The following is a 228,146-nucleotide window of genomic DNA, read 5'->3' as shown; positions in this document are numbered from 1 at the left end:
AAAGTTTTTCATCACGGCCTCCCCTAGGGCGCGGGCCCTTCGTCGCCATCGCCAAGTGCACGGGGACGTAGCGATTGCAGAGGCGGAACTGGACGCTGCAGTCGCTGAGATCATCGCGCGTGACTCGCGGGATTCTTCGCGGGATACTGCGCCTCTGGTGCAGGCCGCAGATGCGCTTCTGATTGAGACGGATGAGCTTTCTGCAGAGCAAGTGCTTGAAAAGGCGCATGAAGAAATCAGGCGGCGCATAACTCGGATCTGAGTTGCGGTATCTGCCCGTCTGACACCTGTTTTTTTATTGACAGAGCGCCTGTGGAAGGTGTTGTTGCGGGTTAGCACCTTGCCCGAAGGGGGAAAGTGTCGTCCGTCATGCGTTTTGCGTGCGGGCCATAATTTAACGGACCCGGTCTGACCTTTTGAGGCAGCGGGGAGTCGTCATGCCAGATTTCGATCCGCGTGGCGCAGACGTGGATGATCGGTTTCAGGCCGAAAATCCGGGAATATTGTATTTACATGGCTTCAGCCACACAGGCCCCTGCCGCTCACGGCATGGAAGATTTTGCAGCCCTCCTCGAAGAGACCCTGGGCCGCGACACCGGTTTTGACGGCTCCGTCGTCACTGGCCGCGTGATCCGTCTGACCGACGAATTCGCTATCGTTGATGTTGGTCTCAAGAGCGAAGGTCGCGTTTCCCTTAAGGAATTCGGCCCGCCAGGCGCTGCTCCGGACGTAAAGCCGGGCGACGTTGTCGAGCTGTATGTCGAGCGTTACGAAGACCGTGACGGTTCCATCGTTCTTTCCCGCGAGAAGGCTCGTCGTGAAGAAGCATGGACCGCTCTGGAGCGTGCATTCGGCAACAACCAGCGCGTCAACGGCACGATCTATGGTCGCGTCAAGGGTGGCTTCACGGTTGATCTGGGCGGCGCAATGGCGTTCCTTCCGGGCAGCCAGGTTGACATCCGTCCGGTTCGTGACGTCGGCCCGCTGATGGGGCAGCCGCAGCCGTTCCAGATCCTGAAGATGGATCGCGCACGTGGCAACATCGTTGTGTCCCGTCGTGCCGTTCTTGAAGAGACCCGTGCAGAGCAGCGTTCCGAGCTGATCCAGGGCCTGAAGGAAGGCATGATCCTTGACGGCGTCGTCAAGAACATCACCGACTACGGTGCGTTCGTTGACCTCGGCGGCGTTGACGGCCTCCTGCATGTCACCGACATCGCATGGAAGCGCATCAACCACCCGTCCGAAGCTCTGCAGATCGGTCAGCCGGTTCGCGTGCAGGTCATCCGCTTCAACCCGGACACGCAGCGTATCTCCCTCGGCATGAAGCAGCTTGAAGCTGATCCGTGGGAAAACGTCGCCATCAAGTACCCAGCTGGTGCCCGCTTCACGGGTCGCGTCACGAACATCACCGACTACGGTGCATTCGTCGAGCTGGAGCCGGGCGTCGAAGGTCTGGTGCACGTTTCCGAGATGTCCTGGACGAAGAAGAACGTCCATCCGGGCAAGATCGTCGCTACTTCCCAGGAAGTCGACGTCATGGTTCTGGACGTGGACAGCTCCAAGCGTCGTATTTCGCTTGGTCTCAAGCAGGTTCAGCGCAACCCTTGGGAGCAGTTCGAAGAAGAGCACAAGGTTGGCTCTGTCATCGAAGGCGAAATCCGCAACATCACCGAGTTCGGTCTGTTCATTGGCCTCTCCGCAGACATCGACGGCATGGTTCACATGTCCGACCTGTCTTGGGACGAAGCTGGCGAAGCAGCCATGGCGAACTACGAGAAGGGTCAGGTCGTTAAGGCCAAGGTCCTCGACGTGGATCCTGAGAAGGAGCGTATCTCCCTGGGCATCAAGCAGCTTCAGGAAGATCCGGCAGCCGACACCCTGTCCCGCATCCAGAAGGGTGCTGTTGTGACCTGCGTCGTGACGGCAGTTCAGGCAAACGGTATCGAAGTGAAGGTCGACGATCTGCTGACCGGCTTCATCCGTCGTGCAGAGCTGGCTCGTGACAAGGCTGAGCAGCGTCCGGAGCGTTTCGCAGTTGGCGAAAAGGTCGATGCGAAGATTGTTTCCGTTGACCGTGCTTCCCGCAAGCTCGCGCTGACGATCCGCGGCCGTGAGGTCGAGGAAGACAAGGCTGCGATCAGCGAATACGGTTCTTCTGACTCGGGCGCTTCCCTGGGTGACATTCTGGGTGCGGCAATCCGTCGTCGTACTACAGACGTCTGAAGAGACTGAAAATCAGATAACTCTATGTTGTCATGATTTTAGAAAAGGGCCGCGCAAGCGGCCCTTTTTTGTATTTGAGATGTAATGATCTTCTTTCTTGTCAGGGGCTTTTGTTGCTGTAAACCTTCAGGTAAGAATTGAGTATCGTGATGGCAGCGGTCTTGTGGTCTCTTGCCCGGAAGACTGATTGCGTCGGTTTGAGATGGGAGTGGGCGCTTTGCGCTCAGGAGATTGATGGCGGTTATTTACAACACAAATTATACCCACAATCCCAATTCCTACCTTACGCTGGCGGTCGAACGGGCGGCCCGATCTCTATTTGGTAATGACCAGGTTGTTGTCGCTGACAATATGTCCCTGGGCAGTATTGCTGCTTCTGGTGAACATGATGTTCTGATCTGCCTGGACGCACAGCGGATTAATCTTCCACTGATCCGTCGCGTTCGACCTGCATTCAAGACCTTGATTCTCTGGACGTTTGAAGACCCGTTCATGCGGGACTTCAATGTTGAAAATGCCGGTCTTTTTGATTTCGTCTTTACGAACGATCCGTCCTGCGCCGAATACTACCACGGCAAGGGGCACTACCTGCCTCTGGCAGCGAGCCGCTCCATTCATGAGCGTAAGGTTCTTCCGGCTGCTGAGCTGGAATATGATATCTTTTTTGCTGGCACGATGTGGCCGAACCGCGTTCAAACCCTGCGACGCGTGATTGCTGCCTTTCCGGATGCCAAGCTGAAGCTTGTTTGCCCTGGTAACGAATATCTGCCGCCGCTCCCCGCAGATCTTGCGGCTCTTGCGATCCAGCGCCCGATCAGCCACGAAGCGTTTATTGACTTCGCGAATGTCAGCGCTGTCACTTTGACGATGTTCCGTGATTACGCCAGTCATGGCGACGTCAGCCAGGCCACAGCTCCGGGGCCACGCTTTTTCGAACTTGCTCTGGGCGGTACGGCACAGGTTGTCGAAGCGCCGGAAAGCATGGGCAGCGAGCATTTCGATACGGTCGAAGGAATCAGCCTTGCGCGTGATCCTGATGGCGTCGTGGATGCCGTTGCCCGTATCCTGAACAACAAGAACACACGCCGCAAAGCGGCGCAGGCGTCCCAGAAGTCAGTACTGGCGCATCATCTGTACGAGCATCGTCTCGAGAAAATGCGTGATATTACGGGGGCTGATTTTGGCCGCCGCAAAGCCGCCGACATTGTGCCGGTCGAGCGTCGCCGTCGTCTACGGGTGCTGATGTGCACGCATTCCACAATTCATGAGCAGGCGTGGGGCGGTGTTGAAGTTTACCAGCAGGCACTTTGCTCCCTGCTTGGGCGCGACGTTGAGTTTTTCTATTGGCTGCGTCGTGGCACGTTCTGCCGTCTGACGACTGCGAGTGGGCAGGAACTCGAACGCTTTGACGTACCGGAAGTGGGCTGGCAGGACGCGATGTGCGATGCGCCTGAAGAAATGGCGTTTTCGAGCGTAATCAGTCAGTACAATATGGACATCGTCCATTTCCAGCATCTTGGACATCACGCACTTTCATTGCCCATCATAGCCAAGGCCAATGGTGTGGGCGTGGTTTTCTCCGCGCATGACTTCTGGCTGGTCTCGGCTCGTTACAACCTGCTGAACCACGAACTGCGTTATGTGGAAGATGAGGTTCGGTCAGTCCTGTCGGCAGATATCACGCTGAAGGCTTCTGAGAATGTTGATCATGGTGGTGAACAGACGCGTCGGGCCTTTGTCGCCAAGATGCTTCACTCTGTTGATGCCATCATGTTCGGGACACAGCACTCTCGTGATCTGACGCATGAGATCTATCCGATCCTCAACGAGAAAATCAGTCTGATCACGGGTATCCCGAGCCCTGAGAACACTGTGCCCGTCAAGCCGAAGAGCTATGCTCCGTTGGGTGACGCGCCGCTGAACGTTGCGATTGTCGGTAACTTCCTGAGAACCAAGGGTGCAGATACGATCCTGAGCCTGATCGAGATCGCTCATCCGGATCATTTTGTCTTCCACATCTTCGGTTATGTGCACCCAGAGTATGAAGCTGTTCTGAACGCAAGCAGCCGCTCGAATGTGAAGCTCTATGGCCGTTATGACATGGGGGACATCGAGGCCCTGAAAAAGGCTGATGTCGCGCTCAACCTGTCGATCTGGCCGGAGACTTACTGCATTTCCTTGTCTGAGGCCTGGCAGAACGGCCTGATCCCCATTGTGACCGATGTCGGCGCTCTGGGGGATCGTGTTGAAGACGGGGTCAATGGTTTCAAGGTCCCCATCAATCGTCCAAGCATGGTTCTGGAACGTCTCGAACTTCTGCGTTCTTCCGAGCCTGTGCGTAAAAAGATTATGGCAAACATTGGCCCGCATCTTTGGACGCATGCCCGTGACTATGCGGACGGCCTGCTGAAGCTTTATCAGGATGTCGTACCACGTCGTCCGATGGGCGTTGCGGATCTTCGTCTGGATGCAGGGCAGGTGCATCTTCTGCCGCACGCATCATGGCGTCATCAGGCTCCGCCACGTCATATTTTTGATCCGCCGACCACGCGTGATCTTTCTGTCGAGCTCCCCATTCCGGTCTCGGACTGGTTCTCCATTCAGGGCGCCGAATGCTACATTGACGACGTTTGTCATCACGTCTTTGCCACGAGCGAAGACGAAGATTTCAAGGGTGCCAATGAGTTCCATATCCGTGGCTGGTTCCTGCTTCCAGGCGTCAGCACTGCGGGGCGTATGCTGACTGTGCTGATTGAAGAAGACGCGGACAGTCCGTTGATTTTCCTTGAATGCGAACGTGAAATTCGTGGCGACATTGTTGAAATGTTCAACGGATCTCCGCGTCGTTCAGGGTTCTCTGGTAAGACAGCCCTGCGTGGAAAATGGTGTGAAGGTCGTTTCCGTGTCGGTCTGATCAATGTCATCAACGGTCAGGCAGCTTTCCAGCTGACGTCTATTCAGATCGAAGTTGAGGGCGGCAAGATTGACGCGATCCATCGCTCAGCTCCTTCGAACGACGTGATCCTTTCTGACTTCAATCGTGTTTCCCATAGCGATGGACTGCTTCGCGGTATCAAGCTGTCTGGTTTCCAGAAGAATGAACTGCATCCGTATGGCAGTGGCATGCTGGAAAACTTCATTGACGAATTTACAGGGGTCATTGGAGAGCCTGTTCAGGAGATTGAGCCTTTTGGAAGTATCTCCGTTCGCGGCTGGGCTTTCCTGAAGAGCCTGTCTCGCGCAGGGCAAATTTATGTTGGCCTGATTTAGACGGAGCGTGACGAAGTGACGTTGTTCGCGACAGACCGTATTGCGCGTCAGGACGTGGCAGGCGTGCATCGTGATGCTCCGCTCTGCGCAGGTTTCTCGGGTACACTAAGCCCGATGCAGGGTTATGCTCGCCCGATGGATGGCGTCTATCGTGTCGCGCTGATCAATGTGACCGGGGATGTTTTCGGAACACATATTACGGATCTGGTTGCGACGTTTGATGGTGGACGGATTGTATCGACAGGCCGAGAAGGTCTGACACCGGAGCAGGCTGAGCGTTCCGAGCGGCTTCTGAATGAGAAAGCCATAGCCTGAACCTGGGGGTCAGTTTTTCATGTCCGATCCGGTTCCTGAGTCTTCTCCCGCTGCGCGTGAGCCTCGCTGGCGCCAGTTTGATGCGCAGTGGTATCTGCTGCGCTATCCGGAGGTTGGGGACTGGATGCGCGATGAAGGCCATTAGGATTTTCATGCGTTTTATCTTGAGACGGGCCAGCGCTACGGCCATTCTCCTAACCGGTATTTCGACGAGATCTGGTATCGGGAAACCTATGCGGATGTCCGCCGGGACCTGATCCAGGAAAAATACCGGTCAGGCTTTGAGCACTATTGTGCCGAGGGCTATCATGGTCATTCGGCACACTGGCTGTTTGACGAAGTCGATTATCTTCGCCGTTATCCGGAACTGACCCGACGCTCCTTGCAGGAGCAGGGGTTCTCCAACGGCTATGATCATTATCTTGAAGTTGGCGAAGCGCGCTACTACAGCGGGCATCGTTTTTTCGACGATGAACTCTGTCGCCGGCTTGCCTTACGTTATCCCGATTATTTTGACAGCCGGATTGGCCTTTTTGCATCGTGGCTCAGCCTCCCGTCCGATATCGCGGATGCTGGGCGTGTCTCCTGGTATTTTGATCCGGTCTGGTATCTGGAGCGCTATCCGGACGTTCGGCGTGATATTGCTGAAGGGCGCTATAGCAGTGCGCTTCATCATTATCTCACAAATGAAACGCCGCGGCTCTTTGATCCGCAGGAAATGTTCTCCGAGCGCTTCTACGCAGACACTCATCCAGATGTGGTCGCCTGTCTGGACATGGGCTCTTTCCGCAATGGCTATGAGCATTTTTTGCTGTTCGGGGCTCATGAGGGGCGTGCGCCTGAAGCCGATGTGGATCTCGCCGCTCATCTGAGCCGTCCGCAGGTCCGTAACGACGTGCGGAACCATCTTTATGACAGCCCTTTTGCTCATCTGGTTGCGGCCAGAATGGGTGAGGGGCAGCGTGCTTCGCTGGTCGAGACCCCTGAGATTGAAGAAAGCCAGTCAAGGCAGGTGTTCGAGCGGGAAGCAGAAGCGCTTCTGCCAGCATTGGCTCGCCATCCGCTGGATTTCACGGTCGTGGGCGTGCCGGAACTCAGTGTCATTGTCGTGGTCTATGACCGGATCGCGCTGACAATGCAGGCTCTGGCCTCATTGCGCGCAAATTATTCCGGGGCCATCCAGCTTATCGTCGTGGACTCTGGGTCACACGATCAGACACGTCGTCTCGACGAAATGGTTCACGGCGCTAAAATCCTGCGCTTCAGATATAACATTGGATATCTGGAAGGCTGCAATATTGGTCTTGCAGAAGTCGATGCGCCGTTTGTTCTTTATCTGAACAACGATCTACGGCTCTATCCAAACAGTGTTGCACACGCTTTGCAGCGTCTGCGTTCAAGTGATGATATTGGTGCGGTGGGTGCCAAGCTCATTCGTTCGAATATGCGTTTGCAGGAAGCAGGCTCCATCATCTGGCGTGATGGCGCGACTTATGGATATCGCCGGGAAGATAGTCCGAACCTTCCTGAAGCGAACTTCGTCCGGGACGTGGATTACTGTTCGGCAGCATTTCTGATGGTGCGGTCGTCCATTCTGATTCAATTGGGTGGCTACGACCTGCGGTACCGTCCTGCTTATTTTGAAGATACGGATCTGTGTGTCCGCATTCTCAAAATGGGCGCGCGGATTGTTTATGATCCTAATGTCGTGGTGGAGCACCTTGAGTACGGCAGTTCCGGCTCTGTGGGATCTCAGACGCTGATCCACGCCAATCTGCGCATTTTTTCGCGTGCACATCAGGATTTTCTACGGCATCAGCAGCCGGCTCATATTCGAAATGCTGTGCAGGCGCGGGAGCGTCGTTCAGATCGCAAGCATATCCTGTTCATTGAAGATCGCCTTCCTCTGAGGCGTCTGGGTTCAGGGTATGTGCGTTCCAATGACGTGGTACGGGCTATGGCGGGGCTGGGATATCAGGTCACCGTGTTTCCCCTTCTCCCAAGGGACCAGAGTGAACTGGACCTGTTTGGAGATTTCCCGGAGACGGTAGAGCTGATCGCGGATCAGCATCTTTCCACCTTCCCGGATTTTATTCAGGCGCGTGCCGGATATTACGATCTGGTATGGGTTGGCCGCACGCACAACATGGCGCGCCTCTTGCCTATCATGAACGAGGCCAGCCGCTATCTGCCGACAGCGGGTGCGGTGCTGGATACGGAAGTGATTTCCACGCCACGTACGCTGGAGCGCATCAAGGTGCTCGATCTGCCGAAGCCGGCATTGAGCTTTGATGAGATGCTACGCCGGGAACTGGAATGCGCTCATTACTGCCAGCAGATCGTCGCAGTCACTGAGCAGGACGCAGATCTGGTGCGTCGCGCCGGGTACGAAAATGTTTCCGTTCTGGGACATGAAATGCGGACCCGTCCGACGAAGGCCACATTCGACGCCCGGCGAGATATTCTTTTCCTCGGTGCGTTGCATGATGAAGGTGCGCCCAATCATGACAGTCTGGAGTGGTTTGTAGGAGAGGTTCTCCCTGCTCTGGATGATCTTCTGCCGTCAGACGTTCGGTTCACGATTGCGGGCTTCATTCATCCTTCGGTGGATGTGAGTGCGTTTGCGCGGCACCCTCGTGTGGATATTGTTGGTCCGGTGCATGATCTTGCTCCGCTGTTCAACAGGCATCGCGTCTTCGTTGCGCCTACGCGGTTTGCCGGTGGCTTACCGTTCAAAGTGCAGGAAGCTGCCGCATTTGGCGTGCCGATGGTTGTAACGACCTTGTTGGCGGGGCAGGTGGGCTGGACAGACGATGTTGAATTGCTGTCTGCGCCTGCGGATGATGCCAAAGAATTTGCGTCTGATGTCGCCCGTCTTTATCAGGACAGTACACTCTGGGCCCGACTGAGAAGTGAAGCGCTGAAGGCGGTGGAGCGGGATTGCGCACCAGCGCGGTTCCGACAGGATCTGTCCAAGATCCTTGAGGCGTGTATAGCTTGAAGACGCCACGCACCCGGGGCATGAAGTTTAAGGAAACAGGTGAGGCTATGTCGACAGAAGTGAAAGATCGTTCCTCTGAAACGGAGCGGAAAGTGTCTGGCCTGACCGGACGTGTTCTGGTGTGCAGTGGCGGCCGCTATGAAAGTCAGGCCAATGCCCAGATCCGTGAATCGATCATGGATGGATGGGGTGAGTGCTTTGGCGAAGAGAACGTTACGGCTGTTCACATTTCTGCGGCAGCAGCGTCCATCAAGATCCTGAAGCCAACGATTGTTTTCGCCATCGGGTCATATCTGCCGGAAAGCACCTATTTTGGTGAGGTCTGCCGTGAGGCCAAGAAGATTGGCGCTGTCACGGTTTTCTGGGCCACAGAAGATCCCTATGAGCAGGATGCGAACTATCGCATCGCCGATGACTTCGATGTCGTTTTCTCCTGTGATCGGTGGGGCCATAACTTCTATCAGCGTGATCTGGTGTTCCACCTGCCGCTGGCTGCAAGCCCAAGCCTGCATTACATGCCAATTGAAGAGAATGTCGAAAAGACGATCGATGTTCTGTTCTGCGGTGTGGCGTTCACGAGCCGTAAGGACATTGTCCGCAATCTGCTTCCGGTTCTGCGAAACCTGAACATCAAGATTGTTGGTCCTGGCTGGGGCGAACTGGGCATTGGCTTCTCGGATGCCCGTATTGAAAAGTCCCAGCTGGTTGAGCTGTATCGCCGTTCCAAGCTGGTGCTGAACCTTGGCCGTTCACTCCACTTCGAGAACAAGCGGTTTGTGATTGCTCCTTCCACGCCTGGCCCGCGGACGTTCGAGGCTGCTCTGGCAGGCGCGTTCCAGGTCTTTCATGAAGATACGCATGAGCTTCGTCGGTATTATAATGCAGACGAAATTCCGGTCTTCTCAAACCGGATCGATTTTGAGCGGCTTGTGGAGAAGTACATCGGAGATGATGAAGCCCGTCTGGCTATGAGCCGTAAGGCACAGGCCAGAACGATGGAGCAGCATCTTTACAAGCACCGTATCCAGCAGGCCCTATCGGTTCTTCAGGCTGAAGGCTTCCTTGGCTGAAAAGCGACTGGAATTTGTGATTTTATTAAAAGCCGGGCTGTTGTGCCCGGCTTTTTTGTAAGGATACTCGGAAATGCAAACCATCTGGCTTATGGCGTTGTTGCTGATCGCTGCATTTCTGGAGGTCGGTGGTGATGCCCTCGTGCGAACTGGCCTGCATACAGCCGGTCTGGGACGTGTGGGCTTTATCTCCGCGGGCGCGCTTGTGCTGCTGATTTACGGAATAACCGTCAATCTTCCCGACTGGGACTTCGGGCGATTGATGGGCGTGTATGTCGCACTGTTTTTTATCGCAGCTCAGGTCGTGGCGTATTTTGCTTTTGGTCAGACCCTGACCTTGCCTGTCTGCATTGGTGGACTGCTGATCGTCTCAGGTGGTGTTCTGATGACGGTCTGGCGTTGAAGGGATCAGGCCGGAAAATGAGTATCCCGGCCTGAAGTAGAGCGTTTACTTCGGCTGTGGGCCAAGGACGATCTGTGCAAGATCATCTGGGCGAACCCACTTGCTGAACGCGGCCTGCACCTGCGCAGGTGTCATGTCGTAAATCGCCTGAGCTGCTTCTGCTGGCGCATTCAAAGGCAGTCCCAGATCAATCAGATCCAGATAGCTGCCAGCCAGAGCGCCAAAGCTGGCGCGTGCCATTGGCTGGCGACGCAGCAGAGACGCCTTGGCCAGATCCAGACTTTCCTGAGAGACAGGCTGGCTGCGCATATCCTGCACATCCTTGATTGCCAGTGCGCGTGCCTTGTTCACTTTGTCCGGGTCCGCACCGAAGCTGATGCCGAAGGAGCCGCGGGTCCGGGAGTAACTGAAGGCACTTCCTGCCCCGTACACATAACCCGTGCGAACGCGCAGATCCTGCATCAGGCGGGAAGAGAACCCATCCCCAAGGATTTCGTTTCCGACAGCCAGAGCATGACGATCAGGGTCAGTGACCTTCATGCCAATGGTCTCCACGAGTTTCACGTCATCCTGTGACCGTCCTGGATCTGCGACAACAGCCTGAGAGGCCTTGCTGAGAGGGATGGACGGCAGATCAACGACAGGGGCAGGGCCTTCAGCCTTCCAGCCGCCAAAAGCCTTTTCAACCTGTTCATGAGCATCTTCAGGGCTGATGTCCCCGACAACTACAATCGTCGTCAGGTCCGGGCGATATGTGGCGGTGTAATAGGCTTTGACGTCAGCGAGCGTAATTTTGCTCAACGTAGCTGGAGTGGCCTCGCGAAGGGTCGGGTCAGTTGCAGGGACAAGTGCCCGGCGGGTGGCACGGCCAAAGCGGTAAGTTGGAGACTGAAGCTCACCCGCACGGGCCTGAATGGCTTCCATCTGCGTCACATGGAAGGCCTTTTCCGGGAAAGCAGGGTGCAGTTCGTGCTCTGCCAGCAGGGACAGGCCCTTACTGAAATTTTGGGTCAGTGTGCTGAGACTGAAACCAGGGCCAGCGCTTTCATCTGCCGAGATGTCATCAAGCGCGCTGGCAAGGGCCAGACGGTCATGGGAGGTGCTGCCATACAGGAACATGTCAGATGTCAGGCCCGCGACGCCTTCCTTGCCCGCAGGCTGCTGCAGGGATGCATTCTGCCGGATGGAGCCGATCAGCTCGACCGTATGGCTGACATGCTCGGGCTGGACCAGAAGGTGCAGACCATTCGAAAGTGTATAGGCCTTGGGAAGAGGGGCGGCGGCCGGAATGCTCAACCGTGCGAGGGCTTCTTCTGCCCAGGCTGGGAGGCTGACTTTGCCTGATGGTGGCGTGTTGAAAGACTCTGCGCCACCAAATCCTTTACCGCCAATGGCTTTGCCCTTTTCACTCGGCGTCAGGGTGGCGCTGATGGCGTGTTGCGGATCGAGGAGCGTTTTGGCCAGCTCATCCACCTGTGCCTTCGTGACGTTCCGGAAGGCCGCGATCATATCATCTGGGCTTTCAAGATGCTGGATGGCGACAGCCTGGGACCAGTTCTCTGCAAGTTCCGAAATGCTGTTCGCATTGAACTCCAGAGACGCAATCTCTTTGCGACGGGCGGCTTCGATCAGATCCGCGGGAATTCCGTCTTTGCGAAAGCCATCCATAAGAGACGCAAGCGTCCGGCGGAGCTCGCCCGGGTTTGCTCCCTTGGGGAACCCTGCGTAGGCGACAGCGAGGCCAGCCTGTGCATCCGGGTCATACATGAATCCTGCGTCCAGAGCCTTACCATCCGGAACCAGACCGAACAGGACACTGCGCTGGCTGGCAATGGCATCGGCCAGCAGGGTTACGGCAGCATAGTTCGGGTCACGCTGTCCCGGCATCCGCCAGGCCATGGTGACAAGGCCGATCGGTAGATCTGTATCCAACGACAGGGACTGTGCCTTGGCTGGCGTGGGTGTGACAGCAGCGCGGGCTGGAAGTGTAGCCGCTGCAATATTGCCAAAGGCTGCCTGAACTTTCTTCAGGGTGTCCTGCGGGTCCACATCGCCCGTAATGACGAGGATGGCGTTGTTGGGAGCATACCAGGAGTTGTAGAACTGCTTCAGCAGCGGGGCAGTCGTGGCATCGAAAGAGGGACGCGTCCCGAGTGCGTCATGCTCGTAAGGTGTGCCTGCGTAAAGTGCTGCACGCACCTGAGAGAGATAGCGGTAGATGGGGCTCGACAGGTCGCGTGAGACTTCCTGCTCAATGGCGCCTCTTTCATGGGCCCATTCCTTCTCTGTGATGTTCAGCCCGCGCATACGACCGGCTTCGATCCGCAGAAGGACATCAAGGTCCGCAGCAGGGGCCTTGAAATAGTATTGGGTGACGTCAGACGTCGTGTCAGCATTATCATTGTTGCCGAGTTGGGCGCTGATGGTGGAAAGCTGGTCCCGGGAGAGTGTTTCGGAGCCGTTGAACATCATGTGCTCAAGGGCGTGTGCCGTTCCCGGAAAACCTTTGGGTGCGTTGACGGAGCCCACTTCATAATTGAGCATCGTCTGTACGACGGGTGCCAGAGTATCCCGCACAATCACGACACGCAGGCCATTGGGTAAGGTGGCACGGGTGACGGAGGCCGGTGCTGCCGTGGCAGCCTGAGGCACCGCAGGGGCAGCATATGCGCCCGTCAGGAGAGGCGGGGCCAGCATGGAGGCTGCGAGCAGTGTCACACGGGTCAGGCGAGAGAAACCGGGCATAGGTTATTAACTTCCTACGGGTAAAATGTTCTGCCAGGCAGTAAATCGACTGTCAGGGATGCTGTCTACCGAGGGAGGATTGCTGAAGGATGAATAAAAAATCATGTGACGCGGTCAATCAGAGGCCGCTAAGAACAAAACTACTATGACCGCTTCCAATTTTATCGTCCGCTTTGATGACTGGCTGATTGACCGGCTCTTTCAGCCCGTCGCAAACAGACTGCCGTCAGTTCTTCCCGTTGTGCAGTTGGGCATGAGCTTTCAGCTCGGCTCATTAATGCTGAACGGCGCAGCGCTGCTTCTGCCGATTGTGCTGTTTGGCGCAACGATGGGCGGGGTGGTGGATACATCGCTGATCTGGTTCATGAACCTTGCATTCTTTCTGGGCATGAAAAAAACGATCCCGATGATCCGGCCAAACATGCTGAATCCCCTTCGCCCCATGATGCTGAGCATGCGGATGATCGCTATGGCATTCCTCATCTATCAGCTTTTCCGCAGCCTAGACGGGGTTGGAATTGGCTGGATTCTGTCTCAGCTCATGACGCTGTCTCAGCTGACGTTTGTGATCGGTCTGTATTTTGTGGCCTGCCAGCCTCAGCCACCCCGACAGCGGATGTCTGTGCGGACAGGCCCTATCATTGAAGGCGTCTGGGCCGGAAACGGTAGTATTCGCTGAAGGAGACGGGCAGTGAGAATCCTTCACTGTCTTCTAACGCGGGAATTCGCGGGCACTGAGCGTCACGTTGCGGAGCTCGCGAACCAGCAGGCTCTGACACATGACGTGACGGTGCTTCTGGAGCGCCATACCGCTGATCTTCGAACAGGCGGAGATATTGCACATCACTTTTCACCCTCAGTCCGTATCGTAAGGGCTTATCGCGCAGGATATCTGCCGACATTGACGGCGTTGGTATGGAACGAGACCTTCGATATCATCCATACTCACCTGGGTAAGGCGTCGATCCGGGCAGGGGTTTTGAAGACTCTGGGACTGATGGGTGAGACCCCCGTCATCGGTACGCTCCACAATGCTTATCGTGCCAGAACTTATGGAAAACATGACGGCCTGATCTGCATCGCCCGGTGGCAACAGGCCAGCCTGCCAGCAGGTTGTCGAAACCAGAGCGCAGTGATTGCAAACTGGACCATTCCTTCCGTCCTCTGCCATCCGGAGCGTACCAAGCTTCGGGAAGGCTTCCGGCAGGAACATCGCCTTCCATCGGAAGCTTTTGTGATCTGTGCCGTTGGAAGAATGGTGGAAGAGAAACGGTTTGATTGTCTCCTTCAGGCCTGGAGACAGGCTGTTCTGCCGACCGACACATATCTTGTTCTGATTGGGGACGGCCCAGAACGTGCGCGGCTTGAAAATGTCTGCGCAAAGTACAGGGATCGCATCATTTTTGCGGGTTACCGGTCAGATGTGCCGGACGTGTTCTGTGCGTTTGACGGATTTGTTCTGCCCTCCAGACGGGAGCCATTCGGGCTGGTTCTGCTGGAAGCGATGGCGGCAGGATTACCTGTCTGCGCGACAGCAGCAGGAGGTGTTCTGGATATTCTTGAAAATGTATCGGACTGTCTGGTTAAGCCGGACTGTATCGACGCACTTGCCGCCGGGCTTGTGCGCCTGAGGCGGCAGCCAGGCAGAACATGGGACCTGTCCTTCCATGTGCTGGAAGAGCAGGCCCTCAAGACAGAGCAATTCTATCGCCGTTTCTGCTGAGTATCGCGATCAGAGATCGTAGTGTTTGGAGACGTAGCTGGAGAGGCCATTCGGGTTGTGCATGATGTGCCAGCTTTCTGAAAAAGAAGGCACGAACTGGAACAGGAAGACCAGCAGCGACAGAAAAAACAGCAGCATTCCTTTGCCAACAAACTGGATACGCCGCCAGAAATAGAGTGGCGGGATCAGGATCCAGAATGCAGAGCCGGGACGGAAGCCTGCAGCAATCAGGGCGCGGCGATCTGTCAGCATGGACGTGAAGATAATCGCAAAGCTGAGAAGAACGGCGATGATGCTGGACTGGCGGTCAGGGATGTTGCCGAACCAGGCCAGAACGTTGACGATCATGCTGCTGACGAAGGGCCCAAGAATACTCAGCCATGCCCAGCGGTTCGAGACCCTGCTGGGGGGCAGGGCAGGCGGGACCCCTTCGGGCTGCGGCGGCCAGAACGCGCAACTGCCTGCCGGATGCCATTCCGCACCGAAGGCTTCGGTCCAGCACAGCGTTGAGTGCTCAATACTGCCGGTCGAGATGAGGGCACGCATACCATCTTCAGAAAGCGGGCCTTTGCGGCTTCCGTGTTCTTCGTAAAACCAGCTCACAGTCCGTCCTTGGTTTGGGCAGTTGTCATCATGCTGACAGAATGGCGGCTCAATCTGACTGAAAGAGATGTCTCAGGCAATACTGAAGGCTTCAATCTGCTGGGAAGGGTCAAGTGATGAGAAAATATTCGTTTGGTTTAATGGCTGTTCTTTGTCTGGGGATAAATCCGGCTTTTGCATCAAAGGCCACTAACTTTCAGATCAAACTCTCTTCTCCCACAACAGTTGACCGCCAGACAGTGCTTTATACCTGTCAGGGAAACGGTGATGCGGCCAAGGAGCTTCTCTCACGCTTGCCGCAAAAACGCGTTGCCGTTCAATATATCAATGCAGATGCCATCAGCTTGGCTGTCCTGCCAATTGAAGGGCACACGCAGGTGTTTTCAAACGTAATTGCTGCGGATGGCGCCAAATATGCTGCGGCACAGTATGTCTGGTGGAACAAGGGAAATGACTCGCTCTTTTCCAGTGAGATGGACGACAAAGCACTTGTAACGTGCCATGCCGTTTCAAAATAAAGATATCATGTCGGTATCGTTTCAATTTTCCAGCAAACATGCATGATGCGGGCTTATCACGACTGATAAGGAAAGCAGGTCATGTCCGTTGTCTGCATGCAGGAATTTCTTGAAAAGCTCCCCAAAGCTGAACTTCATGTTCATCTGGAAGGAACGCTGGAAGCGGACTTGAAAATCAAGCTGGCTGAGCGGAACAATCATCCTCTCAGGTCCAGCTCTGCGGAAGAAATCCGACAAGGTTATGTCTATCATGATCTGCCCTCTTTTCTGACGCTGTATTACGAAGGCGTCGAGCTCTTGCAGACCGAGCAGGATTTTCATGACCTCTGCTATAACTATCTGGAAAGAGTCGCGCAGCAGAATGTTCTTTATACTGAGATGTTCTTTGACCCGCAGCTTCACACCCGTCGCGGAATAGCATTCGGAACAGTCATCCGGGGCTTCAATGCAGCGCAGGAGGAAGCAGAGAAGGACTTCGGCATCCGCTCTCACCTCATCATGTGCTTCATACGTGAAATGAGTGCGGACTCTGCCGACGAGACCTTTACCCAGGCTCTCCCTTATCTTGAAAGACCGGGTAGAAGCCGCATCATTGGTGTGGGTCTGGATTCAGACGAGAAGGGTAATCCGCCAGCCAAATTTGCGAAAACATTCGCCCGCGCAAGAGCGCTGGCCCTTCACTTGACCATGCATTGCGATCTCGATCAGCAGAATACGCATGAGCATATCCGGCAGGCTCTTCAGGATCTGGGTAGCGAGCGCCTCGATCATGGATTGAATGTGCTGGAGAAGCCTGAACTGATTGCGATGGCTCGGGACAAGGGCGTGACATTCACGCTGTGTCCGTCTCCGAACGATGTCATCAGGCCGGGGCGGTCCCGTCAGGATATTCGGGACATGCTGGCAGCGGGACTGAAAATTACCATCAATTCCGACGACCCGGGTTACATGCAGAGCGTGTATATGACGGAGAGTTTCGCCAAGGCTCAAAGTGCAGCGGACCTGACACAAGACGAACTCATACAGATTAGCCGAAATGCCTTTCAGGCGGCCTGGATTTCGGACGACGAGCGGGCGCTTTATCTCGACGCACTGGAAACATTCGCGCGAAACCATAGGGTTGAGATGTCATCCTGAACGTGGAGCGCAGCGACGTCCCCGAGATTTATGCCCTTTGCTACAGGGCATAAATCTGGAAGTTTAAAAATAAAATCAGGAATTATTATTTATTAAAAAATTCAAATATGTTTTATTATTTCTGAAAAATTACCAATAAAGTATAAATTAAGAAACTCAGGTATTAATTAGATACAAAACAAGAATTGATTATCTTTCTTTTAAAGCGACTATCGTCGCATGGCACCAATCGCTCCTGTTCTGTCCCGTCTGTCTCAGCATGTGCAATCGGCAGCGCTATGGAGCGTCATTGGCCTCCTGCGCAGTGTGGGGCCGCAATACGCCTCGACAGCGGGTGGCTGGTTGATGCGGAATGTCGGAATGAGGCTCCGGGCAACCCGCATTGCGGATCGAAACCTTCAACTCGCTCTTCCTGATTTATCTTTGCCGGAACGACAGCAGATTATCCGGGATGTGTGGACGAACCTGGGGCGGAACGTGACAGAACTCCCCCATCTTGCATCCTTTAACCGTACGGAAATGGGACCGGGATGGGAGATCGAGGGTGAAGAGCATATCGATGCCCTGAAAGCGAACGGCTCACAGGCTTTGTTCTTCTCAGGGCATCTGGGGAACTGGGAGCTCATTCTGCCCATCGCAACTAGTCTGGGTATGCCAGTTGCGGGTTTTTATCGGGCCTCGTCCAATCCGGTCATCGATCTTGTGACGCAGACAATGCGACAGAAGGCTCTCGGCCCGACCGGGACCATGTTTCCTAAAGGACCCAAGGGGGCCCGGCAGGCCTTAACGCATCTTCAAAGCGGTGGCTCACTGGGTTTTCTGGTCGATCAGAAAATGAATGACGGGCTCGCCATTCCGTTTCTGGGACGGGATGCCATGACGGCGCCAGCGGTGGCGCAATTGGCCTTGCGCTTTAATCTGCCCATCATACCCGTCCATATCGTGCGACTGGGGAACGGGCGGTTCCGCATGGTGTGTGAAGCCCCGCTTCAGGCTAAGCGAACGGGCGATCGTCATGCGGATATTCGGTCAATCTGCGTCGCCATGAACGAGACGCTGGAACGGTGGATCCGCGAAAGGCCAGGAGCGTGGCTCTGGCTTCATCGCCGCTGGCCAAAAGAGCAGGTCGCTCTTCCCGCCGTCTGAAAAAAGCCCCGCGGCCGGATGGCAGCGGGGCTTTTGTGTTTCAGGGGAGAGGATGTCCGCTGACAGGAGCCTGCGGGCTGCCAATCAGATCAAGGATCTGCTTTTCAAGTTTCGGAACATTGATGCGCAGGACAACTTCGTTCTTGCGTTCGCCCAGACCTGGCTCGTAGCCCGGCGTCCAGGAGACAACGTCACCGTAGCCAGGGCCAAACTGGCTGTTTACATCCACAAACAGATCCTGCTTTTCCGTGATGATGCTCGGGTCCAGCCAGACGGATGCTGCAATTTCATCCCAGAGCGGGAAGCCGCTCAGATGCCACTTCATGACATGCCCGACGGGCGTGCCGGTAGCTTCCAGCTTCTTCAGAAATTCTGGCGTCAGTTCGGTATCCGTTGAAGGATCGGCCGGAACCATCACGATGTGCTTCCATGGTGCGCGAAGGGCCGCACTTGCGCTTTCCGGGTCCAGACGGAAGTTGAATTCACGACGGGGGCTGTTCAGGAATTCACGCGCGAATTGGTGTGCCACAACGCCGGGCCGTGTCTGGCGCGGGTTCAGGCCACCGCCCATGTAAACGAGTTCTTTTGCAAGGCCCGCAAATTCCGGATCAAGCGTCTGGGCCAGTGCGATGTTGGTCATCGGACCCGTTGCAATGATGCTGACCTGCCCTGGGTATTGATGGACCATCCGAATGAGGAAGTCAGCTGCGCGCTCGGTTTCCGGCTTTTTGACCGGATTGCCATATGGCAGGTCCGGAACAACATCGGGGCCATGATAATAGGGAAGTGGTTGCTCGGTCTTTTCGACCCATTTTTTCATCCACACCCCTTTCCAGATCAGTTTTCCGTAAAGGGCTTCCCAGCGGTCCGTTAGCTTTTCCGAGTTCAGGAACGGGTAGGTTGCGCCCGGAACAACGGGAATGTCTGCGCGGCCTGCCACTTCCACGCCCCGCAGCGCGTCATTCGTCGCTTCTTTCTGCCAAACGTCACCCGTGACAGTCGTGATGCCAAGCACGCGGACGTTGGGAGCCTTGATGATCATCCACTGGGCGATGCTGAAGCCGTCATCGTCAAAAATGACAAGGCGGGGGTCAGCTTTCGCCTGCGCGGAGGCTGCCAGCAGGCCGCCAGCGACCAGTCCAAGCGCCAGCGTGCGGCGCAGGGCCTTTCGCGTTTTGCTAAAACGTTCCGGCTTCGGGACGGTGGGGTGAAGGGGCATGGGCAGAGGGTTCCATAGCTGGTGGCAGGCAAGGACGTGACAATACCGCAAAGGAAATCATTGCACAGAGGCAACAGGGCGTTCCATGCGAACGCAATTCTAGAACGCGAGTGGCCCGTTGTCCTTGACTTCCTTGATGACAAAAAACGTCCGTGCCTGTCGGACCCCTGGAAAGGCAATGAGCTTTTCTGCGTGAAGCCGATTGAAATCCGCCATGTCTTCCACACGGATCTTCAGCAGATAATCGAAATCGCCTGCGACCAGATGACAGTCCAGCACCATGGGCATGGTTTTCACAGCCTCTTCCAGTTCTGCGAAGCTCTCGGGAGTGGATCGGTCCAGCACGACGCCGACCAGAGCGATCGTTCCCAGTCCGACTTTGACGGGATCAATCTCGGCGCGAACGCCGCGGATATAACCGTCCTGAAATAGTCTCTGGGTACGCCGATGACATGTCGCGGCGCTCACGTTTACACGCTCGGCCAGCTCGGCATTGGACATGCGCCCGTTGCCTTGCAGAAGGCGAAGAATGTTCCGGTCGATTGCGTCCAGATCTGGTGTGATGGAATCTTTCATTATTTCCTCAAATGATAAGAGAAACATCCATTAAAATTCTATTTTAAGACTAAAATACAGAAATTATTGCCTGAATTAGAAAGCACCTTCGAAGAATATTTCACTACTGCTTTCGGGTGTGAACACCTTGGGAGGCTGTCTGTGAACCTTGAGAAATTTGAGCGCTATCCGCTGACTTTTGGAAAAACGGCTATTGAGCATCTTCCACGTCTGAGCGAAGCCCTAGGTGGCAAAGTGCAGATCTATGCCAAGCGTGAAGACTGCAATTCCGGCATGGCGATGGGCGGCAATAAGCTCCGCAAGCTGGAATATATTGTTCCGGATATTCTGGCCTCTGGCGCAGATACACTGGTCTCCATCGGCGGTGTGCAATCCAATCATACGCGCATGGTCGCAGCGACAGCGGCCAAGCTAGGTATGAAATGCGTTGTCGTGCAGGAGAAATGGGTCCCGCATTATGACGCTGTTTATGATCGTGTCGGCAATATCCTCATGACACGCCTCATGGGAGCTGAGTCCCGCATTGTGGAAGATGGCTTTGACATTGGCATCCGCCAGAGCTGGGAAGATGCCATCCAGTCCGTGAAGGATGTTGGCGGAAAGCCCTATGCCATTCCGGCTGGTGCATCCGTTCATCAATATGGCGGCGTTGGTTACGCTGCTTTTGCGGAAGAAGTCGCGGAGCAGGAAAAGGAACTCGGCTTCACGTTCGATTACATTATCGTCTGTGTCGTGACGGGCTCGACGCAGGCGGGAATGATCGTCGGATTTGCGGCGCAGGATCGTGCAGATCGGGTCATCGGCATTGATGCTTCCGGAACGCCCGAACAGACGCGCGAGCAGGTGCGGGAGATCGTGGGCCGTACAGCCGAGCTGGTAGAGCTTGGTCGGACAGTGCGGGACGATGAGATCGTGATCATCGAGGACTACGCATATCCCGCCTATGGCGTCCCGTCCGAAGAAACGAACGAAGCCATCCGACTGGCGGCCCGTACGGAAGCCATGATGACGGATCCTGTCTATGAAGGGAAATCCATGCAGGGTCTGATTGACCTGACCCAGAAGGGATATTTCCCGGACGGGTCAAAGGTTCTGTACGTTCATCTGGGCGGCGCACCGGCCCTGAACGGCTACAGCTACTATTACCGCAACGGCTGATGCAGCCATAAAAAACGCCGCGTCCCAGTCCGGGGCGCGGCGTTTCTGTTTTTCGACGGTGAAGCCGGATTTTAGCTGTTGTGACCGTTCAGTTCGCGCAGCACATCTGCCGGACGCATTGGCAGATGGCGCAGACGCACACCAATGGCGTTGAACACGGCATTGCCGATGGCAGGAGCCACGACCGTCACCCCCGGTTCACCAAGGCCCGTAGGCTTTTCGGTGTTCTGGACGAACTCGATATCCATGTCCGGCACGTCCGGAAGACGGACCGGCGTGTAGGTGTTGAGGTTGCTGTCCTTGATCGTGCCATTGACGATCTCGGTGCCTTCAAACAGCGCCATGCTCAGGCCCCAAAGAGCTGCACCCTCGGTCTGTGCCAGTGCGCCACCCGGATCAACGATCGTGCCAGCATCCAGAACCAGCCAAAGCTTCTGACAGGTGATGACGCCGGTCTTGCGATCAACGTGGACCTGTGCCGCACCAGCCGTCCAGGTCGGCATACCGCGTTCCTGTCCGAAACTGGTCGCGATGCCAATGCCGGTATCCGCCGGAAGCTGCGTCTTGCCATAGTTGATCTTGTCGGCAAGGCGCTGAAGGGCTGCGGCTTGACGCTTGGCGCCGCCTACAGCATTGGGAGCGGAGCCTTCGTTCCGTCCTGTCGCTGTGAACATGGACAGGCGGAATGCCAGCGGGTCCTGCTTCGTCTGGTGAGCCAGTTCGTCGAGGAAGGATTCAAGCGCCCAGGGCGTCCAACCTGCGGACACGGAACGGAGCCAGCCCGGACGGAAAGTCTTGTTGGCCAGATCGTTCGTGATGGCACGGACGCGGGTTGGCCCGGTTTCGTACCAGTGATCAGCGCCCGCAATCGCAAACGGATCGTAGGACTTGCCGTCTTCACCCTTGGCCAGAAATGCCGGTGCCATGACGAGTGTGGGCCAGCCTGCTGTTGCAGCGTAATCCATCGCCACAATCTTCTTCTGGTCTGCATCAAGGGCGACGCGAACCGTCTGAAGAGAGGGGGAACGAATGGAGTCAAACGCCATATCGTCCGAACGTGTCAGGATCAGCTTGACTGGTGCGCCGCCAATGGCCTTGGACGCCAGAGCCGCCGGGATGGAATAGTCACCGTTCAGGCGACGACCAAACCCGCCGCCCAGCAGATAAGTGCGCATGACAACCTGCTCTTCAGGCACCTGAAGCGCCTTGGAGAGCTGCGGCAGAACGAGGGACTGCCACTGATTGCCGGTATGGATTTCCCACATGCCATCAATATGACGGGCCACCGCATTGACAGGCTCAAGCTGGTAATGCGCGACGGAGGCACAGGTGTAGCTGCGTTCGAAGGAGTGTGCCGGATGGGCAAATGCCTCGTCCACACCCTTATCGTTGAAAACGCGAGCGCCAGTGCTCTGATCTGCAATCAGCTTGCGGCCATGCTCGATGATGTCTGCTTCCGAGACATTGATCGTCGGACCAGGATTCCACTGAACCTTTAGAACGTCCGCAGCCTTGATGGCGGCTGGATAGGTCTTGGCCAGGGCCACAACCCATCCGGGGACGATGCCGGATGGATCATCCAGAACAACATAGCGAATGTATCCGGGGATCTTCTTGGCTTCGCTGTCATCGACGGACTGCACCTTCGCGGCGTAGCGCGTCGGTGGCATCTTGGGGCGGCCATAGACCATCCCTTCGAGCTTCACGTCGATGCCGTAGATCGCCTTGCCGGTCGTTTTGTCCGGGATATCCAGAGCAGGAACCGGCTTGCTGATCAGGCGGCGCTCACTGGCGGGCTTGAGCGGCAGCTTGGCCATTTCGTCAGCCGTGAAGCTGCGCGTCGGCTTGGCTTTCGAGACGATCTCACCGTAGGAGACGCTCTTGCTGCCAGCCGTGACCGTGCTGTTGCGGGCAACGCATTTGTCCGGCGTTGTGCCGAGCAGCTTTGCGCCTTCCTCCAGCATGATCGTGCGGGCAGCGGCGCCAGCCTGACGGAATGTGTCCCACGTATCCCAGACGGACCAGGAGCCGCCGGTCACGAACTTGCCGGCCCATTTCGGAGCGGTGTCCACTTCCGTGATCTTGATGTGATTCCAGTCGGCTTCCATTTCGTCCGCGATAATGCGGGCGAGGGCGGTCCCGACGTGCTGACCCATCTCGGCACGGACAACGTTCACGTTGATGGAACCGTCCGGCGCGATGGCGCACCACATGTTCGGCTCGAACGCGGCTTCCGGCGGCATAGCAGACGGGTAGGTCTGCGCAGCTTCGGCCTTGCGGGCAAAGCCAAACATCAGACCTGCGCCTGCTGCCGTCATCAGAAAACTGCGGCGAGACAGGCGGCCTGCGTCGGATCTCTTGGCGATCTGTTCGATCTTAGCCATTGGTGGCGCCTCCCTGCTGCGCGGCAGCTGCTTCCTTGATGGCCTTGCGGATGCGGACATACGTCATGCAACGGCAGAGACTGCCGCCCATGACGCCATCAATCTCTTCATCCGTCGGCTTCGGATAATCTTTCAGAAGGCTTGCGGCCTGCATGATCTGGCCGGACTGGCAGTAGCCGCACTGTGGCACCTGCTGGTCACGCCAGGCGACCTGCACGACGTGATTGCCTTCCGGATCGAGGCCTTCAATCGTGGTGATCGAGGCGCCTTCGATGGAAGACAGCGGGGTGATGCAGGACCGTGTGGCGCGCCCACCGACATGCACGGTGCAGGCACCACATTCGCCGATGCCACAGCCAAACTTGGTGCCGGTCAGGTTCAGTTCATCCCGCAAGACCCACAGCAGAGGGGTATCATCCGGTGCATCGACCGAAACGGGCTGTCCGTTGAGTTCAAATTTCGTGGTCATATTTCGTTTTCCCTGTCCTGCCCGGATCAGTGCGAGGCGTTAACGGGCGGTGCGGACAGCGTGGCGCGGGCAGCCGCGGCCTTCTTTTCCAGATCCGTCCAGGGGGGCAGAGTGGTGCGGGTGCGGCGGAGATACGCGGCGATGCGGGCCATGTCATGGTCCGAAAGGGCCGTGTAGAAGCTTGGCATGGCGATGTTATCCTGACCTTCGGCAGCGCCAATGCCATGCAGCATGACCTGGAACAGATTGTTCGGCTCATCCAGCCAAAGCGCGTTGTTCAGAGCCAGTTCCGGGCGGCCAGAGACCGGCATCGGGCCGGAATTGTAATGGCAGGCGCCACAGGCCCCCTGATACAGGCGCGCATCCGCATCCAGTGTCTGCGGGCCAGTCAAATCCTTGCCGGACATCTGCATGGCGCGAGCAATGGCAGCCTGATCGCCCTGAGAACGCTGGGCAGCCTTCGCGACGTCTGCATAATAATGAGCAATGGCATGCACATCGTCTTCCGGAATCTTGGACAGGAAGCGATGCGGCACCGGAGACATTGGGCCAGCAGCAGAACCATGCAGCGGAGCGACGCCGAAGCGCAGATACTGGAAGAACTCGTCTTCCGTCCAGACAACCGGCGTTGGGTTGTGGTCGTTCAGCGGTGGCGCAATCCAGCCATCAATGACAGCACCATCATAAGCATGGCTCAGCTTCTCTGCACCCAGAAGGTTACGCGGCGTATGGCAGGCACCACAATGGGCGTTACCTTCGGCCAGATAGGCCCCGCGGTTCCATTGTGCATCATGCTTCGGGTCGTTCTGGTAGCGGCCTGGCGTAAAGAACAGGAGCTTCCAGAAACCCTGACCAATCAGACGGATGTTGATCGGGAAGGGGACCGTGTTGTCACGCGGCTTCAGGTGCACGGCCGGACGCGTCATCAGATACGCATATAGGTCCGAGACGTCCTGATCGTTGACCTTCGTGAAGTGGTCGAACGGGAACGCCGGATAAAGCTGTGAACCATCACGGGCAATGCCCTTGTTCATGGCGCGCTTGAAGGCTTCCAACGACCAGTTGCCGAGACCCCATTCCGGGTCAGGCGTGATGTTGGAAGAGAAGATGTCACCGAATGGGGTGGCCATCTTGAAGTCACCGGCCAACTCCGGGCCGGGGCTGCCATCCACGCGGGTGTGACATTCGGCACAGTATCCACCGGCGGCAACGATTTCGCCACGCTTGATGGCGTCTGCGGAAAAAGAGGCCGCAGCGGGAGGGGAGATGGGGGCGATTGCGGGGTACCACGCATAGGCGAGGAAACCGAGGCCGCCCACTGCACCGAGGCCCACAATACTGGCGGCTATCCGTTTGAGCATTCTTGTACTGTCCCGGCACTGTTTGAAAAACTGCCGTCCACAACGTGACGGATGATTGTTCCCCTCAATATGGCACGGGCACCAGAAAGGGAAGATTGAGATAACTCAAAATTCGGTCTGATCGAGGTCAAAGTGCAGTTTTCATCGGGGGAGGGTTTCAATGTCACACAAATGGGGAGGGTGTTCACTCAAATTTACGAGATGATGCGTCAATATTCATATTTCAAAATAGGGATTTTATTAGTCCTATATCGGCGTGTCATTGTCTGTTCACTCTTGAAAAAACGATTCGAAGTGATTGAATATTTTGTCACTCGGTGCCAAAATGAATTCGTTCTTCCGGGGCTGTTCGCAATCCTGTCGCATGAAAAGAAGAGCCGCCCTGTTTCCGAGCGCATCTGAGCCGGAGTAGAGTGGGGCAGATCGTTGTGTGAAAGGGCGGCTCATTATCATTCGTCCGACTTACGTCCGGAGCCTCGCTGGAGGGGCTCTGGTGCTGTCCATTGTGTTGGCCCTGTGCTGCGGTCGTTACCCGCTGTCTCCGCATCGTGTGGTGATGGTGCTTGGGCGGTTGCTTCATCTCTGGGGAGGGCAGGATCCTGTTGCCGATGCTGTGGTTCAGCAGGTTCGGTTGCCGCGGGTTGTGGCCGGAATTCTGGTAGGAAGTGCGCTATCCTGCGGTGGTGCAACCTATCAGGCCGTCCTTCGGAATCCCCTTGTCTCGCCTGACCTTCTGGGTGTTCTGAGTGGCTCCGCGTTTGGGGCGGCACTCATGATTGTTCTGGGTGCGTCACCTGCATGGATTCAGATCGGTGCGTTTGCTGGTGGTGTCGTGGCCGTGGGGTCTGGAATTTCCATTTCCCGTCTGTTGCCACAGGGCGGCCTCCTGACATTGCTGATGGGTGGTCTTGTGGCCAATGCCGTTTTCACAGCGCTTCTGTCTCTTGTGAAATATACCGCTGATCCGATGGATCAGTTGCCTGCTGTTGTGAACTGGCTACTGGGGACACTGTCCCAGACGGGATGGAAAGAGCTTTCTTGGCTGACTGTTCCAGTGCTTGTTCTGGTTTCTGTACTGGTTTTACTTGCTCCTTTACTGGATGTACTTTCTCTCGGAGACGATGAAGCGCGGAGCCTTGGGGTTCCCATTCAGATTATGCGGCCTTTCGTCATTCTGCTTGCGACGCTGGCCTGTGCCATGACGATTTCCATGGCGGGTATTATTGGCTGGGTCGGGCTTCTGGTGCCGCACATTTCCAGAATGCTGGCGGGTGCAGAGCATCGGCGGATGATGCCGGTCTGTGCCTTGCTGGGAGCCGCCGGTGTTCTACTGGCGGATACCGTGTCGCGCAGCCTGACCTCAGGAGAAGTGCCACTCGGGATCATGACCGAGCTTTTCGGTGCCCTTGCCTTTATTCTCGTGCTCCGGCGTCTCCGCGGGGACGCGACATGAGTCGGGATTTTCTCTCCTGCCAAGGTATTAAGCTGAAACGGTCGTCTCGATCGGTGGTGCTGAATGATGTCAGCCTGACGTTCCGGCGTAGTGAACTGATTGGGCTTCTTGGCCTTAATGGTGCGGGCAAAAGCACCCTTTTGCGCATTCTGATGGGGTTGCTCAAACCGACGTCCGGTGAGGTGTATCTTGAAGGTACGCTGTTATCGTCTCTGCGGCCTTTAGACGTGGCGCGGCATCTGGCGTATGTGCCCCAGGCACACGCGATGACGTTTCCTTACACGGTCCGGCGGATGGTCGAACTGGGGCGTATTCCCCATCATGGCGTGGCAGGGCGCCTCGGAGCGGAAGACCGGCTCCGCGTTGATCAGGCTATGGATCGTCTGGGCCTCCTGGCCTTGGCAGAGCGTCCGGCGACGGAGCTGTCTGGCGGCGAAAAGCAGCGTGTTGTGCTGGCGCGAGCCCTTGCGCAGGAAGCTGTCGGGCTTCTTCTTGATGAGCCAATGAGCGGTCTGGACTATGGTCATCAGCTTCGTTTGATGAGTCTGCTTGCAGAACTGGCCGCTGAAGGACATCTCATTCTTCTGACGTCCCACCGGCCGGAAGAATTCTTTTCCGCCGGCCATCGCGCCCTTATTTTAGAGGAAGCGCAAATTGTGGCGGACGGCCCACCCGAGCTTATTGTGACGGCTGAGCGGATGTCCCGTCTTTATGGCGTTCCTCTGGCGCAGATTGATCATGCCGGAAAACGTTTTTTCCATCGTGAGGAGAGTGAATGATGAGACTGTCTCGACTGGCTGGAGGGCTTCTGGGTCTTTCGCTCATGGCCACCACAGCATTTGCTGCTCCTCCCACACGCCTGGTGGAGGGATGGTATGCCCATAACGCCACGCTCATTATGCTCGGCGCGCAGGACAAGATCATCGCGACGGTCGCCAAGCCATCAATCATGCCGTGGATGTTCCGTCTGGTGCCGTCGCTTTCCAAAGCTCAGCCTCTGGACCCAGGAAATCTGAACGGAGAAGAGCTTTTACGTCTTGCACCGGATCTGGTGTTTGTCACCACGTCGAGCCATTCCGTCGCGGCGCTCTCCAAGGTTGGTCTGCATGTTGTCCCTGAGGGCTTTGATCGTTTTATAGGGCTTCTGGAATGTGTGGATAGCACGGCCACCCTTCTTCAGACGCCCTTGGCGACGCAGCGTGCGCAGGCTTATCGTGTGGCTTTCCTTAAGGAAATTTCGCAGGCCGCAACCAACCCGCAAGGGCCCAAAGTCCTTCATGTTGAATCTCTGAAACCTCTGCGCGTGGATGGAGATCAGAGCATTATCGACCAGTGGATTCGTTCTGCTGGTGGACGCAATGCGGCTGTGGGCGTGCATGGAAACAAGCAGCCTGTTTCTGTCGAGCAGGTGCTCTCCTGGAACCCAGACATCATTATTGTGGGTGCCAATGCAGGGGATCCTGCCCAGCTTGCCAGCGATGGCGTCTGGTCTCAGCTCGCCGCTGTTAAAGCTGGCCGTGTTTACCGCAATCCGGCGGGAATTTTCCCGTGGGATCGGTATAGCCCTGAATTGCTTTTGCAGGTCGACTGGGCCCGTCAGATTGTTCAGACGGGTCATGTGGATGAGGCCGGAATGATTGCAAAGATGCAGCAGTTCTATCGTCAGTTTTACGGCATTACGCTCCGGACTGAAGATGCGCGTCGCATGCTTGCAGCTCTGCCGCCGGAGTGACACGATAAGGCAGAGTGATACGGTGAAAATCGTTTCAGAGACTGATCCGTAGCTGCAAGGAAGCCTTGAATGACCCGGACCACGCCTTTCCCTTATGGTTCTTTCTGGAAGAAAGTGTGTCTGGGGAGTGCTTTGCTGGCTGGCACGGTTTTTGGAGGCATGGCCCAAGCGGCACCTGCTCTGATGCCTGTGCCGCAATCCGTCTCGGCGTCCAATGGTGTGGCATCCCTTGCAGGAGGTGTCCGGATTGTCTGGGCCACCCCGCCGTCACCCCTTTTGCAGAGAGCCGCAGCCCGTTTTTCTCAACGGCTTGGTGCTGTGACAGGCGCACCTTCTGCGCATGGTAGCCCGTACGTTCTGCATATTAGTGCATCTTATGATCCGGCCTATCTCACGGTTGGGGCCAAAGAGCATTATGCTCTCACGACATCAGCGGATGGCGCCCATCTGGAAGCTGATGGACCGGCAGGCGTTGTGCATGGGCTGGCTACATTCCTGCAGCTTGTTCAGAAAACATCAGATGGGGTGGTGGTAGAACGGCTGCATATTGATGATGCTCCACGCTTTGCCTGGCGTGGCCTTCTGTTGGATGTGTCCCGGCATTTTGCTTCTGTAGAGACAGTCAAACGCCAGCTTGATGCCATGGAGCTTTTGAAGCTTAACGTGCTGCACTGGCATTTGAATGACGGGACCGGCTTCCGTGTGGAGAGCCGTGTTTTTCCGAAGCTGACGAGCGTTGGATCGCACGGGCAGTATTATACGCAGGCTGAGGTTCGAGACATTGTGGCGTATGCTGCGGATCGCGGTATCCGCGTTGTACCTGAATTTGACGTTCCCGGTCATGCGCTTGCGGTGTTGCAGGCCTATCCGGAACTGGCGGCACAGCCGCTGCCGGAGGTCAACGCCGTTGGTGAAAACCTGAACAACCCGGCGATGGACCCGACCAATCCCAGGACGCTGACATTCATTCGTGCGCTGTATGCGGAAATGGAAACACTCTTTCCGGATCATTATTTCCATTCGGGTGGTGACGAGGTTCTCGGCACTCAGTGGACCAGCAATCCAAAAATTGCGGCCTATATGAAGGTGCACGGATACAAGGATGCACCAGCCCTTCAGGCAGCCTTCACGGCGCAGGTGGAAAAAATCCTGTCCAGCCAGGGCCGCGTCATGATGGGGTGGGACGAAGTCAGCGAAGCGCCAATTCCCAAAAATGTTGTTGTGGAAGGGTGGCGCGGCTCCAAGTGGACGGGTTCTGCCACACAGGCTGGGCATCCGGTTGTCGTGTCTTCGGGCTATTATCTGGATATGTTGACGCCGTCCCGGACGCATTACGCTATTGATCCGTATGACACCAAGGCGAATGGCATCACGCCAGAAGAACTGGCGGAGACACATCCGAAGATCACCCCGCTGCTTCAGGCTTTCATTCAGGACCCGAATGCAGCGCCTTTGACCGATGACCAGAAGAAAATGGTTCTGGGTGCAGAAGGCGCGCTCTGGACGGAGGTTGTCTCCGAAAACATGTTGGATGCCCGTCTGTGGCCCCGTACCGCAGCTCTGGCCGAGCGGTTCTGGTCTTCTGAAAACGTGCGGGATGTGGATGATCTGGAGCGCCGCCTGCCTGTGGTCATGGCAGAACTCCAATCAACAGGTTTGCAAGCGGCGCAGCATGAAAATGCGTTGAAGGAGGCTTTGGCACCTGCGCATACCGGTCCTCTTTCCACGCTTCTGAGCGTTACGGTTCCGGTGCGCAATTACGCTTTGAATCGGCTGACCTCCAAAAGTGGCGATGCCATGCTGTCGGCTCCGGTCGCGATTGCCGATCCGGATGCTTTTGAGGCTATCCGCTTCAACGACATGGCTAAACGGTATGTCGCGGGTGAAAAGAGCTTGAGGGCTCCCTTGAAGGCCATGCTGGCAAGCTGGGCTGCCAATGATGAAGCTTTTGTCGCAATTGCAGCAGATGTGCCTGCTCTGGAGGAGGTTACGCCCGTATCTCACACGGTTGCGGCCCTCTCCAACGCGGGATTAAACGTTCTGAATGGAGCCTCAGGAACAGCCTGGCGGCTGGATGCGCAGCATCTGATCGCTGCACAGGAAGAGCTGTTTCACAACTCATCCAACCATCTGCTGTCCCTGAGGCGCGAACAGCCTCCCGGGGGGCTGCTCATTGCCATTCTCCCTGGCATTAAAGCGCTTATTTCCAGCCAGAATTAAAGCCTTTTTCCATACCTCGCTTTTCTGCGCGAGGTATGGCTCTTGGCGTCCAGGTCGTTTCGACTGTAAACTTAAGTTACAGGCCCGCGGACGGACCAAAAGGCCTGCCTGTTTTTCACATTTAGGCCTCTCATATGCATCAGAAGAAACTCTCCGCCAAGGCCGCTCTGCTGTTGTCCGCCAGTTTTGGCTTGGCAGCGCTGCCTCCGATTGCGTCTGCCAAGCCCGCAGCGCCTCAGATTACTTATGACCAGTATGGTCTGGATCTGGCCGGGCGGGATGTGAGCGTCAAGCCGGGAGACAGTTTCTTCGATTATGCCAATGGCAGCTTCCTGAAAGCGCTCGAAATTCCGTCGGATATGAGCAGCTACGGCCCGTTTAACGCGCTGGCTGAAGCATCCCGCCAGCGCATTCAGTCCATTCTGAAAGACCTGTCCGCGCATCCGGTCGCTCAGCCTCACACGACTGATGAGAAGCTGGGCACCTATTATGCATCTTTCATGGATGAGAAGGCTGTCGAAGCTCTGGGTTCCAAGCCGCTGGATGCTGAAATCGCAAGCATCCACACAATTACGGATCTGAAGGCATTTGCGCAGTTTAGTGGGGCGTCATCCGATACGTTCGGATCATCGCCGTTCGCGCTGGACGTGGATGTGGATGCGAAAGATCCGACGAAATATGCGCTCAGTGTCGATCACGCCGGGCTCGGGATGCCGGATCGGGACAATTACCTGAAGCCGGAATTTGCATCCAAGAAAGCGGCCTATCAGGCGTATATTACGAAGCTTCTGACGCTTGTTCACTGGGCTGATCCCGCCAAGTCAGCGGCAGACATTGTGGCTTTTGAAACCGAGATTGCCAAAGTTCATTGGGCGCGCACGGAACTCCGCGATCCGGACAAGACCTACAACCCGATGACGGTAGAAGCGCTGGTCAAGAGTGTTCCTTCTTTTGACTGGATGACATGGTTGCGGGCGTCAGGTGTGCCTGAGGCCGGGCTGGCGCAGCGGGTTGTTATTGTTGGTGAACCTTCCGCCATCAAGGCGGAAGCAGACCTGATTGCAAAGACGGATCTGAACACTCTGCGCGCCTGGCAGGCGTTCCATACGGCGAGCAATGCTGCATCGTTCCTGCCGGATGCTTTTGTGCAAACGCGTTTCGCTTATGTGAAGGCCATGTCAGGCCAGCCTGCTCTGGCAGCGCGTTGGAAGCGTGGTGTGGATTTCACGAGTTCCGCCATGGAAATGGCGCTCGGCAAAATCTACGTGGAGCGTTATTTCCCGGCTTCGGATCGTGAGGCCATGCAGACGCTGACGGGAAACCTGAAAGCAGCTTTCCACAACCGCCTCGAACACAACACATGGATGAGCGCGCAGACGCGTGAAGCCGCGCTGAAGAAGCTGGCCAGCTTTGAAATCCAGGTGGGTTATCCGAATGAGTGGCGGGATTATTCCGATCTGGTTGTGAAAAAGGGCGATGTGTACGGCAATGCCGAGCGCTCTTTCGCTTTCGAATGGCACTATCAGTTAAGCCATCTCGACAAGGTTGTTGACCGCAACGAGTGGCTGATGTCGCCCGCAACGGTGAACGCCTACAACAATCCGCGTTTTGTGGAAGTCGTGTTCCCGGCCGCAATCCTTCAGCCGCCGTTCTTCAATCCGAAGGCTGATCCGGCTGTGAATTACGGGGCGATCGGTGGTGTCATCGGGCATGAAATGACCCATTCCTTTGACGACAAAGGCCGCAAGTACGATGACAAGGGGCGTCTGCGGAACTGGTGGACAAAGGAAGACGAAGCGCGCTTTCAGAAGCTAGCAGATCGGTTTGGTGCGCAGTATGACGCGTTCGAAGTTCAGCCGGGCGTGCATGTGAACGGTAAGCTTACGATGGGCGAAAACATTGCCGATCTTGGTGGCCTGACGCTGGCGCTGGATGCTTACCATGCCTCCCTGAATGGGAAGCCTGCTCCCGTCATTGATGGTCTGACGGGCGATCAGCGCGTGTTCATGGGGTGGGCACAGGTCTGGCGTGAGAAGGTTCGTCCGGACACGGAGAAGCAGATGGTGGTCATTGATCCGCACTCGCCGCCGAAAGCTCGCGTAAACATCCCGATGCACAACGTGGACCTCTGGTACAAGGCCTGGAACGTGCAGCCGGGTGACAAGCTCTATCTGACCCCGGATCAGCGCGTCAAAATCTGGTAATTGCGTATGATGGGGTGGTGATCCACCCCATCTACTCGCTGGTTTACGGACGCATATAATGGGCTGCCGCAACCATGTTGAGGAGCGCAGCTTTCGTCTCCGGCCATTTGCGGGTTTTCAGTCCGCAATCCGGATTGACCCAGAGGGCATCCGGGCTGATGGTTTTGCTGGCAGCTCGAAGCAGGTCCACCATTTCCTCGACAGACGGCACGCGTGGGGAATGGATATCGTAAACGCCCGGCCCGATTTCCGCAGGGTAGCGATAGGCTGCGAACGCATCGAGTAGTTCCATGCGGGAGCGGGCGGTTTCAATCGAAATCACATCCGCATCCATTGCGCCAATGGCGGCAATGATATCGTTGAATTCCGAGTAGCACATATGGGTGTGGATCTGTGTGGCGTCCTGCACACCCGAGGCTGAAATGCGGAAGCTCTCCACGGCCCAGTCCAGATAGGATTGCCAGTCTGCGCGACGGAGCGGCAGGCCTTCACGCAAGGCGGCTTCATCAATCTGGATGATGCCGCACCCGGCTTTTTCCAGATCGCACACTTCATCCCGGATCGCGAAAGCGATCTGTCGGCATGTTTCCGCACGCGGTTGATCGTCTCGCACGAAAGACCAGTTCAGGATCGTGACAGGCCCCGTCAGCATACCTTTCATCGGGCGTTTGGTGATGGATTGGGCGTATTCCCACCATTCAACCGTCATGGCTTTTGGGCGTGACACATCCCCGAAAATGATGGGCGGCCGGACATAGCGGGACCCGTAGGACTGAACCCAGGCGTGCTTCGTGAACGCAAAGCCGGAAAGCTGCTCCCCGAAATACTGCACCATGTCATTGCGCTCAAACTCGCCATGCACCAGCACATCAAGATCAATCTCTTCCTGCCAGCAGATGGTCCGGGCGGTTTCTTCCCGCAGGAAGGCTTCGTAAGCCTCGGAAGAGAGCTCTCCTCGTGTATGATCCGCACGGGCTTTGCGGACTTCAGTTGTCTGGGGGAAAGAACCGATGGTTGTGGTTGGATATAGAGGCAGCCTGAGGCTGGCCTGTTGCAACGGACGGCGCGCGGGGAAGGGTGAATGGCGCTGGGCGAGAGCTGGATTGCGATCCGCAGAGCGTGTCTGAACGGCAGGATTGTTGATTTTCGTGGAAGAGTGACGCGCCTGAAGAGCCGCAGCATTTTCGGCTAAAATGGTTTGCACAACGCCCCGGCCTTCATTCAGGGCGCGCGCCAGTGTGTGCAACTCCTCGATTTTTTGAACGGCGAATGCGAGCCAGGATTTTACATCCGCGTCCAGATCTGTCTCCCGTTCCAGGTCAATGGGTGTGTGGAGGAGAGAGCAGGACGGAGCAAGGATCAGGTCACGCTGGCGCGCCAGCGGTTCAAGATGGTCCAGAAGCGCGTTCAGATCGGCCTTCCAGATATTCCGCCCATCCACTACGCCGAGAGACAGCAGCAGGTCTGGCCGTGCTTTCTCCAGAATAGATGCAAGTTGTTCGGGAGCGCGGACAAGGTCCACATGCAGCCCGTGAACTGGCAGGCTGAGGGCGATGCCCTGATTGTCTCCGAGCGCGCCGAAGTATGTGGCGAGCATCAGTTTGAGGTCTGGAACAGCGGCTGTCAGAGTGTTGTAGGTCGTCTTAAAAACTGCGGCAGCATTTCCCGGCAGATCCAGAACAAGGCAGGGCTCGTCAATCTGAACCCAATCTGCGCCTTCTGCTCGGAGGGCGTTTAGAACCCGTTCATAAACGGGCAGCAAGGCAGGGAGCAGATCAAGGCGATCAAACGCCGGGCCGTCACATTTTCCCAGAAGCAGGAAACTGACAGGGCCGAGCAGAACAGGGCGTGTCTCAATCCCAAGCGCCTTGGCTTCCCGATATTCGTCCACCGCTTTTGTGGAGGCGAGGCGGAACGTCTGGTCTGCTGCGAATTGCGGAACAAGGTAATGGTAGTTCGTGTCAAACCACTTGGTCATTTCGGCGGCAGGGGTGTCATGAGCATGACCGCAGCCACACTCTTCGGATGTCGTCTGGGAGCCGCGCGCCATGGCGAAGTAGGTTCCCAAGTCCACCTTGCCCTGCACGTTGCCGTAAATGGCGGGAACAGCACCGACCATTGCGGATGTATCCAGCACATGATCGTAAAGCGAAAAATCGTTGGAAGGGATGATCTCTGCGCCGAGGTCTTTCTGGCGCTGCCAGGCTGACGCCCGAAGGGACGCGGCTGTGGAAAGCAGATCATCGGCGGAAGAATTCCCCGCCCAGTACTGTTCAAGAGCGGTTTTCAGTTCACGGCGGGTGCCGATACGCGGAAAGCCCAAAGTTGCGACGCGGACGGTCATGAAAGCCTCGACAGGTTCGTGGCAGTGCGCTCGCAGGGCATGCAGGATCATTCACGCCCCGAACAGGAAATGTGCGGCGTGGAGACATGCGTGACCCGTCCGGAACGCCCCGCCGGAGGATGTTATGTGCCGTGGCAGGTCTCCTGGCTTACGGGTCTCCGCGCTGATTCCGCCTTCCCGGACTTTCGCCCAGTGGCCTCTGTGGAATCGGCACTCGCCGCTGACAGTTGCGGGGGCAGCGCCGGATTTGCACCGGCTTCCCTCTTAGCCACGCCGGATGCGTGAACATCCGACATGGAACCATGACAAGCCTTATGACTGCCGCATGTTCTGAAAAAGAGTCAATAGCTCTTGCTCATATAAAGAACTCCTTATATGTAAATTCGTATGGAACAGGCCCTCATTATTTTCCAGGCACTGGCAGACATGACGCGTCTACGGATTCTGGCCCTTCTGCGCGAGATGGAACTGTCCATCGGCGAGGTGGCGCAGGTGCTCGGGCAAAGTCAGCCTCGCGTGTCACGGCATGTGAAGATCCTGGCAGATGCGGCATTAATTGAGCGCCGCAAGGAAGGAAGTTGGGTCTTTCTGACTTTGGGTATTCCGGAACGTCTGGAGCCTGTCTTTATGGCGCTGGATCGATGGACTGCGCGGGAACCGGCGGAAATCCGTGCGGATCGTATTCGCTTGCAGGCCATTCGGGATGTTCGTGCGCTCGCGGCGGAAGACTGGTTTGAAACCCACGCGGCAGAATGGGACGCATTGCGTTCCTTGCATGTGTCCGAACAGGAGGTCGAAGCAGCGATCGTAAAGACGCTTTCAGCATCTCCGATCGGCCGGCTCGTGGATATAGGCACGGGAACAGGTCGCATGATGGAGCTGCTGGGGGCCGGCGCTCAAACAGTCATCGGGTTTGATCGCAGTCCTGCCATGCTGCGATTGGCGCGGACCAAGCTTGCGGAAGCTGGTCTGGAGCAGGCTGATCTGCGGCAGGGGGACTTTCAGGCCCTTCCGTTGCCGGAGCATTCAGCCGATGTCGCAGTCATGCATCAGGTTCTGCATTATGCACAGCATCCGGCTGCTGTAATTGCGGAAGCCGCGCGTATTCTGGATGCCAACGGTCGCTTACTGATTATCGATTTTGCCTCCCATAGCCGGGAAGAACTTCGCACACGGGATGCGCATGTTCGGCTTGGATTTACCGATGCGCAGATGGCGACGTGGTTTCGCGCTGCCGGTCTGGTTCCCGCCGAGCCAGTAGCTCTTGAAGGCGAGCTGACCGTGAAACTCTGGCTCGGCCAACGCCCCAACTAAGCTGAATTATTGAATAAGGAGCTGGCGTGATGCCCGCACAGACAGGGCCTCTGCCCGCAATTTCGTTCGAATTTTTCCCTGCAAAGTCGGAAAAGGCAGCCGCCACACTGCTGGAAAACGCAAAAACGCTAGCTGCTTTGGGTCCGCAGTTTATGTCCGTGACGTATGGGGCAGGTGGGTCAACACGGGACCGCACCCTGGCCACCCTGAAAGGCATGGTTCGGGAAACTGGCGCGCCAATGGCTGGGCATCTGACCTGCGTGGGAGCCTCCAAAGAAGACGTCAATGCCGTGGCGCAGGCGTACTGGGACGCGGGTGTGAAGCACATTGTGGCCCTGCGTGGTGATCCGCCACCGTCAGCCGGGGGCGTCTATGAGCCTCACCCGGAAGGCTACGCGGGGGCTGTGGATCTGGTGCGCGGATTGAAGGAGATTGCGCCGTTCGAAATCTCCGTTGCGGCGTATCCGGAAACGCATCCTGCCGCGCTCAGTCCTCAGTCGGATCTGGAGCATCTGCGGGCTAAGATTGATGCTGGCGCGGACCGGGCTTTGACGCAGTTCTTCTTCGAAGCAGACACATTTCTACGCTTCCGGGACCGTGCTGCGGCCATTGGAATCGAGCGGCCGATCGTGCCGGGTATTCTTCCGGTTGGAAGTGCTGCGCAGGCCTGGAAGTTTGCCGATATGTGTGGTGCAAACGTGCCGAAGTGGATGCGCGACCTGTTCGATGGATTGGATGAAACGCCCCAGACGCGGGCGTTTGTCGCGGCTACGATTGCAGACCGGCTGTGTCAGACACTGAAAGCTGAAGGGGTGGAGCAATTCCATTTCTATACGTTGAATCATGCAGATACAGCATCAGCCCTTTGCCGCCTTCTTGGGCGACGTCCGATCTGAAGCGGAGAGGGCTGGATTTCCTGCGTAAACGGGGTGACAAAAGAGAATGACAAGATTCCCGATCGTTCTTCTCGACTACGATGGTACTCTGGCGGAAACGCAGCCGGCCATTCTTCGCAGCCTGAAGGAAGCCTTTGAAGCCAGCGGCTACAAGGGCCCTTCATCAGACGCCCTGAAGCATCAGCTGTCAAAGGGTGGGACGCTTCAGACGCTGTTTCAGGCGATCGTTCCCGACAGTGACGGAGATGATGCGCAGGCTTTTGTTCGTCACTATCGGGCGTATTACCCTAAAGCCGATCAGGAAGAGACCGTTCTGTTTGACGGGGTGAAGTCAGTGCTCGACGACCTTAAGGCTGACGGGGCAACGCTGGTAATTCTCAGCAACAAGCATGCTCCGACTGTTCATGCCAGTATCAAGCGCTTCGGGCTTGGTGGGTGGATCAGCAATGTGATTGCGTCCGAACCAGACTACCCGCACAAGCCAGATCCCCGCGTCATGACGGACCGTGTGCGGCCGTTGTTCCCTGAAGTTCCCGCATCGGATTTTCTGATGGTTGGCGATACGGCGGCAGATCTTGGGTTTGCCCGCAATAGTGGCATTGCATCCTGCTGGGCGAGTTATGGGCACGGGTCTGCAACGCAGTGCATTGACCTGAAGCCGGATTTTCAGATCGACAGTATTGCCGGGCTTCTGAACGTCGCCCGCTAATACAGTATGGTTCAGCCCTTGGGGGCTGGACCAATGCTGCCGCGAGCGACGAGTTCTGTCTCCAGAATGACGTTCTTGTTCTGGCGGCCGTCCTGCTGGGTCAGGAGACGGACTGCCTCCATGCCTTTGCGTTCATGAGGCTGGCGAATTGTGCTGAGGTCCGACAGGGCAGCGGCAGGAATGTCATCAAACCCAAAAATCGACACGTCTTCAGGAATACTGAGACCCGCCGCACGAATTGTCTGCATAGCGCCAATTGCAACGCGGTCACTCATTGCCAGAATTGCTGTCGGCGCATTCTGTCGGTTCAGCAGAAAGCGCGCGCCTTCAGCCCCGGACTCTTCAGAGTTGATCGGAATTTCCCAGGCCGGCACGTTTTCAGGGGCAATCCCGGCTTCCTGAAGAGCTGTTAAGTACCCTTCCAGACGCATGGCAATCGTGCTGTGCGCAATATTGGCGCGACGCTTGGCCGTCAGGATGCCGAAATAGTCGTCATGGGCTGTTTTGAGGGACAGGATACCGAAGCGACGGTGTCCTAGCTCAAGCAGGGTCTTTGCAGCGTTGTAGGCTGCCCCTCGGTCATCAATGCCGACATATGGCACGTTGTCCAGACGAGGCTGATCCACCACAACGAGCGGAACGTTCCGCTGCTGTGCCATCAAAACGCACCGGCTATCGGGAGCCACGGAATAAAGGATGTACCCGTCGACCGCAGCATTACCGAGCGAAACAGGTGTGTTCATGTTGCGGAGGCTGCTGCCTGCTGAAATCAGGGCCAGATCCGTTTCCATCTCATCGCAGCTTTTTGCGACGCCGTTCAGCACGGCGAGAACGGCAGGATCAGAAAATGCGTATGGAAGATCTTCACTGAAGAGAAAGCCCAGTGCCCCGGAGTGCCCGGTTGCAAGCTGTTTCGCTGCTGGATCAGGGCCTGTATATCCAAGCTCCTGCGCCGCCGCGAAGATCTTTTCCCTCAGCGCAGCCGAGAGTTGGCCCGGCCGGATATAGGCATTCGAGACTGTCGTGTGGGACACCCCGACCTGTGCCGCTACATCCTTGAGCGTAACCTTGCGACGACCGTACTGACGGGTTGTTTTCATATGTTATCCAATAATGAAAACGCTGCCTTCGTGCAATCCTGACGGAAGAACGCGAAGGCACCTAATATGCAGGTGCCTCAGGTAAATGCTGGTCTGAACGTCGTCTGCCCATCTTCACGATTACGACAAGAGGGTAAACGTCTCAGTTTTTTGGCTTTGTTGTCGCAGTATTTTTCTGCGGAGCTGGTTCAAACATCGCCCGGCATTTTGGGCTGAGCTGATCCATCTTCTTTCTCATACAGGCGGTAATCTTGGCTTCGTTGGGAATGGCAAACGTGCACAGGCGGATGGCGTCACCTTGGCAGGCCTGTTTCTGCTCGTCGCGTGTCGCGGCTGACGCCGTGCCAGACAGGGCGGCAAAACCGGTCAGGCAGGCCAGAAGCATCAGATAGCGGGTCATGGACCTTCTCCTTTTCCATCTAAAAGCGTTTGAAAAGCAGCACAGTTTCCGTTGGCTCGCACGGTGAAACAGGGTGCGGTGCAAGCCGGGTTCTGGTCATCGGGAGAGCGGACGGACGATGCGCGCAAATCTTGCGCCTTCCAGGGAGGAGCGTTGGGCACCGGGTTTGCGTGAAGGGGCTGTAGCTGTTGGTGAGACTGCCAGTCCGTCAGGGCGGAGTGTCATGATGAGCATTCTGGCGCGAGCGGCATCGGGCGTATCAGCCATGCAGTAACTGATGGCGCGGGACTCTCGCTGAGACTCAATCAGTCCACTGCGGCGGAGGGTGCCGAGATGCTGGCTCAGTGTTGGTTGGCCAATGCCCGTCATGGTCTCAATTTCACTGACAGCATGTGAGCCATCGAGCAGGGCCGACAGGATCATGAGGCGTTGAGGCTGCGCGAGCAGGCGGAGCCATTCGGCAAGATTTCGGCTTTCTTCGAGGGCGAGAAGAGTCATGGGCGCGGCTTCTTCGGCTGAAGGAACCAGTTCGGACCTGCTTTCTGAACTGCTTCCTGGGTCTGAAGAGGGGGGGCAATAGCGGCCTGTCCAGGCTGCCAGCCTTCCGGTGTCAGCACGTTGGAGCGCTCTACTTCCTGCAAGGCGGAAAGCATACGCTGCAACTCGGCCACTGACCGGCCAACGCTGGCAGGATAGCTCAGGATGGCGCGAATAATCCCCGTCGGATCAATGAAAAACACAGACCGTACCGTGGCGCTGTCCTGTGCTTCCAGATCCATCATTCCGTAGGCGCGGGCGACCTCCATGGAGGGGTCTTCAACAATCGGGAAAGGAATGCGGACATTGAAGCGTTCTTCAATGGCCGTAATCCACGCCAGATGAGCGGGAAGACTGTCTGCGGAAAGCCCAAGGAGCACGCAGTTCCGTTCGCGGAAAAAGGTCTCCACTTTGGCAAAGGCAATGAACTCGCTCGTGCAAACGGGTGTGAAGTCCGCCGGGTGTGCGAACAGCATGACCCAGCGCCCTCTTAGCGAACTCAGTACGAATTCACCGTGGGTTGTGCGTGCCGTAAAATCGGGGGCCTCGTCGCCTATGCGAAGGGGGAAAAAGGCGGAGTCTTCAGTGATTGGGCCTGTCATGATGCTGTATCCAGCCTGTCCGGGTCTTGACTGTTGATAGTTTATTACTTTATTAAACACATAATTGTTTTCTTGGAAATGTGTAACTCCAGAGGTGAAAACGCCATGCCTGATGCTGCCATTGACGCTGCAACTGCCCAGATTGGACGTGTGCAGAGTGGTGAGGTTCCATCCCCTGTAGTTTGCACGTTCTTTGATGAAGCGACAAATACAGCCAGTCACGTTGTTCACTGCCCGATTACCAAACGCGCTGCGATCCTCGATAGCGTGTTGGACTATGATGCTGCTGCGGGTCGGACATCCAATGGTTCTGCACAGGCGATTGTAGATTATGTGCGCCGGGAAGGGTTGTCTGTTGACTGGCAGCTGGAAACCCATGCGCATGCCGACCATCTGTCTGCAGCGCCTTGGCTTCAGGAGCAGCTCGGCGGAAAACTGGGAATTGGCGCGAACATCGTGCGCGTCCAGAATGTATTTGGAAAAATCTTTAACGCGGGTACGCGTTTTGCACGGGACGGATCGCAGTTTGACCATCTTTTCCAGGATGGTGAGACATTTTCCATTGGCGATCTGCCAGTCACGGTCTTGCATGTGCCAGGCCATACGCCAGCAGATATGGCGTTCGTGATCGGAAACTGCGCCTTTGTGGGCGATACGATTTTCATGCCGGACTTCGGGACCGCACGTGCCGATTTTCCCGGCGGGGATGCCCGTCAGCTTTTCCAATCCATCCGTCGGCTTCTGTCCCTTCCGGAAGAAACGCGCCTCTTTCTTTGCCACGACTATAAAGCGCCGGACCGCGATGACTACGCATGGCTGACCACTGTGGCTCTGGAACGTGCCCATAATATTCACGTTCATGATGGTGTGAGCGAGGACGATTTCGTGGCGATGCGCACAACGCGTGACGCCACTCTGGCGATGCCGAAGCTTCTGATGCCGTCAGTGCAGGTCAATATGCGTGGCGGTCATATGCCAGAACCAGAGGCTGATGGCATCAGCTACATCAAGATACCCGTCAATCGCCTCTGAGCCGGTTGACCGATTCAGATATTTTTGTCGGAGAGCACGTCATGCCAACCACGTCTTTAACGGATCGCTACGCTGTTTCCCCTCAGGTCACGCCGCAGGATGTTGCGGATCTTAAGGCCGAAGGTTTTCGGAGCATCGTTTCGTTTCGCCCGGATGGTGAAGCGCCGGATCAGCCGGATGCGGCGGCCGTAGAAGCGGTTGCAAAGGCAGAAGGGCTGGCGTTTATCGCAATTCCTGTGAAGGCGGGAACGGTGCCAAGCGATGCTCAGGTGTTGCAGGCCAGAGAGGCACTGGCGTCTCTTCCGGCTCCGGTTGTTGGTTATTGTCGGTCAGGAACACGGGCCGCCCAGATCTGGGCTCTCGCAGAAGCTGGTACGCGTCCTGCTGCGGAAATTCTCGCAGATGCCGCGCGTGCCGGTATTGATCTGGGTGGGTTGAAGTCGCGCCTGGATGCTGTGCCTGCTCCGACCATGGCTGCACGTGAAGGCGCGCGGCATTTTCAGGTTCTGGTTATCGGTGGCGGTGCGGGCGGCCTTTCCGCCTCCGCCAGTCTGCTCAAGCGCAATCCTGCTCTGGCTTTGGGAATTGTTGAACCCTCAGAAGAGCATTTCTATCAGCCGGGCTGGACCCTCGTAGGGGGCGGTGTTTTCAAGGCATCTCAGACACATCGTCGGGAACAGGATCTGATTCCCAAGGGTGCTGTCTGGCTGAAAACGTCTGTTGAACTTTTCCGCCCCGAGGCACGTGAGGTTGTCCTGAAGGACGGCACGGTTCTGTCCTATGATGCGCTGATTGTAGCAACAGGCATCTCCCTGAACTGGGACGCTATTCCTGGCCTGAGCGAAACGCTGGGCAAGAACGGGGTGACGTCCAACTATCGCTTTGATCTGGCGCCTTACACGTGGCAACTGGTTGAGAAGCTTAAGGGCGGCAAGGCTATTTTTACACAGCCGCCTATGCCCATCAAATGCGCCGGGGCTCCACAGAAAGCCATGTATCTGGCCAGTGACGCCTGGCGTCGTCGGGGCGTTCTGAAAAATATTTCCGTCGAATTCAACACGGCCACGCCGGGTCTGTTTGGGGTGAAAGAGTTTGTTCCCCCTTTGATGGATTATGTGCGGGATTACGGTATCGCCCTCCATCTGGGATCAAAGCTGGTCGAGGTAAATGGTCCTGCCCGGACTGCCGTTTTTGAGCGGAAGACGGACGCAGGCGTGGAGCGTGTGGAGAGCACGTTTGACATGCTGCATGTCGTGCCCCCTCAGGTTTCCCCAAAGGTTGTCAGGGAAAGCGCCATTGCCGGGTCGGACGGTTTTGTTGAAGTGAATCCGGAGACGCTCCAGCATGTCCGGTATCCGCAGATCTTTGCTCTTGGTGACGTGATTGGAACGTCCTGCGCCAAGACGGCAGCCGCTGTGCGGGTCCAGGCCCCTGTGGTTGCAACGAATGTTCTGGCTTTCTTGCAGCGCAAAGATCCGGTGTCTGGATATGACGGATATGGCGCATGCCCCTTGACCGTTGAGAACGGCAAGATTGTTCTTGCTGAGTTCGCTTATGGCGGGAAGCTGGCGCCCACGTTGCCGAAGTGGCTGCTCAATGGCCAGAAGGCGACCCGCCTCGCTTGGTGGCTCAAAAAATACGTCATGCCGGCTCTTTACTGGAAAGGAATGCTCAAGGGGCATGAGCTCTTCGTTGCGCCCAAGTCCCTGAAGTCCGGTAAGAAATAAGTATCGGCCAGACTGATGCAAATCGCGCTTGAGCTGTTCTGTGGTGTCATTATTGGTTTTACGCTGGGACTGATTGGCGGTGGTGGATCAATTTTGGCTGTTCCGCTGATGGTCTATGTCGTGGGGGTAAAAAATCCTCATGTTGCGATCGGGACAAGCGCCATGGCTGTTGCCGTCAACGCACTGGCGGGACTTGTCAGTCATGCGCGACAGAAAACCGTCAAATGGCGGTGTGCCGCGGTTTTTGCGCCTTTTGGTGTTGTAGGCGCCTTGGTGGGCGCTGCGCTAGGTAAGGCTGTTGACGGGCAAAAACTGCTGCTTTGCTTTGCAGTCCTGATGATTGTTGTCGGTATTCTGATGCTTAGGGGACGTCGGAACCCCGGCATCGCGGGCGCCGCCTGTAATCGCGACAATATGCCCAAGGTCATGGCCAGCGGAACGGCCACAGGGCTCTTGTCGGGCTTCTTTGGCATTGGTGGTGGGTTTCTTATTGTGCCCTCGCTGGTTGCCTGCACGAGGATGCCCATTCTGAATGCAATAGGGACGTCTTTGGTCGCCGTCGCTGCTTTTGGGGCCAGTACTGCTCTTAGCTACATGCTGTCCGGGTACGTTGACTGGACGATGGGCGCGCTTTTTGTTCTTGGCGGTGTGGTGGGTAGTACGCTTGGGACCTCAGCAGCCCGACGCCTGGCGGGAGCCGGTGGTACTCTGACTACGTTCTTTGCATGTGTGATCTTTGTGGTGGCTACGTATATGATCTGGCGGAGTCTTACTGCCATCTAAACTTGCATATTGGATTTCTGGCGACGTCCATCATCTGTGATGTGGTGCTGAGGCATTCATAATTAAATTAATTATCCCGTTTTATGCAGGAATACTACGCTTCAGGAAGAGCTGAAAGAAACCTGTGAGGGGTTTTTGAACGCGTCTGTCAAAACGAGGTCACCGGAAAAGTAATTTGCCAGCATCTCATTGGTGTATCGGGCTTTTTTCATGTTCCATTCCTCAATCGTTATGACATACTGAGATGTAATGGTCAGACGATTGGGAGAATGAATGGTGACGGATGTTGGTCAGCGGTTGCGGCTCGTTCGTGTTGCAAAAAATCTTTCCCAGCGTGAGTTGGCCAAGCGTACCGGTGTCACCAATTCCACAATTTCCTTGATTGAGTCGGGGGATATGAACCCCTCAATCGGCACTTTGAAGCGTGTTTTGGACGGTATTCCCGTCACCCTTGGCGATTTCTTCAGTTTCGAAACAGAAGGGCAGGAAAAATACTTCTATCTGGCTGATGATTTAACTGAAATCGGGCAGAGTGGTATTTCTCTGCGGCAAATCGGCGGGAACCTGTTTGGTCGCGCACTCCAGGTCCTGCACGAGCGTTATGACCCTGGGGCTGACACCGGTGTCGCGTATGCGCATGACGGTGAAGAAGCTGGCGTTGTCATTCGCGGTCAGGTGGAAGTGACGGTGGAGAACCAGTCCCATATTCTTGGGCCGGGAGACGCCTATTACTTTGACAGTCGCAAGCCTCATCGCTTTCGCTGTATCAGCGACGAAGCCTGCGAAGTGATCAGTTCGTGTACACCTCCGACGTTTTAAAAACGCCGCAAGCGCTAATGGCTCTATGCCGTCAGAGCGCGCTTTTCCCTGAAGCCGTCGCGTAGATAATGTTGTAGCGGGCCGATTGTGTAGTGGCGCCTTACATCACGATGGGCAGCAAGATAGGCCTCACTGTTCCACAATGTCGTGGCTAGTCCCGGCCCCTCAATGAAAGCGAGCTCTGTTGAGCCAATCCCTATGAAAACGCGCACGCTGTCATCATACAGATGCGTGTATTCTTCGGCTGTTACCAGAAGAGCCTGAACAGCATGAGCACCTTCTGCATGAGGTTTGGTCAGGTATGCGCGCAGAGCCGCCTCATCATCAGCATCGACAAGCCCTGTCACTTTGTTTTTCAGGCGATCCCTCCAAGCCGCATAGGGAAGGTGATGGTCATGCAGATAAGTGAAAACAGTACTCTTGAACTCATCGCGGATCGCTGAGCGCGGCTCATGTTGCCCGTCATCACAGATGGAGATTGTTTTTGCAGGTACAAACCCCTTGTGGAAGTGCCGGACGGGCGCATACCAGCCAGGTCGGCCCGGAACGTTGAAAAGGGATGTATCAATTCTGAGCGCGCAATCCGTACCTTTCAAGGCATCGAAAGCATCATGAATTGCGGTTTTGTCTAAAGTGATTCCCTCATGGGTAAAGACGGCCAGAAGTTCGTCGCAATCAACAGGTAAGGCAAAATCATATTCGTAATTTTGGTCCCAGTCCTGAATGATGCGAGTGAGATGTCCGCCTTTGCGGTGGAAATCATGTGGTTGGTTCAAATCCCGGCGAACCGTGACGCCCTGTTTTTCGACGGCTTCGAGAATGGAAATTGTCTGCGGGTCGACTGAGCCGTTATCGAGAATGGTGAGGTTTTCGAAGCCGAAGAGCCAGGCGTAATGCGTGATCCATCGCGCCAGTGCAGTGCCCTCATCCCGCTGCATCATCACAACTCGCACGATAGCCATGTTTTACTCTTCCCAATGTTTCCAGGATTGTCGAGCAGACAGGTCATGCGTCTGATCGCAGGGTCCGGCTCGTGTTCATAGAAATATATAAAGAGATCGGCCCCACTTCGCTATCCCGTCCCAAATGGGCAGAAATGAGTGGCTCTGAACTTTACCGTTCACTGCTCACAATTTCATGAGGGGTGTTTTTTAGGAGAAACGCACCAATCTTAAGGCTTGTGGAAAGCCTCTCGGTTTCGTTAAGGCTAGATGCAAGACCTTATTCAATCAGGGAGGCAGGGCATGTCCCAGTCATCATCTTTAGCGGTAAAGGAAGCTTTTCCGCCGCATCTGGCAGATATGAGGGTCAGTCGCTCACCGGGCAGGCCTATCAATCTTCTGCTGAAGGATACGATTCTTTCAGCGATTGCCACGGTCCTGACGGAAGAGGGCTATCAGGGCCTCACGATCGGAAAAGTTGCCAAGCAGGCAGGTGTTTCTACCGCGACGGTCTATCGCCGGTGGCCTACCAAGCAGGCCATGTTCTTTGATGCCATCCGTCAGTGGAAGTTCAGCCTCACGCCTGAAATCGATACAGGCAGTTTTCTGGGAGACGTCGACCAGTTGATCGAAGCGCGTATTCGCTTCCTGGCAACTCCTCTGGGCCGCACATATGGTACGCTCCTGGGTGAAGCCGTGCATAACCCGGAATTCGGCACTGTGCTTCGCGAAGTCAGTATTGAGCCAGCCCGACAGCAGATGCATCGCTTTCTTGAGCGCGCAAAAAAGCGAGACGAAGAGGCTTTCTGCTATCCGGCGGATACGGTTCTGGATGTCATTCTCAGCACCATCCACTTCCGTGCCATGGATACGCTGTGGAACAAGAGCATCGACACGGAAGTCAATATCCGTGACCTCAAGGCTTTGACCCGCTGCCTGATTGGGACGCGCCAATAGGGGCGTGTTTCAGAAGCCACAGGAGACGCGGCCGCCGATGAAACGTGGTGTGCCGGGAATGTAGAAATACGTTGTTGTCGCCATTCCTCCGCTTTCGAAATACTGGCGGTTCAGGATGTTCGAAGCGTAAATCGTTGCTTCCCAGTGCCCGGATGAGGGGCGAAGGGTCGCATGGGCGCCGAGTAGGAAGTAGGGAGGCAGGCGATAAAAGCCGGTGCCTCCTACGGCAATGGCCTGGCTGCCGCGATAAGACCAATCCGGGCCAATATCCAGTCCCAGATGGTCAGTCAGTGCCTGCCGCCACTCTGCCTGTCCGTTCAGGGTGAGTTTTGGCTGGCCGTTATCAACACCAGCGAAGTTATTGTTAATGGCCTTCCAGACACCTGTCTTGGCATAATAGGCGTTTGTCGCAGCACGATTGACGTTCGGAAAATCCTGATAATTGCCACGCTGCCAGCCAATGTTCTGCGTGACAAAGACATGCCGAACCGGGTGCATTTCCACCGTACCCTCAAAGCCCCAGCTTTCGGACTTTGGGACATTGGTGATTTCGCTGAGTGGGCCGTAATTCGGGATCATCACGGTCCCGACAACCTGCTGTCCGTGGAAATCATTATAGAAGGCCGCGCCATTCAGGCGGAGCTTTCCCGGGATTGGATCACTTTTGAAGCCGACTTCGTGGGTTAGAACTGTTTCCGGGCCAAACGGATCGAGCTGCGCCTGAATCTGGGTATTGTTAGCGCTGAACCCGCCAGGTTTGAAACCTTTGCTCAGCTTGTAATACACCATCGTGCTCTGCAACATCTGCCAAGACACGCCGACTTGTCCTGCGAACTGAGCCGAGGCAGTGCTTTCAGGCTGAAAAACATGTGTCGAGCCGCCAAAAATTTCGGATTTCAGACCTGTCAGAGAGCGGTCGTCGATTTCATGCAGTAGGCCACCAAACAGCGTGACGTTGTGCGGCAGACGATAGCTGATGTGACCGAACTCGGACGTGCTTTCCTGGTTCATTCCGAAATTGGTGGACATCATATAGCCACGGGCCGAGTAGTCGGTGTAATCGAACAGGAAGCGCTGTTTCATGCGGCTGCGCTGATAAAATGCTCCGACAACCCATTGCAAACGGCTGTTCGGATCGTTTGAAGACAGGCGTAATTCCTGCGTAAAGGCGTTCGCACTGATCGTCCGGTACGTATCCGCCTGTGACGCAGATGTGCCGTCCTGATCCGTATATTCCCCTTGGCGTTCCGTCTCGAAAGCGCTGATGGACGTGATTTTGGCAAAGCCGAGATCACGGTCCATATGCAGGTCAAAACCCCAAAACTGGTTGTGCTCGCTTGGCTTGAGGCTGCGAGGTCGGCCGATTAGATCGGCGAACTGAGGCTTGAGAGACCATTCAGCTTGCTGTCGTCCCAGTGAGGGCAGGCCCTGTGAGCCGATCAGGCGATAGACCGGAACGCCGGTGACGACTTCGCTGTTATCCTGCACGAAATGACCGGATAGCATGATGGTCGTGCGACTGTCGGGGCGCCAGCGGAGCTTGCCGCGCAGGGCCCAGGAATCTGCGTCCCCCAGATGTGCCCCCGTGAGAGGATTGGTCTGCCAGCCACCACCCTGTCGCGTCTGACCGGCAAGACGGAAATCCAGTCCTTTCGCCAAGGGGCCGGACACATAGGCTTCGCTCCGGCTACGGGCGTAGGATGCTATGTCTTCGCTCGCGCCATAGTGCCAGGTGCTTGTTGGGTCCGCTGTCCGAAAACGGACCTCGCCGCCTGTGTCAGACTGTCCGTGCATGGTGCCGACTGGGCCAGGAGTGACAGTTGCATCTGCCAGATCGAACATCAGGCCACTGGCCATGGTTGAAAACGCAAAAGGCACGTCATCGAAATAGGTCAGAACGGTCGGAATGTTGTTTTGCGTGAAGTCGTTGAAGCCGACCCCGCGAAGGTAGAAGTTTGTGGAAGCCGTTCCGTTAATGGACTGGATCGTCAGGTTGGGGGCCACGCGTTCGACATCCCGTAACGTGACAACGCCACGTTCGATCAGTCGCTCGGCAGTCAGACGCGTGTCTGCGTCCGGCTGTTTTTGTGCGGCCTGGAAGGCAAAATCCGTTCGTTTGATGCTGACTTTGATCGTCTCATCAGCCTGCGCATTAACTGATTTCGGGTGTGTGTGCCGGGGGGTCTTGTCATGCTGTTGTGCGGCAGGCGCTGCCCACAGGGCTGATGGGAAGCCAGCAAGACTGGCTCCGAGAAGAAGAACCCTGCGGAACGACATGGGGACACTGGTCTCCGGGAGCGGAAGAACGGGAAATTGTGGCTTTTATACCGCACGTGAACTGCAGAGCCAACAATCAGGAGAGAAAAGGTCCAGTTCCGCTTGATTTGTTATGATATAACATAATAAGGAGTCGCACTTAGAACCTTCTTCGCCTTCTGAGGACAACATGCTGCCTTTTGTGTCTGCTCGATCTTTTATTCTGCTGCTTGGGTGCACGACTGCCCTGTGTGGTACGGCATATGCTCAGGACGCAACGACAGGCACGACAACCGATACGGAAACGTCCCGTTCCAGCTTCGGTCATTCTGACGACCAGCACGGCACAACCGTGACGGAAACGAGCCGTCAGGGTGAAGACAATATTGTCGTCAATGCCCATCTGGAACGTGCCCGCGACGCGCTTCAGTCTTCCACGGGTGCCACGACCTATCATTTCAGCCGTCAGGATATCGAGACCAATCCGGGCGGTGACAATGCCCCGCTCACGTCCGTTCTGCTTCAGGCTCCTGGTGTTGCGCAGGATAGTTATGGCCAGATCCATGTTCGTGGCGACCATAACGAAGTTCAGTTCCGTCTGGATGGCGTTGCTCTACCGGAAGGCATGAGTGTCTTCGGTCAGGCGCTAATGACCCGCTTCGCACATTCCATGTCCCTGACGACGGGCGCGCTCCCCAGCGAGTACGGATTTCTTCAGGCTGGTGTGATCGATATCAACACTAAGAACGGCTATTCCGATCCTGGTGGCAGCATCTCCATCTATGGTGGCGCGCGCGACTATTTTTTCCCGTCTCTGCAATATGGTGGTCACAAGGGGAAGTGGGACTGGTTCGCTACGGCTGACTATGTCCACAACCGTGTTGGCATTGAAAATACCACCCCCAGCTTCAATGCGATTCACGATCTGACCAATCAGTATCACTTCCTCGGTCACGCCCGTTACACGGTTGATGAAAATACCCGGATCAGCCTGACCGCCGGTGTTTCGAATGCCGAGTACCAGCTCCCGAACAATCCGGGTCAGCAGCGCCAGTTTGCCAATCCGTCCTATACGGGCAGCACTCTGTCCCAGAACCAGTATGGAAACGGCGATAGTAACAGCCTGAGCGAGCACCAGAAGGAAATCACGGATTTCGGCATGTTGTCCCTTCAGAAGGACATGGGCCGCCTGAGCTTCCAGACGTCTGCCGTGCTGAGATACAGCTCCCTGCGTTATTCGCCTGATCCGCTGGGCGATCTGGTTTATAACGGCATTGCACAGCGCGCAGCGCGCTCTGTTTTCTCAACCGGCAACCAGACGGATGCGACCTGGCAGGCCGCGAAGAACCATACCGTCCGTTTCGGCTACCAGGTCTATGTTGAGCGTAATACGTCCAAGTCTGATTCAACCGTTTATACGCAGACGGGTGAAGATGATGACGGCAATGCCGTTTACTCCGGCGATACGACCAATATTCATGATGGTTCTGGCCGGACTGGCTGGATGTATGGCCTGTACGCTCAGGATGAATGGCGCCCTATCAAGAACCTGACCATCAATTACGGTCTGCGCTTTGATGGTGTGGATGAATACACCCATTCAAAGCAGGTCAGCCCGCGCATCAATATCGTTTATAAGCCTTGGCATGGTGGAACCTTCCACGCGGGCTATTCCCGTTACTTCACGCCGCCGCCGTTCGAACTCGTGACCGGAACGGCCCTGTACAAATACACGGGAACGTCTGCACAGCCTGCCAACTACAAAAACAGCACGGTCAAGGCTGAGCGCGACCATTACTTCGATGCTGGTTTCTCCCAGACGATCCTGCCGGGCTGGCACGCATCGTTTGATGCCTACGTCAAGCTGGCGAAGAACATGATCGATGAAGGGCAGTTCGGCTCCCCAGTCATCCTGTCTGTGTTCAACTATCGTCGCGGACAGGTCCACGGGTACGAGTTCTCAACGGACTACACACGGGGTGCCTTCAGTGTTTACGGCAACTTCTCCTGGTCGCGCGCCATTGGCAAGGATGTGGTGTCTGGTGAATGGAACTTCGATCCGGAAGATCTGTCGTATATCAAGAAGCACTGGGTCCATCTTGATCATGACCAGCGTTGGACGGCTTCTGCGGGGACGAGCTACACGGCTTTCTACAGAACTGGTCATCCGCTGCGTCTGTCAGCAACGATGGTTTATGGAAGTGGTCTGAGAGCGGATGGGGCGACGCCGAATGGTGCTTCTGTCCCGCAATATGCGACGTTCAACCTGTCTCTGGTCCAGTCTTTCAAGGATCTGTTCCACGTTCCATTCCTGAAGCAGACGCAGGTTCGTCTGGATGTGACGAACCTGTTCGACAAGACGTATCTTCTGCGTGATGGCAGTGGAATTGGCGTTGGTGCGCCACAGTATGGTCTGCGTCGTACAATCCTGACCGGTATTGATCAGCGGTTCTGATTGTCTGAAATATCCCGAGTTAGGAGCGGGGGCAGCTGCGAAAGCAGTCTGCCTCCGTTTTTGTATGGAACGCGGCTGAAAAGGCCTATTCTGCAACATCCATTTCAGGGACGATGGATTCACTTCTGATCCAGGGGGGGCCGTCCATATTCAGAACGTGTGGGATTTGAGACAAGGGAACGGCTTTTGAAAAATGCCAGCCTTGCAAAAAGTCACATCCCATCAGACGCAGTTCTTCCGCTTGCTCAGCTGTTTCTACGCCTTCAGCGACAACAACACGGTTCATGCTGTGAACAATATCGATAACACCTTGGATAATGGCCGTATCGATACCGCGTTCCGTGACGCCTGAGGTAAAGACGCGGTCGATCTTGATATGATCGAATGTCACGGTTCGGAGATGGGTGAGAGATGCAAAGCCGGTTCCGAAGTCATCCAGTGAAATCTGGACGCCTGCGCGATTGAGTTTCTTGAGTTCGTCCAGAATATGCTGGTTGTGCTGGCCGAAGAGAATTTTTTCCGTAATCTCGATTGTCAGTTTTTCAGCCGGGACAGCATATTTCTTCATTTCACGGAAAAGCCGTTCCGTAAAATTATGATCCCGGAAATCATCTGACGTTACGTTGATGGAAATGCGGTCAAAAGGAATCTTGTGTTGCAGCAGATACCGGATGTCCGTGAGAGCCTGTCGCAGCACGAAATTCCCAATTGCAATACTGAGCTCCGCATCGTCAAAAGCATCATAAAAATATTGCGGGCTGAGAAGACCGCGCTCTGGATGATCCCACCGTAAGAGAGCCTCGAAGGAGGGAGGGCGTTCCTGATTTAAAGGGAGAACAAGCTGATAGAAAAGTTTGAACTGCTTCTTTTTCAACGCGGCCTGCATGGCTGTCCGTAGCCGCGATCGACGCTCCGTTTTTTCTTTCATGAAGGGAGCATATTTTTTGATTCTATTGCGGCCGTCTGCTTTGGCTTCATAAAGTGCAAGGTCTGCACAGCGCAGAATTTCGCGCTTCCGACTGTCATTTAGTTTTGAGACGGCATATCCCAGACTGGCGCTGCACAGATGCGTCAAACTCCCGCTACGAAACCGAAATCGCATGGCCTCAAGAATTTTCTGAAGCTTGATTTCAAATATCTGTGGATCGTTTGACACCATGATGATGGCAAATTCGTCGCCACCAATGCGTGCAATGAAACAGTCAGTCGACTGGAAGGTCTTCAGACGACCTGCAATTTTTTTCAGCAGGCGATCACCGGACTCATGGCCCGATGTATCATTAATGATCTTGAACGTATCGATATCGAGCAGGCACAGGCAGAAATGTCGGTTGTCTGGATGTTCCTGTGCGAAAAGGACCTTCAGATACTGTGAAAATGATGTGCGGTTGGAGATATTGGTCAGGAAGTCAGTGTTGACGGCTTCCTGCAGTTTCAGTCGGTTTGCTGTCAGGCGTTGTTCGGCACGTTTACGGGCGGTGATGTCAAAGCGGATGGCCACATAGTTGATGACTTTCCCTTTTTCATTGCATCGGGGAACAATAGTCGTATCGACCCAGTATAATTTTCCGTTCTTCTTTTTATTGCAGATTTCACCGTGCCAAACGCCACCCTGCGCGATGGTGCGGTACATTTTCTGGAAAAAACTGGAATCATGAACGCCTGAATGAAGCATTCGATGATCTTGCCCAATCAGTTCAGCCCTGGAATAGCCACTGATTTCGACGAATTTTTCATTAACGGAAAGAATTTTTCCTTTAGTATTTGTTACGGCAACAATAGCCGAGCAATCAAGAGCATGGAGAACAAAGGAATCGTGAGAACTTTCGGACCATGCCTGGAGTGATTCAAGATAAGTTCCGAAATTCTGTTCCTGAAAAGTGTTCACTAAGCCTGTCCCGCTTGACCATAAATCCGAGTGTCGCGAGAAAACACTAAAAAAATACTAACAACGTTCTTTTGTGTAGGTATATCTGAAAGATAATATCACAAAAAGACCTTTTTTCAGGTCATAAGCGTTAAGGCAAAACCGTTCTGTTCGCCAGAAATAGCTTTCTGGGAAATACAGAAGGGCTTTAGCGCACGGTATTTCATGGATTTGCTGAATTTATCCTCAGCAGAGGATGCACCGAAAAGGTGTCAGATCTGTCGTCCGGCTGGTGAGAAGCCGAACGACAGAATGTCGGATTGGGAATATCCGGAGTGTTTAAAGAGAGCCTTCCCAACCGCCCCCTAGAGCGCGGTAAAGATGTGTCATTGAAACGGAAACGCCTGCTCTGGCCTCGGAAAGGGCGCTGCGTGTTGCAAGAAGCGCGTTTTGTGCGGTGAGAACGTTCAGGAAGTCGCCCGCCCCCTGACTGTATTGTAGCTGGGCAATGTGAACGGCTGTTTCGTTCTCGGTAACGCTTTCTTCAAGCCGTTTCTGGCGGTCCTGAGCTGTACTGAGGTCCGTCATGGCATCGTCAATTTCCTCCCATGCGCGGAGGATTGTGCGCTGCAGAGCAATGGCGGCTTCTTTCTGCTGGGCCTTGCGAAGGTGCAACTGTCCTGTCAGACGGCCGCCCTCAAAAAGGGGCAATGTCATGGTTGGGCCAAAGCCGTACTGACGCGACGCCCATGATCCAAGTCCGCTGAACTGGAGTGCCTGAATATCCAGGCTGCCAGACAATGTGATGCGCGGGTAGAAGTCTGCAATCGCCACACCGATACTCGCCGTCGCAGCATGCAGGCGTTCTTTGGCCGCGCGAATATCCGGTCTCCGGTCCGCGAGCTGAGAGGGCAGGCCTGTTGGAATGTTGGTTGGGACGGGCGGAATAATGCCAGGTTTGTTCAGTGTACTGGCCAAGGCACCGGGTTCACGTGCCACAAGGAAACTGAGGGCATTGATCAGATGCACGCTCTGGCTTTTCAGAGGAGGCAGACGGGCTTCGAAGCTGTGCATCTGTCCACGGGAATAGGCGACATCCAGTTTTGTGGCAGTTCCCTGTGTAAAGCGCAGTGTTGTCAGGTCCACGCTGTGATGGGCAATCTCGATGCTCTGCTGGGTAATGGCAATCTGAGCCTGCACATTTCGGAGCGCAATATAGTCCTGTGCGGTCTCCGCCATGAGGGAGACAAGCACATTGCGCTGCATGTCTTCCGTTGCATGCATGGCCGCTGTGGCGGCTTCAACCTGCCGCCGGACATGACCCCAGAAATCAACTTCCCAAGAAGCACTCAAGCCGTATTGGGGAAGGTTGAACGAAGGATTGCCCTTCGCGCCATCAGCGGCGGCTGGGCCAAATCCCTGCGCACCACTGGCAATATCACCGGGACTGGCCTGCTCGGTTGTTCCCAGAAGTCCAAGGATACCGTTGGTGCTGGCGCGCTCCCGTGCGTAGGACGCTGCTCCATCCAGGCGGGGCATTTGCGCGGCACTGGCAATCCGTCGTTCTGCGGTGCTTTCAGCCAGATTCAGGGCTGCTGTCCGCAGATCAAGGTTGCTGCGAGCCACGTCAGCTTCAAGCTGTGTCAGCACCGGGTCGTTGTAGAGGCGCCACCATTGTGGATCGAGTGCAGCCTGCGTCGGATGATCCGCGGCCGGTGTAACGCTCTGGTGGTATTGCGCGGGCGCGTGATCTGGTGGGGCGTGATAGTCCGGACCAACCGTACACGCAGTCAGGGCCGTGACGGATAGCAGGGCCGTAACCCGAGAGAAGAAAGAAAGGCGCATGGGGTGTCTCACTGCCAGGCGTAACGGTTGTCGCGGGCGTGGGGCCCCTCAGGCTGTGAGGCTGTATCGACTTCCGCTTCAACAGACATGCCGACGCGGACCTTGGCCGCCAGAGGCTGACCTGCATCGAATGTAAGTTTGACCGGTACGCGCTGGACCACCTTCGTAAAGTTGCCCGTTGCATTATCGGGCTGGATTGCCGCAAAGGCCACGCCAGTCGCAGGAGCCAGACTGTCCACGTGGGCATGGAGGGGATGACCGGGGAAGGTATCGACCCAGATGGTTGCCCGCTGACCTGTTTGCATTTTGGTCAGCTGGGTTTCCTGGAAGTTGGCGAGGACATAAGCTTTCTGTACCGGCACGACAGCCAGCAGGCCTGTGCCGGGATGCACATACGCACCCACGCGGACGCCACGCTCACCGATAATGCCATCAACCGGGGCAGGAATGGTGCAGTAAGACAGATTAAGTTCGGCCTGATGTTCTGTGCTCTGTGTCTTGAGGAGAGCGCCTTGAGCACGCTGGATTTGTGCCTGAAGAACGGGAATTTGTTGTTTCGCGCTCTCCACGCCTGCTTTGTCGCGCGCGATGGCAGCCATGGCTTCACGAAGACGGGCATCCGCGCCCTGTTGCTGTTCCAGAGTACTGGCACCCCCGGCAGACAGATTGTGGTAGCGCGTTGCATTCTGCTGGGCGAAGACAAGGCTGGCCTCGTCGGCTTTGACGGTATCGGCTGCGGCGGCGATCAGGCTGTCCTGCCGTGCGAGGGCTGCCTGTAGATTACCAACTTCGCCTTCGGCTGCGGCTACATCACCCTTGGCTGCTGCAAGCGCTGCGCGATAGTCGTCGTCTTCGATGTGGGCGAGTTCTTCCCCCGCGTGAACGTATTCGTTGTCTTCCGCCAGAACGCGGTCGATACGGCCGGACACCTTCGGCGCGACGGCTGTGAAGTCGGCCGTGACGTACGCATCATTGGTCTTCTGGTGCACGCCATCACCCACAAAGAAGCGATCGGCGCTCCAGGCCAGTCCGGCCAGCACCACGACGGCACACCCGGCGAGAAGAAGAGGCTTTCCATAAATCATGTCTGAGAGATCCGGATCTTAATGGGCGGGGGCGGAGAGGGGAGCCGCCGGAACAGAGGTGGGAGCGGGTGTAGGTTTGGGCGCCGGGCCTTTACCGGGCGGATAAACGCGTTTGGGCAGGATAATGGCCAGAACGACGTAAGCTGCGCACAGCACTGCAATCACGAGGTATATGTCTGCCAGAGCAAGCACGACGGACTGTTCATGCACGTAGGTGTGGAAGATCTGCAGCGCATTGCGTGAGACATGCGCACTGTCAGGTGAGCTGTTCTGGATGGCGTTCTCAATCGGGTTTCCCAAGCCTGACAATGCCGTCGCATTGTTGCCGGAACGGTCGAGCAGCATGTTGGAATGGTATTGCTCACGCCGTCTGAGCAGGATTTCGAACAAGGCCGCAGCAACAGCGTTCGCCATGCCTTTGAGCATATTCACCATGCCGGAAATGAATGGTCCATCTGCCGGTCCGAGAGACATCGTGGCCAGCATCAGGACGGGAATGACCACCATGGGCTGCCCCACGATCTGGAGGCCCTGCAAAAGATAGAAATTGTCTCGCACCCAGTCCGGTGTGAGCCACGTTCCGAGGAATGCAGCCAGTCCGAGGCAGCTCATGCCAATGCCGAGCAGATAGCGGCAGTCCACTGAACGCATGTTGCAAAGAGCTGCCGTCAGCGGAAGCATGATGAGCTGTGGCAGGGCAACCATGAGCGCAATAGGTGCCGTCTGCGATGGGCGATATCCCCGGACTTCTGCCAGATAGGTGGATGGAACCTCCATCATGAGGCCACAGATCACCAGGACACCCACAAGCGTGAGCATCGACATGGCAATGTTACGGTTCTTCCAGTACTGGAGCCGGAAAAATGGTGTGTGATGGTGCCATTCGTGGAACAGGAAGCCCAGAAACAGGGCGCCTCCCCAGAATGTCAGGTGGGAAATAATGGGAGAGCGGAACCAGTCCAGCCGGTCTCCCTGATAGAGAACCGTCACGACACAGAGAATGGACGGCACACCAATGAAGAATCCGCGCCAGTTGAACTTCATGAAACGTTCGAGGTGCACGGGGTCTTTGGGAAGGCCATAAGCCATCATGGCAATGGCTATCGCGCTGAGAGGGATGACTTCCCAATACAGCCAGTGCCAGCCGAAATGCTCGAACCATAAGGCTTCCAGTGGGCCACCCAGATTAGGGCCAAAGGTCGCACTCATGGCGTAACCCCCAATACCAAACACCTTGATGGGCGGCGGCAGGTATTTGAGCATGACCGTCATCAGGACGGGCGGCAGACATCCCGCGCTCAGGCCTTGTGCCGCGCGCAGAAAACACAGGGAAATCATGTCCGGCATGAACGGCAGCGGAATGGACAGCAGGGCAAGAACTGCCGTCATGAAAATCGAAAACCGGTAGATCGAGAACGTCATGTAAAACCATGGCGTGAAGGCCATGGCGGCAATGTTGAAGGCTTCGTAGGTCGAGATGAACCAGGTGCCTTCATCATGGCCGATATGCATGGCGCCACGAATGTCCGACAGGCCGATTTCGGTGATGTGTTCGTTGAACCCCGCAACATGAACGGCCAGCAACATGCCAAGGCACCCGATCAGGGTGCGCATCCCGAAGGGGGGCATGTAAGACGGTTGCGCGGGTGGCGCTGCGGTTTGTGAAGGTAATGCCATCAGCTGCTCTCTTGGTGTCTGAGCGCATCTATCGAGGCATAGCAGGCGCAGAAAACCCTCACTTCAGGTAAGTGAGGATTCCACTTTTCGGAAGAGTGAGCGAGAAGTCTTTCATTTCTGTATGTTGGACCGCATCGTTCCTGTTTATGCTCATAGGAACGTTTGCCGTTACACGCAGGAAGGATGTCGCATGTCAGACAAGCAGCCGCTCGGACGCCGATATGATCTGGATCTCCTGCGTTACCTTCAGGTGCTGGTGGAAGAGCAGAGCGTCTCCCTTGCGGCGCGTCGTCTCAAGGTGAGTGAGCCCGCCATGAGCCGGCATCTCGCGCGTTTGAGAACCGTGTTTGGGGATCCGATCCTTGTCATGTCAGGGCGGCGCATGGTGGCGACGGCCTTTGCGAACCGTATTCGGGATCGTGTGCAGACGCTCGTTCGGGAAGCGGATGACCTTCTTAATGATGGCGCAACGCTGAACCTGAAAGCCATGTCCCCGAAGTTTACCATTCGGGCGAATGATATTGTGGTGGGAGCGTTCGGGCGCCCCATTCTTCAGGCGCTGCAAAAGGAATGCCCTGACTGCCGGATCGTGTTCTCACCGGAATCCGAAGGGACGGCCAGCGAAGCTCTGCGGGGGAACAAGATTGATCTTTATATTGGCGCGACGGATGAACTGAGTCCGGAAATCATGCGACAAACCCTGTTTGAAACGTCGTTTAGTGCGCTGGTCCGGAAAGGCCATCCTATCCTGAAGGATAAGATAACGCCCCAGTCTCTGGCCGCGTACGACCATGTGAGTGTGTCCAGAAAAGGCCGCTCGAACGGACCGATCGATGCGATCTTGAAGGAACGCTATGGGTTGTCACGCCGGATTGCGATGGTTGTGCCGACCTATCATTCTCTGATCGCGGCCATTGGCGAAACTGATCTCATTCTGCCTTTGCCCAGAACTGTGATTGAGCGTTTTCCGCTTGAACGCATGGGGTTGGACAGCTTCGAATTTCCGTTCGAACTGCCGCCCGTTCGGCCTTTTCAGGCCTGGCATCCACGCGTCGACATGGACCAGTTGCATCGTTGGCTGCGTGAAACCGTGCACCATGCCGTGCGGCAGGAACTGTGGCGAATTCGCACTGTGTGAGATGTGTTTGAAGAATATTTTATATTATTGTTGAGAATCATTTGCATTCGCACTCGTTCTGAGGAAGATAGCGCCAGTTTCGGCATGCAGATGTGATGTGCATGGTCTTGGAGGAATGTATTTCCCGAATAAGCCGTCCGCTTGAATGCGGTGATGGCGGCGGGATCGTTCCGGGTGATCAAGGCTGGCGACTGTTTCGTCTGTGTGCTGTCGGCCAATCAGTTCAGGTGGTTTCATGCCTTCGAAAAACGAACATCTCAGCCCGCGATCTCTGACAGATAGCCTGATTTCCACCGAGGCAGGTCAATCCTCCACCGTCAAATGGCAGAAACTGGCGCTTCTAGCTCTGGGGGCCGGGCTGGGCGTGACGGAAACCGGAGAAGCAGACGCCCAGGATGCCGGGGCTGCCAACGATGCGGCTTCCGTCAGTCTTCCTGCTGTCAAGGTTCACGGACAGACCGACACGGCTGCGCCGGAACAGACCAATACGAACAACACCACACTCGATATCGGGCGTATGCCGGATACCGTTCGGGAAACGCCTCAGATCATCAGCGTTGTTCCTAAGGCGTTGATCGAACAGCAGCGTCTGTTCACGCTGGATCAGGCCCTGGCCAATGTTCCGGGCATCACCATGTCTACCGGTGAGGGGAATGGCGGCCTGAATGGCGATCAGTTCCGTATTCGTGGCCAGCAGGCCCGCGGCGACATTTACGAAGATGGCTTGCGGGATTTCGGCACCTATGTACGTGACACGTTCAACACCGAAAGTGTTGAAGTGGTCAAAGGCCCGAGTGGCGAGTATTTCGGTGCGGGCAACGTGGGCGGTGTGATCAACCAGACGCTGAAAAAGGCGCATCTGGGAAATCATTACGCGCTGGATCAGTCCATCGGAAGCGGGATGCAGTATCGCGGGTCCGCAGACGTCAATTACCAGCTTGGCAAACATACTGCTCTTCGCGTGAACGGCATGTACAACAAGCAGGACGTGACAGACCGGAACAATGTTCGGTCAGACCGTTATGGCGTGGCGGCTGATCTTGGTTTTGGTTTGGGAACGAAAACGACTTATCACCTGAACTACCAGTGGCTCGGAAGCCGCGGAACGCCGGATTACGGTGTGCCGATGATCCAGATTGGCAATACGTACACGCCAATTACCGAACACGGATTGAACCGAAACACGACATATACGCGCAATTTTGACCGGGATAATTCCAATATCCACATGGTCACGTCGAAATTCGCAACTGAAATTGCAAAGTGGCTGACACTCAGCAACGACACGCGTTTCAGCCATTATCATCGTGATTACGCAGCGACCAATCCCAGTGCCTGCTCCGGCACCTGTGCTTCCAGTTTTCTTGCCGGCGGAAATCCGTCTTTGGCCTATGGTGCAGGCGGTGGTGCTGCTTACCAGCAGGATGGCTGGGGCATTCAGAACGTTATGATGACGCGTTCGAAATTTGACACGTGGTTCCTGAAGCATGATCTGCGGGCTGGTGTGGATATCAACTACACCAAGGACGACCGGATCATGGGCACGTACGTGAACCGGACGAACAACCAGACCATCCGCAACCCGTATTACTCTTCGCCGGGCACATATATCACCTGGCCATCCAGCGGGCATCGGACCGCAGATTTCCGTGATCTGGGCCTGTTCCTGGCTGATAAAATTCACCTCACCAAGAAACTGTCCATTTTCGGAACGTTCCGCTGGGATAGCTATAAGAGCACGTACTGGAGTGCTGCGGCTGCCTCTTCTGGTACACAGGCGCAGAGCTCCAACAAGTTCAGTCCGTCTGCCAGCATCATGTATGACATTACCAAAGACGCGACCGTCTATTTTACGTTTGCTCGCTCTTACAAGCCTGTCGGAACGGATGTGTCTTCCCAGATTACCAATCAGGCCAGCGTCGGCGATGTTGCGGTCAACGGTCGTGATCTGAAGCCGCAGCGCAGTGATCTGTTTGAAGTTGGAAGCAAGCTGGATTTCTTCAACAAGCGCCTTGGTGTGACGGGAGCACTGTTTCAGATCAACCAGAACAACTCTTACACGTATGATGACGATGGCAGCATCATCACGGGTTTCCAGGATGCTGGAACAGGCCGTCGGATCCGCGGTGTTGAGCTGAGTGCGACCGGCAAGATCACGCAGGCCTGGGATATCTATGCCACCTACGCATATATGGGCGGTAAAGTGACGAACAGCGCTACGATGTATGGCAATCAGGCGCCCCAGCTTCCGCACAATACGTTCTCGGTCTGGAGCACCTACAACCTTTCGCATCTGGTGCTGAGAGCAGGTCAGGGTACGCTGAAGGCTGGCGGCGGTGCACAGTATAGCTCCGGCTACTGGGCTAACGAGGCCAATACAGCGCGCATGCCTTACAACTTCTCGCTGAACGGCATCGTGTCCTACGACTACGGCCGTTATCATGTGCAGTTTAATGCCAACAATCTGACCAACCATCTGAATTATGGTTCAGCGTTCAGCTCAAGCCGCGCTGTTCCGATGTCAGGGCGGACGTTCATGGGAAGCTTTGGCCTCAATTTCTGAAGCGAGCTTCAGACAGAACTGTTTGCAGCCCTTCCGGTCATTGGCCGGGAGGGTTTTTATGGTGAGTATCGGTGAAATATCATGGCGTCGTGCGGACAGCCCGTTGGTCCAGATTTTGAAAACGAAATGCCAGTTGTGAGTTGCCCTCCGCAGGTACAGGCCCAATTACTTTTGGGCCAAATGCATGTGGACAGGGGATGGCTGGCCGAGGCTTTTCCATATTTTGAAGCGGCTGCACGGAGTGGTCATCCGGTAGCAGTGAATATGCTTGGTCGCGCGTATGAAAGAGGGTGGGGCGTCCCGCGTAACCCTGCTCAGGCCGCCGCATATTTTGAGACAGCCGCCGCCCGCGGAGAAACGTGGGCCATGTTCAATCTGGCGGATCTTCTGTTGCTGGGAGACGGAGTTCCAAAGAACCGCGCGCGCGCCTACCGGCTCTATGTATCGTCTGCCGAAAAAGGCAATGTGAAAGCTCTCAACATGTTGGGGCTCTTGCACGAAGACGGCATCAGCGGGGTGCCTGATCCGGAAGGCGCGAAAGTTTTCTTTCAGGCCGCATCGGAAGGAGGGGACTGCTGGGCAGACCTTAATCTCGCACGTCTTGCGCTGGCACAGCAGGATGTCCCTGTTGCGGTATCCTGTTTCCAGAGAGCTTTGCAATCCGGTTTCCCGGATGTTTCCCAGGCTATTATTGCTCTGATTGGGCGTAGTGAAAATTCTGCTTTGCACGCCGTGAAAGCACAGGCCATCCGGCAGCTTGCACAGAAAGAGCCGCCCCGCATTGTCTCCACCACATTCGATCAGCTTTCGTCCGGCGAAAGATTATGTGCGGAGTAGCGGCGTCTGCATTGGGCTTACAAATTCATACACTTCTGTCGCAGCGCGGGACGGGCAAGCGATGTCATATGATCGGGCTACCAAAACCTTGTTCATGGAGACGTGCGTCTTGAGGTCTGTTTTCCAATACTGTCGACGTCCGGTATGGAGCCTGCTGGCCGCGATATTTCCGATCATGCTGGCTTTGGGGATTGTGCAGTCTGCAAAGGCCGCCTCCATTGCAGGCCTGCCTTCGGTTGCTCCTGTCATATCGTGTGAAATGCTTGGAGAAACGGATCTGGCACCGTTTGTCGGTGCGTCTGTTGATCATCAGGTTGCGGTTGTTCTGGAAACGCCAAAAGGCAAGTTCTGCAAGGTTACCGGGCAGATTGCGCCGACCATTTCCTTTGAAGTTGACTTGCCCATGGAACACTGGACGCAGCGGTTTCTGCTGGGCGGTTGCGGTGGCCTGTGTGGCATGACCCGCGTCGGTGTCAGCAATGCTGGCGCCTGCGCTCCCGCCTTGAACGGTGAATTTGTCATGGCCGGTGATGATCTGGGTCACACTGGTCCCATGATGGGATTACAACAGGGCTTCTTCGGCAAAGACCCACAGAAGCGGATCGATTTTGCATATCGTGCCAATCATCTGACAACACTCGCCGCCAAAGCACTGACGAAAGCGTTTTACGGGCAGGCTCCGAAATATTCCTATTTTGTAGGTTGTTCGGACGGTGGACGCGAAGCGCTTATGGAGGCGCAGCGTTTCCCGGATGATTTTGACGGCATTTCCGCTGGAGCTCCGGCCGCACTCTTCACGGTGCAGAACTCATTTTACCATGCGTGGAATGTCCGCGGGAACCAGCGCGCTGATGGCACGAACATCCTGTTACAGGATCGCGTTTCTGTCCTGCATGACGCGGTTGTCAAGCACTGCCCGACATTGTCGGGAGTTGCGGACGGTATTCTGGAAGAGGCGAGAGCCTGTCATTTCGATCCTGCGTGGGTGCAGTGTCCGGCCGGTCAGGCCAATACGTCCCATTGCCTGACAGCAGAGGAAACACAGGCAGCCCTCCGGATCTATAGTGGTGCAACCGACGCTTCCGGACGGTCCTATATTCTGCACGGGCCATTCCCCGGTTCTGAAACGCAGTGGGCGCTGCCTTCGTCCCCAACGGGTGCGAGCATGAGTAATGGAATTGCCGCGTCTGCCATTGCCTATGTTATTTCACCAGAGGTGAACGAAAAGGCCACGGATCTGACGCAGTTCCAGTTCGATCATGCGACGTTCGACGTCATGAACGAACTGGCACCGCTCTATAATGCCGAGAATACGAACCTTCATCCGTTTCAGCGTCGGGGCGGCCATCTGATCCTTTGGCATGGACTGGCCGATCAGTCGATTTCCCCCGTCAATACGATTGCCTATTATCAGGGTGTGCAGAAGGAAATGGGACGTACCCTGACGGACCGTTTCCTGCGTTTCTATCTGCTGCCGGGTGTCGGGCATTGTGGAAATGGTGACGGCTTCCCACAGGTGGACTTCTTCTCTCCGCTGATGGCGTGGACGGAAACCGGGGCCGTACCAAACGCGATCCTGACGGAAAGAACCGCACAGTCCGATATGTCCATGGGAAAGGCGGGAAGCGCAGGGAAACCCGGGGGCGGTCAGATCCATGCAGCGGTGATGCCCAGTCAGCCGTATGCCCGGCCCAATGGTACACCCACTGCCAGTCGACCGGTTTATCCTTACCCGTTTATCGCCCGCTATACGGGGCATGGCGATGTGAATTCCGCTGCGAATTACCATCCTGTGAAGACATCTGTCGCCCTGCCAATGACGTTTGACAGTTACGCCAACTCCCTGATCGGGCCGGATAATCAGAAGGATTACACGGTGCGCGACGGCAAGCTGGCCGTACAGGAGCATACTCATGGATGATAAACTGAATGCTGTTCTGGATCTCTATTATGAGCGGATCCTGAAAGAACGGCAGGAGCATGCGGACGGGATTTCCCGCCCCGCGTCCGAGCGTTTCATGGCGGTAGGTCCGCAGACCGGGCAACTGATCAACATTCTGGCGCGCAACCTCAAGGCACCGACGATCCTCGAACTGGGAACGTCTTTTGGATATTCCACCCTGTGGTTGGCGGAAGCGGCACGCCGGACGGGCGGTCGTGTCATCACCATGGAACTGGAGCGGGAGAAGGTTGCCTTCGCCAGAGACATGGCTGCGCGTGCCGGTGTGGAAGAGCACATTGAGTATCGTATCGGGGATGCGGTTGAGATGATTTCAGAGTTGAAGGACGGCATTGATTTCGTCCTCCTAGATCTCTGGAAGGATCTCTATGTGCCGTGCCTTGAAGCCCTGATACCGCATCTGCGGTCAGGCGCCGTTCTGGTCGCGGATAATATGGTTATTCCGGGCGGTGAAGACGCTCGGCGCTACCAGGAATTCGTTCGCTCACAGCCGGGGATCTTGAGTGTTCCGCTCTCCGTCGGGACCGGGCTGGAAGTCAGCCGTTTTCTGCCCGGCTGAATTTTTCATTCTCTAACAGGGCGTGTGCGTCCTTTTCTGGAAAGCTCAATGTTCAGAACTTTCATGAACCGTTACGGAACCCCACTGACGACAGGATTTTTCCTGATCTCGGCCATTACCGGGGTGGCACTTTTCTTCCACTGGGGCCCCGGCGCTTTCCATCCGATGCATGAATGGCTGAGCATGGTCCTGCTCGTGCCGTTCGCGCTGCATCTGATCAAGAACTGGACGTCACTCGTCAATTATGCCCGGCGCGGAACACTCTATGTTCCGCTTCTGGTGGCACTGGCTTCAACAGCCTATTTCTTCCTGCCGCAATCGTCCTCAGGCCATGCTGGCAACAAGCAGGTTGCCTTCATGCTGGTACCGCTGGTGACGCAGGCGCCCCTGTCTCAGGTCGCTCCACTCGCGCATATGGATGGGGGAATGCTGGCCCATAAGCTCTCTGCGCATGGCCTGACGGTGACATCTGAAGATCAGTCGATTGCTCAGATTGCTGAGGCGAATGGCAAGAATACGAATGACGTTCTGGCCATGGCGTTTCAGAATGGTGGCCATGGACATCAGCATGGCCCATCAGAACACGATCATCACGACGAGCATTGATGCGAGACCGATTGCCCCGTTCAGAAAACGGGGCAATCCAGCTTAAAGCTCAGCCCATTGCCGCAGAAGGTTGTGGTAGGTAGAGGTCAGACCCAGAACCGCTGGGTGATCATCGGGAAGCGCCTTGCGGGTCTCGATGATGGAGCGGTCAAAATCGTACATAAGAGCGCGCTTTGTATCGTCGCGGATCATGGATTGCGACCAGAAGAACGATGCCCAACGGCTCCCGCGCGTAATGCGGTTAACGCTGTGCAGGCTGGTAGACGGATAGACCACCATGTCGCCCGCAGGGAGTTTGACGTTCTGATTGCCGTACGTGTCCTGGATGACGAGTTCTCCACCGTCGTAATCTTCTGGGGAAGACAGAAATAGTGTGGAGGAAACGTCCGTCCGGATCCGGAAACCAGCGCCTGGAATAGGGCGGATGGCATTATCAACATGTGCGTTGAAATGCATTCCGGTATCGTATCGGTTGAAAAGTGGTGGATAAACTCGCAGGGGCAGGGCCGCGCTATTAAAAGTTGGGTTGCGCCCTAAAGCTCTCAGAACAATTTCTCCAAGCTCACGGCACACGTCTGAGTCCTGCGGGATCTGAAGGTTTAACTTTGCCTTTGCAGACTGTTCTCCCGCTGTAACACGCCCATCTGTCCACTGCGCCGTCTCAAGTTGGTCACGGCAATAGCGTACCTCTTCAGGAGACAGGACATTCGGAATGTGGATCAGCATGGGTGTGGTCTTCCTAAGACGGGTCTTGGGGCTTTTTTCAAAGCGGTTGAGAATCCTGCTTGTAATTAAGAATGACTCTCATTATCGTTCTTTAAAGCTCTTTGCAGACTAGTGCAATCCATGTGGCGCGTGTTGCCCGGATTGCGCGCGGCGACTGTCGGTTTGTTGCAAGGACATCGTGTTTCAACCCCGAGACAGGAGGGCGCAGCGTGTCGCCCCGACAGGCACAGTAATGTCTCTTACCTTCTCCCCCTGGCAGATGTTTCTTGGCGCCGGGCCGGTTGTCCGCTGCGTCATGACGCTTCTGGCGGCGGCATCCGTCGTCACATGGACGATCTTCATTGCCAAAACTGTTGAGCTGATTCGTCTGCGTGCGCAGCTCAAAAAATCAGAAACGGCGCTGGAAGACGCAGACACACTGCATCTGGGAGAAGAATGGACGCGCGATGGTGCGGGTATCGCTCATGCCATGGTGCTGGCCGCAGAAGCGGAGCGCCGCCGCTCGGAAGATATTCCTGCCGATCGTGACGGCATCAAGGAGCGGATTGTCCTGCATCTTGAGCGTCTGGAAGCTGCTGAAGGCCGCCGCCTGATGAGAGGCACCGGCGTGCTCGCCACAATTGGTGCGACGTCTCCCTTCATTGGCCTGTTCGGAACGGTATGGGGCATCATGTCCTCCTTCACCGGCATCGCCGCCGCTCATGCGACCAGCCTGGCTGTTGTTGCTCCTGGTATCGCAGAGGCCCTGCTGGCCACGGCGCTTGGTCTGGTTGCGGCCATCCCTGCTGTTGTGATTTACAATCATCTGGCCCGCCAGACGGCGGCCTGTCGCGCCTGCGTTGCGGATCTGACGTCACTTGTGATGCGTCTGGTCTCTCGTGATCTGGCCCGCGCGGCGCTTGCAGCAAGCGGCAATGTCGTCCGCTTCATGGCTGCTGCGGAGTAATCGCAGGCATGGCTATTCATATTCGTCATGCCGATGAGGCGGTGCTGGAAGCGCACGAAATCAACGTGACGCCGTTTATCGACGTCATGCTCGTTCTGCTCGTGATCTTCATGGTCGCGGCACCTCTGACGACGGTCAACGTCCCTGTTGATCTGCCATCTTCTACTGAAACGCCTGCTCCCCGCCCGGATGAACCGGTTTTCCTGACCGTCAAGGCTGACCATACGCTGGCTCTGGGCGAAGATGCCGTCAGTTCGGATCAGCTTATTGATGCACTCGGCAAAGCCAGCAAAGGGAATAAGGAAGAGCGGATTTTCCTGCGGGCGAACAAGACCGTCGATTATGGAACGCTGATGGATGTGATGGGGCAGCTTCGGAAGGCTGGTTTCCTCAAGGTCGCGCTTGTCACGCTTCAGGGACAGGAGGCTGGGGAAGGGCCGTGAGTTCTTCACATGCGTCTCTCCCCACGACCTTCCGGGACTGGTATCAGTCGTATCAGCAGACCGAAGACCAGCGGAGTATCCGTGTCTGGGGTTTGTCTGGTGCTGCCATGACTGTTCTGACAGGCATCGCACTCTGGTGGGCCGTGACACATGCGCCGCCACAGGTTGCGGCCCCAAGTGCTGCCCCCCCGCCTGCCATTGCAATTGACATGTCCCCCATGCCGACACCTGCGCCGGCTCCTCCTCAGGATGTTGATCCGGGCCCACAGCAGATGGTCACGCCGCCGGAACCGCAGCCGGATACGCCTCAACAGGTGGATGCCCCGCCGTCTCCGGCACCGCATCCGCCTGTGCCAGTTCCAAAGGTGGAGAAGGTCAAGGCTCATAAGAAGACAGCGAAGAGCCCACCTCAGCCGGTGAAACCGGTCCCGATGCAGGCTCCTGTTGCTGACAAGATGACAGCGCCACCTGCTGCCGATAGTACGCCCTCCCAGAGCAGTAGCGCGGCGTCTGCCTCTCACGCGAGTCATTCCAGCAACGCGCCCGTGACCTGGCAGGGCGATATTCTGGCGCGTCTCGAACGCTTCAAGCGTTATCCGGCAGACGCTCTGGCGCAGCATCAGGAAGGAACTCCTGTGCTGTTTTTCGTCATGGATCGGCGTGGGCATGTTTTGTCTGCAAAAATCCGGAAAAGTGGTGGTTTTGCATTGCTGGACGAAGAAACACTGGCGGTTGTCCGGCGTGCAGAACCGTTCCCGCCGCCGCCGGAAGAGATTGCAGGGACGACAGTTTCTCTCACTGTTCCTATCGAATTTTCCGTCGAGGACCAGTAAAGGGAAAAGCTGAAGGAATGCTCCAGTCAGATCGTGGCTGGAGATGACATCGAGGCTGGACGTCTCCAGTTTCCGTAAGCGTTAACGTCAATCAACGCACAGAACCGAACAGCCCCTGCGCTGTGCCGGGCCTGTGCGTCTGTCGTCATGCAGTCCTCAGACCCGTTGCTCAGGGTTAATTCAAGGATGAGAAGATGACCGTTACTGACACCACAATTATTGCTCCCCCGGAAATCCGTCGCGTCATGCATGAGCTGAAACGCCGTGACCTGACCGTTGTGGACGTCGGGCGTGTGACGCCACACATGATCCGCATCACGCTTCAGGATGACAGCCTTCGGGATTTTCCAAGCGTATCTCCGGATGATCACATCAAGATATTTGTCCCGCAGAATGACGGCGAAATGGCCCGTCGGGATTACACGCCGCGCGTGTTTGACCGCGCTGCTGGGACGCTGGTTCTGGATTTTGTGGACCATGATGGCGGACCGGCGGCGGACTGGGCTCGGAGCGCCAAGCCCGGCGATCATCTGGCAATTGGTGGCCCCAAAGGATCGCGCGTCATTACGGGTGATATTCGTAACTGGCTTCTGATCGGGGATGAAACCGCACTTCCAGCTATTGGCAGGCGCGTCGAGGAACTGGATGCCGGAACGCCTGTCACCACACTGACTGCGGTGACAGATGCCTCAGAGGAACAGTCCTTCGAAACGAAGGCGTCCTACACACCTGTCTGGGTTCATCGTCCAAGCGAACAGGCGCATCAGGCCGAGCCGTTCCTGCGTGCCCTGAAGACCATTCAGATCGCGCCGCAGACATTTATCTGGGTGGCTGCGGAAGCATCCGTTGCACGCTCTATCCGAAGTGTTTTGGAAAACGAGCGTGGAATTTCGCCGCAGTGGATCAAGGCGTCCGGGTACTGGACGAAGGGCTGAAAATGGAAAAAGCCGCGTGTGTTGAACATGCGGCTTTTTGTGCGGGAGTGCGTTACTGGAAGGGCAGATAGCGGAAGTCGAAGAAGATCTGACTCATACTGGTATGCGGATCGCCGCCGATGCCTTTCCAGATATCCCGCCGTGCATAAGCGAGCTGAGTGCCGCCTTCAACAGTGCCAAAGCGACCTTTGAAGAACCGCCACCAGGCACCGATTGTCGCTTCTGAAATGCCGCGTGTATTGGCGGAGCAGGTGAGGGACGAAAGCTCCTGCAGGCAGCCAGCATTTGAGTACAGCGGGTTGCCGTAGCCGTAGGACGAGCCATCGCTATTGAAATAAGCATGTCCCACACGCTGTGTTCCAAAATATCCATACACATCAATATGCGGGTTGGGATGTGCAATCAGGCCTGCCTGCGCCTGAAGACCGAAGAGGGGCACCGGGTCTCCCTTGGCATTCAGTGTTGCATCCGGAAGCAGCACTGAACCGTAGCGGTTGATGCCCCATCCCGCGAGACCGGCCGCACGGAACTCCAGCTTGCCTGAAATGATTGGCAGGATCAGCGATCCCCCTGCGCCACCCGCAATGGCGGTGTTGTTGTGGCCTGTATGATTGATGGTCACGCGATCATGCGGGAAATGCAGAATCCCTTCGACTTCGTAATGGCCCCAACTGGGATCGTAAGCCAGTTTGCCAATCAGATCTGGCGCGATTTCGTTTGAGAAGTTTGCCGTGTCATTCGTCAGACCAACGCCGTTTTCGCCAATCGTGGCCGTGTTGCCGTTTGGAAGGGATACCGTGCCGTTGGTGTTCGTGAAGCCTGTGGTGTCATACAGGGTTGCCGGGTTTTCGATGGAGAAACCTGCCCAGAGGCGATGGTCCATGAAATCCTTCACGACGCGCACCTGCCATTGGCGAGCCCATGTCTGACCCGCCAGCATGGAGGCTTCAATGGTTTCTGGAAGGCTCTCCTGACGGGCCACGATACCAATACGGCCGGGCGTCAAAAGGCTCCAGGCCTGGCCGCCGAGGAAATGCCAGCCAGCTTTGTTATCATCATAGGCCAGATAGGCCTGACGCATCCGGAACGCATAGCTGTTGCTTTCATATGGATCCGTCGTAACTGCACCAGCACCGAAATCGGATTCAAAGAAGCCTGAAATGGTCGCTTCGGAATTAATGTTGCCGCGTGCCAGGAGGGAGAGGCGGCTATAGCGGGCGCTCCCTTCAAAATTGTTGGTGTGATACCGCGGTTCATTCGGATACGGCATGTCCTGCCAATAATTGAATGTGCCGGACGCGACATGGCGGTTCTCAAGAACGGCTGCCATGTCCACAAAGCCACCGAGCATGAGCGTGACAGGGCCAAGGTGAAACACGCCATGGTCGCCCACAGCGCCTGCAGCCTGCGCGCCGATTGTTTCACGCGGATGTGGGCCGACACCATTTTCAGCGAAGCGCACCATGACATCTTCTGTCCGCTTCCCGACCACGGCCAGTTCAGATCCGGCGCCAGATTCAGTCACCCCGTGGTCGCGACGATCTCGTGCAACACGGTCTCTTGAGTCTGATGAGGGGAGAGCGCTGGAAGCGTGTCCTTCAGGCGAGTTGGCGTTAGATGCGAATGTTGCTTCTGAAGCAAGTTCTGTTGGGTGCTGGGACGAATGGAGTTGTAGCGCGTGAGGTGCAACTCCATGAATGGCGGACCTCGAAGGCGTGCCGCGAGCGACGATTGTCGTGTTCGTCGTGGTCTTGTCTGCTGGCTGAACCGTGTGATGATGCTTGGCCATCTCTGAGCGCAGCATGACAAGATCGCGATTGATCTCTTCCTGTTCCTGCTGAACATGTGCCTGCGCTTCCTGAAGGCGGTGCATCTCCTTTTCCATGCGAGACATCACATCGTCATCTGCGTGCGCCTGTGAATGTACTGCGAGCAGACCGAACGCTGTGCTCATCATCAGGAGCCCACGGATAGAAAAAACAGTGCTGCAGGCCATGCGCAGAGGGAAACGGGACAACTACGTTCTCCATGTCAAAAGATGTCTGATCTATGACACGGAATCGTGATCTCAAGAGTTAAAAAAGGTTTCAGACTCATGGAAAATCCAGAGCCAGAGCAAAATTTGGGGGGATGTATAAGATTGGAATGTCTGAACATTCAGCTTCGTTCAAAACGCTGGGCACAAACAGAAAATTCCAGCTCTGAGACCGTACAGAGTACGATCAAAGCTGGATATCTGCGTCATTTCATTTTGAGAAATGTGCCTGTAAGCTTTTGAAAAGCTTGGTGTCCCGTACGGGATTCGAACCCGTGTTGCCGCCGTGAAAGGGCAGTGTCCTAGGCCTCTAGACGAACGGGACTGGAGGCGTGAGCGGGTGTATAAGGGGGTTCATTTGTGCCGTCAAGCACTTGAAACGTCAGAAATGAAAAAAGTTAGATTTTGTCGTTCCTGCCAGGTTTCCACCCTCAAATGCCCTGCCAGATGCAGCAGCGGCATCGTCCGATCTTCCAGCAACGGGACAAATGGTTTGTCTCCCGCACGGAAGACAAGTGCCTTCAGGCGTGTCCCGCCGTCTTCCCCCTGGAACATCACGCGCAGGGTGTTTCCGTCCTTGCCAATGCGATCAGTCTTGACGCATCGCACATTGCTGATTGCCAGAACGGGCTCTTCATTGCCGGGTCCAAAAGGAGCCAACCGTGCAAGCTGAGCAGCGACTTCAAGCGAGGCTCCTCTGAGTGTGGTGAGGCCATCGATCCGTAATGCGTCCTGAACCGGAAGAGCGCGGGCTTCGGAAAGCGTGTTGTCCAGTAGTTCATGGAATGTGGCAGCATTATCGGCTTCCAGCGAGAAGCCGGCAGCCATGGCATGGCCACCACCGGTCAGAAGAAGCCCGGACTGTCTGGCCGCGATGATTGCGGCACCGATATCCAGTCCAGGAACAGAGCGGGCAGATCCCTTGATAATTCCGTCCGCGAGAGCGCCCACCAAAGCCGGACGATTGAAACGTTCTTTCAGTCGCCCCGCAACAATGCCCACAACACCTGGGTGCCAGGTTTCACCATGCAGAAAGATCACCGCATGATTGGCTTCAATCTGCTGTTCAGCCTGCTCCATCGCCTGAGCAAGAATGCCGGCTTCGACGCTCTGACGTTGCCGGTTCACGTTATCCAGCTCATCCGCAAGAGCGCGAGCTTCCACGACGTCTTCGGAGAGCAGAAGTCGCAAACCAAGATTGGCCTTGGCAATACGGCCTCCCGCGTTAATGCGTGGACCCAGAGCGAAGCCACAAGCCATCGCACTGGCTTCTTCCTTCACGCCTGCCACAGAAGACAGTGTGGCTAGTCCCAGGCGCTCTCCCCGCGCCATGACGCGCAAACCCTGCATGACGAGTGCACGGTTCAGCCCGGTAAGAGGCATGACGTCACAGATCGTGGCAAGGGCCGCGAGATCCAAACGCTTAAGTAGGTCAGGGGCAACGCGTCCGTCCTTAAACCACCCGTCTCGCCGAAGAAGACGTACGGTGGCGACCATGGTCAGGAAAGCAACGGCGGTTGCGCAGATTGCACCAAGACCAGAGGTGCAGTCGAGGCGGTTCGGGTTAACGACAATGCCGTTTGGCAGGATCGAACCATCCGGTTTGTGATGATCAAGGACAATGACGTCCGTTTGGCCGTGAAAGCCGTTCAGAATGTCGATCGCAGCTGTGCCGCAATCGATGCAGACGAGCAGGGTTGCACCTTCGGAAACCAGTTTTTCGAGTGCTGGTGTGTTGGGGCCGTAGCCCTCGGTCATGCGGTCTGGGATGTGTGTGCTGACGGTACAGCCAAGTTCCCGGAGGGTGTCACAGACGAGCGCTGTGCCGCAGGCTCCATCCACATCGTAGTCGCCAAAGAGGCCGATATGTTCATGCTTGCGGACGGCTTGAGCAAGTCTGTCAGCAGCTTTGTCCATATCCTGCAGGCAGGAAGGGTCAGGCATGAGATCCCGCAGACGCGGGTCCAGAAAGGAGGCTGCTTCCGTGGCTGTGACACCACGGGCAGTCAGGATACGGGCCAGAAGTTCCGGAATGGCTGCTCTTTGAGCCATTCCAAGGGCAAGGCGGTTATCCGCCTCTGCCAGACGTGGATCGCGCCAGATCCACCGACGGTTGCCTGCGCTGCGGGATACGCCGAGTACCAGGCCCGTATCGTCTTCTAACATGCTACTCCATTCAGGATGGTCGATTTGTCTTCAGGCTGAAGTCGTGATGGCTCTCAATATAGCGAACTGTGCCAGATTTTGAACGCATAACGATCGAATGCGTCTTGGCGCGGGTTGGGCTGACCCGTTCCACACCCCTCAGCAGAGAGCCGGTGGTGACGCCTGTAGCGCTAAACAAAACGTGACCGGCGGCCATGTCGTGCAGACCAAGAAGGCGCGTTGGGTCTTTTCCGTCAGCCATCTCGCGGGCGCGTTCACGCTGTGCATCGTCTTCAAACAGGAGGCGGCCCTGCATCTGACCATTCATGCAACGGATTGCGGCTGCTGCCAGAACACCCTCGGGAGCACCGCCGGAACCTGCATAAAGATCTACGCCGCCGCCATCGATGCAGGTTGCGATCGCCGCAGCAACGTCACCATCACTGAGAAGCTGAACGCGGGCACCAGCCTGACGGGCACGGGCAATCAGTTCTTCGTGGCGTTCACGGTCCAGCGTACAGAGCACGAGGTCTGACACGTCACGGTTTTTGGCCTTCGCAAGATTGCGCAGGTTTTCTTCGATGGAAGAGTCCAGATTGACGACATCGTCCGGCAGGTCCGGGCCGACGACAATCTTTTCCATGTAGATGTCCGGGGCGTGCAGGAACTTGCCGCGCTCGGCGAGGGCGACCACCGTAATGGCATTCGGCAGGCTTTTGGCGCACAGGTTCGTGCCCTCAAGCGGATCGACCGCGATGTCCATGGCTGGGCCGCCGGAGCCGACCTTCTCACCGATGTAAAGCATCGGTGCTTCGTCCATCTCGCCTTCGCCAATGGTGACGACGCCATCAATGGCAACCGTATCAAAGGCGGCGCGCATGGCCTGAACAGCCGCACCATCGGCGTCGTTCTTCAGGCCGCGGCCTGTCCAGCGGTCAGAGGCAATGGCAGCCGCTTCCGTGACGCGGACAAGCTCCAGCGCCAGGTTGCGGTCAGTTACGCGGTAGGGAAGAACATTTGTAGGATCGATCACTGGAGAGAATCCTCGATCTTGAGCACCAGGGGAGCTCCCTTAACAACAGGGAGCGCGGAAAGTGCTGTGATAGCTGCAGAAATAGCCTTTTCTGGGGCCTGATGAGTCACCAGGGCCAGATATGCACGTCCCGCTGCAGCATCATGTTGCGAGACAAAGTGCACGGAAACATCATGGTCCCGGAGAACCGATGTCAGATCAGCCATGACACCCGAGCGATCTTCCACATCCAGACGAATATAGAAGGCGCTCTTCAGTTCCCCGAGGCTGGTGCAGGCAACGGGGGCTGGTGTGTTTCGAACGCCCCAGACCGGAAGGTCTGCACCACGGGCCAGATCGATCAGGTCTGCCACCACGGCGCTGGCTGTCGGGCCTTCGCCCGCTCCCCGGCCGGAAATGGTGATAGGACCACTGAACGGGCCTTGTGTGGTGACGGCATTGAATACCCCTTCCACGGCGGCGATGGCTGCCTTGGCGGGGACCAGACATGGGCGAACCCACGCCTCGATCCCGCTGTCTTTGCTGGCACGAGCCATGCCGAGCAGTTTGATACGGTATCCCAGTTCGTTGGCGAACGTCAGATCCGCTGCTGTCACATCTCGGATACCGTGGACAGGAAGAGTGTCGAATGCGATGGGCTGAAACGCGATGCCGGCAAGGATGGCCAGCTTGTGAGCCGTGTCCCATCCGTCCACATCCGTGGAAGGCTCAGCCTCTGCATAGCCTTTGGCCTGAGCTTCGGTCAGAACATCTCCGAAATCCCGGCCAGTCGTGCGCATTTCCGTGAGAATATAGTTGCAGGTGCCGTTCAGGATGCCACCCACGCTGTGGAGACGATCTGCAGCCAGACCTTCACGCACAAGTTTGATGGCGGGGATGCCGCCAGCAACAGCGGCTTCGAACAGGAGAGGCGCATTATTTTCGGCTGAAAGGCGTGTCAGTGCGGAACCATGCAGGGCGACCAGAGCCTTGTTGGCGGTCACAACAGGCAAACCACGCGTGAGTGCCGTTTCTACCATGTCACGCGCCGGGCCTTCAGAGCCGCCGATCAGTTCGACAACAACGTCGATCTCCGGGTCCTGAGCTACGGATACGGCGTCGTCATGCCAGCGGGTGGCAGACAGATCGACGCCGCGATCCTTGCTTTTGCTGCGCGCTGTAACCGCCACAACTTCGATCGGGCGGCCAGCGCGGGCGGTAATCGTTTCAGCGTTCTCCCGCAGGAGACGAATGACGCCGACACCGACAGTCCCAAGTCCGGCCAGTCCGATCCGCAGTGGTTTCACGATGATGCAGCTCCAAGAAGGTCAGCGGTCGATGCGCCGGCACCGTGCCGGCTCATGAAGCTCTTGATGGCCCGCGTCGCCTGACGCAGCCGCTGAGTATTTTCAACAAGTCCGATCCGGACGAACCCTTCGCCATATTCGCCAAATCCCAGGCCGGGTGCGACGGCCACACCAGCTTCTTTCAGCAGGAGCTTGGAAAATTCCACGCTTCCCATGTCGGCGAAAGCGGGGGGAATAGGGGCCCATGCGAACATGGATCCGGCGGGGGCAGGAACGTCCCAGCCCGCAGCGCTCAGGCCACGCAGCAGAACATCCCGGCGATCTTTGTACATGGCGCGGATGTCCGACACGTAATCCTGTGGGCCATTCAGAGCTGCAACCGAGGCCACCTGAATTGGCGTAAAAGCGCCGTAGTCCAGATACGATTTAATGCGTGTCAGGGCCTGAATCAGCTTCGGATTGCCAACGGCAAAGCCCATGCGCCAGCCCGCCATGGAGTACGTCTTGGACATGGAGGTGAACTCCACGGCCACGTCTTTCGCGCCCGGCACGGCCAGTAGGGATGGTGGTGGCTCATCTGCGTTGAAATAGATCTCGCTATAGGCGAGGTCCGACAGGATCCAGATGTTTTCCCGGCGCGCGAAGGCCACGATTTCCTTGTAGAAATCAAGATTGGCGACGAATGCCGTCGGGTTGGACGGGAAGTTGACAATCAGCGCTGTCGGCTTCGGAACGGAGTGACGCACGGCGCGGTCTAGTGCGCGCAGCATGTCCTCATCCGGTGTGGCTGGAATGGAGCGGACGGACGCGCCTGCGATGATGAACCCGAACTGATGGATAGGGTAGGACGGGTTCGGCACAAGGATCGTGTCACCGGGGCTGGTGATGGCGGCGGCCAGATTGGCCAGACCTTCCTTGGATCCCAGCGTCGCGATGACTTCCGTTTCCGGATCAACTGAGACGTTGAAGCGGCGTTCATAATAGTTCGCCATGGCGCGGCGCAGACCGGGAATGCCGCGGCTCACGGAATAGCCATGCGCGCGCGGATCACCCACGGTTTCGACCAGCTTCTGCACGACATGAGCCGGCGGAGCGCTGTCCGGATTGCCCATGCCAAGATCAATGATGTCCTCACCGGCCGCTCGCGCGGCAGCCTTGGCCTTGTTCACTTCAGCGAACACGTAGGGCGGCAGGCGGCGGATGCGGTGGAACTCTTCGGTCATGACCAGCTCAGGGTGAGAAGATTAAGGGAGGAGGCACGATAGACAGGTTTTTCCGTAAGAGGAACAGTCCTTTACGGAGTATGGCGCAGAGAAGGGCTCAGCCCCCAATTCGTACGCGGACACCGTCCCCAATGGCTTCTGCATGAATGCTGATGTCAGATGCCGGAACCCCTCTTTTGACAAGAGCATCAGCTACGGTCCGGGCACGCAGAAGGCCCAGAGAGATTTCTCTCGCCTGATCTGCGGCGGAGAGCCCCGCATCTGCACTCATGGCTGCCCCAAAGCCCAGAATCGTCACCTTCTGCTTGCCGCGATGGGATAGCAGGCGCTGGTAATCTCCAGACGGGTCGCCCACTACATGATCTGTGGAAGGCTGAAAGCGGATCAGCGTTCCTTCGGGCGTGGAACTGTCAATATCCGGGCGAAGCGGGCCGCTCAGATTGGCGTCCATTGGAATATCAAAGCCAGGGAACTGGGGTGGCGGTGGCGGTAATGCGCCAATCTGCGGATATTCCCCCGGAGGTGTTGGCGGGATCGATTTGGCGATGACGGGAGGAAGCTCTGCTTCTGGCTGCTTCTGCTGGTCAGACTTTACAGTTTTCGCCGATGCGGGCGCCTTGGCGGCCGTTACGGGTGCGCTTGTCGCTGTATCTGTTGCGGCAGCATCCTGCGCTGGCTGCCCGGCAGAGGTCATGGTCAGGCTGTTTTGTTCGTCTGAGTCCGTGCCCGTTGGATTAACGGCGGAAGGGGCTGTCCGGGGAGGTGGTGGTGGCGCTACCGGCAATGTGCCACGTGCTGCGGTTTCACGTTGGGCAAGATTGCGCTGAGCCTCAAGCTGCATCGTGAGGTTGATGCGAGCTTCCGGGGACGGCATCTCCGGTAGTTTCGTGGGGGTGCGGCCTACATGCGGGTAGGGCTCGTTCTGGCCCGGCGGAGGCGGACGCAGCTTGGCAATTTCTCCGCCTTCGAAGCTATGCCACCACCCGGCGGTCGTATCGACAGGGTCCTGATGCTGGCAGCCGGCAAAGAGGGGAGTGGCCAGCAGCAGCATGAACGGGATCTTTCCCGCATTTCTGCGCGTTACCGCTTTCCCGGGATGCGTCATGTTCCCTGAACCCACTGTGCCGTTCCTGCCTTCGCCAAATCTCTGAACAGGGCGGAGACTAGCCGTTCGTGATCGGGATGGCGAGACTTCGTCTTTCCCGGACTTGGCATGAAGGCAAACGAAGAGCAGGATAGGGGGATGAAGACGCACGATGGATCTGGAAACGACATGGACATCACCAGAATGACCCTTACCCGTCTGGACGACGAGCCCGATGCCCCAGAGGCTCCGGAAGACGACAACAAGACGCTGAACAGCCCGATCAGCGAACTCGAAAGCCGCCTGTTCGACCAGCGCAAGGTTCTGATCTTTGGTGGGATCAACGACAAGATCGCCCGTGACGTGACGGGGCGCCTGCTGGCGCTGGCCGGTTCGTCCGACAAGCCGATCGACGTCTATGTGAATTCCCCGGGTGGACATGTGGAGAGTGGCGACACCATCCATGACATGATCCGCTTCGTGGATTCGATTGCGCCCATCAATATGATTGGTACTGGCTGGGTCGCCTCCGCAGGTGCGCTGATCTATGCAGCGGGCCGCCCGGAGCGTCGCGTCTGCCTGCCGAATACGCGGTTCCTGCTTCATCAGCCGATGGGTGGTGTGCGCGGTCCGGCAACGGATATCGACATTGAAGCTCGTGAGATCATCAAGATGCGTGAGCGTCTGAACCGGATTTTCGCCAAGGAAACGGGACAGACCTACGAGAAGGTCGCCAAGGATACGGACCGCAACTACTGGATGTCCGCGAAAGAAGCGATCGACTACGGGCTTGTTCACCGTATCATCCACTCCGCGACCGACCTGAAGTAAAACTACAAGCTCCAAGGGGCACGGCGTGCCGCAGGGCACGCCGCGAAGACTATCATGAAAAGCCTGGCCGAAATCTATTCCCACCTTCCCGACGCACCGTCGGAGAAGACGCTTGAGCGCGTCGATTATGAAGCGCGCCATTGGAGCAGCCCAATCAAGGGACCTCTCAAGCCGGGAACGGAAGAGCACAAGAAGGCTGTCGCGCAGATGTTCCGCGACACGTTCAATCCGTACAAGCCCTCGGTCATTGACTGGCCGGAACTTGATCCGGAAACGCTGCATCGCATCACGTCCCTGCCAATCTGGGATATTGCTGTTCAGACCGAAGGTAAGGCACGCCTCCGTATGGCCGCCTATGCGGCGATGATTGATGACCCGGACATGAAGGACGCTCTGTCCCGCAATGCCTGGGAAGAAAATCGCCATAAGGAAGTTCTGACCAAGCTGGTTGAAGCCTACAAAATTCCGATGGCGCCTGAGCCTCCCTATGTGGAGCCGAAAGACACGGAATGGGCTTACCTGGTGACGGGCTTCTCTGAATGTGTAGACAGTTTCTTTGCCTTTGGCCTGTTTGCCTTGGCTGAGCGTGCGGGGCTCTTTCCGCCGGAACTGATCGAGACATTTGAGCCTGTGATGCAGGAAGAATGCCGTCACATTCTGCTGTTTGCGAACTGGCTGGCCTGGCACCGGGCGACAATGCCGTTCTGGAAGCGCCCATGGTTTGAAGCGCGTGTTATCGGCGTCTGGATATTCCTGGCGTATGAGCGCATGGGCTTGGCGCGCAGCATCGACGAGAGCGGTGAAGAGCACACGCAGGACAATAATTTCACGGTCACTGGGGCCAAGGACATGACGAATATGGACGTCAATGTTCCTGACCTGATGCAGCTCTGCCTTGATGAAAATGACCGCCGCTTTGCGGGCTATGATCCGCGGTTGCTTCGGCCGACAACCACTCCGGCCATTGCAAGAGCGATTATCAAGGGAGCAAAGACATGGGCATGTCTGCGCAGCAAGCTATGCCCCGCGAAGTCTGCTGCCTGAAATAATTTTTAGAACTTCTAAAGACCAAAAGGATCAGGCTCGCCTGATCCTTTGTTTATGCCCTGTTTCAGGTCTTTAATCTGCCGGAGGGCCCGTAGCTATCAGGTCTATGCCTTGTAATGCTTTGGGCTGAAGACAGGGCAAGAAAGCGCAGTCTTCGATTTGGTATTGGCTTTGCTGTCTTCCGACAGACAAAAAAAGAGGCCCCTTCTCGGAGCCTCTTTTTGCTGAAATCAATCCTCAGTTGATGCGTCGTCGTCACTCTCTGGGCCTGTCATCATGGCTTCTGCCACGACCCCGGCTTCAGAACGTACGCGACGCTCGATTTCCTGTGCCATTTCAGGATGGTCTCGTAGGAACTGCTTGGCGTTTTCACGCCCCTGACCAATGCGCTGGCTATCGAAAGAGAACCATGCGCCGGATTTCTCGACGATGTTCGCTTTCACGCCCAGATCAAGAAGCTCACCAACTTTACTGATGCCTTCACCGTACATGATGTCGAACTCAACCTGACGGAACGGCGGGGCCATCTTGTTCTTGACCACTTTGACGCGCGTCTGGTTTCCAACGACTTCATCCTTGTCCTTGATAGAGCCGATGCGCCGGATATCAAGACGAACGGAAGCGTAGAACTTCAGCGCGTTACCGCCAGTTGTGGTCTCCGGGTTGCCGAACATCACGCCGATTTTCATGCGGATCTGGTTGAGGAAGATGACCAGTGTGTTCGATCGTGAGACGGTTCCGGTCAGCTTGCGCAGGGCCTGGCTCATGAGGCGGGCATGAAGGCCGACATGGCTGTCGCCCATATCGCCTTCGAGTTCTGCCCGGGGGACCAGCGCGGCCACTGAGTCCACAACCAGAACATCAATGGCGCCGGAACGAACCAGAGTATCGACGATTTCCAGCGCCTGCTCACCGGCATCCGGCTGGCTCAGCAGAAGGTCATCGACGTTAACGCCGAGTTTCTTGGCATATCCAGGGTCAAGCGCATGTTCCGCGTCAATAAAGGCGACTGTACCGCCCTTTTTCTGTGCTTCAGCCAGAACATGCAGTGCCAGCGTGGTTTTGCCCGAGCTTTCCGGCCCATAAATCTCGACAACGCGGCCGCGGGGCATGCCGCCAATTCCGAGGGCGATATCAAGCCCCAGGGAACCGGTTGAAATGACGTCAGCCTGCTCTTTCGGGCGCTGGCCCATCCGCATGATCGACCCTTTGCCGAACGCACGCTCGATCTGGCTGAGAGCGCCTTCAAGCGCCTTGGTCTTGTCCATTCAATCCTCGTAATCGTTCATGGCTGGTGGGTAGGAACACGATAGACCTTGCCACGCCTTCCGCATAGGAGGGCACCTCTCACCGGAGAGAATTTCATCGTGTTCTGAGGTGTCGTGTTCACAAATGTTCTGGTCACCATATCATGAGAACAAGAGGCTTCGCCAAGGGGGTAGCATTAGAAAAAAGAAGATTCTTTTTATCTGATCGGAGAATGGTTGCCGGCTGGCCTTCTGAGTTTCCATACATAAGCAATGACTGCGGCCACGACCTTGAAATGCTCTGCCGGAATTTCACTCTCGAGAGGCAAGGGATAAAGAGCGCGGGCCAAAGGAGGATTCGCTACGATGGGTACGCGGTGGTCCTGTGCTAGCTCTCGAATGCGCGCGGCTACGTCGTCAACACCTTTGGCAACGATCTTAGGGGCACTTGATGCGCCCTTTTCATAAACAAGTGCGACGGCATAGTGCGTTGGATTGGTCACAATGACTGTAGCGGTTTTTACGGCGTCCATCATGCGCTGCCTGGCTACCTTGGCGCGCATGGCTTTCAGTTTTCCTTTAACGTGCGGATCGCCTTCAGTATTTCGGTATTCTTCCTTGAGCTCTTCCCGGCTCATTTTGAGTTTGGCTGTGTGCCGAAAGCGCATCCAAAAGATGTCGCCTCCAGCAATTACAAGTTGAGCCAAAATCATGCCTGTGGCGCCACTGAGCCCCAGACGAATAACAGTCGTCAGAATGGCGCTTGCGTTGAGGCCTGTCATACTCCGGGCGTCAGGGATAATGCCTTTCGCCAGGTGCCAGAGTACGGTTACGAAAATCAGCAGTTTGACGAGCGCTTTGCATGTATCCGGTAAGGTCCCGCCGCCCAAAATCCTCTTAAGACCTCCCATAGGAGAAACACGGGACATCTTGGGGAGTAATGATCCGGGATGAATCAGAAAGCCGGTTTGCAGGAAGCCCACACCGAGCGTGAGTGCCGTGATGAGCCCTGCTACGGGAAGGGCGAGTGCAAGCCCTGCGGTGATGGTGTGTTGTGTTGTGGAAAGAAGGCCGCCCTGTACCATCGAAATGGTGCCGGCATTGTCCATGAGACTTTTCATGCTGTGCACAAAGTTGGGCACCAAAAACGGAAGAAGCGCGAAAATACCCAGGAGGCCACCGAGCAGGACAGTAAAGCTTATGGCTTCTCGAGAAAGAACGATTTGTCCGTCGTCTCGGGCTTTCTGGAGCCTTTGTTGCGAGGGGGCTTCTGTTCTGTCTTCTGCGTCTGCCACGCGTCAAAGCCCCGGCAGTGCGCGGAGCACATCAAAAGCCTGTCCTTGCCAGACTGTCAGGATGGCCTGGAGTGTTAACCCCAGAAGCGCAATGCCTCCCAACATTTGTAAAGGGTTGGCGGCATTATAAATTTGCAGATTTGGGAGCAGCCTCGTCATGATCCCGAGCATCATTTCCCAGACGAGCGACAGGATCAGAAATGGAGCGCTGAGTTCCAAGCCAAGAGTGAAAGCCTTGCCCGTTATCTGAATAATACTGCGCGCGGCATCTCCCAGAATGGCCCAGTGTGGAACTGCAGCATGGTTCGTGAGCGCCCCTCCCGGCGGAATGAGGCTGTAGCTGCCAATCACTGCGTGAATTGGCAAAAGGTAGGCACCGGTGATCAACAGGATCAGAGGTGCGAGCAGATTCATGAAGCGTGCGGGCGCTGAGCTACTGGAGCCAAGGTCGGGGTCTGGTTGGAGTACGCTGGAAATGCCGATGAACATGGCGATCATCTGACCAGCAATAGGGAGCGCCATCGTAATCAGGCGTGCAATCCATCCGATCAGAAGGCCAGCGAAAAGCTCCACAGATATCATTCCTGCGAGTGCTATCGGGCCGAGCGTGTCGAGCTGCGAAGTGTTCAGCAAAGGGAGGACCAAGGGAAGGATCAGGAAGGTAAGCGTCAGGGCAATTCCTGCTCTGATCATCATAGGGAGTGACTGTTCCCCCAGTCCTGGCATCACCATGACCGTTGCACCCGTTCGGCAAAGAACCAGCACAAACGCCAAGGCCCATTCTGTAAGAGCTTGTCCGGACAGATCCGTTGGAAAAGGAAACGATGTCACGTTGTTCCGACGAGAATGAGCTGATCAAACAGATGTCGCGTGAACGTCAGCAGGGTTGCGGTCATGAAGGAGCCTGCCATCATCATGACAACACCGATGGCGATCACTTTGGGGACAAAGGACAATGTGCTCTCATTCAGCTGCGTGACGGCTTGAAAGAGTGACACCAACAGACCAACGGCCAGCGCAGTGAGGAGAGCCGGAGCGCTCAGTTTGAGGGCGACAATGAAGGTCTGCTCCAGAATCGCGCCCAGATCGATTGCCTGCATTGGTCAGATCGTCATTTTCATAACGTCCTGGTACGCCTGCACCATTCGGTCTCGAAGGACCGTGGACGTCTGAAGCGCGAGCTGGGCGTTGGATACGGCTGTGACGATCTGGGTCATGTCCCCGCCGCCATGCAGCCCGGCAGCAGACTGTGCTTCTGCATCATGGCCAGTGTTGATGACGCTGCTGACCGCCTGCGACATGACAGAGCCGAAATCGCCCGAGGTAGCCGTGCCATCAGGAACGTCGTCCGTCACTCCTGTCTGAAAGCGGCTCTGAAGGCTTTGGGCGTATGCGCTATGCGCTTGGGAAAGGGACGTGATCATGAGTTATTTCAACAGGTCCAGTGTGCGGGACAGCATGGTACGGGTGCTTTGCATGGTGTTGAGGTTGGCTTCGTACGAGCGTTCGGCTTCGCGCATGTCCATCATCTCCACCATTGAATCCACGTTGGAAATTTTCACATAGCCCTGTGCATTGGCCGCTGGATGAGACGGGTCATACTTCGTCTGGAAGTCAGACATGTCCCGGCCGATTTCCTGCACATCGACGGTGGAACGATCCGTGTCGTTGTCCACGTGTTCTGCGAAAGTGATGGTTTTTCGTCGGTAGGGATCCGCGCCGGGTGTGGAGCCTGTCGTGTCTTGGTTGGCAAGATTTTCGGCCACAATCCGCAGGCGCTGGGCCTGAGCATCCATCCCGCTGGCAGAAATGCCGATGGTGTTGGAGAGGTTCATGGGTCAGCTCCCCTTATTTGCCGAGAACTGTCTGAAACATGCTCATGTATTTTCCGTAGATATTGACTGCGAGATGCTGCTGGTCGCTCACGTCTGCCACCTGTTCCATCTGCTGATCGAGGGAAACCTGGTTGCCATCCAGAGACTGCTCGGTTTCAACGTCTTGCACATGCGTGACGGAGGCTGATGAGCCGATATGTTGAGGTTGCGTCGCTGTGGGCATGATCTCGAACTGGCTTAATGCCGCTTCAAAAGGGGAGACATCTTTGGGCGTGTAATCAGGGGTATCTGCATTGGCGATGTTACCTGCAAGAACCTGCTGACGCGCCTGAAGCCAGTTCAGACGGTCCTGACCAAGGGCAAACAGGTTTGTGCCACTGGTCGCTGTGGTGTCCGTGTTGCGCATTGCTGCAGTTTCCCTCCATGCAGAACCCTGTTTCGGCCCGATAGAGTTGATTATGGCGGAAAGTGCTTAACGAATGGTTGATAGCATCCATGATTCTCCGGCCTCCGATGATAATCGGGCGCGTGATGAGCAGAATTCCAGCCGCTATTAGGCGTCTATTAATCTTTGTCCGGCACTCTTTTCCAAAGTGAAGGAAATACGGTGCCATGACCCTCCATGACGGTTTAACTGCCTGTTCGGCGTTAATGTTCATAATAGTGCTTCTTGTCGGTCTGAAGCCTTTGCTGAAGGCCGTCCGCTCTCGCCAGGGAGGGCATGGAAAGTCCGGTGCGGGGCTGTCTCTTGTGGGACAGATGGCCTTGGATCGCACCCGGCGACTTTCAGTCATACGGTACGGTAGCCGCGAAGTTCTGGTTTTGACTGGTGGCAGTCAGGATGTGCTGCTGGAATGGCATGGTGACAGAACCGGTTTTGCTGCAGCACTGGAGGAGGCCTCGTGAAGTCCTGCCTTCTCCTGTTTGCGCTCCTGCTCTGTCTGTTGTGCCCGCATTTGGCATATGCTCAGGCCGTCAGTATTGATCTGGGGCAGTCTGGCGGGGCTGGAACGACCAGCAGGCTGGTGCAGCTCAGTGCCCTCATCACGGTTTTGTCGCTTGCCCCCAGTCTTCTGGTGATGGTGACAGCCTTTACGCGGATCGTGATTGTGTTGTCGCTGCTGAGAAGCGCACTCGGCGCGCAGGGCACGCCGCCGAACACCGTTCTGATCGGGTTGGCGCTTTTTCTGACGTTATTTGTGATGCAGCCTACGCTTCAGAAATCCTGGGATACAGGCGTTGCTCCCATGATGGCGGGGCAGGTTGGTGAGATGGAAGGGTTAAGCCGGTCTGCGCAGCCTTTTCATGATTTCATGGCCGCTACGGCACGGCCTGCAGACATTTCAACCTTTCTGGACATTGCCCATGAAAAGCCGCCTCAAAAAATTGAGGACACACCGTGGCGTGTTCTGGTGCCGGCTTTCATGATTGGAGAGCTGCGGCGCGGTTTTGAAATGGGATTTCTGCTGTATCTACCATTCCTCGTCATCGATCTCGTTGTTTCGAGTGTCTTGATGAGCCTTGGCATGATGATGCTCCCCCCCAGCACAGTGTCTTTGCCCTTCAAACTGATCTTCTTTGTGATCGTCGATGGCTGGTCACTGGTGGCGGGGAGCCTTGTAAGAAGCTTTACCGGGTAATCAGTTCGTTGTTCCCGCGGCAAGGCCTGCGCCGCGCGGATCGGTGTTTCCGTGGCAGTTATTGCCGTCAGTGCACGTTACTGCGTTGACGCGACCTGCGCCGGAATGGGCAATTTCTGCCCCCTGAGTTGCAGCCCGTGCCGCATCGCCTACAGCATCCGCAGCGTCATTCTGGCCAGACGCCGCAATCGCAGCCTTCAATCCGCGACGGTCTCTCAGAATTGTCGCCGCGAGGAGGGGGCGAGGTGTCGCGGCGGGAGATGCACCAAGCACGATGCCCGTGCTACCAGCGATACGGCCTGTTCCAAACAGATTGTTCTCGCTCAGGCTGCAAGCAACGGCCATGCCATTACGGTCCGTGACGACAAAGGATGTGGAGGCGGGAAGTGCAGGAAGAGCGCTACCTCCTGTCTTGCCATTATCCAGAGCTGCCTGTGCGGCAGCGACATCCGTTGCGCCCGAAGCGCGCCAGGCGCTGACAGCGCCCTGGGCAGATGAACCGGTCGTATAGCGAATGGCTGCGCCAAGGCCGCCATCAGCGGGTGGCGCAAGGAACGAAGCGCTGATGCCGTTGGTTTGTGTGGTGAGAGCAACTGTCTCAACCGGCAGCGTTCTGCGTAGATCGCTGGTGTTGAGGCCCCCACCAGCTTTTTGAGCGGCTGTGCTGTAAACGTCCGCCAAGGCACCGTTATACAAATCACCAACGCCTGCTGACCGGACCCGCTCCAGAAAGCCAGCCAGACGAGGCTGGATCAGAGTATCCCCAGAAGTCAGGGTTCCAGCTTCGCCACGACCGAAGATTGCCCGTGCATTTTCGTCAGCCAGAAGGGCAGTACGTACGACCGCCAGATCAGAGGCAAGGGCCCGGCTCACGGTGATACCGTTGCTGGCAAGGTTCATCGAGGGGGCGATCAGGTCGTTGAATTCAACCGAGCCATAATGGTGATGGATCAGGAACAGGCCGCGGAGCGTGGCAGGCGTGGATGCCGGGCGATTGCCACCTGCACTGCTTCCTGCCGCAGGCAGGAAACTGATGCTCTGAGCAGGGGCGCCGGGCTGGGATATGAGGCATGCGCCTCCACCGCCCAGCGACGCACGGGAGGGAAGGGTCACACCAAGGGCAATGGCTGTGGCCACTGCGGCGTCTGCAGCATTGCCTTTGCGTGCCAGAACATCGTGCCCGACAAGTGCTGCCTGTGGTTCGTCAGCGACCACTGTGCCGATGCTGCCGGTGAGAGCCGGGGCAGGAGCTGTGCCCACAAGGGACGTGAAGCCAGGAATGCTTGAGCAGGCAGTCAGCAGGAGCCCTGAGGCTACCGAAGCCAGAAGGTGGAACGACACGCGGCCTGCCTTACGGGAGCCGCGGAGGGAAATCTGGTTTCGACGGTGCGCCACCTGGCGTTTCTCCACTATCTGGTCTCGGGTCCGGCAAGTGAGATGCTCCCCATTCGGAAGAGACCTCACATTCAGTTTGCTCAGTCATAACGGTAATCCCTCTGTTGTGGGAGAGGTCTTGGGCGCTTCTCTTTGTGACAGTCTTTCATTAATGGCCGCGGACAGTTACGGTGCCGCGTCTTCTGCAATCCGGAGCCTTCTGTGAAACATCGCCTGTCCGCAACGGTTTTCGCCGTTTTTGCTGCGCTTTCTTCCTACGGGAATGCTGCGATGGCCGCTTCGGGAAGCCCCTCAGAAAACTTTACGCCTGCACAGCGTGCCGAAGTGGTTCAGATCCTTCGGCAGGCTCTGAAAGAAGATCCTTCCATTCTGACGGATGCCATCCGCTCCCTGCGAGAGAAAGCGGAGCAGCAGAAGCAGGATTCGGCTCTTGAGGCTGTAAAAACGCATCTGCATGACCTGCAGACGGCCCCTGACTATGCTGTTCGCGGTAATCCGCACGGAAAAATTACCGTGGTGGAATTCTTTGATCCGCGCTGCTCATATTGCCGGGCCATGATGCCGGAAGTTGATCGTTTTCTGGCCCGTCATCCAGATGTCCGTCTGGTTGAAAAGGTTATTCCAGTTCTGGGAAGCGGCAGCGTGCTGGATAGCCGGGCCATTTTCGCTGCCAGCGCGCAGGGGAAATATGACGTGATGCGTCAGGCCCTGATGGCGGATACCACCAAGCCGACCATGGAACGGATCACGGAGCTTGCGAAGGCAAACGGTCTGGATGCCGATCGCCTGAAAGCAGATATGAGCTCGCCTGCGACTGTCGCTCTGATCACGACCAATCTGGATCAGGGCCGTGCCATCAATCTTGACGGGACGCCGACGTTTATTTTCGGTTCGGCTGCCGTTGCTCCAGGTGCTCTTAATGAAGAGCAGATGGAAGCCTTCCTGGAGCAGGCTAAAAAATCCTGAATTCTTAAGAGAAGCTCTTCGGTGCCGGAAGGGCCGTCGCAGGGAATGTGAAAAGTGTAAATTTCGGATCCCAATTAGTGCCGTAATTGAGTGTCATATGAGCATGGAGGCGTTCTCGTGAAGATCGTCTTCCATGTAGCCAAGGCGAAAACTTCGCCACTGTCCGTTCACATGCGGGCGGACTACGATGCAGGTCTCTTACAGTTGAAGAAGCTGGGATTCTCCGGCTCTTCTCGCACTAAGGTATATCGAAACTGTTCTCTCTGTTTCCGTCTGAAAATAGCCCTTCACGTCTTTCTGGCTCCCCTTCAGGAAGACAGCCCTTATTGATGGGTATCCTGAATGTTACGCCGGATTCGTTTTCTGACGGCGGTCATTTTCAGGCCCCGGAAACAGCGCTGGCACACGCCCGGTCCATGCTCACTGACGGTGCCGACATTCTGGATATCGGGGCGGAGTCAACGCGACCCGGTTTTCGCTCAGTGCCGGCCGATGAAGAATGGGCACGGCTTGAGCCGATTATTAACCGTCTTGCGCCTGAGGGCGTTCCAATCTCGGTCGATACAACGAAAGCCGTGGTCGCTCGGAAATCTCTTCAGGCGGGCGCACGAGTTATCAATGATGTCTGGGGCTTTCAGGCCGATCCAGATATGGCGTTCGTGGTGGCAGACAGGGGAGCCTCGGCGGTTCTCATGCACAACCGGCATGATTGCGATGATCAACTGGACCTACTGGCGGATTGGCGCCGGTTTTTTGATTGTTCACTTAATCTGGCTGAGAAGGCCGGGGTAAAGAAAGACCGCCTGATTCTGGACCCGGGAATTGGTTTTGGAAAAACACAGGATCAGAACGTCCAGGCCGTGGCCTCCCTTGGTATTCTGAAACAGGAGTATGGTTTGCCGGTCCTTCTGGGGCTTTCCCGGAAGTCTATGTTTGGGTATCTGCTAGGGCGTCCTGTAGATGAACGGCTGGCGGGAACCCTGGCTGCCAATCTTTTCGGTGCAGATGCTGGCGCTGATATTCTGCGTGTTCATGACGTTCGGGAGCATGCAGACGCGCTGGCAATGCGCCAGATCCTGAAGGACTGTAAATGATTACCGCCCCGCTGACTGCCGTCTTTGTTCGGGATCTTTGTCTGTTCGGCTATCATGGCGTGTTGCCGGAAGAGAACCGGATCGGGCAACGCTTCATCATTGATATCGAGATTCGTGCAGATCTCTCAGGGGCTATCGAAACAGACGATTACCTTCAGGCCGTCTGCTACGGCACTTTGTGCGATATCGCTTCTGACATCGTGACCGGAAAGCCCATGGGCCTGATAGAGGCCCTGGCGGGACGGATTGCTGATGAGGTTGTAAGGCGTCTGGGTCGTGTGGAGCAGGTTCTTGTGACCGTGCGTAAGCCGTCTGCACCCGTGCCCTATCCCGTATCGGAAACCTCGACGACAGTTGAGCGCCAGCGGGTTCATGAGGTTGCGTTCTCGCTGGGCGCCAATCTGGGGGACCGTGAGGCAATTCTGGCAGCCGCAACAGATTGCCTGTCTCTGGAGAGTGGCTTGCAGCTTCTGAGCGTCTCCTCCCTGTACGATAGTGCACCGTGGGGTGGGATCGATCAGCCGGGATTCGTCAATCTGTGTGTAACGGGTCAGACAACGCTGCGTCCTCATGCAGTGCTGGCGATTTGTAAGCGGATTGAGCGGGAGTTGGGTCGGCTGCCGGGTGTCCGCTGGGGCGCGCGGGCCATCGATATTGATCTTCTTCATTATGATGAATGCAATATTTCTGACCGTGTTTTGACGCTGCCGCATCGTCATGTGTTTGAGCGGGCGTTTGTTCTCGAACCTCTGGCGGAAATAGCGGCAGAGCGTGTGATTGGTGGACGTCGGGTGGCGGACGCGCTAGCAGTCCTGCCTCGAACCAGCGGAGATGTGACCCGGCGTGACCCGGATCGTGCCGCTTCGGGGAACGAAGGAGCCTGAAACCCGACATGACTGACCGGAACGCCACGGCTGCAAAAGCCAGCAATGAAGATCTGCGCCCGCTCGAAGGCTTGTCTCGGCCTGCCGATGCGCAGGAGCGGATTGCGGGCGCAGTTCGTACAATTCTGGAAGCGATCGGGGAAAATCCGGAACGCGAGGGCTTACATGACACGCCTCAGCGCGTGGCAAAGATGTATCTGGAAGTGTTCGAAGGTCTGTATGAAGACCCGCGCGATCATCTGAAGACGCAGTTCTCAGCAGACCAGCATCATGGTGCTGTTATCGTCAAAGATATCCATTTCCATTCCATGTGTGAGCATCACCTTCTTCCGGTGCATGGTAAGGCGCATGTGGCCTATCTGCCGGCAGGCGGGCGTTTGACGGGCCTTAGTAAGCTGGCGCGCGTTGTGGAAGGTTTTGCTCGACGTCCCCAGTTGCAGGAGCGCCTGACCGATCAGGTCGCGCAGGCCATGGAGGATGTACTGGCGCCGGAAGCTGTTCTCGTTGTGATTGAAGCCGAGCATATGTGCATGAGTATGCGCGGTGTACGCTCGCCTGGTTCCACTACGGTTACAATGATTGCTCGTGGAACCTGGAAGCATGACCATGCAGCCCGCATGGAGATCCTGTCTCTTCTGCGAAGCTGAAAGGCTTTAAAGATCCGAGATGCTCATGTCTGCCCGGTTCCACCAGCAGGCTTGGGCAGCGCGCTCGACTTGCGGAAGATAGAATGAGGGATCGCCGCTGAGCTTGACCGTGTTGGTCGGGGTTTCTTCAAGCTCAATTTCATGAACGCGAAGCTTTCCGCCCTGATCGGCGAGAATGGCTGTCAGCTTGGCCAGCAGAAGGGCAGTCATGACTTCGGTCGTGGGGTCGCCTGGCGTGACGACGATCCTGCGTGCGCGTTCAGGCTCGTGATCCCGGAACCATGCCAGCAACGGGTCTTGCTCCGATAGCTGCAAAGCATGGTCGAGACTGTTGTCCACGAAGTCATGCCAACGGGTTTTGGCCTCTGCAAATGGCAGGATCATGTTCTGGTGACCATCCAGTCGTTTCTCGTCAACGGGCCGGAGTGTCACCTTCACATATTCATTATGCCCATGGGGAACCGCACACTTTTCACTGGTGCCAGTAATAAGCCTGTGGCCCATGCAGAAACGGCGCGTAAAGACGAGTTCTGCGGTCATGCTTTGCTCTCGCAATAACGGCGCCATCCTTCAGCACGGAGTTGACAGGCCGGACATGTGCCGCATCCATAACCCCATGAGTGCTGATGTGTGCGATCTCCCATATAGCAGGAGTGGCTCTCCTGATTGATAAGATCTACGAGCGCTTTTCCGCCGAGTTCTTCCGTCAGATCCCAGGTTTGAGCTTTGTCGATCCACATCAGGGGCGTGTGCAGCACGAAGCGCTGGTCCATGCCCAGGTTCAGGGCAACCTGTAGTGCTTTGATCGTATCGTCGCGGCAGTCCGGGTAGCCTGAATAATCGGTTTCACAGACGCCCGTAACGATATGCTTGACGTTGCGACGATAAGCCAATGCGGCTGCGAATGTCAGGAAGATCAGGTTGCGACCCGGCACAAAGGTATTGGGCAGACCACTTTCGTTGAAGCCAATTTCGGCTTCTCGGGTCAGAGCGGTCTCGGACAGGGCGCCAAGAGATGCCAGATCAATGGTATGATCTTCGCCCAGCCTTGCTTTCCATTCTGCGGAATGGGCTGCCATCTGAGCGCGCAGGGTGTCACGGCACTCAAGCTCGACAAGATGTCGTTGTCCGTAAGCGTAACCTACCGTCTCAACACGATCGAAACGGGACAGAGCCCAGGCGAGGCAGGTTGCTGAATCCTGGCCGCCAGAAAACAGGACGAGGGCGGCGTTGCTCATGGAATTCCGATCATCTTGTGAGTTTGCAGGGAAAGGCGCCAGCGCGGATGTGCCAGACAATATGCAACAGCAGCCTGCGTGTTCTCCAGGCGGTTAGGTCCATCCATTGGCTGCAACCAGAAGTGCTGGAAAGACAGCGTGTCGAACAGTTCGGGCGGAAGCTCGTTCTGTGGATATACGAGCTTGAGTTCCGAGCCATTTTTCTGGACCAGGGCGCCCCCCGGCTTGGGGCTGACGCAGATCCAGTCGATCCCGTTCGGTGCGGCGATTGTTCCGTTGGTTTCAACGGCAATCTCAAACCCGCGTGCCTTCACGGCAGCAATCAGTTCCGCATCCAGTTGGAGAAGTGGCTCCCCACCCGTGAACACAACATAACGGCGGCCCGAAGCATCAGCGACGCTTCGCCAGCATTGTTCGATCGTATCCGCCAGAGTGGCAGCGTCCTGAAAGCGGCCGCCTCCTTCACCGTCGGTTCCAATAAAATCCGTGTCGCAGAAGCGGCATGCTGCCGTTTCACGGTCCTGCTCTCGGCCTGACCACAGGTTGCACCCGGCAAACCGGCAGAATACCGAGGCGCGACCCGTCTGCGCACCCTCTCCCTGGAGGGTGACGAACATTTCCTTCACAGCATAAGACATGACCGCAGCATTTCGGCGAGGACGCGGCCAGATGCAAGGGAAAACATTCTTTTATCTGCGGACAGTCGTTTCGACGGCACGCAGGGGTGGGCAGAAACGTCTTTCATGGTAGGGAGAAGCCCATGGAAGACAGCAACTCCCGTACTCCCATACTCGATCTGGCTCCGCAGAAGGGATTCGGCCGTATCCGGGCCGCATTGGATGACCTGAAGGCCGGCTTTCGGCTGCTGCCACTGGCTGTTGCTCTTGGCTGGCTGGACATCAAGCTTCGTTATCGCGGGTCAGTGCTGGGGCCATTCTGGCTGACACTTTCGACCGCAATCATGACGGCAGCCATGGGGGTGGTCTACGGCTATCTTTTCCATATGGATCTGCCGCATTACCTGCCGTTCCTGTCTCTTTCGATTGTATTGTGGGGGTATGTCAGCGGCGTCATTAATGATGCGGCAACAGCTTTTACTCAGAGTACGTCGCTATTCCATGCCAGAAGAATTCCCGCCACGCTGCCGGTCATTCGACTGATTGTCCGTAACGTGCTGATGCTGCTTCACAACGTGGTCGTGATTGCCGTTGTGTTTGGCATCTATCATATCTGGCCCAAGCAGAGCTGGAGCCTGCTTCTGAGCGTCCCGCTCTGGCTTCTGGACAGTTTTTCGATCATTTTGCTGATTGGTATGCTGGGGGCCCGCTTTCGGGATATTGCCCCGATCATGGCGTCACTACTGCAGATCTTCTTTTTCGTCACGCCCGTGATCTGGAAGCCCGATCTGATCTATGCCGGGCGCCAATATCTGCTGCTCGATCCCTTTTACCCCATTATTGAAGTCATGCGTGGCCCACTCATGGGGTACGAGGTCAGACCCGTTCTTTGGTATGCTGCTATCGGACAGGGCATCCTTCTTTGGGCTGCTGCTGCTGCATTGTTCTGTCGTATGCGTGCCCGTATTCCATACTGGATCTGATGTAATGCCAAGTATTGTCGTTGATCAGCTTCGGATCGATTTTCCCCTGTACCATGGCCAAAGTCGCTCATTGAAGCGGCATGTAGGGGACAGGTTATCCAGTCTTCGTCCTGGTTCTCCGGCAGCGCATCTTGTTCAGGATGGCCGTGAGAGAACTATTGTTAGCGTTTTACAAGATATCAGCTTCAGTCTCGCGCCGGGCGAGCGGCTTGGTCTGATCGGCCGAAATGGTGCCGGCAAAACGACGCTTCTTCGTTCGCTAGCGGGTATTTACGAGCCAGTACACGGGCGTGTTCGCCTGGAAGGCTCAATCGGGACATTGCTGGATAGCAGCCTTGGCATGAACGTGGAGCTGACAGGACGCGAAAATATCCGCCTGTTTGCGCTGCACGGTGGTCTTTCCAAGCAGCAGACGGCGCAATTGGATCAGGATGTCGAGGCATTTGCTGATCTGGGCAGTTATATGGATATGCCCGTCAAAGCCTATAGCTCAGGAATGACGGTTCGATTGGCTTTCGGTTTGGCAACAGCCATGACGCCGCAGATCTTGCTCATGGACGAATGGTTCCTGGCCGGTGACGGTGCCTTTATGAACAAGGCACGGGAACGGTTGGAAGCCATGGTTGAGCACGCGGATATCTTGGTGATTTCAACCCATCAGCCAGATATTATGCGGAAATGGTGTACGCGGGTTATCTGGCTGGAAAATGGGAAAATCCGGATGGATGGACCTCCGGATGAGGTTCTGGAGGTTTACCTCACAGCCTAAGTGAGCCGGTTCAGGCCATCGTATCCAGGCTCCTGCTTTTGTCAGTAGCTCCAGACGTGCTGCTTGTTGTGCTTTCAGAAATAATATTGCCGGACGAATCTGTAACTGTGGTGGTGACAGTGCCATCAGCGTTTGTCGTCGTGGTTGTCTCTTCGGCGGAAGAAGAGGAGGACGACGCGTTTGAGCTCTGGCGGGTTGCTGTGGCATAGAGCGCCGACATATTGGAATCGGTACCAAGAGCAGAAATGGAAGACATAAGTGCATCCTGAGAAGATGAGAGGATGCTTAGAGTTTCTGCTTGGGAGGTTAAGAATTTCTTACGAAATTAAAGGCTCTTAGTAGCCAAATGTAACGCTAATTACTGAAAAGATAAAAAACGAAAAATCGCGTTTTTTACTGTAGATTTTTTTTGGGAGGGATTTAGTGGCCACTCTTTAAGGAGAGTGGCGCGAGTGACGGGGCTCGAACCCGCGACCTCCGGCGTGACAGGCCGGCGCTCTAACCAACTGAGCTACACCCGCAAATCGCTTTAGGCGATCTTTGGACCGTCCGTTCGGGGCCGTGTTGGCTTCCTCTCGGTCGGTGGCGGTGATTTAGCAGCGTGCTCTGGGGGTGGCAAGAGCGTTTTTTAAAAAAATGCTTTTTTCGAACAAAAAAAATGACTTGCAGGAAAAACGTGACCTGCGAACAGTGTAACTGTTTGAAACGTTTGATTGGGTACGTGCGGTAATGCGGGTGTTGAAGCGATTGGGAGCCGTTGGACTCCTTTCAGGGGTTCTATCGGCTTGCGCGCCTACCGGGCCTCATAATTGCAAGCTGTATATCAGTGGCGTCATGCCCATCATCAATGAGGCTGGATCGCCGATTGTCCGAGCCGGCATAAATGGGCATCCGGCGGCTCTTATAGTCGATACCGGGGCTACGACTTCTGTAATCGGAAGTGCCTATATTTCGCCGTTTGGACTGGAAGTTATGGGGCCGGTCGGTACCATGACGGGTGTAGGCGGCAGCGAACTCGTTCAGGCTGTTCGCATCAAGAGCTTGGAAATGGGGCCATCCAGCGCCAAGAATTTTGCGGTCATCGCCGGTGGGAAGTTTGGGGGGCATGCTGATGGTCTGCCTGTCGTTGGGCTGTTCGGGCAGGAATTTCTGGCAAACTACGATACCATCGTCGATGTGCCTGATCATGTTGTCCAGTTGGTTCGCACGGAAGACTGTTCGTTTCCGACCCCAGGGTGGGACGGAACAGTCCACAAAATTCCCGTTACCCACTCTTCGACAGATGGATTGAAAACAAGGCTCCAGATCAAGATTAATGGCAAACCAGCCGAGGCCATCCTGGATACAGGTGCTTCCTCAACTCTCGTGACAATGAGTGCAGCACGAAGGGCAGGGGTCACTCAGGCTATGCTGAATAATGATCCCGTCATGCCAGGCTATGGGGTCACGCGAGACCCTATAAAAATCTACCGACATTTCTTTTCTACGCTGGAAATCGGGGACATTGTTTTCAGAAACATCAGACTGGATGTTGTTGATGATCTTTCAGAAAGCGATGTTCTTCTTGGTAGTGACTTCCTGAAGCATTACCGGGTTTGGATCTCTCGGGATGATTATCTTTACGCTCAACATGATAAAGATATTCCTGCTGCAGACGCGGGCCAGAGTACAGCCTCGCAGCCGTAATCTCTGAAAGCCCTGTTAACGGAGTATAAATCAGTCACCGGTAAAACAGCCCTTCATGCCTCTCGTGCCGTGCGGACTTGGGGCAGGTTCTGTTTTGACAGGGTGATCTGGAATGTTCTTTTCGCGCGAGCCTGTACGCCCTGAGAGCAGTGGCATCACATTGCCGCTGCTGTGCGTAATTCTGGCGTTTCCTATGATGCTGCTGTTTGGAGCAGCGTACTGGCGCGTACGAGAAATGTCTGGCTACGGAATTTTAAATTGCCTTGCGCCAGATGCTTTAGTTTTTCTGGGCATAATTCTCTCCGACATTCTGATCTTTTGGAAAGTGTTTCTTCCAGCCAAGCGGCTGTCGTACGGCTTGTCTCAACTGGCAGTTCAGGATGTGTTCTCTTCTAGTAACCCTTTTCCTGATCTCGCTGGCGTGCATGAACGTTTGCTAGGTCTGCAAACTGATCTGGAGAGAAGTCAAAAGCGTGCTGTCGAAGCTCAGGCGTCCATAAAGAACGCTCAGGAAGAAGCTAATCGTTCCCAAAGTGAAGCGATGGCCGAAGCTGGCTCGCGCGATGAGATGATAGACGTACTTGGGGCTGCGTTAAAGAACCTCAAAGCAGGTCGCCTTGACCAGAAACTGGAGGAAGTCTTCCCGGAAAAATACGAGCGCCTTCGACAAGATTTCAATGCGACACTGACTGATCTTCAGAGAATTCTGATGTCTCTGAATGATAGCGTCGGAACAATTTCTTCTGGATCTGCCGAAATTGCGTCTGCCGCCGATGACCTTGCCCATAGGACGGAACAGCAAGTCAGTCGGCTTGAAGAGACGACGCAGTCCGTTGGAAGTGTGACGGAGACGGTCAAGAAAACTGCAGACGCGGCAATGCACGCCAGTATTGTGGTGACCCAGACGCGTGAGCGCGCCGAGAGTTCTCGAGATGTCATGGCAGCAGCAATGGCTGCAATGCTTGATATTCAGCAATCATCCAAACAAATTGGGCAAATTCTGGGGCTTATCGATGATATTACGTTCCAGACAAACCTACTGGCGTTAAACGCTGGCGTAGAGGCAGCCCGGGCTGGAGATGCTGGACGGGGGTTTGCTGTTGTCGCCACAGAGGTGCGAGCTCTCGCTCAGAGATCGGCCAATGCTGCGAAAGATATCAAAAATCTTATTACGTCCAGCACGCAGCAAGTCAGCAAAGGCACAGTCCTTGTTCAGGAAACTGGTGTTGCCATGAAGACCATCGTTGAAAATGTCGGTGAGATCAGCGTGCTAATTGGAGAAATCGCGACTGCTGCGCAAAGCCAAGCAAACGATCTGTCTGAAATTAGCCTAGCAGTAAACCAGATGGATCAGAATACCCAGCAAAATGCAGCGATGGTCGAGCAAGCGACGGCTGCAAGCCATAACCTCAGCAAAGAAGCGCGAGAATTGGTGCAGATTGTTCATCATTTTCATGTCGGCGATCGGAACGTATTTGGAGCCGTTCATGCGCAGGTCGATCATAATATCGTTCCCGTGACCTCTTTATTTTCAACGAATGATTTTCAGACCTCTGATGACGGCTGGGAGGAGTTTCGATGATGACAGTGCTTTGTCTCCCGGCAGATATGGGAACTGCATTTGCAAAGCATTTTTTGCAGCAGCTTAGAGACCAAGCGACAGATATTGTTTTGGATGGTGGCGCTGTCAAACGTCTGGGGGGGCGGTGTTTCGAAATTTTACTCTCAGCTCAAAAAACAGCTCATGGGCGCCAAGCCCGTTTTTTTATTCAAAATCCGTCCGCTGAATTTCAGAAAGCTCTCGAATTGTTGGGAGGCACCTTCCTACTTGAGAAGGAAAATAATCAATGAATATAATGATTGTTGATGATTCTAGAACGATCCGAAATATTCTGCGGAATATATTGGAGAAAGCTGGATATAATGTCTGTCCTGCAGAGGATGGATTGGACGCTCTAGAAAAGCTGAAAGTATTTGATCCGAATATTATTATTACGGATCTGAATATGCCACGAATGGATGGCTTAGAGCTTGTTAAAAAGCTGCGATCCGGACCTAAGACGCAATACGTTCCAATTCTTTTTTTGACGACTGAAGGAAATTCAGAGGTTCGCAACAAAGGACGTGAATCCGGGGCCACGGGATGGCTGTTAAAGCCATTTAATGCAGATCGCTTGCTTGAGACTATTGATCGAGTGTTACCATGAACGATCAAGATGGCTTGGAAGAAATTCGTCAGGTTTTTTTTCAAGAATGCGAGGAACACTTATCTGTACTTGAAGACGAACTCGGAAGCATCGGGACGTCTCCGGATAAACTGTCGAAAATAAATACGATATTTCGTTCAGTTCACTCTATTAAAGGTGGAGCTGCAGCGTTCGGAATGGAAAATCTGGTACGTCTTGCTCATTTATTTGAGGAGGTACTGGAAAAATTTCGATCAGGTCTACTTGATATTGATCAAAGTTCAGTCGAAATTTTTTTAAAAGCGACTGATTTTTTGTCTGATATTGTTTCATTTTATCGATTTGGTACCTCATTATCTGATTCGAATGAAACCTACGCTGATCTCAACCATTATTTAAATGATGGAATCGATCCAGATCAAAATTTGATATTGAATTCCATGGTACCGGAAGAGATAGATGAATTTAAATTTCAGCCGGTCAAAATAGATATCGTAGATCAAAAAGAAAATACGTTCTTTTTTGAAATAAATCCAAAATATTCATTTTATTCGAACGGTGACGATGTAATAAATTTTCTTGTATTTTTACAGAAGAAAGGAATTATTAAGGTTGAATTGGATGCTACTGAAGTTCCGTCTCTGACGCATTTTGAAGCAGAAGTATGCTATCTCAAATGGAAAATAATTCTGAGGACACCTGAAGCCAGGGAGAATATTGAAGAGATATTTGAGTGGTCAGGGGGAGACCTTGGCTGCAAGTTTATCGAATCTCCCTTCTCCAAAGATAATTTAGAATTACAACCTTTACCCATCCCGACGCATGAAAGTTCAAATGATGGTTTAGTCGATCCTGCATTAGTGAATCGAGTTTCTCAATACGAAAATAAAGAGCATTCTACAATTCGTATTGATACATGCAGAGTAGATAAACTCGTAGATTTAGTCAGCGAACTGGTCATTAACCAGGGAGCGATACGGACTCAGATGCAATCAAGTAATGTTTTGCCCGGATCGTCACTTGATATCGCAGTTTCTGAATTGAATCAGCTTACCCAAGAGTTGCAAGAAAATGTAATGGCAATGCGTGCGCATCCCATTAAAGCTGTTTTTCAGCGTATGAACAGAATTGTGAGAGAGGCAGCGCGTCTTTCTGGAAAGCATGTGGTGTTTCATATCGAAGGTGAGGAAGCAGAGATTGACCGATCAATCTTGGAAAAACTTTCTGAGCCCTTAATGCACTTGATCCGAAATGCCATAGATCACGGCCTAGAAGAACCAAATATTAGAAAAAATAGTAATAAAAACAATGAAGGAAATTTATACTTAAGAGCTTTTATTCGTTCTGGACGCTTTATAATTGAAGTAGAAGATGATGGATCCGGATTAAATTGTAGTAAAATTTATAAAAAGGCAATTTCTAAGAAAATTATCATGCCAGGAATTCATCTTGAAAAAGAAGAAATTCAAAATTTAATTTTTTCCCCAGGTTTTTCTACTCTTGATGTTGTTTCGGAATTGTCTGGTCGCGGTGTGGGGATGGACGTAGTAAAGAAGAATGTATCTGAGATAGGTGGAAATATTTCGGTTTTCTCTGAAGACGGAAAAGGAACTAAATTCTCTATTTCCTTACCTATGACGCTTTCTATTATTGATGGTTTAATATTTAAATCTGGAAATCAAAAATTTATTGTTCCAACAAATTATGTTGTTGAAGCCTTTTTATTGGAAGAAAAGAAAATATTAAAAATATCAGAAAATGAGTTAAAGTATTTATACAGAAATGAATTAATACCTATAAATATTAAAGAGAAAAAATATCTATCGATATGTTTAGTTTTGCAAAATGAGAAAAAATCGAACTATGCTATAGTTGTGGATGAATTAATAGACCAATCAAAATTTGTGATAAAATCAATAGAAAAAAACTATAAAAAACTATCCGGATTTTTGTCTTCAACTATTCTTGGAGATGGAAGTGTAGCGCTAATTATTGATGTCGATTCTGGCATCGGTAGTTTTTTATAACTAATTATCTGGAATTGGAATTTAACAGATGTCAAAAAGTCTGGTTTTTTTATCCAATAATCAAGAATACTCTATAGATATATCTTATGTGAAAGAAATAAGAAATTGGATAAAATCAACCATTATTCCAAACTCTCCAGAGTTTGTGGAAGGTATTATAAATATTCGTGGGTCAGTTATACCGCTGATAAATTTTGGTAAAAAAATTAATAGTTGTAATGAAAATATTTTAAAAAAAGCTATTATAATTTTGGAGGGGGATAATAAAATAATTGCCTTTTCTGTCGACGATGTTTCGGAAATACTATCTTACCATAAGGAGGATTTGCGACGAATAAATTTTAATGAAAATTGCTCTTTTTTAGAGGGAATTATTTCTTTTGATGAGAGGAATATATTCAAAATAAATGAGTCGATTTTTATAAGAGAATGCATAAATGATTAATAACAAGAAACTTCTAAGTAAAAAAGATTTATTAACTATCTCAAAAATTGCAAAAAAAATATCTGGAATTCATCTTGATCAAAGTAAAGAATCTACTATTCAATCAGTAGTTTCTCGGAGAATCAGGGAGGTTGATGCTGAAAATATAAATGATTATTTTAAATTAATAGAATCTAGAAAAGGTAAATATGAAAAAGACAAAATGATATCGGCGTTAACAACAAATGTTACGTCATTTTTTAGAGAAAAACATCACTTTTGTTATTTGCATAAATTATTATGCTGTGATTTCCATTCGGAAATAATGAGAGAAGAAGGAATTCGTATTTGGTCTTCCGCCTGTTCAAGTGGAGAAGAAGCCTATTCTGCTGCAATGACAGCAGCTGAAGCAGTAAATTATTCTCATATAAAAAAAATAAAAATTCTAGGTACTGATATTGATCCGGAGATGATAAGGCGAGCTCAAGATGGCATCTATTTCAAAAATAATATTCCAAAAAATTTCTCAGAAAAATTTAATAAATTTTGTGATCTTTCTGGGGAGGAATTCTATTTTTCAAGAAATATTAAGGATTTAGTTTTATTTAAAAAACTAAATATTATTGGTGAATGGCCTTTTCAAGCGAAATTTCATGCAATTTTTTGTAGGAATGTCACAATTTATTTTGATAAAAAAACGACCGATCTTTTGTGGAGAAGGCTGTCTAGTCGTCTTCACATCAAGGGTGAAATTTATATTGGTCACTCTGAGAGAATAACTAATTTTGAAGAATTGGGTCTCCGCCCTATTGGAATAAACGCTTACAAAAAAGTTGTATGATGCAAGTGCACCATAAAATTTCCGGCCCTTACTCCTCGTATTTACCTGTATCAGTCTTGATTGTAGATGATTCGCTTACAAGTCGAGCGCTCATAACGCTTTCATTGAAGAGAGACAAACGCATTCAAGTAGTTGGAACTGCAACTACACCTCTTGAGGCGCGGGATCTGATTATCCGACTGAAGCCGGATGTTTTGACACTTGATGTTGAAATGCCGGGGATGAACGGGCTGCAGTTTCTTGAAAAGATTATGCGTTTACGCCCGATGCCGGTTGTTATGGTTTCCAGCCTCTTATCTCCACATGGGGAAATTACAGAACGGGCTCGGCAAATGGGCGCTGTAAGCTGCTTTTCTAAAATGCCCACTTTGCAAGGCGAGGACGCGTTTGCGGGGCTTGGAGAAGCTGTGGTTCAAGCTTCGTTATCGCGAACAGCGGCCCACTCAGTGAAAAAAGACGTAAGCGATGCCATCGTGGCAATCGGTGCATCTACAGGTGGTGTAGAGGCTCTTTCCGAGGTTTTGCAAAGCTTTCCTGTTGATTGCCCACCCACTGTGATTGTGCAGCACATGCCGTGGCAGTTTTCTGAGAATTTTTCTCAGCGTTTAAACTCCATTTCTCGGCCTCAGGTTAATCTTGTGACCGATTTTTGTCGTCTGGAACGGGGGCTAATTTTGATTGCGCCTGGAGGCGAGGCGCACACGGAAATTGCTTATGATGAAAACACTGCGTCTTACATCTGCCATTTGGTGCCGCGGCCGACAGTGAATGGCCATAGACCTTCGGTGGATGCGCTTTTTCTCTCTGTCGCTCGATCAGCTGGCTCCCGAGCTGTTGGCGTCATTTTAACCGGGATGGAAGCTGATGGTGCGCGAGGGCTACTGGCAATGCGAGAGGCCGGGGCCAAGACAATCGGGCAGGATCAACAGACTTCAGTCATCTATGGCATGCCTAGAGCTGCATTTGAGTGTGGCGCTGTAGAGACGCAACTCCCCTTACCTGAAATAGGCACTGCTATTCTTCGGCTGGCCGATTCCTACAAAATGGAGACTTATCAATGATTTCTGCTTCCTCCATGTCTGTTCTGCTTGTGGATGACCAGACATCCATTCGTTCTCTGTTGAGGAACAGTCTTGTTCAGTTAGGCTTTGTGAAAGTTTCTGGCGTCCGTAACGGGCTGGAAGCTCTTGAACATCTGAATGCAAATCCAACGCATTTGATCATATCCGATTTCAATATGCCGGACATGGATGGTTTGGAGCTGTTAAAAGCTGTGCGCGCGTCGTCTACGATCGGAAAAACGGGTTTCATTATGTTGACGGGGCAGGCCAATAAGGAGTTGGTACAGCAGGCTATTTCAGCCGGAGTAAACAATTTTCTAGCTAAGCCTTTTACCACAAGTTCGCTAAAATCACGGATCGAGGCAGTATTTGGTCCCATCTGTGGAGCGTAACTCTGTGGGTCAGATCAAACTCGCTGTTTTGTTTCAAGGAATGGCACAGCAGTGGGCTCAGGCATCATCTTCATGCAGAAATGCTGAGACCGTCATGCTGGATGGTTGCGGCCAAAACGCGGTTGGCTCTCTGCAGGGACTGGACGTCCTGATGCAGGAGCTTGAGCAAATGAGTGCGCTCTGCCTGCGTCTTTCGAGGCAGTCTGATGTACAGCGTGTGACAATTGCTAGTCACGAAATTGAACAAGTGACCCTGGAGCATCTTCGAGGGATGCTTAAAGGGCACCCTGTCGCTCCGTTCACTGCCGCGGATGTAGAACTATTCTAAGTGTCCCTCAGCTTGGCTGACTAGCGTCGCCAGGTTGGGAGTGAACCATTGTCCGATGCTTCTGGAGGCCGCGTAGAAGCTGCTCCGCATCTGAAGGCGTAAAAACAAAACCGACGGGCCCATATGCAGGGTGCTGAAAGGCCAGCAATGACCCTTCGGTCAGCGCATCAATCTGCAAAGCCCAGTTTGTTTTATACACGGGAGCAAAGCGCGCTCCTTCAATCGGCGCTGGCGGGCGCTTTTCCAGTAGCGCGGTGCGTGCCATCCCCAAGCTGGTAATCAACTGGTTCAACTGGGCTTCGTCCAGAGAAATGTCACCGGTCAGGCCGCTTCCATCCAAAAAGGAGAGAATGATCTTTTGCCCGTCTTCTGAGCGGGTTACCTGCATGCGCGGGTTGCTAGTCATCTCGAGCGCCTCTTTTCAGGGGGTTCCAACGGGAGAATTCTGATGGAATGGACCACTCCATGTCCACCAACCCAAGCGTGTAGCCGTTTGGGTAAGAGCTTCTTCTGCTTCGCGGGCTTTTTGTGGGGTAGGGAAGAGGCCAAAGCAGGTAGCGCCTGATCCGCTCATACGCGACAGAAGGCAATCCGACTGACTTTGAATCGCAGTGAGAACGTCAGAAATAACCGGTGCATGAGCAATCGCGGGTGCCTGTAGGTCATTCGTTGTTTGCAGTAATAGATCCACAAGGTCCCGCATTGACGACCATTGGCTGGGGAGCACCGGTTTTGTACGCTGGACGATACCCCCCATTGCGGCAAAGCTGCGGAAGATATCGGGCGTTGAGACACCAACGCCTGGATTAATCAGCAGAATTCCACCGTTCGGCATTTCTGGTGCTGGGGTCAGAATTTCCCCAATCCCTTCCATGCGTGTCGCTTGCTGGCGAACGCAGACGGGAACGTCGGCACCAAGGGGTTCTGCAAGTGTGCAAAGATCGGACTCTGTTGCGTTCCAGACGCGTGACAGGATGCGCAGCGTGCACGCGGCATCCGCTGAGCCGCCGCCAATACCTGATGCGACAGGTAGATCCTTTTTTAGTGTCAGCCGGTATGCGTCATGGGAGCCGCTTTTTGCCTGAAGCGCACGGGCTGCCTTGAGAACGAGATTGCTGTCGTCGGCTTCAAGGCCTTTGCCAAATCGCCCTTCAATGGACAGAGAAAACCGATCGCACTTTTCTCCCACACTGATTGTGTCGGCTGCCCCGGCGAAGACTGCGAGACTGTCGAGCAGATGATACCCGTCAGGCCGCCGCCCAGTGACATGCAGATAGAGATTGATTTTGGCGTGGGCGGTATCTTGAAGACGGGTCATTTGTTCTGTTCGAATGATTTGAGATGTGGGCCGCCCTGCTGCAGGGCATTCAGAATGAGAGTGCGATCCTGAGGCTGCGGATTGTCATCCAGAGACTGGTTCCATTGATCCTGAGCCTCCGTGTGGCGACCGAGATACCAATAGGCAACGCCCAGATGATAGCCGATTTCGGCATCACTCGAGGCATGCTCCGCAGCTTGAATAAGAATGGGCAGCGCGGTTTTCAGGTCACCTTTGGCCTTGAGAAGGGCCCAGGCGTAGCTGTCCTGAATAGATGGGTCGTTAGGCTGGAGTTCCACCGCGCGCTTAAGCAACTGTAAGGCGTGGTCTTGGTCAATATCGTGTTCGATACTGGCATAACCGACGAAGTTGAGAACTTCTGGCTGGTCAGGGGCGAGTTCCAGCGCATGGTGCATATCTTCCTGCATCATGGCCCAGTCTCCGTTTTCCTGGGCGGCCATTGCGCGACCGAGAAGTATCGGCCAGGCAATCTCTTTGCGAGGAGGAGAGGCCTTGAGAGCTTTCGTATAAAGATCGATCGCCTCGACATGATGGCCCATCTGATCCTGAACTTCAGCCAGTTGAACCAGAAATTGCGGGTTACCCGGAAGCAGGGTCAGCGCGCGATGAAGCGCATCGGCCTGAAGTGGAAGATCGTGGGAGCGGCTGGCCAGATTGACTCGCTCCTGGGCAGCCAGCGCTGCCAGAGAGTCCGTGCTGGAAACCGAATTGAGTGTCTCGAGGCCCTTCGAGATCTGATTGCCGTCACGGAAGGTGTCGGCAAGGAAAATGCGTGCAACCGTCAGGGTGGGATCAAGGTAGAGGGCCTGTTGCAATGCGATGATGGTCGGATCGTGAGGAATGCCTTCCTGCTGAATAACGTCCGTGATCATCAGGGCAAGTTGCAGGTTCAGAATTGCCGCACCTTGAGAGGGAGAAAGGGGAGGTCGTTTTTTCAGGTTATGCTGAAGTGGCCCAATGATCATGGAGGCAAGAGGGGAACTCACGCCCAGTGCAGCTGCGGCATCAAGTGCCGCCTTATGCTGGCCCTGATTTTCAAGCCAGCCACCATAAATCTGGGCGTAAAGAATCTGGAGTGTCAGCGGATCATCGGGGCTGTTGCCAGTCTTCTGATAGAGAAGTTCCGCCTGATGTTGAGAAGGCAGTCGCTCCGCAATCAGCGCGGCATGGAATTGGTACAAGCGGCGTGTAGGGGCGAAGGTTGCAGCGGCGTTGAGGGTGGAGAGTGCCTGCTCGACATGGCCTTCGTCTGCCTGCGCCCATGCCAGAAGAACTGGCGTTGCAACAGAGACCAGAGGGCCTCGATGGTTGTTGCGGCTCAGCGTCTGGCGCATTTCCGTCCAGGATTTCCGAGTAACCGCGTTCTGGGCAAGGACGAGGGTGGCAATATCGCTGGCGGGAAGCGTTTTGGCGAACGTCACAGCCTCATCTTCATGTCCCGTCATGGCGGCGTAGCGCAGAGCATCTTCGCGCAGCTTCAGATCGCGGCAAGATAACGTCAGGACATGTGAAAGCGCGTTATAGGCAGCGTCGATCTCTCCGCGCTGCATCATGACGCTCGACGCCAGCAGCCATCCGGTCAGGGATTTCCCGGGATCAATAGCGGGCAGTGTTTCCGGAGGAGGGGCCGCAAATGCTGAGGGCAGGAGGGTTCCCGCCAGCAGAAGTGCCAAGAGACCCGCGCGAAGCGAGTGCGAAAAAACCGGAATTGATCTGGGCCAGCCGCGCGTGATCTGCATAATGGGTCAATTCTAGACCGCATGCGGTCATACGCCAACCTGAACGGATTTTTCATGACACCCCAGCCTGTTCCGAGCCGGGCAGAACTGCTTGCCGCGCTACAGCTGCAATATGACTGGGGTGTGGACGAGGTTCTTTCGGAAGAGACGATTGACCGCCTCTCTGATGTGCCTCGGAGTCTGCCTGCCCGAGTGGACACCTTACACGCCCGACCAGCGTTACCCAGAGAAGTGCCGTCGCCTGCACCTGTCTCGCCGGGGCTGGAACAGGCACGTGATCTGCCTGCCCTGATTCGGGCGAGCGAAACGCTTGATGATCTGTTTCTGGCGCGGACGGCAACGCACCGGCTCAAGCCCGTTTTTGTCGATGCTGCTCGTTTCATGCTGATCGGAGAGACGCCGGACGCGGATGAAGATCGCTCAGGAGAACTTTTTGCGGGGCGTGCCGGTGAGCTGCTGGATCGAATGCTGGCCAGTGCAGGGCTGGAACGCTCCGTGCTCTCAATGGCACCAGCCGTTCCATGGCGGCCGCCAGGAGGGCGTGGTGTAACGGATCAGGAGATGCGGTCCTGTCGTCCGTTGCTGTTGAAAACGATCGCCCTGTGCCGGCCACCGTTTCTGGTGACGATGGGAGTAACGCCTCTACGGCTGCTTCTGGGGGATCAGGCCATGCTGAATCGGCTGCGTGGAAAATGGACGGAAATTCGGATTCCCGAGCTGGATGCACCGGTTGCTCTGCTGCCTATGCGACACCCGTTACAACTCGCTGCCAGCCCTGCTGCACGCCGGAATGCGTGGCAGGATCTTCTGGTTTTGATGGAGCGATTGAGTGCGGAAAATACAGAACTAAATAAGTCCTGATTTAAGCCTGTAAAAAACTTCGCGAAAACGCAAAAAACTACTCGAAAACAGGTGTTTGCCACTGGATTGTTCCAGTGTGTGACGATATCATCGCTTAGTCCGAGGCTCTGTTCTGGTTAACCAAAACTTGCCAGCGTGCCAGAAACCGGGTAGCACCCGGCGGCTATGCGAAGGATTACCCCTTTCATCTCAGGTGGCACGGCGCGAGCGTTGCTTGTGAGTGTGCTGATTCTGACCGGTGGAACTTTTTCCCCGGTGCGTGCTGACGGTGTGCAGACTCTGCCGCCTCAGCCAGACCATGCTGGCGATGAAACAGCGTTTGCAGAAGCCCGTCCCAGCCTCGGTGGGGACGGCATTGTATCGCTGCCACACCCTCTGACGGCCACTATGGCCAGTCGATATCGTCTGATCCTGCAGGCGCAGCGTCGTGGTGACTTGCAAGAAGCCATGGAGCAGACGCGTTTGCTTACGGATCGCGTCCTGCTGGGCGATGTTCTGGCAGATCGCTATCTTGCGCCTGGTGCTCATCCAGGGGCGGACCAGCTTCGCGACTGGTTGAAAAACTATTCAACTCAACCGGACGCCCCTGCAATTCAGGGGCTTCTGGTAAGGACTGCTCCGGCAGGCTCCGTTCAGGTCCAGACTTTTGTGAGGTCGCTGGCGCCTGAAGATCGTCCTGAAACCGTTCACCTGCCCAATAGTTCCCCCGCGGACCCATTGGCGCATGCCTTTACCCGTAATCCTCTTCTGGATCGTACGGTTCAGGAGCGGGTGATGCAGGGTGTGAAGGGCGCAGCCAGCGCACTGCACCTTGTGGATATTACGCCCGGCATGACCCCTGCCTATGCAGGGCAGCTTTACGGAGAAATTTCTCTGGGGCTGCTTTCACAGGGAGATGCTCAGAGCGCTCTGCGTCATGGTTGCGCTGGCTTCGAGCGAGGAGGCCATCAGGTTGGTCTTCCTGCTTATGTCGCTGGTCTGGCTGCTTGGCGTCAGGGACATCTTGATGCGGCCTATGAGCTGTTTGAATCGGCGGCAAATGCTCCAGTTACATCGCCCGAGCTTCACGCAGCCGCGGCGTTCTGGGCCGCGCGTGCAGAAATTCGCCGTCACGCAATGGCGGCATATGTGTCCTGGCTCCATCGTGCAGCGAACCATCATGAAACATTTTATGGGATGCTCGCCGCTCAGACACTGGAGCTTGGACGTAAGGGTCATGCCCGCCTGCCAGACAGCGTAACAGAAATCACGCTCCATGATCCTGTTCCGGTTCTTGGGGAAATTGACGTCGAGGCCATCAGTGCGCTCCCACAGGGCCGACAGTTGTTTGCCCTGCTTCAGATTGGCGAGCGTGCACGTGCCGAGGCGCTGATGCGGCGGATGTGGACGGACGTGGCGCCTGATAGTGCGCGGTCCCGGTCCTTGCAGTTGGTTGCCCAGACTGCCGGATTTGAAGATCTGTCCGAACAGCTTGCGTCGCTCATCATGAATGGGGAAAACCGGCCACAAGCGGCTGGTGCGGATCTGCCGATGCCTCGTCTCAAGCCCAATCATGGCTTCCGGATGAACCCGGCTCTGGTTTATGCCCTCACGCGCGTTGAATCGAATTTCGATGCTGCCGCTACATCCGGGGCGGGTGCGCATGGGCTGATGCAGATCCGGCCGATCACAGCAAGCTTCATCACACTGCATCACCAGACATATGATGCCCATGGAATGGCTGTCATTCCCGTGCCGCCTGACATGGTAAATCGCCTCCACAACCCGTCATCCAATCTGGAGATTGGTCAGCTTTACGTGCTGTACCTGGCCTCTCAGTCGAGCCATACATCTTTGTCGGCGCGCCCTGAGGGCGGGGATCTTGTACGGGTTCTGGCGTCTTACAACGCAGGGCCTGGCGCTATCGCCCGGTGGGAAAGTGCACAGACGGCCGATCTGCATGATCCGCTGTTCTTTATGGAAACGCTGCCCAACACGGAAACGCGTGACTATGTGCATCGCGCCCTGACCTACACGTGGCTGTATGCGCATAAAATGGGGCTCTCATCGCCGTCTCTGAAAGCGCTGACGCATTCCGAGTGGCCATCATTTGGCGCGGAACAGGCTCTGGCTCATGAGCAGATGGCGCTGAACTAAGAATAAAAAAGACCTCGCATCAGCATTTTGATGCGAGGTCTCTTCAGAAAATCGCCCGGCCTGAGTGCCGGGCTTTTTTGTTTCCGGGGCTTAGCTTTTCTGGGTCTGGATGCCCAGATCTTCCATTTCTTCATGAACCGCGGACGCTTTGGCGGAAGAGTAAACCTCCATGGCGGAAGCTCCCTTTGGCTGTTGCAAGCGGATGAAGCAGGTGATGACTGCGGCAAGCAGATACAGTGCTGCGTAGATGTAAACGACGCCCTGCGTGCCGTATCCGGTCACAAACAGTGTTGCCAGTGCCGGGCCCAGGAAGTTGCTCAGGCCACCGCCAAGGTTCTGCACGGAAACCGCAGCACCTTTGTGATCGGGCGCAATAGCGGGGAAAATTGCTCCCATAGGCACAAATGCGTTGAGCGTTAAAGCTAGGAACAAGGCACCGATAATTGCGGTGAACATGTTGCCGGGCATCAGGTGCGGGATGAAATAGAAGGCAAGGCTTGCCATTGCGCAGCCGACAAAGCCGAACCAGCGCATCTGACGCAGCCAGCCGATCCGGTCTCCAATAAGGCCCCAGACCACATTGGTCACCGGCTGAACCAGGAAGAACGCACCATAGATCCGCAGCCATTGCGGCATGGTGAAGCCAACTTCCGGAGACGTGTAGAACAGCGGCATGATGACCGGAAAGCCGAAGAGAGACAGATTGCAGATGACGCGCGTGATGAGTGCCAATGCAATATCGCGGTTCTCGACAATCAGCGTCAGGCTGCGGCTGATCTCGATCAGCTGTTCCTTGACTGATACCTTGGCTGCCAGTGGCTTGGCTTCAGAGGGATCTTCGCGGATGGTCAGGCAAGCCAGTGCGCCGCCAGCCAGAACCCAGGCCAAAGACATCCACAGGGTCGGCATGAATCCGAAAGCGGGGATGGTCCAGCTTGGCAGGAAGGACGCGATGATGCCGTAACCCAGCGTGAACATCGACCAGACCCAGCCGATGGCAGAGGCCAGGCGATGATCCGGGGTTTTCTGGACGATCCAGAAGAAGAACGCATAGAAAAACAGCGGGTATGCAAAGCCGCGCAGACCATAGAACAGCATCATCATCGGGAAGGAGTGCTGTCCGAGGCCGAGCCCGAGGAACGCGACGTGGCATAGCGCCCACCAGATGGTGCCGATCGCCATAATGCGGCGTGCGCCATAAACTTCGGCCAGTACGCCAGACAGCCAGCTCGAAATCGCGGCTGTTGCACCGTAAATGGTGAAGAGCATTCCTGCCTGTTTGGGCGTAAAGCCGATCTGCGTGACGTATTTGGCAAGGAATGCAACTTCGATGCCGTCGCCCGTCATGTACAGGGCAACGGCGATATAACCCCACAACAACATCACCGGCATGCCCCAGAGGATGCGGGATTTGGTGACGGCTGATCGATGGGGTGGAGAAAGCTCTGTGGCACTCATGAATGTCATGCCTTCCTGAAGGAAAGGGAGGATGGAGTGTCTTCACACGGCAACGATGACAGATCGGTGCTTTCCAAAGGGCCAAGCAGTGTGACGATCCCGGGGGAGGCCAGTCCAAGAAACTGTGCTTCGATACCACTGAACACACCTGCCGAGCGTGATGCCGGAGGCAGGATGTTAAAACGTTTAGCGCTAAAGATAGGCTGTTTTCTAAACATGGCGAGCTCCTTTGACAGCGGGAATATGCGTTCGGGTTGTCGTTCGGAGGGCGGCAGTTCCTTTCTCCTCATGTCATCCGCGCAGGACATTCTGACGTGAGGAGAACGGAGCAGGCAGGCCTGCTGGAAAGCCGTCACCGATAACCGTGTGAGTACGATCTCGCGGACGATAACATGATTCTGTTATATTCAAAGAGTATTTATGTTATTTTTTATGCCATAAACGCATCATCTGATGTGACTATTCCTCTAAAAGAGCTCAACAAGCGCGACGCCCGCAACGATCACGACAAGAAGAATCAGCAGGATCACCGTCAGGCGCTTTTCGATGAACTCGCGCACAGGTTCGCCAAAGGCCTTGAGGAGTGCGGCTTCCAGGAAGAAGCGTGCGCCGCGCGTTGTGATGCTGGCAGCGATGAACGGCAGCAGCGGGAAGTGTGCCGCACCGGCTGCCAGTGTGACGAATTTGTAGGGGAGAGGCGTGAGTCCCTTGCCCAGAATGATCCATATGCCATATCGGCGGAACAGGTCTTCCAATGCCAGAATGCGCCCGTCTGCATGATAGAAATGGGCGATGGGCATACCGATATGCTTCATCAGGAAAGCGCCGAGCAGCCATCCGATCACGCCACCTATTACGCTGGAAACAGTGCAGACTGTTGCGAGAAACCAGGCCCTGTCCTGTCGCGTCAGGATCATGGGAACGAGCATCAGGTCAACGGGGATCGGAAAGACCGACGCTTCTGCCATGGCGATAATGATAAGCCACCATACGGCTTTGGGTGAGGCGGCAAGGTCGGTGATGCGACGATAGAGGGAATGGATCACGGTCTGGTCCTGTGGAGGAATATCCGGTCTTCCTATCCTTCTCTGTCACTGAATGAAAATTCATTGCTTCGGAAAACAGGGTAAAGGAAGCACAAAGCTCTTCCTTTTCTGAAAATGGATGCCCCGTGCCCCAACGTTACTCTCTTCTGGCCCGCCTGTTTCACTGGGGCATGGCGGCTGTCATTATCCCGGTCTGGATGATTGGATTCTATGCGGGGCGCCTGCTGCCACGTGGGGCTTCTCCTTTGAAGGGAGAACTGCTTTCCATTCACAAGGAGATCGCATCGACAGTTGTGATCCTGGTTGTTCTCAGAATGGCCTGGCGCGCAACACATCGGCCGCCAGCATTACCTGACACTATTACGGAAGAGCAGCGTATTGCGGCGCGCGTGCTTCAGGGATGTCTTTATCTTCTGATGTTGACCACACCTCTCACGGGATGGCTGATGGCCTCTGCCCACGGTGCGCCAGTGCAGATGCTGTGGACGGTGCACCTGCCGGCGCTCATTCAGAAAACTGCGTTATTCGCGCCGATCCTGGGTGTCATGCACCAGTTTTCTGCCTGGATTTTGGGGGTTCTGATTGCCGGGCATTGTGTGGCGGCGCTGATGCACCGTTTTTCCCGGCGGGATCAGGTGATGGATATGATGCTCTGAATAAAAAAGGCCTCTGCAGATGTGTGCAGAGGCCTTGGACTATTTTGCCTTATTGCGGTGAAGCAGGTTGCTGAACCGGGAAAGGCTCAGCCTTGAGCGCAGGGCGCGGATGATCCGCCATCTGCGTCTTCAGATACGAAACCGCCGCATCAAGTTGTTGATCCTGCCCCTTGAAGGTGGCGACCGGCATGTTCTCGATCTCGATATCCGGTGAGACACCCTTGTTCTCGACTAGCCAGTGGCCGTTCATATCGAAATAGGGATTCTCGGCTGTCCGGGCATTGCCGTTGTCAATCAGACGGTCACCGTCCGAAAGCCAGACACCGGCGCCTGCTGTGCGTTCCCCAAGGAGCGGCGCGATGTGGAGAGACTTGATGCCTTGAGAGAAGGTCTCACCGTCCGAGTAGGTCATTTCATCTGAAATCACGATGAGATGGCCCTGAAACGCCTGCTGCATGTCAATGGCCGGAGCGTTGCCATAGCGGCTCCAGAACATCCAGGAGCGGCGCATGAGCTGCGTCAGAACCCAGCTGTCAATGTTGCCGCCATTATTGCCGCGGACGTCAACAATGAGTCCATCCTTGTCGATGTTGGCATAGAACTCGCGGGCGAACGCCTCCATGTCATCGCCGACCATGGCTTGCAGATGCAGATAACCAATGTGTCCATGGCTCGCACGATCCACAAGATCCGCACGGCTGACTTCCCAGTCCCGTGCGCGCAAGGACTTCTGCTTGCGCCAGCTTACGGCTGTCACGACTGTTTTGTGTTCTTTGCCATTGCGCAGAAGGGTCAGGAGAACCTGTTTTCCAGCCTGATTGGCCAGAAGCGTAGAGAGGTCGGGCTCATCGCTTGCGGATTGTCCGTTCACGGCAACAATCAGATCTCCGTCCTGCGCATCAACGCCCGGAGCAGCCAATGGAGACTGCTGATCCGGTAGATCGCGGTCTCCTCTATAGATATGTGTGATGCGGAAGCCTTTTGCTTCGCGGGTAATCTGTGCACCCAGTCCGGCAATCAGGTTCGCAGCCGGGTCTTCGAGGCTTTGTGCCGGCCGGAGCTGGGAGTGCATGGCGCCAATTTCAGCAACCATCTGGCCAAGCAGATCATCCAGATCCGCACGGTCTCCAAGTCGATCCACAAATGGCGCGAAGTGGGCTCGAACGGCTTTCCAGTCTACGCCATGCAGATCACGGTCATAATAATGATCACGGTGAAGGCGCCAGGCATCGACAAATTCGTCTGACCATTCCTGAGCAGGGTCGATGCGCAGTCGTAGTCCGTCAAAGCTGACTGCTTTTCCTGCGACATCATCAGGCTTCTTGGCCCCGAGCGGCAGCAGAAGAACTTCGGGTGCCTGCTTCGCGCGAGGGGTTACGGTCATGATCGTTTTGCCGTCTGCCGAGAGGCTGAAATCTTCAACCTTGGGCGAGAAGGTTTCGATCTTGTGCTCGTTATTGTCGATATGGATGGACTTCAGAGGGTTGGCGTCATCGTCCGTACCATCCACGGTGAACAGATAATCGCTGGCGGCTGCCAGCCCGTGATAATCGGCGGCAGGGATGGGAACCTGATAGAGACGATCTGCCAACCCGTTCCATTCAAACGCGGGAAGAGGCTTCTTGGGAGCGTCCTTCTTCTCATCTTTCTTGTCGCTCTTTTCCTTGCTGTCATCATGATCCAGCTCGGTTGGGGCCTGGAAAGGAAAGCGTTCTCCGGCCTGGAGTGCGAGGGCATAGATGCCTGTACGATGTGGAAACGCCGGTCCCAGATTGCGGTCTCCCCAGGGAGAACCGTTAGCCAGCGAGAATGTGCGATCAGACAGGAACCACAGCCATTTCCCATCTGGGGAGAAGGTTGGGCTATAGGATTCGTAACGATCGCTCGTCACCCACTCCGTCCGTCCTGTTTCCGGAGAATACAGGGCAATTTGACGTCGCAGATTGGAGCCGCGTGTGCGTACGAAGGCGAGGGCCTTTCCGTCTGCGGCCCATGAAAGGGAATCGAAAACGTTCGTGCCGTCCTGAGTGGCATCATCAACGAGCTTCTCAGTTTTGCTGGAAAGGTTGAGCAACCACAGGCGCCCCAGCAGATCCGTATGTGCAGCGTATTTTCCGTCTGGTGAGATTTCGAGAGCGACAGGTTCGGTTGAGGATGGCTGGCTGAGTGCTTCTCCCTTACCGCTGCCATCTGCCGCAAAACGCCACAGCGCAGATTCTCCGCCAGCATCACTGAACGCAATGACGGATTTGCCATCCGGCGTCACGCGGGCGAGGCGCAGGCGGACATTGTCTGGGGTGGGCAGGACGATCAGACGCCGTGGGGAAGCTGCTGCCACGACCGTGTGGCCGCGCATCGTGAAGATAGCAGCATCGCCTTTGGAAGAAATCGTCTCCGACGTGGTGAAGCGGGTTGGTCGATCCAGCCAGTACGGTGCACGAGGTGCATTGTCCGAGACCAAATTGACAGGGATCTGGTGGCTCTCGCCTGAGGTCAGATCAAGCGAAAAGAGGTCTGCCCCTTTGCGGAACACAACATGGTCGCCTGAGAGTGATGCTTCCAGAACGCTGTAATCCGTAAAATGGGTTAGCTGTCGGGCATCTGTCCCGTCGGTGGCGGTGCTCCACAGGTTGTAACGCCCGTTTTCATCGGAAATAACGATCAGACGATCCCGCCACGGCATGGGACGGATCAGGTTCGCTGTGCGTGTGCCGATACGTTCGGCCTCGGTTCCGGACTGAAGATCAAACCGCCAGAGTTGCGAGAGTGCTCCTCCACGATAGGCCCGCATATGATCGCCTGTTACCGCGAGCCCGAACCGCACAGCATACAGCCATTTACCGTCCGGGCTAATGGAAGCGTCATTGACGTTGGCAAGCGGATAAACGTGCTTTGCACCCGTTTTTGGGTCCAGAGCTGCGACATTGTAGCTGTAGTAAGGGCCAGTTGCGTCCGGCATGGAGTACAGGATGCCTGCATGAGCATCCCACCCTGCGATATGAAGTTTGGGCGCGTTTTCAAACGTCATGCGTCGGGGCGTGCCGCCGGAACTTGGCATGATGTAGAGCTCTGTCGGCCCATCAAAATTTGCCAGAAATGCGATTTCTTTGCCATCGGGGGAGAGGACAGGCTGCGGGTCAACAGCATTGGCGCCATGAGGCGCGCTGGTCAGGCGCTGGGCTGTGCCTCCCGTCAGGGGCACACTCCAGACTGACTGTTCCGCGCTGAAAAGAACGGTCTGCCCAGTGACTGACGGCTCCCTGAAATAACCGGGCTCAGCCTGAGCGGTTAGCCCGTAGGTGCATCCCAGAAGAGCCGCGCATGAGAGAAGGGAACGTCGGAGGGAAAACCGCATGATGTGAAGGACTTCTCATATGAAAATATCCTTCGATGATGCTGCGGTTTCATATCGCCGTCGAGACGGCAGGTGCGTTTTGAAGGTGGGAAAACAAAAAACGCCAGCCCTAGATGGGCTGGCGCTTCGTGTTTTGCCGTGAAAACCTGGATCAGGCGGTCAGAGCAATGACCTTGTCTTCAGCCGCTACTAGGTAGGAGCTGTTGGACAGGACCTGAACAGCCAGCATGGCAATGCTGTGAGAAGACCGGCTCGGGAGCGAGATTGCGGCATGACCTGTGGTCCAGCGCATGGTCGTTCCTTCAGGAACACTCCAGCCAGACAGCTCTTCTTTGGCGAGGTGTGCGGGAAGCACAGTGGTGCTGCCTGCCTCGTAGAGGGCAATCTGGCCAACGAGCACACCGAGTTCGCGGCGGTCATCAACGAATGGGCCAATCACATCGGACGGGCGGCTCGTGCGGGACATCAGACGGACAGAGCGAACCTTCTCCGGCAGCATGAACATGGCATAGCCGTTGGTTTCACGCGTTTTACGGATGATGGTGCCGTCTTCCGTCATGAGATGCAGGTCAGCATCCTGTGTCAGGACTGCCCTGTCAGCCGGAGACACCAAACCTGCCATGTCTGCCCGTGCTTCGATTGCGCGGAACAGGGGCTCGACTGTTGTGCGGTCCGTCGTGAGCGGGGCCGCTGCGTCATCGTTCCAGCTCTTGGCGCTGCCGCCGATGCTGAAAACATTTCCGTCCTGACGGAAATCGCCGCGGTTGCCCGTGTCGAGGAAGCTCTCCGTCAACAGGCCGTTGGCCATGATGACCGAGTGATCTGCCGTCTCGATGTGGAAGTAATCGTAAGACGTGATGCTCGTGTCGTAGTGAATGGAGCGACCATTGATCAGCATCCGAGCCGGGACAAACTTTCCATCAAGGAACAGGCAATGTTCTGCCGTCACCAGAAGGTCCGTGTGTGGCATGCCGGGTGCGATGGCGTCCTTCAGAATACGGACCGGGTAGCCTGCTTCGTCTGCAAACGGACCTGGACGTACCGTCATGTGACGACGTCCGGCCCATGTGACAGTGCGAACGTCTTCACGGCCGTCCACATACACAACCACGCTGTCGCCAAGGCGCAGGGTCTCGACAGCAACTTCCCCATCCTGCGTGCGGATCATTGAACCTGCGAGGAAGCAAATGACGCCGTTTCCATTGCTGGTGTTAACCGTGACCGGGTTGCTATCGGTCGGAGCATTTTTGTAGCTGCTGTCGTAGGTGACGCTTTTGGGGCTGACTGTGCCGTTAGACGTGGTCAGCTTTACATTGTCGCTGGTCATGGTGGCAGACGTTACGGTCTGACCATTCACGCCAAGGCTGTCGCCTTCCTTCAGGTTGGCCAGAACCAGCTTATTAGCTGCGTACTGGTCGCTCGGAAGAATCAGCGTGTTGTTGCCCGTTCCGAAAACGACCTTTGTGCCGTCAGTCGGGTAAGTCGTAATGGTGGCTTTGGCACCATCATTCAACGTCAGGGTAGACTGGAGGGCAGAGCTGTCCGTGAAGGACGTACCTGCGCCGTTGACCGTGATGGGGCCTGTAATGGTGGTGCTGTTGCTGGCCGTCTTGACGGTCGAACCATTGGAAATATTGAGGTTGCCAGCAATTCCGCTGCCGCTGACGCTGCCCAGCGTAATGTTGGAATTATCAAAATTGAGCGTGCCGCCAGTCGCGATCGATGGCTTGAGGCCCGGATAGCCAGACCAGTCCTGCGAGACATTCGAGAATGTCGCAGTGCCGCCGTTATCAACCTGAAGGACGTTGTTAGCCGTCAGCGGGCGCTGGATGTTGGCCGTGCCACCTGAAGCGACTTCCAGATTGTTGACAGCCAGAGCGCTGGTGCCGGAGGCAATGTCGAGAGTGCCTGCAACCTTGATGTTGACGCCGGAAAGCGTTGACGTCGCGCTTGAGACGGTAACGGTCACACCTGATGGGATGGTGACTGTGCCTTGATTCGTCTGCGTATCAGGAACGTGTGTTGCTGGTGCGCCATCGTAGCTCCAGTTCGACACGTCACTCCAGTTGCCGCCGGTTGTTGGGCCGACCCACGTGTAGAGATCGCCGTTTGTCCAAGCGGGTGTAGATGTTGCCATGATGTGATGAAAATCCAGAATGCAGGGGGTGCGCCGTATTGTTCGCAGAGTGAAGTGGAATTGCTCCCATCGCTTCTTCTGCAGACAAACGAAAGCTATTGATGGCGTAATTCGTTCAATTAAAGCTAACAGTCAATGTAAATGATGAAGATGAATAATTTGTAAAAAACCAACGCCTCATTGCTCAGCTTATTCAAGCCGGGCAAGAAACGTTCAAATCGAAAAAATTTATGGATTTATCGAGAGATTTTTTAACCGACCGCAGATTTGAGGCCATAGCCTGCTGCGAGTGGGCAAAGTGGCAGCATTGCAAACAGGCATGCTCCCAGAAGGTCGAATCCGGCGCTTGATGATGCACCAAGCTGCCCGGCATAGGACGAAGCCGCACCGAAAATCAGTACCGGCGTTGCGAGAGGTAGAACAAGAAGTGGCAAAAGAACGCCACCACGACGCGCCCCCAACACGATTGAGGCGGCCATGCCACCCATCAGGGACAGGCACATCGTTCCCAGCATCAGCCCGAACAAAAGAAGCGGGAGTTCGCTCCCTTTTACGCCCAGCATGATGCCAAGCGGGATCGCTGCAACAAGAAGAGGCAGGCCAGTTGTCAGCCAGTGAGCAATCATTTTGGCAAAGGCAACGGCATACGCTGGAAGGTCCGTGAGCATGAGCAGATCCAGTGAGCCATCTTCCAGTTCAGAGCCGAAAAGTCTGTCCAGCGGGAGCAGCGATGCGAGCAGTGCACAGACCCAGATGATACCAGGCCCCATATGACGCAACAGGTCTGGTGAAGGACCAAGAGCCAGAGGGAAAAGGCTGCCACACAATATAAAGAAGAGCAGGGATGCGAGCGTATCCGCCCCAAACCGATAGGCAAGTCGCAGGTCGCGGTCGATCAGGGCAAAGAAAGCGGTCATGACAGCCAGAGCGGTTCAGCGTGAGCAAGGGAAGGGAGTTCGTGCGAGCGCGTGTTATCCAGAGGGAGCGGAACATGCGTCGTAACAATCATGGCTCCCCCATTGTCACGGTGTTTGGCCATGATTGCCCCAAGCCGTTCGATGCTCGCTACGTCCAGACCAACGGTCGGTTCGTCCAGAAGCCAAAGGGGTGCTCCTGACAGCATGACGCGTGCGAAAGCTGCCCGGCGTTTCTGCCCCGAGGACAGGAGGCGTGCTGGAAGGTCAGTCAGGAATGCCAGATCAAGGGCTTTCAACACGTCTTCCATGCTTCCGCTACCCAGGCGATCGGCCAGGGCAAGATTTTGCGCCAGCGTCAGGCCGGGCTTGAGAGCATCCTGATGGCCCAGCCAGGCCAGTGCTCCATAGCGCTCAATCGTGCCACCATCAGGCTTGCGAAGGCCTGCGATTGTTCTGAGAAGAGTGGATTTTCCCGCACCATTCGGGCCGGTGAGTATCATGGCATCGCCATGAGCAAGCGAAAGGCTCACATCATCCAGAACCAGCCGGTCTCCACGGAAAACCGTAATATCCCTGACATCCAGAAGCACGGAAGGTGTTGTCGGGTCGGGCGGCTGGGTCGTCATGGGAAGCGTTCTGTCCGGTTCACGGTCTCATCAGCTTAGACCCTCTGAGCGCGGGAACTGCAAGGGGGCGTCTGAAAAGCTGCAATCTGGTGAATTCTCATTCCCGCATGCAGGAAAGGTCTCGATAGCCAGTGCGAGGTCCGTTAAGAGGGCTGAACGGTATAATGATCACACGTCTTGTTAAGGGATGTCTGGAACTGACTGATCTGGTGTTACAGGCGAGCGGGATCGCCAAGTCTTTTGATGGCAACGAAATTCTTCGTGGTCTGTCACTTGATGTTGAACGTGGCGAGCTGATCTCGATTATCGGACCGTCAGGGTGTGGCAAGTCCACGTTCCTGCGGTGCCTCAATTTTCTGGAGCATCCTGACGCCGGAACTGTCCGTATTGAAGATGTGACACTCGCCTGTACGGGCAAAAGCTGGACGCGCGCCAATGAGGCACAGGCCCATCGTTTGCGGGCGCATGTTGGCATGGTCTTTCAGGCCTTCAATCTTTTCCCTCATAGAACCGTCATTGATAATGTCATGATGGCGCCGATGCGCGTGAAGGGTGTCTCACGGGATGAGGCGCAGGCGACTGCCTGTACGCTTTTGGAAAAAGTGGGCCTGGCGGGTGTTAAAGACCGCTACCCGGACAGTCTTTCGGGCGGCCAGAAGCAGCGCGCGGCAATTGCCCGTGCGCTCGCCATGAAGCCGTCTGTCATGTTGTACGACGAGCCGACATCCGCACTCGACCCGGAACTTTCAGAAGAAGTTCTGTCGGTGATGCGGGATCTGGATGATGATGGGATGACGCAGCTTGTCGTAACGCATGACATGCGTTTTGCCCGTGCTGCCTCGGATCGCGTGCTGTATGTGGAGGCTGGTGAGATCGTTGAAAGCGGTGACCCGGACCTGATGTTCGCCAACCCGAAAGAGGGGCGCACACGGCGCTTCCTGCGGACGCTCCTGTGATGAACAAGTTTTCTGCGTGTCTTCTGGCGCTGGCTTTCATGCTGGCACCCTCCGTTCATGCCGTAGCGGCTGACGAGACTGTCGCATCCGCGCCAGACGCTCTGGTCGTGCCGGGGGCTCGGGATAACACCGATTTGCCCTGGGCCTCGGATGGTGAGGCCAATGTGCCTTACGTGTTCCATGATCCCGAGCATGAATCCCGAATGACGGGCTTCGAATACGATCTGGTCAATGCCATCGCGGAGAAAATGCACCGCAAGGCGCGTTTCATTCAGAATGACTGGGATGGGCTGATTCCTGGTTTGTCGCGTGACCTTTACAGCATGGTTGCAGACGGCATCGAAATGACGCCGGAGCACAAGGCGGCGGTCCTGTTCTCCCGTCCTTATTATGTAACAAGCGAGCGGATCATTCTTCGCAAGGAAGAAGCGGGTCTCGACACGCTGGAGGCTCTCAAGGGGCATAAGATTGGCACGATCAAGGACACCACAGCCGAGCGAATGCTGCGCCGGCAGGGTGGCTCTACGATCCGGTCTTATGAAGAAGAGACAAATGCCTTTTCAGATCTGCGCAACGGCAGACTGGACGCGATCCTGCTGGATGCGCCCATCGCCCTGTATTACGGCAGCATTTCCGATGACATGAAGCTGGTGGGCGAACCGATCGGCAGCATGGAATATGGCATCGCGTTTGCGCCTGGTAGCCGCGCGTTGCGTGATCAGGTGGACGCCGCCCTCGGAGATCTTATCAAGGACGGGACGCTTCACCAGATTCTGGCACGCTGGAACCTGTGGACTCCGTTGATGGAGAACTACACGGGGGACCATACCCATCCGGATATTGCCCCGGTGGAATGGGACCGGTATCGGGCCGCCATGGCCAGCACCACGGGTGGAAACTGGAAAGTTCTGGTCCACCGGTATGTCGGGTTCCTGCCTCTGATCGGCCAGGCTGCCTTGATGACGCTGGCTGTTTCAGCGCTCGCTATGGTGATTGCGGTCGCCCTGGGCCTGCTTCTTGCGTTGGCGCGACATTATGGTGGGACGGTCCCTCGGCTTGTGGCGGGGCTATATGTGGAAATTGTTCGCGGTACACCGCTGCTGATTCAGGTTCTTTTCATTTTCTATGGCCTGCCAGCCTTTGGCATCCGGCTGTCTCCCTTTATGGCAGGCGTGTTGTCACTGGGGCTCAATTACGCGGCTTATGAAGCCGAGAATTACCGTGCGGGTTTGTTGTCTGTCCCCCGCGGCCAGATGGAAGCCGCTATTGCCCTGAACATGACGCACTGGCAGGCGCTTCGTCTGGTCGTGGTGCCGCAGGCCTTCCGCACGGTTGTGCCGGTCATGACCAATGACTTTATTTCGTTGCTCAAAGACAGTTCGCTGGTGTCCGTCATCACCTTAACGGAACTCAGTCAGACCTATGTCCGTCTATCGTCCACCTATTACGATTATTTCGGAACGGGGCTGATGGTCGGTGCGGCTTATCTTCTGCTTGGGCTACCGTTTGTGAGATTGGCCCGTATGGCAGAACGGCGCATGGGCCGCGGTATGGGCGGCAATATTGGCCACCACTGACTGGGAGGCATGAAAGACGCCTCGTTAATGAATTAAAAAAAGGCTGCCTCTCTGTTGGGAGGCAGCCTTTTTTTGTCAGGACGCTTTGGGCGCTGATGGATCACTCGTGATGGATGGTGTGAGGGTATTAGGGTCAAGCGTCCCGTCAAACCCTTGCCGCAGAACGTCCGCCCATTTCAGCATCCACCGATCCAGATCCGTGATGAAGCGCGAGGAGTCCGGATTGGAATGAACTGTGCCCTTGCCCCAGATGTTAATGGGCGCCAGCAACTGCCGAGACCCGTGCTCAATCGGGGCAATAAGCGTTTCAACAGTCTCGACCTGAACGCCCTGCGTGCCCTGAAGGGCAGCGTGATACCACCCAACATTGATCATGAGGGGTGGAATGGGAAAGCCGAGTGTTGCCATGCGGTTGAAGGCGGCTGTGATGAACGGGTCCGGGCTGACTGTATTGTTCGCCAGAACTGCGTTCCCCATATAGGTGCACTCTTCCGATGCGCCCGGCTTTCCGCTGATACGTGATGCATAGTTGCGATCATCATGGCACGGCGTTTCCAGCCCATCCGTCACTTCCTGCGGAAGGGTCTGCTGGCTGGCGCGGACAACAATGACTGCCGAGACAACGCCACTATCCGTACGCGCCAGAACCTGCTGGGAAATTTCTCCGTGAGGGCCGCTACGGGCTGTCAGGATGGTGTGCCAGTCTCCGGTCGGGAGCGGAACAGTGCGCCCGGCAATCTTCAGGCTGTGCCGGAGGGTGATGCCTGGATCGGGAACACCCACCTGATCCACACCACCATTGGGGGCATTGCCGCCGGCGGCGTTTTGAGGGCCAGCGCCCGCTGCAGACGCTGGGCTTGCACCAGGAGCATGTCCCGGGAGCCAGGGCATGGCTTTCTTCAAAGCGGGGGTCGGGAAAAACGACGCCATCCCGATCCCGCCGACCATCATGATAAGGCTTGTGCGCCAGAGAGGCGCGCGGCGCCAGAGTCGTCCAAATGCTGTCATGGATCAGTGGCTCAGGCGGCCGAGTTGCGCTTCGGTATCCTTGGAAATTTCCGCGACAACGCCATCATCTCCTGCCGTCAGGCGAACCGTCTTGGCGCCCTGCTGACGGGCGATAATCAGGCTTTCGCTCACCATATCTTCAATGGACCGCACCAGATCACGAGCGCTGGCGCCGGTGCCCAGATTCTTCTGCTTGACCATGACCTGAAAGAGCAGGGCCGGATCAATACCGCCTGTTTCAACGTGCAGGCCATAGCTTTCGATCATGGCTTCAATTTCCAGAGCGGCCACACGGGCCAGATCCAGGCCGCGGAGAGCGCGGAATACAAAGATTCTGTCGAGGCGGTTCAGAACCTCAGGAGCGAAGCCTGCCCGCTTGAGTGCTTCCACCGACTCCGCGCGCATCTTGTCGGGCTCATTCTCCAAACGGTCCGCAATCTCTGTCAGTGCGTCGGTTGCGATGTTGGACGTCAGCATGAAGATGGCGCGGGTAGTGGAGACCTGCTCGCCTGTAGACGCTTCCGTAACGTGACCATCGTTCCATGCAGTGAGGAACTTCTTGAACACGTCCGGATGGGCTTTTTCAATTTCATCCAGCAGCACGACGGCATCTGGCTGATCCTTGAGCCCGCCGGTCAGCTTGCCGAAAGTGTCTGAGCCGACATAGCCCTTCGGAGAGCCGAAGAGCTGTGTGGCTGCATGGGGGCTGGACATCTGCGTCATATCGAAATGGAGCAGGGGGCGCTCCATCTGGCGGGCAATCTGCTTGGCCAGATAGGTTTTGCCAGTCCCTGGAGGCCCTGCCAGCAGAAAAATGCCGACGGGCTTGCCACGAACCTGAAGAGCGAGGCGGCGGCGGAGCTGCTGGGCAATGTCTTCGCAGACACGGTCCTGCCCGATGACGCGGGCCCGAAGAGATGCGGCAAGCTCCTCCGCATCTATGACGGTTTCGCGCTGTTCGCGGGCCATGAGTTCTTCAAGCGCACCACGATTGGTCAGCCGGCTGAGAACATCCATGATCAGACCTTTCCTCCGGCGCAGTCCACGACGCGCCAGTTTTTCTGCAGAAGTTTCGTATCCCAGACCCATGACGGTCAGGAGGGCGCCGATTCCGGCAAGGGGAAGATAGGCAGGGCGTGCCCAGTTCAGAGCTCTCCAGAAACCATCCAGAGACAGGTGTAGCATGACGGCCACCTGAATGACCGCCAGAATCAGGAAGGCCGCCATCATAACTGGCATGGCCCGGTTGAGCATGGGAACGAGGGACTTGAACACCGGGGTGGCCTTTACTGAACAATCACACCAAGCACGATACGCTGACTCAGCGCAGTCAGGCTTGGCAGGGCTTCGGGGCCGAGGGCGGTCATGGCACCAATGGTAAGAGCGGGTGCGTGCGGCATTGTGACAGGATCAATCGTAACCTGTGCGGCTTCGGCAATCGGCAGAATGAGCCGCTGGAATTTTCCTGTCAAAACAATGCGCTGGGTCAATCCGGATACTGTGACATCAACGGTCTGTCCTGTCACGCCTGCCGCATCCAGAACCGGCATTTCCACAAGGCGCATATCGCCACGCTGCACAGCCGCTAAAATCTGGCTTCGCTGTTGGGCATTGAAACTGGTGGCAGCAAGCGCTTTAGGGGCATTCTGTGCGGAGAGCATGGAAAGCTGAACCGCCGCCTGAAGCGCCGGTGCTGTGCCAACGGCAGCATTGTCTGGCGGAAAAGCGGGAACTGCCGCCTTGGGCGTTGTGGCATGAGTGTAGAAAAATGCCCCGGCCCCAATGGTGACCACGGCCAGAAGACTACCTCCCGCCCAGAGAGGTCGGCTCCGGGGAGCATCCTGCTGCGGAAGGAGATGCGGTTTAGGCTCGGGTTCGGCTGTCATCAGGGCCTCATCTCACCCTGACTACCCGTTCAAGGCAAGCATTCTCCGCACTGATAAATGTAAACAAATCTTTCGATATGCTTATGGGGCTGTATCCCTGTCGTTCTACTTGCATTGCGAGGGTGGAGGGCCTAGATAGAGGTCATTCCATTCATCTTCCGCTTCTTTTCGGGGGGTGGCCCTGACGGGCCGCCTTTTTTGTCTTGTCTCAACAGAACACATCTTCCGGTCTCGAACTGCCTCATCTGACGGGCCTTGAAGCCCGCATTGCGGAGCGGATCGTGCCGACGCTGGCGGACCTGGGCTACGAGCTCGTCCGTCTTTCCGTTCTCGGGCGCGACACCCCGACCATTCAGATCATGGCGGACCGTGCAAACGGCTCCCTGATCTCCGTGGAGGACTGCGAGCAGATCAGTCACGCCGTCGGTGCCATCCTTGACGTGGATGACCCGATTCCAGGCGCATGGATGCTCGAAGTATCATCAGCTGGAATCGACCGCCCTTTGACCCGTGCAAAGGACTGGGAACGATTCGCCGGACATCTGGCCAAGGCTGAGCTTGATGTTCCGCTCAATGGCCGTCGTCGTTTCTCTGGAACGGTGATGGGCACGCGGGATGGCAAGGGCGTGATTCGTCTGGACGACGGGACTGAAGCGGAGCTGCCATTGGCAGAAGTTCGCAAGGCCCGTCTGATCCTGACGGATGCCCTGATTGAGGCAAGTGCTGCCCTTTCGGGTATCACACCTGAAGCGGAGAGTGACGGCGAGACGCCTCGCGTTCCGAAACTGAATCCGAAGAAGCCGGGGAAGAAGAAACAATGACCCGTCTCATGCTGGCTGGAGGTCCGATCTGATGGACACATCTGTTATCCGCCCTGAACTGCTGCTGGTCGCAGACGCAGTCTCGCGCGAGAAGAACATCGACCGCGAAGAAGTGCTGGAAGCGATGGAGCAGGCCATTCAGAAGGCTGGCCGCGCCAAGTATGGTCACGAGAAGGACATTCGCGCGACCATCGACCGCAAGACGGGCGAAGTTCGTCTCAGCCGCTGGACGGAAGCTGTCGAGCAGGTGGAGAATGAGGACACGCAGATCCCCATTCACATTGCTCGTAAGTTTCAGCCGGAAATTCAGATTGGCGAACATCTCGTTGATCCACTGCCGCCGATCGACTTTGGTCGTATTGCAGCGCAGACGGCCAAGCAGGTTATTGTGCAGCGCGTGCGTGAATATGAACGCAAGCGCCAGTTCAATGAATTCAAGGATCGCGTAGGCGAGATCGTCAACGGTACCGTCAAGCGTACCGAGTACGGCAACATGATGGTTGAAATCGGCAATGCCGAAGGCCTTCTGCGTCGTGACGAGCTGATCCCCCGCGAGTCTTTCCGAAATTCGGACCGCATTCGCGCGTATATCTATGATGTACGTGACGAGCCGCGCGGCCCGCAGATCTTCCTGTCACGGACGCATCCGGCATTTCTTGCCAAGCTGTTCGCCCAGGAAGTGCCGGAAATTTACGACGGCATTATCGAGATCAAGGCTGTTGCCCGTGATCCGGGGTCCCGTGCCAAGATGGCTGTCATTTCCCGTGATGCCGCAATTGATCCGGTCGGTGCCTGCGTTGGTATGCGCGGCTCGCGCGTTCAGGCTGTTGTGGCTGAGTTGCAGGGCGAGAAGATCGACATCATTCCCTGGAGCCCGCAGGCTGCAACATTTGTTGTGAATGCGCTGGCACCTGCTGAAGTCACCAAGGTGGTGATGGATGAAGAAGCAGGGCGTGTTGAAGTCGTGGTGCCGGATGAGCAGCTTTCGCTCGCGATCGGTCGCCGCGGACAGAACGTGCGTCTGGCCAGCCAGCTGACCCGCTGGGACATCGATATTCTGACGGAGGCCGAGGAATCGGAGCGTCGTCAGGAAGAGTTCCGCAAGCGGACTGGCCTCTTTGTTGACTCGCTGGATGTGGACGATGTGATTGCCAGCCTTCTGGTTACAGAGGGCTTCCACTCCATCGAAGAACTGGCTTATACGGAGCCGGGCGAACTGCATGACATCGAAGGCTTCGATGAGAGTGTTGCCGAAGAGCTGATGCTGCGTGCAAACGAGTATCTGGCTGGCAAGGAACACGAGCTGGACGACAAGCGCAAAGAGCTTGGCGTGACGGACGATGTTGTCGATCTCGGAGTCTTCACGAACCAGATGCTGGTGACGCTTGGTGAGAAGGGTGTGAAAACGCTCGACGATCTGGCGGATCTGGCAGGTGATGAACTCGTGGATATTCTTGGCGCAGACGCCATGGATGAAGATGCCGCGAATGAAGTCATCATGGCAGCCCGTGCCCACTGGTTTGAAGGTGACGAATCGGCTGAAGCCGAAAAGAAGGACGGGGAGTCGACCGACGTCTGATATTTCTGATACTGATAATGGTCCCATTCGCGGTGCTTTAGGGCGCCGCGGTTCAGAGCGCCGCTGCCTCGTGACCCGAGAGCAGAGGCCGCCTGAAAGCATGATCCGTTTCGTGGTCAGCCCGGATAATCGGGTTGTGCCAGATCTGGCTGCAAAGCTGCCTGGTCGGGGAATGTGGTTGAGTGCCAGCCGGGATGTGTTAGATAGCCCCCGCACCCGACAGGCTTTTGCACGTGCTGCAAAGGCCCAGGTGTCTGTACCGGACTGTCTGGCGGATCTCGTCGAGGCTGCACTGGGACAGAGGATGTTGGACGCTGTCAGTCTGGCCCGAAGAGCGGGGCAGGTTGTCTGCGGGTTTCAGAAATGCCGGGAGTGGCTCATTTCCGGTAGGGCAGGGGTGGTGATCCGTTCCGAAGGTGCAAGCCTGGACGAGTTCTCCAGACTGGTGTCGGGCCGGCGATCTCTGCCGGCGGTGACAGTTCCCGATCGCGTCCTGGCTTCGGCGTTCGGCCGGGACCGGGCGGTCTATGCGGTGATGGCGCCGGGTGCGCTGGCACAGCGCCTGATCGCCGAACATGAGAGATTTTCGGGAGTGGCAGGACGTCCACTCCCAGACCCCAAAGGGGTCAGTAAGGAACAGGCGGAACTATGAGCGACGGCAACGAGCGCAACCAGGACGGAACACAGACCCCATCACAGGGCGGCGAACAGAACAAGACTGGCCGCCTGTCCCTACGCCCAGCAGGACGTCAGGAGGTCGGTCGTACAGTCGACGCTGGCTCCGTGCGTCAAAGCTTCAGCCACGGCCGTTCAAAGGTCGTGCAGGTTGAAGTTCGCAAGCCCAAGCGCGCAGCGTCCGGTCCGGGTGGCTCGGCTGCTGGCGGCGCACGTGGTGGTCGTGGTGCTGGTGCTGGCGGTCGCGCCCTGACGGCTGCGGAGCTTGCAACGCGTCAGCGCGTTCTGGAAGCACAGCGTAAAGCTGCGGTTGAAGAGGCTGAACGCCGCGAAGCCGAAAAGATCCAGATCATGTCGGCTGCAGAAGCGGCCCGTCGTGCTGAGGAAGAACAGCGTCTTGCTGCAGAAGCAAGAGAAGCTGAAGAAGCGGCGCGCATCGAGCGTGATCGCCAGGCGATCAAAACAGCGGAAGACGCACGCATCTTCGCAGAAGAAGAAGCCCAGCGCGCTGTGCGTCAGGCTGAACGCGAAGCTGAAGAAGCCCAGCGTGCTGCTCCGCTTGATCCGCGCACACATTCAACGGGTGGCGTGCAGCTTGCCGCCCCTGTGCAGCGCCTGCGTCCTCTCGCAGAGCGTGCAATCATGCCGGAGCGTCCGGTTCAGACTGCGCGTCCTGCGCCTGCTGCGCCGGCACAGCCGCGTGGTGGTGAGACGCTTCATCTGCGTTCTCCGGCCGCAGCCGCTGGTGGCGAAGAAGAGCGTCGTGCTCCTGCTCGTCGCAGTGGCGGTGGTGCTCCCAGCGGTCCGGCCCAGCGTCGTTCCACGCAACCTTCCCCACGTAAGAGCCCGGGCGGCAATGACCGTCGTAGCGGTCGCATCGACGTGCGCGCAGCGATTGAAGGCGATGACGGCAAAACCCGTTCGCTGGCTTCAGTTCGCCGTCAGCGTGATCGTGAGCGTCGCCAGGCTGAGCTTGAACGTCTTCGTTCTGATCAGGTGCGCGTTGTGCGTGACGTAATTGTTCCGGAAACCATCACGGTAGCCGAACTGGCCAACCGTATGGCGTCCCGCCAGGGTGATGTCATCAAGTCGCTCATGAAAATGGGCGTCATGGCGACGGCAACCCAGAGCATCGACGGCGATACTGCTGAGCTGATTGTCGAAGAGTTCGGCCATCGTGTGAAGCGCGTTGCTGAGAGCGATGTGGAAATCGGCATCAAGGGTGTTGAAGATCGTCCAGAAGACCTTGCACCGCGTGCTCCGGTCGTGACCGTTATGGGTCATGTCGATCACGGCAAGACGTCTCTTCTGGATGCACTCCGCTCTGCTGATGTGGCTGGCGCCGAAGCCGGCGGTATCACGCAGCACATCGGTGCGTATCAGGTCACGGCACCTTCTGGAAAGAAGATCACCTTCATCGATACACCGGGTCATGAGGCGTTTACGTCCATGCGTGCTCGTGGTGCATCCGTGACGGACGTGGTCGTTCTGGTGGTTGCGGCCGATGACGGTGTCATGCCGCAGACGATCGAAGCCATTAAGCATGCCAAGGCTTCGAACGCCCCGATCATTGTCGCCATCAATAAGATGGACAAGCCCGGCGCCAACCCAACCCGTGTCCGTCAGGAACTTCTGAGCCATGAAATCGTGGTCGAAGATATGGGCGGTGATACGCAGGATGTCGAAGTCTCGGCACTGAAGCGTACGGGGCTGGACAAGCTGGAAGAAGCTATTCTGCTTCAGGCTGAAATGCTTGATCTGAGAGCCAACCCGGATCGTATGGCCGAAGGTACGGTGATCGAAAGCCGCCTTGATCGCGGACGTGGCCCAGTAGCTTCTGTTCTGGTTCAGAAGGGCACACTGCGTCGCGGCGATATCGTTGTCGCTGGTGCAGAGTGGGGACGTGTTCGTGCGGTGCTCGATGATCGTGGCCGTCAGCTCAAGGATGCTGGCCCATCCATGCCTGTCGAGATTCTCGGCATCGCAGGTGTTCCGGGTGCAGGTGAGCCGTTCGTTGTTGTTGAAAACGACGTCCGCGCTCGTGAGATCAGCGAATTCCGTCAGCGGACCATCAAGGAAAAGCAGGCTGCGACGCAGGTTGCTGCCCGTGGCACGCTCGACCAGATGCTGGCTCGTATTCAGGCCGGTGATCAGAAGGAAGTTGCCCTTCTTATCAAGGCGGACGTCCAGGGTTCTGCGGAAGCAATCTCCACGACAGTCCAGAAGCTGGCTCATGAGGAAGTTGCAATTCGCGTCCTGAACGCCAGCGTCGGTCAGATCACGGAAAGCGATATCCAGTTCGCCAAGGCTTCTGATGCCATCATCGTGGCGTTCAACGTTCGTGCGACGACGCAGGCTCGTGAACTGGCGCAGCGTGAAGGTGTGGATATCCGCTACTACTCCATCATCTACCAGGTGGCGGACGACGTAGAGCAGCTCGTGAAGGGCAAGGTTGCGCCCAAGCATCGCGAGAAGTTCCTGGGCTATGCGGAGATCCGTCAGGTCTTCAACATCACGAAGACTGGCAAGGTCGCTGGTTGCTATGTCACCGAAGGCCTCGTCAAGCGTGGCTGTGGCGTGCGTCTGCTGCGTGAGAACGTGGTCATCCATCAGGGTGAACTCAGCCAGCTCAAGCGCTTCAAGGACGACGTCAAGGAAGTGGCTCGTGGGTATGAGTGCGGCCTTTCCTTCGCAGGTTACAATGATCTGCGCGAAGGCGATGTCGTCGAGTGCTACGAGATGGAAGTGATCCCGGCTTGAGCTCACGTTCCAGAAATGACCTGAAAGGCCCGGCCGGCGTTGTTGCCCAAGGGCCGAGCACTCGCCAGCTTCGGGTGGCAGAAGAGGTTCGCCGGACACTGGCGGACATCTTCGCCCGCACGGAGTTTCGTGATCCTGACCTGCTGGATGTTCGCATCACGGTTACGGAAGTTCGGGTTTCCCCGGACTTTGGTCACGCGACAGTGTTCGTGACCCGACTGGGCCGGAGCGATGTGGAAGAAGTTCTTCCTGCTTTAAAGCGGGTTTCTCCCTTCCTTCGCTCCGGGTTGGCCAAGGTGCTTCGACTGCGAAGTGTTCCGGAAATTCATTTCCAGCCAGATACGGCGCTGGACAATGCGATGGAACTGGATCAGCTCTTTCGTTCACCGGAAGTTAGCCGAGATCTGGAAGACTGATTTTGCACAACACCTCTGGCCTTTGGGTCAGGGGTGTTTTTGCATTTACAGGTCAGACTGGTCTATCAGCGCCCGATCATGAGTGAGGGATGCTGGACCAGTGGCAAGAAAACGCGGACGCGAGATTGACGGATGGCTGATTCTCGACAAGCCGCTTGGCCCAACGTCTACGGACATGGTCAATAAACTGCGTTGGGAATTTGACGCGAAAAAAGCGGGCCATGGCGGCACGCTCGACCCCTTGGCCTCGGGCGTCCTGCCGATCGCATTTGGCAAGGCCACACGAACGATCCCCTATATTATGGATGCGACAAAGCGTTACCGCTTTACCCTTTCTCTGGGGGAAAGCCGCACAACCGATGATCGCGAGGGAGAAGTTCTTGCGACGTCGGTTCATCGTCCAACAGATGACGATCTACGCGCCTGTCTCCCTGCTTTGACGGGCGATGTGATGCAGATTCCCCCCGTGTTCTCTGCATTGAGAGTTGGTGGAAAACGGGCTTACGATCTTGCGCGTGCTGGCCGTCCGCCAGAGCTTCCGCCACGCCCGGCCCGGATAGATTCGATAACGCTGGTAGAGCGTCCGGATGCGGATACTGCGGTTTTTGAAGTGCAGTCTGGCAAGGGCGTTTATATGCGGTCTCTGGCGCGAGACATCGCTCTTGCGTGCGGAACGGTGGGGCATATTTCTGTCCTGCGTCGAACGAAATGCGGGCCGTTTGATCTGTCCCATGCCATGACGATTGACGAGATAGCACTGGACAAATCGACTCAAACTGTGGACAACGCCGATGCTCTTCCGGCTCCTCTGCTGGATGTAGCGACCGCGCTGGTCGACATCCCGGCGCTGGCCGTTACCGAAGCGGAGGGAAGAATATTGATCTGGGGCCAGTCTCTTGACCCCTCGGATCTCACATATTCTCTGCCGGCCGTGTCACAGGAGGGAGACCATCTGTGGCGTGCGATGATCGGAGAGCACGTGATTGGCCTGTGTCAGATCCGCGATGGACGGCTCAGGGCAGCACGGATGCTGGAAAACCACGAGTTTTTTGGAGAACACGATGTCGATTACTGCAGAACGCCGCACGGCTCTGATCGCTGAATACCGCCAGAACGAGACCGACACGGGCTCGCCGGAAGTTCAGGTTGCGATCCTGACCGAGCGCATTGTTAACCTGACCGAGCACCTGAAGACCCACAAGAAGGACTTCCACTCCCGTCGTGGTCTTCTGATGATGGTCGGTCAGCGTCGTAGCATGCTGGACTATCTGAAGCGCAAGGATCAGGCTCGTTACCAGAGCGTGATCGAGCGTCTCGGCCTGCGTCGCTGATACGTCGTCCGGGGGCTTGCCCCCGGACACCCCTGCCATCGGTCTTTCCGGGGGTGGGGTGCGCGACCGGCGTTTCAGGCCACATGGTGTCGTGCCGGGGGCTTCCCGCCACCACCGCCATGCCGTCCGAAACGCTGCTCCGTCACCTGCCGGATGTCCAGATGATGGCTCGTTCCTAATCTAGGAGAACGATATGTTCGATTATTTCCGTAAGGAAATCGAGTGGGCCGGACGCCCGCTTATTCTTGAGACCGGCAAGATTGCCCGTCAGGCTGACGGCGCTGTCATGATCACCTATGGTGACACGGTCGTTCTGTGTACGGCTGTTGGTGCCAAGAGCGTCAAGCCGGGACAGGACTTCTTCCCGCTGACAGTCAACTACCAGGAAAAGGCTTACGCCGCTGGCAAGATCCCAGGTGGGTTCTTCAAGCGCGAAGGTCGTCCGTCTGAAGCAGAAGTGCTGAATGCACGTCTGATCGATCGTCCGCTCCGTCCACTGTTCCCAGACAACTTCCGCAATGAAGTTCAGGTTACAGCTACGGTTCTGAGCCATGACATGGAAAACGATCCGGCGATCGTTTCCCTGATCGGTTGTTCTGCCGCCTTGACGCTGTCTGGTATTCCGTTCTTCGGTCCGGTTGCTGCTGCCCGTATTGGTCGCATCGATGGCAAGCTCGTCGTGAACCCGACGCTGTCCGAAGTTAAGGACAGCACGCTGGATCTCGTTGTGGCCGGTACGTCTGAAGGCGTGCTGATGGTTGAGTCCGAAGCCAGCGAGCTTTCGGAAGAGACCATGCTGGAAGCCGTGACCCTGGGTCACACGTCTTTCCAGCCTGTGATTGAAGCCATCATCGCTCTGGCCGAACACGCAGCCAAGGCTCCGTGGGATCTGCCGACGCTGACGAAGGAAGAGATTGCTCTTCGCAAGCGCGTCGAGAAGGTCGGCAACAAGCTGATGGCCGATGCCTACAAGGAGCGCGTCAAGCAGGCACGCTACAAGAAGGTTGCTGAAGCCAAGGACCGCATCAACGAGATTCTTGCTGAAGAAGGTCTCGACGTTGAGCTGGCCAAGCCGATGCTCAAGGAGCTGGAAGCTCAGGTTGTTCGCGGCACCATTCTCAAGACCGGTATCCGCATCGACGGCCGCGACCTGAAGACGGTTCGCCCGATCCTTGCAGAAGTCGGCATCCTGCCGCGCGCCCATGGTTCTGCCCTGTTCACCCGTGGTGAAACGCAGGCTCTGGTCGTTGCAACGCTTGGCACGGGCCAGGACGAGCAGATCATTGACGCGCTTGAAGGCGAGTACCGCTCGAACTTCCTGCTGCACTACAACTTCCCTCCGTATTCGGTAGGCGAGTGTGGTCGTATGGGTTCTCCGGGCCGTCGTGAGATTGGTCACGGCAAGCTGGCATGGCGTGCGCTGCATCCGCTGCTGCCGTCCAAGGAGCAGTTCCCATACACGATGCGTGTCGTCTCCGAGATCACGGAGAGCAACGGCTCCTCATCCATGGCAACCGTCTGCGGTACGTCCCTGGCGCTGATGGATGCCGGTGTTCCGCTGCCGCGCCCGGTTGCTGGCATCGCAATGGGCCTGATCAAGGAAGATCGTGGCTTTGCAGTTCTGTCCGACATTCTGGGTGATGAAGATCATCTGGGTGACATGGACTTCAAGGTTGCCGGTACGGATCAGGGCATCACGGCCCTTCAGATGGACATCAAGATCACGTCCATCACGCCGGAAATCATGCAGATTGCCCTGGAGCAGGCTCGTGGCGGTCGTATCCACATCCTCGGCGAAATGGCCAAGGCTCTGACGGAAGGTCGTACGGATGTGTCCGGCAATGCGCCGAAGATCACGACGATGTCCGTGCCGAAGGAAAAGATCCGCGATGTGATCGGTTCCGGTGGCAAGGTGATCCGCGAGATCGTCGAGTATTCCGGTGCCAAGGTTGACATCGGGGATGACGGCACGATCACGATCGCTGCTTCCAATGACGAGCAGGCCCAGAAGGCTATCGCCCGCATTGAAGGCATCGTGGCTGAGCCGGAAATCGGCCGCATCTACGATGGTAAGGTTGTGAAGACGGCCGACTTCGGTGCGTTCGTGAACTTCCTTGGGCCGCGTGATGGTCTGGTGCACATCTCCGAGCTGACGCAGGGTCGCGTTGCCAAGACGTCCGACGTTGTCCAGCAGGGCGATGCCGTGAAGGTCAAGGTCATCGGTTTTGATGACCGCGGCAAGGTGAAGCTGTCCATGCGGGTTGTCGATCAGGAAACTGGTGCCGATATCACGGAGAGCGTGGGGGCCAAGGCCGGTCGTCCGCCCCGTCGCGACGCCGAGTGAGTCCTCGGGCGGGGCTCGCAAGGCCCCGCCTTTTTTGTGTGAGTATCGGAGACATCGAGTCCCCATGAAGTTGATCGACACCCTTCGTTTTGGTGGTCAGGATGTTCTGCCTCTCGTCGAGGGGGGCAAAGGTGTTTCTGTCTCCACCGGTACTTCGGCAGGTCATTGGGCCGCTGCCGGCGGAATTGGAACCATTTCCGCCGTCAACGCTGACAGCTACGACGAACAGGGGCGTCCTGTTCCCCAGATTTACCACGGACGGACCCGCCGTGAACGGCAGCGCGAACTGATCCGCTACGCCATCGATGGCGGTATTGCCCAGGCGAAGATTGCCCGTGAGATCTCAGGTGGCAAAGGACGCCTCCATGCCAATATCCTTTGGGAAATGGGCGGCGCCGAAGAAATTATCGAGGGTATCCTTGAGGGCGCTCCGGGCGTTATCAATGGCCTGACCTGTGGTGCAGGCATGCCGTATCGCCTGTCTGATATCGCGATCAAGTACGGCATTCCCTATTACCCGATCGTATCTTCAGGGCGTGCTTTCAATGCGCTCTGGCGCCGTGCGTACAGCAAGGCGCCGGAACTGCTGGGTGGTGTGGTGTATGAAGATCCGTGGCGCGCGGGCGGCCATAATGGTCTCTCCAACACGGAAAACCCGTTGCACCCGGAAGATCCGTTCCCGCGCGTGCTGGAGCTTCGTCGGGTCATGCGTCAGTATGGTCTGGATGAGACGCCTATCATCATGGCCGGTGGCGTCTGGGCTCTGGAAGACTGGCAGGACTGGATCGGTAATCCGGATCTGGGGCCGATTGCCTTCCAGTTCGGAACGCGCCCTCTGCTGACGAAGGAAAGCCCGATTCCGGAGGCCTGGAAGCGCCGTCTTCTGACGTTGAAGAAGGGGGATGTTTATCTGAACCGCTTCTCTCCGACCGGCTTCTATTCCTCTGCTGTCAACAACAGCTTCATGCATGACCTGCGAGGCCGCTCGGAGCGTCAGGTTGCGTACAGCCCCGAAGCCACGGCAGAGCTGGATGCGTCTTACGGCGTCGGTGCACGTAAGCGCGAAGTGTTCGTGTCCTCGACGGACCGTCAGCACATCTCAGGTTGGGAGGCCGCGGGCTTCACCGAGGCGCTCCGTACCCCTGATGATACGCTGGTTTTTGTCACCCCTGACAGTGCCCGTGAAATCCTGGCTGACCAGACGAACTGCATGGGCTGCCTGTCGGCATGCAAGTTCTCCAACTGGATGCAGCGTGAGCCCTACACCAACGGTCAAAAAGCTGATCCGCGGTCTTTCTGCATCCAGAAGACGCTTCAGACGATTGCGCATGCTCCGAATGATGAGCATGCGGATGACGTGGTTGACCACAACCTGATGTTTGGTGGCACGAATGCCTGGCGCTTCGGAACTGATCCTTTCTATGCGAATGGATTTGTTCCTACAGTTGGTCAGCTCGTGGAGCGTATTCTGACAGGACGATAACATGACGGTGCGTGATCCACTGGCGCGACAGGCTTCATTGAACCGCACCCGTCATCTGACTTTCCTGTCACAGTTTCTGGCCCGCCATTCCGTTCCCCTCAGCCCGGAGCAACTTGCTCCTGCTGAGGGTGTCCGGGCGGCCCTTGCAACGGTTGTTGCCCTTCTTCCCGCTCTTTATTTTCATCAGGCTGTTTTTGCCTGGGCTGCTTTTGCAGCATTCTGGTGCTGTCTGATTGAACCCGGTGGCACACCGCGTGAGCAGATGCGCATCCTCGGCATCTTCACGGTTGCGGGTGCGGTACTGGGCGGTGTGACGTCCCTGATTGCGACATTCCCGTACTGGGGGGTCATTCCCTGGCTGATCGTGACGGGCCTGTTCGCAGGGCTGGCGCGTGCCTTAGTCCCCAGCATGGCACTCCTCTGCGCGTTGCTGGGTTGCGTCATGCTCGCCGGGATCGGGTTTCCGGCACATTCATTCAACGACGCCCTGACGATTGCGCTCGCCTTCGGTGGCGGTGGTACATGGGCGATCGTGCTGTGCCTGATCCTGTGGCCGCAGCATCCCTATGCGCCTGCACGGCGGGCTGTTGGCGGCTGCTATCAGCTTCTTGCCGTGATGGCCGGAGAGTTGGCCGCAGGTCGCCTTCAGGAGACGGTTCATCGCCAGACGATCCGCACGGCCATTGAGCGGGCGAGAGGCGTTGCCCTTCAGATTGATGCAGGCCATGCCAGTTACAGTATGCGTGGTCGCCTGATTGCCTCTCTTGCCGGCGCAGAACGTCTTTTCACGGCGATGCTCGCTGTTGAGCATCTTGTTGAAACGCGCGGACTGGATTTTGAAGCACGAGGAACGCTCGCAGCATTTTCGGCGCTTTGTCAGCATGCCAGTGAGGCTGCTTTGTCGCCGAATCCCGATCTGAAGCGACTTTCCGGAGAGGCTCTCGGTTTAGCTGATCGTATTCGTGTGCGGTCTGGCACGATCGGAGAGTTGGTGGCGACCAGTGCACGGACGCTGGGCACGCTCGCGGATGGTCTGGCTGAGAAAGCCCGGCTCCCTTTTGATGCTGATGCGCCCAAGCACGTTGCCCGGCTGACGCCTGTGATCTGGCGTCATGCCCTCCGGATGGTCGTTGGTCTTCTGGGGACTTATCTGGCAACGCAGTGGCTTGGCCTGAGCTATGGCTTCTGGGCTCTTGTGGCCGTACTGCTTGTTATCCAGCCCTCCGGCCAGACAACTCTGGTGCGGGCTCTGGAGCGCGTTCTGGGAACAATCGGCGGGGGTGTTCTGGCACTTCTGGCGACGCCGTTCCTGCCGGGGCCGACAGAAATGATGGTCGCGCTTGCGTTGTTCGTGATTGGCGCGATTGCCATGCGCGCGGTCAACTATACGCTTCTGGTCCTGTTCCTGAGCGCACATTTCATTATCGTCACGGAAATGACGATGCCGTCTGATGGTGTCGCTTGGCTCCGTATTCTGGATAATACGCTTGGCAGCCTGATTGGCCTTGGCTGCGCTTTTGCACTTTTCCCCCAACGGCAGACGCAGGACATGGACGGTCTGTTGCGCGCCGCGATTGTGGGGAACATCCGTTATCTGTCCGCCGTGCTGAATGGCAATGATACGGTTTCTACAGATCGTACGCAGCGTCAGGCAGGGATTGACACTACACGGGCGGAGTTTGCCCGTGGCTCGCTTCCGCTTCTTGGTGGGCTTTCTGGTGTGGGACCGGGGGCAGAGCGCATGCATGCCTTGTTACGCGCGCTCAGAAGCCTGAGCGGAGAAGTCACGCTGCTTCGGTTTGATATGGCTGCCGGTTTATGTGCGCCTGATCCTCACACCGGCCAGTTCTGGAAGGAAAAGGCCGAAGCTCTTGAAGCACGAGAGCCCCTCGCGGAAATTGCGGGGCAGCTTGAGAGTGGTGAGATCATGTCGAGCATTGCGGCGCTGAAGCGTTCTGATCGACCCGTTGCCAGTGAAGAAGCTCAGGGACCGGTTCTCTCCAGCCCCTGAGCAGGGTGTCAGTGGCGTCCACCACCACCGGGGCCACCGTGACCGCCGCCACCATGTCCGCCCCCTCCAGGGCCTCCTCCGCCGCCCGGGCCTCCGCCATGGAAGCCACCGCCGCCGGGGCGGCCACCACCAGAGAAGCCTCCGCCCGGACGACCGCCTCCTCCGGGTCTCCCTGGGGGTGGGCCACCCCCAGGTCGGCCGCCACCGCGGTATCCACCTCTCCAGCGGCCGCCTCCGGCCGGTCCGACAGCATAGCCCGGTCCCCAGCCGCCCCAGCCACCGCCGCCCCAGCCAGTGTTGTAGTAGCTGCCGCCGTAGCCACCCCCGCCATAATATCCGTCGTAGCCGTCATAACCAACGCAGCCTGACAAAAGCGGGACGAGGAAAAAGGCGCCCATGAGGGCCAGTGTGCGAGATAAACGTCTGATCATTTTGCGTCCCCCGATGCGTTGGGGTCATGCCACTCCATCAGCCCGAAGGCCGCGCCTGCAGGGTCGGCGATAATGGCAATGGTGGTGTTCTGCCGGTCTGGATGGGGCTGTACGAGAATTGTCCCGCCAAGCGTTACGGCTTTCTGGGCCGCAGCATCCACACTGTCCACCTGCACGAAGTTCATCCAGCGTGCGTGTGCCCCTTCCGGGAGGCGAGCGGGGAGCGGATTAATTGTAGCGCGCGCGAAGGATTGGGATTCCAGCAAATAAGCCGTGCCACGCTTGGCGTCCTGAACTGCTTCTACCGTATATCCAAACAGCTTCTGGTAAAATCCAGCTGCTGCGTAGGGATTGTTCGTCAGCAGGGCGCTCCAGATCCAGGTTCCCTGAGCGGGTGGCGTCTCAACATCCGGCTCGTCACCTGCGCTGGAACGGAGTGCGGCGAACAGGCCACCCTGCGGATCTGCGAGGACAGTTTCGTGGCCGCGTCCTTCAACCATTTGAGGTTTGAAGAGAATATGGCCGCCCCAGATTTTCGTTGCTTCTGCGGCCGCTTTTACGTCTGACACGGAAATGAACGGGAGCCAAAGCGGGTCCCCATGATGTGCCATGCGTGGAAGCTCGACCAGGCCTGCGACTGGCGCTCCGTTCACCAACGCCTGTGCATATTGCCCTTTTGAAACGGGAACGTCCTGAAAGGTCCACCCCAGAAGCGAACCGTAAAAAGCTTTGGCGCTTTTGAGGTCTGGCGTTGTGAGTTGGGCATAGACAATTTTGCCCGGCAGGAGTTGCGCCTTTGACGGTGCACTGGCGGTCGCAGGTGCATCAGCGGCCTGAAGCGCAGGAGCCGCACCCAGGCACAGACTTCCGGCCAGAAACAAGGATGCGTGACGCAGTCTTTTGCGAGAAATTGAATGGAACGGAGGCAAGGAAAATCTCCTTCAGGGCAGGAGAGAGCCTGCAATGCAGTCTCGGCGTTCAGGCTGAACGCTTGAATGACTGTATTGTTCCATATCGGCCCTTTTGAGGGAGCGTTTTCAGATTAAAGCGAGTTCTGCCAGCTCTCTGCGGAGTTGAGGCGGAAGATCAGCAACCCCATCACTGCCCGCCGACTGGCCGAGATCAGGGGGCGCATCTTTTGGGTCCAGATATCGCCATCCCTGAAAGGGGCGCATGGTGCGGGGCTGAACGGGGATGATGTCGTCTGAGACTACAATCAGCGTTCCTTCCGTCCCATCCGGGCGACGGCAGGCTTCAAGCCCTATGATGGGCTGACGGCACAGAATCATGCCGTCCATCACGCGATAAAGAGAGCCGCCGTCCAGGACTTCGGCTGCACGCTTGGGCATTGTCCGCGTGGGGACGGCGCCATGACCGTTCACACGCGGGTGCTGCATGCGCTCACGCAGCACTTCGATGGTCGGGCAACCGACGGCCAGCTTAATGATGTTCAGCATGTCGGGTGCCCTTCCGGAAAGTCTGGTGTCAGTGCGTTCCCATGGCATTCTGAGCCTGGGCGACGAACTCGTTGATAAAGCGCTTCGTATCCACGGACTGGACGATTTTCACCTTGCGAAGGCCCATTCCCTTGGGTGCAGTCGCATCCGGCCAGACATGCGCGTGTCCGTAATCCATGCCGGGTGCCGTGTTGATGTCCATATAGGCATCGACAGACTTCGTAACCAGATCTGGCTCTACAGCAATTGCAGAGGTCAGTTCATCCCACAGCGGAAGTGGGCCGTAGAACTTCTGAAGATACTCCGTGACCGGCGTTTTCTTTTCCGCGATGCGGTTCATTAGTTCATGCGTCATCATGACGTCGTTGGAGACATTGCCGACGCATGTGATGGCAGCCCATGGCGCGGTCAGTGTGATGTGGGCTGCTTCCGGATCGCCGATCATGTTGAAGTCTGAGGCAAAGTCCGCATTGCCTGTGATGGACATCATGCTGGAGTCCAGCAGGCCACCCATGAATACAAGCTGCTTGGCCGTAGCGGCAAAGGTGGGGTCCAGACGGATGGCAAGGGCGAGGTTGGTCAGAGGACCTGCCGCGATGATCGTGACCTGATGCGGGTGATCATGAACGGCCTTGATCAGCACCATCGCCGCGGGGAGCGGATCGACGGCCATGTGTGGTGTGCCTTCGGCCATCTTGCCGAGTGCGGGCTGTGTCTCTGGAGTGTGGTCAATGGAGCCCAGACCACCCCATGCGCCCTTCCAGGGAATGGTGCCGTACTGCTTCTCACGAAGCTTCGTTGCCGCCACGGTGTTGACGAGTGGCATGGTAGCGCCATCCGCTACGGGAACCTGGGTCTGCTTTGCGATTTCCAGGAAGCGACGGAGATGCGCGGATTCAGCATTCTCCCAGTCGTCGCCGATCGTCACGGTCAGAGCCAGAAGATTGACGTTTTCGCGGTTGAGCAGCGGGATGACGGACTGGATGTCTGAGCCGCCTGGGCCGAGATAGTCGTTATCCTGAATATAATATCCCGGAGCCACAGGGGCAGCGGACGCAATGCCGGTCAGAGCGCAGGCAGCAAGGAGGGCAGAGAGAATGGATCGGCGCATGGTCTCGTCCTGTTAATTAACGCCCGATCATGCCTTCATGTGACCAATCTTGCCAGTAATGCTTCAAGACGAAGTCTTCCTTCGTCCGTTGCCTTTAGAATTCCGCCGTCACGGGTGAGGTAGTTTTCTTCCAGACAAGCCTCAAGCATGAATGGATCGACGCAATTTTCCATCGGTCTACCCGTGCGTTCGGCAAATCTGGCTTCATTGATGCCTTCAGACAAACGCAGCCCCATCAGAAGCGCTTCCCGGCCACGTTCTTCCGCAGACAGAAGGGTTTCGTCCGTACTGCCAGAACCGGTTCTTTCAACGCGGTCCGCCCAGGGTTCAGGGGCGCGGTGACGACGGGTTGCGTAAAGCTCTCCATCCAAAGTCAGGCGACCATGTGCGCCGGGGCCGACGCCGATATAATCGGCGTAGCGCCAGTAGGTCAGATTGTGGCGGCTTTCCGCGCCGGGCCGGGCATAGTTAGAAATCTCGTAGGGCAGCAGGCCGTGTTTTGCGGCCGTATCGCCCGTGAGGTCATAAAGGCGCGCAGCGTCTTCGGCATCCGGGAGCTTCAGCTCTCCACGCCGGTGAAGGGCTTCGAACTTCGTGCCGGGTTCAATCGTGAGCTGATAGAGCGACAGATGATCCGCCACCAGATCCAACGCGGTGGACAGTTCATTTTGCCAGTCAGCATCGCTCTGGCCGGGGCGGGCGTAGATCAGATCAAACGAAATGCGCGGAAACAGCGTGCGTGCAATTTCGAGTGCACGAATGGCTTGTCCCGAGGAGTGTTCTCGACCGAGCATCTTCAGGGCGTCGTCGCGAAGGCTTTGCACGCCGAGCGAGACGCGGTTTACGCCAGCCTGACGGAAAGCCGCAAATTTTCCGGCTTCGACGCTGGTCGGATTTGCTTCTAGCGTAATTTCCAGATCCGGCTCGGCATCAAAAAGCTGATGCGCATCTTCGATAAGAGCTGCGACCGTTTCCGGAGCCATCAGGGACGGTGTGCCGCCACCGAAGAAAATGGAGCGGAGTGGACGGCGGCCAAGACGGGCCGCGTCATGCGCCAATTCACGACGCAAGGCTGCGGCGAAGCGCTTCTGCGGAATTTCATCCCGGACGTGGGAATTGAAGTCGCAGTAAGGGCACTTCGCCAGACAGAATGGCCAGTGAATGTAGAGAGAAAGAGGTTCGGTCAAATTGCAATCCGGACGCCAAACTCCACCACGCGATCAGGCGGGATACGGAAGAATTCCGTGGTCGAGGCAGCATTACGCAGGAGAAGCAGGAACAGCCACATCCGCCAGAGCTGCATCTTGGGAACGCGGGAGCGAACCACAAGCTCGTGGGACGTGAAATACGAGGCCTGAATGGCATCAAATGCCACACCAAGTGCCTTCAGCTCCATGAGCGCACGCGGCAGGTTTGGCATTTCCATGAAGCCGTAGCGGACGATCACGCGATTGATGTTCGGCGCCAGTTCCTGAACGATCGTGCGGTGCCCGCGCTCGGCTTCCGGCTGATCAAGGTTCTGCACGGTCACGAACATGACATGCTCATGCAGGACCTTGTTGTGCTTCAGATTATGCAGCAGCGAGTTCGGGACCACATCCGGATTGGCCGTCAGGAAGACAGCAAGGCCCGGAACGCGGATGGTGCGGGACTGCGGCAGGCGGGCCAGGAACGAGGCCATGGGCATGGAGTCAGCCTGCTGCTTGGCGGCAATCAGGCCACGTCCGCGCTTCCAGGTGGTCATGACGATGGTGCTGATAATACCGATGGCGAGTGGGACCCAGCCGCCATCCGGGATCTTCAGGACGTTGGCAGAGAAGAACACCGCATCCACGACGAAGAACAGTCCGAACACGGCGCCGACGGCAGCAGCACTCCACTTGAAGGTGCGGCGGAATACGACCATTGCCAGAACGCAGGTGCACAGGAACGTACCGGTCACGGCGATGCCGTATGCAGCGGCCAGTGCAGCGGAGGAGCGGAAGGACAGGACCAGTACCAGTGCGCCGAAACCGAGGATCCAGTTCAGGGACGGCAGGTAAATCTGTGCTTCTTCTGAGGCATTGGTGTGCACAATGCGGGTACGGGGCAGGTAGCCAAGCTGAATGAGCTGGCGGCAGAGTGAGAAGCTTCCCGAAATTCCGGCCTGAGACGCAATGACGGTTGCGAAGGTGGCAAGGATCAGAAGCGGGATCTGCGCCCAGTGTGGCCCGAGATGATAGAACGGGTTGGCCAGTGTTGCCGGATCATGGATCAGCAGAGCCGCCTGGCCGAAATAGTTCAGGGTGAGGGATGGCAGAACGAAAAACAGCCATGCCTTGCGGATCGGGGCCCGGCCAAAATGGCCCATGTCAGCATAAAGTGCTTCTGCACCCGTCACGGACAGCACGACAGATCCCAGCGCGATAAACGACAGGTAGCCGTGCAGGACAATGAATTCGAGGGCAAAGGTTGGAGACAGCGCCAGCAGGATGTGCGGGTAAAGCAGAATCCCGCGGACACCGAGAATGGCCAGAACGGTGAACCAGAGCACCATGATCGGCCCGAACGCCTTGCCGATCTTGCCTGTTCCGAGGGCCTGCGCCGCAAAGAGTGCGACCAGAACCACCATCGCGATCGGGATGATGACATGGCTGGCAGAGGGAACGGCGATTTCGATGCCTTCAACGGCAGAAAGCACCGACACGGCCGGCGTAATGATGCTGTCCCCGAAGAAAAGACAGGTGCCTGCAATGCCGACGAGACCGAATAGCCATCGGAATTTCTGGGATTTGCAGACGCGCTGGGCGAGGGACATCAGGGCAATGATGCCGCCTTCACCGTCGTGGTCTGCCCGCATGATGAGGATGACGTACTTGAACGTCACGATCAGCATAAGTGCCCAGAACGTTAGACTGGCCAGTCCCATGACTTCCCAGGCTGCTGCCGGATGCTTGGCAGAACCTACAATGCCGACGGAAGACTGAAGGGCGTAGAGCGGGCTCGTTCCGATATCGCCATACACGACACCCAGAACAGCCAGAAGCGCCCCAAAGCCGCCGGGCTTCTTGTGGCCGCCAGCGCCCTCTGTGTCACCGAGTTCAGAAGTGTTTCCGTCTTTGTGCGCCTGTTCGATGGTCTGAAGGACTTCGCCGCTGTCCACCGGAACCCCGGCGCCGGGGTAAGGAGGGGAAGCGTGATCGCCGTCGTGTTCTGGCATCGGTGGTTCCATTTACGGGCATCGCAGGAAACCATCGCCTCACAGGGATGTGTCGAAGCGTGGTCTATTCCCCCTCATGACAAGATTTCTTACAGGGATGCAAGGTGCGCGTTAGGATCCGGTCATGGGGCGGGAGCCAAAAATGGCACTTCCAACCCTTACAAGGGTGGCGCCTTCGGCAATGGCTGTCTCGAAATCGGCCGACATGCCCATGGACACCACGGGGAGTCCGTGGCGCTGTGCAAGCTGTGTCAGGAAGTGGAAATGTGGAGCGGGATCTTCATCTTCTGGCGGGATACACATCAACCCACGCACCTTCGCTCCAAAGCGCAGCATTGAGGCCTTGATGAACGCGTCGGCTTCATCGCGGGGGATGCCAGATTTCTGTGGCTCGTTCCCTGTGTTGACCTGAATGAGCAACTCCGGAAGGCGGCCTGTCTTCTCTGCAGCCTTTTCCAGCGCATCAGAAAGGGCGGGGCGATCCAGAGTCTCGATCACATCTGCGATGCGACAGGCATCTACGGCCTTGTTGGTCTGGAGGCCACCGATGATGTGCAGACGCAGGTCTGGCCAGGTCTCACGAAGCGCTGGAAATTTGGAGGCTGCTTCCTGAACGCGGTTCTCACCAAAGACGCGCTGACCGGCCTTCAAGGCCGCTTCCACGGCATCCTGCGGATGAAATTTGCTGACGGCAACGAGGCCCACATCCGTGGCAGGGCGGCCTGATGTTTCGCAGGCCTGAATGATGCGACTACGGATGGCGGAGAGATTTTCTGCAATCTGATCGGACATTGCGGCAGAAGACTCCATTGCGTCCGGCGCCGCAAGATGCGATTTCGGCAGCATGCGAGAGATCAACGCCCGATAATGACACAGAATACGCCCCCTCGCGGCTCCGGCCGTCCGAAGAACCCGTCCGCGTCCCGCCAGGGAGGACGCCGTCCGAAGCCGGGACAGGAGCGACGCCCCAGTCCAGATCCGACACGTGATCTTGCCTTCGACATTGTCTGCGGTGTGGTTGAACATCGCCGTATGCTCGAAACGACGCTGGACCGTGCCGGGCCGATGGACCCGCGGGATCGTGCTTCTGCGCATCGTCTGGCGGCAACAACGCTGCGGTACATGGGGAGCATGACTGAAATTCTTCAGCCGATGCTGCGCCGTGAACCGCCCGAACCTGTTCGGTGTGCGTTGCTTCTGGGTGTGGCGCAACTGTTGCATCTGGAAACGCCGCCGCATGCAGCGGTAGGCACGATTGTTGACCTGCTGCGTCGTCGCGGTCTGGCGCCTTTCGCCGGGCTGGCAAATGCTGTGCTTCGGCGTGTGGCGCGTGAAGGGCGTGATCTTCTGGAAGGGCTCGATGACGCCAGACTGGATGTTCCGGCGTGGTTGTGGAGCGCCTGGGGCCATCGCGCACGATCCATTTCCCGCGGACTGCATCGTGAGGCGCCGCTGGATCTGAGCCTGCGCCCGGGGGCAACGGTGCCTGAAGGTGGCGATGTCCTGCCGACGGGGACTGTGCGTTATCCGGCTGGGACACGGATTGCGACAATGGAAGGCTTCGAAGAGGGGCAGTTCTGGGCACAGGATGTGGCTGCTGCCATGCCTGTGAAGCTTATGGGGGATGTCGCCGGGAAGACGGTGATTGACCTCTGTGCGGCCCCAGGAGGCAAGACGGCTCAGCTTTCTGCTGCCGGCGCAGATGTCACGGCCATCGAAAAGGAAGAGTCCCGCGCAGTTCGCCTGCGTGAGAACATCACCCGGATGCGCGCAACCGCTGAGACGATTGTTGCAGATGGCTTGAAATGGCGCCCGAAAGCGCCGGTTGACGCGGTGCTGCTAGATGCGCCGTGTTCAGCAACAGGGACGTTCCGCCGTCATCCGGATGTGCTGTGGATCAAACGCCCGCGTGATGTCACGGCATTGGCGGAAGGTCAGGACGCGTTCATTGACGCAGCGCGTGACATGCTGAAGCCGGGTGGCATGCTGATGTATGCCGTCTGCTCTCTTCAGGACGAAGAAGGTCCGGATCGCATCGCAGCCGCGCTTGAACGCGGGGGCTGGAAGCATGTGCCGTTCACGGATGAAGAACTGGCGGACATGGCGATTGCCCGGACGCCGGAAGGATTTTTCCGAACACATCCCGGTCTCTGGTGGGATCGGGGCGGAATGGACGGCTTCTTTGCCGCCAGATTAATCCGCGTTTGAGAATTAAAGCCTGCCTGATTTTCAGGCAGGCTTTTTTTTGCGTTCACTCCGAAAATACCAATATTTTAGAAATAATATGCAAAATACTTTCGTGCGAAGGTTGCCCGCTCAACCTGCGAATATTTACCGCGAAATCGTACCTCAATGCATAGATGGAGAGCCTTTTGGGTCTTTATCAAAGTGCGCTTGTTTCCTCTAAGGACATGAAAACAAACAGAATAATTTTAACGGACATGCGCTTTTGTAGCGTCAAATTCTTTTATAAATTTTTTTTATAAATAGGTTTTCATGATCCAAAATATCTAATTCTAATATTTTTTTTAAGGAGTATGGTCCGAAAAAAACAAGAAGAGGACGAGAAAATGACAAAAAATAAGGCAGTAAAACCAGTATTTGCTCTGGCATTTATTCCATTGTTTCTGGTGATGTCTGCATGTTCTGGTAGCGGATTCTCCGATTCTTCTAAGAATAATGAAAAATTTTCTCAGACGATTGAGAATATTTCACCGTACGGAAATACAATTCCAGATCGCGCCATGTTCTGATCTGCCAGCATGGCTGGATCTGAGGTTTTTTAGAGCGTCATCTCTTGGGAGATGGCGCTTTATTTTTGTCCAAACCTGAAAGGACCTGACCTGCGGCTGGAGACGTCGCGGGCAGGCCGGTGCGGAAATCTCCTTGCTTCCGATTTGGTGATATAGTTATGTAAATCACCAGAACAGAAATGAGGCGTACGAAATGGAGTCCCGGGCAGAGAGATTTGAGGAGGTGTGTTGTGGATGGTGCGTGGAATGAGAGCCAGCCGATCTATCAGCAACTTCGGGACAGGGTGGTCGGCATGATGCTGGATGGTGCTGTCGCTGAGGGTGATGCGATCCCGTCGGTTCGACAGGTTGCAGCCGAATGTCAGGTGAATCCTTTGACCGTGATGAAGGCGTATCAGCAGCTTTCTGATGAAGGGCTGGTCGAGAAGCGTCGTGGTCTTGGACTGTTCGTGGCGCAGGGTGCGCTGGCGCGTCTTGGTGAGAGCGAACGTCAGAAATTCCTGACGGAACAATGGCCGGAAACGCTACGGACAATCCGTCGTCTTGGTCTCAGCCTGGATGATCTTCTCAAAGAGGGAGATGTCGCATGATCTGTATTGAAGCACAGGGTCTGCGAAAAGTGCATCGCGGCGGCAAAGGTGTTCTGGGCATTGACCTCAGTATTCCATCAGGCCGGATTGTTGGGCTGATCGGACCGAATGGCGCAGGCAAGACGACGGCTCTGAATGCCATTCTGGGCCTTGTCCCTTATGAAGGTTCTCTCAGGGTTCTGGGGCGTGATCCCTGGCGTGAGCGCGAAGCGATGATGCAGGATGTCTGCTTTATTGCCGATGTGGCTTTGCTGCCGCGCTGGATGAAGGTCTGGCAGGTTCTGGACTATGTCGAAGGCGTTCACCCACGGTTTGACCGGAGCCGGGCGGAGCATTTTCTCTCCCGGACAGACATTCAGAAGCGTTCCCGCGTGCGGGATCTGTCCAAGGGTATGGTCGCGCAGCTTCATCTGGCGCTGGTTATGGCCATTGATGCCAAGCTGCTGGTGCTTGATGAGCCGACGCTGGGGCTGGACCTGCTGTATCGTCGCGAATTCTACATCACGCTTCTTAATGATTATTTTGACCATGACCGCACCATTCTGGTGACGACCCATCAGGTCGAGGAAATCGAGGATATCCTCACGGATGTGATCCTGATCGGGGATGGTCGTATCACGTTGCAGGACAGCATGGAAAATCTGGCGCAGCGTTTCGTGGAACTGAAACCCAGAGCGGAGACTTCGGACGCTGCCCGACATCTGGGGCCGATCAGTGAAAGGCTCATCATGGGGCAGCCGATCATGCTTTTCGATGGTGTGCCGCACAGTGAACTGGCGCCCCTTGGCGAAACACGCCAGCCGCGACTGGCCGATCTGTTTCTGGTGCTGATGGGACAGAACCGTGGGAACAGGAAAGGGGCAGGGGCATGAGCGAATATGGAAAAATGACGTGGCCGCTGAAGCAATACGTCTGGTCTGTCAGGCGAGAGCTTTGGGGAAACCGGTTTTTGATACTTGGCCCCTTGGTAATGGTTTGTCTGCCGTTGGTTCTTCTCTGCTTGCAGCTGCACACGAGCCACCTCAAGGTCATAAAAGGGACGGCAGAAAGTGTTCCACCAATCCTGATGTTCAGGATCACTGCGGAAATGCTGTTTGGGATCGCCAATGTCGCAGCCCTGACGGTGGGGTGCATCTATGCGCTCGGTACGTTCTATAATGAACGGAAGGACCTGTCGGTGCTTTTCTGGAAGTCTCTGCCTGTCTCGGACCGATTGAGTGTGGCGGCCAAGGCGAGTGTTGTGCTTGCGATCGGCCCTCTTTTGTCGCTGTTTTTAAGCTGGGTGGCGACGGTCGTTCTTATTGTCGCGACTGCACAGGCATACGGAATTTCTCCGGTGGGTCTGGCAGAACAAGCCAGTGTAGGTCATCTGATGATTGATGATGTTGCCTATATTGTGCTGAATACTCTGTGGTGGTTACCGATTTATGCTGTTCTGTTCCTGGTCTCAGCCAGTGTCAGAACCGTGCCTGCCGTGTGGGTATTAGGGGGACTGGCGGGTCTCTATATTGTGGAAGCCATTGGTCTGCGTACGAACCGTATTACGGGCATCATATGGGACCGCTTTTTGCATTTTCCCGGGACTGGCTTCCACGATGCCCAGATGAAGATCATCGCCACCCAGTCTGATGGGTTTGATGTACAGCATACGCCAACAGATAAGATCGTAACCGGACATCTGGACTTTCTAGCCCTGTTTTCGATGCCGTCACTTTGGTGGGGTGTGTTGCTGGCGGCGGTCTGTCTCGTTCTGACAGTCTGGCTGCGTCGCCGGGCAGAGCCTATCTAGGCAAAATATAGAACCCTCCGTCTGTGTTCCAGACGGAGGGGCCTCGGAGGTCAGTCTCCGGATGATTCAAAAATTTCTTCCAGTGTCTGGGCCATCACGTCTCCATCGAGCGTTTTGCCCAGCCAGATCTCAACACCAATCAGGCCTTGGTTAACCAGCATTCCCAAGCCATCGAGGGTTGTGCAGCCTTGCGCGTGGGCTTCCTGAAGGAAGCGTGTTTGCGGTGGGTTGGGAATGACGTCCGCAACAATCTGCCCTTTGGTCAGGCTTTGGATGTTCACAGGAGGAATCGCCTCCGGGTCACCAAGGCCGATGGATGTGGCATTAATAATGATATCTGTGCCTTCGGGAACGGAAACGTCGCCTTCCCAGGGCTTGGCTTCGGCATCTGCGCTTGAGTTGTCACGTACGAGCGCAGCAATGGTCTCGGCTTTCTTGACGTCACGATTGACGACGGTGAGATGGGCGACGCCGGCCAGTGCCAGTTCAACGGCAATCGCACGTGCAGCTCCACCTGCACCAAGAAGGAGAACGCGTTTCCCGGCTGGATCTGTGATCTCTTTCAAGGAAGCCAGAAACCCCTTGCCGTCCGTGTTATGGCCCGTCAGGCGCCCGTCTTTGATAGCGACGCAATTAACTGCCCCGATCAGTTTTGCTGACTTATCCAGAGCATCGAGATGCTCCAGAACCGCGACCTTATGGGGCAGGGAGCAGTTGAACCCGACCCATTCCATGGCCTTGGCACCTTTAACGGCGTCAGCGAGATTGTCTGCCTTGACGTCACAGTTGATGTAACGCGCGTTCAGCCCTTCATGGATGTATGCGGCTTCGATCATGGCGACAGTCGGATTGTCTGCGCATGGTGTCGAAAATGATCCTGTCAGAATGCTGCGAAAGTTCTGGTCACTCATGCCTTGGCTCTCCTGTGTTGGGGCGTCCCTGACATAGAAAGACATGCTGACCAGATTGGAACCGCCTTTGAGCGGTTCAGGCTATGGATGGCAGAGAAGTGATGAGGAGAGAGGCTACGCCGCTAGTGTGATGATCGTCCGCAGGCCACCTTCGCCACGGTTCTGAAGGCGCACGTCGCCGCCCTGTGCCCGCAGGATTGTCCGGGCGATGGAAAGTCCCAGGCCGGTGCCACCTGTTTCACGATTGCGGCTGGTTTCGATCCGCACAAAAGGTTCGAAAACCCGTTCAAGCTCGCTCTCGGGAAGGCCGGGGCCATCGTCCTCAATGATGATGCGGGCAGTGCGATCTTTTTCTTTCTTTTTTGTCGGTGGAATGAGCGTGACATGCGCACTTCCACCATATTTCAAAGAATTGAGAATGAGATTGTTCAGCGCGCGCTTGAGTGCCACGGACCGTGCCTGAATGCGGACTGGCTGCATCGGCAACTCATAGACAAGCGCGTCTGCCTGATCCGGATGGCTTTCGGCTGCTTCATCCATGATGGTTTGCAGCAGGGTGCGCAGATCAAGGAAGACAACCTGCTCATTAGATGCGCTGTCACGACCGAAAGCCAGTGTGGCGGCCACCATGGCCTCCATTTCATCAAGATCCGCCAGAATCTTGTTGCGCAGTTCATCATCGTCAATGAACTCGGCGCGCAGCTTCAGTCGTGTGATGGGTGTGCGCAGATCATGCCCGATCGCCGTGAGCATGAGCGTTCGATCCGAGACGAAACGACGGATCCGCATGGACATCGTGTTAAAGGCAATAGCCGCCCGACGGATCTCTGATGGGCCGTTTTCCGGAAGAACCGTTGAGCTGTTCACGTCCCGGCCAAGCGCTTCGGCAGCGGTGGCTAGCGTCGTGACGGGGGCGATCAGACGACGTGTAGCCCAGAGGATCAAGGCACCTCCGAAGAGGGACATCATCAAAAACGCAATGATGAATGTCGGCGCTTCGAAGGGGTTGGGCAAGGGCATGACGTAACGGATGACAAGCCAGCACTGACCATCTGGCAACAGCATCGACGTGGAATGTGTACGAAGTTCCTGCCCGGCCCAGACTTCCAGTGGATAAAGGGATGAAGGCAGGAACGATCCGCGCATGAAAGGCGGGATTTCCCGATATCCTTCGCGGCCACCCAGTCCCGGCCCGTACCATCCTTCGGGGCCGCCTTCATGAGGGCGGTCAAAGTTCCGTTCGTCAGGGAAAGGGCCGTGTTCCGGAGCGCCAGATGGATGTTCTTCACCCGGCGGGGCTGCTCCCGGAAGGCCCGGTTCAATCATCCCTCCTGGACCAAACGGAGCCCCGCCCGGACCGAAGCCCGGCGGCGGTGCATGAAATCGCCCCTGAGAGAGCCCCCCGGATGCGAAAAAGGGGAGCGGGATTTTATGGCTATGGATTTCCTGATCCGGCGTCGGAAGCAGCAGAACTGTTGTGTTCGACGGGATGTGCAGGTCGTCTATGGCGTTCTTCCGGTCTTCCGCCTTTGTTTCCGCAATCGTGCGGTAAATGGAAAAGACCTGGATCTGATAGTCATGCATCTGGCTGCGTTCAGCCAGATCAAGGCGGTCAAGCGCGTGGATCCCCAGTCCCGCAAGTTCAATAACGCCCAGCCCGACAATCAGAAGCAGGCTGGTGCGGGCGACAAGGGAACTGGGAAAAAAGCGCACGGTCAGACGCGTTCGACTTCTGCTGCAAGGACGTAACCACCACCACGCACGGTTTTGATGACCTGTGCATTTCGGCCGTCATCTTCCAGCTTGCGACGCAGGCGGCTGATGGCGACGTCAATGGCGCGGTCGAACGGTCCAGCCTGACGGCCGCGAAGCAGCTCAAGCAGCATGTCTCGGGTCAGGACGCGGTTGGCGCGTTCCAGCAGCGCGATCAAAAGGTCATATTCGCCACCCGTCAGGGAGATTTCTGCTCCATCCGGGTTGAGCAGACGGCGGCGGACCGGGTCGAGGCACCAGCCGGCAAACATGATCTTGCGGGTGTCTGTGGCCTGGCGCTTTTCGGATGCATCAACCGTCCGGCGCAGCACAGCGCGAATGCGGGCGAGGAGTTCGCGGGGATTGAACGGTTTGGCGACGTAATCATCGGCACCAAACTCCAGCCCGATAATCCGGTCGGTTTCATCGCTCATGGCCGTCAGCATAATGATGGGGACATTATCCTGTGTGCGCAGCCAGCGGGCGACTTCAAGGCCGCTTTCGCCCGGAAGCATCAGGTCCAGAACCACAAGCTGGTAATGACCATTGGCCCAGGCTTTTCGGGCTTCACGACCATCGCGCGCAGCCGTGACGCGAAAGTGGTTCCGTTCGAGGAACTTGCTCAGAAGCTCCCGGATTTCACGGTCATCATCGACGACCAGAAGATGGGGAAGGGTTTCTGTACCCATGATGATGTTACCTTCCATCGGCTTGTGGCGCGGTTCAGGTCCGCCGCGCCACTTTCGTGCTTACGCCAGCCAGGAGGGAACCGGGAGGTTTTTCGCACGAAGGAACTCAGGGTTGAACAGCTTGGACTGATACCTTGCCCCTCCATCGCACAGGATTGTAACAATCGTATGTCCAGGACCAAGCTTCCTTGCAGTTCGGATAGCTGCTGCAACATTGATACCTGACGAACCACCTACGGACAGGCCTTCTTCTGCCGTCAGGGCAAAGATCTGCTCCAGCGCTTCCGGGTCTGCAATTCGCTCTGCATCATCAGGTGCGCAGCCCTCAAGGTTGGCTGTGACACGTCCTTGGCCAATACCTTCCGTGATGGAACCGCCGCTGATGGTCAGGTCGTTGGATTTCACCCAGCCATAGAGTGCCGAACCTTCAGGATCAGCCAGCACGATCTTTGGGGCCGTCTTCCCGGCTGCCGCAGCCTGTTCCCGCAGGCCCATTCCGATGCCTGCCAGAGTGCCGCCGGTGCCGCAGGCGCAGGTGAAGGCATCAATCTTTCCGCCCGTCTGGTTCCAGATTTCGACGGCTGTCGTAGTGCGATGGCCTTCGCGGTTGGCAGTATTGTCGAACTGGTTAGCCCAGAAAGCACCGGTTTCTTCAGCCAGACGACGCGACACATGAACGTAGTTACCGGGGTCACGGAAGGGCTTGGCGGGGACCAGTCGCAGGTCTGCGCCGATCATGCGTAGAAAGTCGAGCTTTTCGCGGCTTTGGGTTTCCGGCACGACGATGATCGCCTTGCAGCCCATGGCTTGGGCCACCAGCGTCAGTCCGATGCCAGTATTCCCAGCCGTTCCTTCGACAACGGTTCCGCCGGGCTTGAGAGCGCCAGTGCGGAAAGCATCTTCGATAATGGCAAGTGCTGCACGGTCTTTGACAGACCCGCCGGGGTTCATGAACTCCGCCTTGCCGTAGATGTCACAGCCGGTTTCTTCGGAGGCGCGCTTCAGACGGATGAGCGGCGTTCCACCAATGGCGGCCGTCATGCTGGAGGAGGTGCTCTGCCACCCTGCCGAAACGGACTGGTGTGGGCTGGTGATGTCAGTCATACGTTCACTCCTGTGCTAACGGAATTATAGACCGCGTTTTGTAGGGATGAGGAAGGCCATGAAGGTACTGACAGCAAAGCAGGCATGGGACGTGCTTGCAAATGAAGCCGACAGCATCCTCGTCGATGTGCGGACACCTGTGGAATGGGCGGAGATTGGTCTGCCCGATTCTTCTGCCCTGCCAAGACCCGTTGTGTGTCTGACGTGGCAGCCGGGTCTGGAACAGATGTTTCTGGAAGGACTGCTGAATGCCGTGCCTGATCAGAACAGCCGCGTCCTGTTTCTGTGCCGGTCGGGGATGCGCTCCCATAATGCAGCGCTTCTGGCTGAACATGCCGGATATGCAGATGTAAGCAATATTGTTGACGGCTTCGAAGACAAGCATGGCCCCGGCACGGGCTGGCGCGCCGGGGGACTGCCATTCGTTCACATGCCGCTGTCAGGTTCCTGATCGGCGTCATAACGGACTTCAAGGACGACGCACCACGGATAGCGGCTGTCGTAGCTGTGGCCTGAACCATCAGCGATCCGGCCGTTCGCATCTGTGGGGACATGTGTCAGGGACACGGCGTCGTCCACATTGCCGCCAACGATGCTCAGCTCATGACCGAACGGCTGGTCATTCTGATTGACGGCCGCGACGATGCCGCAATGGGCCGGGAAACCGTAAGACGTAGGCAGCATCGAGAATGTCACGGTCTTGCTACGGCCACGGCCTACGCAGATCAGATCGCCGATCTTCGGGGTGTAGCTTCCCGGATCGTGCGCGCTGACACCGCTGGACTGCCCACTGGCGGCCGCGTTGATATAGGTCGCGTGGTTAGGCGAATACGGGAAGCGGTCATTCGCGCCGGCGACACGCATGACGTAAGAAATGAATGCCGCTGACCAGGCGTAGCGCCCGTCATGTACGGCTTCGAAGCGTGTGCCGTTCGCATCGGTTTTGCCCGTCCAGCCAGCTTCCGTTTCATATGGGTCCTGGCCGATCCACCAGTATTCACCAATGCGCTGCCACAATCCCGGAATGCGTTCCGGCTTCAGGGCAGGATCGGTGGGTTCCGGTCGGTCTTCCGGGTCATCATCTGACACGGGGGCACCGAACATTCGCCATTCACGCAGGGCAATGGCTGCAACGTCCTGACGGTTGAACGGCTCGAAATTACGGGTCGCAAAGTCCGGAACGTGGCTGTTGTAGCCCACCGGACCTGTTGTGCCGTTCGCATACTGTGCGTTGGGAGTCTGGGCCGGATACGGACGGACACTGTTCTGACTGGCGCAGCCGGTCAGTGCGAACAGGGCGGCCGTAGCAGCTGTTCGCCAGAAAATATGCGAGTCTGACACAATCATCCTCATGCTGGCTCGATGAACCTGCATCTTGAACGGCAAGTGCGATGGGGCGTCAAGAGTTGGGGCAGAGCATGGCGTGACTGCTCGCAACCGGTGCCGTTATTTTGCGGAGAGTTTTAGCCGGGCAGACTGATCAGGCGCACCCTAATGAGGAAACTCTGACAGAGTGCAAACCCGGGTGCATCGACAGAAGCGTACACCCTCATGTTGAAGGCAAGTCAGGCCCCTGTTTCTGGCAGGGGCCTATCCTCACAGGACTGTCAGGAGGCGGGTTTACTGCCCGTCAGGGAACAGCCCCTTCAGCCCTTCTTCCGAAGCATCACAGCGGCCGCGTTCCGTAATCAGGCCTGTGACCAGACGGGCAGGTGTGACGTCGAATGCCGGGTTGGCGGCCGGGCTGTTATCCGGTGCAATACGGACGCGGCCCGGAGCGCCGTTATCCGTCAGACCCGTCATGAACAGGACTTCGGTCTGGCTACGCTCTTCAATCGGGATTTCCTTCACGCCGTCCCGAACACGCCAGTCGATCGTGGAAGACGGGAGTGCCACCCAGAACGGGACGTTGTTGTCTTTGGCTGCGAGCGCCTTGAGGTAGGTGCCAATCTTGTTGGCCACATCGCCCTGCGCGGTCACGCGGTCCGTGCCGACGATGACCATGTCCACATCGCCAGCCTGCATGTAATGGCCGCCAGCATTGTCCGCGATGACGGTATGCGCGACACCATGGCTGCCGAGTTCCCAGGCCGTGAGTAGGCTGCCCTGATTGCGGGGGCGTGTCTCATCCACCCACACATGCACAGGGATACCTTCGTCGTGCGCCATGTAGATGGGGGCCAGTGCTGTTCCCCAGTCCACCGTGGCAATCCAGCCGGCATTGCAGTGCGTGAGAAGATTGACGCGGCCTGTCTTACCTTTGCGCTCCCAGATTTCGCGGATCAGTTCCAGTCCATGGCGGCCGATGGCCTCATTGACCTGCACGTCCTCATCACAGATCGCATCTGCTTCCACATATCCGGCTTCAACGCGCTCTGCTGGCGTGAGCGCGCGCAGACGCGTCACCATGCGTTCAATGGCCCAGCGCAGGTTGATGGCGGTCGGGCGTGTCTCAATCAGATCAGCAGCTGCTTTTTCCAGCGCAGCATCGGATGCGTCGTTCTGCAGGGCAAAAACCAGACCATAGGCCGCGACAGCACCAATCAGCGGAGCACCACGAACCTGCATGCTGCGGATTGCATGCGCGACAGCGCCGACGTCGCGGAGTTCAAGCACCTCCACTTCCCATGGAAAGCGGGTCTGATCGAAAATGCGGATGCTTTTGGCGTCGTCAGACGGGCGCCAGATGCTGCGATAGGCAATGCCATTGATCTTCATTGGATGCTCCTGGGAGACGCTCCGGCATTCAGGGCGCGGAACAGAAAAGACGTCTTATAGCGCATGTGCGCGATACACTCCGCGAACTCAAGAGTGGAAACCCCCGGGCCGTATTACGCGTTGGGCGGATATAGCCTTGCGAGTGTTCAGAAACCGGTAGTATGAATTGTATTACGTTTCGTGTCTGGATTCTCTTTCTAGCTGTAGGGAAAGATAATGGCCTCTCTCGTGAACCCCGGAAATACAGCCGTGCGCTCGTCTGACGCTCAGCCACGTCTTTCCACGAAAAACAGGTCTGCCAACATGACGGCGCTAGAAAAATACCGTCTGCTACGGGAGAATCGTAAAGTGGTGCGCCGCCAGAAGCTAGAACAGGAAAAGCGCCAGATCTCTTCCTGAGAAGGCCTCTTTCACTCTTCTGTCTCAGGCTGTTAAGCCTCATCCTCGCTCGGCCCCTTGTTTGTCGGGCCGGATCTGGAAAAGGGCTGAGCAGTGTCTCTGCGTGTACTGACGGTTCTGCCGCCGCGTGAACTTTATGCTGAGGGCCACGCTGGTGCGATTTCCCTGCTCGTCAGCCGCGTGGCCCTCTGTGATGATCGGGTTATCGGCAGAGCTGTCTCCGGCGTGCCATTGCCGGGCGGCAAATTTGTTCCCCTGAAGCGTGGCATATGGCCACTCCCTCAACGCCTGAGCTATGCGCTGTCCTGCGTTCGCGCAGCCCGACACTTCCGGCCCGATCTGATCGAGGTTCATAACAGGCCCGATCTGGCCATGGCGCTGTCTCGTGTCGCTCCCGTCCGGCTGATTCTGCACAATGATCCGCGCTCCATGAGGGGCGCCAAAACTGCGAAAGAAAGATCCCGGCTCGCCGCAAGGGTGCTGGTATGCGCTGTGTCCCGATGGGTTGCGACGTGTTTTGCAGAAGGCAGCGATATACCGCCACGCGTCGAAATTCAGCCGAACTGTGTGGATCTGTCCGTATTGCCAGCTGAGCGCCCGCGGAAAAAACAGGTTCTGTTCGCGGGACGGGTCGTTGCCGACAAGGGGGTAGATGCTTTTGTCTCAGCCTGGGCAAGTCTGCGGCATCGGTATCCGGACTGGACAGCAGTCATTATGGGCGCTGACAGATTCGGCCCGGATTCACCGGAAACCCCGTTTTTGACTCGGCTGCGGCCTCAGGCGGTGCAGGCTGATCTTCTGATGACGGGCTATCGGTCCCATCCGGATGTTCTGGAAGCCATGACGGAAGCGGCTATTGTTGTTGTGCCAAGCCGCTGGCCGGAGCCATTTGGCATGACGGCACTGGAAGCCATGGCATGCGGGGCGGCTGTGATCGTCTCGCCATTTGGCGCTCTACCGGATGTAGTTGGGGATGCGGCCCTGCTAGCGGCCCCGGATGCTACCGGAGCGCTAGAGGCGGCGCTGGGTCAACTGATGGATAACCCAGCACTCAGAGCGGAGCTGGGCCGTAAGGGCCGCGAACGGGCCGCTCTGTTCAGTCTGGAGGCTGCCCGCGCGCGCCTTGTCGCGTTGCGTCAGGCAGCCATTGCTTTCAGTCGCGGTTCGGCGGCCCCATGAAGGTCGGGTCAATCGCATCCGGGACGTGACGTGCCAGAATTTCGTCTACGGCCTTCTTTTCCTCGTCGGTCAGAGACCAGCCGAATACATCCTTCACGCCGGAGACCTGTTCAGGCTTGCGTGCGCCCCAAAGTGCGATAACTGGCCCCTGATCCAGAACCCAGCGTACAGCGAAGGCGAGAACGGACTTGTCGCGCTTGGCGGCTAGCTCCTTGAAGTCTTCGACTGCGGTGAGATAGCTCTCGAATTTCGGCTTCTGGAACTTCGGATCACCTGAACGCAGGTCATCTTTTGGGAAGCTCGTGTCCTTGTTCATCTTGCCGGAGAGCAGTCCGCGGCAGAGCGCGCCGTAAGCGAGCACCACGGCGTTATTCTTCTTGGCATATGGGAGAATATCTTTTTCGCAGGTGCGTTCGAACAGGTTCAGCGGGGGCTGAATTGTTGCGAGTGGGGCAACTTCGCGAAAAATATCCATCTGCTCCGGCGAGAAGTTGCTAACGCCGAGCGCCCGGATCTTGCCTTCCTGATGAAGTTTCTGCAGCTCGCGTGCGCTTTCATCGATGGGCGTCTTGTCATCGGGCCAATGGATCTGTTCGAGATCAATCGTCTCGACCCGCAGGCGGCGCAGGGAGTCTTCCACTTCCTTGCGGATGCGGGCAGGGCGGGAGTCACGGAAAACCTTGCGGTCTTCGGGTTTATCATCCGTCCAGTTCAGGCCCAGCTTTGTCGCGACGAAAGCCTTGTTGGGCTTTTCGGCCAGTGCGCGGCCAACAACTTCTTCTGAGTGCCCGAAGCCATAGACGGGTGCCGTGTCGATGAAATTGATGCCGTCATCGAGAGCTGCATGGATGGTGCGAACGCCGTTTTCATCGTCCGGCCCGCCCCACATCCAGCCGCCAATGGCCCAGGTGCCGAGAGCTACGCGGGAAACCGGAGTGTCGATGCCGGGAATGAGAATGGTGTCTGAGGACATGCCTGTCTCCATAAGAAAGGGACTGTTTCAAAAAAGCGCATTCGGATGGAGGTGGTTGCATGGAAAGTCGAAACCCGCCATCCACAATGTCCATGCGCCTGTCTTCTTTTTCCCTGACCCGCCTCGGCCAGTGGCTTGCTGTTCTGCTGCCGCTGACACTCACGCATCTCAGAGGGCTGGCGGAAGCAGACCTCGATATTCTTGCCGTTCTGCTGTTGGTGCAGTCGGCACGAACGCGGCAATGGGGCTGGGCAAGAGAGCCCTGGGTCATCGCGACCTTCTGTTGGTGGGGCTGGCAGGTTTTGTGCACAGTCTGGGTCTCGCCCGGGCATGGGGCACTGGGCCAGTCTCTGGCGGCCATCCGCTTTCCGCTGGCTGCCGCAGCGCTGGGCTGCTGGCTGTTGCGCGATGACGTCTGGCGCAGAAGAGCGCTCTGGGTCACGTGTGGATGCGGGCTCTACATTGCATTCCAGATTATGGTTCAGGCGGCGTTCGGGCGAAATCTGTTCGGCGTGCCGCGCTTCCATGATGGCACTCTCACAGGCCCTTACACGCATCCCCGTGCCGCTGCCCCATTGTCACGCCTTATTCTGCCGATGCTGATGCTTGGTTGTACTTTGATCGAGGGTTGGAAAAGTCGTTGGTCCCGCACTCTGGGGCTCTGTGCTGCGACGGTTCTTGCTGTGGCCGTCATGGTCCTCGCGGGGCAGAGAATGCCGTTCGCGCTGTCGCTGTTCGGAATTGGCATCTGCGCGCTTCTGTATCGGCCGATGCGCCCGGCAGCGCTTGTTGCGGCGGCAATGATGCCGCTTCTGATCTTTGCAGCAAGTGCGCTGTCGCCCGGTAGCTTCTCACATCTCGTTGTGCTTGCCCGGCAGCAGTTGACGCATTTCAGCCAGTCTCCTTACGGCGAGATTTACACGCATGCTGTGGTGATGGCGCAGGAACATCCTTTGCTGGGGCAGGGCTATGACGCCTATCGCCATCACTGTGATGACCCGGCGACGTTCCACGGTCTGTCGTGGCTTTCCATGGCAACGCCAGAAAAAGGCTGGCGCGATCTTTGTGTTCAGCATCCGCACAATCATTATCTTCAGGCTCTGGTGAATGCCGGCATCCCGGGCCTGATCCTGTTTGTGCTGATGGTGGCCTGCTGGCTCAAGGCGCTCTGGCCGGGACGGCAGGGTTCAGCCATTGCAATCGGTCTTTTTGCTGCGGTCTTCATTCAGGAATGGCCCATCGCGTCCTCTTCGGATTTCATGAATCTGCCGTTGGGTGGATGGGGATTTCTGATGCTCGGTCTGGGGTTGGCCTATCGCAACGGCTTTCAAGACACGGCGCGCGGGCCTATATCGTAAGCAGATTACGGAGGCACCCCCATGTCCAGCACCAGTGATCCGGCACGCGCCGGAACCGTTCCCGTTACTGTTCTGACCGGCTTTCTTGGCGCCGGTAAAACCACCCTGCTTAACCATATCCTGACTGCTGAGCACGGCCGCAAATATGCCGTGGTCGTCAATGAGTTTGGTGAGCTTGGCGTGGATAACGACCTCGTGGTGGATGCCGACGAGGAAGTGTTCGAAATGAACAACGGCTGCATCTGCTGCACCGTGCGTGGCGATCTGATTCGCATTCTCGGTGGGCTGCTGCGTCGTCGTGGGCGCTTTGACGGGATCATCGTCGAGACAACAGGCCTTGCCGATCCGGCCCCGGTCGCACAGACATTCTTTGTAGATGAAAACATCCGCGAGAAGGCCCGTCTGGATGCCGTCGTAACGGTTGTAGACGCCTTTAACATCATGCAGACGCTGGACGAAAGCCCCGAGGCTGTCAGCCAGATCGCTTTTGCGGATGTGATTGTCCTGAACAAGATCGATCTTGCGGATGAAGAGCGCCGCAAGGAGATCGTTGCGCGCATCCGTCAGATCAATGCCGTTGCGGAAATTCATGAAGCCCAGCACGGCGGCGTCAAGCTGACGGATATTCTGGATCGCGGCGGCTTTGATCTTCAGCGTGCCCTGACCACAATGCCGGACTTTCTGGAAAACGATCATCACTCCCACGAAGAGGGCATCGTCAGCATTTCCCTCTCGGTGAAGGAGCAGATTGACCAGCGTCGTTTCCAGGCCTGGATCGGTGCGCTTCTTCAGGAGCAGGGTGGCGATATTCTGCGCTCCAAGGGCATTCTGCACTTCAAGGGTGAAGATCAGCGCTTTGCGTTTCAGGCCGTGCATATGATGGCAGATGGTGATTTCATCGGCCCCTACCGTGAGGGAGAAAGCCGGGATTCCCGTCTGGTTTTCATTGGCCGTAATCTGAACCGTCCGCAGCTTCGTCGCGGCTTTGAAAGCTGCATCGCGGAATGACACGGGAAATCATTGAAGATCGCGGCGCAGAACGCCGCTTTGAAAGCCCGATCATTGGCGTTGTGTCGTCACGCGATGGCAAGACTTTGGCCGCTGCCACGGCGGATGGTGAGATCATTCTCATTCCGCGCGACAAGATGAATACGCTTGGCGCCTGGACGGTTCTCTCGGTTCACGAGGGGGCGTTGTGCCTGTCACAGGACAGCCTGCCGGATGCATTTCTGACCGGCGGCGAGGACGGAAAACTTGTCCGCACTTATGCCGATGGCCGGACGGAGGTTCTGAGCGAAGGACGCCGGTGGGTCGATTGCATTGCGTCATCCACCACGCATTTCGCGTTCTCGGCTGGCCGGGAGCTTGAAGTCCGGGCGGCTGAAGGCACGACAACGCTCAAGAAGCTGGATCATCCGTCATCTGTGACGGGCATTGTTTTTGATGCCAAGGGCAAGCGCGTTGCGGCCTCGCATTACAACGGTGCGTCTGTCTGGTTCGTGCAGGCCAAGGTCGATACGGTGCGCCCGTTTGAATGGAAAGGCAGCCATATTGGCATTGCCATTCATCCGGGTGGGGAAGCTCTCGTGACGTCCATGCAGGAAAATGATCTGCATGGCTGGCGTCTGGCCGATGGGCACAACATGCGTATGAGCGGCTATCCCAAGCAGGTGCGGTCCATGGCGTTTACGCGCAATGGCCGTTGGCTGGCGACAGCCGGGGCGGATGCCATTGTGCTGTGGCCGTTCTTCGGTGGCGGCCCGATGGGCAAGGCACCGTCCGAGCTTGCCCGTCTTCCGGGGCTGTTTGTCAGCGCTGTTTGCCCCAACCCGAAGGAAGACATCATTGCGGCCGGCTACGAAGACGGGACTGTTCTTCTGGCTGAGATCGGGGGCGGGGACCAGCGTGTGCTGCCTCTCTGCTCAGGCCAGAAAGCTGCCCGTGGCAAGGTGACGTCCGTGTCCTTTACTCCGCAGGGCGGGGCTATCATCTTTGGAACGGAAGATGGGACAGTTGGTGTTGTGGATCTGTCCGCTGCAAGCTGAACGTTGCTTCAGACCGTCATGAAAAGGAGGCCTTCGGGCCTCCTTTTTTGCGTTCAGGCTGTGAAAAACTGGCTCAGCCCCATCCCACGCAAACCCCGGCGATAGGCGATGGAACTGCGATCTGCCATCACATGCGCCTCAAGGTTGGGGTCAAGAGGCAGGTTTTCCGGCTTCTGCGCCTCAACAATCTGACGGTCTTCTTCAAAGACACGGCGATTGAATTCGTAAACATCCTCAACGGAGCCAGTCGTATCGAAATTCCGGCAGATTGGCGCGAACATGCGTGTCACACGAGCCGAAACCGGTGAGGCTGCATTCATGATGACGAGCCTGCCATCGTTCGGGAAGTGGATTTCCAGCGTTGCCGTGAAGGGCAGGAAAACCCGGAAATGCCGGAGCCATTCGAAGTCCGCAAACTCTTCAACGCCCAGAAGCCCGTGCGGAAAGTTGGAGACGTTGCTGCGATATTCAGCCTCGAACCCCGTTTCCGTCAGCTTGGGTGAATAGGATGGAACGATCGGGTTCTCAGGGTCTGCAAAAGTCTCGGTATGGACGAAGGCAAAATGTGCCACGTCAATAAAGCCTTCGACCTGACGTCCTGCGAAGCCCTTGATGTCGATGGATGGACAGGTGATCTGCTGGAAGGCTGGATCGTCCCAATGCGGCATCGGTGGGAGATTGATTTCTCCTTCGGGGCGTAGGCACGTCCAGATGAGGCCGAACCGCTCTACAACAGGGTAGGTCTTCAGGTGGAGCTTCGGCGGGATCTTGCTGTCCGGATGGGCAGGCACACGCACGCAACGGCCATCCTGGCCAAACCGGAAACCATGATAGGCACAGGCAATCGTCTCGCCGTTTCCATTGCCCATGCTTAGCGGCACACCACGATGAGGGCACAGATCATCGGCAACGACGATATCATCTCCAGAGCGGTAAATGACGAGAGGTGCATCCAGCAGCACCGCCCCAAGCGGGCGCTCCCCGAGTTCACGGGACAGGGCGACCGGGTACCAGGACTTGGCAAGGATCTGCCAGTCTGCGGGTTCGAACGTGCAGTTCCGTGGCAGGTCAACGGATGCAGGAGAGCGGCTGGCGCAGGCTGCGGTCATGGAAGGGTCCCCGCGGGCTGAAAAAGGATCTCGCAAATCATTTCATGGATAGGGTGTTCTCGGATATAGCATAAATATGCTTATAGCGTTCTAATAATGAGGTACTTCAGGCTGATTGAATTGCCTCGATTGGCTAAATACGGCACATATGGAACGATATCGGAATGAGGTGCCATATGCCCAGACTATCTTCTTCGCCTCATTTGCAGACGCTCATCATGTTCCTGGAATATCGCGCTTGGGCTGACAGGCTGACATACGACGCTCTGCTCAAGTTACCGCAGTTGGAGATTGTGAAACCGCGGCAGACAACGTTCAGCACCCTTTTGGGCACCTTGAACCATGTCTATGTCGTCGACGATATTTTCCGCCATCATCTTCAGGGTCAGGATCATGGGTATCGGTCACGTCAGACCGATGAGGTGCCCGATCTCGAAGCGCTCTGGCAGGCCACGCAATCCATGCATCAGTGGTATCTGAATGCCGTCAGGCAATGGAGCGTGGATGATTTGAGCTGCCCGATTTCATTCACATATGTTGATGGCCAGCCTGGGGTTATGACCCGTGAACAGATCATTCTTCATGTCGTCAATCACGCCACTTACCACCGGGGATTTGTAGGCGACATGCTCAAGCAGATCCCGGAGAACTGGCCCTCCAATGATCTGACAGTCTTTCTCCGGGATGAGTATCAGCGGTCTGTGTGACCAAGGTCCTGTTCAGGTGCGATGATATCCCTGACACGCTGTTTGAGCTCTTTCGGGCCAGGAAATCCTCCATCGCGCTTGCGTTCCCAGACGAGCACGTCATCCACATGAATTTCAAAGCGCCCGCCGGTATCAGGGATCAGGGCAACTTCCCCGAGAGCCTGCCCGAACGTGGAAAGCAGTTCCTGCGCCATCCACCCAGACCGCAGAAGCCAGTTGCATTGCGTGCAATATCGGATTGAGACGCGCGGTGCTGTGGAGGACATGTCTTTTCTCCTGGGGTGAGGCGTTGATGAGCATCATTGCACAGCACGGCAACTCTGCCATCTTTCAGATGTGTCTCTAGGCACGACTTGCAACGGTCATAAAGAAACACTTTCCCCCGACAGGAAGAGAACATTATGAAAGTGGATCGTCTTTATTCCCTTCTGTGAGACCCTGCGCCGCATGATGTCGTCTGTCCGCCTGCCTGTTGCACTTCTGATGTGCGCTACTCTTCTTTCTGCCTGTGAAACACCATCCCGGCAGCCATTGCCGGAATCCGCTGTGCCGGATGCCCGTCTGGTTCTGCCGCAGCCACCAGCCTCAGGCAGTGCCGCGCAGGCAGATGATGACCGTATTTTCCGTGAGACACGCGCCTTGAAAGATACGCCACGCTGGGCGCTTGCACAGAAAGATGCAGATCTGGAAGTGCCGCACCTTGTCCGCGATTTCTCCTGCTCCGTCGGCTACACGCTGGATCTGGCGAAGGCGCCCCATCTGGCGATTGTGCTGAAGCGCATGGAAAATCCCATCATTCACCGGACGTCAGAAGCTAAACATTACTGGCATCGGACCAGGCCGTTCGTTGGCACGAACCTACCAATCTGCACGTCGCCCGAGGGATTGGGTCTGCATTCCTCATATCCATCAGGCCATACGACGGCAGGATATGGCATGGCTCTTTTGCTTGCTCATCTGATGCCTGAACATGCCACCATGCTTCTGCAGCGCGGGCGTGTTTTTGGTGAGAGCCGGATTGTCTGTGGGGCGCACTGGAAGTCAGACGTGCAGGCTGGCTTCCTGAATGCATCGTCTGAAATGGATGCGCTTCTTGCGGCTCCGGAATTGCAGGATGATCTTGCCGCTGCCCGGGAAGAACTGCGCGCCATGAAGGCTACGGCCCCTGCACCAGATGCTGCTGACTGTGCTGCAGAAGCAGACGCTGCCGCACATTCCATTCTGTCTGAATGATAAAAATCCGGCCAAGAGCAGAAAGCTCCACGGCCGGATTGTTTTTGAGTCTTCGTCACACGGCCACCCTGGGTAGGGTGGCCGTTTTCAGTTTTATGCCTGAAGAGCGGAGACTTCGGTGTTCGGTTGGTCGATGTATGGTCCGCCAGCAACGATCTCTACGGCAAGAAGAGACATGCCGTGTTCTACAGCACTGGAGCCAAGATCGAGTTGGGCATCGCCGAGTGTCCAGCGAATGGCAGAGTTCTCTTTGTCAGCCCAGCCTGAAAGATCAGTCTCTTCCAGATGCGACGTGATCGTACGTGTATTCTCAGGAGTATACAGGGTGATGTTCCCAACCAGCACGCCCAGTTCACGACGATCATCCACAAATGGGCCAATAGCGTCGGATGGTTTGGCTGCTCTTGAGACAAGGCGCACGCTGCGGACGTTTGATGGCAGCGTGAAGATCGCGCGACCATTGCTCTTACGGGACTGATGGATCACTTTACCGGCTGGTGTGATCAAATGCAGGTCCGGGTTTGTCACCACTGCTCTGGTGTCACGGACGTCATCAAACCCAAGGTTTATCGCGCGCTCGGCAAGAGCGTGATGAACAGGCTCAACCTTGTTGCGGCTGACAGTCAGCGGTGCAGCAGCATCAGCTTCCCATGTGCGGACCGGGCTACTCAGGCTTACGACAGCGCCATCCTGTGTGAAGCCGTCCCGGTTGCCTGTGTTGAGATAGCTCTCGGTCAGCATTCCGTCAGACGTAAGGACAGAATGCACATCCGTCTCGATATGGAAGTAATCGTAGGATGTGATGGAGGTGTCGTAAATAATGCTGCGGCCATTCACGAGCATACGGGCCGGGATCAGGCCGCCATCAATGAACAGGCTATGCTCTGGTGTCACCAGAAGGTCTTTGGATGGAACGCCATCTGCAATCGCATTCTTGCAAATGCGAACCGGATAACCCGCGACATCCGGGGCCAGTCCTTGACGGACAATGGCATGCTTCCGACCAACCCAGACGACCGGGCGAACCTGCTCTCCCTCGGGCGTCCAAGCGAGAACTTCAGCGCCGATTTGGACGTCCTGAACGGGCATGTCACCGGTTGTGGTACGGATCATCGTATCCGCGAGGAAGCAGACTTCTGCTCCCTTATCCAGCGAGATGATTGTCTTGCCATTTCCGTCTGGGGAGAAATGGGCGTGATACTGGGAGTAATCGCCTACGAGCTTGATGGTGTAGGATGCCTTGCCCTGTGTCACGGTCAGGACGTTACCGACGATTTTGGCAGCCGTATTGCCCTTATAATCCAGGGTGCCGATGTCGATCTGGCCACCGGGAACAAGTATCGTATCGGTGATGCTTCCGCCTTGAATGACAAGAGATCCGCCAGACGAAATTGTCGTCCCGCTTGCGATGCCCTTACTTCCGACAACGATGTTGCCTCCAGCATTGACGATCGTGTTGACGGCGCGGCCACCACTCGAAACATTTAGGCTCGCGGCAGCGCCCGAAACAGTCGCACCTGAGGCAACGGCATTCTGGCTGATGTTCTCAACGCCACCCGCCTGAATACGATCACGAACTGTCGTGCCGCCGGTCGCTGCCACTGTACCGCCAGAGGTCACGGTGTTGGCCGTTGCCGTTCCCGATGTCAGGGTCTGCTTGCCGCCACTCTGGATAGAGGCATTGAAGCTTGAACCACCAAAGATGAACTGATTGCCGTTGCTTGCAACCGTGTCACTGGCAACGCCGCCGGTGTTGACGGTCTGGCCCGCGCCTTTGGTGGCGATTGTGCCTGTTGCCGTTCCGCCGGAGTAAATGACTTCCTCAGTGTCTGGAACTGTCAGAATGGAGCTGATGGTTCTGCCACCAGAGTAAACCTCCACATGACCGCCTGCTGTGACTGCTGTCTTGATGGCGGTGCCACCAGAATTCACAATGAGGTAGTCATTCTTTCCTGAAATATAGAGTCCGCTGACGGTCGTATTGTGCTGACGACGGTTCAGTCCATCATGGCAAGGATCAGGATATCTGGAAGGATTTCTGTGATTCACTAGGATGTCTTTTCTTGGGGAAAGACGCATGTGCGCCCATAATGAATGCCCTTGAATCAATCAAAGATAATTTTGATTATGGGCATATAGGATTGTTATTGCGGTGAAGCGCCTGAAATAGCGTTCTTTTCGGGCGCGGCGGTTCAATCGCATGTTCGAATTTTAAAAACAATACGGATTTTGGATTTTTGTATCTTTATGTGAAATTTATTTTCACGGCGGCATCTCTGAATAGATGAAGAAATGCCGGAAAACTCACGATTAATCAGGCGTTATCGTGCAGTAAAATAGATTTACTGATGGATAGAGAGATCGAAGCGTATTGGAAGAGTTTGGGGTCGAATTAATTACTTATTAACGAAAAGAATCTTAAGCCTCGTTTCTTAATAAAAAAGCGCTCCTTAGAGCGCTTTTTTATTTTCGGTGGCTGCTGTGTTCGATTCTGGCGCCTCAGGTCTGGGCGGTCGCAGGGCATGTTCGTTGGCTTCCATGAATCTGTCAGCCAGCGCGGTGTACAGTGGGCGAGGACACACCATGCGAGAGACACCAAACGCCAGAAAGGACGTGGCCAGCAGCGCAAGCGTCACCTGCTGGTTGTCACACATCTCCATGACGATGATGGTCGCTGTGAGGGGCGACTGCGCGACGCCACAGAAATAGGCGACTGTCCCCAATAGTACGACTGCGCCGGGCGTGGTGTGGGGCAGAAACTGCTCAACCCAGCCTCCAATCGCAGCACCAATCGCCAGCGATGGCGCAAACATGCCGCCCGGAATGCCTGAGCAATAGGACACCAGCATCGCCAGATATTTTAGGACGAAGAAAGAAGCTGGGTAGTGCTCTGTGCCCGAGAAGATGGCGCGAGCCTGCGCATAGCCCGTTCCATAGGTTGTCCCTTTGGAGATCAGGCCAATGATAGCCAGTACGAGCCCGCAAGCTGCCGCAAATGCGATTGGGCGCTTCCCGGCGAAACGGCCGACAGGGCCTGGAAGACCACGCGATGCCTTGATGACCAGTGCCGCGAACGTTCCACCTGCCAGTCCGCCGAGGATGCCGCAGGTCAGCACCGCGATCCATGCTGTACCAACCGGGATATCAACGTCGGCATGGCCGAAATAGGTGTAGTTTCCCAACAGCGCGATGGCCGTCACACCGGAGACAACAACGACGGTCAGCGTCCGTCCGGAGGTGCGCTGTTCGAAAGAATGGGAGAGTTCTTCAATCGCAAAGACGATGCCGGCCAGCGGTGTATTGAATGCTGCGGCCATACCAGCCGCGCCACCGGCAAGGATCATGCTGCGCTTTGCGGCAATGTTGGACTGTCCGAGGAGGCGGGAGAAGGCATGCATGATGGATGCCCCGACCTGAACGCTTGGCCCTTCGCGCCCGATCGATGCACCGCAAAGCAGGCCCAGACAGGTCAGAAGAATTTTCCCAACCGAGATCTTGAGCGCCAGAACCCTGTCAACCATCGTGTAATTCTCGATGTGCAGGGTGGCAATTGTCTGCGGAATACCTGAGCCCTGTGCACCTTTGAAAAGGGTTCGGGTCATCCATGTGATGAAAGCGAGACCTGCCGGGGCCACGAACAGCATCGCCCAGGGGTGCCATTCCAGGATCCGCGTTCTCAGATCAGCCGCAGCGTCACCCATGCGGGCGAAAAGCACGGCGACAACACCAATGAGAACGGCGCCGATCCAGTAGATGACAGTGCGCCGCCACTGGGTGGTCGTGGCGCGGGCCGAGCGTCTCAGATGATGGATACGGTCCTTACGGCGCAGGGCGTGCTGTGAGGAGACATGTCCCGGAGGTAAGGGCTTGGGAGTAGGGCTTGGAGGAGTGGGCAAGGTATCGGCCAATGGAGGACGTCCAAGAAGGAGTGTCGGGCAAGGGAAGATACGCCCGGTTCAAACCCCGCGCGTTACATGTCCGGTCCTGCCAGCCTTCTTCGCGCCGGGTCAAGAAGTCTGAACCGATCAAGTAGAAAATGAACGCAATAACTCGCAATGTGGCTGCAACGGTCTCAGCATTCCGGAAAGCTGACGGCCAGACCGCCCAGCGATGTTTCCTTATAGCGATGGTTCATGTCCGCGCCGGTTTCGCGCATCGTCTGGATCACCTGATCCAGAGAAACATGGTGCACTCCGTCACCGCGCATCGCGAGTGAGGCCGCGTTAATGGCCTTGATGGCTCCAAACGCGTTGCGCTCGATGCAGGGGATCTGGACGAGGCCACCAATCGGGTCGCAGGTCATGCCCAGATGATGCTCCATGCCGATTTCAGCAGCATTTTCAACCTGATCCGGTGTGGCGCCCAACGCTGCGGCAAGCCCGGCTGCGGCCATGGAGCATGCGACGCCCACTTCGCCCTGACAGCCTACTTCTGCACCAGAAATGGAAGCATTGCGCTTGAACAAGGCGCCGATAGCCGTGGCGGTCAAAAGAAAATCCCGCATGCCCTCCCGTGAGGCCCCGGGACAGAAGTCCCTGTAATAGCGCAGAACGGCAGGAATGACGCCGGAGGCACCATTGGTCGGAGCTGTTACAACGCGTCCGCCCGCAGCGTTTTCCTCATTCACGGCGATTGCGAAAAGACTCACCCAATCCATGATTTCGTGGGGTGCGCGCTGATTCCAGCGGGTTCCACTTTCCAGCTTGCGGTGAAGAGTGCGTGCGCGGCGTTTGACATGCAGTTTGCCAGGAAGAATGCCGTCTTCTCTTAGTCCCCGGTCGATGCAGTCCATCATCGTATCGAGAATACGATCAATATAAGCAGTGACGTCGTTATCGGCCCGGAGTGTTGTTTCATTGGCCCAGATCAGGCCAGCAATAGTCAGGCCGCTCTTCTGGCAATCATCCAGCAGTTTGCGCCCCGATATGACATCATAAGGAACGGCGACGGGCGGGATGATAGTGGCCTCGGTAGAGTGGTCTTCCGGAACAATGAAACCACCACCGATCGAGCAGTAGCGCTCCCGTAGGATAGATTTTCCAGTACTGTCAAAAGCTTCGAACTGGAGCGTGTTCGGATGGACAGGAGGAACGGTTTCGTAATCGAAGACGGTATCGGACGCCGGGTCGAAAGGGATGGTCTGGCCCCGGAGTGTCAGATGTTTTCTAGACTGGATTTTTGCGATGATCTGTCTGGCATGATCAGGCGAAATCTGATCCGGGAGCCATCCTTCGAGGCCGAGAAGAACGGCTGTGTCTGTTGCGTGTCCAACGCCGGTCCATGCCAGGGAGCCATAAAGGGTCACCTGAATTCTGGCGACAGATATGTTTTCTGGAAGGGCCTCGGCAAAGGCGTGTCCTGCCCGCATGGGGCCGACTGTATGGGAAGAAGACGGGCCGAGGCCAATGCGGAACAGGTCGAAAAGACTGATCATGGTCGGAATGTCCGAAGCTGTCAGGACAGGACCAGAACGCCGGAATGCTTGGCCTTGTCAGCAGGTTCTACGTGGATATGGATCGAAGCCCGGCCCAGTTCTTTCCGCAGACCAGCTTCAATACAGTCGCAGATTTCATGCGCGTCATGCACACTCATTTCGCTCGGAACGACGAGGTGGAACTCGACGAAATGTAAGGGGCCCACTTTCCGCAAACGCAGATCATGCGCTTCGAGAGCGCCCGTTCCGCTTGAGGAGATGACAGCCTTTACGGTTTCCACCGCCTCTGTACCTGGAATTTCATCCATAAGACCTGACATGGACAGGCTCATCATCGAGAAGCCAGCCCGCAGAACGTTCAGGGCAACCAGGGCTGACAGAACTGCGTCCAGTCGGTCCCATTTGATGACGGGGATCAGGGACACGCCGATGACCAGCGCAACAGTCGCCCAGACGTCTGACTGAACGTGCTCCCCTGCAGCCAGCAGGGCCTGTGAGGAGTTCTTCCGGCCGAACCCGATGAGAATGCGTGCCCAGACCAGATTGACGACACCGGCGAGTGCATTCAGTGCAACACCCTGGAAGGGGGCATGAACCGGCGTCGGATGCATCCAGTCATGTACGGCCACGACGAGAATGCCCAGTGCCGTCAGAACAACCAGAACGCCTTCGATCACAGCGGACAGGTATTCTGCTTTGCCGTGGCCGTAAGGGTGATTGTCGTCAGCGGGCAGCGCTGCAATGGAGAGTGCCCACAGGGTGCCGAATGCCGCAATGACATTCAGAATGGTTTCAATGGCATCAGACAGCAGTGCATCTGAGCCGGAGACCCAGAATGCTGCGTACTTGATGGCCAGAACCACTACGCTCATCCCAATGGAAGCGTAGGCAATCTTGATACGTGTGGACGTCATTGAAGCTCTCAGCAGCAGACCTGTTGAAGATCGCAGGACGCTGGTGGACTTTCGATCTGGAAGGTGGGGTGAGAAATTTTGAACTTGTCACGCAGGAGGATTGTGGCCTGCGTGATGATCTGTTCGGGGCTTTGCTGTGCCGTCTCATCCCGCAGCAGGTGGACCGTAAGAGCTGTTTCTGTCGTGCTCATCGGCCAGATGTGCAGGTGATGCAGTCCACTGACGCCGGGAACGGCCAGTAGGGCGGTTTGAACGTCCGCGGGTACAATTCCGGCAGGAACGCCATCCAGTGACAGCGAGACCGACCCTTTAAGCAGGGACCATGTCGCGACAATGATGGACACAGAGACAATGAGGCTGACGATCGGATCAATGATCTGAAAGCCGGTCCATGTGATCAGGAGCCCTGCAATCACAACGGCAAAGGCCATCATGGCATCAGACGCCATATGCATGAACGCACCGCGAATATTGAGGTCGTTCGAGGCCCCCTTCATGAAAAGGAGGGCAGTAAACGCATTGACCGCAATTCCGACGAGCGCCACCCAACTGACGACCGATCCCTCGACGGGCGCATTCGCGAAAAGACGAACGATGGATTCCCAGATGATCCCACCCGTCACCAGCAGCAGGACCGTCGCATTCACGAAGGCCGCAAGAATGGTGGAACGACGCAGGCCATAGGTGAAACGTGTCGTGGGTGCACGACGGGCCAGGCTTTCCGCCAGCCATGCGGCACCAAGGCCTAGAATGTCCGACAGGTTGTGGCCTGCGTCTGCCAGAAGGGACAGCGAGTGTGCCCAGACACCCCAGAGGGCTTCGGCCACAACATAAATTGTGTTCAGGACGATCCCGATAGCGAACGCACGGCCGAAATTCGCCGGTGCATGCGTATGCGGACGTCCAAAACCAAACCCATGATCGTGCCCGTCACAGCCCTCATGGTCATGATCCTGGTGATCATGAGAGGCATGGTCGTGCCCATCTGCATGAGAATGGTCATGATCAGTGTGGTCATGGCCGTGTGCGCACGTGTGGCTGTGATCTGATGTCATGTCCGGGCAAATCTGTGGCTGGGGTCTCGCATCATATAGCATCTCGTTCCATCAACCCAAGCGATGATCTGGCTCGTCCAGAATTGTCAGTGCGCGCATGTTGATAGAGCAGGGTTTTTCAACGCTGTGGGTGGACGCGTCGGTTATATTCCGTAACAAAGAGGAGACCTAGCCCTGCAATGTCAGCAGAGGGGGACTTGCAGGGAGAGTGTCCATGAAAGGCACCGTTCTCGGATTTGATGTTCAGACGGGCGAAGGCGTGATCCTGAATGATCAGGACGTCCGGTATGCATTTTCGAAAATGAACTGGCGGGACACTCTGGCGCCCATGAAGGGGCAGCGGGTGGATTTCGAGCCTTGGGGCACAATGGCCAACAATGTGTTTCTGGATATTCAGGCCGGGCAGTTTGCGTCTTTGCCCGCTGCGGACATGTCTTTCACTGACGCCGTTCGTAGTTGCTTCCGCCGGGCAACAGACTTTCAGGGCCGCTCCCGCCGAAAGGAATACTGGTACTTCAGGATTGTTGAAATCTGCTGGACGATCCTGATCTCCGTGATTTCCGATGATCTCAAACACAGTGGAAGTGTGATTGCAGGGCTGCTGAACCTTCTCCTTATTCTGCCCTGCCTCTACATGTTCGTTGTAGATCTCAGTGTGTCTGTCAGGAGGTTGCACGATACCGGTCGGTCAGGCTGGTGGATGCTCCTGTACTTTACGGTGATCGGGATGATTCCGGTGTGGATCATGATGTGCTTCGACACTGACTATCGCATCAACAAGTGGGGCTATCCGGCCAAACAGCCCTAACTCCCGCTTGAAACATATCCGGCTACGCCTCTCTGCCAGCACAGAACCATCAGGCCGAGGAACGCAAAGCCCATCCCTGGAGACAGCAGGCCGAACCAGAGAGGCATGCCCAAAGGATCAGGATGGTTCAGCATGGCTAGAGCCGGATAGTAACAGACAGCCGATAGTGGGAGCGCCCATGTCAGGAAGCGACGGAGCCAGCGTGCGAACATGGTGAGTGGGTATTGTCCTGCTTCCACGCCGCCATAGGTCAGGACGTTTACAACCTCCAGCCCTTCAACCGTTACGAAGCACAGGGCGGCCTGCCCGATCAGAACGCCCAGAAACATGGCGGCCCCACCCGTCACTGCCCAAGGCAAAAGCCAGACTGTCGCCCATGAGACATGTGGCGAGAGCCAGAGACCTGCTCCCATAACGAATGCTCCCTGAAGGAAGCGCCCGATCGGGCGAAGTCTCAGTTCGTGGCCAAGAAGCAGGACGAGTGTCGAGCGTGGGCGAAGAAGAAGTCGGTCGAATGAACCTGTCTTGACGTACTCGCCGCCAAAAACCTCAAAGCCGCGGCCAAGAGTTTCGGCAATTGCGAAAGACACGTTTACCAGTCCGTATAGAACGGCCACGGCGCCAATATCCCAGCCCGCGATGCTGCCAAACCGCTGGAACAGGCTCCAGATTCCGAAGAAGCTCAGCAGGGTGGTGACGAAATTTCCAATGAGCTGAAGCGCTAATGTTCCGGGATACCGCAGTTGTGCCTTGATCGAGGCTGCTGCCATGCGCCGGTAGAGTGAAAACGCATTCATGCGCCCTGAACCTCCATCCGGGAGATGGTGCGATGCATCCAGAAGCGCCCCACAAGTGTGAGTGCGGCCAGCCAGAAACATTGAATGCCCAAGGCGGTCAGAACGCCGCCCGGGATGGCCATGCCCATGTAGAGCCGGATGGGAATGTCAGAAATTCCGGCAAAAGGCTGGAACAGGAGCAACTCACGCGCCCAGTCCGGATAAAGCGGCAGCGGCAGGAGCATTCCTGAGAGCAGAACAGCCAAGGGTGTGCCGACAGCATACGTTCCGAGAGGCGATAACGTTCGGGCCGTGACGATATTCCACCACATCACGATGCTTGCGGAGATGAAAGCACCAAGGATGAAGGAGCACAGAGCCAGCATTGCGGCCCACAATGAGGCGGGCGGAGCAAGGCTCCAGCCATTCAGCCCAACGAGGGCAGCAAGTGGCCCTGCGACAGCGGCAAGAAGAACTGCGCGCGGAATGGCGTTGCCAAGAAGACGGGCAAGCGAAGCCGAGAGCCACCAGTTCCATAGATCGACGGGGCGTAACAGGTCATAGACGATTGCTCCGCTCTTTGCTGCTTCACCAATAGCGGGGAGGCAGCCAAGAGGAAGCAGGGTGAAGAGGGATTGCTGGATCCAGGTGTACGTCATGGCCTGACGCAGCGTCATGGGTGCATCCACGCCGGGGGCATGATGGTAAACCGCGGCATAGGCCATGAGGGAAATCGCGCCGAACCACATCTGCGCCACAAGCCCCGCCAGTACCGCAAGACGATATCGCAGACCAATTTTCCATTGCAGGACAAAAGACGTCACATAGGGTTTGATGGTCACGATGCGTGGTCCGCGTAGAAGCGTGTAATAATTTCTTCAATCGCCGGGCGCCCGATCCGCAGATCACCCAAGCCTGGCAGTGTCGAAAGATGCGCTACAAGCAGAGGCGCGGGCAGGCGTTGCGGATCAAACGTGATCGTCACGCTGCGAGAGCCACGCGCTGTTTCTGTCGCCCCCTCGGGCAGAAGCAGGTCTGGCAGCGGCCCGGTAAAATCTGCTTCCAGAATTCGTTCCGAGAGAGTGGTCGCCTGAAGGGCTTCAAACGGGCTATCTGCAAGAATACGACCATGACCGATGACGATGACCCGGTCTGCCAGTGCTTCAATATCATGCATGTCATGCGTGGTCAGAAGCACCGTTGTGCCGCGCTCGCGTCGTAGATCCCGCACAAAAGCGCGTACCGCCAGCTTGGACGGGGCATCCAACCCGATCGTAGGTTCATCCAGAATAATCACATCCGGATCATGGATCAGGGCAGCGGCGATTTCTGCCCGCATGCGTTGTCCCAGAGACAACTGCCGGACGGACTGATCCATGATGCCGTGCAGATCCAGCGCATCCGCCAGACGCTCCTGGTTGCGAAGGAACCGCGCTGGCTCCACGCTGTAAATATCCCGAAGAAGCGCCAGTCCCTCCCCAACAGAGAGATCCCACCAGAGCTGCGTGCGCTGGCCAAACACCACGCCGATCCGCGCGACATGTGCGATCCGGTTTTCCCAAGGGATCAGGTTGCCAACACGGACGGTCCCGGAGGTCGGGCGCAGAATACCCGCCAGAATTTTGATGGCAGTAGATTTCCCAGCGCCGTTCGGCCCGATGAAACCGGCAATCTCGCCTGCGGGGACTGTGAAAGAAATGCCGTCCAGAGCCGTGATTTCGCGCGTTTTGCCACGCCAGCTGCCGCCATCACGGACCTGATATGTCTTGCGGAGGTCATGCACCTCAATCGCGGCAGCATTCTTCATGACGGAACAGGGCCTTCTGAAGGCACCAGGGTGCCATGACTGAACGGAATAATAGTTCTGCGTGAGCTCTCATATTCAGGCAAGTGGGAGGCCATGGTGACAGAGCGGAATGTCGTCACCACCTATTACCCACGCGCTTCCCGAATGCGGTAAGAAGGGAGCAGTATTGTGAACCTTGATCGTCAGGATGATCCAATGGCCGGTAAACGTATTCTCATGCTCGCAGGTGATTTCGTTGAAGATTACGAAATCATGGTGCCATTCCAGATGTTGCTGATGGTGGGACACAAGGTTGATGTGGTGTCACCGGGCAAGAAGGCTGGAGAGCAGGTAGCAACGGCCATCCACGACTTCGAAGGCCATCAGACTTACACTGAAAAGCGCGGTCATAACTTTACGCTGAACGCCACTTATGCAGGCGCAAAAGCGGAAGATTATGACGCACTGGTCATTCCCGGCGGCCGTGCCCCGGAGCAGCTTAGCACCGATGAGAGCGTGCTGGACCTGATCCGCGCTTTTGTCACGGCTGACAAACCGATTGCCGCTGTCTGCCATGGCCCGCAGCTTCTCGCCGCAGCGAATGTCATTTCAGGCCGCAAGGTCTCCGCTTATCCGGCCTGTCGTGCTGAAATGATCCTCGCAGGAGCTGACTATCAGGCCATCGCAATTGATGGCGCTGTGACAGACGGCAAGCTCGTAACAGCGCCGGCCTGGCCAGCACATCCGGCATGGATTGGTCAGTTCCTGAAGGTTCTGGGAACCAAAATCGAAGCCTGAGCCTTTGTTCCGTCAGGAGAGCCCATATGTGTGAACTCTATGTCCGTGCCGATCCCATCTTCTATGAAAGCCGCACGCGGTCGCTGCGGATTCATGGGGTCGTAACGACGATCCGGCTGGAAAACATGTTCTGGGACATCCTGACGGAAATCGCAGCGGCAGATGGCATGACCGTCAATCAGCTCATCACCAAGCTTTCGGACGAAATTCTCGAACTGCGTGGTGAACTGCCGAATATGGCGTCGTTCCTAAGGGTCAGTTGCCTTCGCTATCTGGACCGGGAGCGACGCGTGCTGTCAGGTTCCAGTTCCGCCGTTGGTCAGGCTGTTGCCTTGCGTCGGGTTGGATAATCGATACGGCGTAGCAAAGAGGCATTGGCGGAAACGCTCGCAAAATCGTACAGAAGGACCATGACGACTCCTTCTTCCCCACAGGGCCAGAAACCCGGTAGCAATCCCTTGTCCTCGCGACGCGCAGAACACGTCATGGAACGTGCCTTCTTCGCAACCCGCTGGATTGCCGCACCGCTTTATTTCGGCCTCACCATCGGGCTGCTGTTGGTGGCCTTCAAGTTCTTCCAGCAGCTTCTGGGTCTTGTTCTCAAGGCAACAGGCCTGGATTTCGATGACGTTTTCGTTGGTGTGCTGGATCTGATCGATCTAGTCCTGCTTGCGAACCTGCTGCTGATCGTCATGTTCTCGGGCTACGAGAACTTTGTTTCCCGTCTCGATATCCGCCAGCACGAAGACTATCCGTCCTGGATTGGTCACGTGACGTTCGGGGATATCAAGATCAAGCTCATGGCGTCCATCGTCGCCATGTCTGCCATCCATGTTCTGGCTGATTTCATTCGGGTGGATGACACCTCCACGCGCGCTCTGGAATGGAGCGTCGGGATTCATCTGGCCTTCGTTGTGTCCGGTGTTCTGATGGCCGTCATGGATCGCATCATGGAAGGTTCGCCGGATACGCATCACGCCGATCCGCAGCCTGACGCCGCCCAGCACAAAGAAAAGCACGACGCATGATTCGCCTGACAGAACTGCGCCTGCCGCTGGAGCACTCTGAAGAGGCGCTCCGGGAGGCGGTGCTGACGCGCCTCAATATCCCCTCCGAGGCCCTGAAAAGTTTCAAGATCGCCCGACGCGGCTACGATGCCCGCAAGCGCGGTCACATCGTTCTGGTGTACAGCATCGACTGTGACGTGACGGACGAGGCGTCTGTCCTTGCGGCTCACGAAGCGGACCAGCATGTTCGCTCCACGCCTGACACAACCTATCATCTTCCCCAAGCCAAGTTGCCCGAGGGGATGTCGCGCCCTGTGGTTATCGGGGCAGGTCCTTGCGGGATCATGGCGGCGCTGACGCTCGCACAGGCCGGTCTCAAGCCTATCATCATCGAGCGTGGCAAAGAGGTTCGCGCCCGAACGGTTGATACGTTTGCCTTGTGGCGGAAATCCGTTCTGACGCCCGAGAGCAACGTCCAGTTTGGGGAAGGTGGAGCCGGGACGTTCTCTGATGGCAAGCTCTACTCTGGCGTGTCCGACCCTCGCAATCTGGGCCGACGTGTCATTGAAGAGTTTGTTCGGGCGGGTGCGCCGGAAGAGATCCTATACGTCTCCAAGCCCCATATCGGGACCTTCCGACTGGTCACGATGGTGATGTTCATCCGTGAGGAAATCGAGCGTCTCGGCGGCGAGTACCGGTTTGAGACGCGCGTCGATGGCTTTGACATGGAGGGTGAGGGAACGGAACGCCGTTTGCGAGGCCTGCGCCTTTCAACGGGAGAGACCCTGCCTGCCGAGCGCGTTATCCTGGCCGTTGGGCATTCCGCACGCGACACCTTCGAAATGCTCCGTGATGCGAATGTCACCATGGACGCCAAGCCGTTCTCTATCGGTGTGCGGATCGAGCATCCACAGTCCGTCATTGATACCGCCCGTTTCGGCTCATACGCCGGGAACGATCTGCTGGGGGCCGCTGATTACAAGCTGGTTCATCACGCGTCGAATGGCCGGGCTGTGTATTCGTTCTGCATGTGCCCGGGCGGACAGGTCGTGGCGGCGACGTCTGAAATCGGACAGGTCGTGACCAATGGCATGAGCCAGTATTCCCGTGCCGAACGGAATGCGAATAGTGGAATTGTCGTTGAAGTGACGCCGGAAAAGGACTTTCCGCACGATGTTCTGGCGGGTGTCGAACTTCAGCGGAAATGGGAAAAAGCGGCGTTTGTGGCTGGTGGCGGCGATTACCGTGCTCCTGCACAGCGCGTCGGGGATTTTCTGGCCGGTCGCCCTTCTACCACGCTGGGGGACGTCGTGCCGTCTTACCAGCCGGGTGTTACGCCGACTGATCTGACACTCTGTCTGCCGGATTTTGTTTCGGACGCCATTCGTGAAGCTTTGCCGCGTTTTGAGCGCAAGTTAAACGGCTTCTCGATGGATGATGCTGTCATGACCGGAGTGGAAACGCGTACGTCTTCCCCGATCCGGCTTCAGCGAGACCGTGATGGCCAAAGCCCAACATTGCGTGGGCTTTTCCCAGCGGGCGAAGGGGCAGGATATGCCGGCGGTATTCTGTCCGCCGGCATAGATGGAATCCGTACCGCCGAGTGGCTGGCAGCCTCTCTTTAAGAGGCTGCTTCTTCGTCGCCTTCCATGGTTTCACCCGGAAGGTGCTTCGGCTGAAGCAGGGCGATACCGGCCGTGACAGCACTGGACCCGACCACGAAGGCTTCCGCAGTGAGCGGGAGCGTAATCGGTGTCCGGCCAATTCCCGGGATTAGCCATCCGGCAATACCCTGCCCGATAGACCCTAGAGCATAACCCAGCCCCATGCCGAAGCTACGTGTCTCGGAAGGGAAGCATTTTGCCAGATAATGCGGCACGAGGGCGAAGATACCGGATGCAGCAGCGCCCATGACGAAGGCTGCCGTCAGCAGCATGCTCCAGGACGGAGCGCTCAGGAACGGCCAGATTGTCAGAACGACAATCGCGATCGCCCCAAGCATGACCTTCAGGTCACCCCATCGTTCTGCCAGCCAGCCACACAGGATTTTTCCAGCGAACGATCCGATGCAGTAGAGGGTAATGGGAATGAAGATGTCCTGCGGTGTCAGGTGGTGGCTGCCACGCAGGATCGTCGGGTAAAATGTGTAAATGGCCGCTTTCTGAAATTCCAGAAACGCCATGAAGGCAATTGCCTGTATGGCCGCTCCGTTCAGGCGGAATTTTACCTTGGGAAGAGGCTGTGTCGGCGTTTTGGCCTGACCGGCCGCGCGGTCTGCCCGGTTCCGCAGCCAGACCGGGCTTTCCTTGACCCCAAGACGAATGAAAATCGCCAGAAGAGCAGGCGCCAATCCGATGAAGAACAGCACGCGCCAGCCATAATGCGGCAGGATCAGAGCCTGTGCTCCAGCTGCTGCAAAATATCCGACTTCATAACCTGACATCATGAGCGCAGACGCCATCGGGCGTGTCCAGGCGGGAACACTTTCCATCAGCAGGGCTGCAGAGGCGGTCCATTCGCCACCAAAACCGATGCCGAACAGGAACTGGACTATGCCCAGCATCAGAAGACTGTGGGACAGGCCAGTCATGGCAGAAAAGACACCAAACCAGACCACGCCGAGCATAAAGGCCAGACGACGGCCGTAACGGTCCGCGAGCCAGCCCCAGCTTGTGTTGCCGATGGCGCGTCCAAGGGACTGGGCCGTCAGAACCATTCCCAGTGTGCCGATGGTGCAGCTGAAATCATGAGCGATGTCCGGCAGTGTGAACATCAGGGATGTCTGGTCAAAAGCGTCCAGAAACCATCCCAGAAAGGACGCGAACGTCACCTGCCAGAAAGGTAGCAAAGCCTTGAGAGAGTTGCGGGAAGACGTGTTCGGGGCGGAGCGAGCGAGAGCATCCGTCATCAACAATGTCCTGACAGGCAGATTGAACCTGCGCGCTTGAAGGAAGTGGCACGGAAAATCCGCTTGAGCAGAATCGGTAGCAGAATTGTCCTGATTGAGCGAACGAAGAATTTCACTCTTGGTTCCACAGCCATTTTGTTGCGACCCCACGGGAAAGTGAGCGGGAAATGGGAGTTGTTAAGGGAAAATTAGCCTTCTCCCGTCATTCTGTCGCACAGATGGAACAGGAGATGTTCGAAATTGGATGATGCAGGACGGGATGTCAGTTTTGCGGACGCAGCCTCATTTGGCCCCGGAGTGACTGGCGCTGTGACCAGAGACCGAAGAGATGATCCTGTGAGGTCCGAGACGAATATTTCTCCGACGAGTGCCACGATGTTCGCCACCACCCTGCGCAGTCGCCGGGCGCGCCAGAAAAGTGCACTGCCGCCTTTGCGATGGCTGCCTCGGATGGGGGCTGGCCGAGCAGGAATGGAAAAGCTGATTGGTGCTCAGGTGGACATGAGTCAGCTCTGGTTGGCTATTCCCCGACGGACCGTGAGGCGAAGTCGTCGCAAGCCGCTTGAGCAGCAACAGAGAGAGTTTGATCTGGAGCTCCTGCAGGTTGCCTGTACACAGGCCGCGAGCTGGCCAGAGGGTATGCGGCTCATGGTTTCACTTGAAGACGATCAGGCGCCGGATACTGCTTTCAACGGTCGCTTGAACAGTGTTCTGGATCAGAGTGGGTTTCCGATTTCACGTCTGGATCTGGTTTTCCAGGAAAGCGGGATCGCTCAGGAGGAGCGCGAAGTCTGTTACACGCTGGCATCTCTTCGGGACCGTGGCGTTCAGATCTTCACGAACGGATTTGGCTCCTCGGTCTCCAGTCTGACTTTGCTGAGAGAACGCGCCGTCAGCGGCCTGTTGGATGGTGTGCAGTTTGATCTCGCAGTTCTGTCTGCATCTACGCTGTCCTGGAGTTTGCAGGGAAGTGTGCCAGAGCTCGATGAAGGTGCAGTTGTTTTTTATCGTGCTGCTCTTGAAGCCGTTAAAGCGCTGGGCTTGTGCATTCGTGCCACGGGTGTGGACACGCCAAAGCAACTGGAATTCGTTCAGAAAACCGGTTGCTCTGAGGCGTCTGGCCTGATTTTGGCGGGTGCTGAAACGACCGCTCAGATTACCGAGCGGTTCGCCAGTGTAGACGGTCGGTCAAGACGACGACGTATGACCCGGACAGCCGAAGGGCTGTAGCCAGCATAACCGGCAGCTCTCTACAAACATGAAAGAGCTGCCGGTCATGACTTCAGATCTTGCATTGGTACTGGAACAGGCGCTCTGGATCCACGCGAAGCAGGTTAGCAAGCATGGGGAGGACTTGTGTCAGGGCATCCTCAATCGCTTCAAGCGACTGTCCCGTCTGGTCTGCAATATACTTGAGATGCTTCTCACCCATGAGCGTTTCGACTTCCTTGGGGGTGAGCGGGTTGGTTTCCGTGTTGTGAATTTCGCTCACACGGGTGGCAAGGTGACAGTCGTCACGCATCAGACGGATTGTCACTTCCGTCAAGCCAGACCTGTCCATGCTTGCATTGCTGAGCCAGTCCCCGAAGCGGACGAACAGCGAGGTGGATTTCTGGCCTTTGGTCTCAGTCGTGGTTGTCATGACCCGTACTCCTCATCAAGGGAGAAACTGGCCGCATCCGGTGGGACTTGGCCCTGTCATAACAACGTTTGAAGAAGGCGTGTGTAGCATGGGGCGGAAACACCTTTGCGTGATGTTTCCGCCCTTCCGCATCAGTCTAATGGGCCACTTTCTACCAGCACAATTTCTGCGTCTTCCAGGGCCGTCATGACGATGGTTTCCACATCCGTCAGAGCTGCCCCGTCTCGCGTTGCAACGGTGCGCCCCTCGATTTCCAGACTTCCTGTTGCTGGTACGAGATAGGAAAAGTTTTCCCGGCTTGTTTCGAAAGTCAGGGTCTCGCCCGCTTTCAGGGTTGCCCCCAAAACGCGTCCCTTGGCGCGGATCGGCAGAGCGTCATCCTCTGGAAAGCCGGAGGCAAGCGTTACGAACCGTCCGCTGCGGGCGTCCTTAGGGAAAGGGCGAGTGCCCCAGCTGGGCGTGCCACCTGGTTCATTGGGGATGATCCAGATCTGGAAGAGGGTGGTGTCTTCAGTTTCCTTATTGAACTCGGCATGGACGATGCCGCTGCCGGCAGACATGACCTGAACGTCGCCAGCTTCCGTACGGCCTTTGTTGCCAAGGCTGTCTTCGTGAGAAATGGCTCCGGTGCGAACATAGGTGATGATTTCCATGTCCTTGTGCGGATGAGCGCCGAAGCCTGTCCCACCTTCGATTTTATCATCGTTCCAGACGCGCAGACGGCCCCAGTGCATGCGGTGCCGATCCGTGTAGCCAGCGAAAGAGAAATGATGCCGGGCGTCCAGCCATCCATGGTTGGCGTGGCCAAGCGAGGAGAAGGGTCTGATATCGAGCATTGGTCGCTCCTCAGTAAAGGTTATGGTCTTCAAGATGGGCGCAATGTGGCGTAAAGAAAATGGAATTGATGGAAATATAAAGTTTCCATAAAGCGCATCTTAGAGAGGCTGTATGCTCCCCGATCTGGAAGGATGGGCTGTTTTTGCCCGTGTCGCTGAAAGCGGCTCGTTCGCCTCTGCAGCGCGCACTCTTGGGCTGTCCCCGCCTACTGTGTCCAAGGTGATTGCGCGTCTGGAGCATCGCCTGAAAACGACTCTCTTTCAGCGAAGTGCGCGTCATCTTTCCCTGACATCGGCCGGAGTGGCGTGCTTGGAACGTGCCCGGCGGATGTTGGCTGATGGCGAAGGATTGGAAGCAGAACTGCGGGAAGGTTCAGTCAGCCCGAGAGGAACCATCCGCCTGGCGGCTCCCATGGGGTTCGGGCTGGATATTCTTGGACCTGTTCTGCCGGAATTTATGGACCGGTATCCGGATATTTCCATGGAGATTGATCTGGATGACCGGACCGTCGATCTGCTGAGTGGCCGGTTCGAAGCAGCCGTCCGCATTACACCGGGAGATCTCGCCCCCGTAACCAACGGAGGGGCTCATCTTCTTTGTCGTTCCGTGATGCGGCTGGTCTGTTCGCCACAAATGAAGGAGAGACTCGGGACGATCGAAAAGCCGGAAGATCTTTCAGGCAATGCAGGGTTGCTCTACGCGAATTCCGATCTGCCAGACCTTCTTCGCCTTACGCATGAGAACGGCCAGCAGGCCTCTGTTCGTCTGCGAAGCAGGATGATGGTGAATAGTGGGGACATGCTTTTGCCCGCGCTCCGAAATGGCTCAGGCCTAGCGCTTCTGCCAGATTTCATGCTGCGGAGGGATCTGGATGCGGGGCGATTGGTTGAGGTTCTGCCGAAGTGGCGGGGGAGTGTTCTGTCTGTCTGGTTTATGGTCGTGGGGTGTGGTGCCACCCGGATGCAGATGCCTGCGCGGCTTCGTGTTCTGCTGGCCTATCTGGAGCAGGCACTTGGCGGAAAGATTTCACAGGATTACAGTGCCGCGCAGGAGAAAACGCGATGAATTATGATGCGATGTTCCAGTCCGCCCTGGACGGTCTGCGCGCCGATGGCAGCTACCGTTATTTTGCGGAACTTGAGCGCCGGTCCGGCAATTTCCCGAAAGCCTATCATCATGGGCTCGGTCGTGACGTCACAGTGTGGTGTTCCAACGATTATCTCGGCATGGGGCAACACCCGGAAGTCCTCAAGGCGATGCATGATGCCCTTGATGAGACGGGCGCTGGCGCAGGTGGAACGCGCAACATTTCCGGCACGAACCACTATCATGTGGAACTGGAAAAAGAGCTGGCTTCCCTTCACGGGAAAGAAAGCGCCCTGCTTTTCAACTCGGGCTATCTGTCCAACTGGGTAACGCTCGGCACTATTGCGGGCCGTCTGCGGAACTGTGTGGTTTTGTCTGATGAACTGAACCATGCCTCCATGATTGAGGGCATCCGTCATTCCCGCGCTGAAAAGCAGATTTTCCGTCATAACGATGTGGAAGATCTGGAGCGTCGCCTGAAGGAACTTCCAGCAGACGTTCCGAAGATCATCGCGTTTGAGTCCGTCTATTCCATGGATGGCGATATCGCCCCGATCGAAGCGTTCTGTGATCTGGCCGACAAATACGGCGCCATGACTTACCTTGATGAAGTTCATGCCGTGGGCATGTACGGCGATCATGGTGCGGGCGTGGCTGAAAAGCTGGGCCTGTCTCATCGTCTGACGGTGATCGAAGGGACGCTCGGCAAGGGGTATGGCGTCGTGGGCGGCTACATTGCTGCCTCCGCCCCCCTTTGCGATTTCGTGCGCTCTTTCGGTTCAGGCTTCATTTTCTCCACGGCTCTGCCGCCGATGATTGCTGCGGGTGCGCTGGCCAGCGTCCGTTATCTCAAGCGCAGCAGCGCAGAACGTGACGGACAGCAGCGCGCTGTAGCCTATCTGCGCGCTGCTCTGGACAAGGCAGGTATTCCGCATGTCGGCAATCCGAGCCATATCGTACCCGTCATGGTGGGTGAGGCTGAGCTATGTCGGGATCTCTCCGATGAGTTGCTGAACCGCTTTGGGCATTACATCCAGCCGATTAACTTCCCGACCGTCCCGCGCGGAACTGAGCGTCTGCGTCTGACGCCGACGCCGCTTCATACGAACGAAGCAATTGATGAACTGGTTGAAGCACTCTCCACGCTTTGGCGCGAACGTCAGCTCAAGCGCTCTGAGGCTGCCTGAAGTCAGGTAAGACAGCGTTCTGAATTCTGAGAAAGGCAGCCGGGTCACTGGCTGCCTTTTTTGATTCGGAGCTGGTCAGGCGAGCACGTAGACCCACGCATTTTTGCCTGAGCGCAGTGTAACTTGCACCCTCTTGTAGCTAGACACTTCGTAAGCATCGGCAGCGAGAAGCTCAGGTTCAGTGATGCGAAAGACTTGCCCTGTGATTTCGTCCTGTGGATTGTCACTCGGGTGAATAACAGGATGAAAGCGTTTGCCGCTGGCCTTGATGACAGCAGCGTCCGTGATTTCCATCATCGACGCTTGATAGCCCGTCATCGCATCTTCTTCACCATGCAGCAGGCGACCGAATGAGGACAGCTGAATCTCGGGTTGCTGGAGTGTTCCGTAAGAAAACAGGTAAACTGGCATCTGATCAGGCATGAGTAGCTCCGTGAGATAAAGCGCAGGGACGTCAGATCTTTCGGTAGCCTTGCCAAAGCGCTGTGATAGGGTGCCCGTCGTTCTGTGGAGTCAGATGGATATAAAGCCCATCAATCTGTTCCAGCGGCAGACAGTCATCCACTTCCATGAAGTTGTCGCGGTGGCGATGGTCATAGCCCGGTAATAGGGTCTTTTTGGCTTTTGCCTTGGCATCCTCTGCCGATGTGGCGACGAGGAAGGTAAAAGCGTGCTCTTCCTTCAACTCACCGGCCGCATATCCACCCATATTGATGAAATAGAGCGATTGGGTGCCTGTAGGCTTTTCAGGACTGAGTGTGACGGCGTGTCCGTCCGCCCATGTGATGATGCCATAAGCATCGACGTGCAGGGAATTCCGAACCCCAAACCAGCGTTCTGCAAGTGATGGATAAGCATCTTCCGGCTTGTTCGCGATCGCAAACTGAACATCATGAACTTCGATGTTCGCGCCGGGTGCTGCGCCACCGAGATAGAAAACATACAGGTTCAAGAGCGTGTCTCCTCAAAACGTAAAGCAGGTCATAGCTGGTTCCCCGACACACTTCACGGTGAAACGCATTGACAGGACGAAGCCGATGCGATGAGTGTGGCCCCTACCAGGGGGAGCTTCGCCAAAAGAAGCTGAGAGGTCACTGAAGGACTGTAAGGTCTGCGGTGTGACGACCCTGCCGGGTGCATCCTGCATCCGGGAAACCTGATCCGGTTAGAACCGGCGGAGGGAATGGTGTTGAGACACAACGAAACTGGCTTTGCCAGTGGTGCGTGCTGTTGCTCCCTCTGCCTCAGAGGGGGCGAACATGGGTGACATTCCACAAAACCTGAACCAGAGACCAGCTGTAGGCCATGTGACGACAGGCCCAATTCAGGGTTCCTGCAAGAAATGGTCCGAAGCGCCGGGACGCCCGGATATTCTGGTTCCATATCGCGAAATTGCGCTGCATCCGTCAGCGAATGAAGCGCCTGTTAGAGTTTATGACACGTCTGGTCCTTATACAGACACGTCTGTCACGATTGATGTGACGAAGGGCCTCTCGGCTCCACGTGCAGAATGGCTCGCCAAGCGGGGCTTCGAGCGGGTTGCAGCGCGGGCCGTGAAGCCGGAAGACAACGGCTTCGCAAGCGAAGCGCAAGCTGTTCCGGCGTGTCCGGCACCGCACGAAGTCTATTCGGGTGAGGGCGCACAGCACGTCACGCAGTATGAATATGCGAGGGCCGGGATCATCACGGAAGAGATGATCTATATTGCTCATCGCGAAAACGTCTGTCGTGCTGAAATGGCTGAGGGAGCGGAAGAGCGCCGGGCAGATGGCGAGGATTTCGGTGCGGAAATTCCAGCGTTCATCACGCCAGAATTCGTGCGCGAAGAAGTGGCGCGGGGGCGGGCTGTCATTCCCGCCAATATCAACCATCCGGAACTTGAGCCGGTTATTATTGGCCGCAACTTCCTTGTGAAGGTGAACGCCAATATCGGCAATTCGGCTGTGACGTCTTCTGCGGCCGAAGAGGTGGAAAAACTGGTCTGGTCCATCCGCTGGGGCGCGGACACGGTGATGGATCTTTCTACAGGCCGAAACATTCACAACATCCGTGACTGGATCATGCGGAACTCTCCAGTGCCAATCGGCACGGTGCCGCTGTATCAGGCGCTGGAGAAAGTGAATGGTGTTCCTGAGAAGCTGACGTGGGAGATCTTCCGCGACACGCTGATCGAACAGGCCGAGCAGGGCGTGGATTATTTCACAATTCATGCTGGTGTCCGTCTTCAGCACATCCCGCTGACAGCAAAGCGTACGACGGGAATTGTCTCCCGTGGTGGCTCCATCATGGCATCCTGGTGTCTGGCGCATCATCGTGAGAGCTTTCTCTACGAGCACTTCGAAGAAATCTGCGACATCATGCGCCGGTATGACATCACCTTTTCACTGGGGGATGGGCTGCGTCCGGGGTCAATTGCCGATGCGAATGATGCGGCGCAGTTTGCTGAACTGACGACGTTGGGCGAACTGACGAAGGTGGCCTGGGCAAAGGGCTGTCAGGTCATGATTGAAGGGCCGGGTCATGTGCCGATGCATAAGATCAAGGTCAACATGACCAAGCAGCTCAAGGAATGTGGTGAAGCACCGTTCTACACGCTCGGTCCGCTAACGACCGACATCGCGCCGGGCTATGATCACATCACCTCTGGTATCGGGGCGGCCATGATTGGCTGGTTCGGGACGGCGATGCTTTGCTACGTGACACCGAAGGAGCATCTGGGTCTGCCAGACCGCTCAGACGTGAAGACGGGTGTCATAACCTACCGGATTGCGGCTCATGCTGCTGATCTGGCTAAGGGGCATCCGGCAGCTCAGTTGCGGGATGATGCCCTGTCCCGTGCACGGTTTGAGTTCCGGTGGGAAGATCAGTTCAATCTGGCGCTGGACCCGGATACGGCACGCAGCTTTCACGACGAAACGCTTCCAAAAGAGGCTCACAAGACGGCTCATTTCTGTTCGATGTGCGGCCCGAAGTTCTGCTCCATGAAGATCAGCCATGACATTCGCCGTGAGGCAGAACGTCAGGATGGTATGGCGCAGATGAGTGAAGTCTTTCAGGAACATGGCGCAAAACTTTATGTTCCGGAAAATGAAGTAGAAACGATTGCGGAATAACACCTGACGCGGAATGATTGAGGGTGATGGCCTTGCGTCCATAGGCCATCACCCTCATCATAGAGTGATGCCGCTTAAGGAAGACCTTCTCCCATTCCGGAAAACCCGCAAAGTCACGAAACTGGCGACCCGGCTGGGCAATTCGGCTTCAAACTGCGTTCTGCATGTCATGGTCAATGATCGCGCCGGTTTGGTCCGTGAAAGCGCGGCTTTCGTCGGTCTTCTTGAGAAGGTGTGGAAAGCCCGCGGCGTTGAAGCTGATCAGGTCTGGGCAGAACTGAACGAAAGAATCCGCCTTGCGGAAGAACTTCGTGCTAATGGCATCCGTCCGCGTAAAGGCGGCCACTATCGTTCCACCAAATTGCCCTGAGCCATGCCCTCTCTTCCAGATCTGTCTCATATTTCGCCGGATGACCTGAGCCGGCTGGATATCGGCGTGCTGATCGTGATTGGTCTGTCTGCTCTTTGGGGGCTGACACGCGGTTTTACCACAGAGCTTTCCGGGCTTGTCGCCTGGGCTTCGGCCGTCATTCTCACCTATCGGTTCCATGCTGCCCTGGTTCCATGGATTTCTCCCTATCTGCATGAGAGCTGGCTGGCGGAGAGCGCAAGCGCGGCAGTCCTGTTCATCGTCATCCTGCTGACGCTGACGACGATCGCCGGGCGTGTGGGTGCAGCGGTGAGGGGCACTCTTTTTGGCGGCGTAGATCGCATACTGGGCGCTATTTTCGGCATTCTGCGCGGATATGTGATGCTGATCGCACTTTATCTGCTGGCAGGGTCTTTTTTCGGGTCCTGGACCTCCTACCTGATGCAGGGAAGCTTCACCGGGCCATATATTGAGGCCGGAGCATCCCGACTTGCCGGTTATCTGCCACATTCATTGCAACCACATCTTGCATCGCCGCCCACAAGCGGTCATGACGCGTCGTTGTGAACCCAGTCCGGAAAGGCCGAACTGCATGACTGCCTCCGATACTCTCAACCGTCCTTACGAGGAATGTGGCGTTTTCGGCGTCTGGGGCGTGCCTGATGCGTCTGCCCTGACCGCTCTTGGACTCCATGCGCTTCAGCATCGTGGTCAGGAAGCTGCCGGAATCGTCAGTTTCGATAACGAACGGTTCCATCAGCACAAAGGTCTGGGGCTGGTCGGTGATGTCTTCGGAGACAGCCGTGTCATGGCAACGCTGCCTGGAAGTGTTGCCATCGGTCATAACCGATACGCCACCACAGGTGGAACGCATGTCCGGAATGTGCAGCCGCTGTATGCGGATTACGAGTTCGGTGGTCTGGCCGTTGCCCATAACGGAAATCTGACCAACTCTGCCACACTGAAGCAGGCGCTGGTAAAGCGCGGATGTATCTTCCATTCCTCCACGGATACGGAAGTCTTCATCCATCTCATCGCCATTTCCCTCTATACCACGGTGCTCGATCGCTTCATTGACGCCGTCAAGCAGGTGAAGGGGGCTTACTCCCTCATTACCCTGACGCCCGATGACGGCTTGATCGGCATGCGTGACCCATTGGGCGTGCGTCCGCTGGTTCTAGGTCGGATGCCGGGTTACGAAGATTCGAATGGTGGCTGGGTTCTTTCCAGTGAGACCTGTGCGCTTGACATCATTGGCGCGGAATATGTTCGGGACATCGAGCCAGGCGAAATCGTGGTGATAAACTCTGAGGGGCTTCGGTCCCTTCGCCCGTTTGGCGATCAGGGTGGGCGCTTCTGCGTTTTTGAATACATCTACTTTGCACGGCCTGATTCAGTGCTTGAAGGCCAGCCTGTCTATGAAGCCCGCAAGCGCATCGGTGCAGAGCTGGCACGCGAGACGGCAGTCGAAGCAGACGTTGTCGTGCCAGTGCCGGACTCTGGCGTACCGTCTGCTATCGGATATGCGGCTGAGAGCGGTATCCCGTTTGAGCTGGGCATTATCCGTAATCATTACGTCGGCCGGACATTCATTGAGCCAACGGATCAGATCCGAAATCTTGGCGTGAAGATGAAGCACTCCGCCAATCGTCCGGTTCTGGCCGGGCGTCGGGTCGTTCTGGTCGATGACTCGATTGTACGTGGAACGACGTCTCGCAAGATTGTGGATATGGTGCGCGCAGCCGGTGCGACGGAAGTGCATATGCGCATTACGTCCCCACCAACGCGCCACCCTTGCTTCTATGGCATTGATACGCCCGAAGAGAGCAAGCTGATGGCAGCAACGCATACGATGGAAGAAATGGCTGCTGTTATCGGCGTGGATAGCCTCGCCTTCATCAGCTTTGATGGTCTCTATCGGGCGCTGGGTCATGAAAGTCGTACGGATGGCGCAGGTCGCTACTGCGATGCCTGTTTCACGGGTGATTATCCGATCACGCTCGTGGACAAAGAAGGCAATCTGGTTTCCTGAGTGATATTCGCTCTATTGCGACCTTATAAAAAAAGCGCCTGCTCTCATGAGGGAGCAGGCGCTTTTTTGTGCTCGGAAAGATGCTTTCAGGAATACAGACCGTCAGGAATGTCTTCATGCGCTGAGGCAGGTCCGTTGATGTCGAGCGGCACGGCCATGACAGCCTCAAGGCCCGGGGAAAGCGGCGTATAGGTGAGGGTACCACCAAGGCTTCCGACGACAGCCTTCATCATGCGTGTCCCGAAACCGCTTCCGTTCAGATTGATGTCATGACGGCCCTGATCAGAAACAGTCAGCGTCAGACGGTCGCCAGTGACGGAAAGCGAGAGGTAAAGCGGACCGGCCTGGCCGCCGTAGGCATATTTGCTGGCATTGATGACCAGCTCCGTCAGAACCAGCCCTACATTGATGGCGCGGTCTGCCGAAATGGAGACGGGTGACAGAACCATGCGAAGTTGTGCCTGCCATTCCTCGCCAAGTGAAGAGCAGAGCTCTTCCATCAACTCTTCAAGGTAGCGGCTCAGATCAACCATGCCCATCTGATCGCCACGATACAGACGCCGATGAACCAGCCCGATGGCTGCAATTCGGTGCTGGGCTTCAGAAAGGGCCTCGGTCGTTTCTTCGTTCGTGGACGTCCGGGCCTGAAGCTTCAGGAAAGATGCCACCATTTGCAGTGAGTTCTGCACACGGTGGTTTACCTCACGGATCAGGAAGTCTTTCTGTTGAATCAGGCTCTCACGTTCCTGAACTGTTGCCGTCAGGGTCGCATTCAACTCGCGGAGTTGCTGGGTCTGATAATCGGCAATCAGGGTACGGCGGAGACGACGGGCGGCCTGCTTCTGTTCTGTTGTCCATCGATGGGAATGACCCAGAACGGTCTGCTCCCAGGACTCAAAAGATTTGCGAGGATGCAGAATCCCGTCGTGGTCAGGTGCTCCTTTGTGAGGATTGCCAGCCCACTCAATGACCTGAACGATCTCGACCCGGCTCCAGACAAGCGTCAGGGAAGTTCGGAAAGGCAGTGTGATGGCCAGAATTCCGGCAGAAGCCTCGGGCCACATTTCTGCGGGAGGGTAGTCCTTGCCCAGGCAGGAGCTACAGAAAATCCCGCCGTTGCTGCCCAGGCGGAGCCAGTCACGAATGGCCAGGAGATCCGAATGTTCAGGAACCTTGCCAGACGTTTTGATCTCTTTCTGATCAATGACTGCAAAGCCATCGCAGGGAAACAGGCTGCGTAACTCCGTAACGGATCGCTGCAGATTGTCCTTTACGGACGCGGCAGGGTCGAAATGGGACGTCGCGAACTCAATCGCATTCCTCAGGCGCAGACGCTCCTGATACGTGATGAGTTCTTCCTTGTTTCGAAGCTGACGTGACATGACGCCAGCGAGCGTCCGGCATGCGGCTCTGATGTCCTCGGAGAGGATACGCGGTGTCGCGTTGTGGCAGGTGATCATGCCCCACAAAATGCCGTCCACGACCAGGGAGATCGAGGCTGAGGCCGCCACGCCCATATTCGACATATACTGCAAATGAACGGGTGAGATGCTACGAAGCTGAACATCACTCAGGTCGATGCCTGTGGTGCCAGCCTCAACAGGGCGAATAGGGGCAGCTTCGTAATGAATGTCTGGAATGACACGGATACGGTTGCGCAGATAAAGCGCACGCGCCTGCCGGGGAATATCGCTGGCCGGAAAGTGGTGGTTCATGAGGGATGGGAAAGCCTCATTGCGCTTTTCCCCCATCACGCAGCCAGAGCCGTCTTCCTGAAAGCGGTAGACAAGCACACGATCAAATTCGGTCAGCTTCGCGAAGACCTGTGCGCCGTGATGGCACACGGCGGCAATGTCCGGGCAACGCTCGAAACGATCAGCTGTGGCATCAATTTGACTGAAGATTTCCCACGTCAGGAAATTACGACTGTCCAGAGGCTCTAGTTCTACGAGAAGGTGCTCGCCAGAGACGTGGAACTGGGCATTGAACGTCTCGTCCTGCAGGCCGGAGACCCGGGTATTGTTCAGGGCCTTGCCGCCTGACTGTTTCAGCCCATCTGCTGGAATGTTCAGAAGATCAGGTAGGCTCTGGCCCAGCCAGTTCGGATTGAGGCGCGCTTCCAGATCGCCTGCGCCGGCAATAATCTGAAGAGTATCGGCCTTGGCAATCAGGAGAAGCCCGTAGGGCTGGATCGCATCGGGGCGATGGATCTGCTCACGATCACAGGATGTGAGCAGCGCATCTGAAAGGGGCTGCCCCGACTGGAGAGAGATCTTCGACGATAAGGTCAAGGTCTGAAAATCCCTCTTGGCGGAAATGCAGAAAGTGTTTGGTCTTGTCATCTAGGCAGGGGCTGCTCGAAAAGCAAACCCCTGTGAAAATACGACAATTCAACAGGAATATATCGTGAACCTTAAGGTTCTCGGCCCCCTGTTGTCAATTTGGCTTACTGCTGGATTGCGTCCTGTTGCATCCAGGATGCGACGTCCAGAGATAGAGCATGACGGCTGGCCGGGCGCGTATAGAGCATGTGGCCACCCTGATAGAGATGCAGGGAAACGCGGTCTGCTCCGACCGTCAGATGGTCCTTCATCCAGCGGGCTGTGCCGAATGGGCAGGCAAGATCGTAGTACCCGTTTGCAACGAACACACGCAGACCGGGATCAAGCGCCAGAAGACGGTTCAGAACCGGAATCTGATGGATGGGAGCGGGGCCGTTTTCGCTCCATTTCCAGCTTGAATTGACCTTGAAGGAGAGCAGATCATAGGTCAGCGGAGTCTGGAAACCGAGGTCGTTGGCGGCATAACCGGAAAACGCGTTGCCATAGGCCCGGCCAAAGCCGAACAGCGTTGGGTCAGGGCTCTCGTCCAGACCGTCTGCCGCAGGATCGGCAATCGTCTGCGTAAAGTCATACAGGCCGTGAAGGCGACCGTTCTGGGACATGACATCATGCGACCCGATAGCCGGAACACCATGCTGGCGCGTTACCACATCTTCCGGAAGGCCCGTACGGTGAGCGACTTCGGCGTAGAATGTTTTTCCATCTTCGCCGCTGGGGATTTTGCCCGCAACCTTGGGAAGATAAGTGCCCATCGCCCATTCATATGCTGCATCAGCCGACTGCTGGGTGACGTTCGGGCTTTCATGAGCCGAAATCAGGCTGGGGATCATGAGGGCAGCAGACAGAGGGTTCTCGTCCGTGTCCAGAAGCGGCATTTCGATGGCAGGAGACAGCATCACGACGCCGTTCAACAGAATTCCCTGTTCCATCTGAAGCGCATTGGCGACCTGGATGGAGCGGATGCCACCATAGCTTTCACCCACCAGATAATGTGGGGAGGACTGACGACTGTTCTTGGCTGTCCAGAGCTGGATGGCCTTGGCAAACGTGCTGGCATCCTGTTTGACGCCGTAAAACTGGTCTCCAGCCTTGGTAGTGTCGAGCGGGCGGGAATAGCCCGTGCCCACGGCATCGAAGAAGACCATGTCCGTGAATGGAAGCCAGCTATCCGGATTGTCACCAAGCTTCGCGTGGGTGCCGTCGGTTGCATCTTTGGGAGGCATGGTCAGGGCGACCGGGCCTGCGGCGCCAAGGTTCAGGTAGGCTGTCGCGGCACCGGGGCCACCGTTGAAGAAATACGAGACAGGACGCTTGGCGTCCGCTGCGCCATCCTTGGTGTAGGACACGTAGAACATGCGCGCCGTCGGCTTCCCATCGGGGCCACGGAGGGTCAGGGTGCCGGCATGCGCGGTGTAGGCGATGCCATTCAGATGATGCTTCGTAACGGAGTCAGTGGGAAGCAGAGCGGCTTCACCGGTAAAGCTGTCTGAGGCCTTGGCTGCGTCAGCTTTGGGCGTGTCCTTCGGGGCATCTGCCGCCAGGGCAGGAAAGGCAGAAACGGGGGAAAGAAGGGACAGGGCAAGCAACAGCGCGCGGCGGGACATCATCTGTCTGTCATCTCCGATGAGAATTGCAGGGTTGTTTCTGCCCTACCAGCACGGATGCTCGTCTGCCACCGGCCCCACATGAAGTTTTCGTCATGCGGGGCCGGTATCATCTTGTTACTGACCCTGAGGCGCCTTGATGTTGGGAGACAGCATCAGCCGCGGATCTGCAACGCGGTCATAGTCATCGGCTGTCATGAAGCCCAGTTCCAGAGCGGCTTCCTTCGGGCTCAGGTTCTTTTCCATCGCATGATGGGCGACCTGTGCGGCCTTGTCGTATCCAATGGCAGGAGAAAGTGCCGTAACAAGCACGAGGGAGCGGTCCAGATCCTGCTTCAGTTTGTCTTCGTTAGCGCGAATGCCTTCGACAAGATGCTGACGGAAGTTCTCTGATCCGTCATGAAGGAGCGTGATGCCCTGCATGATGTTGTGGATCATGAGCGGCTTGTACACGTTCATGTCGATCATGCCGGACGCGCCACCCAAACCAACAGCCACATCATTGCTCATGACCTGCAGGGCCAGCATGGACAGGGCTTCAGCCTGTGTCGGGTTGATCTTGCCTGGCATGATGGAAGAGCCTGGCTCGTTTTCCGGCAGCAGCAGTTCGCCGAAACCAGCACGAGGGCCGCAGGCCAGCAGGCGAATGTCATTGGCGATCTTGAACAGGCTTCCCGCCGCAGTTCGGAGGCAACCCGACAGGTGGACCAGTGCATCGTGTGCGCCCTGAAGGGCGAATTTGTTTTCGCCAGCCGTGAAGCCCAGTTGCGTCAGATGCGCGATTTCTCCGCAGGCGCGGGTGTCAAATCCGGGGTCTGTATTCACGCCAGTGCCGAGCGCTGTTCCGCCGAGAGCCAATGGAAGGAGGCCATCACGGGCCGCTTCAAGGCGTGCAATATTGTCTGTCAGCATCCCGACATAGCCATGCCATTCCTGACCAAGCGTAATGGGGACAGCATCCTGAAGATGCGTGCGGCCAACCTTGACCAAATACTTCCACTCTTCCGCTTTGGCAGCGATGGCATCCCTCAGTCTGGTGAGGGCAGGGATAAGGCGGCGATGTACACCCAGAACAGCCGCAATGTGCATGGCGGTTGGGAAGTTGCAGTTGGTGGACTGCGCCATGTTGACGTGGTCGTTCGGGTGCAACGGTATCTTGCTACCCAGCGGCTGACCCGTGAGCTGACTGGCCCGATTTGCGATGACTTCATTGACGTTCATGTTGAATTGCGTGCCAGAGCCCGTCATCCAGACATGGAGCGGGAACATCCGGTTATGCTGCCCGGTCATGATCTCATCGCAGACGGTATGGATCAGATCGGCGCGATCCTGGGACAGTCGACCACTGGCTGCATTGGCCGAGGCGCAGGCACGCTTCATGATCGCATAAGCCTCGATCATTTCCTGCGGCATCAGTTCGCGGCCGATGCTGAAATACTTCAGGGAACGCTGTGTCTGAGCACCCCACAGAACATCATCAGCAACTTCAATCTGGCCCATGCCATCGGTTTCAATACGGCTCATGCGGTCTGGAGCTTTCCTGCAGGACGGAGTTCATGCCTGCGCGGAAACTATCCCAGAAGGATCGGGGGGAAAACAGGGGAAGGGGTGCAGATGAGGCTGGGCGCGTGAAAAACGTTCCCCAGCATTGTCGGACGCAGACAATCAGCAGATGGCGCTTACGCTTGAAGCACAGACAACTGCTGACTGAGATGTCGGCCTTTAACGGCCGAGCCAGCGATCCCCACCGAAGCGATTGTGGGAGAACAGAAAACCCGCGCAAAGACCTGCGGCCGCAAAGACGATCGTCCACAGGGAGATCGGGAGGAGCATGGTCGAAACGGCTGAAAGCAGAACCATCCCTGCGAAGGCACAGATGGCGGATTCGATCATCCGGGGGCCAAAATGACGTTCAGCACCGCAGTTCGGACAGTGTTCTGCGGTCGACCGGATTTTTTGCCGGCAGACCGGACAGATTGTGACGGCTGTGGAAAGGGGTTCCATCATTGGCCGTGATTCTCCTCATGTTCACCGACGGCGATCCGCGCTTCCACAGCCAGGCGCCATTGCGCATCAGCCGGGGCGGCCGCCAGGGCACGGCGATACAGATCAAGACTGCTCGCGGAAATGTGCCCGTCCTTCTGGGTCTGGAGTTCTGCGAGCTGGATTGCAAGCTCTGGAGTGAAATGAATGTCCAGAGCCGATTTCCAGTCAGCGATTGCTTCTGAGGTCAGGCCAGCGCGCGCCTCGATCTGACCCAGCAGGACATGACCTGTCTCGTAGGTCGGATTGTCCTTTGGAATCGTGGCGACCTGCGCCTGAAGCTTCTGGATCATGACCATGGCTTTAGCGTCTGGCTTGACCTGACGGGCGCTTAGAGGCTGTGGCGGCAGGGACGGGTGCCCGTTCACGATATACAGCGCAAATGCTGCAACCGGGATGCCAAGACCAACGGCCAGAAGGGGGAGAAAACGCTTCGAACGGGCCGTTACATCTTTCAGGTCTGGTGTGGCGGAAGATTCGTCGGCAGCCAGAAGCCTCCGCTGGACCTCGATGCGGGCTGCCCCGTATTCATCTCCGTTGACGAGGCCCAGATCCCGGTCCCGGTCGAGTTCGGCGAGCTGGCCGCGATAGAGCGTCAAAGCAGAGTCCCGCGCGTCCACGCGACGGCGGAGACGGCGGAGGCCATAAAGGGCCGGTAGCAGCGTGATAGCTGCAACACTCAGGATTCCCAACCAGAACAAGACTTTACTCCCGGCCCGACAGGGCATCCAGGCGTGCACGCTCATCATCCGAGAGCGGCACAGGTGTAACGATGCGACGCCTCGTCGCACGCCACGCAATAACAAGACCGGCCACCAGAGCCAGAGCAGGCATCAGCCAGAGCAGGGCTGTGGACCATGAAAACTGGGGAGCCAGACGGATGAATTCGCCATAGCGATCTCCCATCCAGTCCATGATCTGCTGGTCAGACTTCCCCGCCGCCACCTGCTCGCGAACAACTTTGCGCAGATCGCGGGCCAGCGGTGCACTGCTGTCTTCGATGCTCTCATTCTGACAGACGAGGCAACGGAGGTGAGCACCGATGGCTTCCGCCCGCTTTTCCTGCACTGGATTGGGGAGCATTTCTGACGGGTCATCAACTGCGAGAGCGATGCCGCCTCCCGCCAGTGCCACAGCAAGCAGCAGGGCAGACAGACGTTTCATCATAGTCCTGCAAGCCTTGGCCGGATTTCCGCGTCATAGATTTGCGGATCGAGAGCGGCACTGCCATGCCAGAGAATCCGGCCGCCGGGGGCGACAAGAAAGCTTTCGGGAACGCCCGTTACACCCCAGTCGATGGCGACGCGGCCATGTCTGTCAGAAGCCACGCGAGCATAAGGTGTGCCATCACGCTGAACAAAGGCGCTCGCGTTTTCTGGCTTGTCTTCATACGCGATGCCCCAGATGGGCATATTGCGGGAAATGGATCGTAGGCCAGGCATTTCCTGAACGCAGGGAATGCACCAGGACGCAAAGAAATTTACCAGAACCGGGCGTGTTTCAGCCTTCAGCTCTTTATCCGTAAATCCGTCACCCAGCCCGGGCAGACCTGGCATGGCGAATTCAGGAATAGGGCGGCCGACATTCGGGTTTTTGATGGCCCGCGGGTCAAAGCCGCCGCTTTCCATTCCTTGCAGCATTTTCCAGAACCCGACGCCCAGAACGCCAGCGCCAACAATCGGAAGGGCCGTCAGGAGGCCGCGTCGTGTTGCATTCATGCGTGTCTCTCCTCAGGCTTTGGCCATGGTCCGTGCGGCAGACCGCTTCGGTGCGCCAACGCGCAGACGACGATCCGAGAGCGAGAACGCTCCGCCGATGGCCATAACAAGCCCGCCCAGCCACATCCACGGGGCAAGCGGGTTCTTGTGCAGACGTAGCACATAGGTCGCATCCGCGCCCGTTCCGTGCCGGTCTCCCACGACGCCATAAAGATCCGTGATGAAGTTCGTATGGATCGCGACTTCCGTTGTGGTCTGGTTCTGTGTGGTGAAGTCCCGCTTTTCCGGATGCAGCATCGTGACCAGTTTGCCGTTGTGGCGTACGGCAATATCTGCCTGCATCGCGCGGTAATTCGGTCCGGCATAGTCATGAACGTTGACGAGCGTCCAGTCATCACCGGCAAGGCTGCGGGTCTCGCCAACGTGGATCTCTACGATCGCATGCTGGGCACCAGACATTCCACACAGACCCAGCACGGTAATGCCTGCACCGATATGGGCCAGCGCTGCTCCCCAGCTTGAGCGGGGAAGGCTCTTGGCGCGCGCCAGCATCTCACTGAGGCTGGAATGACCAAGGCCAATGCGGCGCAGAACATCCGTGACGGAGGCCGCCATGACCCAGATCGCCAGAGCGCCACAGGCGATAGGCAATGCTCCAGAAAATTTCCAGAAACACAGGAGCAGGCCGATGGCCGCGAGAATGGCTGCAACAAACAGATGGGAGAATGTTCGTGCCAGTTGCGCCCGTTTCCACGGAAGCGCGGTTCCGACACCCATGGCCAGAAGAAGCGGAATTGTGAGCGGGATGGTTGCCGCATCGAAAAAGGGCTTGCCCACTGAAATGGTGCGACCCGCCAGAAGCTGCATGAATGGCGGATACATCGTGCCTGTCACAACAACCGCACAGATTGAGCACAGCAGGATATTGTTCAGAACGAGCGAGCCTTCTCGCGAGACGGGCGAGAACAGGCCGCCAGATGTCAAAGACGGCGCGCGCCATGCAAAGAGAGCGAGCGAACCGCCAATGACCAAAGCTAAAAGTGCCAGAATGAACACACCACGGGCCGGATCATTCGCGAAGGCATGGACTGAATTCAGAATACCTGAGCGGACAAGGAATGTGCCAGACAGGGAGAATGAGAATGTCGCAATAGCCAGCAGAACCGTCCAGATTTTCAGACCCTCGCGCTTTTCTACGACGATGGCGGAATGGACGAGTGCGGTTCCGGTCAGCCACGGAATGAGCGAAGCGTTCTCAACCGGGTCCCAGAACCAGTAGCCGCCCCAACCCAGCACATAATAAGACCACCAGGACCCGAGTGCGATGCCGCAGGTCAGGAAGCACCAGGCCGCTACGGCCCATGGGCGAACCCAGCGGCCCCAGGCGGCATCCACCCGGCCTTCAAGCAAAGCAGCAACGGCAAACGCAAATGGGACGGCAAAGCCAACATAGCCGGTGTAGAGAATGGGCGGATGGAAGGCGAGGCCGGGGTCCTGAAGCAGGGGGTTCATGCCCTGACCGTCCATGGGAGCCGGAAAAACGCGGTCGAATGGGTCTGAGGTCAGAAGGCAGAAAAGCTGGAATCCGGCTGAAACACCGCCAAGAATGGCCAGAACGCGGCCACGAAGAATGTCCGGGAGATTGCGCCCAAATGTCGATACGGCTGCGCCACAGACGCCGAGGATCAGCGTCCAGAGCAGCACGGACCCTTCATGGTTTCCCCAGACACCCGTGATTTTATACAGCAGCGGTTTGGAGGCAGCGGAGTTTGCCGCGACATTCTGGACGGAGAAATCATCCCGAACGGCGCACATGATGAGGCTGAAGAAAGAGATGGCCAGAGCGAAAAGCTGTGAAACCGCGAGAAATGGCGCCATGGCGACAAGGCGGGCATTGCGCTTGTGAGCGCCCCAGAGGGGAACGACAAACTGAATGAGTGCGAGAACGCAGGCGAGGGCCAGGGCAAAATGGCCCTGTTCTGGTCCAAACATTATGGCGTTCAGCCTCCGGTTTTCTTGGCTGTCATGGTGTCCCAGCTTGCCGCGTCAGGGGCTTTACCAAAGCGTGGGTCCCACTTGCCGGTACGCTTCAGTTCTTCGGCCACTTCTTTGGGCATGTAGGTCTCATCATGTTTGGCGAGCACTTCACTGGCTGTGAAACCACCATCCTTCTGCACCGTGCCGAGTGCCACGACGCTCTGGCCTTCGCGGAAAAGGTCAGGAAGGATACCGGTGTAGTGAACTTCGACTGAAGCCTGACCATCCGTCACGTTGAAGGAGTTTACCGGGGCATCGTGTTCCGTGATGCGGTGCAGTGAGCCCGCAACGACCATTCCGCCCAGGCGGATCGTGCGATCAGGCGCCGGGGGGTGCGCCTTGACCTGAGACGGGGCCATGAAGAACACGATGTTGGACGAGAAGGCCCTCAGCGTCAGGGCTGCCGCGGAACTGATGCAGGCGAGGCAGGCGATGACAATCCACAGGCGACGTGTCTTGCGGGTCATGATGCAGAGCTTTCACGGTGGCGGAGCTGGCTTTCGACAGCCGCCAGCCGGGCTTTGGCACGGCGCAGGCGCAAAGCCGCGCCGATACCGAGAACCAGCGAGCAGCCGATGGTGAGACCATAAGCTGCGGCGATATAGGGCCAGTGATTGGGAAGGTGCATCATGCTGCGGACCTGTCCGGACGGTTGAGCCTGGAGCGTGCCATCAGCTGACGCGCGCGGCTCTCGTGGATTGCGGCACTCAGCCGGGCGAAAATGACAGCGGCGACACCAAGTGTGAAGCCGATGGTTGTGATGAGAAGCGGCCAGAGCATCGTCATGGACATGGTCGGTGCACCGGTCAGCGTGATGCTGTCCGGCTGATGCAGCGTATTCCACCATTGAACGCTGAACTTGATGATCGGCAGATCGATGGCACCAGCCAATGCCAGAATGGCAGCAGCGCGCTGCCCGCGGGCAGGTTCATCGAAGGCCCGGATCAGGGCGATGTGCCCCAGATACAGGAAAAATAGCACGAGTACTGATGTCAGGCGCGCGTCCCATACCCACCAGGTGCCCCACATCGGCTGTCCCCAGAGGGAGCCTGTGATGAGGCAAAGAGCGGCTGCGCAGGCCCCGACCGGACCGATTTCAATGGCGGCGAGATCCGCCAGCGGATGCCGCCACACAAGGGAGAGAAGCCCGCAGACTGCGAGACCAAGGTAGCAGGAGGATGCAAGCCAGGCCATTGGAACATGCACATACATGATCCGGACTGTCTCGCCCTGTTGCCAGTCAGCGGGAGCGAAAAAGAGGCCCCAGACAATACCGACGGTCAGGAAGATGATCGCACCTGTGGATAGCCACGGCTGAAGCGCACGGGCCAGACGCAGGAATTGCCCCGGATTGGCATAACGATGGAGCAGATTGGGCGTAGGGCGCACGGGAACTCTCAACTCGGAGAAATATTTCTACTTGAAATAGTCCGAACCCCACGCATTCGGAAGGGGCGCATTGTCCCATTGTTCCTATGACTGTTATCACGTTTCACGGAAATGAGCGCGAAATGGGAACTTTCCGCAGGAGAAAGACGTGGCGTACTGGCTGATAAAATCCGAACCCGAAGCCTTTTCGTGGAATGAACAGGTTCGTAATGACATCGAACCATGGACCGGCGTTCGCAACTATCAGGCGCGGAACAATCTTGCGGCCATGAAGACGGATGACCTAGCGTTTTTCTATCACTCGGTGAGCGAAAAGCAGATCGTTGGTGTCGTCAGGGTCGTGAAAGAGGCTTATCCGGACCCGACTGCGGACGATCCGCGTTGGGTTTGCGTGGATGTGAAGGCGAATGGCGCTTTCACGACTCCAGTAACCCTGGCTCAGATCAAGGCAGATCCGGCTCTGGAAGAGATGGCTCTTCTCAGGCAATCCCGCCTTTCTGTCGCCCCGGTGACGGAGCAGGAGTTCCGGTATCTGACGAAAATCGGCGGGTGGGTCCGCGCCTGACGGACCCGTTCCCGGTCAGTGAATGTCTGACGCATCCCCATTGACGAGAACATTGGTCTGCCCGTTGGACGGGTGCCCGGCGTAGGTCAGAGGAAGATCTTCGCTGTGATAGGGCGCCGTAACGGGGGCGTTGAACTTCACCGGCATACCGAAAATGCTGAAATGGGACGGCAGGTTGTTTGTGCCGTTGGTTTTCTGCTCAGCATTGGTGCCCGGCATGCCGACAGGAAGGTGCGTCCGCACTTCACCGCTGAAATTTGCGAGTCTTTCCTCGGAGTCTTCCACGGCAACATAGCCGTGCGGCGGCGGAGGAGCTCCACCGTCTGGCAGTGCAACCTGCTGGGCGGGCGTCAGGTTCTTCTCTGGCGGGTTGTTCAGCTGATGCGCCGTTGACGGCGGGATCTGTGGCAGATCGGCTGTACTGTGGCTACGATGGGTATGATGTGGAGCGGACAGAGCCGGTGTGGCTGCTGTCACAAGGAGGCTGGCTACCAGCGGGGCAGACAGGATCCAGCGGGAAAATGTTTTCATAATATGTCCTTCTCCACACCCGGCCGGGGCACCCGTCAAGCAGGGGGCTTTCGTGATGCGATATGAAACCTGCTATCGGGTAAACGGTTTCAGGTCTTACGAACAGGAGTTTTGATCGTCATGACCGTAGAGAATGGCTCGCAGCTTCCGAGTAGCGAATTTGCATCACTGGCGCTGGACGGGGACTCGTTGGCCCAGCTTCAGTCCGTGCTGGAACGCGTCGAACAGGGGCGTGGTGTCCTTGTCCGTCTGGCGGATCTGATGGGAGGAGCCGTCGGGCAGGCTGCGCGACTCGGGATGAAAGGCCTTGGCCTTGCGCCCACGGTGCAACAGAAAATTCAGAAGACGGCTGAAATCGCGATTGAACGTGCTTTCAATATTGCGATTGTTGGGATCAAGAATGACGTCCCGCTCGTTCGTGAACCGTGGCGTGAGAACGCCGGACAGGCTGCTGTTGCCGTGTCGGGCGCCGTCGGTGGTTTTGGTGGAATTTTTGGACTGGCCCCTGACGTCGGGTTCACAACCCTGACTATCATGCGGGAAATCGCGCGGATTGCCCGTGAAGAGGGTGAAGACCTGCGTGATGAGGGAACACGCCGCGCGTGCCTTGAAGTGTTTGCACTCAAAACTTTTCCTGCCCGTCAGGAAGAGGAAGATGGGGAGCTCGGGTTCTTCTCCGCGCGTGCTTTGCTGCGTGGACGCCCGGTCGTGATGCTGATTTCCGAAGTGGCCTCTCATTATGGAATTGGCCTGTCGCGGAAGTTCGCGTTGCAGATGGTTCCTGTTGCAGGTGCGCTGTGTGGTGCTTCGCTTAACGCTGCCTTCCTCGCCCATTATCGTGCACTTGCGCGGGCGCATTTCACGATCCGTCGTCTGGAGCGCACTCACGGTCGCGCTGTTCACGAAGCTGCCGTGGACATCCGCTCAGGTGCTGCGTCAGAAACCTTTTCCTGATTTTTCAGGACGCTGAACGAAAGCTGGAAATATGATGCCGAGCAGTCTTGTCTGGCTGAGTTTCACATTGGTTCTGGCTGTCGTGCAGCTGTTTCTGACTTCAGCGGCCTGCCGCAGACAGGATAGTGTGCAGTGGGCCACGAGTAACCGGGATGGCGAAGCCCCGCGATACACAGGCGTTGCCGCCAGAATGCGGCGGGCACAGGCAAATTTTCAGGAGACGCTCCCGATCTTTATCGGGGCAGTCCTTGTGGCCCATGTGGCCGGCCGGCACGGAAGTCTGGTGACCTGGGGAGCAGGCCTCTACTTCCTGGGACGACTGGCTTATATTCCAGCCTATGCCCTGGGTCTGGGAAGCATTCGCAGTCTGATCTGGGGTGTGTCGATGATCGGGCTGTTTCTGGTTCTGGGCGGACTGATCTGACGATCAGCTTCGCTTGGGGCGAAGGCGCCAGAAGTCCAGCAGGCCCCAGAACACAATTCCTGCAAAACAGATTTTGACGAGTGCCATCAGCAGGCCGTCAGCTTCAGGGAGCAGGAAGCGTGCGAGCCCGAGCGGAATCAGACAGATCAGATAAACAAACGCTATAGGCAATGCAGTACTCCATCGAGATTGGAGTACTATGTACCACATCCGGGTACAGAAAGGTGAATAATCCCCCATGTGCTACGCGAAGCAGAAACCGGATGTCTGACATTACGCCTGAAATCCTGCTGGATGCTTACGCCTCGGGGATTTTCCCGATGGCCCCTGATCGGGAGAGTGACGAGCTCAGCTGGTATTTTCCAGAGGAGCGTGGAGTACTTCCGCTCGACGCAATGATTGTTCCCCGAAAACTGATGCGTACGATCCGGTCCGGCAAGGTTCAGGTTACATCGGATCGGGCCTTTGGGGATGTCATGCTCGCTTGTGCAGACCCTGCGCCGGGCCGGGAGGAAACATGGATCAGCCCGAAAATCTGTGACCTCTATGGCGCTCTGCATCAGCGTGGTTTTGCACATTCGATCGAAGTCTGGGACGACGGTGCCCTGGTCGGGGGGCTATATGGCGTTGCTCTTGGCGGAGCATTTTTCGGGGAGAGCATGTTTTCCCGCCAGCGCGATGTTTCCAAGATTGCATTGGTTCATCTCGTTGCAGGATTGCGAAAGGGAGGGTATCGCCTTCTGGATACGCAATATACCACTCCCCATCTGACAACGCTTGGGGGCATCGGTATCCCGGCGGCAGATTATCTGGCGCTGCTGAACCAGGCTTTGACTGTCCGTACCATCTGGCCGGATGATTTCAGTCTGCACGCCCTGCGCGATGACATCGCGTCTCTGCGCCCACATCCAGGAGAATCCTGATGATTTCATTCCTCCGGCGGCATCAGTCTGCTCTTCTCATTGGCCTGCTTCTCGCAGGCAGTGGCGGATCGGCTCTCGCTGATGACCATCCGAGACTGGCGCCCGCGCGTGATGCGACCGTGACCTATCACCTGTCTGCTCCGGCCTCCCAAGGGGGCGATGTGAAGGTCTATTTCTCAGGCTCGGGTGATCTTCTGCGGATCGACTCAGCAGATGGGCAAGGCATCACGATTCTGGACCGGCCGGGGCAGGTCGTGACGCTCGTGATGGTGCCGCGCAAACTGTACGCACATGTTCGTCCCCAGCACGGACTGCATAATCCGTTCATGCTGGATCTGGGCATGAAGTACACCAAGGGCGGTAAAGAGACGATTGCAGGGGCCGTTTGTGATCATTGGGATATCCAGACTGACCATGGCAAAGCTTCAGCCTGCGTGACAGATGACGGGGTCATTCTCGCCGAGGATGGTGTGGATGCCGATGGTGCCTCGGGTTCTATTCGCGCTGTAAGTCTGTCCTACGGGGATCTCCCTACCGCGACCTTCCAGCCCCCGGCTGGTTTCCAGGAAATTACGCCCCGCACAGCGTCTCGCCGTCAGGGGGGAGCCAGCAATCAGGCGAACACACTAACGCCGTCTCCTGTGCCGGAAGGTGGGGCTGCAGGCGATTCCAGTGTGCAGACGCCGGGTCATATTGCGGCAGAAGGTACTCCTGCCGAAACGTCAGGTCCTGCGGCTCCAACGCTTTTGCCAGGGCAGGTTGCGCCGTCACAGGATACAACCCAGCCATCTGTTCCTAATGATTCGGCTGGCGACGGAACTGTCTCCTCACCGGATCAGCCGCCAAGCGGACCAGTAAACGGTGGCATGAAAGAATGAAGCGTATTTCTCTGGTCGCCGCCTTTAGCTTGGCTGTTCTCGTAGTCGGCGCAGCGAGCGCTGCTGACACCATGACGGCCCCCTTTGTCACACCGATGCACGATGCGGATATCGATTACATCATGGTGGGGCCGGGAGGGCAGCATCTGCACCAGCGGATGCGCTGGAATTCGCAGATGTGGCGTCAACGCGTTGATCCGGAAGGGGCCGCAACGGTCATGCTGACGGATTACCGGCTTCATCGTCTGATGGTTCTGGATACGGCTCTGAAAACCGCCACGGTCACCGAGGCGCCGGGCGAATCGTTTTCCGCTCCGGGAACACCTGCGCCAGGGGCGTGGAAACAGGTCGGTCCGGCCACAATTGCTGGGGAGCCGTGCGTCATCTGGGAAGCCGCGGACACCGACAACAAGCCCACAGACTTCTGTTACACGGCGGATGGTCTGCTGCTCGGCGCGACCCAGAGCGGACGGCTTGTGGTACAGGCTGCCTCGGTAAATCGAGCGTCTCAGTCAGCAGAACTCTTTGATCCACCAGCCGGTTATCACCGGATTGACCCGAAGCACTGAGAGCGGCGGGCAATAGTCATAATTTGAGAAAATCTTGCCATGATTGTTGCCTTTTCCTGCCATTTTCGTGTGGCAGATTTCTTCTCACAGGACGGACAGGATCTCTTCTGACCCCCCGTCTGACGTAATGAGGAGATTTGCCATGCGTCGCATCACCCGTGCAGTCCTTCTGGCTGCGCCCCTGCTGATCGGCACGGCAGTAGTTGCCCCGAATGCCGTAGTTCCCGCCGCTGAAGCTCATTGGCATGGCGGATATGGCGGCCCCGGATACGGTGGCCCAGGGCGTGGATATTATGGCCCGGGACCGGGCTGGCATCGTGGCGGTCATCGTGGAAATACCGGTGCCGTTGTCGGTGGCATTCTAGGCGGTCTGGCAATCGGTGCCGTTGGTGGCGCCATGCTGAGCAACTCTTATGGTCCGCCACCACCGCCGGTCGTGTACGCCCCGCCGCCACGTGTGGTTTATGCGCCACCGCCGCCGGTCGTTTATGCTCCGCCGCCGCCAGTTGTGGTTTATCCGCAATACTGAGCCCTTTTTACCCTTCGTCCGCCTTGATCGGGCGAAGGGTGTCAGGCAATCATGGTGCCTATGACAGATCATGCTCTTCAGGTGGGCGACCAGGCCCCTGCGTTTTCGCTTCCCGTCTCGGGAGGCGGTGCCGTCAGCAGCGATGCGCTGAAGGGTAAGCCATATCTGCTTTATTTCTATCCGAAAGCTGACACGCCCGGCTGTACGACGCAGGCCTGCTCCATTCAGGAGAACCTGCCGTCTTTTGACAGTGAAGGCCTCACCATTATCGGTGTCAGCCCAGATGCCGTCTCAAAAATTGAGCGCTTCGCTGCAAAGTACTCCCTGACATTCCCGTTGGCGTCGGATGAAGACCATGTGGTGGCTGAGGCTTATGGTACGTGGGTTGAGAAATCCATGTATGGCCGCACCTACATGGGTATGGAACGCAGTTCTTTTCTGGTGGATGGGAGCGGCGTCATCCGCCACATCTGGCGCAAAGTTAAGCCTGCTGAGCACTCTGCCCTTGTGGCAGAAGCGTTCCGGAGCCTGACCTCAGGGGCCTGAGAGCCTCTCCAGCCATCTCTTTCACAGACAGGGAGAACGCCGGAGGCTTCCCGGCAAACCAGTCATGGCCCTGCCTGATCCTTACACACCTGGCCCGTTTCATTTGCCCCGTCATCTGCATGTTGCACGGTGGGCCTGCATTGCCTTTGTCGCTCCTGTCGCCGTGGCCGTGGCGCTGTCGGCTGTCCTGTTGTGGAAGTTGGCACATGGGCCAGTCGATATCACAGCAGTTTCACGTCTCATTGAACCGGTGTCTGTCGTCGCAGGCAAAAAGCCGGGGCATCCCGCCGGGCGCCTTTCGTGGTCCCGGCTGCGTGTTCAATGGCAACCAAGCTCAGGTGGTATTTCTGCGGGGCTGATGCTTGAAGCACGCGGGCTGACGGTTGCCCGGCTGGATGGCACGCCTGCCGAACAGGCTGGTGAGGCCGATACGGTTCTGGCACTTGCGCCGCTTCTGCACGGCATCATCGCCCCACGCAGATTGCGCCTGCAGGACGTCACGTTGGTTTTGCGTCGTCAGCCGAATGGCGATGTCGATCTGGATCTGCCATCCCAGAAACACGGCGGCCGCGGTGTTCCGACACAGATGGACCGATTGGCGGCCCTGGACCTCAAGAACGTCAGCATTACGCTGCTAGGGCTTCCCAATGGACAACGACTGCTATTGGGGCCGATTGAAGCACACGGGCAGCGGCTGAAAGTCGCTGCTGCGTCTCATGATTACCTATGGAATGGTTGGTGGCGCAGTTCCGTGCGCGTTGGGTCATTCCAGACGCTCCTGACGGCAAAAGGCGGACAGACCTCCGCGACCACTGGCCAGTGGCATCTGACGTCCACGACGTTCCGACCGTCCGGGTTGAATATGTTCGCTCCGGCTCTGGCGGCATGGGACGTCCCGCTGACCGTTGGCGCGGACATTCATGTCGTGCCTCATGGCATGGGAGAGCTTCCAGCCAGCATTGAGATGCAGGTTGCGCTTGGAGCCGGGCATGTTGCGCAGAAAGAGGCGCTGCCCGTTGATCTGCGTGACGGCAAGGCATCCCTTCATCTGGTTATGGCAAAACCTGGCACAGAGGGGGCCGCAAGGCTTTCCGTTCCTGACTGTTCGCTGACGCTTGCTGATACCAATAATGCCCTGACGCACCTTCATGCGACTGCTGATCTGACCGTCAATGATCTCCAGCATATTCACGTGCTGGATGGAGATGCCACGGCCAGTCTAGATGGGTTTGATTTTGCGACGCTCGGGAGCGTTTGGCCTGCTGGTATCATCAGGGGCGGGCGGAAATGGATCGCTGCTAACATCACCAGCGGGCAGGGCCGGGACCTGATGGTCCGAACCCATCTTCATACGAGCGATGGGCTGTCGCACATCCTCCCCACCAGCATGGATGGTCAGTTGCTCGGCCATGACCTGACCGTGCACTGGCTGCGGCCTGTGCCGCCCGCGACGGGGATTGATGCACGTCTCGGGTTTGATGGATTTGATACGCTGGTTCTTGATCTGGAGCATGGTCAGCAGGCCACGCCAGATGGAATCATTAACATCCCTGACGGTCAGGTGCGCATTGGCAATCTGTACGAGAAAGGCCCGACGACAGGGGACATCAAGACCCATCTTCAGGGATCGGTCGCAGCTTTTCGGGATATTCTCTCTCATCCCAGGCTGCATCTTCTGTCACGGCATCCGCTTCCGTTCACGGAGCCTTCCGGGACTATTGATGCTCAGGCTCGGCTAACGCTGCCGCTGACGGCGCGTCTCAAAAACAGTGACATTCACGTTCAGGCCAAAGCGTCATTCGCCAACGTGCATCTGGGCAATGTTCTGATGGGGCGGCCTGTTGATGGAGCGTCCGGCACACTGGGGGCGACGGAAAACGGACTTAACCTGACAGGGGATGGGCGGTTATCGGGCATTCCTGTCCATGTCGCGCTGGATGAAAATTTCCAGCAGGGAGCGCCGGGAAGGGTGTTGCAGGATATTCGTGCAACGGCGCTTCTGGATCCCCTGTCTGCAGTGAAGTCGCATCTTGTGCCGGCGGGTTTGTTCACGGGGCAGGCCACGCTTTCAGCGCATTACATTGAGCATGCTGATACGCTTGCGGATCTTGCTCTTTCCCTGAACATGGAGAAGGCCGGAATTACTGTTCCGGTCTGGACCAAGCCTGAAGGGGAAGCAGCTGTCGCGTCTGCCCATATTGGCTTTCGGGGCCATGACATGGTGGCGTTGGATGGGTTGCAGGCGCATGGTCAGACACTTTCTGTCGCAGGTCGCGGCGTAACGCAGGCCGGACGGTTAAGCAGCATCATTATTGAAGGATTCCGTCTGGGCCGAAGCGAAGGTGACGCCCAGATTACGTTACCGAGGGAGCCGTCCGCTCCCATTCAGATCGCGCTGGACGCTGATCCGCTGGATCTTGCGCCACTCTTCGATCCAGCCTCGCGCAAGGCTGCCCGGGATGCCGCAGAGGCTGCGTCACGCGAAGCGGGGAGTCCTGCTGCCGATAAAACCTCCGGTGTCGGAGATGCCTGGTCCATCGATCTGCACGCCCCGCGGGTTTATTTCGGTCCTAAAGGGCTGGTTGGGGGCGTCGTGTCGCATATCGAACTACGAAACGGCAGCCTGACATCTGGACGATTTGCACTGGATGCCCCGTCGCGTGTGAGAGCCGTTCTGGCCGATACAGGCCGGAGGCAGCCCTTCGTTCTGGATGTGGACAATCTGGGAGCACTGCTGAAAGGGCTGGGCTTATATGATCGGATCGGCGGTGGCGCGGCACATCTGGATGGGAATTTCCTGCGCGAGAAAGCTGGCACGTCGGGCCTTGGGCTGGGACTTCCGCCTTTCCGGGGGCAGTTGGAAATCGGGCCGTTCCAGTTCCTGCAGCCGCCCTTTACCCTGACAGCCGTTTCCGATCTTTCCCCGCTGCACTGGTCGCAAAGCCGCACAGATCGTTTCAGCGTAAGCCACGTGTCCACGAAGATTGCTCTGGAAGGGCGAAAACTCGTCCTGCGCGATGGAACAATCGGGAATCAGGCTCTTGGCGCCACTGTAGAAGGGCCGGTGGATCTGGATACGTCAGCGCTGGCTCTGCATGGCACTATTGTGCCACTCTTTGGCCTGAACGCGCTGCCGGGGAAGCTGCCGGGGATCGGGCATATTCTGGCGCCAGAGAAGGGCGGCGGTGTCTTGGCCGCGACATTTGATGTGACGGGTGTTGTTGGTCAGCCTGAGTTGACCGTCAATCCGCTTTCCATGCTTCTTCCTGGAGCTTTACGGAAAATTCTCCAGTAGGCGCTCTTCCTTAAAGTCACAGCTGTTCCGAAATATGTACGGGAGTTCTATGATCGTTCCCGTATCAGGAGGCAGCCATGGCGGACATGACAGATCTGTTCGGGACAAATCCCGGACCTGCGGGGCGTGAGCCGCCGTTCCTTGGGAACACGCAGTCTGCTCGGCAGCCTTCACCGCCCCGCCCTATTGAGGCGCCAAAAATACCCGCTCGTCCGCCTTCACGGACGCAGCCCCTCGCAGATCGTCTACGCCCGAAAACTCTGGAAGAGGTGCGCGGCCAGGATCATCTGCTGGGGCCAGAAGGTACTCTGACGCGAATGCTTGCGCGGGGCACATTGTCCAGCCTCATCCTGTGGGGTGGGCCTGGTTGCGGCAAAACGACCATTGCGCGCCTGTTGGCAGGCAAAGCCAATCTTCATTATGCACAGATTTCGGCTGTTTTTTCTGGTGTTGCTGAACTGCGCAAAGCCTTTGAAGAGGCGGATCGGCGTCAGGAAGTAACAGGCCGTGGCACGTTGCTTTTCGTGGATGAAATCCATCGGTTCAACCGGGCGCAGCAGGATGGATTCCTGCCGTATGTCGAGCGCGGGACGGTCGTGCTGGTGGGGGCGACGACAGAGAATCCGTCTTTTGCACTGAATGCCGCGCTTTTATCCCGATGTCAGGTTCTGGTGCTAAACCGGCTGGACGATGCCAGTCTGGAAGCGCTGCTGACGCATGCGGAAAAAGACGTAGGCCATCGCCTGCCGCTGGATCGGGAAGCACGTGCCAGCCTTCGGGCAATGGCGGATGGCGATGGACGCTACCTGTTGAACATGGTGGAGCAGCTGGTTGTTCTGGACCCTGACAGGGAACTGACCCCGAAAGATCTGGCGGCTATCCTGTCCCGACGGGCCATTCTGTATGACCGTGACCGGGAAGAGCATTACAATCTCATTTCTGCACTGCACAAATCCCTGCGGGGGAGTGATCCGGATGCAGGGCTGTACTGGTTCGCCCGGATGCTCGAAGGTGGCGAAGATCCGCGGTATATTGCCCGACGCCTGACCCGGTTTGCAGCGGAAGACGTCGGGCAGGCGGACCCGAACGCTCTACCGATGGCCGTAGCCGCCTGGCAGACTTACGAGCGGCTGGGATCGCCGGAAGGTGAGCTGGCTCTGGCGCAGGTCGTGGTTCATCTGGCGACGGCGCCCAAGTCGAATGCGGTGTATATGGCTTACAAGGCTGCGCGGAAGCTGGCCCGTGAGACGGGAAGCCGCATGCCGCCGTCTCATATTCTCAATGCCCCGACAACGTTGATGAAAGACATTGGCTACGGGAAGGGCTACGAGTACGACCATGATTCCGAAGACGCATTTTCGGGACAGAATTATTTCCCGGAGGGCATGGAGCGGGTCTCGCTCTATCAGCCGACAGACCGGGGTTACGAGGGCCGTATCAGAAAACTTCTGGACATACGGGCCGCCAAAAGGGCATCCCGCGATCCATGAAAGTTTCCAACCGCATTGTAACCGAAGACGAAGCCGATCTGCGCCTCGATCGCTGGTTCAGACGTCACTACCCCAATCTCACTCAGGGCGCGCTCCAGAAGCTGTGCCGTAAAGGCCAGATCCGCGTTGATGGTGGCCGGGTCCAGAGTAACGCACGTCTTGCTCCTGGGCAGAGCGTGCGTATTCCGCCGCTGCCGGACATGACCCGTCAGGCCCCGCTGCCGCCGCCAGATCCGATGCTGGTGCGCGAAATCGAGAAGATGGTGATCTATCAGGATGATCATCTTCTGGTGCTGGACAAGCCATCCGGTCTGGCTACGCAAGGTGGCCCGGGTATCACCAAGCATGTGGACATGATGCTGGACGGCTTGCGCAAGGAAGACGAAGACCGTCCGCGCCTTGTGCACCGGATTGACCGGGATACGTCTGGTATTCTCCTGATTGCGCGTACGCCTGGTGTCGCTGCCAAACTGGCAGCAGCATTCCGTGGGCGTGATGTTGGCAAGACCTACTGGGCGATTGTTGTCGGCCGTCCGGCGCAGGCGTCTGGGATTATTGACCAGCCTCTGGCCAAGATCGGTGCAGGCGGTGCTGCGCTTGTCGTGGCGGCATCCCGCGGTGAAGAAGATGCGGTTTCTGCCAAGAGCGAATACGAAACGATCGACGCTGCGGGAAAGAAGTTCTCCTGGCTAGGCCTGTCTCCACTGACAGGACGGACGCATCAGCTTCGTGTGCATTGTGAGTCTCTGGGCACGCCGATTGTGGGTGATCCGCGCTACGGTGGGAAAACGGCTCATCCGGAAGGCTTTATCGACAAGCTGCATCTGCATGCCCGTCAGCTGGATATTCCGCATCCGGCCGGTGGTCGTCTGATCGTGACGGCACCACTGCCGCCGCATATGCGTGAAACGTTCCGTTCACTTGGGTTCGTGCCGGGCGATACACCTGCGCCGAAGCGCATCAAGGGAAGCAGAGGGCCTGCAAAATGAGGAAACTCACTGGCGCGCTCATCGGGGTCATCGTTGCCTTCGTGGGCGTCAGCATTGCTGCATATGAGCTGATTGATCAGGATGCGCTGCGCCAGCGTGTGGCCGAGGCTCTGAAAAAAGAGACGGGCCTTTCGATGGTGGTGAAAAGCTCCACCATCCAGATCCTGCCATGGCCGTCTTTCGAGGCGCGCAATCTGGTGTTGCAGCGCCCGGGCCAGGCTCCGGTGTTTCAGGCCAGGACCGTGCATGCAGGTCTTTCCGTTCTGGCGCTTCTTCACCGCGAGGTCCGCTTTCAGGATTTCGTAGTGGATGGCGCCACGCTCTCCCTGGAGCGCGATGCGGACGGGAATGCCAACTGGACGTTCAGTCAGCCATCGCGTTCAGACGCAGGCGGCGCAGAGGCCCCGTTGCCGGTTCGACAGCATGTTGGTGAGCGCGTGCAGGCTCACTGGGATCTTTCTCTGGATGCGCTGCATCTGACGAACAGCGCAGTGAGCTGGCGCGATCAGGCTCAGAAAATGAGCGGTAGCTTCCAGATTGGCACGATGGATCTGGCTGGTCTGCGAAGCCAAAGCCCTTGGATCAATTTGCAGGGGAGCCACGGCGGAACCCCCTTCACGGTGCAGGGGCATGTGGGTGATCTGGCCCTTCTGCGCTCTGGCGCAAAGCCATGGACTTTCAGTCTGGGTTCAACGCTTGGAACGGATGCCAAGCGTGACTGGCTGAATGTGGACGGTCAGATTCATGATGCATCGAATCTGCGCGGCCTCGTTCTGACTGCGCAGGGAGAATGGCCTAATCTGCAGGATGCTCATCGCCTGTTTCCTCATGCCAGCTTGCCTGACATGCGTGGACTTGGTGGAGACATCACGGTGCAGGGTGATGCCGGGCAAGTGGCGAATGCGACCTGGACCGAAAAGGCGCGGACCTTACTGGCGAGTCTGGCACCCAGTCGCATCCATCTGCATGTTGCGGGTCTGACGGTTCGTGGAACAGCGGTCAGTAATCTGCATCTTGATGCCGATGCCGCATCTGCGCCGCTTTCGGTGGCCGCAGATGTGCTGTGGCGCGATACGGGTTGGAGAATCCTTGGTAAAGCCGGGACCCTCGAACAGGTTGATCTCGCAAGACGTGATCATTTCCATACGGAAGTGCCTGTTGAGGCTGAACTGCGGTCCATGCCGCTATCTCTGTCCACCGCGTTGAATGTTGAAGGCGCGACGCCGCCCATTAACGCTCAGGATGATGCCAAAGTCACGGTCTCCGGCACTGTAGGAGCCGAGAAGAGTCATCTTGTGGTGCAGGGCGGGGCCAAGGCGCTTCATCTGCCGCGCGTTCTTTTGCATGACGTTTCATTTCAGGGCACGGTCAGCAGTAAAGGGCTGAGTGAAGCCACGCTTGATGATATGGCTTTCAAGAGCCGCGAAGCAGACTTCGATGGCGCCCTTCATCTTCTGACTGATGAAAACTCCACACCGCTCCTCAACGGGCATCTGCATGCAACCCAGCTTGATCTGGATGCGCTGAGAGATGTCTGGCTGAAGGATGTGAAAGCAACTGCTCAGCAGCCTGCGAAAGCTCCGCCTGCGACTATTCCAGGAGCGACGGGGACCGTAGAAAAAGCAGCGACACAGCCCGTTCAGATGCAGGATCAGTCTTCTGTTCCCGCCGTGTCTGACGCTGGTGTTGTGGAAAGCGCGGCTGTGCCTTCATGGGTCAAGCGTCTGCGAGCCCAGGACCTTGACCTTCATCTGACGCTCGACCGGGTTGTGTTCTATGGACATGACTACACCAACCTTGCCACGCACCTGACCCTGTCAGATGGTCATCTGCGCCTTGAGCCGATTTCCGGGCAAGGGCAGGGGCTGACCCTGTCGGGACAGGCGGATCTGGATGCATCTCATCTGCCGGTCACAACTCATTTGACGTTCCAGCCTTTGGTACTCCCGATCGGTCTTCTGGAAGAGGGGCTGGGGCTGCCATTGCTGCTTCAGGGGCCAGTCCAGCTTGTGGGGGAAGTGTCGGGTCAGGGCCAGACGGCCGAGGATTTGCGGCAGTCTTTGAGCGGGCATCTGGGCGTCTCCATGGTGGACGGGAAAGTGGACAGCCAGATCCTGGGCCGCATTGCTGGCCCAGGCGCGGATTCCCTTCTGGGAAGCGGAGTGCGGCCACTGCGTTGTATCGGTCTGCACATGGCGCTTGCCAACGATACGGCCACGCTGGACACGATTGGGCTCCAGTCTGGCCGGTTCTCTACGGCTGGGCATGGTGAGGTCCGTCTGGGATCGCAGGAAATCCAGTTGCATCTCGTGCCCAGTATTGACTTCGAAGGTGCCGGTGCTTCCACCCCTGTTATCGTAACGGGCACCTTGTCTGCGCCACAGGCGAAGCAGGACAGGGATGCCGGTGGCCGATTCCAGCTTTCGATTGGTGGGGAAGCGCCGGCTGATCCCTGCACAGCCGCGCTTGCGGCTGCCCGTGAAGGGCAGGGTGGACCGCCGCCGTCCGAGCAGTCTCATCATCACAACAAAGCGGGTGACATTCTGCGCGCGCTGGGAGTTCTCCATTGAGCAGCCGCAAACGATTCTGGCAGAGCGTTTCAGTTGGGGAGCGCGACGGGCTGTTCTCTCCTGAGTTGGACGGACGGCCCATCCGTCTTCCTCAGGGAACTGTACTGGCCGTTGCCTCGCAGTCCCTGGCGCAGGCGATTGCGGCAGAATGGGAGGCTATTCCAAAGGATGCCTCCTTTACGCCTGAACAGCTTTCCATGACCCGCGTTGCCGGAACCATGATCGAGCGGATTCGCCCGGATCTAATTGAGGCGCGGGAAGCGCTTCTACGGTTGGGTCTGGATGACGGGCTCTGCTATCGCAAAGGTCCTGCCGACTCGACAGTGGAGCGCGTCTTTGCCTGGCTGGCGACGCAGGGCATTCGTCCGGAAGTAACAGACGGGCTTATGCCTGTAACGCAGTCTGGCGATTACGTGACGGGGCTGGAGCGTCTGCTATCCCGGCAGGGAGAAGCGGAGCTCGCGGCCCTAGGGGTGCTGACACAGTGTTTTGGAAGTCTGCTGCTATCTCTGGCGCTGCTTTACGACGCGATCAGCTTGGAAGAGGCGGTTTTTGTCGCGAATGCTGATGAACGGCAGCAACTTCTGGTCTGGGGACAGGACGATGAGCTGATTCGCATCATGGCAATTCGGGAAAAAGATGCTGCGGAAACCGTTCAGTTTCTAAAGTTGGCCCAAAACACCTGATTTCCCGGTTTAGGGCATGATCTTGCCATAATCGGGGCGCATCTGGCGCTGTGACAGAACGAGATGATTAGTGACTGGCTTCCACAGGGAGTTATGGCGCAGTTTCCGCTCTGTCCTGCAATGTCAGAGTCGAGGAAGATATGTCGGTATCCGTCAGTCGTCCCATGCGTCACATGGGTAAACGTCTTGTAGCAAAGTGCTCCATGGGGGCATGGTTTCTGCTTGCCGCTACGCCGATTATTGTCGTGGTCTGCGCTATCCACGGTTGAAGCGCCATGAACTGGGCCTGAGAACCTGTCAGGCCTGTCGCTTTTGTTAGTGCGACAAGAAAAAAGCCCACTCTCCCCTATGAAGAATGGGCTCTGGAATTTTCCTGGAAAGTAAACCTGGACGCTCAGGCGTCTCCGTTATCCGGCACCATAATGCTGACGGCAGCTGTTGCTGCAATCCCTTCCTCACGGCCTGTGAAGCCAAGGCGTTCCGATGTGGTGGCCTTCACAGAGATACGGCTGACATTCACCTGTAGCAGCTCTGCCAGACGGTCCTGCATCGCCTTGGCATGAGGGCCGATTTTCGGGCGCTCGCAGATCAGAGTGATGTCCGCGTTGACGAGGAAGCCACCACGGGCACGGATACGTTCGCCAGCGTGGATGAGGAAGCGGGCGGAATCCATATCCTTCCACTCGTTGTCAGTCGGCGGGAAATGACGGCCAATGTCGCCCTCAGCCAGCGCGCCATAAATGGCGTCACAGAGCGTATGGATGCCGACATCGGCGTCTGAATGACCGGCCAGACCCTTCGTATGGGGAACTTCAATACCGCAGAGGATCAGCTTGCGGCCTTCCTCAAATGCGTGGACGTCATAGCCAAGCCCAACGCGGGGCAGCAGGTTGCCGTCGATTACACCTTCAAGACGCATCAGATCCTCCGCAACTGTCAGTTTGATATTGTTGTCCGAGCCCTGAACGATTGCGACCGGGTGGCCTGCATGTTCCAGCAATGCGGCATCATCCGTGCGGCGGGCATCACGTTGGGTTCGGTGAAGTTCGAGCAGGGTCGGGAAGTGAAAGCCCTGCGGGGTCTGTGCGCGCCACAGGCCTTCACGGGAGACGGTATCGACAATGATACCGTTTTCCACTTTCTTGATTGTATCGCTGACCGCAACGGCAGGGATAACACCGGCATGTGTTTTCAGCGCTTCAATGACGTTCTGAACCACCTCGGGCGGCACGCAGGGGCGTGCGCCGTCATGGACAAGCACCAGATCCGGGGGCTCTGCCAGATTAGCGAGCGTTTCCAGTCCGTTGCGTACACTGTCATGGCGCTCTGCGCCGCCTGATACGGGCGGCAGAACATTCAGGCCGGCCAGACTGTCAGCCAGTAGTGGGTCATCTCCTACGGGAAGCAGGATGTCCACGTGTGGAAGCAGAGCTTCAGCGGCACGGCGGATGACGGGTTTTCCCCGCAGCATCCGGAATTGCTTGCTGGAGCCCTCACCCTCGGGCGAGCCAGCTGCAAAGCGCCGGCCACGACCGGCGGCGAGAAGAAGGGCAGCAATACGCATGCGGGCAGGAATGGGCTGCCGGGCGCGCAACGTCAAGGGTAGGTGTCAGGAGTTAGTGCAGCAGCCCGGCTTCGTGGGGGCTGTCGAGGCTGAACGTGGGGATATGCACGTCAAAGCGCTGGCCTGAAACCGGCTCGAGCATGTGGTACGTGCCGCGCATGAAACCGCTTGGCGTGGTGAGCATGGCGCCAGACGTATAATCATACTGGTCTTTCGAACCGATGATGGGCTGTTCTCCAACAACGCCATCTCCGTGAACGTGCTCAGTCCGTCCAAGACCATCCACAATTTCCCAACTCCGGGAAATCAGCTGGAAGGTGTCCTTCCGACCATTTTCAATGCAGATATGATACGCCCACGCAAAGCGGTGGTCTTCCGGCTGGGACTGGTCGTCCAGCCAGAACGTACGGACGGTTACGGTCACGTCGTCCGTTATCTGGCTGAAACGGGGGGCGTTTTCCATGGCTTCGGCCATTGCCGCTTCAGGATCAGCCAGGAGATGGGGTTGGGATGACTTGTCAGGCATAACGCCATTCTAATGTCATCCCGCGCCTTTGTCAGGAAAACTTATTTTGCAGCGTGAGCAGCAGCGGCACCGGCGGTGACGTCTGCAATCAGATCGGCTGCATCTTCCAGACCAACGGAAAGACGAATCACGCCGTCGGTAATGCCCAGACGTGCGCGTTCATCTTCGCCAACACGCATATGCGTCGTGGTTGCCGGATGCGTGGCCAGACTGCGGGCGTCACCCAGGTTGTTGGAAATTGCGATGAGACCGAAAGCGTTGAGGCATGCGAAAGCACCGGCCTTCCCGTTCTCGACTTCGAAAGCGACGAGAGATCCACCGTTGCTCATTTGCTTCTGAGCAAGTTCATGCTGCGGGTGATCGCTACGGCCTGGATAGCGGACATTCACGACGCCCGGCAGGCCAGCGAGCGCATCTGCGACATCTGCAGCATTGCGTGCCATGGCTTCGGTCCGGAGCTTGAGAGTTTCCAGCCCCTTCAGCAGTACCCATGCATTGAACGGAGACAGCGCGTTACCCGTGTTGCGGGTGAAGGGCTGGAGGGTCTCCTTGATCCATTTGTCGCTGCCCAGAACAGCGCCACCTAGGACACGGCCCTGACCATCAATGTGCTTCGTGCAGGAATACAGCACGACGTCAGCACCGAGCTTGAGGGGAGACTGTCCGATGGGGGATGCGAACACATTGTCCACCATCAGCAGCGCGCCTGCCTTGTGAGCAAGGTCTGCGATGCGCTGGATATCGAGAACGTCCAGCATTGGGTTGGACGGGCTTTCGATCAGAACAGCGGCTGTCGGGCGGGACAGCGCGCGCTCCCATGCCTCATAGTCATCACCATCGACCAGTTCCGTCTCAATGCCGTAGCGCGGGAGCAGGCTGGTGACGATCCAGTAACAGGACCCAAAGATGGCGCGGGATGCGACGACGCGCTCCCCAGTCTTCACATGGGCCAGAAGAGCTGAAGAAACGGCACCCATGCCTGTAGAGGTCGCGATGCAGGCTTCAGCCCCTTCGAACAGAGCGAGACGCTCCTGCAACGTGTCGACAGTAGGGTTGCCGAAGCGGGAATACTGGAAGTGCTCCACGTCACCCGTAAACGTCGCTGCAGCCTGTTCGGCGCTGTCGTAGACAAAGCCCGATGTCAGGAAGATGGCTTCGGACGTTTCACCGAATTCAGTGCGGTTCGGTGCGTCGTGCAGGAGACGGGTAGCAGTACGCCAGTTTTCTGAAGACATAGATCAGTCCCTCCATAAGGTTTCCACCCGGATAGGCGGAAAGCATGTGGCGGGCCGTGGAAGTCCTGGGAAATCTTGAATGGAAAACCGCAGGGCCTCTTTAGCGCAGTTATTTATCCTCGCCGCAAGCCGGCCGCTCAAATCACGAGGATGAAACGGTCTTTATGGCCATTTCACGAGCGGACTATGGGCCGAGGAGTGGTTTTGCGTCAACACCCCTTCGGCATGGATTGCAGAGGCGCAAAGGGGGGGATATAAGCAGCGACGTCGCGGGTGTAGTTCAATGGTAGAACGGCAGCTTCCCAAGCTGCATACGAGGGTTCGATTCCCTTCACCCGCTCCAGACTTTCCTGAAAATTATTAGTTCGGCCCGTTCATTTTGGGCATGGGTGGCGCGCTGAGCGTGTCCTGATACTCGTTGCCGTCCCAGATCCACTTGTCGTTCTTGCCAACGAGAAGGTCATGCATGCCTTTATGGCGTGTGGGGAGAACGGAAATATCGCCGTTCACGGAATCCAGAACTGTTTTCCAGCTGTCGTTGTGGCGCAGATAGACGGATGTGGTGCAGCCAGCAGACCCACAGAGCCGGGCTGACTGAAGCTGAACGAACAGGGCTTCGTCATTCTTCCCAGCAGAGAGCGGGGCAGAGCCGACGAGCACGACCGGCTGATCGTGATGCTTGGCGGCATCTTCCAGATCGTCCGTGTTCAGTTTGCGGGCATCGATATCAAGCTGCGTGCCGGGATGGGCAGACAGGATGACCGGTGCGGCCCCTGCGCTGACGGCATTTGCCTGACGCGTGTGATGCGTCCGGTGATGCGTTGTCGCAGCGCTCACCGTAGCGGCGACCGAGAGGGCTGAGACTGTGAGCAGCGCCAGATGGCGAAGCCGGATACGGGAAAGAATCTGCTGGATCGTCATGATGTTATTCTTAACACGGAATTAAGCCTGTCGATCCATCGGAGATTTCAGGTTTATTCGTGGCGAAGGGTGATAACCAGCACATCACGATAGGCAGGTTTGTCTGCATCCTGTGGGGTGACGGCTGTAACGCCGTGGTAAACGCGATGATCGTCCACGATCGCAGCATCAAATGGCTTGGTCAGGGTGAATGAGCCCAGAAGATCTTTCTGGTCATCGTGGATCGTCGTCACACCCTGCTCAACGTTGTGGCGGCCGATCATCAGGACGAGCACCCAGTCCACGCCGTCGCGGTGCATGCCTTCCGGGGTGGGGCGCCCTTCACTGTCAGGGTTTGCTTCAATCCGGAACTGGTGAACCTCTGCATGCCACGTTTCGGGCCGTGATTCGGAGGGTGTCAGGGCATCTGCGAATCGGCCAATTGTCCGGATAGCTGCCAGCATGGCCGGATGAGTGGCAATCGCGTCTTCAATCGGCCCGAACCAGCGCTCGATGCCGCCATTGAGCAGGTTGTGATCCCGGCTCTGGTAGTGGGGCTGACTTGGTTTGCGCGTGATGTTTTCGGAACTGACCGTAAAGGTCGCATAGCGACGGCGGCGGTATCGGCCTCCATCGGCCATGTAGAGATCAAGGCCGAGGTCGTTCCAGCTGGCGGCAAAACTGTCCCAGTCTGTCAGGCCTTCGTGCTCCAGAAGCGGACGCATAGTATCCGCTTGGAGGAATTTGAAGCCCTTGTCAGACAGGACGTTTTCGACCCGCTGCATGGTCTGATCGAACGTGGAAGGCAGATGTGCGTCGGTCATGTCCGCTCACTTGGTGATGCCACGGCCCGACGGTCACATCTGTCGGGCGATTTCAGGCGCCGAGGTCTGGCTTTACGGGAGAAAGATGCTCTTTCACCGTTGTGCAAGCCGTCTTTACCAGGCCCACGATACCAGCCTGATGCTGGCGGTACAGCCCTTCGTGAATAAGGCGAGCAAACAGACCGGACACCAGACCGCCACCGAAGCTGCGATTGGCATCCAGCATGCCCCAGCCGTTATAATCGCCGAGGGCCACGACGGCGCCGCGATCATTATAGACGAATGGTGCAGGTGTCTGGCCGGCAACGATCTGCGGCAGGACGCGCCCAACATACTGGCCTTGCTGGCGGGCAGCCTGAGCCGTTGGGGCCACTGGTGCGGCGTCAATGCGGGCGCAGTCGCCAATCGCAAAGATCTTGGCGTCTTCAGTTGTCTGAAGAGTCTGTGTCACACCAAGCTGCCCTGCACGGCCGCGTTCCAGGCCATCAAAAAGGCCTGTGGCATCAGAGGCTCGAACACCGGCAGCCCAGACCCGAAGGGTCGCAGGAATTTGCTCGCCGGATTTAAGATTAAAGCCATGCTCGTCCGCGCCAACAACCATGGCGCCCGTACGCACAGAAATGCCAAGCTTTTCAAGCTGGCTGGCTGCCGCCGTGGACACGGCTTCCGGGAAGGCGGGAAGGATGCGCGGCCCGGTTTCAATCAGGACAGCATCAAGACCCGTTTTGCGAACTGACGGGCCGAGGCCGGGCGCTTCATCAATGGCTTTGCAAAGCTCGGCAGCGAGCTGAACACCCGTGGCGCCACCGCCAACAATACCCAGGCTCAGCTTCTGACCGGCTGCGCGGGCTGTCTGAAGGGCCTTGCGGAATTCGGAGTACAGAGTGTCTGCATCATTGAGGCTGTCAATGAAGCGACAGTGATCGAGAATGCCTGGAATGCCAAAATCATTGGCGCGGGAACCCAGCGCGACAACCAGATAGTCGTAGGGGAGGGTGCTCCCGTTTTCGAGCGTGACTGTCTGAGCGGTACGGTCAACGGCGGTGGGCAGGCTCTGGACAAAGCTGAAACCGAATTTTCCAGCGGTTTCTGCGAAAGGAATACAGTTGCCGTCGTGCTGCATCGTGCCTGCTGCAAATTCATGCAGGGAAGGCTTCCAGTAATGGACCGGGCTGCGGTCAACGAGTGTCACGGCTATGTTGTTTCGGCGACCAAGGGCCGTAGCAGCCTCAAGACCTCCGACACCGCCACCGAGAACAACGACACGAGTTGCAGCAGACATGGACAGTTTCCTCATACCAAGCGCCCGCCAATTGGAGCGATACCTGTGCTAACGGGAGGCGGAGGGCTGCACAACCCCCGCTCCCGCTCTCGTGTTGATCGCTCTAGCTGCGGTAAGAACCATTGATGTCGATGTAGCCATGTGTCAGGTCACACGTCCACACGCGGGCCTGTCCATCATCAAGCCCCATATCGACTGTAATTTCGATGTCCTGGCCCTTCATGTGTGCGACGACGGGGGCTTCATCGTAGTTCTCGACAACGCCGCCATCGCGCGCGATCCAGGTTCCGCCGATGGCAACGGACAGAAGGTCACGGTCTGCGGGTTCACCACTCTTGCCTACAGCCATCACGACACGGCCCCAGTTTGCATCCTCACCAGCGATGGCCGTTTTGACCAGTGGCGAGTTGGCAATTGAGAGTGCAATGCGATGTGCGGAAAGATTGGAGTCCGCACCGGTGACTTCAACGCGGATCTGCTTCGTCGCCCCTTCGCCATCCCGGACAACCAGCAGGGCAAGCTCCAGAAGCAGGTCATTCAGGGCGAGGGTAAATTCGGCGAGAGCGGGATCGTTGACGTCATCAACGGCCGGATTATCGGCCAGGCCGGTTGCGAACAGCATCAGGGTGTCTGACGTGGAGGTGTCCGAATCGACTGTGATGGAGTTGAAACTCTGCGCGCAGCCAGAGGCCAGAAGGGACTGGAGAACATTCTGAGGAAGCTTCGCGTCCGTCGCGACATAGGCCAGCATCGTGGCCATGTCGGGGGCGACCATTCCAGAACCCTTGGCAATGCCCTGAAGGCGAACCGGCTTGCCACCAATCGTCACGTCGCGACGCGCGGCCTTGGGGAAGGTATCCGTCGTCATGATGGCGCGGGCAGCCTGTGCCCAGTTCTCTTCCGAGAGGCCAGCCTGTGCGGCGGGCAGGGCCGCAATAATTCTATCCTGTGGAAGCTTTTCCCCAATGACGCCTGTCGATGAGAGAAAAACGTCCTGCGGGGGGCAGTCGAGCAGCTTGCTCACCGCGTCTGCACAGTCTTCGCAGGCCTGAATGCCGGCCCGTCCTGTGAAGACGTTGGCGTTTCCGGCATTGACCAGAAGAGCGCGCGCATAGGGAGTTGTCTGAGCCTGGCGGCACCACAGGATGGGTGCGCCAGGGCAGGCGTTCTTGGTGTAAACGCCTGCGACAATCGTGCCGGGGACAAATTCCGCGAGCATCAGGTCTGTTCGTCCCTGATAGCGGACGCCCGCGGCGACGGCGGAAAGCCGAACACCAGCAACCGTTGAAAGGTCCGGGAGAGGACGGGCCAGCGGAGAGACAGGGATCGGCTTTGCCATGGTCTTAGTCTTACTTCTTGACTGGAGCCGGTGCCGGAGCGGCCGTGACCGGCTTGCCCTGTGCGTCGAAGTGAACAACCTTCACCTGGGATTCAGCCTGCTGAACGATCTGGCGAACCTTCTCGCGGATCAGTTCCTGACGGACCTGGTCATGGATCTGGTCAAAGCTCGGGATCGGAGCCGTGCGGGAGCCCAGAACCTGGATCACGTGGTAACCGTACTGCGTATGAACCGGCGTCTGGGAAATCGTGTTTGGCTTCATGGAGAAAGCGGCTTCAGAGAAGGCCGGCAGCATGTCGCCCTTCTTGAACCAGCCCAGATCGCCACCATTGGCACCAGCGGAGCCCTTGTCCTTGGACAGCTGGCCAGCAAGCTTGGCGAAATCAGCACCCTTGTTGAGCTGGGCGATGATGTCCTTGGCCTGAGCTTCCGTCTCCACGAGGATGTGGCGAGCGTGGACTTCCTGCTCTGGCTTCTGGTTGGCGTAATGCGTCTGATAATAGTCGTGCAGGGCAGCATCCGTGATCTGCGGGCCAACCTTGGTCTCAAGATAAGCATTCTGCAGCGCGCTGTTGGCGGCGTTCTGCATGGCTTCCTTGACTTCAGGCTTGTTGGTCAGGCCTTCCTTGCCAGCGGCAATCTGGATTGCCTTCTGATCGACGAGCTGGTTGACCAGCAGCGGGATCAGCATGGACGGCTGAAGCTGACGAGCCTGCGGCGGCAGGTTGCCAGCAGCCTGCTGAACGTCACCCAAGGTAATTTTTTCGCCGTTAACGGTTGCAATCACCATGTCCGGGTTCGGAGCAGGTGCAGCAGCCGGGGCCGGAGCGGTTGCAGCAGGTGCGGCCGGAGCAGCAAATGCGAGGGGAGCCGAAACCGACGTGCCAGCCAGAAGAGCTGCACAGGCGAGAGTGGAGCGGGAAAGCCGCATGAAAATACCTCGGACCATAAAGAATAAGAAAAACCGAATGGACTGCACCATGACAAAGGCCGCTCAACCCTGCAAGTGCGCGCACCCTTACCATTCCGTCACGTAGCGGAAATGGGTATTTTGAGGGCCTTCTCTGGTCCCTCTCCATTGACCCATGGGCACACGGGTCCTATCTCCACCTGACGTGAAAATCGTCATTGCCCGGTTTGGGAGGTCTTTCCGATGGTGGAAAGAGCTTTTCCGGCCGGGTGCTCGGCATCTCAAGGTTCAGCATGTTCGCACGCCTCGCACGCGCCCTTTTCGGCTCCGCCAATGATCGTTCGCTCAAGGCGTATCAGCGCCGTGTGCCGGAGATCAACGCTCTGGAGCCCACGGTTCAGGGGCTCAGTGACGAGCAGCTTCAGCACAAGACTATAGAATTCAAGGAGCGGGTCGCCCAAGGCGAAACCCTTGATAAACTGCTGCCTGAAGCTTTTGCCGTTTGCCGTGAGGCCTCTCGCCGTGTTCTGGGCAAGCGTCATTTTGACGTGCAGCTGATCGGTGCGATGGTTCTGCATGACGGTCGCATTGCGGAAATGCGGACCGGTGAGGGCAAGACCCTTGTTGCGACGCTGGCTGTTTACCTGAACGCGCTGTCCGGCAAGGGCGTGCATGTTGTGACGGTGAACGATTATCTGGCCCGTCGTGATGCCGAGGAAATGTCGGTTCTTTACAGCTTCCTCGGTCTGACAACCGGCGTGATCATCCCGAATCTGGGTGATGAAGAACGTCGTGAAGCTTACGCAGCAGATATTACTTACGGAACGAACAACGAGTTCGGGTTCGATTATCTGCGCGACAATATGAAATATTCGCTCGGCGATATGGTGCAGCGTCCGTTCAACCACGCAATCGTGGATGAGGTGGATAGCATCCTGATCGACGAAGCCCGGACGCCGCTGATCATTTCTGGCCCGGCAGATGACAGCTCCGACCTTTATCGGACTGTTGATGCGGTTGTGGCCAAGCTGGTGCTGGAGCCGGAA

210 protein-coding genes, 3 tRNA genes, 2 pseudogenes and 3 riboswitches (2 of these 218 cut by a window edge) are annotated in these 228,146 nt (G+C 56.7%); of the genes and pseudogenes, 114 read left to right on the top strand and 101 right to left on the bottom strand.

Annotated features, from left to right (window positions below; translation table 11 throughout):
* The 7 genes and pseudogenes from cmk to ABDK75_RS12230 form a co-directional block, all read left to right on the top strand.
* Positions 1 to 262: the 3' portion of a (d)CMP kinase gene (gene cmk, locus ABDK75_RS12260; protein ID WP_346006017.1), read on the top strand. It extends 377 nt beyond the left edge of the window; only the last 262 of its 639 coding nucleotides appear in the window; its start codon lies off the left edge, out of view; it ends in the stop codon at positions 260 to 262.
* 251 nt (positions 263 to 513) lie between these two features.
* A complete protein-coding gene (rpsA, locus tag ABDK75_RS12255; protein WP_086633806.1) occupies positions 514 to 2,223 on the top strand; it encodes a 30S ribosomal protein S1 in 1,710 nt (569 codons plus the stop codon).
* A gap of 234 nt (positions 2,224 to 2,457) precedes the next feature.
* Positions 2,458 to 5,808: pseudogene (locus ABDK75_RS12250) on the top strand (glycosyltransferase).
* A gap of 19 nt (positions 5,809 to 5,827) precedes the next feature.
* On the top strand, positions 5,828 to 5,953 hold the full coding sequence (locus tag ABDK75_RS12245; RefSeq protein WP_346006016.1) for a hypothetical protein: 126 nt from the start codon (positions 5,828 to 5,830) through the stop codon (positions 5,951 to 5,953).
* A 237-nt stretch (positions 5,954 to 6,190) separates the two neighbouring features.
* On the top strand, positions 6,191 to 8,809 hold the full coding sequence (locus ABDK75_RS12240) for a glycosyltransferase (RefSeq protein ID WP_346006015.1): 2,619 nt from the start codon (positions 6,191 to 6,193) through the stop codon (positions 8,807 to 8,809).
* 47 nt (positions 8,810 to 8,856) lie between these two features.
* Positions 8,857 to 9,879, top strand: a complete 1,023-nt coding sequence (locus tag ABDK75_RS12235) for a glycosyltransferase (protein ID WP_086633807.1) — start codon at positions 8,857 to 8,859, stop codon at positions 9,877 to 9,879.
* Between the two features lie 73 nt (positions 9,880 to 9,952).
* Positions 9,953 to 10,282 carry a hypothetical protein gene (locus ABDK75_RS12230; protein ID WP_046900128.1) on the top strand — a complete coding sequence of 110 codons (330 nt, stop codon included), beginning with the start codon at positions 9,953 to 9,955 and terminating at the stop codon, positions 10,280 to 10,282.
* A 45-nt stretch (positions 10,283 to 10,327) separates the two neighbouring features.
* On the opposite strand, the gene ABDK75_RS12225 is transcribed toward ABDK75_RS12230, so the two are convergent.
* The gene (locus ABDK75_RS12225; protein ID WP_346006014.1) at positions 10,328 to 13,027 is read right to left on the bottom strand and encodes a pitrilysin family protein; all 2,700 of its coding nucleotides are present in this window, start codon (positions 13,025 to 13,027) and stop codon (positions 10,328 to 10,330) included.
* Between the two features lie 145 nt (positions 13,028 to 13,172).
* Between ABDK75_RS12225 and ABDK75_RS12220 the strand changes: the two genes are divergently transcribed.
* Positions 13,173 to 13,706: a hypothetical protein gene (locus tag ABDK75_RS12220; protein ID WP_346006013.1), complete on the top strand. Its 534-nt coding sequence runs from the start codon at positions 13,173 to 13,175 to the stop codon at positions 13,704 to 13,706.
* A gap of 12 nt (positions 13,707 to 13,718) precedes the next feature.
* Complete coding sequence (locus ABDK75_RS12215; protein ID WP_346006012.1) at positions 13,719 to 14,750, top strand: glycosyltransferase; 1,032 nt, start codon at positions 13,719 to 13,721, stop codon at positions 14,748 to 14,750.
* A 9-nt stretch (positions 14,751 to 14,759) separates the two neighbouring features.
* Here the strand turns inward: ABDK75_RS12215 and ABDK75_RS12210 are convergent, their stop codons facing one another.
* Positions 14,760 to 15,353 (bottom strand): DUF4339 domain-containing protein, encoded by a 594-nt coding sequence (locus tag ABDK75_RS12210; RefSeq protein WP_064273616.1) that lies wholly within the window; start codon positions 15,351 to 15,353, stop codon positions 14,760 to 14,762.
* A gap of 116 nt (positions 15,354 to 15,469) precedes the next feature.
* Here ABDK75_RS12210 and ABDK75_RS12205 point away from each other — a divergent pair, with 116 nt between their 5' ends.
* The 3 genes from ABDK75_RS12205 to ABDK75_RS12195 all read left to right on the top strand — a co-directional run bounded on the left by ABDK75_RS12205 (position 15,470) and on the right by ABDK75_RS12195 (position 18,154).
* On the top strand, positions 15,470 to 15,871 hold the full coding sequence (locus tag ABDK75_RS12205) for an MliC family protein (protein WP_346006183.1): 402 nt from the start codon (positions 15,470 to 15,472) through the stop codon (positions 15,869 to 15,871).
* An 81-nt stretch (positions 15,872 to 15,952) separates the two neighbouring features.
* Positions 15,953 to 17,008 carry an adenosine deaminase gene (gene add, locus ABDK75_RS12200; RefSeq protein ID WP_346006011.1) on the top strand — a complete coding sequence of 352 codons (1,056 nt, stop codon included), beginning with the start codon at positions 15,953 to 15,955 and terminating at the stop codon, positions 17,006 to 17,008.
* A gap of 219 nt (positions 17,009 to 17,227) precedes the next feature.
* The gene (locus ABDK75_RS12195) at positions 17,228 to 18,154 is read left to right on the top strand and encodes a lauroyl acyltransferase (protein WP_346006010.1); all 927 of its coding nucleotides are present in this window, start codon (positions 17,228 to 17,230) and stop codon (positions 18,152 to 18,154) included.
* Positions 18,155 to 18,194: 40 nt separating this feature from the next.
* Here the strand turns inward: ABDK75_RS12195 and ABDK75_RS12190 are convergent, their stop codons facing one another.
* Both ABDK75_RS12190 and ABDK75_RS12185 read right to left on the bottom strand, forming a co-directional pair.
* Positions 18,195 to 19,373 (bottom strand): nucleoside hydrolase, encoded by a 1,179-nt coding sequence (locus ABDK75_RS12190; RefSeq protein WP_211499857.1) that lies wholly within the window; start codon positions 19,371 to 19,373, stop codon positions 18,195 to 18,197.
* A gap of 99 nt (positions 19,374 to 19,472) precedes the next feature.
* The gene (locus ABDK75_RS12185; protein WP_046900119.1) at positions 19,473 to 19,949 is read right to left on the bottom strand and encodes an Lrp/AsnC family transcriptional regulator; all 477 of its coding nucleotides are present in this window, start codon (positions 19,947 to 19,949) and stop codon (positions 19,473 to 19,475) included.
* 141 nt (positions 19,950 to 20,090) lie between these two features.
* On the opposite strand from ABDK75_RS12185, the gene ABDK75_RS12180 reads away from it, so the two are divergent.
* The gene (locus ABDK75_RS12180) at positions 20,091 to 21,107 is read left to right on the top strand and encodes a 1-aminocyclopropane-1-carboxylate deaminase (RefSeq protein ID WP_211510040.1); all 1,017 of its coding nucleotides are present in this window, start codon (positions 20,091 to 20,093) and stop codon (positions 21,105 to 21,107) included.
* 71 nt (positions 21,108 to 21,178) lie between these two features.
* Here ABDK75_RS12180 and ABDK75_RS12175 read toward each other — a convergent pair whose 3' ends face one another.
* Genes ABDK75_RS12175 through ABDK75_RS12165 form a run of 3 tightly spaced genes read right to left on the bottom strand, consistent with a single transcriptional unit; the run spans position 21,179 to position 25,321 of the window.
* Complete coding sequence (locus tag ABDK75_RS12175; protein ID WP_346006009.1) at positions 21,179 to 23,491, bottom strand: molybdopterin cofactor-binding domain-containing protein; 2,313 nt, start codon at positions 23,489 to 23,491, stop codon at positions 21,179 to 21,181.
* Positions 23,484 to 23,960: a (2Fe-2S)-binding protein gene (locus tag ABDK75_RS12170; RefSeq protein ID WP_046900117.1), complete on the bottom strand. Its 477-nt coding sequence runs from the start codon at positions 23,958 to 23,960 to the stop codon at positions 23,484 to 23,486. The genes ABDK75_RS12175 and ABDK75_RS12170 overlap by 8 nt, the downstream gene beginning before the upstream one ends.
* A 26-nt stretch (positions 23,961 to 23,986) precedes the next feature.
* Positions 23,987 to 25,321: a c-type cytochrome gene (locus tag ABDK75_RS12165; protein ID WP_099210909.1), complete on the bottom strand. Its 1,335-nt coding sequence runs from the start codon at positions 25,319 to 25,321 to the stop codon at positions 23,987 to 23,989.
* Positions 25,322 to 25,751: 430 nt separating this feature from the next.
* Here ABDK75_RS12165 and ABDK75_RS12160 point away from each other — a divergent pair, with 430 nt between their 5' ends.
* The 5 genes from ABDK75_RS12160 (at position 25,752) to ABDK75_RS12140 (ending at position 32,930) form a co-directional block, all read left to right on the top strand.
* Positions 25,752 to 26,774, top strand: coding sequence for an iron ABC transporter permease (locus ABDK75_RS12160; RefSeq protein ID WP_346006008.1), 1,023 nt, complete (start codon positions 25,752 to 25,754; stop codon positions 26,772 to 26,774).
* On the top strand, positions 26,771 to 27,553 hold the full coding sequence (locus ABDK75_RS12155; RefSeq protein WP_346006007.1) for an ABC transporter ATP-binding protein: 783 nt from the start codon (positions 26,771 to 26,773) through the stop codon (positions 27,551 to 27,553). Before ABDK75_RS12160 ends, ABDK75_RS12155 begins: the two co-directional genes overlap by 4 nt.
* Entirely contained in the window at positions 27,550 to 28,506 is a 957-nt protein-coding gene (locus ABDK75_RS12150) for an ABC transporter substrate-binding protein (protein ID WP_346006006.1), read from the top strand. The genes ABDK75_RS12155 and ABDK75_RS12150 overlap by 4 nt, the downstream gene beginning before the upstream one ends.
* A gap of 69 nt (positions 28,507 to 28,575) precedes the next feature.
* Positions 28,576 to 30,726 (top strand): family 20 glycosylhydrolase, encoded by a 2,151-nt coding sequence (locus tag ABDK75_RS12145; protein ID WP_346006005.1) that lies wholly within the window; start codon positions 28,576 to 28,578, stop codon positions 30,724 to 30,726.
* A gap of 134 nt (positions 30,727 to 30,860) precedes the next feature.
* On the top strand, positions 30,861 to 32,930 hold the full coding sequence (locus ABDK75_RS12140) for a M13 family metallopeptidase (RefSeq protein ID WP_346006004.1): 2,070 nt from the start codon (positions 30,861 to 30,863) through the stop codon (positions 32,928 to 32,930).
* 43 nt (positions 32,931 to 32,973) lie between these two features.
* Here ABDK75_RS12140 and metE read toward each other — a convergent pair whose 3' ends face one another.
* Positions 32,974 to 35,274, bottom strand: a complete 2,301-nt coding sequence (metE, locus tag ABDK75_RS12135; RefSeq protein WP_346006182.1) for a 5-methyltetrahydropteroyltriglutamate--homocysteine S-methyltransferase — start codon at positions 35,272 to 35,274, stop codon at positions 32,974 to 32,976.
* 115 nt (positions 35,275 to 35,389) lie between these two features.
* Positions 35,390 to 35,594, bottom strand: a riboswitch (cobalamin riboswitch).
* A gap of 67 nt (positions 35,595 to 35,661) precedes the next feature.
* Here metE and ABDK75_RS12130 point away from each other — a divergent pair.
* Genes ABDK75_RS12130 through ABDK75_RS12120 form a run of 3 tightly spaced genes read left to right on the top strand, consistent with a single transcriptional unit; the run spans position 35,662 to position 38,193 of the window.
* Positions 35,662 to 36,588: a metalloregulator ArsR/SmtB family transcription factor gene (locus ABDK75_RS12130; RefSeq protein WP_346006003.1), complete on the top strand. Its 927-nt coding sequence runs from the start codon at positions 35,662 to 35,664 to the stop codon at positions 36,586 to 36,588.
* Positions 36,589 to 36,617: 29 nt separating this feature from the next.
* A complete protein-coding gene (gene metF, locus ABDK75_RS12125; protein ID WP_346006002.1) occupies positions 36,618 to 37,484 on the top strand; it encodes a methylenetetrahydrofolate reductase [NAD(P)H] in 867 nt (288 codons plus the stop codon).
* A 46-nt stretch (positions 37,485 to 37,530) separates the two neighbouring features.
* Positions 37,531 to 38,193 carry an HAD family hydrolase gene (locus ABDK75_RS12120; protein ID WP_346006001.1) on the top strand — a complete coding sequence of 221 codons (663 nt, stop codon included), beginning with the start codon at positions 37,531 to 37,533 and terminating at the stop codon, positions 38,191 to 38,193.
* 11 nt (positions 38,194 to 38,204) lie between these two features.
* Here the strand turns inward: ABDK75_RS12120 and ABDK75_RS12115 are convergent, their stop codons facing one another.
* The 4 genes from ABDK75_RS12115 to ABDK75_RS12100 form a co-directional block, all read right to left on the bottom strand.
* Positions 38,205 to 39,293 carry a LacI family DNA-binding transcriptional regulator gene (locus ABDK75_RS12115; RefSeq protein ID WP_046900105.1) on the bottom strand — a complete coding sequence of 363 codons (1,089 nt, stop codon included), beginning with the start codon at positions 39,291 to 39,293 and terminating at the stop codon, positions 38,205 to 38,207.
* Between the two features lie 142 nt (positions 39,294 to 39,435).
* Entirely contained in the window at positions 39,436 to 39,693 is a 258-nt protein-coding gene (locus ABDK75_RS12110; protein WP_408870796.1) for a hypothetical protein, read from the bottom strand.
* Between the two features lie 96 nt (positions 39,694 to 39,789).
* Complete coding sequence (locus ABDK75_RS12105; protein WP_046900104.1) at positions 39,790 to 40,191, bottom strand: helix-turn-helix transcriptional regulator; 402 nt, start codon at positions 40,189 to 40,191, stop codon at positions 39,790 to 39,792.
* Complete coding sequence (locus ABDK75_RS12100; RefSeq protein WP_346006000.1) at positions 40,188 to 40,832, bottom strand: peroxiredoxin; 645 nt, start codon at positions 40,830 to 40,832, stop codon at positions 40,188 to 40,190. The genes ABDK75_RS12105 and ABDK75_RS12100 overlap by 4 nt, the downstream gene beginning before the upstream one ends.
* Before the next feature lie 105 nt (positions 40,833 to 40,937).
* On the opposite strand from ABDK75_RS12100, the gene ABDK75_RS12095 reads away from it, so the two are divergent.
* The 4 genes from ABDK75_RS12095 (at position 40,938) to ABDK75_RS12080 (ending at position 45,193) form a co-directional block, all read left to right on the top strand.
* Complete coding sequence (locus ABDK75_RS12095; protein ID WP_211498808.1) at positions 40,938 to 41,864, top strand: MBL fold metallo-hydrolase; 927 nt, start codon at positions 40,938 to 40,940, stop codon at positions 41,862 to 41,864.
* Positions 41,865 to 41,905: 41 nt separating this feature from the next.
* The gene (locus ABDK75_RS12090) at positions 41,906 to 43,591 is read left to right on the top strand and encodes a TIGR01244 family sulfur transferase (protein WP_346005999.1); all 1,686 of its coding nucleotides are present in this window, start codon (positions 41,906 to 41,908) and stop codon (positions 43,589 to 43,591) included.
* A gap of 15 nt (positions 43,592 to 43,606) precedes the next feature.
* Positions 43,607 to 44,374, top strand: a complete 768-nt coding sequence (locus ABDK75_RS12085; RefSeq protein WP_086633767.1) for a sulfite exporter TauE/SafE family protein — start codon at positions 43,607 to 43,609, stop codon at positions 44,372 to 44,374.
* A 273-nt stretch (positions 44,375 to 44,647) separates the two neighbouring features.
* Complete coding sequence (locus ABDK75_RS12080; RefSeq protein ID WP_064273653.1) at positions 44,648 to 45,193, top strand: cupin domain-containing protein; 546 nt, start codon at positions 44,648 to 44,650, stop codon at positions 45,191 to 45,193.
* A 23-nt stretch (positions 45,194 to 45,216) separates the two neighbouring features.
* Here the strand turns inward: ABDK75_RS12080 and ABDK75_RS12075 are convergent, their stop codons facing one another.
* The gene (locus ABDK75_RS12075) at positions 45,217 to 46,155 is read right to left on the bottom strand and encodes a glycosyltransferase family 2 protein (RefSeq protein WP_211510027.1); all 939 of its coding nucleotides are present in this window, start codon (positions 46,153 to 46,155) and stop codon (positions 45,217 to 45,219) included.
* Positions 46,156 to 46,437: 282 nt separating this feature from the next.
* Between ABDK75_RS12075 and ABDK75_RS12070 the strand changes: the two genes are divergently transcribed.
* Entirely contained in the window at positions 46,438 to 47,091 is a 654-nt protein-coding gene (locus ABDK75_RS12070) for a TetR/AcrR family transcriptional regulator (protein ID WP_167386102.1), read from the top strand.
* Between the two features lie 9 nt (positions 47,092 to 47,100).
* Here the strand turns inward: ABDK75_RS12070 and ABDK75_RS12065 are convergent, their stop codons facing one another.
* Complete coding sequence (locus ABDK75_RS12065; RefSeq protein WP_346005998.1) at positions 47,101 to 49,368, bottom strand: TonB-dependent receptor; 2,268 nt, start codon at positions 49,366 to 49,368, stop codon at positions 47,101 to 47,103.
* Between the two features lie 169 nt (positions 49,369 to 49,537).
* Here ABDK75_RS12065 and ABDK75_RS12060 point away from each other — a divergent pair, with 169 nt between their 5' ends.
* The gene (locus ABDK75_RS12060; protein ID WP_086633769.1) at positions 49,538 to 51,802 is read left to right on the top strand and encodes a TonB-dependent receptor; all 2,265 of its coding nucleotides are present in this window, start codon (positions 49,538 to 49,540) and stop codon (positions 51,800 to 51,802) included.
* Positions 51,803 to 51,887: 85 nt separating this feature from the next.
* Here the strand turns inward: ABDK75_RS12060 and ABDK75_RS12055 are convergent, their stop codons facing one another.
* From ABDK75_RS12055 to ABDK75_RS12040, 4 genes are all read right to left on the bottom strand, one after another.
* Complete coding sequence (locus tag ABDK75_RS12055; protein ID WP_211499873.1) at positions 51,888 to 53,690, bottom strand: GGDEF domain-containing phosphodiesterase; 1,803 nt, start codon at positions 53,688 to 53,690, stop codon at positions 51,888 to 51,890.
* Positions 53,691 to 54,008: 318 nt separating this feature from the next.
* Complete coding sequence (locus tag ABDK75_RS12050) at positions 54,009 to 55,514, bottom strand: efflux transporter outer membrane subunit (RefSeq protein WP_211510024.1); 1,506 nt, start codon at positions 55,512 to 55,514, stop codon at positions 54,009 to 54,011.
* Between the two features lie 8 nt (positions 55,515 to 55,522).
* Positions 55,523 to 56,599, bottom strand: coding sequence for an HlyD family secretion protein (locus tag ABDK75_RS12045; RefSeq protein ID WP_346005997.1), 1,077 nt, complete (start codon positions 56,597 to 56,599; stop codon positions 55,523 to 55,525).
* A gap of 18 nt (positions 56,600 to 56,617) precedes the next feature.
* Positions 56,618 to 58,276 carry an MFS transporter gene (locus ABDK75_RS12040; protein WP_346005996.1) on the bottom strand — a complete coding sequence of 553 codons (1,659 nt, stop codon included), beginning with the start codon at positions 58,274 to 58,276 and terminating at the stop codon, positions 56,618 to 56,620.
* 190 nt (positions 58,277 to 58,466) lie between these two features.
* Here ABDK75_RS12040 and ABDK75_RS12035 point away from each other — a divergent pair, with 190 nt between their 5' ends.
* From ABDK75_RS12035 to ABDK75_RS12010, 6 genes are all read left to right on the top strand, one after another.
* Positions 58,467 to 59,414: a LysR substrate-binding domain-containing protein gene (locus tag ABDK75_RS12035; protein ID WP_099210867.1), complete on the top strand. Its 948-nt coding sequence runs from the start codon at positions 58,467 to 58,469 to the stop codon at positions 59,412 to 59,414.
* 235 nt (positions 59,415 to 59,649) lie between these two features.
* Entirely contained in the window at positions 59,650 to 61,977 is a 2,328-nt protein-coding gene (locus ABDK75_RS12030) for a TonB-dependent siderophore receptor (RefSeq protein WP_211495883.1), read from the top strand.
* 81 nt (positions 61,978 to 62,058) lie between these two features.
* Positions 62,059 to 62,814: a tetratricopeptide repeat protein gene (locus tag ABDK75_RS12025; RefSeq protein ID WP_346005995.1), complete on the top strand. Its 756-nt coding sequence runs from the start codon at positions 62,059 to 62,061 to the stop codon at positions 62,812 to 62,814.
* A gap of 109 nt (positions 62,815 to 62,923) precedes the next feature.
* Positions 62,924 to 64,735: a tannase/feruloyl esterase family alpha/beta hydrolase gene (locus ABDK75_RS12020; protein ID WP_346005994.1), complete on the top strand. Its 1,812-nt coding sequence runs from the start codon at positions 62,924 to 62,926 to the stop codon at positions 64,733 to 64,735.
* Entirely contained in the window at positions 64,728 to 65,333 is a 606-nt protein-coding gene (locus ABDK75_RS12015) for an O-methyltransferase (protein WP_211501872.1), read from the top strand. The genes ABDK75_RS12020 and ABDK75_RS12015 overlap by 8 nt, the downstream gene beginning before the upstream one ends.
* Before the next feature lie 48 nt (positions 65,334 to 65,381).
* Positions 65,382 to 65,939 carry a hypothetical protein gene (locus tag ABDK75_RS12010; RefSeq protein WP_346005993.1) on the top strand — a complete coding sequence of 186 codons (558 nt, stop codon included), beginning with the start codon at positions 65,382 to 65,384 and terminating at the stop codon, positions 65,937 to 65,939.
* A gap of 42 nt (positions 65,940 to 65,981) precedes the next feature.
* Here the strand turns inward: ABDK75_RS12010 and ABDK75_RS12005 are convergent, their stop codons facing one another.
* A complete protein-coding gene (locus ABDK75_RS12005; protein ID WP_202206305.1) occupies positions 65,982 to 66,665 on the bottom strand; it encodes a Fe2+-dependent dioxygenase in 684 nt (227 codons plus the stop codon).
* Between the two features lie 232 nt (positions 66,666 to 66,897).
* On the opposite strand from ABDK75_RS12005, the gene exbB reads away from it, so the two are divergent.
* From exbB to ABDK75_RS11985, 4 genes are all read left to right on the top strand, one after another.
* Positions 66,898 to 67,611, top strand: a complete 714-nt coding sequence (gene exbB, locus ABDK75_RS12000; protein ID WP_046900085.1) for a tonB-system energizer ExbB — start codon at positions 66,898 to 66,900, stop codon at positions 67,609 to 67,611.
* 8 nt (positions 67,612 to 67,619) lie between these two features.
* Positions 67,620 to 68,054 (top strand): TonB system transport protein ExbD, encoded by a 435-nt coding sequence (gene exbD, locus ABDK75_RS11995; protein ID WP_346005992.1) that lies wholly within the window; start codon positions 67,620 to 67,622, stop codon positions 68,052 to 68,054.
* On the top strand, positions 68,051 to 68,887 hold the full coding sequence (locus tag ABDK75_RS11990; protein ID WP_346005991.1) for a TonB family protein: 837 nt from the start codon (positions 68,051 to 68,053) through the stop codon (positions 68,885 to 68,887). The genes exbD and ABDK75_RS11990 overlap by 4 nt, the downstream gene beginning before the upstream one ends.
* Before the next feature lie 194 nt (positions 68,888 to 69,081).
* A complete protein-coding gene (locus tag ABDK75_RS11985; RefSeq protein WP_346005990.1) occupies positions 69,082 to 69,822 on the top strand; it encodes a siderophore-interacting protein in 741 nt (246 codons plus the stop codon).
* A 52-nt stretch (positions 69,823 to 69,874) separates the two neighbouring features.
* Here the strand turns inward: ABDK75_RS11985 and ABDK75_RS11980 are convergent, their stop codons facing one another.
* The 7 genes from ABDK75_RS11980 to ABDK75_RS11950 form a co-directional block, all read right to left on the bottom strand.
* Positions 69,875 to 71,779 (bottom strand): hypothetical protein, encoded by a 1,905-nt coding sequence (locus ABDK75_RS11980; protein ID WP_346006181.1) that lies wholly within the window; start codon positions 71,777 to 71,779, stop codon positions 69,875 to 69,877.
* A 327-nt stretch (positions 71,780 to 72,106) separates the two neighbouring features.
* A tRNA-Glu gene (locus tag ABDK75_RS11975) sits at positions 72,107 to 72,182 on the bottom strand.
* A 41-nt stretch (positions 72,183 to 72,223) separates the two neighbouring features.
* The gene (gene recJ / locus ABDK75_RS11970; RefSeq protein WP_339405857.1) at positions 72,224 to 74,023 is read right to left on the bottom strand and encodes a single-stranded-DNA-specific exonuclease RecJ; all 1,800 of its coding nucleotides are present in this window, start codon (positions 74,021 to 74,023) and stop codon (positions 72,224 to 72,226) included.
* Between the two features lie 10 nt (positions 74,024 to 74,033).
* Complete coding sequence (gene glpX / locus ABDK75_RS11965; RefSeq protein ID WP_339405855.1) at positions 74,034 to 75,035, bottom strand: class II fructose-bisphosphatase; 1,002 nt, start codon at positions 75,033 to 75,035, stop codon at positions 74,034 to 74,036.
* A complete protein-coding gene (locus ABDK75_RS11960; RefSeq protein WP_099210843.1) occupies positions 75,032 to 76,321 on the bottom strand; it encodes a homoserine dehydrogenase in 1,290 nt (429 codons plus the stop codon). Before ABDK75_RS11960 ends, glpX begins: the two co-directional genes overlap by 4 nt.
* Positions 76,318 to 77,544 (bottom strand): LL-diaminopimelate aminotransferase, encoded by a 1,227-nt coding sequence (locus tag ABDK75_RS11955; RefSeq protein WP_046900077.1) that lies wholly within the window; start codon positions 77,542 to 77,544, stop codon positions 76,318 to 76,320. The genes ABDK75_RS11960 and ABDK75_RS11955 overlap by 4 nt, the downstream gene beginning before the upstream one ends.
* A 97-nt stretch (positions 77,545 to 77,641) precedes the next feature.
* Complete coding sequence (locus ABDK75_RS11950; RefSeq protein WP_346005989.1) at positions 77,642 to 78,649, bottom strand: hypothetical protein; 1,008 nt, start codon at positions 78,647 to 78,649, stop codon at positions 77,642 to 77,644.
* Between the two features lie 168 nt (positions 78,650 to 78,817).
* Here ABDK75_RS11950 and ABDK75_RS11945 point away from each other — a divergent pair, with 168 nt between their 5' ends.
* Both ABDK75_RS11945 and ABDK75_RS11940 read left to right on the top strand, forming a co-directional pair.
* Complete coding sequence (locus ABDK75_RS11945) at positions 78,818 to 79,459, top strand: ATP-dependent Clp protease proteolytic subunit (RefSeq protein WP_046900896.1); 642 nt, start codon at positions 78,818 to 78,820, stop codon at positions 79,457 to 79,459.
* Positions 79,460 to 79,513: 54 nt separating this feature from the next.
* On the top strand, positions 79,514 to 80,503 hold the full coding sequence (locus ABDK75_RS11940; protein WP_086633786.1) for a hypothetical protein: 990 nt from the start codon (positions 79,514 to 79,516) through the stop codon (positions 80,501 to 80,503).
* 233 nt (positions 80,504 to 80,736) lie between these two features.
* Here the strand turns inward: ABDK75_RS11940 and recA are convergent, their stop codons facing one another.
* The 7 genes from recA to flgB form a co-directional block, all read right to left on the bottom strand.
* A complete protein-coding gene (gene recA / locus ABDK75_RS11935; RefSeq protein ID WP_046900074.1) occupies positions 80,737 to 81,774 on the bottom strand; it encodes a recombinase RecA in 1,038 nt (345 codons plus the stop codon).
* A 197-nt stretch (positions 81,775 to 81,971) separates the two neighbouring features.
* The gene (locus ABDK75_RS11930) at positions 81,972 to 83,048 is read right to left on the bottom strand and encodes an EscU/YscU/HrcU family type III secretion system export apparatus switch protein (RefSeq protein WP_339405844.1); all 1,077 of its coding nucleotides are present in this window, start codon (positions 83,046 to 83,048) and stop codon (positions 81,972 to 81,974) included.
* 3 nt (positions 83,049 to 83,051) lie between these two features.
* Positions 83,052 to 83,879: a flagellar biosynthetic protein FliR gene (locus ABDK75_RS11925; protein ID WP_346005988.1), complete on the bottom strand. Its 828-nt coding sequence runs from the start codon at positions 83,877 to 83,879 to the stop codon at positions 83,052 to 83,054.
* On the bottom strand, positions 83,876 to 84,148 hold the full coding sequence (locus ABDK75_RS11920; RefSeq protein WP_046900071.1) for a flagellar biosynthetic protein FliQ: 273 nt from the start codon (positions 84,146 to 84,148) through the stop codon (positions 83,876 to 83,878). The genes ABDK75_RS11925 and ABDK75_RS11920 overlap by 4 nt, the downstream gene beginning before the upstream one ends.
* A gap of 3 nt (positions 84,149 to 84,151) precedes the next feature.
* On the bottom strand, positions 84,152 to 84,472 hold the full coding sequence (locus tag ABDK75_RS11915) for a flagellar hook-basal body complex protein FliE (protein WP_215749188.1): 321 nt from the start codon (positions 84,470 to 84,472) through the stop codon (positions 84,152 to 84,154).
* A 3-nt stretch (positions 84,473 to 84,475) separates the two neighbouring features.
* Complete coding sequence (flgC, locus tag ABDK75_RS11910; protein WP_046900069.1) at positions 84,476 to 84,883, bottom strand: flagellar basal body rod protein FlgC; 408 nt, start codon at positions 84,881 to 84,883, stop codon at positions 84,476 to 84,478.
* 13 nt (positions 84,884 to 84,896) lie between these two features.
* Positions 84,897 to 85,289 carry a flagellar basal body rod protein FlgB gene (flgB, locus tag ABDK75_RS11905; protein WP_339405832.1) on the bottom strand — a complete coding sequence of 131 codons (393 nt, stop codon included), beginning with the start codon at positions 85,287 to 85,289 and terminating at the stop codon, positions 84,897 to 84,899.
* Positions 85,290 to 85,495: 206 nt separating this feature from the next.
* On the opposite strand from flgB, the gene ABDK75_RS11900 reads away from it, so the two are divergent.
* A complete protein-coding gene (locus ABDK75_RS11900; protein WP_086633792.1) occupies positions 85,496 to 85,789 on the top strand; it encodes a flagellar biosynthetic protein FliO in 294 nt (97 codons plus the stop codon).
* Entirely contained in the window at positions 85,786 to 86,523 is a 738-nt protein-coding gene (gene fliP, locus ABDK75_RS11895; RefSeq protein ID WP_046900066.1) for a flagellar type III secretion system pore protein FliP, read from the top strand. Before ABDK75_RS11900 ends, fliP begins: the two co-directional genes overlap by 4 nt.
* Here the strand turns inward: fliP and ABDK75_RS11890 are convergent, their stop codons facing one another.
* Positions 86,524 to 87,918, bottom strand: coding sequence for a gamma-glutamyltransferase (locus tag ABDK75_RS11890; protein ID WP_339405830.1), 1,395 nt, complete (start codon positions 87,916 to 87,918; stop codon positions 86,524 to 86,526).
* A 201-nt stretch (positions 87,919 to 88,119) separates the two neighbouring features.
* Between ABDK75_RS11890 and ABDK75_RS11885 the strand changes: the two genes are divergently transcribed.
* The 4 genes from ABDK75_RS11885 (at position 88,120) to folE (ending at position 91,509) form a co-directional block, all read left to right on the top strand.
* The gene (locus tag ABDK75_RS11885) at positions 88,120 to 88,884 is read left to right on the top strand and encodes a DsbA family protein (protein WP_346005987.1); all 765 of its coding nucleotides are present in this window, start codon (positions 88,120 to 88,122) and stop codon (positions 88,882 to 88,884) included.
* 329 nt (positions 88,885 to 89,213) lie between these two features.
* Positions 89,214 to 89,978, top strand: a complete 765-nt coding sequence (folP, locus tag ABDK75_RS11880; protein ID WP_339405828.1) for a dihydropteroate synthase — start codon at positions 89,214 to 89,216, stop codon at positions 89,976 to 89,978.
* Positions 89,975 to 90,862, top strand: a complete 888-nt coding sequence (gene folK / locus ABDK75_RS11875; RefSeq protein WP_346005986.1) for a 2-amino-4-hydroxy-6-hydroxymethyldihydropteridine diphosphokinase — start codon at positions 89,975 to 89,977, stop codon at positions 90,860 to 90,862. Before folP ends, folK begins: the two co-directional genes overlap by 4 nt.
* Before the next feature lie 8 nt (positions 90,863 to 90,870).
* Complete coding sequence (gene folE, locus ABDK75_RS11870; RefSeq protein ID WP_046900061.1) at positions 90,871 to 91,509, top strand: GTP cyclohydrolase I FolE; 639 nt, start codon at positions 90,871 to 90,873, stop codon at positions 91,507 to 91,509.
* 6 nt (positions 91,510 to 91,515) lie between these two features.
* Here the strand turns inward: folE and ABDK75_RS11865 are convergent, their stop codons facing one another.
* From ABDK75_RS11865 to queE, 3 genes are read right to left on the bottom strand one after another with little or no spacing between them, the layout of a single operon-like run.
* Positions 91,516 to 92,049 carry a 6-carboxytetrahydropterin synthase gene (locus ABDK75_RS11865; RefSeq protein WP_215749177.1) on the bottom strand — a complete coding sequence of 178 codons (534 nt, stop codon included), beginning with the start codon at positions 92,047 to 92,049 and terminating at the stop codon, positions 91,516 to 91,518.
* Positions 92,046 to 92,747 (bottom strand): 7-cyano-7-deazaguanine synthase QueC, encoded by a 702-nt coding sequence (gene queC / locus ABDK75_RS11860; RefSeq protein ID WP_346005985.1) that lies wholly within the window; start codon positions 92,745 to 92,747, stop codon positions 92,046 to 92,048. Before queC ends, ABDK75_RS11865 begins: the two co-directional genes overlap by 4 nt.
* On the bottom strand, positions 92,744 to 93,385 hold the full coding sequence (queE, locus tag ABDK75_RS11855) for a 7-carboxy-7-deazaguanine synthase (protein ID WP_346005984.1): 642 nt from the start codon (positions 93,383 to 93,385) through the stop codon (positions 92,744 to 92,746). Before queE ends, queC begins: the two co-directional genes overlap by 4 nt.
* Before the next feature lie 122 nt (positions 93,386 to 93,507).
* Between queE and ABDK75_RS11850 the strand changes: the two genes are divergently transcribed.
* Both ABDK75_RS11850 and ABDK75_RS11845 read left to right on the top strand, forming a co-directional pair.
* Positions 93,508 to 94,347 carry an ABC transporter permease gene (locus ABDK75_RS11850; RefSeq protein WP_046900057.1) on the top strand — a complete coding sequence of 280 codons (840 nt, stop codon included), beginning with the start codon at positions 93,508 to 93,510 and terminating at the stop codon, positions 94,345 to 94,347.
* 4 nt (positions 94,348 to 94,351) lie between these two features.
* Entirely contained in the window at positions 94,352 to 95,116 is a 765-nt protein-coding gene (locus tag ABDK75_RS11845) for an ABC transporter ATP-binding protein (protein WP_046900056.1), read from the top strand.
* A gap of 10 nt (positions 95,117 to 95,126) precedes the next feature.
* Here the strand turns inward: ABDK75_RS11845 and ABDK75_RS11840 are convergent, their stop codons facing one another.
* Together ABDK75_RS11840 and ABDK75_RS11835 are read right to left on the bottom strand one after the other, a co-directional pair.
* Positions 95,127 to 95,372 (bottom strand): hypothetical protein, encoded by a 246-nt coding sequence (locus tag ABDK75_RS11840; RefSeq protein ID WP_346005983.1) that lies wholly within the window; start codon positions 95,370 to 95,372, stop codon positions 95,127 to 95,129.
* Between the two features lie 188 nt (positions 95,373 to 95,560).
* Positions 95,561 to 95,637: transfer RNA gene (locus ABDK75_RS11835), tRNA-Asp, on the bottom strand.
* A 313-nt stretch (positions 95,638 to 95,950) separates the two neighbouring features.
* Here ABDK75_RS11835 and ABDK75_RS11830 point away from each other — a divergent pair.
* The 10 genes from ABDK75_RS11830 to ABDK75_RS11785 all read left to right on the top strand — a co-directional run bounded on the left by ABDK75_RS11830 (position 95,951) and on the right by ABDK75_RS11785 (position 104,061).
* A complete protein-coding gene (locus ABDK75_RS11830; RefSeq protein ID WP_346005982.1) occupies positions 95,951 to 96,802 on the top strand; it encodes a retroviral-like aspartic protease family protein in 852 nt (283 codons plus the stop codon).
* Between the two features lie 112 nt (positions 96,803 to 96,914).
* On the top strand, positions 96,915 to 98,384 hold the full coding sequence (locus ABDK75_RS11825) for a methyl-accepting chemotaxis protein (RefSeq protein ID WP_346005981.1): 1,470 nt from the start codon (positions 96,915 to 96,917) through the stop codon (positions 98,382 to 98,384).
* On the top strand, positions 98,381 to 98,653 hold the full coding sequence (locus ABDK75_RS11820; protein ID WP_244591057.1) for an STAS domain-containing protein: 273 nt from the start codon (positions 98,381 to 98,383) through the stop codon (positions 98,651 to 98,653). Before ABDK75_RS11825 ends, ABDK75_RS11820 begins: the two co-directional genes overlap by 4 nt.
* Positions 98,650 to 99,009: a response regulator gene (locus ABDK75_RS11815; RefSeq protein ID WP_211501889.1), complete on the top strand. Its 360-nt coding sequence runs from the start codon at positions 98,650 to 98,652 to the stop codon at positions 99,007 to 99,009. The genes ABDK75_RS11820 and ABDK75_RS11815 overlap by 4 nt, the downstream gene beginning before the upstream one ends.
* Entirely contained in the window at positions 99,006 to 101,015 is a 2,010-nt protein-coding gene (locus ABDK75_RS11810; protein ID WP_346005980.1) for a chemotaxis protein CheA, read from the top strand. Before ABDK75_RS11815 ends, ABDK75_RS11810 begins: the two co-directional genes overlap by 4 nt.
* A gap of 28 nt (positions 101,016 to 101,043) precedes the next feature.
* On the top strand, positions 101,044 to 101,460 hold the full coding sequence (locus ABDK75_RS11805) for a chemotaxis protein CheW (RefSeq protein ID WP_346005979.1): 417 nt from the start codon (positions 101,044 to 101,046) through the stop codon (positions 101,458 to 101,460).
* Positions 101,453 to 102,280 (top strand): protein-glutamate O-methyltransferase CheR, encoded by an 828-nt coding sequence (locus tag ABDK75_RS11800; protein WP_346005978.1) that lies wholly within the window; start codon positions 101,453 to 101,455, stop codon positions 102,278 to 102,280. The genes ABDK75_RS11805 and ABDK75_RS11800 overlap by 8 nt, the downstream gene beginning before the upstream one ends.
* Entirely contained in the window at positions 102,277 to 103,341 is a 1,065-nt protein-coding gene (locus tag ABDK75_RS11795) for a chemotaxis response regulator protein-glutamate methylesterase (RefSeq protein WP_346005977.1), read from the top strand. Before ABDK75_RS11800 ends, ABDK75_RS11795 begins: the two co-directional genes overlap by 4 nt.
* Positions 103,338 to 103,733 carry a response regulator gene (locus tag ABDK75_RS11790; RefSeq protein WP_046900048.1) on the top strand — a complete coding sequence of 132 codons (396 nt, stop codon included), beginning with the start codon at positions 103,338 to 103,340 and terminating at the stop codon, positions 103,731 to 103,733. Before ABDK75_RS11795 ends, ABDK75_RS11790 begins: the two co-directional genes overlap by 4 nt.
* 94 nt (positions 103,734 to 103,827) lie before the next feature.
* A complete protein-coding gene (locus tag ABDK75_RS11785) occupies positions 103,828 to 104,061 on the top strand; it encodes a hypothetical protein (protein WP_346005976.1) in 234 nt (77 codons plus the stop codon).
* A gap of 7 nt (positions 104,062 to 104,068) precedes the next feature.
* On the opposite strand, the gene ABDK75_RS11780 is transcribed toward ABDK75_RS11785, so the two are convergent.
* Genes ABDK75_RS11780 through ABDK75_RS11770 form a run of 3 tightly spaced genes read right to left on the bottom strand, consistent with a single transcriptional unit; the run spans position 104,069 to position 107,139 of the window.
* A complete protein-coding gene (locus ABDK75_RS11780; RefSeq protein ID WP_046900046.1) occupies positions 104,069 to 104,449 on the bottom strand; it encodes a hypothetical protein in 381 nt (126 codons plus the stop codon).
* 33 nt (positions 104,450 to 104,482) lie between these two features.
* On the bottom strand, positions 104,483 to 105,379 hold the full coding sequence (locus tag ABDK75_RS11775; protein WP_346005975.1) for a 4-(cytidine 5'-diphospho)-2-C-methyl-D-erythritol kinase: 897 nt from the start codon (positions 105,377 to 105,379) through the stop codon (positions 104,483 to 104,485).
* On the bottom strand, positions 105,376 to 107,139 hold the full coding sequence (locus tag ABDK75_RS11770; protein WP_346005974.1) for a tetratricopeptide repeat protein: 1,764 nt from the start codon (positions 107,137 to 107,139) through the stop codon (positions 105,376 to 105,378). The genes ABDK75_RS11775 and ABDK75_RS11770 overlap by 4 nt, the downstream gene beginning before the upstream one ends.
* Before the next feature lie 54 nt (positions 107,140 to 107,193).
* On the opposite strand from ABDK75_RS11770, the gene ABDK75_RS11765 reads away from it, so the two are divergent.
* The gene (locus ABDK75_RS11765) at positions 107,194 to 108,000 is read left to right on the top strand and encodes a uracil-DNA glycosylase (RefSeq protein WP_346005973.1); all 807 of its coding nucleotides are present in this window, start codon (positions 107,194 to 107,196) and stop codon (positions 107,998 to 108,000) included.
* A gap of 165 nt (positions 108,001 to 108,165) precedes the next feature.
* Positions 108,166 to 110,136: a transglycosylase SLT domain-containing protein gene (locus tag ABDK75_RS11760; protein WP_249211420.1), complete on the top strand. Its 1,971-nt coding sequence runs from the start codon at positions 108,166 to 108,168 to the stop codon at positions 110,134 to 110,136.
* A gap of 90 nt (positions 110,137 to 110,226) precedes the next feature.
* On the opposite strand, the gene ABDK75_RS11755 is transcribed toward ABDK75_RS11760, so the two are convergent.
* Entirely contained in the window at positions 110,227 to 111,594 is a 1,368-nt protein-coding gene (locus tag ABDK75_RS11755) for an MFS transporter (protein WP_064274160.1), read from the bottom strand.
* 467 nt (positions 111,595 to 112,061) lie between these two features.
* Positions 112,062 to 112,640, bottom strand: a complete 579-nt coding sequence (locus ABDK75_RS11750; RefSeq protein WP_046900041.1) for a YqaA family protein — start codon at positions 112,638 to 112,640, stop codon at positions 112,062 to 112,064.
* Between the two features lie 125 nt (positions 112,641 to 112,765).
* Here ABDK75_RS11750 and ABDK75_RS11745 point away from each other — a divergent pair, with 125 nt between their 5' ends.
* A complete protein-coding gene (locus ABDK75_RS11745) occupies positions 112,766 to 113,296 on the top strand; it encodes a cytochrome b (RefSeq protein WP_346005972.1) in 531 nt (176 codons plus the stop codon).
* A 49-nt stretch (positions 113,297 to 113,345) separates the two neighbouring features.
* On the opposite strand, the gene ABDK75_RS11740 is transcribed toward ABDK75_RS11745, so the two are convergent.
* From ABDK75_RS11740 to ccmA, 4 genes are all read right to left on the bottom strand, one after another.
* The gene (locus ABDK75_RS11740) at positions 113,346 to 116,651 is read right to left on the bottom strand and encodes a S41 family peptidase (protein WP_346005971.1); all 3,306 of its coding nucleotides are present in this window, start codon (positions 116,649 to 116,651) and stop codon (positions 113,346 to 113,348) included.
* Between the two features lie 151 nt (positions 116,652 to 116,802).
* Entirely contained in the window at positions 116,803 to 118,788 is a 1,986-nt protein-coding gene (locus ABDK75_RS11735; RefSeq protein WP_346005970.1) for a Hint domain-containing protein, read from the bottom strand.
* A 251-nt stretch (positions 118,789 to 119,039) separates the two neighbouring features.
* Positions 119,040 to 119,705, bottom strand: a complete 666-nt coding sequence (ccmB, locus tag ABDK75_RS11730) for a heme exporter protein CcmB (protein WP_346005969.1) — start codon at positions 119,703 to 119,705, stop codon at positions 119,040 to 119,042.
* A complete protein-coding gene (gene ccmA / locus ABDK75_RS11725) occupies positions 119,702 to 120,331 on the bottom strand; it encodes a heme ABC exporter ATP-binding protein CcmA (protein WP_346005968.1) in 630 nt (209 codons plus the stop codon). The genes ccmB and ccmA overlap by 4 nt, the downstream gene beginning before the upstream one ends.
* A gap of 164 nt (positions 120,332 to 120,495) precedes the next feature.
* Here ccmA and ABDK75_RS11720 point away from each other — a divergent pair, with 164 nt between their 5' ends.
* Together ABDK75_RS11720 and ABDK75_RS11715 are read left to right on the top strand one after the other, a co-directional pair.
* On the top strand, positions 120,496 to 121,287 hold the full coding sequence (locus ABDK75_RS11720) for an amino acid ABC transporter ATP-binding protein (RefSeq protein ID WP_244974517.1): 792 nt from the start codon (positions 120,496 to 120,498) through the stop codon (positions 121,285 to 121,287).
* Complete coding sequence (locus ABDK75_RS11715) at positions 121,287 to 122,864, top strand: ABC transporter substrate-binding protein/permease (RefSeq protein ID WP_346005967.1); 1,578 nt, start codon at positions 121,287 to 121,289, stop codon at positions 122,862 to 122,864. Before ABDK75_RS11720 ends, ABDK75_RS11715 begins: the two co-directional genes overlap by 1 nt.
* Positions 122,865 to 122,939: 75 nt before the next feature.
* Here the strand turns inward: ABDK75_RS11715 and ABDK75_RS11710 are convergent, their stop codons facing one another.
* The 3 genes from ABDK75_RS11710 to ABDK75_RS11700 are packed head-to-tail and all read right to left on the bottom strand — an operon-like array spanning position 122,940 to position 125,758.
* A complete protein-coding gene (locus tag ABDK75_RS11710; RefSeq protein ID WP_346005966.1) occupies positions 122,940 to 123,872 on the bottom strand; it encodes a hypothetical protein in 933 nt (310 codons plus the stop codon).
* 3 nt (positions 123,873 to 123,875) lie between these two features.
* The gene (locus ABDK75_RS11705; protein WP_339406092.1) at positions 123,876 to 125,126 is read right to left on the bottom strand and encodes an AAA family ATPase; all 1,251 of its coding nucleotides are present in this window, start codon (positions 125,124 to 125,126) and stop codon (positions 123,876 to 123,878) included.
* 32 nt (positions 125,127 to 125,158) lie between these two features.
* Positions 125,159 to 125,758: a hypothetical protein gene (locus ABDK75_RS11700; protein ID WP_346005965.1), complete on the bottom strand. Its 600-nt coding sequence runs from the start codon at positions 125,756 to 125,758 to the stop codon at positions 125,159 to 125,161.
* A 203-nt stretch (positions 125,759 to 125,961) separates the two neighbouring features.
* Here ABDK75_RS11700 and rimP point away from each other — a divergent pair, with 203 nt between their 5' ends.
* From rimP to ABDK75_RS11650, 11 genes and pseudogenes are all read left to right on the top strand, one after another.
* The gene (rimP, locus tag ABDK75_RS11695; RefSeq protein WP_046900031.1) at positions 125,962 to 126,579 is read left to right on the top strand and encodes a ribosome maturation factor RimP; all 618 of its coding nucleotides are present in this window, start codon (positions 125,962 to 125,964) and stop codon (positions 126,577 to 126,579) included.
* Positions 126,580 to 126,610: 31 nt separating this feature from the next.
* On the top strand, positions 126,611 to 128,158 hold the full coding sequence (nusA, locus tag ABDK75_RS11690) for a transcription termination factor NusA (protein WP_046900030.1): 1,548 nt from the start codon (positions 126,611 to 126,613) through the stop codon (positions 128,156 to 128,158).
* Entirely contained in the window at positions 128,088 to 128,810 is a 723-nt protein-coding gene (locus tag ABDK75_RS11685; protein WP_369690487.1) for an RNA-binding protein, read from the top strand. The genes nusA and ABDK75_RS11685 overlap by 71 nt, the downstream gene beginning before the upstream one ends.
* Positions 128,807 to 129,623: pseudogene (locus ABDK75_RS17845) on the top strand (translation initiation factor IF-2 associated domain-containing protein); the annotation flags it as partial. The gene ABDK75_RS11685 and the pseudogene ABDK75_RS17845, both read left to right, overlap by 4 nt.
* Before the next feature lie 92 nt (positions 129,624 to 129,715).
* Entirely contained in the window at positions 129,716 to 131,593 is a 1,878-nt protein-coding gene (gene infB, locus ABDK75_RS11680; protein ID WP_369826521.1) for a translation initiation factor IF-2, read from the top strand.
* Positions 131,590 to 132,009 (top strand): 30S ribosome-binding factor RbfA, encoded by a 420-nt coding sequence (gene rbfA, locus ABDK75_RS11675; RefSeq protein WP_046900027.1) that lies wholly within the window; start codon positions 131,590 to 131,592, stop codon positions 132,007 to 132,009. The genes infB and rbfA overlap by 4 nt, the downstream gene beginning before the upstream one ends.
* A 100-nt stretch (positions 132,010 to 132,109) precedes the next feature.
* Positions 132,110 to 133,111, top strand: a complete 1,002-nt coding sequence (gene truB, locus ABDK75_RS11670; RefSeq protein WP_202206348.1) for a tRNA pseudouridine(55) synthase TruB — start codon at positions 132,110 to 132,112, stop codon at positions 133,109 to 133,111.
* Positions 133,071 to 133,340 (top strand): 30S ribosomal protein S15, encoded by a 270-nt coding sequence (gene rpsO, locus ABDK75_RS11665; protein ID WP_007283842.1) that lies wholly within the window; start codon positions 133,071 to 133,073, stop codon positions 133,338 to 133,340. The genes truB and rpsO overlap by 41 nt, the downstream gene beginning before the upstream one ends.
* A 193-nt stretch (positions 133,341 to 133,533) precedes the next feature.
* Positions 133,534 to 135,684: a polyribonucleotide nucleotidyltransferase gene (pnp, locus tag ABDK75_RS11660; RefSeq protein ID WP_211497697.1), complete on the top strand. Its 2,151-nt coding sequence runs from the start codon at positions 133,534 to 133,536 to the stop codon at positions 135,682 to 135,684.
* 64 nt (positions 135,685 to 135,748) lie between these two features.
* Entirely contained in the window at positions 135,749 to 137,167 is a 1,419-nt protein-coding gene (locus ABDK75_RS11655; protein ID WP_346005964.1) for a nitronate monooxygenase, read from the top strand.
* A 1-nt stretch (position 137,168) separates the two neighbouring features.
* On the top strand, positions 137,169 to 139,178 hold the full coding sequence (locus ABDK75_RS11650; protein ID WP_346005963.1) for an FUSC family protein: 2,010 nt from the start codon (positions 137,169 to 137,171) through the stop codon (positions 139,176 to 139,178).
* An 8-nt stretch (positions 139,179 to 139,186) separates the two neighbouring features.
* On the opposite strand, the gene ABDK75_RS11645 is transcribed toward ABDK75_RS11650, so the two are convergent.
* The 7 genes from ABDK75_RS11645 to ABDK75_RS11615 form a co-directional block, all read right to left on the bottom strand.
* Positions 139,187 to 139,609, bottom strand: coding sequence for a hypothetical protein (locus ABDK75_RS11645; protein WP_086634011.1), 423 nt, complete (start codon positions 139,607 to 139,609; stop codon positions 139,187 to 139,189).
* Entirely contained in the window at positions 139,606 to 140,538 is a 933-nt protein-coding gene (locus ABDK75_RS11640; protein ID WP_346005962.1) for a VOC family protein, read from the bottom strand. Before ABDK75_RS11640 ends, ABDK75_RS11645 begins: the two co-directional genes overlap by 4 nt.
* A gap of 108 nt (positions 140,539 to 140,646) precedes the next feature.
* The gene (locus tag ABDK75_RS11635) at positions 140,647 to 141,066 is read right to left on the bottom strand and encodes a DUF1489 family protein (protein WP_046900021.1); all 420 of its coding nucleotides are present in this window, start codon (positions 141,064 to 141,066) and stop codon (positions 140,647 to 140,649) included.
* Between the two features lie 28 nt (positions 141,067 to 141,094).
* On the bottom strand, positions 141,095 to 142,177 hold the full coding sequence (locus tag ABDK75_RS11630; RefSeq protein ID WP_099210770.1) for a nucleoside hydrolase: 1,083 nt from the start codon (positions 142,175 to 142,177) through the stop codon (positions 141,095 to 141,097).
* A gap of 35 nt (positions 142,178 to 142,212) precedes the next feature.
* Positions 142,213 to 143,364: a radical SAM family heme chaperone HemW gene (gene hemW, locus ABDK75_RS11625; RefSeq protein ID WP_346005961.1), complete on the bottom strand. Its 1,152-nt coding sequence runs from the start codon at positions 143,362 to 143,364 to the stop codon at positions 142,213 to 142,215.
* Complete coding sequence (locus ABDK75_RS11620) at positions 143,361 to 145,388, bottom strand: potassium transporter Kup (RefSeq protein ID WP_064273768.1); 2,028 nt, start codon at positions 145,386 to 145,388, stop codon at positions 143,361 to 143,363. The genes hemW and ABDK75_RS11620 overlap by 4 nt, the downstream gene beginning before the upstream one ends.
* Positions 145,389 to 145,487: 99 nt before the next feature.
* Positions 145,488 to 146,222 carry a YggS family pyridoxal phosphate-dependent enzyme gene (locus ABDK75_RS11615; protein ID WP_099210766.1) on the bottom strand — a complete coding sequence of 245 codons (735 nt, stop codon included), beginning with the start codon at positions 146,220 to 146,222 and terminating at the stop codon, positions 145,488 to 145,490.
* A gap of 21 nt (positions 146,223 to 146,243) precedes the next feature.
* Here ABDK75_RS11615 and ABDK75_RS11610 point away from each other — a divergent pair, with 21 nt between their 5' ends.
* The 5 genes from ABDK75_RS11610 to ABDK75_RS11590 all read left to right on the top strand — a co-directional run bounded on the left by ABDK75_RS11610 (position 146,244) and on the right by ABDK75_RS11590 (position 150,508).
* Positions 146,244 to 147,584: an RsmB/NOP family class I SAM-dependent RNA methyltransferase gene (locus ABDK75_RS11610; RefSeq protein WP_211509366.1), complete on the top strand. Its 1,341-nt coding sequence runs from the start codon at positions 146,244 to 146,246 to the stop codon at positions 147,582 to 147,584.
* 362 nt (positions 147,585 to 147,946) lie between these two features.
* The gene (locus ABDK75_RS11605; protein WP_317214740.1) at positions 147,947 to 148,129 is read left to right on the top strand and encodes a hypothetical protein; all 183 of its coding nucleotides are present in this window, start codon (positions 147,947 to 147,949) and stop codon (positions 148,127 to 148,129) included.
* Between the two features lie 230 nt (positions 148,130 to 148,359).
* Positions 148,360 to 148,719 (top strand): GntR family transcriptional regulator, encoded by a 360-nt coding sequence (locus ABDK75_RS11600; RefSeq protein WP_080951414.1) that lies wholly within the window; start codon positions 148,360 to 148,362, stop codon positions 148,717 to 148,719.
* Positions 148,716 to 149,591, top strand: a complete 876-nt coding sequence (locus ABDK75_RS11595; protein ID WP_046900013.1) for an ABC transporter ATP-binding protein — start codon at positions 148,716 to 148,718, stop codon at positions 149,589 to 149,591. Before ABDK75_RS11600 ends, ABDK75_RS11595 begins: the two co-directional genes overlap by 4 nt.
* Entirely contained in the window at positions 149,588 to 150,508 is a 921-nt protein-coding gene (locus ABDK75_RS11590) for an ABC transporter permease (protein ID WP_346005960.1), read from the top strand. Before ABDK75_RS11595 ends, ABDK75_RS11590 begins: the two co-directional genes overlap by 4 nt.
* A 50-nt stretch (positions 150,509 to 150,558) precedes the next feature.
* On the opposite strand, the gene aroE is transcribed toward ABDK75_RS11590, so the two are convergent.
* From aroE to ABDK75_RS11570, 4 genes are all read right to left on the bottom strand, one after another.
* Entirely contained in the window at positions 150,559 to 151,419 is an 861-nt protein-coding gene (aroE, locus tag ABDK75_RS11585; RefSeq protein ID WP_346005959.1) for a shikimate dehydrogenase, read from the bottom strand.
* Positions 151,420 to 151,533: 114 nt separating this feature from the next.
* Positions 151,534 to 153,132: an ATP-binding protein gene (locus ABDK75_RS11580; RefSeq protein WP_346005958.1), complete on the bottom strand. Its 1,599-nt coding sequence runs from the start codon at positions 153,130 to 153,132 to the stop codon at positions 151,534 to 151,536.
* 2 nt (positions 153,133 to 153,134) lie between these two features.
* Entirely contained in the window at positions 153,135 to 153,860 is a 726-nt protein-coding gene (locus ABDK75_RS11575) for a response regulator (protein WP_046900890.1), read from the bottom strand.
* A gap of 60 nt (positions 153,861 to 153,920) precedes the next feature.
* Positions 153,921 to 154,964 (bottom strand): cysteine synthase A, encoded by a 1,044-nt coding sequence (locus tag ABDK75_RS11570; protein ID WP_086634001.1) that lies wholly within the window; start codon positions 154,962 to 154,964, stop codon positions 153,921 to 153,923.
* A 58-nt stretch (positions 154,965 to 155,022) separates the two neighbouring features.
* Between ABDK75_RS11570 and ABDK75_RS11565 the strand changes: the two genes are divergently transcribed.
* Positions 155,023 to 155,415, top strand: coding sequence for a rhodanese-like domain-containing protein (locus tag ABDK75_RS11565; protein ID WP_174694771.1), 393 nt, complete (start codon positions 155,023 to 155,025; stop codon positions 155,413 to 155,415).
* Here ABDK75_RS11565 and ABDK75_RS11560 read toward each other — a convergent pair.
* Both ABDK75_RS11560 and mtnA read right to left on the bottom strand, forming a co-directional pair.
* Positions 155,391 to 156,311 (bottom strand): DUF2272 domain-containing protein, encoded by a 921-nt coding sequence (locus ABDK75_RS11560; protein WP_086634000.1) that lies wholly within the window; start codon positions 156,309 to 156,311, stop codon positions 155,391 to 155,393. The two genes, ABDK75_RS11565 and ABDK75_RS11560, sit on opposite strands and share 25 nt — an antisense overlap.
* Positions 156,312 to 156,584: 273 nt before the next feature.
* Positions 156,585 to 157,682 carry an S-methyl-5-thioribose-1-phosphate isomerase gene (gene mtnA / locus ABDK75_RS11555; RefSeq protein ID WP_346005957.1) on the bottom strand — a complete coding sequence of 366 codons (1,098 nt, stop codon included), beginning with the start codon at positions 157,680 to 157,682 and terminating at the stop codon, positions 156,585 to 156,587.
* Positions 157,683 to 157,898: 216 nt separating this feature from the next.
* On the opposite strand from mtnA, the gene ABDK75_RS11550 reads away from it, so the two are divergent.
* Both ABDK75_RS11550 and ABDK75_RS11545 read left to right on the top strand, forming a co-directional pair.
* Positions 157,899 to 158,081: a hypothetical protein gene (locus tag ABDK75_RS11550; protein ID WP_046900004.1), complete on the top strand. Its 183-nt coding sequence runs from the start codon at positions 157,899 to 157,901 to the stop codon at positions 158,079 to 158,081.
* Positions 158,082 to 158,180: 99 nt separating this feature from the next.
* Positions 158,181 to 159,260, top strand: a complete 1,080-nt coding sequence (locus ABDK75_RS11545; RefSeq protein WP_346006180.1) for a glycosyltransferase family 4 protein — start codon at positions 158,181 to 158,183, stop codon at positions 159,258 to 159,260.
* Here ABDK75_RS11545 and ABDK75_RS11540 read toward each other — a convergent pair.
* Positions 159,235 to 160,233 (bottom strand): aldo/keto reductase, encoded by a 999-nt coding sequence (locus ABDK75_RS11540; RefSeq protein WP_211501914.1) that lies wholly within the window; start codon positions 160,231 to 160,233, stop codon positions 159,235 to 159,237. The two genes, ABDK75_RS11545 and ABDK75_RS11540, sit on opposite strands and share 26 nt — an antisense overlap.
* Before the next feature lie 59 nt (positions 160,234 to 160,292).
* Here ABDK75_RS11540 and ABDK75_RS11535 point away from each other — a divergent pair, with 59 nt between their 5' ends.
* Genes ABDK75_RS11535 through ABDK75_RS11525 form a run of 3 tightly spaced genes read left to right on the top strand, consistent with a single transcriptional unit; the run spans position 160,293 to position 163,636 of the window.
* Positions 160,293 to 161,591 (top strand): O-antigen ligase family protein, encoded by a 1,299-nt coding sequence (locus tag ABDK75_RS11535; protein ID WP_346005956.1) that lies wholly within the window; start codon positions 160,293 to 160,295, stop codon positions 161,589 to 161,591.
* A gap of 21 nt (positions 161,592 to 161,612) precedes the next feature.
* A complete protein-coding gene (locus ABDK75_RS11530; RefSeq protein ID WP_211499922.1) occupies positions 161,613 to 162,599 on the top strand; it encodes a GTP-binding protein in 987 nt (328 codons plus the stop codon).
* Entirely contained in the window at positions 162,596 to 163,636 is a 1,041-nt protein-coding gene (locus tag ABDK75_RS11525; protein ID WP_211495938.1) for a WD40 repeat domain-containing protein, read from the top strand. Before ABDK75_RS11530 ends, ABDK75_RS11525 begins: the two co-directional genes overlap by 4 nt.
* 53 nt (positions 163,637 to 163,689) lie before the next feature.
* Here the strand turns inward: ABDK75_RS11525 and ABDK75_RS11520 are convergent, their stop codons facing one another.
* Positions 163,690 to 164,745 (bottom strand): aromatic ring-hydroxylating dioxygenase subunit alpha, encoded by a 1,056-nt coding sequence (locus ABDK75_RS11520; RefSeq protein ID WP_346005955.1) that lies wholly within the window; start codon positions 164,743 to 164,745, stop codon positions 163,690 to 163,692.
* A 176-nt stretch (positions 164,746 to 164,921) separates the two neighbouring features.
* Between ABDK75_RS11520 and ABDK75_RS11515 the strand changes: the two genes are divergently transcribed.
* Complete coding sequence (locus ABDK75_RS11515; protein WP_346005954.1) at positions 164,922 to 165,452, top strand: DinB family protein; 531 nt, start codon at positions 164,922 to 164,924, stop codon at positions 165,450 to 165,452.
* Here ABDK75_RS11515 and ABDK75_RS11510 read toward each other — a convergent pair.
* Positions 165,437 to 165,718: a SelT/SelW/SelH family protein gene (locus tag ABDK75_RS11510; RefSeq protein ID WP_046899997.1), complete on the bottom strand. Its 282-nt coding sequence runs from the start codon at positions 165,716 to 165,718 to the stop codon at positions 165,437 to 165,439. The two genes, ABDK75_RS11515 and ABDK75_RS11510, sit on opposite strands and share 16 nt — an antisense overlap.
* Positions 165,719 to 165,899: 181 nt before the next feature.
* Here ABDK75_RS11510 and ABDK75_RS11505 point away from each other — a divergent pair, with 181 nt between their 5' ends.
* Positions 165,900 to 166,685, top strand: coding sequence for a phosphatase PAP2 family protein (locus ABDK75_RS11505; protein ID WP_046899996.1), 786 nt, complete (start codon positions 165,900 to 165,902; stop codon positions 166,683 to 166,685).
* Between the two features lie 93 nt (positions 166,686 to 166,778).
* On the opposite strand, the gene ABDK75_RS11500 is transcribed toward ABDK75_RS11505, so the two are convergent.
* The 5 genes from ABDK75_RS11500 to ABDK75_RS11480 form a co-directional block, all read right to left on the bottom strand.
* Positions 166,779 to 168,734 carry a Hint domain-containing protein gene (locus ABDK75_RS11500; RefSeq protein ID WP_346005953.1) on the bottom strand — a complete coding sequence of 652 codons (1,956 nt, stop codon included), beginning with the start codon at positions 168,732 to 168,734 and terminating at the stop codon, positions 166,779 to 166,781.
* A 401-nt stretch (positions 168,735 to 169,135) separates the two neighbouring features.
* A complete protein-coding gene (locus ABDK75_RS11495) occupies positions 169,136 to 170,386 on the bottom strand; it encodes a chloride channel protein (RefSeq protein WP_346006179.1) in 1,251 nt (416 codons plus the stop codon).
* 371 nt (positions 170,387 to 170,757) lie between these two features.
* Positions 170,758 to 172,119, bottom strand: coding sequence for an L-serine ammonia-lyase (locus ABDK75_RS11490; protein ID WP_339405731.1), 1,362 nt, complete (start codon positions 172,117 to 172,119; stop codon positions 170,758 to 170,760).
* A gap of 20 nt (positions 172,120 to 172,139) precedes the next feature.
* Positions 172,140 to 173,033, bottom strand: coding sequence for a cation diffusion facilitator family transporter (locus tag ABDK75_RS11485; protein ID WP_346005952.1), 894 nt, complete (start codon positions 173,031 to 173,033; stop codon positions 172,140 to 172,142).
* A gap of 8 nt (positions 173,034 to 173,041) precedes the next feature.
* Positions 173,042 to 174,088: a cation diffusion facilitator family transporter gene (locus ABDK75_RS11480; RefSeq protein ID WP_086634359.1), complete on the bottom strand. Its 1,047-nt coding sequence runs from the start codon at positions 174,086 to 174,088 to the stop codon at positions 173,042 to 173,044.
* Between the two features lie 214 nt (positions 174,089 to 174,302).
* Between ABDK75_RS11480 and ABDK75_RS11475 the strand changes: the two genes are divergently transcribed.
* Positions 174,303 to 174,896 (top strand): DUF805 domain-containing protein, encoded by a 594-nt coding sequence (locus ABDK75_RS11475; protein WP_099210734.1) that lies wholly within the window; start codon positions 174,303 to 174,305, stop codon positions 174,894 to 174,896.
* On the opposite strand, the gene ABDK75_RS11470 is transcribed toward ABDK75_RS11475, so the two are convergent.
* Genes ABDK75_RS11470 through ABDK75_RS11460 form a run of 3 tightly spaced genes read right to left on the bottom strand, consistent with a single transcriptional unit; the run spans position 174,893 to position 177,479 of the window.
* Positions 174,893 to 175,693, bottom strand: coding sequence for an ABC-2 family transporter protein (locus ABDK75_RS11470; RefSeq protein WP_346005951.1), 801 nt, complete (start codon positions 175,691 to 175,693; stop codon positions 174,893 to 174,895). The genes ABDK75_RS11475 and ABDK75_RS11470 overlap by 4 nt on opposite strands.
* Positions 175,690 to 176,514 (bottom strand): ABC-2 family transporter protein, encoded by an 825-nt coding sequence (locus ABDK75_RS11465; protein ID WP_086634362.1) that lies wholly within the window; start codon positions 176,512 to 176,514, stop codon positions 175,690 to 175,692. Before ABDK75_RS11465 ends, ABDK75_RS11470 begins: the two co-directional genes overlap by 4 nt.
* Entirely contained in the window at positions 176,511 to 177,479 is a 969-nt protein-coding gene (locus ABDK75_RS11460) for an ATP-binding cassette domain-containing protein (RefSeq protein WP_346005950.1), read from the bottom strand. The genes ABDK75_RS11465 and ABDK75_RS11460 overlap by 4 nt, the downstream gene beginning before the upstream one ends.
* 195 nt (positions 177,480 to 177,674) lie before the next feature.
* Between ABDK75_RS11460 and ABDK75_RS11455 the strand changes: the two genes are divergently transcribed.
* The 4 genes from ABDK75_RS11455 to ABDK75_RS11440 are packed head-to-tail and all read left to right on the top strand — an operon-like array spanning position 177,675 to position 180,888.
* The gene (locus tag ABDK75_RS11455; protein ID WP_064273810.1) at positions 177,675 to 178,256 is read left to right on the top strand and encodes a DJ-1/PfpI family protein; all 582 of its coding nucleotides are present in this window, start codon (positions 177,675 to 177,677) and stop codon (positions 178,254 to 178,256) included.
* Positions 178,257 to 178,282: 26 nt separating this feature from the next.
* Positions 178,283 to 178,606 carry a ribbon-helix-helix domain-containing protein gene (locus ABDK75_RS11450; protein ID WP_064273812.1) on the top strand — a complete coding sequence of 108 codons (324 nt, stop codon included), beginning with the start codon at positions 178,283 to 178,285 and terminating at the stop codon, positions 178,604 to 178,606.
* Between the two features lie 60 nt (positions 178,607 to 178,666).
* Positions 178,667 to 179,284 carry a TIGR00645 family protein gene (locus ABDK75_RS11445; RefSeq protein WP_064273814.1) on the top strand — a complete coding sequence of 206 codons (618 nt, stop codon included), beginning with the start codon at positions 178,667 to 178,669 and terminating at the stop codon, positions 179,282 to 179,284.
* The gene (locus ABDK75_RS11440) at positions 179,281 to 180,888 is read left to right on the top strand and encodes an FAD-dependent protein (protein WP_346005949.1); all 1,608 of its coding nucleotides are present in this window, start codon (positions 179,281 to 179,283) and stop codon (positions 180,886 to 180,888) included. The genes ABDK75_RS11445 and ABDK75_RS11440 overlap by 4 nt, the downstream gene beginning before the upstream one ends.
* On the opposite strand, the gene ABDK75_RS11435 is transcribed toward ABDK75_RS11440, so the two are convergent.
* Complete coding sequence (locus tag ABDK75_RS11435; protein ID WP_046899984.1) at positions 180,885 to 182,171, bottom strand: MFS transporter; 1,287 nt, start codon at positions 182,169 to 182,171, stop codon at positions 180,885 to 180,887. The two genes, ABDK75_RS11440 and ABDK75_RS11435, sit on opposite strands and share 4 nt — an antisense overlap.
* 336 nt (positions 182,172 to 182,507) lie before the next feature.
* Here ABDK75_RS11435 and ABDK75_RS11430 point away from each other — a divergent pair, with 336 nt between their 5' ends.
* Complete coding sequence (locus tag ABDK75_RS11430; protein ID WP_346005948.1) at positions 182,508 to 183,401, top strand: EAL domain-containing protein; 894 nt, start codon at positions 182,508 to 182,510, stop codon at positions 183,399 to 183,401.
* A gap of 52 nt (positions 183,402 to 183,453) precedes the next feature.
* Here ABDK75_RS11430 and ABDK75_RS11425 read toward each other — a convergent pair whose 3' ends face one another.
* Both ABDK75_RS11425 and ABDK75_RS11420 read right to left on the bottom strand, forming a co-directional pair.
* On the bottom strand, positions 183,454 to 183,813 hold the full coding sequence (locus tag ABDK75_RS11425; RefSeq protein ID WP_086634368.1) for a YidB family protein: 360 nt from the start codon (positions 183,811 to 183,813) through the stop codon (positions 183,454 to 183,456).
* A 131-nt stretch (positions 183,814 to 183,944) separates the two neighbouring features.
* The gene (locus ABDK75_RS11420; RefSeq protein WP_086634369.1) at positions 183,945 to 184,649 is read right to left on the bottom strand and encodes a pirin family protein; all 705 of its coding nucleotides are present in this window, start codon (positions 184,647 to 184,649) and stop codon (positions 183,945 to 183,947) included.
* A gap of 112 nt (positions 184,650 to 184,761) precedes the next feature.
* Here ABDK75_RS11420 and ABDK75_RS11415 point away from each other — a divergent pair, with 112 nt between their 5' ends.
* Together ABDK75_RS11415 and hemA are read left to right on the top strand one after the other, a co-directional pair.
* Positions 184,762 to 185,715: a LysR family transcriptional regulator gene (locus ABDK75_RS11415; protein WP_211516023.1), complete on the top strand. Its 954-nt coding sequence runs from the start codon at positions 184,762 to 184,764 to the stop codon at positions 185,713 to 185,715.
* Positions 185,712 to 186,923: a 5-aminolevulinate synthase gene (gene hemA / locus ABDK75_RS11410; protein ID WP_339405719.1), complete on the top strand. Its 1,212-nt coding sequence runs from the start codon at positions 185,712 to 185,714 to the stop codon at positions 186,921 to 186,923. Before ABDK75_RS11415 ends, hemA begins: the two co-directional genes overlap by 4 nt.
* A gap of 75 nt (positions 186,924 to 186,998) precedes the next feature.
* Here the strand turns inward: hemA and ABDK75_RS11405 are convergent, their stop codons facing one another.
* Positions 186,999 to 187,346, bottom strand: coding sequence for a gamma-glutamylcyclotransferase family protein (locus ABDK75_RS11405; protein ID WP_346005947.1), 348 nt, complete (start codon positions 187,344 to 187,346; stop codon positions 186,999 to 187,001).
* 31 nt (positions 187,347 to 187,377) lie between these two features.
* Positions 187,378 to 187,875: a DUF1543 domain-containing protein gene (locus ABDK75_RS11400; RefSeq protein ID WP_099210717.1), complete on the bottom strand. Its 498-nt coding sequence runs from the start codon at positions 187,873 to 187,875 to the stop codon at positions 187,378 to 187,380.
* Between the two features lie 99 nt (positions 187,876 to 187,974).
* A riboswitch (TPP riboswitch) is annotated at positions 187,975 to 188,124 on the top strand.
* A 58-nt stretch (positions 188,125 to 188,182) separates the two neighbouring features.
* Here ABDK75_RS11400 and thiC point away from each other — a divergent pair.
* The 4 genes from thiC to purF are packed head-to-tail and all read left to right on the top strand — an operon-like array spanning position 188,183 to position 192,438.
* On the top strand, positions 188,183 to 190,036 hold the full coding sequence (thiC, locus tag ABDK75_RS11395; protein WP_046899976.1) for a phosphomethylpyrimidine synthase ThiC: 1,854 nt from the start codon (positions 188,183 to 188,185) through the stop codon (positions 190,034 to 190,036).
* 13 nt (positions 190,037 to 190,049) lie between these two features.
* Positions 190,050 to 190,406, top strand: a complete 357-nt coding sequence (locus ABDK75_RS11390) for a hypothetical protein (RefSeq protein ID WP_086634373.1) — start codon at positions 190,050 to 190,052, stop codon at positions 190,404 to 190,406.
* A gap of 3 nt (positions 190,407 to 190,409) precedes the next feature.
* The gene (locus ABDK75_RS11385) at positions 190,410 to 190,973 is read left to right on the top strand and encodes a CvpA family protein (RefSeq protein ID WP_086634374.1); all 564 of its coding nucleotides are present in this window, start codon (positions 190,410 to 190,412) and stop codon (positions 190,971 to 190,973) included.
* Between the two features lie 25 nt (positions 190,974 to 190,998).
* Complete coding sequence (purF, locus tag ABDK75_RS11380) at positions 190,999 to 192,438, top strand: amidophosphoribosyltransferase (protein ID WP_046899973.1); 1,440 nt, start codon at positions 190,999 to 191,001, stop codon at positions 192,436 to 192,438.
* An 86-nt stretch (positions 192,439 to 192,524) separates the two neighbouring features.
* Here the strand turns inward: purF and ABDK75_RS11375 are convergent, their stop codons facing one another.
* From ABDK75_RS11375 to ccmC, 11 genes are all read right to left on the bottom strand, one after another.
* Entirely contained in the window at positions 192,525 to 194,729 is a 2,205-nt protein-coding gene (locus ABDK75_RS11375; RefSeq protein ID WP_346005946.1) for a histidine kinase dimerization/phosphoacceptor domain -containing protein, read from the bottom strand.
* 155 nt (positions 194,730 to 194,884) lie between these two features.
* Positions 194,885 to 196,387, bottom strand: a complete 1,503-nt coding sequence (locus ABDK75_RS11370; RefSeq protein ID WP_346005945.1) for a S10 family serine carboxypeptidase-like protein — start codon at positions 196,385 to 196,387, stop codon at positions 194,885 to 194,887.
* 114 nt (positions 196,388 to 196,501) lie between these two features.
* Positions 196,502 to 197,908, bottom strand: a complete 1,407-nt coding sequence (locus ABDK75_RS11365; protein ID WP_346005944.1) for a class II fumarate hydratase — start codon at positions 197,906 to 197,908, stop codon at positions 196,502 to 196,504.
* A 198-nt stretch (positions 197,909 to 198,106) separates the two neighbouring features.
* Complete coding sequence (locus tag ABDK75_RS11360) at positions 198,107 to 198,391, bottom strand: hypothetical protein (RefSeq protein ID WP_046899971.1); 285 nt, start codon at positions 198,389 to 198,391, stop codon at positions 198,107 to 198,109.
* Positions 198,388 to 199,128, bottom strand: a complete 741-nt coding sequence (ccmI, locus tag ABDK75_RS11355) for a c-type cytochrome biogenesis protein CcmI (RefSeq protein ID WP_346005943.1) — start codon at positions 199,126 to 199,128, stop codon at positions 198,388 to 198,390. Before ccmI ends, ABDK75_RS11360 begins: the two co-directional genes overlap by 4 nt.
* Positions 199,129 to 199,132: 4 nt before the next feature.
* Positions 199,133 to 199,591 (bottom strand): cytochrome c-type biogenesis protein, encoded by a 459-nt coding sequence (locus tag ABDK75_RS11350; protein ID WP_046899969.1) that lies wholly within the window; start codon positions 199,589 to 199,591, stop codon positions 199,133 to 199,135.
* Complete coding sequence (locus tag ABDK75_RS11345) at positions 199,591 to 200,145, bottom strand: DsbE family thiol:disulfide interchange protein (RefSeq protein ID WP_046899968.1); 555 nt, start codon at positions 200,143 to 200,145, stop codon at positions 199,591 to 199,593. The genes ABDK75_RS11350 and ABDK75_RS11345 overlap by 1 nt, the downstream gene beginning before the upstream one ends.
* A 12-nt stretch (positions 200,146 to 200,157) precedes the next feature.
* Positions 200,158 to 202,137 carry a heme lyase CcmF/NrfE family subunit gene (locus ABDK75_RS11340; RefSeq protein WP_346005942.1) on the bottom strand — a complete coding sequence of 660 codons (1,980 nt, stop codon included), beginning with the start codon at positions 202,135 to 202,137 and terminating at the stop codon, positions 200,158 to 200,160.
* An 8-nt stretch (positions 202,138 to 202,145) separates the two neighbouring features.
* On the bottom strand, positions 202,146 to 202,649 hold the full coding sequence (ccmE, locus tag ABDK75_RS11335; RefSeq protein WP_064273832.1) for a cytochrome c maturation protein CcmE: 504 nt from the start codon (positions 202,647 to 202,649) through the stop codon (positions 202,146 to 202,148).
* Positions 202,646 to 202,813: a heme exporter protein CcmD gene (locus ABDK75_RS11330; RefSeq protein WP_143412318.1), complete on the bottom strand. Its 168-nt coding sequence runs from the start codon at positions 202,811 to 202,813 to the stop codon at positions 202,646 to 202,648. Before ABDK75_RS11330 ends, ccmE begins: the two co-directional genes overlap by 4 nt.
* On the bottom strand, positions 202,810 to 203,571 hold the full coding sequence (gene ccmC / locus ABDK75_RS11325) for a heme ABC transporter permease CcmC (protein ID WP_086634380.1): 762 nt from the start codon (positions 203,569 to 203,571) through the stop codon (positions 202,810 to 202,812). The genes ABDK75_RS11330 and ccmC overlap by 4 nt, the downstream gene beginning before the upstream one ends.
* A gap of 148 nt (positions 203,572 to 203,719) precedes the next feature.
* Between ccmC and ABDK75_RS11320 the strand changes: the two genes are divergently transcribed.
* Positions 203,720 to 204,136, top strand: a complete 417-nt coding sequence (locus ABDK75_RS11320; RefSeq protein WP_211495962.1) for an EVE domain-containing protein — start codon at positions 203,720 to 203,722, stop codon at positions 204,134 to 204,136.
* Between the two features lie 15 nt (positions 204,137 to 204,151).
* Here ABDK75_RS11320 and ABDK75_RS11315 read toward each other — a convergent pair whose 3' ends face one another.
* Positions 204,152 to 204,667 carry a hypothetical protein gene (locus ABDK75_RS11315; RefSeq protein WP_215765878.1) on the bottom strand — a complete coding sequence of 172 codons (516 nt, stop codon included), beginning with the start codon at positions 204,665 to 204,667 and terminating at the stop codon, positions 204,152 to 204,154.
* A 120-nt stretch (positions 204,668 to 204,787) separates the two neighbouring features.
* Here ABDK75_RS11315 and ABDK75_RS11310 point away from each other — a divergent pair, with 120 nt between their 5' ends.
* Positions 204,788 to 205,621 (top strand): EcsC family protein, encoded by an 834-nt coding sequence (locus ABDK75_RS11310; RefSeq protein WP_215768406.1) that lies wholly within the window; start codon positions 204,788 to 204,790, stop codon positions 205,619 to 205,621.
* Between the two features lie 31 nt (positions 205,622 to 205,652).
* Complete coding sequence (locus tag ABDK75_RS11305; protein WP_346005941.1) at positions 205,653 to 206,045, top strand: MAPEG family protein; 393 nt, start codon at positions 205,653 to 205,655, stop codon at positions 206,043 to 206,045.
* A 3-nt stretch (positions 206,046 to 206,048) separates the two neighbouring features.
* Here ABDK75_RS11305 and ABDK75_RS11300 read toward each other — a convergent pair whose 3' ends face one another.
* On the bottom strand, positions 206,049 to 206,216 hold the full coding sequence (locus tag ABDK75_RS11300) for a hypothetical protein (protein WP_157091174.1): 168 nt from the start codon (positions 206,214 to 206,216) through the stop codon (positions 206,049 to 206,051).
* 92 nt (positions 206,217 to 206,308) lie between these two features.
* On the opposite strand from ABDK75_RS11300, the gene aat reads away from it, so the two are divergent.
* The 11 genes from aat to ABDK75_RS11245 all read left to right on the top strand — a co-directional run bounded on the left by aat (position 206,309) and on the right by ABDK75_RS11245 (position 218,789).
* Positions 206,309 to 206,968: a leucyl/phenylalanyl-tRNA--protein transferase gene (gene aat, locus ABDK75_RS11295; protein WP_211507318.1), complete on the top strand. Its 660-nt coding sequence runs from the start codon at positions 206,309 to 206,311 to the stop codon at positions 206,966 to 206,968.
* Positions 206,968 to 207,846, top strand: a complete 879-nt coding sequence (locus tag ABDK75_RS11290) for a hypothetical protein (RefSeq protein ID WP_346005940.1) — start codon at positions 206,968 to 206,970, stop codon at positions 207,844 to 207,846. The genes aat and ABDK75_RS11290 overlap by 1 nt, the downstream gene beginning before the upstream one ends.
* Positions 207,843 to 208,415 (top strand): hypothetical protein, encoded by a 573-nt coding sequence (locus tag ABDK75_RS11285; RefSeq protein WP_346005939.1) that lies wholly within the window; start codon positions 207,843 to 207,845, stop codon positions 208,413 to 208,415. Before ABDK75_RS11290 ends, ABDK75_RS11285 begins: the two co-directional genes overlap by 4 nt.
* A 142-nt stretch (positions 208,416 to 208,557) precedes the next feature.
* Entirely contained in the window at positions 208,558 to 208,944 is a 387-nt protein-coding gene (locus ABDK75_RS11280; protein WP_046899957.1) for a hypothetical protein, read from the top strand.
* A gap of 60 nt (positions 208,945 to 209,004) precedes the next feature.
* On the top strand, positions 209,005 to 209,490 hold the full coding sequence (gene bcp / locus ABDK75_RS11275; protein WP_211516051.1) for a thioredoxin-dependent thiol peroxidase: 486 nt from the start codon (positions 209,005 to 209,007) through the stop codon (positions 209,488 to 209,490).
* Between the two features lie 64 nt (positions 209,491 to 209,554).
* On the top strand, positions 209,555 to 212,785 hold the full coding sequence (locus tag ABDK75_RS11270) for an AsmA-like C-terminal region-containing protein (RefSeq protein ID WP_346005938.1): 3,231 nt from the start codon (positions 209,555 to 209,557) through the stop codon (positions 212,783 to 212,785).
* Positions 212,786 to 212,862: 77 nt separating this feature from the next.
* Complete coding sequence (locus tag ABDK75_RS11265) at positions 212,863 to 214,275, top strand: replication-associated recombination protein A (protein WP_346005937.1); 1,413 nt, start codon at positions 212,863 to 212,865, stop codon at positions 214,273 to 214,275.
* Entirely contained in the window at positions 214,272 to 215,264 is a 993-nt protein-coding gene (locus ABDK75_RS11260; RefSeq protein ID WP_086634390.1) for an RluA family pseudouridine synthase, read from the top strand. The genes ABDK75_RS11265 and ABDK75_RS11260 overlap by 4 nt, the downstream gene beginning before the upstream one ends.
* Positions 215,261 to 217,834 carry an AsmA family protein gene (locus tag ABDK75_RS11255; RefSeq protein WP_346005936.1) on the top strand — a complete coding sequence of 858 codons (2,574 nt, stop codon included), beginning with the start codon at positions 215,261 to 215,263 and terminating at the stop codon, positions 217,832 to 217,834. The genes ABDK75_RS11260 and ABDK75_RS11255 overlap by 4 nt, the downstream gene beginning before the upstream one ends.
* Positions 217,831 to 218,520 (top strand): ATP12 family protein, encoded by a 690-nt coding sequence (locus tag ABDK75_RS11250; RefSeq protein ID WP_339405697.1) that lies wholly within the window; start codon positions 217,831 to 217,833, stop codon positions 218,518 to 218,520. Before ABDK75_RS11255 ends, ABDK75_RS11250 begins: the two co-directional genes overlap by 4 nt.
* Before the next feature lie 140 nt (positions 218,521 to 218,660).
* Positions 218,661 to 218,789: a hypothetical protein gene (locus ABDK75_RS11245; RefSeq protein ID WP_255376441.1), complete on the top strand. Its 129-nt coding sequence runs from the start codon at positions 218,661 to 218,663 to the stop codon at positions 218,787 to 218,789.
* Between the two features lie 125 nt (positions 218,790 to 218,914).
* Here ABDK75_RS11245 and ABDK75_RS11240 read toward each other — a convergent pair whose 3' ends face one another.
* Genes ABDK75_RS11240 through metZ form a run of 3 tightly spaced genes read right to left on the bottom strand, consistent with a single transcriptional unit; the run spans position 218,915 to position 221,845 of the window.
* Positions 218,915 to 220,084: a bifunctional 2-C-methyl-D-erythritol 4-phosphate cytidylyltransferase/2-C-methyl-D-erythritol 2,4-cyclodiphosphate synthase gene (locus tag ABDK75_RS11240; RefSeq protein WP_346006178.1), complete on the bottom strand. Its 1,170-nt coding sequence runs from the start codon at positions 220,082 to 220,084 to the stop codon at positions 218,915 to 218,917.
* Between the two features lie 52 nt (positions 220,085 to 220,136).
* Positions 220,137 to 220,610 (bottom strand): Co2+/Mg2+ efflux protein ApaG, encoded by a 474-nt coding sequence (gene apaG, locus ABDK75_RS11235; protein WP_086634393.1) that lies wholly within the window; start codon positions 220,608 to 220,610, stop codon positions 220,137 to 220,139.
* Between the two features lie 41 nt (positions 220,611 to 220,651).
* Positions 220,652 to 221,845 carry an O-succinylhomoserine sulfhydrylase gene (metZ, locus tag ABDK75_RS11230; protein ID WP_346005935.1) on the bottom strand — a complete coding sequence of 398 codons (1,194 nt, stop codon included), beginning with the start codon at positions 221,843 to 221,845 and terminating at the stop codon, positions 220,652 to 220,654.
* Between the two features lie 79 nt (positions 221,846 to 221,924).
* Positions 221,925 to 222,004, bottom strand: a riboswitch (SAM riboswitch).
* A gap of 110 nt (positions 222,005 to 222,114) precedes the next feature.
* Here metZ and ABDK75_RS11225 point away from each other — a divergent pair.
* Positions 222,115 to 222,188 (top strand) — tRNA-Gly (locus tag ABDK75_RS11225).
* 17 nt (positions 222,189 to 222,205) lie between these two features.
* Here ABDK75_RS11225 and ABDK75_RS11220 read toward each other — a convergent pair.
* The 5 genes from ABDK75_RS11220 to ABDK75_RS11200 all read right to left on the bottom strand — a co-directional run bounded on the left by ABDK75_RS11220 (position 222,206) and on the right by ABDK75_RS11200 (position 227,121).
* Entirely contained in the window at positions 222,206 to 222,766 is a 561-nt protein-coding gene (locus tag ABDK75_RS11220) for a hypothetical protein (RefSeq protein WP_064273848.1), read from the bottom strand.
* A 53-nt stretch (positions 222,767 to 222,819) separates the two neighbouring features.
* A complete protein-coding gene (locus ABDK75_RS11215) occupies positions 222,820 to 223,569 on the bottom strand; it encodes a 2OG-Fe dioxygenase family protein (protein ID WP_211495974.1) in 750 nt (249 codons plus the stop codon).
* 52 nt (positions 223,570 to 223,621) lie between these two features.
* Positions 223,622 to 224,851: an NAD(P)/FAD-dependent oxidoreductase gene (locus ABDK75_RS11210; protein ID WP_211495975.1), complete on the bottom strand. Its 1,230-nt coding sequence runs from the start codon at positions 224,849 to 224,851 to the stop codon at positions 223,622 to 223,624.
* A gap of 103 nt (positions 224,852 to 224,954) precedes the next feature.
* Positions 224,955 to 226,190 carry a bifunctional glutamate N-acetyltransferase/amino-acid acetyltransferase ArgJ gene (argJ, locus tag ABDK75_RS11205; protein ID WP_346005934.1) on the bottom strand — a complete coding sequence of 412 codons (1,236 nt, stop codon included), beginning with the start codon at positions 226,188 to 226,190 and terminating at the stop codon, positions 224,955 to 224,957.
* A gap of 10 nt (positions 226,191 to 226,200) precedes the next feature.
* Positions 226,201 to 227,121, bottom strand: a complete 921-nt coding sequence (locus ABDK75_RS11200) for a peptidylprolyl isomerase (RefSeq protein ID WP_099211107.1) — start codon at positions 227,119 to 227,121, stop codon at positions 226,201 to 226,203.
* Positions 227,122 to 227,393: 272 nt separating this feature from the next.
* On the opposite strand from ABDK75_RS11200, the gene secA reads away from it, so the two are divergent.
* On the top strand, positions 227,394 to 228,146 hold the start of the coding sequence (gene secA / locus ABDK75_RS11195) for a preprotein translocase subunit SecA (protein WP_346005933.1). It continues 1,986 nt past the right edge of the window; 753 of the gene's 2,739 nt are visible here — the first part of the coding sequence; its start codon is at positions 227,394 to 227,396; its stop codon lies beyond the right edge, outside the window.

Source organism: Gluconobacter sp. OJA, from assembly GCF_039638325.1.
Classification (GTDB): Bacteria; Pseudomonadota; Alphaproteobacteria; order Acetobacterales; family Acetobacteraceae; genus Gluconobacter; species Gluconobacter cerinus.
The sequence above is the reverse complement of the archived record's forward strand: the minus strand, read 5'-3'. Positions and strand labels throughout refer to the sequence as shown.

Coding starts and splice junctions, on each gene's coding strand:
- rpsA (WP_086633806.1), top strand. CDS start 514: ATGGCTTCAGCCACACAGGCCCCTGCCGCTCACGGCATGGAAGATTTT.
- ABDK75_RS12245 (WP_346006016.1), top strand. CDS start 5,828: ATGTCCGATCCGGTTCCTGAGTCTTCTCCCGCTGCGCGTGAGCCTCGC.
- ABDK75_RS12235 (WP_086633807.1), top strand. CDS start 8,857: ATGTCGACAGAAGTGAAAGATCGTTCCTCTGAAACGGAGCGGAAAGTG.
- ABDK75_RS12230 (WP_046900128.1), top strand. CDS start 9,953: ATGCAAACCATCTGGCTTATGGCGTTGTTGCTGATCGCTGCATTTCTG.
- ABDK75_RS12225 (WP_346006014.1), bottom strand. CDS start 13,027: ATGCCCGGTTTCTCTCGCCTGACCCGTGTGACACTGCTCGCAGCCTCC.
- ABDK75_RS12220 (WP_346006013.1), top strand. CDS start 13,173: ATGACCGCTTCCAATTTTATCGTCCGCTTTGATGACTGGCTGATTGAC.
- ABDK75_RS12205 (WP_346006183.1), top strand. CDS start 15,470: ATGAGAAAATATTCGTTTGGTTTAATGGCTGTTCTTTGTCTGGGGATA.
- add (WP_346006011.1), top strand. CDS start 15,953: ATGTCCGTTGTCTGCATGCAGGAATTTCTTGAAAAGCTCCCCAAAGCT.
- ABDK75_RS12195 (WP_346006010.1), top strand. CDS start 17,228: ATGGCACCAATCGCTCCTGTTCTGTCCCGTCTGTCTCAGCATGTGCAA.
- ABDK75_RS12190 (WP_211499857.1), bottom strand. CDS start 19,373: ATGCCCCTTCACCCCACCGTCCCGAAGCCGGAACGTTTTAGCAAAACG.
- ABDK75_RS12185 (WP_046900119.1), bottom strand. CDS start 19,949: ATGAAAGATTCCATCACACCAGATCTGGACGCAATCGACCGGAACATT.
- ABDK75_RS12175 (WP_346006009.1), bottom strand. CDS start 23,491: ATGGCTAAGATCGAACAGATCGCCAAGAGATCCGACGCAGGCCGCCTG.
- ABDK75_RS12170 (WP_046900117.1), bottom strand. CDS start 23,960: ATGACCACGAAATTTGAACTCAACGGACAGCCCGTTTCGGTCGATGCA.
- ABDK75_RS12165 (WP_099210909.1), bottom strand. CDS start 25,321: ATGCTCAAACGGATAGCCGCCAGTATTGTGGGCCTCGGTGCAGTGGGC.
- ABDK75_RS12155 (WP_346006007.1), top strand. CDS start 26,771: ATGAGTCGGGATTTTCTCTCCTGCCAAGGTATTAAGCTGAAACGGTCG.
- ABDK75_RS12150 (WP_346006006.1), top strand. CDS start 27,550: ATGATGAGACTGTCTCGACTGGCTGGAGGGCTTCTGGGTCTTTCGCTC.
- ABDK75_RS12145 (WP_346006005.1), top strand. CDS start 28,576: ATGACCCGGACCACGCCTTTCCCTTATGGTTCTTTCTGGAAGAAAGTG.
- ABDK75_RS12140 (WP_346006004.1), top strand. CDS start 30,861: ATGCATCAGAAGAAACTCTCCGCCAAGGCCGCTCTGCTGTTGTCCGCC.
- metE (WP_346006182.1), bottom strand. CDS start 35,274: ATGACCGTCCGCGTCGCAACTTTGGGCTTTCCGCGTATCGGCACCCGC.
- ABDK75_RS12130 (WP_346006003.1), top strand. CDS start 35,662: ATGGAACAGGCCCTCATTATTTTCCAGGCACTGGCAGACATGACGCGT.
- metF (WP_346006002.1), top strand. CDS start 36,618: ATGCCCGCACAGACAGGGCCTCTGCCCGCAATTTCGTTCGAATTTTTC.
- ABDK75_RS12120 (WP_346006001.1), top strand. CDS start 37,531: ATGACAAGATTCCCGATCGTTCTTCTCGACTACGATGGTACTCTGGCG.
- ABDK75_RS12115 (WP_046900105.1), bottom strand. CDS start 39,293: ATGAAAACAACCCGTCAGTACGGTCGTCGCAAGGTTACGCTCAAGGAT.
- ABDK75_RS12110 (WP_408870796.1), bottom strand. CDS start 39,693: ATGACCCGCTATCTGATGCTTCTGGCCTGCCTGACCGGTTTTGCCGCC.
- ABDK75_RS12105 (WP_046900104.1), bottom strand. CDS start 40,191: ATGACTCTTCTCGCCCTCGAAGAAAGCCGAAATCTTGCCGAATGGCTC.
- ABDK75_RS12100 (WP_346006000.1), bottom strand. CDS start 40,832: ATGACAGGCCCAATCACTGAAGACTCCGCCTTTTTCCCCCTTCGCATA.
- ABDK75_RS12095 (WP_211498808.1), top strand. CDS start 40,938: ATGCCTGATGCTGCCATTGACGCTGCAACTGCCCAGATTGGACGTGTG.
- ABDK75_RS12090 (WP_346005999.1), top strand. CDS start 41,906: ATGCCAACCACGTCTTTAACGGATCGCTACGCTGTTTCCCCTCAGGTC.
- ABDK75_RS12085 (WP_086633767.1), top strand. CDS start 43,607: ATGCAAATCGCGCTTGAGCTGTTCTGTGGTGTCATTATTGGTTTTACG.
- ABDK75_RS12080 (WP_064273653.1), top strand. CDS start 44,648: ATGGTGACGGATGTTGGTCAGCGGTTGCGGCTCGTTCGTGTTGCAAAA.
- ABDK75_RS12075 (WP_211510027.1), bottom strand. CDS start 46,155: ATGGCTATCGTGCGAGTTGTGATGATGCAGCGGGATGAGGGCACTGCA.
- ABDK75_RS12070 (WP_167386102.1), top strand. CDS start 46,438: ATGTCCCAGTCATCATCTTTAGCGGTAAAGGAAGCTTTTCCGCCGCAT.
- ABDK75_RS12065 (WP_346005998.1), bottom strand. CDS start 49,368: ATGTCGTTCCGCAGGGTTCTTCTTCTCGGAGCCAGTCTTGCTGGCTTC.
- ABDK75_RS12060 (WP_086633769.1), top strand. CDS start 49,538: ATGCTGCCTTTTGTGTCTGCTCGATCTTTTATTCTGCTGCTTGGGTGC.
- ABDK75_RS12050 (WP_211510024.1), bottom strand. CDS start 55,514: ATGCGCCTTTCTTTCTTCTCTCGGGTTACGGCCCTGCTATCCGTCACG.
- ABDK75_RS12045 (WP_346005997.1), bottom strand. CDS start 56,599: ATGATTTATGGAAAGCCTCTTCTTCTCGCCGGGTGTGCCGTCGTGGTG.
- ABDK75_RS12040 (WP_346005996.1), bottom strand. CDS start 58,276: ATGGCATTACCTTCACAAACCGCAGCGCCACCCGCGCAACCGTCTTAC.
- ABDK75_RS12035 (WP_099210867.1), top strand. CDS start 58,467: ATGTCAGACAAGCAGCCGCTCGGACGCCGATATGATCTGGATCTCCTG.
- ABDK75_RS12030 (WP_211495883.1), top strand. CDS start 59,650: ATGCCTTCGAAAAACGAACATCTCAGCCCGCGATCTCTGACAGATAGC.
- ABDK75_RS12025 (WP_346005995.1), top strand. CDS start 62,059: ATGGCGTCGTGCGGACAGCCCGTTGGTCCAGATTTTGAAAACGAAATG.
- ABDK75_RS12015 (WP_211501872.1), top strand. CDS start 64,728: ATGGATGATAAACTGAATGCTGTTCTGGATCTCTATTATGAGCGGATC.
- ABDK75_RS12010 (WP_346005993.1), top strand. CDS start 65,382: ATGTTCAGAACTTTCATGAACCGTTACGGAACCCCACTGACGACAGGA.
- ABDK75_RS12005 (WP_202206305.1), bottom strand. CDS start 66,665: ATGCTGATCCACATTCCGAATGTCCTGTCTCCTGAAGAGGTACGCTAT.
- exbB (WP_046900085.1), top strand. CDS start 66,898: ATGTCTCTTACCTTCTCCCCCTGGCAGATGTTTCTTGGCGCCGGGCCG.
- exbD (WP_346005992.1), top strand. CDS start 67,620: ATGGCTATTCATATTCGTCATGCCGATGAGGCGGTGCTGGAAGCGCAC.
- ABDK75_RS11985 (WP_346005990.1), top strand. CDS start 69,082: ATGACCGTTACTGACACCACAATTATTGCTCCCCCGGAAATCCGTCGC.
- ABDK75_RS11980 (WP_346006181.1), bottom strand. CDS start 71,779: ATGATGAGCACAGCGTTCGGTCTGCTCGCAGTACATTCACAGGCGCAC.
- recJ (WP_339405857.1), bottom strand. CDS start 74,023: ATGTTAGAAGACGATACGGGCCTGGTACTCGGCGTATCCCGCAGCGCA.
- ABDK75_RS11955 (WP_046900077.1), bottom strand. CDS start 77,544: ATGACCGAAGAGTTCCACCGCATCCGCCGCCTGCCGCCCTACGTGTTC.
- ABDK75_RS11950 (WP_346005989.1), bottom strand. CDS start 78,649: ATGACGCATCCCGGGAAAGCGGTAACGCGCAGAAATGCGGGAAAGATC.
- ABDK75_RS11945 (WP_046900896.1), top strand. CDS start 78,818: ATGGACATCACCAGAATGACCCTTACCCGTCTGGACGACGAGCCCGAT.
- ABDK75_RS11940 (WP_086633786.1), top strand. CDS start 79,514: ATGAAAAGCCTGGCCGAAATCTATTCCCACCTTCCCGACGCACCGTCG.
- recA (WP_046900074.1), bottom strand. CDS start 81,774: ATGGACAAGACCAAGGCGCTTGAAGGCGCTCTCAGCCAGATCGAGCGT.
- ABDK75_RS11920 (WP_046900071.1), bottom strand. CDS start 84,148: ATGCAGGCAATCGATCTGGGCGCGATTCTGGAGCAGACCTTCATTGTC.
- ABDK75_RS11915 (WP_215749188.1), bottom strand. CDS start 84,472: ATGATCACGTCCCTTTCCCAAGCGCATAGCGCATACGCCCAAAGCCTT.
- flgC (WP_046900069.1), bottom strand. CDS start 84,883: ATGAACCTCTCCAACACCATCGGCATTTCTGCCAGCGGGATGGATGCT.
- flgB (WP_339405832.1), bottom strand. CDS start 85,289: ATGCGCAACACGGACACCACAGCGACCAGTGGCACAAACCTGTTTGCC.
- ABDK75_RS11900 (WP_086633792.1), top strand. CDS start 85,496: ATGACCCTCCATGACGGTTTAACTGCCTGTTCGGCGTTAATGTTCATA.
- folP (WP_339405828.1), top strand. CDS start 89,214: ATGGGTATCCTGAATGTTACGCCGGATTCGTTTTCTGACGGCGGTCAT.
- folK (WP_346005986.1), top strand. CDS start 89,975: ATGATTACCGCCCCGCTGACTGCCGTCTTTGTTCGGGATCTTTGTCTG.
- folE (WP_046900061.1), top strand. CDS start 90,871: ATGACTGACCGGAACGCCACGGCTGCAAAAGCCAGCAATGAAGATCTG.
- ABDK75_RS11865 (WP_215749177.1), bottom strand. CDS start 92,049: ATGACCGCAGAACTCGTCTTTACGCGCCGTTTCTGCATGGGCCACAGG.
- queC (WP_346005985.1), bottom strand. CDS start 92,747: ATGAGCAACGCCGCCCTCGTCCTGTTTTCTGGCGGCCAGGATTCAGCA.
- queE (WP_346005984.1), bottom strand. CDS start 93,385: ATGTCTTATGCTGTGAAGGAAATGTTCGTCACCCTCCAGGGAGAGGGT.
- ABDK75_RS11850 (WP_046900057.1), top strand. CDS start 93,508: ATGGAAGACAGCAACTCCCGTACTCCCATACTCGATCTGGCTCCGCAG.
- ABDK75_RS11845 (WP_046900056.1), top strand. CDS start 94,352: ATGCCAAGTATTGTCGTTGATCAGCTTCGGATCGATTTTCCCCTGTAC.
- ABDK75_RS11840 (WP_346005983.1), bottom strand. CDS start 95,372: ATGTCTTCCATTTCTGCTCTTGGTACCGATTCCAATATGTCGGCGCTC.
- ABDK75_RS11830 (WP_346005982.1), top strand. CDS start 95,951: ATGCCCATCATCAATGAGGCTGGATCGCCGATTGTCCGAGCCGGCATA.
- ABDK75_RS11825 (WP_346005981.1), top strand. CDS start 96,915: ATGTTCTTTTCGCGCGAGCCTGTACGCCCTGAGAGCAGTGGCATCACA.
- ABDK75_RS11820 (WP_244591057.1), top strand. CDS start 98,381: ATGATGACAGTGCTTTGTCTCCCGGCAGATATGGGAACTGCATTTGCA.
- ABDK75_RS11815 (WP_211501889.1), top strand. CDS start 98,650: ATGAATATAATGATTGTTGATGATTCTAGAACGATCCGAAATATTCTG.
- ABDK75_RS11810 (WP_346005980.1), top strand. CDS start 99,006: ATGAACGATCAAGATGGCTTGGAAGAAATTCGTCAGGTTTTTTTTCAA.
- ABDK75_RS11805 (WP_346005979.1), top strand. CDS start 101,044: ATGTCAAAAAGTCTGGTTTTTTTATCCAATAATCAAGAATACTCTATA.
- ABDK75_RS11800 (WP_346005978.1), top strand. CDS start 101,453: ATGATTAATAACAAGAAACTTCTAAGTAAAAAAGATTTATTAACTATC.
- ABDK75_RS11795 (WP_346005977.1), top strand. CDS start 102,277: ATGATGCAAGTGCACCATAAAATTTCCGGCCCTTACTCCTCGTATTTA.
- ABDK75_RS11790 (WP_046900048.1), top strand. CDS start 103,338: ATGATTTCTGCTTCCTCCATGTCTGTTCTGCTTGTGGATGACCAGACA.
- ABDK75_RS11785 (WP_346005976.1), top strand. CDS start 103,828: ATGCTGGATGGTTGCGGCCAAAACGCGGTTGGCTCTCTGCAGGGACTG.
- ABDK75_RS11780 (WP_046900046.1), bottom strand. CDS start 104,449: ATGCAGGTAACCCGCTCAGAAGACGGGCAAAAGATCATTCTCTCCTTT.
- ABDK75_RS11775 (WP_346005975.1), bottom strand. CDS start 105,379: ATGACCCGTCTTCAAGATACCGCCCACGCCAAAATCAATCTCTATCTG.
- ABDK75_RS11770 (WP_346005974.1), bottom strand. CDS start 107,139: ATGCAGATCACGCGCGGCTGGCCCAGATCAATTCCGGTTTTTTCGCAC.
- ABDK75_RS11765 (WP_346005973.1), top strand. CDS start 107,194: ATGACACCCCAGCCTGTTCCGAGCCGGGCAGAACTGCTTGCCGCGCTA.
- ABDK75_RS11760 (WP_249211420.1), top strand. CDS start 108,166: ATGCGAAGGATTACCCCTTTCATCTCAGGTGGCACGGCGCGAGCGTTG.
- ABDK75_RS11755 (WP_064274160.1), bottom strand. CDS start 111,594: ATGAGTGCCACAGAGCTTTCTCCACCCCATCGATCAGCCGTCACCAAA.
- ABDK75_RS11740 (WP_346005971.1), bottom strand. CDS start 116,651: ATGCGGTTTTCCCTCCGACGTTCCCTTCTCTCATGCGCGGCTCTTCTG.
- ABDK75_RS11735 (WP_346005970.1), bottom strand. CDS start 118,788: ATGGCAACATCTACACCCGCTTGGACAAACGGCGATCTCTACACGTGG.
- ccmB (WP_346005969.1), bottom strand. CDS start 119,705: ATGACCGCTTTCTTTGCCCTGATCGACCGCGACCTGCGACTTGCCTAT.
- ccmA (WP_346005968.1), bottom strand. CDS start 120,331: ATGACGACCCAGCCGCCCGACCCGACAACACCTTCCGTGCTTCTGGAT.
- ABDK75_RS11720 (WP_244974517.1), top strand. CDS start 120,496: ATGATCACACGTCTTGTTAAGGGATGTCTGGAACTGACTGATCTGGTG.
- ABDK75_RS11715 (WP_346005967.1), top strand. CDS start 121,287: ATGAACAAGTTTTCTGCGTGTCTTCTGGCGCTGGCTTTCATGCTGGCA.
- ABDK75_RS11710 (WP_346005966.1), bottom strand. CDS start 123,872: ATGACAGCATTTGGACGACTCTGGCGCCGCGCGCCTCTCTGGCGCACA.
- ABDK75_RS11705 (WP_339406092.1), bottom strand. CDS start 125,126: ATGCTCAACCGGGCCATGCCAGTTATGATGGCGGCCTTCCTGATTCTG.
- ABDK75_RS11700 (WP_346005965.1), bottom strand. CDS start 125,758: ATGACAGCCGAACCCGAGCCTAAACCGCATCTCCTTCCGCAGCAGGAT.
- nusA (WP_046900030.1), top strand. CDS start 126,611: ATGGACACATCTGTTATCCGCCCTGAACTGCTGCTGGTCGCAGACGCA.
- rpsO (WP_007283842.1), top strand. CDS start 133,071: ATGTCGATTACTGCAGAACGCCGCACGGCTCTGATCGCTGAATACCGC.
- pnp (WP_211497697.1), top strand. CDS start 133,534: ATGTTCGATTATTTCCGTAAGGAAATCGAGTGGGCCGGACGCCCGCTT.
- ABDK75_RS11655 (WP_346005964.1), top strand. CDS start 135,749: ATGAAGTTGATCGACACCCTTCGTTTTGGTGGTCAGGATGTTCTGCCT.
- ABDK75_RS11650 (WP_346005963.1), top strand. CDS start 137,169: ATGACGGTGCGTGATCCACTGGCGCGACAGGCTTCATTGAACCGCACC.
- ABDK75_RS11645 (WP_086634011.1), bottom strand. CDS start 139,609: ATGATCAGACGTTTATCTCGCACACTGGCCCTCATGGGCGCCTTTTTC.
- ABDK75_RS11635 (WP_046900021.1), bottom strand. CDS start 141,066: ATGCTGAACATCATTAAGCTGGCCGTCGGTTGCCCGACCATCGAAGTG.
- ABDK75_RS11630 (WP_099210770.1), bottom strand. CDS start 142,177: ATGCGCCGATCCATTCTCTCTGCCCTCCTTGCTGCCTGCGCTCTGACC.
- ABDK75_RS11620 (WP_064273768.1), bottom strand. CDS start 145,388: ATGGAACCACCGATGCCAGAACACGACGGCGATCACGCTTCCCCTCCT.
- ABDK75_RS11615 (WP_099210766.1), bottom strand. CDS start 146,222: ATGCTGCCGAAATCGCATCTTGCGGCGCCGGACGCAATGGAGTCTTCT.
- ABDK75_RS11610 (WP_211509366.1), top strand. CDS start 146,244: ATGACACAGAATACGCCCCCTCGCGGCTCCGGCCGTCCGAAGAACCCG.
- ABDK75_RS11605 (WP_317214740.1), top strand. CDS start 147,947: ATGACAAAAAATAAGGCAGTAAAACCAGTATTTGCTCTGGCATTTATT.
- ABDK75_RS11595 (WP_046900013.1), top strand. CDS start 148,716: ATGATCTGTATTGAAGCACAGGGTCTGCGAAAAGTGCATCGCGGCGGC.
- ABDK75_RS11590 (WP_346005960.1), top strand. CDS start 149,588: ATGAGCGAATATGGAAAAATGACGTGGCCGCTGAAGCAATACGTCTGG.
- aroE (WP_346005959.1), bottom strand. CDS start 151,419: ATGAGTGACCAGAACTTTCGCAGCATTCTGACAGGATCATTTTCGACA.
- ABDK75_RS11575 (WP_046900890.1), bottom strand. CDS start 153,860: ATGGGTACAGAAACCCTTCCCCATCTTCTGGTCGTCGATGATGACCGT.
- ABDK75_RS11570 (WP_086634001.1), bottom strand. CDS start 154,964: ATGACTGACATCACCAGCCCACACCAGTCCGTTTCGGCAGGGTGGCAG.
- ABDK75_RS11565 (WP_174694771.1), top strand. CDS start 155,023: ATGAAGGTACTGACAGCAAAGCAGGCATGGGACGTGCTTGCAAATGAA.
- ABDK75_RS11560 (WP_086634000.1), bottom strand. CDS start 156,311: ATGATTGTGTCAGACTCGCATATTTTCTGGCGAACAGCTGCTACGGCC.
- mtnA (WP_346005957.1), bottom strand. CDS start 157,682: ATGAAGATCAATGGCATTGCCTATCGCAGCATCTGGCGCCCGTCTGAC.
- ABDK75_RS11550 (WP_046900004.1), top strand. CDS start 157,899: ATGGCCTCTCTCGTGAACCCCGGAAATACAGCCGTGCGCTCGTCTGAC.
- ABDK75_RS11540 (WP_211501914.1), bottom strand. CDS start 160,233: ATGTCCTCAGACACCATTCTCATTCCCGGCATCGACACTCCGGTTTCC.
- ABDK75_RS11535 (WP_346005956.1), top strand. CDS start 160,293: ATGGAAAGTCGAAACCCGCCATCCACAATGTCCATGCGCCTGTCTTCT.
- ABDK75_RS11530 (WP_211499922.1), top strand. CDS start 161,613: ATGTCCAGCACCAGTGATCCGGCACGCGCCGGAACCGTTCCCGTTACT.
- ABDK75_RS11525 (WP_211495938.1), top strand. CDS start 162,596: ATGACACGGGAAATCATTGAAGATCGCGGCGCAGAACGCCGCTTTGAA.
- ABDK75_RS11520 (WP_346005955.1), bottom strand. CDS start 164,745: ATGACCGCAGCCTGCGCCAGCCGCTCTCCTGCATCCGTTGACCTGCCA.
- ABDK75_RS11515 (WP_346005954.1), top strand. CDS start 164,922: ATGCCCAGACTATCTTCTTCGCCTCATTTGCAGACGCTCATCATGTTC.
- ABDK75_RS11510 (WP_046899997.1), bottom strand. CDS start 165,718: ATGTCCTCCACAGCACCGCGCGTCTCAATCCGATATTGCACGCAATGC.
- ABDK75_RS11505 (WP_046899996.1), top strand. CDS start 165,900: ATGATGTCGTCTGTCCGCCTGCCTGTTGCACTTCTGATGTGCGCTACT.
- ABDK75_RS11495 (WP_346006179.1), bottom strand. CDS start 170,386: ATGGGTGACGCTGCGGCTGATCTGAGAACGCGGATCCTGGAATGGCAC.
- ABDK75_RS11490 (WP_339405731.1), bottom strand. CDS start 172,119: ATGATCAGTCTTTTCGACCTGTTCCGCATTGGCCTCGGCCCGTCTTCT.
- ABDK75_RS11485 (WP_346005952.1), bottom strand. CDS start 173,033: ATGACGTCCACACGTATCAAGATTGCCTACGCTTCCATTGGGATGAGC.
- ABDK75_RS11480 (WP_086634359.1), bottom strand. CDS start 174,088: ATGACATCAGATCACAGCCACACGTGCGCACACGGCCATGACCACACT.
- ABDK75_RS11475 (WP_099210734.1), top strand. CDS start 174,303: ATGAAAGGCACCGTTCTCGGATTTGATGTTCAGACGGGCGAAGGCGTG.
- ABDK75_RS11470 (WP_346005951.1), bottom strand. CDS start 175,693: ATGAATGCGTTTTCACTCTACCGGCGCATGGCAGCAGCCTCGATCAAG.
- ABDK75_RS11460 (WP_346005950.1), bottom strand. CDS start 177,479: ATGAAGAATGCTGCCGCGATTGAGGTGCATGACCTCCGCAAGACATAT.
- ABDK75_RS11455 (WP_064273810.1), top strand. CDS start 177,675: ATGGCCGGTAAACGTATTCTCATGCTCGCAGGTGATTTCGTTGAAGAT.
- ABDK75_RS11450 (WP_064273812.1), top strand. CDS start 178,283: ATGTGTGAACTCTATGTCCGTGCCGATCCCATCTTCTATGAAAGCCGC.
- ABDK75_RS11445 (WP_064273814.1), top strand. CDS start 178,667: ATGACGACTCCTTCTTCCCCACAGGGCCAGAAACCCGGTAGCAATCCC.
- ABDK75_RS11440 (WP_346005949.1), top strand. CDS start 179,281: ATGATTCGCCTGACAGAACTGCGCCTGCCGCTGGAGCACTCTGAAGAG.
- ABDK75_RS11435 (WP_046899984.1), bottom strand. CDS start 182,171: ATGACGGATGCTCTCGCTCGCTCCGCCCCGAACACGTCTTCCCGCAAC.
- ABDK75_RS11425 (WP_086634368.1), bottom strand. CDS start 183,813: ATGACAACCACGACTGAGACCAAAGGCCAGAAATCCACCTCGCTGTTC.
- ABDK75_RS11420 (WP_086634369.1), bottom strand. CDS start 184,649: ATGCTCGATATCAGACCCTTCTCCTCGCTTGGCCACGCCAACCATGGA.
- ABDK75_RS11415 (WP_211516023.1), top strand. CDS start 184,762: ATGCTCCCCGATCTGGAAGGATGGGCTGTTTTTGCCCGTGTCGCTGAA.
- hemA (WP_339405719.1), top strand. CDS start 185,712: ATGAATTATGATGCGATGTTCCAGTCCGCCCTGGACGGTCTGCGCGCC.
- ABDK75_RS11405 (WP_346005947.1), bottom strand. CDS start 187,346: ATGCCTGATCAGATGCCAGTTTACCTGTTTTCTTACGGAACACTCCAG.
- thiC (WP_046899976.1), top strand. CDS start 188,183: ATGGGTGACATTCCACAAAACCTGAACCAGAGACCAGCTGTAGGCCAT.
- ABDK75_RS11390 (WP_086634373.1), top strand. CDS start 190,050: ATGATTGAGGGTGATGGCCTTGCGTCCATAGGCCATCACCCTCATCAT.
- ABDK75_RS11385 (WP_086634374.1), top strand. CDS start 190,410: ATGCCCTCTCTTCCAGATCTGTCTCATATTTCGCCGGATGACCTGAGC.
- purF (WP_046899973.1), top strand. CDS start 190,999: ATGACTGCCTCCGATACTCTCAACCGTCCTTACGAGGAATGTGGCGTT.
- ABDK75_RS11370 (WP_346005945.1), bottom strand. CDS start 196,387: ATGATGTCCCGCCGCGCGCTGTTGCTTGCCCTGTCCCTTCTTTCCCCC.
- ABDK75_RS11365 (WP_346005944.1), bottom strand. CDS start 197,908: ATGAGCCGTATTGAAACCGATGGCATGGGCCAGATTGAAGTTGCTGAT.
- ABDK75_RS11360 (WP_046899971.1), bottom strand. CDS start 198,391: ATGATGGAACCCCTTTCCACAGCCGTCACAATCTGTCCGGTCTGCCGG.
- ABDK75_RS11350 (WP_046899969.1), bottom strand. CDS start 199,591: ATGAAACGTCTGTCTGCCCTGCTGCTTGCTGTGGCACTGGCGGGAGGC.
- ABDK75_RS11345 (WP_046899968.1), bottom strand. CDS start 200,145: ATGAATGCAACACGACGCGGCCTCCTGACGGCCCTTCCGATTGTTGGC.
- ABDK75_RS11340 (WP_346005942.1), bottom strand. CDS start 202,137: ATGTTTGGACCAGAACAGGGCCATTTTGCCCTGGCCCTCGCCTGCGTT.
- ccmE (WP_064273832.1), bottom strand. CDS start 202,649: ATGACCCGCAAGACACGTCGCCTGTGGATTGTCATCGCCTGCCTCGCC.
- ABDK75_RS11330 (WP_143412318.1), bottom strand. CDS start 202,813: ATGATGCACCTTCCCAATCACTGGCCCTATATCGCCGCAGCTTATGGT.
- ABDK75_RS11315 (WP_215765878.1), bottom strand. CDS start 204,667: ATGAAAACATTTTCCCGCTGGATCCTGTCTGCCCCGCTGGTAGCCAGC.
- ABDK75_RS11310 (WP_215768406.1), top strand. CDS start 204,788: ATGACCGTAGAGAATGGCTCGCAGCTTCCGAGTAGCGAATTTGCATCA.
- ABDK75_RS11305 (WP_346005941.1), top strand. CDS start 205,653: ATGATGCCGAGCAGTCTTGTCTGGCTGAGTTTCACATTGGTTCTGGCT.
- aat (WP_211507318.1), top strand. CDS start 206,309: ATGTCTGACATTACGCCTGAAATCCTGCTGGATGCTTACGCCTCGGGG.
- ABDK75_RS11290 (WP_346005940.1), top strand. CDS start 206,968: ATGATTTCATTCCTCCGGCGGCATCAGTCTGCTCTTCTCATTGGCCTG.
- ABDK75_RS11285 (WP_346005939.1), top strand. CDS start 207,843: ATGAAGCGTATTTCTCTGGTCGCCGCCTTTAGCTTGGCTGTTCTCGTA.
- ABDK75_RS11280 (WP_046899957.1), top strand. CDS start 208,558: ATGCGTCGCATCACCCGTGCAGTCCTTCTGGCTGCGCCCCTGCTGATC.
- bcp (WP_211516051.1), top strand. CDS start 209,005: ATGACAGATCATGCTCTTCAGGTGGGCGACCAGGCCCCTGCGTTTTCG.
- ABDK75_RS11270 (WP_346005938.1), top strand. CDS start 209,555: ATGGCCCTGCCTGATCCTTACACACCTGGCCCGTTTCATTTGCCCCGT.
- ABDK75_RS11265 (WP_346005937.1), top strand. CDS start 212,863: ATGGCGGACATGACAGATCTGTTCGGGACAAATCCCGGACCTGCGGGG.
- ABDK75_RS11260 (WP_086634390.1), top strand. CDS start 214,272: ATGAAAGTTTCCAACCGCATTGTAACCGAAGACGAAGCCGATCTGCGC.
- ABDK75_RS11255 (WP_346005936.1), top strand. CDS start 215,261: ATGAGGAAACTCACTGGCGCGCTCATCGGGGTCATCGTTGCCTTCGTG.
- ABDK75_RS11245 (WP_255376441.1), top strand. CDS start 218,661: ATGTCGGTATCCGTCAGTCGTCCCATGCGTCACATGGGTAAACGTCTT.
- ABDK75_RS11240 (WP_346006178.1), bottom strand. CDS start 220,084: ATGCGTATTGCTGCCCTTCTTCTCGCCGCCGGTCGTGGCCGGCGCTTT.
- apaG (WP_086634393.1), bottom strand. CDS start 220,610: ATGCCTGACAAGTCATCCCAACCCCATCTCCTGGCTGATCCTGAAGCG.
- metZ (WP_346005935.1), bottom strand. CDS start 221,845: ATGTCTTCAGAAAACTGGCGTACTGCTACCCGTCTCCTGCACGACGCA.
- ABDK75_RS11220 (WP_064273848.1), bottom strand. CDS start 222,766: ATGACGATCCAGCAGATTCTTTCCCGTATCCGGCTTCGCCATCTGGCG.
- ABDK75_RS11215 (WP_211495974.1), bottom strand. CDS start 223,569: ATGACCGACGCACATCTGCCTTCCACGTTCGATCAGACCATGCAGCGG.
- ABDK75_RS11210 (WP_211495975.1), bottom strand. CDS start 224,851: ATGTCTGCTGCAACTCGTGTCGTTGTTCTCGGTGGCGGTGTCGGAGGT.
- argJ (WP_346005934.1), bottom strand. CDS start 226,190: ATGGCAAAGCCGATCCCTGTCTCTCCGCTGGCCCGTCCTCTCCCGGAC.
- ABDK75_RS11200 (WP_099211107.1), bottom strand. CDS start 227,121: ATGCGGCTTTCCCGCTCCACTCTCGCCTGTGCAGCTCTTCTGGCTGGC.